Source organism: Sphingomonas sp. Root241, assembly GCF_001428865.1.
In the GTDB taxonomy this organism is placed as follows: domain Bacteria; phylum Pseudomonadota; class Alphaproteobacteria; order Sphingomonadales; family Sphingomonadaceae; genus Sphingomonas.
The window spans coordinates 727,343-952,790 of sequence record NZ_LMIV01000002.1 but is presented as its reverse complement, the minus strand read 5'-3'; the positions used below and the strand labels follow the sequence as shown (position 1 = coordinate 952,790).

General features: G+C 65.5%; 224 protein-coding genes, 3 tRNA genes and 2 pseudogenes (2 of these 229 cut by a window edge). 105 read left to right on the top strand and 124 right to left on the bottom strand.

Features of this window, described 5'->3' with window-relative positions; all coding sequences use genetic code 11:
- On the top strand, positions 1-848 hold the 3' portion of the coding sequence (locus ASE13_RS15130; protein ID WP_056617524.1) for a glycosyl hydrolase 115 family protein. It extends 1,579 nt beyond the left edge of the window; only the last 848 of its 2,427 coding nucleotides appear in the window; the start codon falls outside the window, past its left edge; the stop codon is at positions 846-848.
- A gap of 161 nt (positions 849-1,009) precedes the next feature.
- Here ASE13_RS15130 and ASE13_RS15125 read toward each other — a convergent pair whose 3' ends face one another.
- On the bottom strand, positions 1,010-2,314 hold the full coding sequence (locus tag ASE13_RS15125) for an oligogalacturonate lyase family protein (protein WP_056617962.1): 1,305 nt from the start codon (positions 2,312-2,314) through the stop codon (positions 1,010-1,012).
- Positions 2,315-2,441: 127 nt separating this feature from the next.
- Between ASE13_RS15125 and ASE13_RS15120 the strand changes: the two genes are divergently transcribed.
- The 6 genes from ASE13_RS15120 to hemW all read left to right on the top strand — a co-directional run bounded on the left by ASE13_RS15120 (position 2,442) and on the right by hemW (position 10,111).
- The gene (locus tag ASE13_RS15120; protein WP_056617521.1) at positions 2,442-4,073 is read left to right on the top strand and encodes an MFS transporter; all 1,632 of its coding nucleotides are present in this window, start codon (positions 2,442-2,444) and stop codon (positions 4,071-4,073) included.
- On the top strand, positions 4,073-5,029 hold the full coding sequence (locus ASE13_RS15115) for a hypothetical protein (RefSeq protein WP_056617518.1): 957 nt from the start codon (positions 4,073-4,075) through the stop codon (positions 5,027-5,029). Before ASE13_RS15120 ends, ASE13_RS15115 begins: the two co-directional genes overlap by 1 nt.
- 28 nt (positions 5,030-5,057) lie before the next feature.
- The gene (gene galA / locus ASE13_RS15110; RefSeq protein ID WP_235536996.1) at positions 5,058-7,940 is read left to right on the top strand and encodes a beta-galactosidase GalA; all 2,883 of its coding nucleotides are present in this window, start codon (positions 5,058-5,060) and stop codon (positions 7,938-7,940) included.
- A 31-nt stretch (positions 7,941-7,971) separates the two neighbouring features.
- A tRNA-Gly gene (locus ASE13_RS15105) sits at positions 7,972-8,045 on the top strand.
- 239 nt (positions 8,046-8,284) lie between these two features.
- Entirely contained in the window at positions 8,285-8,641 is a 357-nt protein-coding gene (locus ASE13_RS15100) for an endonuclease domain-containing protein (RefSeq protein WP_056617511.1), read from the top strand.
- Between the two features lie 324 nt (positions 8,642-8,965).
- Positions 8,966-10,111, top strand: coding sequence for a radical SAM family heme chaperone HemW (gene hemW / locus ASE13_RS15095; RefSeq protein ID WP_056617508.1), 1,146 nt, complete (start codon positions 8,966-8,968; stop codon positions 10,109-10,111).
- A 39-nt stretch (positions 10,112-10,150) separates the two neighbouring features.
- On the opposite strand, the gene ASE13_RS15090 is transcribed toward hemW, so the two are convergent.
- Positions 10,151-11,362: a penicillin-binding protein activator gene (locus tag ASE13_RS15090; protein ID WP_056617507.1), complete on the bottom strand. Its 1,212-nt coding sequence runs from the start codon at positions 11,360-11,362 to the stop codon at positions 10,151-10,153.
- Between the two features lie 11 nt (positions 11,363-11,373).
- Here ASE13_RS15090 and rsmI point away from each other — a divergent pair, with 11 nt between their 5' ends.
- On the top strand, positions 11,374-12,210 hold the full coding sequence (rsmI, locus tag ASE13_RS15085; protein ID WP_056617504.1) for a 16S rRNA (cytidine(1402)-2'-O)-methyltransferase: 837 nt from the start codon (positions 11,374-11,376) through the stop codon (positions 12,208-12,210).
- Here rsmI and ASE13_RS15080 read toward each other — a convergent pair.
- Positions 12,207-12,404, bottom strand: a complete 198-nt coding sequence (locus ASE13_RS15080; protein WP_056617502.1) for a hypothetical protein — start codon at positions 12,402-12,404, stop codon at positions 12,207-12,209. The genes rsmI and ASE13_RS15080 overlap by 4 nt on opposite strands.
- Positions 12,405-12,515: 111 nt before the next feature.
- Here ASE13_RS15080 and ASE13_RS15075 point away from each other — a divergent pair, with 111 nt between their 5' ends.
- From ASE13_RS15075 to ASE13_RS15065, 3 genes are read left to right on the top strand one after another with little or no spacing between them, the layout of a single operon-like run.
- A complete protein-coding gene (locus ASE13_RS15075; RefSeq protein ID WP_056617959.1) occupies positions 12,516-12,890 on the top strand; it encodes a YraN family protein in 375 nt (124 codons plus the stop codon).
- A gap of 43 nt (positions 12,891-12,933) precedes the next feature.
- Positions 12,934-13,893 carry a glutathione synthase gene (gene gshB / locus ASE13_RS15070; RefSeq protein WP_056617498.1) on the top strand — a complete coding sequence of 320 codons (960 nt, stop codon included), beginning with the start codon at positions 12,934-12,936 and terminating at the stop codon, positions 13,891-13,893.
- Between the two features lie 4 nt (positions 13,894-13,897).
- The gene (locus ASE13_RS15065) at positions 13,898-14,488 is read left to right on the top strand and encodes a DedA family protein (protein ID WP_056617494.1); all 591 of its coding nucleotides are present in this window, start codon (positions 13,898-13,900) and stop codon (positions 14,486-14,488) included.
- Here the strand turns inward: ASE13_RS15065 and ASE13_RS15060 are convergent.
- The 3 genes from ASE13_RS15060 to ASE13_RS15050 form a co-directional block, all read right to left on the bottom strand.
- Positions 14,485-15,378: a tyrosine recombinase XerC gene (locus ASE13_RS15060; RefSeq protein ID WP_056617491.1), complete on the bottom strand. Its 894-nt coding sequence runs from the start codon at positions 15,376-15,378 to the stop codon at positions 14,485-14,487. The two genes, ASE13_RS15065 and ASE13_RS15060, sit on opposite strands and share 4 nt — an antisense overlap.
- A 178-nt stretch (positions 15,379-15,556) precedes the next feature.
- Complete coding sequence (gene fsa / locus ASE13_RS15055; RefSeq protein WP_056617489.1) at positions 15,557-16,213, bottom strand: fructose-6-phosphate aldolase; 657 nt, start codon at positions 16,211-16,213, stop codon at positions 15,557-15,559.
- A 19-nt stretch (positions 16,214-16,232) separates the two neighbouring features.
- Positions 16,233-16,622, bottom strand: a complete 390-nt coding sequence (locus ASE13_RS15050) for a hypothetical protein (protein WP_056617486.1) — start codon at positions 16,620-16,622, stop codon at positions 16,233-16,235.
- A 157-nt stretch (positions 16,623-16,779) separates the two neighbouring features.
- On the opposite strand from ASE13_RS15050, the gene ASE13_RS15045 reads away from it, so the two are divergent.
- The 4 genes from ASE13_RS15045 (at position 16,780) to ASE13_RS15030 (ending at position 22,932) form a co-directional block, all read left to right on the top strand.
- Positions 16,780-17,466: a DUF2490 domain-containing protein gene (locus ASE13_RS15045; RefSeq protein ID WP_156404909.1), complete on the top strand. Its 687-nt coding sequence runs from the start codon at positions 16,780-16,782 to the stop codon at positions 17,464-17,466.
- 54 nt (positions 17,467-17,520) lie between these two features.
- A complete protein-coding gene (locus ASE13_RS15040; RefSeq protein WP_056617480.1) occupies positions 17,521-19,683 on the top strand; it encodes a primosomal protein N' in 2,163 nt (720 codons plus the stop codon).
- Between the two features lie 84 nt (positions 19,684-19,767).
- Positions 19,768-21,291, top strand: a complete 1,524-nt coding sequence (locus ASE13_RS15035; protein ID WP_056617477.1) for a hypothetical protein — start codon at positions 19,768-19,770, stop codon at positions 21,289-21,291.
- A gap of 99 nt (positions 21,292-21,390) precedes the next feature.
- Positions 21,391-22,932, top strand: coding sequence for a S1C family serine protease (locus tag ASE13_RS15030; protein WP_056617956.1), 1,542 nt, complete (start codon positions 21,391-21,393; stop codon positions 22,930-22,932).
- A 1-nt stretch (position 22,933) separates the two neighbouring features.
- Here ASE13_RS15030 and ASE13_RS15025 read toward each other — a convergent pair whose 3' ends face one another.
- Positions 22,934-23,401, bottom strand: coding sequence for a DUF1203 domain-containing protein (locus ASE13_RS15025; RefSeq protein ID WP_056617474.1), 468 nt, complete (start codon positions 23,399-23,401; stop codon positions 22,934-22,936).
- Entirely contained in the window at positions 23,398-24,438 is a 1,041-nt protein-coding gene (ada, locus tag ASE13_RS15020) for a bifunctional DNA-binding transcriptional regulator/O6-methylguanine-DNA methyltransferase Ada (RefSeq protein WP_056617953.1), read from the bottom strand. Before ada ends, ASE13_RS15025 begins: the two co-directional genes overlap by 4 nt.
- A 140-nt stretch (positions 24,439-24,578) precedes the next feature.
- Here ada and ASE13_RS15015 point away from each other — a divergent pair, with 140 nt between their 5' ends.
- Both ASE13_RS15015 and ASE13_RS15010 read left to right on the top strand, forming a co-directional pair.
- Positions 24,579-26,069 (top strand): MFS transporter, encoded by a 1,491-nt coding sequence (locus tag ASE13_RS15015; protein ID WP_082596827.1) that lies wholly within the window; start codon positions 24,579-24,581, stop codon positions 26,067-26,069.
- Positions 26,066-27,697 carry a glycoside hydrolase family 43 protein gene (locus tag ASE13_RS15010; RefSeq protein WP_056617471.1) on the top strand — a complete coding sequence of 544 codons (1,632 nt, stop codon included), beginning with the start codon at positions 26,066-26,068 and terminating at the stop codon, positions 27,695-27,697. The genes ASE13_RS15015 and ASE13_RS15010 overlap by 4 nt, the downstream gene beginning before the upstream one ends.
- On the opposite strand, the gene ASE13_RS15005 is transcribed toward ASE13_RS15010, so the two are convergent.
- On the bottom strand, positions 27,694-28,170 hold the full coding sequence (locus ASE13_RS15005; protein ID WP_056617470.1) for a PilZ domain-containing protein: 477 nt from the start codon (positions 28,168-28,170) through the stop codon (positions 27,694-27,696). The two genes, ASE13_RS15010 and ASE13_RS15005, sit on opposite strands and share 4 nt — an antisense overlap.
- A gap of 315 nt (positions 28,171-28,485) precedes the next feature.
- Between ASE13_RS15005 and ASE13_RS15000 the strand changes: the two genes are divergently transcribed.
- Positions 28,486-29,949, top strand: a complete 1,464-nt coding sequence (locus tag ASE13_RS15000) for a DEAD/DEAH box helicase (RefSeq protein ID WP_056617468.1) — start codon at positions 28,486-28,488, stop codon at positions 29,947-29,949.
- A 177-nt stretch (positions 29,950-30,126) separates the two neighbouring features.
- On the opposite strand, the gene ASE13_RS14995 is transcribed toward ASE13_RS15000, so the two are convergent.
- Positions 30,127-31,038, bottom strand: a complete 912-nt coding sequence (locus ASE13_RS14995; protein WP_156404907.1) for a hypothetical protein — start codon at positions 31,036-31,038, stop codon at positions 30,127-30,129.
- 183 nt (positions 31,039-31,221) lie between these two features.
- Here ASE13_RS14995 and ASE13_RS14990 point away from each other — a divergent pair, with 183 nt between their 5' ends.
- The 7 genes from ASE13_RS14990 (at position 31,222) to ASE13_RS14960 (ending at position 37,271) form a co-directional block, all read left to right on the top strand.
- Positions 31,222-31,776 carry a F0F1 ATP synthase subunit delta gene (locus ASE13_RS14990; RefSeq protein WP_056617462.1) on the top strand — a complete coding sequence of 185 codons (555 nt, stop codon included), beginning with the start codon at positions 31,222-31,224 and terminating at the stop codon, positions 31,774-31,776.
- A gap of 11 nt (positions 31,777-31,787) precedes the next feature.
- The gene (gene atpA, locus ASE13_RS14985) at positions 31,788-33,317 is read left to right on the top strand and encodes a F0F1 ATP synthase subunit alpha (RefSeq protein WP_056617459.1); all 1,530 of its coding nucleotides are present in this window, start codon (positions 31,788-31,790) and stop codon (positions 33,315-33,317) included.
- Between the two features lie 8 nt (positions 33,318-33,325).
- Positions 33,326-33,940, top strand: coding sequence for a LysE family translocator (locus tag ASE13_RS14980; RefSeq protein WP_056617456.1), 615 nt, complete (start codon positions 33,326-33,328; stop codon positions 33,938-33,940).
- Positions 33,941-34,831: a F0F1 ATP synthase subunit gamma gene (locus tag ASE13_RS14975; protein ID WP_056617453.1), complete on the top strand. Its 891-nt coding sequence runs from the start codon at positions 33,941-33,943 to the stop codon at positions 34,829-34,831.
- Entirely contained in the window at positions 34,831-35,403 is a 573-nt protein-coding gene (locus ASE13_RS14970; protein WP_056617449.1) for a hypothetical protein, read from the top strand. Before ASE13_RS14975 ends, ASE13_RS14970 begins: the two co-directional genes overlap by 1 nt.
- A 19-nt stretch (positions 35,404-35,422) precedes the next feature.
- A complete protein-coding gene (atpD, locus tag ASE13_RS14965; protein WP_056617446.1) occupies positions 35,423-36,895 on the top strand; it encodes a F0F1 ATP synthase subunit beta in 1,473 nt (490 codons plus the stop codon).
- Between the two features lie 124 nt (positions 36,896-37,019).
- Positions 37,020-37,271 (top strand): ATP synthase F1 subunit epsilon, encoded by a 252-nt coding sequence (locus tag ASE13_RS14960; RefSeq protein ID WP_056617443.1) that lies wholly within the window; start codon positions 37,020-37,022, stop codon positions 37,269-37,271.
- Positions 37,272-37,275: 4 nt separating this feature from the next.
- Here the strand turns inward: ASE13_RS14960 and ASE13_RS14955 are convergent, their stop codons facing one another.
- Complete coding sequence (locus ASE13_RS14955; protein ID WP_156404906.1) at positions 37,276-37,707, bottom strand: DUF6265 family protein; 432 nt, start codon at positions 37,705-37,707, stop codon at positions 37,276-37,278.
- A gap of 144 nt (positions 37,708-37,851) precedes the next feature.
- On the opposite strand from ASE13_RS14955, the gene ASE13_RS14950 reads away from it, so the two are divergent.
- Both ASE13_RS14950 and ASE13_RS14945 read left to right on the top strand, forming a co-directional pair.
- Positions 37,852-39,411, top strand: a complete 1,560-nt coding sequence (locus ASE13_RS14950; protein ID WP_200955722.1) for a CpaF family protein — start codon at positions 37,852-37,854, stop codon at positions 39,409-39,411.
- 55 nt (positions 39,412-39,466) lie between these two features.
- On the top strand, positions 39,467-40,609 hold the full coding sequence (locus ASE13_RS14945) for an aspartyl protease family protein (RefSeq protein WP_056617437.1): 1,143 nt from the start codon (positions 39,467-39,469) through the stop codon (positions 40,607-40,609).
- On the opposite strand, the gene ASE13_RS14940 is transcribed toward ASE13_RS14945, so the two are convergent.
- Positions 40,606-40,794, bottom strand: coding sequence for a hypothetical protein (locus tag ASE13_RS14940; protein WP_056617949.1), 189 nt, complete (start codon positions 40,792-40,794; stop codon positions 40,606-40,608). The genes ASE13_RS14945 and ASE13_RS14940 overlap by 4 nt on opposite strands.
- A 48-nt stretch (positions 40,795-40,842) precedes the next feature.
- On the opposite strand from ASE13_RS14940, the gene ASE13_RS14935 reads away from it, so the two are divergent.
- Entirely contained in the window at positions 40,843-41,661 is an 819-nt protein-coding gene (locus ASE13_RS14935) for a class I SAM-dependent methyltransferase (RefSeq protein ID WP_056617434.1), read from the top strand.
- Positions 41,662-41,727: 66 nt separating this feature from the next.
- Positions 41,728-42,789, top strand: a complete 1,062-nt coding sequence (locus ASE13_RS14930) for a methyl-accepting chemotaxis protein (protein ID WP_056617431.1) — start codon at positions 41,728-41,730, stop codon at positions 42,787-42,789.
- 36 nt (positions 42,790-42,825) lie between these two features.
- Here ASE13_RS14930 and phaR read toward each other — a convergent pair whose 3' ends face one another.
- Positions 42,826-43,404, bottom strand: a complete 579-nt coding sequence (phaR, locus tag ASE13_RS14925) for a polyhydroxyalkanoate synthesis repressor PhaR (RefSeq protein WP_056617428.1) — start codon at positions 43,402-43,404, stop codon at positions 42,826-42,828.
- A 188-nt stretch (positions 43,405-43,592) separates the two neighbouring features.
- Between phaR and ASE13_RS14920 the strand changes: the two genes are divergently transcribed.
- From ASE13_RS14920 to ASE13_RS14910, 3 genes are all read left to right on the top strand, one after another.
- A complete protein-coding gene (locus ASE13_RS14920; RefSeq protein ID WP_235536995.1) occupies positions 43,593-44,480 on the top strand; it encodes an alpha/beta fold hydrolase in 888 nt (295 codons plus the stop codon).
- Between the two features lie 40 nt (positions 44,481-44,520).
- Complete coding sequence (locus ASE13_RS14915) at positions 44,521-45,693, top strand: acetyl-CoA C-acetyltransferase (RefSeq protein WP_056617425.1); 1,173 nt, start codon at positions 44,521-44,523, stop codon at positions 45,691-45,693.
- A gap of 240 nt (positions 45,694-45,933) precedes the next feature.
- Positions 45,934-49,812, top strand: a complete 3,879-nt coding sequence (locus tag ASE13_RS14910) for a TonB-dependent receptor domain-containing protein (protein ID WP_056617422.1) — start codon at positions 45,934-45,936, stop codon at positions 49,810-49,812.
- Between the two features lie 89 nt (positions 49,813-49,901).
- Here ASE13_RS14910 and ASE13_RS14905 read toward each other — a convergent pair whose 3' ends face one another.
- The 4 genes from ASE13_RS14905 to ASE13_RS14890 all read right to left on the bottom strand — a co-directional run bounded on the left by ASE13_RS14905 (position 49,902) and on the right by ASE13_RS14890 (position 54,669).
- Positions 49,902-50,924 (bottom strand): alanine racemase, encoded by a 1,023-nt coding sequence (locus ASE13_RS14905; RefSeq protein WP_056617943.1) that lies wholly within the window; start codon positions 50,922-50,924, stop codon positions 49,902-49,904.
- 13 nt (positions 50,925-50,937) lie between these two features.
- The gene (locus ASE13_RS14900) at positions 50,938-52,524 is read right to left on the bottom strand and encodes an MFS transporter (protein ID WP_056617419.1); all 1,587 of its coding nucleotides are present in this window, start codon (positions 52,522-52,524) and stop codon (positions 50,938-50,940) included.
- An 81-nt stretch (positions 52,525-52,605) separates the two neighbouring features.
- Entirely contained in the window at positions 52,606-53,661 is a 1,056-nt protein-coding gene (locus ASE13_RS14895) for an NAD(P)-dependent alcohol dehydrogenase (RefSeq protein WP_056617416.1), read from the bottom strand.
- Between the two features lie 24 nt (positions 53,662-53,685).
- On the bottom strand, positions 53,686-54,669 hold the full coding sequence (locus ASE13_RS14890; protein WP_056617413.1) for an aldo/keto reductase: 984 nt from the start codon (positions 54,667-54,669) through the stop codon (positions 53,686-53,688).
- Between the two features lie 98 nt (positions 54,670-54,767).
- Here ASE13_RS14890 and ASE13_RS14885 point away from each other — a divergent pair, with 98 nt between their 5' ends.
- Positions 54,768-55,661, top strand: a complete 894-nt coding sequence (locus ASE13_RS14885; RefSeq protein ID WP_056617410.1) for a LysR family transcriptional regulator — start codon at positions 54,768-54,770, stop codon at positions 55,659-55,661.
- Positions 55,662-55,810: 149 nt separating this feature from the next.
- Here ASE13_RS14885 and ASE13_RS14880 read toward each other — a convergent pair whose 3' ends face one another.
- Complete coding sequence (locus tag ASE13_RS14880; RefSeq protein WP_056617407.1) at positions 55,811-57,676, bottom strand: ABC-F family ATP-binding cassette domain-containing protein; 1,866 nt, start codon at positions 57,674-57,676, stop codon at positions 55,811-55,813.
- A 195-nt stretch (positions 57,677-57,871) separates the two neighbouring features.
- Here ASE13_RS14880 and ASE13_RS14875 point away from each other — a divergent pair, with 195 nt between their 5' ends.
- Positions 57,872-58,171, top strand: a complete 300-nt coding sequence (locus ASE13_RS14875) for a fucose-binding lectin protein (RefSeq protein WP_156404905.1) — start codon at positions 57,872-57,874, stop codon at positions 58,169-58,171.
- A gap of 208 nt (positions 58,172-58,379) precedes the next feature.
- Here ASE13_RS14875 and metH read toward each other — a convergent pair whose 3' ends face one another.
- The 4 genes from metH to ASE13_RS14855 all read right to left on the bottom strand — a co-directional run bounded on the left by metH (position 58,380) and on the right by ASE13_RS14855 (position 64,063).
- Complete coding sequence (metH, locus tag ASE13_RS14870; protein ID WP_056617404.1) at positions 58,380-60,983, bottom strand: methionine synthase; 2,604 nt, start codon at positions 60,981-60,983, stop codon at positions 58,380-58,382.
- 147 nt (positions 60,984-61,130) lie between these two features.
- Positions 61,131-62,177, bottom strand: a complete 1,047-nt coding sequence (locus ASE13_RS14865) for a homocysteine S-methyltransferase family protein (RefSeq protein ID WP_056617401.1) — start codon at positions 62,175-62,177, stop codon at positions 61,131-61,133.
- Between the two features lie 18 nt (positions 62,178-62,195).
- On the bottom strand, positions 62,196-63,113 hold the full coding sequence (gene metF, locus ASE13_RS14860) for a methylenetetrahydrofolate reductase (RefSeq protein ID WP_056617398.1): 918 nt from the start codon (positions 63,111-63,113) through the stop codon (positions 62,196-62,198).
- On the bottom strand, positions 63,110-64,063 hold the full coding sequence (locus ASE13_RS14855; protein WP_056617394.1) for an ArsR/SmtB family transcription factor: 954 nt from the start codon (positions 64,061-64,063) through the stop codon (positions 63,110-63,112). Before ASE13_RS14855 ends, metF begins: the two co-directional genes overlap by 4 nt.
- A gap of 102 nt (positions 64,064-64,165) precedes the next feature.
- On the opposite strand from ASE13_RS14855, the gene ASE13_RS14850 reads away from it, so the two are divergent.
- From ASE13_RS14850 to ASE13_RS14835, 5 genes are all read left to right on the top strand, one after another.
- The gene (locus ASE13_RS14850) at positions 64,166-64,396 is read left to right on the top strand and encodes a hypothetical protein (protein ID WP_056617391.1); all 231 of its coding nucleotides are present in this window, start codon (positions 64,166-64,168) and stop codon (positions 64,394-64,396) included.
- Positions 64,393-64,554 (top strand): hypothetical protein, encoded by a 162-nt coding sequence (locus ASE13_RS19930; protein WP_156404904.1) that lies wholly within the window; start codon positions 64,393-64,395, stop codon positions 64,552-64,554. Before ASE13_RS14850 ends, ASE13_RS19930 begins: the two co-directional genes overlap by 4 nt.
- On the top strand, positions 64,554-65,504 hold the full coding sequence (locus ASE13_RS14845; RefSeq protein ID WP_056617388.1) for an aldo/keto reductase: 951 nt from the start codon (positions 64,554-64,556) through the stop codon (positions 65,502-65,504). Before ASE13_RS19930 ends, ASE13_RS14845 begins: the two co-directional genes overlap by 1 nt.
- A 263-nt stretch (positions 65,505-65,767) precedes the next feature.
- Positions 65,768-67,351: a chaperonin GroEL gene (gene groL / locus ASE13_RS14840; protein ID WP_056617385.1), complete on the top strand. Its 1,584-nt coding sequence runs from the start codon at positions 65,768-65,770 to the stop codon at positions 67,349-67,351.
- 34 nt (positions 67,352-67,385) lie between these two features.
- Positions 67,386-67,595, top strand: a complete 210-nt coding sequence (locus tag ASE13_RS14835) for a hypothetical protein (protein ID WP_056617381.1) — start codon at positions 67,386-67,388, stop codon at positions 67,593-67,595.
- 46 nt (positions 67,596-67,641) lie between these two features.
- Here the strand turns inward: ASE13_RS14835 and ASE13_RS14830 are convergent, their stop codons facing one another.
- The 4 genes from ASE13_RS14830 to ASE13_RS14820 all read right to left on the bottom strand — a co-directional run bounded on the left by ASE13_RS14830 (position 67,642) and on the right by ASE13_RS14820 (position 68,738).
- On the bottom strand, positions 67,642-67,848 hold the full coding sequence (locus ASE13_RS14830; RefSeq protein ID WP_056617378.1) for a cold-shock protein: 207 nt from the start codon (positions 67,846-67,848) through the stop codon (positions 67,642-67,644).
- 194 nt (positions 67,849-68,042) lie between these two features.
- Positions 68,043-68,288 (bottom strand): hypothetical protein, encoded by a 246-nt coding sequence (locus tag ASE13_RS14825; protein WP_056617375.1) that lies wholly within the window; start codon positions 68,286-68,288, stop codon positions 68,043-68,045.
- 67 nt (positions 68,289-68,355) lie between these two features.
- Positions 68,356-68,517: a hypothetical protein gene (locus ASE13_RS19925; protein ID WP_156404903.1), complete on the bottom strand. Its 162-nt coding sequence runs from the start codon at positions 68,515-68,517 to the stop codon at positions 68,356-68,358.
- On the bottom strand, positions 68,517-68,738 hold the full coding sequence (locus tag ASE13_RS14820; protein WP_056617372.1) for a hypothetical protein: 222 nt from the start codon (positions 68,736-68,738) through the stop codon (positions 68,517-68,519). The genes ASE13_RS19925 and ASE13_RS14820 overlap by 1 nt, the downstream gene beginning before the upstream one ends.
- Before the next feature lie 438 nt (positions 68,739-69,176).
- On the opposite strand from ASE13_RS14820, the gene ASE13_RS14815 reads away from it, so the two are divergent.
- Both ASE13_RS14815 and ASE13_RS14810 read left to right on the top strand, forming a co-directional pair.
- Positions 69,177-69,848 carry a hypothetical protein gene (locus ASE13_RS14815; protein ID WP_156404902.1) on the top strand — a complete coding sequence of 224 codons (672 nt, stop codon included), beginning with the start codon at positions 69,177-69,179 and terminating at the stop codon, positions 69,846-69,848.
- A 288-nt stretch (positions 69,849-70,136) separates the two neighbouring features.
- Complete coding sequence (locus ASE13_RS14810) at positions 70,137-72,500, top strand: TonB-dependent receptor (RefSeq protein ID WP_056617366.1); 2,364 nt, start codon at positions 70,137-70,139, stop codon at positions 72,498-72,500.
- Positions 72,501-73,071: 571 nt separating this feature from the next.
- On the opposite strand, the gene ASE13_RS14805 is transcribed toward ASE13_RS14810, so the two are convergent.
- The 7 genes from ASE13_RS14805 to ASE13_RS14775 are packed head-to-tail and all read right to left on the bottom strand — an operon-like array spanning position 73,072 to position 79,347.
- Complete coding sequence (locus tag ASE13_RS14805) at positions 73,072-74,229, bottom strand: LLM class flavin-dependent oxidoreductase (RefSeq protein WP_056617363.1); 1,158 nt, start codon at positions 74,227-74,229, stop codon at positions 73,072-73,074.
- Positions 74,230-74,238: 9 nt separating this feature from the next.
- The gene (locus tag ASE13_RS14800; protein ID WP_056617360.1) at positions 74,239-75,189 is read right to left on the bottom strand and encodes an LLM class flavin-dependent oxidoreductase; all 951 of its coding nucleotides are present in this window, start codon (positions 75,187-75,189) and stop codon (positions 74,239-74,241) included.
- Positions 75,186-75,794: a nitroreductase family protein gene (locus ASE13_RS14795; RefSeq protein ID WP_056617357.1), complete on the bottom strand. Its 609-nt coding sequence runs from the start codon at positions 75,792-75,794 to the stop codon at positions 75,186-75,188. The genes ASE13_RS14800 and ASE13_RS14795 overlap by 4 nt, the downstream gene beginning before the upstream one ends.
- A complete protein-coding gene (locus tag ASE13_RS14790; RefSeq protein ID WP_056617355.1) occupies positions 75,794-76,639 on the bottom strand; it encodes an ABC transporter ATP-binding protein in 846 nt (281 codons plus the stop codon). Before ASE13_RS14790 ends, ASE13_RS14795 begins: the two co-directional genes overlap by 1 nt.
- 13 nt (positions 76,640-76,652) lie before the next feature.
- The gene (locus ASE13_RS14785; protein ID WP_235536994.1) at positions 76,653-77,432 is read right to left on the bottom strand and encodes an ABC transporter permease; all 780 of its coding nucleotides are present in this window, start codon (positions 77,430-77,432) and stop codon (positions 76,653-76,655) included.
- On the bottom strand, positions 77,429-78,220 hold the full coding sequence (locus ASE13_RS14780; RefSeq protein ID WP_056617352.1) for an ABC transporter permease: 792 nt from the start codon (positions 78,218-78,220) through the stop codon (positions 77,429-77,431). Before ASE13_RS14780 ends, ASE13_RS14785 begins: the two co-directional genes overlap by 4 nt.
- The gene (locus ASE13_RS14775; RefSeq protein ID WP_082596873.1) at positions 78,220-79,347 is read right to left on the bottom strand and encodes an ABC transporter substrate-binding protein; all 1,128 of its coding nucleotides are present in this window, start codon (positions 79,345-79,347) and stop codon (positions 78,220-78,222) included. The genes ASE13_RS14780 and ASE13_RS14775 overlap by 1 nt, the downstream gene beginning before the upstream one ends.
- A 236-nt stretch (positions 79,348-79,583) precedes the next feature.
- On the opposite strand from ASE13_RS14775, the gene ASE13_RS14770 reads away from it, so the two are divergent.
- The 6 genes from ASE13_RS14770 to ASE13_RS14745 all read left to right on the top strand — a co-directional run bounded on the left by ASE13_RS14770 (position 79,584) and on the right by ASE13_RS14745 (position 86,245).
- Entirely contained in the window at positions 79,584-80,645 is a 1,062-nt protein-coding gene (locus ASE13_RS14770) for an ABC transporter substrate-binding protein (protein ID WP_056617349.1), read from the top strand.
- 87 nt (positions 80,646-80,732) lie between these two features.
- A complete protein-coding gene (locus tag ASE13_RS14765; RefSeq protein WP_082596823.1) occupies positions 80,733-81,848 on the top strand; it encodes a sigma-54 interaction domain-containing protein in 1,116 nt (371 codons plus the stop codon).
- Between the two features lie 154 nt (positions 81,849-82,002).
- Entirely contained in the window at positions 82,003-83,073 is a 1,071-nt protein-coding gene (locus ASE13_RS14760; RefSeq protein WP_056617346.1) for an ABC transporter substrate-binding protein, read from the top strand.
- A gap of 14 nt (positions 83,074-83,087) precedes the next feature.
- Positions 83,088-83,828 carry a class II aldolase/adducin family protein gene (locus ASE13_RS14755; protein WP_056617343.1) on the top strand — a complete coding sequence of 247 codons (741 nt, stop codon included), beginning with the start codon at positions 83,088-83,090 and terminating at the stop codon, positions 83,826-83,828.
- Between the two features lie 11 nt (positions 83,829-83,839).
- A complete protein-coding gene (locus ASE13_RS14750) occupies positions 83,840-85,183 on the top strand; it encodes an LLM class flavin-dependent oxidoreductase (protein ID WP_056617340.1) in 1,344 nt (447 codons plus the stop codon).
- A gap of 15 nt (positions 85,184-85,198) precedes the next feature.
- On the top strand, positions 85,199-86,245 hold the full coding sequence (locus ASE13_RS14745) for an ABC transporter substrate-binding protein (protein WP_056617337.1): 1,047 nt from the start codon (positions 85,199-85,201) through the stop codon (positions 86,243-86,245).
- A gap of 172 nt (positions 86,246-86,417) precedes the next feature.
- Here the strand turns inward: ASE13_RS14745 and ASE13_RS14740 are convergent.
- Positions 86,418-86,492 (bottom strand) — tRNA-Val (locus tag ASE13_RS14740).
- A 60-nt stretch (positions 86,493-86,552) separates the two neighbouring features.
- Positions 86,553-86,927 carry a cell cycle two-component system response regulator CpdR gene (gene cpdR, locus ASE13_RS14735; RefSeq protein ID WP_025561237.1) on the bottom strand — a complete coding sequence of 125 codons (375 nt, stop codon included), beginning with the start codon at positions 86,925-86,927 and terminating at the stop codon, positions 86,553-86,555.
- Between the two features lie 115 nt (positions 86,928-87,042).
- On the opposite strand from cpdR, the gene ASE13_RS14730 reads away from it, so the two are divergent.
- A complete protein-coding gene (locus tag ASE13_RS14730; RefSeq protein WP_056617334.1) occupies positions 87,043-87,888 on the top strand; it encodes an N-formylglutamate amidohydrolase in 846 nt (281 codons plus the stop codon).
- A 190-nt stretch (positions 87,889-88,078) separates the two neighbouring features.
- Here the strand turns inward: ASE13_RS14730 and ASE13_RS14725 are convergent, their stop codons facing one another.
- The 3 genes from ASE13_RS14725 to ASE13_RS14715 are packed head-to-tail and all read right to left on the bottom strand — an operon-like array spanning position 88,079 to position 90,900.
- Positions 88,079-88,624, bottom strand: coding sequence for a cytochrome b (locus ASE13_RS14725; protein WP_056617331.1), 546 nt, complete (start codon positions 88,622-88,624; stop codon positions 88,079-88,081).
- On the bottom strand, positions 88,624-89,403 hold the full coding sequence (locus tag ASE13_RS14720) for a SapC family protein (RefSeq protein ID WP_056617327.1): 780 nt from the start codon (positions 89,401-89,403) through the stop codon (positions 88,624-88,626). Before ASE13_RS14720 ends, ASE13_RS14725 begins: the two co-directional genes overlap by 1 nt.
- Positions 89,404-89,451: 48 nt before the next feature.
- Positions 89,452-90,900 (bottom strand): FAD-binding oxidoreductase, encoded by a 1,449-nt coding sequence (locus tag ASE13_RS14715; protein ID WP_056617931.1) that lies wholly within the window; start codon positions 90,898-90,900, stop codon positions 89,452-89,454.
- A gap of 73 nt (positions 90,901-90,973) precedes the next feature.
- On the opposite strand from ASE13_RS14715, the gene ASE13_RS14710 reads away from it, so the two are divergent.
- The 3 genes from ASE13_RS14710 (at position 90,974) to ASE13_RS14700 (ending at position 93,164) form a co-directional block, all read left to right on the top strand.
- Positions 90,974-91,432, top strand: a complete 459-nt coding sequence (locus tag ASE13_RS14710) for a hypothetical protein (RefSeq protein WP_056617324.1) — start codon at positions 90,974-90,976, stop codon at positions 91,430-91,432.
- A 92-nt stretch (positions 91,433-91,524) separates the two neighbouring features.
- On the top strand, positions 91,525-92,955 hold the full coding sequence (locus tag ASE13_RS14705; RefSeq protein WP_056617321.1) for a DEAD/DEAH box helicase: 1,431 nt from the start codon (positions 91,525-91,527) through the stop codon (positions 92,953-92,955).
- The gene (locus ASE13_RS14700; protein ID WP_056617318.1) at positions 92,952-93,164 is read left to right on the top strand and encodes a DUF1289 domain-containing protein; all 213 of its coding nucleotides are present in this window, start codon (positions 92,952-92,954) and stop codon (positions 93,162-93,164) included. Before ASE13_RS14705 ends, ASE13_RS14700 begins: the two co-directional genes overlap by 4 nt.
- Before the next feature lie 473 nt (positions 93,165-93,637).
- On the opposite strand, the gene ASE13_RS14695 is transcribed toward ASE13_RS14700, so the two are convergent.
- From ASE13_RS14695 to ASE13_RS14645, 11 genes are all read right to left on the bottom strand, one after another.
- The gene (locus tag ASE13_RS14695; protein ID WP_056617316.1) at positions 93,638-93,991 is read right to left on the bottom strand and encodes an endonuclease domain-containing protein; all 354 of its coding nucleotides are present in this window, start codon (positions 93,989-93,991) and stop codon (positions 93,638-93,640) included.
- A gap of 165 nt (positions 93,992-94,156) precedes the next feature.
- Entirely contained in the window at positions 94,157-94,627 is a 471-nt protein-coding gene (locus ASE13_RS14690) for a hypothetical protein (protein ID WP_056617313.1), read from the bottom strand.
- A gap of 50 nt (positions 94,628-94,677) precedes the next feature.
- Positions 94,678-95,298, bottom strand: a complete 621-nt coding sequence (locus ASE13_RS14685) for a glutathione S-transferase family protein (RefSeq protein WP_056617310.1) — start codon at positions 95,296-95,298, stop codon at positions 94,678-94,680.
- Between the two features lie 55 nt (positions 95,299-95,353).
- The gene (locus ASE13_RS14680; protein WP_056617307.1) at positions 95,354-96,220 is read right to left on the bottom strand and encodes a dienelactone hydrolase family protein; all 867 of its coding nucleotides are present in this window, start codon (positions 96,218-96,220) and stop codon (positions 95,354-95,356) included.
- Positions 96,221-96,372: 152 nt separating this feature from the next.
- The gene (locus tag ASE13_RS14675) at positions 96,373-97,038 is read right to left on the bottom strand and encodes a DUF1013 domain-containing protein (protein ID WP_200955744.1); all 666 of its coding nucleotides are present in this window, start codon (positions 97,036-97,038) and stop codon (positions 96,373-96,375) included.
- Between the two features lie 127 nt (positions 97,039-97,165).
- On the bottom strand, positions 97,166-97,720 hold the full coding sequence (locus ASE13_RS14670; RefSeq protein WP_056617304.1) for a hypothetical protein: 555 nt from the start codon (positions 97,718-97,720) through the stop codon (positions 97,166-97,168).
- A 25-nt stretch (positions 97,721-97,745) separates the two neighbouring features.
- Complete coding sequence (locus ASE13_RS14665) at positions 97,746-98,768, bottom strand: glycosyltransferase family 4 protein (RefSeq protein ID WP_056617925.1); 1,023 nt, start codon at positions 98,766-98,768, stop codon at positions 97,746-97,748.
- Positions 98,769-98,791: 23 nt separating this feature from the next.
- Positions 98,792-99,667: a UDP-2,3-diacylglucosamine diphosphatase gene (locus tag ASE13_RS14660; RefSeq protein WP_056617923.1), complete on the bottom strand. Its 876-nt coding sequence runs from the start codon at positions 99,665-99,667 to the stop codon at positions 98,792-98,794.
- A 158-nt stretch (positions 99,668-99,825) separates the two neighbouring features.
- Entirely contained in the window at positions 99,826-100,440 is a 615-nt protein-coding gene (locus ASE13_RS14655; protein ID WP_056617302.1) for a glutathione S-transferase family protein, read from the bottom strand.
- A gap of 189 nt (positions 100,441-100,629) precedes the next feature.
- Complete coding sequence (locus ASE13_RS14650) at positions 100,630-102,294, bottom strand: flotillin family protein (RefSeq protein ID WP_235536993.1); 1,665 nt, start codon at positions 102,292-102,294, stop codon at positions 100,630-100,632.
- Between the two features lie 37 nt (positions 102,295-102,331).
- Positions 102,332-102,955, bottom strand: a complete 624-nt coding sequence (locus tag ASE13_RS14645) for a YqiJ family protein (protein ID WP_056617296.1) — start codon at positions 102,953-102,955, stop codon at positions 102,332-102,334.
- A gap of 175 nt (positions 102,956-103,130) precedes the next feature.
- Between ASE13_RS14645 and ASE13_RS14640 the strand changes: the two genes are divergently transcribed.
- A complete protein-coding gene (locus ASE13_RS14640; protein ID WP_156404901.1) occupies positions 103,131-103,571 on the top strand; it encodes a hypothetical protein in 441 nt (146 codons plus the stop codon).
- A 175-nt stretch (positions 103,572-103,746) separates the two neighbouring features.
- Here ASE13_RS14640 and ASE13_RS14635 read toward each other — a convergent pair whose 3' ends face one another.
- The gene (locus ASE13_RS14635; protein ID WP_235536992.1) at positions 103,747-104,745 is read right to left on the bottom strand and encodes an NAD(P)H-quinone oxidoreductase; all 999 of its coding nucleotides are present in this window, start codon (positions 104,743-104,745) and stop codon (positions 103,747-103,749) included.
- A 78-nt stretch (positions 104,746-104,823) separates the two neighbouring features.
- On the opposite strand from ASE13_RS14635, the gene ASE13_RS19540 reads away from it, so the two are divergent.
- Complete coding sequence (locus ASE13_RS19540) at positions 104,824-105,021, top strand: DUF1192 domain-containing protein (protein ID WP_082596822.1); 198 nt, start codon at positions 104,824-104,826, stop codon at positions 105,019-105,021.
- A 138-nt stretch (positions 105,022-105,159) separates the two neighbouring features.
- Entirely contained in the window at positions 105,160-107,481 is a 2,322-nt protein-coding gene (gene clpA, locus ASE13_RS14630) for an ATP-dependent Clp protease ATP-binding subunit ClpA (protein WP_056617291.1), read from the top strand.
- Positions 107,482-107,631: 150 nt separating this feature from the next.
- On the opposite strand, the gene ASE13_RS14625 is transcribed toward clpA, so the two are convergent.
- Positions 107,632-108,066 carry a UrcA family protein gene (locus ASE13_RS14625; protein WP_056617288.1) on the bottom strand — a complete coding sequence of 145 codons (435 nt, stop codon included), beginning with the start codon at positions 108,064-108,066 and terminating at the stop codon, positions 107,632-107,634.
- Positions 108,067-108,277: 211 nt separating this feature from the next.
- On the opposite strand from ASE13_RS14625, the gene ASE13_RS14620 reads away from it, so the two are divergent.
- The 6 genes from ASE13_RS14620 (at position 108,278) to bla (ending at position 114,805) form a co-directional block, all read left to right on the top strand.
- On the top strand, positions 108,278-109,453 hold the full coding sequence (locus ASE13_RS14620) for a hypothetical protein (RefSeq protein ID WP_235536991.1): 1,176 nt from the start codon (positions 108,278-108,280) through the stop codon (positions 109,451-109,453).
- 326 nt (positions 109,454-109,779) lie between these two features.
- The gene (locus ASE13_RS14615) at positions 109,780-110,886 is read left to right on the top strand and encodes a sensor histidine kinase (RefSeq protein ID WP_056617917.1); all 1,107 of its coding nucleotides are present in this window, start codon (positions 109,780-109,782) and stop codon (positions 110,884-110,886) included.
- Positions 110,883-111,686 (top strand): LytR/AlgR family response regulator transcription factor, encoded by an 804-nt coding sequence (locus tag ASE13_RS14610; RefSeq protein ID WP_056617283.1) that lies wholly within the window; start codon positions 110,883-110,885, stop codon positions 111,684-111,686. The genes ASE13_RS14615 and ASE13_RS14610 overlap by 4 nt, the downstream gene beginning before the upstream one ends.
- 92 nt (positions 111,687-111,778) lie before the next feature.
- Positions 111,779-112,909: an alpha/beta fold hydrolase gene (locus tag ASE13_RS14605; RefSeq protein ID WP_082596819.1), complete on the top strand. Its 1,131-nt coding sequence runs from the start codon at positions 111,779-111,781 to the stop codon at positions 112,907-112,909.
- A gap of 149 nt (positions 112,910-113,058) precedes the next feature.
- A complete protein-coding gene (locus tag ASE13_RS14600) occupies positions 113,059-113,808 on the top strand; it encodes an isocitrate lyase/PEP mutase family protein (RefSeq protein WP_056617278.1) in 750 nt (249 codons plus the stop codon).
- Between the two features lie 106 nt (positions 113,809-113,914).
- A complete protein-coding gene (bla, locus tag ASE13_RS14595) occupies positions 113,915-114,805 on the top strand; it encodes a class A beta-lactamase (protein WP_056617275.1) in 891 nt (296 codons plus the stop codon).
- Positions 114,806-114,901: 96 nt separating this feature from the next.
- Here bla and ASE13_RS14590 read toward each other — a convergent pair whose 3' ends face one another.
- The 3 genes from ASE13_RS14590 to ASE13_RS14580 form a co-directional block, all read right to left on the bottom strand.
- Positions 114,902-115,177 carry a DUF3297 family protein gene (locus tag ASE13_RS14590; protein WP_056617271.1) on the bottom strand — a complete coding sequence of 92 codons (276 nt, stop codon included), beginning with the start codon at positions 115,175-115,177 and terminating at the stop codon, positions 114,902-114,904.
- A 17-nt stretch (positions 115,178-115,194) separates the two neighbouring features.
- Entirely contained in the window at positions 115,195-116,826 is a 1,632-nt protein-coding gene (locus ASE13_RS14585; RefSeq protein WP_235536990.1) for an FAD-dependent oxidoreductase, read from the bottom strand.
- A gap of 105 nt (positions 116,827-116,931) precedes the next feature.
- Positions 116,932-117,294, bottom strand: coding sequence for a hypothetical protein (locus tag ASE13_RS14580; protein ID WP_056617264.1), 363 nt, complete (start codon positions 117,292-117,294; stop codon positions 116,932-116,934).
- 134 nt (positions 117,295-117,428) lie between these two features.
- On the opposite strand from ASE13_RS14580, the gene ASE13_RS14575 reads away from it, so the two are divergent.
- A complete protein-coding gene (locus ASE13_RS14575; RefSeq protein ID WP_056617261.1) occupies positions 117,429-117,830 on the top strand; it encodes an EVE domain-containing protein in 402 nt (133 codons plus the stop codon).
- 63 nt (positions 117,831-117,893) lie between these two features.
- Positions 117,894-118,385, top strand: coding sequence for a methylated-DNA--[protein]-cysteine S-methyltransferase (locus ASE13_RS14570; protein WP_056617259.1), 492 nt, complete (start codon positions 117,894-117,896; stop codon positions 118,383-118,385).
- Positions 118,386-118,427: 42 nt separating this feature from the next.
- Here the strand turns inward: ASE13_RS14570 and typA are convergent, their stop codons facing one another.
- Positions 118,428-120,251, bottom strand: coding sequence for a translational GTPase TypA (typA, locus tag ASE13_RS14565; protein WP_056617256.1), 1,824 nt, complete (start codon positions 120,249-120,251; stop codon positions 118,428-118,430).
- Between the two features lie 97 nt (positions 120,252-120,348).
- On the opposite strand from typA, the gene ASE13_RS14560 reads away from it, so the two are divergent.
- The 3 genes from ASE13_RS14560 to ASE13_RS14550 all read left to right on the top strand — a co-directional run bounded on the left by ASE13_RS14560 (position 120,349) and on the right by ASE13_RS14550 (position 122,939).
- Entirely contained in the window at positions 120,349-120,912 is a 564-nt protein-coding gene (locus ASE13_RS14560) for an NADPH-dependent FMN reductase (protein WP_056617250.1), read from the top strand.
- A gap of 97 nt (positions 120,913-121,009) precedes the next feature.
- Positions 121,010-122,215 (top strand): toxic anion resistance protein, encoded by a 1,206-nt coding sequence (locus ASE13_RS14555; RefSeq protein ID WP_056617247.1) that lies wholly within the window; start codon positions 121,010-121,012, stop codon positions 122,213-122,215.
- A 4-nt stretch (positions 122,216-122,219) separates the two neighbouring features.
- The gene (locus tag ASE13_RS14550; protein WP_056617244.1) at positions 122,220-122,939 is read left to right on the top strand and encodes a hypothetical protein; all 720 of its coding nucleotides are present in this window, start codon (positions 122,220-122,222) and stop codon (positions 122,937-122,939) included.
- 68 nt (positions 122,940-123,007) lie between these two features.
- On the opposite strand, the gene ASE13_RS14545 is transcribed toward ASE13_RS14550, so the two are convergent.
- The 3 genes from ASE13_RS14545 to ubiA form a co-directional block, all read right to left on the bottom strand.
- Positions 123,008-123,790 (bottom strand): 3'(2'),5'-bisphosphate nucleotidase CysQ, encoded by a 783-nt coding sequence (locus ASE13_RS14545; RefSeq protein ID WP_056617241.1) that lies wholly within the window; start codon positions 123,788-123,790, stop codon positions 123,008-123,010.
- Positions 123,783-125,129, bottom strand: a complete 1,347-nt coding sequence (locus ASE13_RS14540) for a TldD/PmbA family protein (protein ID WP_056617239.1) — start codon at positions 125,127-125,129, stop codon at positions 123,783-123,785. Before ASE13_RS14540 ends, ASE13_RS14545 begins: the two co-directional genes overlap by 8 nt.
- A gap of 202 nt (positions 125,130-125,331) precedes the next feature.
- On the bottom strand, positions 125,332-126,246 hold the full coding sequence (gene ubiA / locus ASE13_RS14535; protein WP_056617236.1) for a 4-hydroxybenzoate octaprenyltransferase: 915 nt from the start codon (positions 126,244-126,246) through the stop codon (positions 125,332-125,334).
- 118 nt (positions 126,247-126,364) lie between these two features.
- Here ubiA and ASE13_RS14530 point away from each other — a divergent pair, with 118 nt between their 5' ends.
- Complete coding sequence (locus ASE13_RS14530) at positions 126,365-127,132, top strand: EF-hand domain-containing protein (RefSeq protein ID WP_056617233.1); 768 nt, start codon at positions 126,365-126,367, stop codon at positions 127,130-127,132.
- A gap of 115 nt (positions 127,133-127,247) precedes the next feature.
- Here the strand turns inward: ASE13_RS14530 and ASE13_RS14525 are convergent, their stop codons facing one another.
- From ASE13_RS14525 to ASE13_RS14490, 9 genes are all read right to left on the bottom strand, one after another.
- Positions 127,248-128,450: a phospholipase D family protein gene (locus tag ASE13_RS14525; RefSeq protein ID WP_056617230.1), complete on the bottom strand. Its 1,203-nt coding sequence runs from the start codon at positions 128,448-128,450 to the stop codon at positions 127,248-127,250.
- A gap of 10 nt (positions 128,451-128,460) precedes the next feature.
- Positions 128,461-130,086 carry a type I restriction-modification system subunit M gene (locus tag ASE13_RS14520; RefSeq protein ID WP_056617228.1) on the bottom strand — a complete coding sequence of 542 codons (1,626 nt, stop codon included), beginning with the start codon at positions 130,084-130,086 and terminating at the stop codon, positions 128,461-128,463.
- Positions 130,087-130,097: 11 nt separating this feature from the next.
- Positions 130,098-131,180 (bottom strand): AAA family ATPase, encoded by a 1,083-nt coding sequence (locus ASE13_RS14515; RefSeq protein WP_056617225.1) that lies wholly within the window; start codon positions 131,178-131,180, stop codon positions 130,098-130,100.
- Positions 131,177-132,397 (bottom strand): restriction endonuclease subunit S, encoded by a 1,221-nt coding sequence (locus tag ASE13_RS14510; protein ID WP_056617223.1) that lies wholly within the window; start codon positions 132,395-132,397, stop codon positions 131,177-131,179. Before ASE13_RS14510 ends, ASE13_RS14515 begins: the two co-directional genes overlap by 4 nt.
- Entirely contained in the window at positions 132,387-135,383 is a 2,997-nt protein-coding gene (locus tag ASE13_RS14505) for a type I restriction endonuclease subunit R (RefSeq protein ID WP_056617220.1), read from the bottom strand. Before ASE13_RS14505 ends, ASE13_RS14510 begins: the two co-directional genes overlap by 11 nt.
- Positions 135,380-135,601 carry a helix-turn-helix domain-containing protein gene (locus ASE13_RS14500; protein ID WP_056617218.1) on the bottom strand — a complete coding sequence of 74 codons (222 nt, stop codon included), beginning with the start codon at positions 135,599-135,601 and terminating at the stop codon, positions 135,380-135,382. The genes ASE13_RS14505 and ASE13_RS14500 overlap by 4 nt, the downstream gene beginning before the upstream one ends.
- Positions 135,602-135,747: 146 nt before the next feature.
- On the bottom strand, positions 135,748-138,927 hold the full coding sequence (locus ASE13_RS14495) for a hypothetical protein (protein WP_056617215.1): 3,180 nt from the start codon (positions 138,925-138,927) through the stop codon (positions 135,748-135,750).
- Positions 138,902-139,330 (bottom strand): hypothetical protein, encoded by a 429-nt coding sequence (locus ASE13_RS19920; RefSeq protein ID WP_156404900.1) that lies wholly within the window; start codon positions 139,328-139,330, stop codon positions 138,902-138,904. Before ASE13_RS19920 ends, ASE13_RS14495 begins: the two co-directional genes overlap by 26 nt.
- Before the next feature lie 9 nt (positions 139,331-139,339).
- Complete coding sequence (locus tag ASE13_RS14490) at positions 139,340-139,906, bottom strand: hypothetical protein (RefSeq protein ID WP_156404899.1); 567 nt, start codon at positions 139,904-139,906, stop codon at positions 139,340-139,342.
- Between the two features lie 88 nt (positions 139,907-139,994).
- Between ASE13_RS14490 and ASE13_RS19915 the strand changes: the two genes are divergently transcribed.
- The 5 genes from ASE13_RS19915 (at position 139,995) to ASE13_RS14460 (ending at position 144,973) form a co-directional block, all read left to right on the top strand.
- Complete coding sequence (locus tag ASE13_RS19915) at positions 139,995-141,005, top strand: hypothetical protein (RefSeq protein WP_156404898.1); 1,011 nt, start codon at positions 139,995-139,997, stop codon at positions 141,003-141,005.
- 36 nt (positions 141,006-141,041) lie between these two features.
- A complete protein-coding gene (gene cas1 / locus ASE13_RS14475) occupies positions 141,042-142,121 on the top strand; it encodes a CRISPR-associated endonuclease Cas1 (protein ID WP_056617202.1) in 1,080 nt (359 codons plus the stop codon).
- A gap of 15 nt (positions 142,122-142,136) precedes the next feature.
- A complete protein-coding gene (locus ASE13_RS19910) occupies positions 142,137-142,610 on the top strand; it encodes a hypothetical protein (RefSeq protein ID WP_156404897.1) in 474 nt (157 codons plus the stop codon).
- A gap of 187 nt (positions 142,611-142,797) precedes the next feature.
- On the top strand, positions 142,798-143,538 hold the full coding sequence (locus ASE13_RS14465) for a 16S rRNA (uracil(1498)-N(3))-methyltransferase (protein ID WP_056617196.1): 741 nt from the start codon (positions 142,798-142,800) through the stop codon (positions 143,536-143,538).
- 58 nt (positions 143,539-143,596) lie between these two features.
- The gene (locus ASE13_RS14460) at positions 143,597-144,973 is read left to right on the top strand and encodes a glutamate--cysteine ligase (protein WP_056617193.1); all 1,377 of its coding nucleotides are present in this window, start codon (positions 143,597-143,599) and stop codon (positions 144,971-144,973) included.
- 54 nt (positions 144,974-145,027) lie between these two features.
- On the opposite strand, the gene ASE13_RS14455 is transcribed toward ASE13_RS14460, so the two are convergent.
- Positions 145,028-145,978 carry a CsgG/HfaB family protein gene (locus ASE13_RS14455; protein WP_056617192.1) on the bottom strand — a complete coding sequence of 317 codons (951 nt, stop codon included), beginning with the start codon at positions 145,976-145,978 and terminating at the stop codon, positions 145,028-145,030.
- A gap of 102 nt (positions 145,979-146,080) precedes the next feature.
- Positions 146,081-147,373 (bottom strand): methyltransferase family protein, encoded by a 1,293-nt coding sequence (locus ASE13_RS14450; protein WP_200955719.1) that lies wholly within the window; start codon positions 147,371-147,373, stop codon positions 146,081-146,083.
- A gap of 128 nt (positions 147,374-147,501) precedes the next feature.
- Between ASE13_RS14450 and ASE13_RS14445 the strand changes: the two genes are divergently transcribed.
- From ASE13_RS14445 to ASE13_RS14435, 3 genes are read left to right on the top strand one after another with little or no spacing between them, the layout of a single operon-like run.
- Entirely contained in the window at positions 147,502-149,391 is a 1,890-nt protein-coding gene (locus ASE13_RS14445; protein ID WP_056617189.1) for a M61 family metallopeptidase, read from the top strand.
- Positions 149,392-149,425: 34 nt separating this feature from the next.
- Complete coding sequence (ppa, locus tag ASE13_RS14440; RefSeq protein ID WP_056617186.1) at positions 149,426-150,010, top strand: inorganic diphosphatase; 585 nt, start codon at positions 149,426-149,428, stop codon at positions 150,008-150,010.
- A 55-nt stretch (positions 150,011-150,065) separates the two neighbouring features.
- Positions 150,066-150,719, top strand: coding sequence for a DUF1345 domain-containing protein (locus ASE13_RS14435; RefSeq protein ID WP_200955717.1), 654 nt, complete (start codon positions 150,066-150,068; stop codon positions 150,717-150,719).
- 202 nt (positions 150,720-150,921) lie between these two features.
- Here the strand turns inward: ASE13_RS14435 and ASE13_RS14430 are convergent, their stop codons facing one another.
- From ASE13_RS14430 to ispG, 7 genes are read right to left on the bottom strand one after another with little or no spacing between them, the layout of a single operon-like run.
- Positions 150,922-151,296 (bottom strand): TfoX/Sxy family protein, encoded by a 375-nt coding sequence (locus ASE13_RS14430; protein ID WP_056617183.1) that lies wholly within the window; start codon positions 151,294-151,296, stop codon positions 150,922-150,924.
- Entirely contained in the window at positions 151,296-151,613 is a 318-nt protein-coding gene (locus tag ASE13_RS14425) for a DMT family transporter (protein WP_056617908.1), read from the bottom strand. Before ASE13_RS14425 ends, ASE13_RS14430 begins: the two co-directional genes overlap by 1 nt.
- Before the next feature lie 2 nt (positions 151,614-151,615).
- Positions 151,616-152,092: a GNAT family N-acetyltransferase gene (locus ASE13_RS14420; RefSeq protein ID WP_056617180.1), complete on the bottom strand. Its 477-nt coding sequence runs from the start codon at positions 152,090-152,092 to the stop codon at positions 151,616-151,618.
- Positions 152,089-152,988 carry a DMT family transporter gene (locus tag ASE13_RS14415; RefSeq protein ID WP_056617177.1) on the bottom strand — a complete coding sequence of 300 codons (900 nt, stop codon included), beginning with the start codon at positions 152,986-152,988 and terminating at the stop codon, positions 152,089-152,091. Before ASE13_RS14415 ends, ASE13_RS14420 begins: the two co-directional genes overlap by 4 nt.
- 46 nt (positions 152,989-153,034) lie before the next feature.
- Positions 153,035-153,517 (bottom strand): TIGR02281 family clan AA aspartic protease, encoded by a 483-nt coding sequence (locus ASE13_RS14410; protein WP_056617174.1) that lies wholly within the window; start codon positions 153,515-153,517, stop codon positions 153,035-153,037.
- A gap of 57 nt (positions 153,518-153,574) precedes the next feature.
- A complete protein-coding gene (locus ASE13_RS14405) occupies positions 153,575-153,961 on the bottom strand; it encodes a hypothetical protein (protein WP_162254702.1) in 387 nt (128 codons plus the stop codon).
- Between the two features lie 14 nt (positions 153,962-153,975).
- Entirely contained in the window at positions 153,976-155,100 is a 1,125-nt protein-coding gene (ispG, locus tag ASE13_RS14400) for a flavodoxin-dependent (E)-4-hydroxy-3-methylbut-2-enyl-diphosphate synthase (protein WP_056617168.1), read from the bottom strand.
- A gap of 143 nt (positions 155,101-155,243) precedes the next feature.
- Between ispG and ASE13_RS14395 the strand changes: the two are divergent.
- Positions 155,244-156,287 (top strand): annotated as a pseudogene (locus tag ASE13_RS14395) (acyltransferase family protein); the annotation flags it as partial.
- 57 nt (positions 156,288-156,344) lie between these two features.
- Here the strand turns inward: ASE13_RS14395 and ASE13_RS20295 are convergent.
- Positions 156,345-157,178, bottom strand: coding sequence for a LytTR family DNA-binding domain-containing protein (locus ASE13_RS20295; RefSeq protein WP_162254700.1), 834 nt, complete (start codon positions 157,176-157,178; stop codon positions 156,345-156,347).
- A 90-nt stretch (positions 157,179-157,268) separates the two neighbouring features.
- Here ASE13_RS20295 and ASE13_RS14390 point away from each other — a divergent pair, with 90 nt between their 5' ends.
- Genes ASE13_RS14390 through ASE13_RS14380 form a run of 3 tightly spaced genes read left to right on the top strand, consistent with a single transcriptional unit; the run spans position 157,269 to position 160,281 of the window.
- Positions 157,269-158,450 carry an acyltransferase family protein gene (locus ASE13_RS14390; RefSeq protein ID WP_056617162.1) on the top strand — a complete coding sequence of 394 codons (1,182 nt, stop codon included), beginning with the start codon at positions 157,269-157,271 and terminating at the stop codon, positions 158,448-158,450.
- Between the two features lie 35 nt (positions 158,451-158,485).
- Positions 158,486-159,439, top strand: coding sequence for an isoaspartyl peptidase/L-asparaginase family protein (locus ASE13_RS14385; RefSeq protein WP_056617159.1), 954 nt, complete (start codon positions 158,486-158,488; stop codon positions 159,437-159,439).
- Positions 159,436-160,281 (top strand): S1/P1 nuclease, encoded by an 846-nt coding sequence (locus tag ASE13_RS14380; RefSeq protein WP_056617156.1) that lies wholly within the window; start codon positions 159,436-159,438, stop codon positions 160,279-160,281. Before ASE13_RS14385 ends, ASE13_RS14380 begins: the two co-directional genes overlap by 4 nt.
- Here ASE13_RS14380 and ASE13_RS14375 read toward each other — a convergent pair.
- The 19 genes from ASE13_RS14375 to ASE13_RS14285 form a co-directional block, all read right to left on the bottom strand.
- Positions 160,232-160,543, bottom strand: coding sequence for a hypothetical protein (locus ASE13_RS14375; protein ID WP_056617152.1), 312 nt, complete (start codon positions 160,541-160,543; stop codon positions 160,232-160,234). The genes ASE13_RS14380 and ASE13_RS14375 overlap by 50 nt on opposite strands.
- Positions 160,543-160,770, bottom strand: coding sequence for a hypothetical protein (locus ASE13_RS14370; RefSeq protein WP_056617150.1), 228 nt, complete (start codon positions 160,768-160,770; stop codon positions 160,543-160,545). The genes ASE13_RS14375 and ASE13_RS14370 overlap by 1 nt, the downstream gene beginning before the upstream one ends.
- A complete protein-coding gene (locus ASE13_RS14365; protein ID WP_056617147.1) occupies positions 160,767-160,979 on the bottom strand; it encodes a hypothetical protein in 213 nt (70 codons plus the stop codon). The genes ASE13_RS14370 and ASE13_RS14365 overlap by 4 nt, the downstream gene beginning before the upstream one ends.
- Positions 160,980-160,987: 8 nt before the next feature.
- Positions 160,988-161,893 carry an SPFH domain-containing protein gene (locus ASE13_RS14360; RefSeq protein ID WP_056617144.1) on the bottom strand — a complete coding sequence of 302 codons (906 nt, stop codon included), beginning with the start codon at positions 161,891-161,893 and terminating at the stop codon, positions 160,988-160,990.
- 130 nt (positions 161,894-162,023) lie between these two features.
- The gene (gene pal / locus ASE13_RS14355) at positions 162,024-162,533 is read right to left on the bottom strand and encodes a peptidoglycan-associated lipoprotein Pal (RefSeq protein ID WP_056617141.1); all 510 of its coding nucleotides are present in this window, start codon (positions 162,531-162,533) and stop codon (positions 162,024-162,026) included.
- A 66-nt stretch (positions 162,534-162,599) separates the two neighbouring features.
- Positions 162,600-163,973, bottom strand: a complete 1,374-nt coding sequence (gene tolB, locus ASE13_RS14350; protein WP_056617138.1) for a Tol-Pal system beta propeller repeat protein TolB — start codon at positions 163,971-163,973, stop codon at positions 162,600-162,602.
- 13 nt (positions 163,974-163,986) lie between these two features.
- Complete coding sequence (locus ASE13_RS14345; protein ID WP_156404895.1) at positions 163,987-164,805, bottom strand: cell envelope biogenesis protein TolA; 819 nt, start codon at positions 164,803-164,805, stop codon at positions 163,987-163,989.
- A 4-nt stretch (positions 164,806-164,809) separates the two neighbouring features.
- The gene (gene tolR / locus ASE13_RS14340) at positions 164,810-165,247 is read right to left on the bottom strand and encodes a protein TolR (RefSeq protein WP_056617135.1); all 438 of its coding nucleotides are present in this window, start codon (positions 165,245-165,247) and stop codon (positions 164,810-164,812) included.
- Between the two features lie 147 nt (positions 165,248-165,394).
- The gene (gene tolQ, locus ASE13_RS14335) at positions 165,395-166,084 is read right to left on the bottom strand and encodes a protein TolQ (protein WP_056617132.1); all 690 of its coding nucleotides are present in this window, start codon (positions 166,082-166,084) and stop codon (positions 165,395-165,397) included.
- 7 nt (positions 166,085-166,091) lie between these two features.
- Positions 166,092-166,538: a YbgC/FadM family acyl-CoA thioesterase gene (locus tag ASE13_RS14330; protein WP_056617129.1), complete on the bottom strand. Its 447-nt coding sequence runs from the start codon at positions 166,536-166,538 to the stop codon at positions 166,092-166,094.
- Positions 166,539-166,583: 45 nt separating this feature from the next.
- On the bottom strand, positions 166,584-167,606 hold the full coding sequence (gene ruvB / locus ASE13_RS14325; protein ID WP_056617126.1) for a Holliday junction branch migration DNA helicase RuvB: 1,023 nt from the start codon (positions 167,604-167,606) through the stop codon (positions 166,584-166,586).
- On the bottom strand, positions 167,603-168,160 hold the full coding sequence (locus tag ASE13_RS14320; protein ID WP_056617124.1) for a DUF4337 domain-containing protein: 558 nt from the start codon (positions 168,158-168,160) through the stop codon (positions 167,603-167,605). The genes ruvB and ASE13_RS14320 overlap by 4 nt, the downstream gene beginning before the upstream one ends.
- Before the next feature lie 118 nt (positions 168,161-168,278).
- Positions 168,279-168,677, bottom strand: a complete 399-nt coding sequence (locus ASE13_RS14315) for a GFA family protein (protein WP_056617121.1) — start codon at positions 168,675-168,677, stop codon at positions 168,279-168,281.
- Positions 168,674-169,270 (bottom strand): Holliday junction branch migration protein RuvA, encoded by a 597-nt coding sequence (gene ruvA, locus ASE13_RS14310; RefSeq protein ID WP_056617117.1) that lies wholly within the window; start codon positions 169,268-169,270, stop codon positions 168,674-168,676. Before ruvA ends, ASE13_RS14315 begins: the two co-directional genes overlap by 4 nt.
- Positions 169,271-169,373: 103 nt before the next feature.
- A complete protein-coding gene (ruvC, locus tag ASE13_RS14305) occupies positions 169,374-169,868 on the bottom strand; it encodes a crossover junction endodeoxyribonuclease RuvC (RefSeq protein WP_056617114.1) in 495 nt (164 codons plus the stop codon).
- Between the two features lie 4 nt (positions 169,869-169,872).
- Positions 169,873-170,223: a DUF3147 family protein gene (locus ASE13_RS14300; RefSeq protein ID WP_056617111.1), complete on the bottom strand. Its 351-nt coding sequence runs from the start codon at positions 170,221-170,223 to the stop codon at positions 169,873-169,875.
- The gene (locus ASE13_RS14295) at positions 170,223-170,966 is read right to left on the bottom strand and encodes a YebC/PmpR family DNA-binding transcriptional regulator (RefSeq protein WP_056617108.1); all 744 of its coding nucleotides are present in this window, start codon (positions 170,964-170,966) and stop codon (positions 170,223-170,225) included. Before ASE13_RS14295 ends, ASE13_RS14300 begins: the two co-directional genes overlap by 1 nt.
- Positions 170,967-171,083: 117 nt before the next feature.
- A complete protein-coding gene (locus ASE13_RS14290; protein ID WP_056617902.1) occupies positions 171,084-171,323 on the bottom strand; it encodes a DUF2312 domain-containing protein in 240 nt (79 codons plus the stop codon).
- Between the two features lie 123 nt (positions 171,324-171,446).
- The gene (locus ASE13_RS14285) at positions 171,447-171,815 is read right to left on the bottom strand and encodes a DUF1244 domain-containing protein (RefSeq protein ID WP_056617106.1); all 369 of its coding nucleotides are present in this window, start codon (positions 171,813-171,815) and stop codon (positions 171,447-171,449) included.
- Between the two features lie 67 nt (positions 171,816-171,882).
- Between ASE13_RS14285 and pyk the strand changes: the two genes are divergently transcribed.
- On the top strand, positions 171,883-173,352 hold the full coding sequence (pyk, locus tag ASE13_RS14280) for a pyruvate kinase (RefSeq protein WP_056617103.1): 1,470 nt from the start codon (positions 171,883-171,885) through the stop codon (positions 173,350-173,352).
- A gap of 127 nt (positions 173,353-173,479) precedes the next feature.
- On the opposite strand, the gene ASE13_RS14275 is transcribed toward pyk, so the two are convergent.
- Both ASE13_RS14275 and ykgO read right to left on the bottom strand, forming a co-directional pair.
- Positions 173,480-174,097, bottom strand: a complete 618-nt coding sequence (locus tag ASE13_RS14275; protein ID WP_056617100.1) for an HAD family hydrolase — start codon at positions 174,095-174,097, stop codon at positions 173,480-173,482.
- A gap of 8 nt (positions 174,098-174,105) precedes the next feature.
- Positions 174,106-174,231, bottom strand: a complete 126-nt coding sequence (gene ykgO / locus ASE13_RS14270) for a type B 50S ribosomal protein L36 (RefSeq protein ID WP_029724010.1) — start codon at positions 174,229-174,231, stop codon at positions 174,106-174,108.
- A 158-nt stretch (positions 174,232-174,389) separates the two neighbouring features.
- On the opposite strand from ykgO, the gene ASE13_RS14265 reads away from it, so the two are divergent.
- From ASE13_RS14265 to ASE13_RS14255, 3 genes are read left to right on the top strand one after another with little or no spacing between them, the layout of a single operon-like run.
- Positions 174,390-175,007, top strand: coding sequence for a DUF4136 domain-containing protein (locus ASE13_RS14265; protein WP_056617097.1), 618 nt, complete (start codon positions 174,390-174,392; stop codon positions 175,005-175,007).
- A complete protein-coding gene (locus tag ASE13_RS14260; RefSeq protein ID WP_056617094.1) occupies positions 175,004-176,122 on the top strand; it encodes a M14-type cytosolic carboxypeptidase in 1,119 nt (372 codons plus the stop codon). Before ASE13_RS14265 ends, ASE13_RS14260 begins: the two co-directional genes overlap by 4 nt.
- Positions 176,122-176,577 carry a GNAT family N-acetyltransferase gene (locus ASE13_RS14255; protein WP_056617092.1) on the top strand — a complete coding sequence of 152 codons (456 nt, stop codon included), beginning with the start codon at positions 176,122-176,124 and terminating at the stop codon, positions 176,575-176,577. The genes ASE13_RS14260 and ASE13_RS14255 overlap by 1 nt, the downstream gene beginning before the upstream one ends.
- 279 nt (positions 176,578-176,856) lie before the next feature.
- Here the strand turns inward: ASE13_RS14255 and ASE13_RS14250 are convergent, their stop codons facing one another.
- From ASE13_RS14250 to ASE13_RS14225, 6 genes are all read right to left on the bottom strand, one after another.
- Complete coding sequence (locus ASE13_RS14250) at positions 176,857-178,395, bottom strand: cation:proton antiporter (RefSeq protein WP_056617088.1); 1,539 nt, start codon at positions 178,393-178,395, stop codon at positions 176,857-176,859.
- A 28-nt stretch (positions 178,396-178,423) separates the two neighbouring features.
- Positions 178,424-179,359, bottom strand: a complete 936-nt coding sequence (locus ASE13_RS14245) for an aldo/keto reductase (protein ID WP_056617085.1) — start codon at positions 179,357-179,359, stop codon at positions 178,424-178,426.
- Positions 179,360-179,361: 2 nt separating this feature from the next.
- Positions 179,362-180,123: a hypothetical protein gene (locus ASE13_RS14240; protein ID WP_156404894.1), complete on the bottom strand. Its 762-nt coding sequence runs from the start codon at positions 180,121-180,123 to the stop codon at positions 179,362-179,364.
- A gap of 76 nt (positions 180,124-180,199) precedes the next feature.
- Positions 180,200-183,901 (bottom strand): TonB-dependent receptor, encoded by a 3,702-nt coding sequence (locus ASE13_RS14235; protein WP_056617079.1) that lies wholly within the window; start codon positions 183,899-183,901, stop codon positions 180,200-180,202.
- Positions 183,902-184,174: 273 nt separating this feature from the next.
- On the bottom strand, positions 184,175-184,909 hold the full coding sequence (gene hutC, locus ASE13_RS14230) for a histidine utilization repressor (protein ID WP_056617076.1): 735 nt from the start codon (positions 184,907-184,909) through the stop codon (positions 184,175-184,177).
- Complete coding sequence (locus tag ASE13_RS14225; protein ID WP_056617074.1) at positions 184,906-186,273, bottom strand: formimidoylglutamate deiminase; 1,368 nt, start codon at positions 186,271-186,273, stop codon at positions 184,906-184,908. Before ASE13_RS14225 ends, hutC begins: the two co-directional genes overlap by 4 nt.
- A 93-nt stretch (positions 186,274-186,366) precedes the next feature.
- On the opposite strand from ASE13_RS14225, the gene hutI reads away from it, so the two are divergent.
- From hutI to hutU, 4 genes are read left to right on the top strand one after another with little or no spacing between them, the layout of a single operon-like run.
- The gene (gene hutI / locus ASE13_RS14220) at positions 186,367-187,569 is read left to right on the top strand and encodes an imidazolonepropionase (protein WP_056617071.1); all 1,203 of its coding nucleotides are present in this window, start codon (positions 186,367-186,369) and stop codon (positions 187,567-187,569) included.
- Positions 187,566-189,104 carry a histidine ammonia-lyase gene (gene hutH / locus ASE13_RS14215; RefSeq protein ID WP_056617069.1) on the top strand — a complete coding sequence of 513 codons (1,539 nt, stop codon included), beginning with the start codon at positions 187,566-187,568 and terminating at the stop codon, positions 189,102-189,104. Before hutI ends, hutH begins: the two co-directional genes overlap by 4 nt.
- Positions 189,097-189,915 (top strand): N-formylglutamate deformylase, encoded by an 819-nt coding sequence (hutG, locus tag ASE13_RS14210; RefSeq protein WP_056617066.1) that lies wholly within the window; start codon positions 189,097-189,099, stop codon positions 189,913-189,915. Before hutH ends, hutG begins: the two co-directional genes overlap by 8 nt.
- Positions 189,912-191,582 carry a urocanate hydratase gene (gene hutU, locus ASE13_RS14205; protein ID WP_056617062.1) on the top strand — a complete coding sequence of 557 codons (1,671 nt, stop codon included), beginning with the start codon at positions 189,912-189,914 and terminating at the stop codon, positions 191,580-191,582. Before hutG ends, hutU begins: the two co-directional genes overlap by 4 nt.
- 66 nt (positions 191,583-191,648) lie before the next feature.
- Here the strand turns inward: hutU and ASE13_RS14200 are convergent, their stop codons facing one another.
- The 3 genes from ASE13_RS14200 to ASE13_RS14190 form a co-directional block, all read right to left on the bottom strand.
- A complete protein-coding gene (locus ASE13_RS14200) occupies positions 191,649-192,449 on the bottom strand; it encodes a transporter (RefSeq protein ID WP_156404893.1) in 801 nt (266 codons plus the stop codon).
- Positions 192,450-192,514: 65 nt separating this feature from the next.
- Positions 192,515-193,231 carry an anti-sigma factor gene (locus ASE13_RS14195; RefSeq protein WP_156404892.1) on the bottom strand — a complete coding sequence of 239 codons (717 nt, stop codon included), beginning with the start codon at positions 193,229-193,231 and terminating at the stop codon, positions 192,515-192,517.
- Positions 193,228-193,716 (bottom strand): RNA polymerase sigma factor, encoded by a 489-nt coding sequence (locus ASE13_RS14190; protein WP_056617053.1) that lies wholly within the window; start codon positions 193,714-193,716, stop codon positions 193,228-193,230. The genes ASE13_RS14195 and ASE13_RS14190 overlap by 4 nt, the downstream gene beginning before the upstream one ends.
- Positions 193,717-193,814: 98 nt before the next feature.
- Here ASE13_RS14190 and ASE13_RS14185 point away from each other — a divergent pair, with 98 nt between their 5' ends.
- Positions 193,815-195,095 carry a S8 family serine peptidase gene (locus tag ASE13_RS14185; protein ID WP_082596810.1) on the top strand — a complete coding sequence of 427 codons (1,281 nt, stop codon included), beginning with the start codon at positions 193,815-193,817 and terminating at the stop codon, positions 195,093-195,095.
- An 87-nt stretch (positions 195,096-195,182) separates the two neighbouring features.
- Complete coding sequence (locus ASE13_RS14180; protein ID WP_156404890.1) at positions 195,183-196,046, top strand: hypothetical protein; 864 nt, start codon at positions 195,183-195,185, stop codon at positions 196,044-196,046.
- Between the two features lie 39 nt (positions 196,047-196,085).
- Here ASE13_RS14180 and ASE13_RS14175 read toward each other — a convergent pair whose 3' ends face one another.
- The 3 genes from ASE13_RS14175 to ASE13_RS14165 all read right to left on the bottom strand — a co-directional run bounded on the left by ASE13_RS14175 (position 196,086) and on the right by ASE13_RS14165 (position 198,947).
- On the bottom strand, positions 196,086-197,012 hold the full coding sequence (locus ASE13_RS14175) for an alpha/beta fold hydrolase (protein ID WP_156404889.1): 927 nt from the start codon (positions 197,010-197,012) through the stop codon (positions 196,086-196,088).
- Positions 197,012-197,305: a hypothetical protein gene (locus tag ASE13_RS14170; RefSeq protein ID WP_056617044.1), complete on the bottom strand. Its 294-nt coding sequence runs from the start codon at positions 197,303-197,305 to the stop codon at positions 197,012-197,014. Before ASE13_RS14170 ends, ASE13_RS14175 begins: the two co-directional genes overlap by 1 nt.
- Positions 197,306-197,489: 184 nt before the next feature.
- Positions 197,490-198,947, bottom strand: a complete 1,458-nt coding sequence (locus ASE13_RS14165; RefSeq protein ID WP_235536988.1) for an efflux transporter outer membrane subunit — start codon at positions 198,945-198,947, stop codon at positions 197,490-197,492.
- 101 nt (positions 198,948-199,048) lie between these two features.
- On the opposite strand from ASE13_RS14165, the gene ASE13_RS14160 reads away from it, so the two are divergent.
- The 6 genes from ASE13_RS14160 to ASE13_RS14135 all read left to right on the top strand — a co-directional run bounded on the left by ASE13_RS14160 (position 199,049) and on the right by ASE13_RS14135 (position 204,828).
- Positions 199,049-199,666 carry a TetR/AcrR family transcriptional regulator gene (locus ASE13_RS14160; protein ID WP_056617039.1) on the top strand — a complete coding sequence of 206 codons (618 nt, stop codon included), beginning with the start codon at positions 199,049-199,051 and terminating at the stop codon, positions 199,664-199,666.
- A 121-nt stretch (positions 199,667-199,787) separates the two neighbouring features.
- The gene (locus ASE13_RS14155; protein WP_235536987.1) at positions 199,788-200,828 is read left to right on the top strand and encodes an efflux RND transporter periplasmic adaptor subunit; all 1,041 of its coding nucleotides are present in this window, start codon (positions 199,788-199,790) and stop codon (positions 200,826-200,828) included.
- Positions 200,825-203,920 (top strand): efflux RND transporter permease subunit, encoded by a 3,096-nt coding sequence (locus tag ASE13_RS14150; RefSeq protein WP_056617031.1) that lies wholly within the window; start codon positions 200,825-200,827, stop codon positions 203,918-203,920. The genes ASE13_RS14155 and ASE13_RS14150 overlap by 4 nt, the downstream gene beginning before the upstream one ends.
- 77 nt (positions 203,921-203,997) lie before the next feature.
- Positions 203,998-204,339, top strand: coding sequence for a winged helix-turn-helix transcriptional regulator (locus tag ASE13_RS14145; protein ID WP_056617028.1), 342 nt, complete (start codon positions 203,998-204,000; stop codon positions 204,337-204,339).
- 28 nt (positions 204,340-204,367) lie between these two features.
- Positions 204,368-204,577 carry a hypothetical protein gene (locus ASE13_RS14140; RefSeq protein ID WP_056617025.1) on the top strand — a complete coding sequence of 70 codons (210 nt, stop codon included), beginning with the start codon at positions 204,368-204,370 and terminating at the stop codon, positions 204,575-204,577.
- 11 nt (positions 204,578-204,588) lie between these two features.
- Positions 204,589-204,828: a hypothetical protein gene (locus ASE13_RS14135; protein ID WP_056617021.1), complete on the top strand. Its 240-nt coding sequence runs from the start codon at positions 204,589-204,591 to the stop codon at positions 204,826-204,828.
- 314 nt (positions 204,829-205,142) lie between these two features.
- On the opposite strand, the gene ASE13_RS14130 is transcribed toward ASE13_RS14135, so the two are convergent.
- On the bottom strand, positions 205,143-205,817 hold the full coding sequence (locus ASE13_RS14130) for a hypothetical protein (protein WP_056617018.1): 675 nt from the start codon (positions 205,815-205,817) through the stop codon (positions 205,143-205,145).
- Between the two features lie 183 nt (positions 205,818-206,000).
- Positions 206,001-206,076, bottom strand: a tRNA-Ala gene (locus ASE13_RS14125).
- A gap of 231 nt (positions 206,077-206,307) precedes the next feature.
- On the opposite strand from ASE13_RS14125, the gene ASE13_RS14120 reads away from it, so the two are divergent.
- The gene (locus tag ASE13_RS14120; protein ID WP_056617015.1) at positions 206,308-207,243 is read left to right on the top strand and encodes a DUF2171 domain-containing protein; all 936 of its coding nucleotides are present in this window, start codon (positions 206,308-206,310) and stop codon (positions 207,241-207,243) included.
- 63 nt (positions 207,244-207,306) lie between these two features.
- Here ASE13_RS14120 and ASE13_RS14115 read toward each other — a convergent pair whose 3' ends face one another.
- From ASE13_RS14115 to ASE13_RS14105, 3 genes are read right to left on the bottom strand one after another with little or no spacing between them, the layout of a single operon-like run.
- Complete coding sequence (locus ASE13_RS14115) at positions 207,307-208,221, bottom strand: alpha/beta fold hydrolase (protein WP_235536986.1); 915 nt, start codon at positions 208,219-208,221, stop codon at positions 207,307-207,309.
- A complete protein-coding gene (locus tag ASE13_RS14110; RefSeq protein WP_056617011.1) occupies positions 208,218-208,424 on the bottom strand; it encodes a helix-turn-helix transcriptional regulator in 207 nt (68 codons plus the stop codon). The genes ASE13_RS14115 and ASE13_RS14110 overlap by 4 nt, the downstream gene beginning before the upstream one ends.
- Positions 208,421-208,843 carry a hypothetical protein gene (locus ASE13_RS14105; RefSeq protein ID WP_056617008.1) on the bottom strand — a complete coding sequence of 141 codons (423 nt, stop codon included), beginning with the start codon at positions 208,841-208,843 and terminating at the stop codon, positions 208,421-208,423. The genes ASE13_RS14110 and ASE13_RS14105 overlap by 4 nt, the downstream gene beginning before the upstream one ends.
- A gap of 263 nt (positions 208,844-209,106) precedes the next feature.
- Here ASE13_RS14105 and ASE13_RS20365 point away from each other — a divergent pair, with 263 nt between their 5' ends.
- Positions 209,107-209,229: a hypothetical protein gene (locus ASE13_RS20365; RefSeq protein WP_268801301.1), complete on the top strand. Its 123-nt coding sequence runs from the start codon at positions 209,107-209,109 to the stop codon at positions 209,227-209,229.
- Positions 209,230-209,280: 51 nt separating this feature from the next.
- Positions 209,281-209,625 carry a hypothetical protein gene (locus ASE13_RS14100; protein WP_056617005.1) on the top strand — a complete coding sequence of 115 codons (345 nt, stop codon included), beginning with the start codon at positions 209,281-209,283 and terminating at the stop codon, positions 209,623-209,625.
- Here the strand turns inward: ASE13_RS14100 and ASE13_RS14095 are convergent.
- The gene (locus tag ASE13_RS14095) at positions 209,622-211,022 is read right to left on the bottom strand and encodes a Mur ligase family protein (RefSeq protein WP_056617002.1); all 1,401 of its coding nucleotides are present in this window, start codon (positions 211,020-211,022) and stop codon (positions 209,622-209,624) included. The two genes, ASE13_RS14100 and ASE13_RS14095, sit on opposite strands and share 4 nt — an antisense overlap.
- A 158-nt stretch (positions 211,023-211,180) precedes the next feature.
- Here ASE13_RS14095 and ASE13_RS14090 point away from each other — a divergent pair, with 158 nt between their 5' ends.
- Both ASE13_RS14090 and ASE13_RS14085 read left to right on the top strand, forming a co-directional pair.
- Entirely contained in the window at positions 211,181-211,999 is an 819-nt protein-coding gene (locus tag ASE13_RS14090) for an LD-carboxypeptidase (RefSeq protein ID WP_056616999.1), read from the top strand.
- A 28-nt stretch (positions 212,000-212,027) separates the two neighbouring features.
- Positions 212,028-212,513 (top strand): hypothetical protein, encoded by a 486-nt coding sequence (locus tag ASE13_RS14085; RefSeq protein WP_056616996.1) that lies wholly within the window; start codon positions 212,028-212,030, stop codon positions 212,511-212,513.
- On the opposite strand, the pseudogene ASE13_RS14080 reads toward ASE13_RS14085, so the two are convergent.
- Positions 212,513-213,547: pseudogene (locus ASE13_RS14080) on the bottom strand (family 43 glycosylhydrolase); the annotation flags it as partial. The gene ASE13_RS14085 and the pseudogene ASE13_RS14080 overlap by 1 nt on opposite strands.
- Before the next feature lie 160 nt (positions 213,548-213,707).
- Between ASE13_RS14080 and thrS the strand changes: the two are divergent.
- Complete coding sequence (gene thrS, locus ASE13_RS14075; protein ID WP_200955741.1) at positions 213,708-215,699, top strand: threonine--tRNA ligase; 1,992 nt, start codon at positions 213,708-213,710, stop codon at positions 215,697-215,699.
- 165 nt (positions 215,700-215,864) lie between these two features.
- Here thrS and ASE13_RS14070 read toward each other — a convergent pair whose 3' ends face one another.
- Positions 215,865-216,683: a TorF family putative porin gene (locus tag ASE13_RS14070; RefSeq protein ID WP_056616990.1), complete on the bottom strand. Its 819-nt coding sequence runs from the start codon at positions 216,681-216,683 to the stop codon at positions 215,865-215,867.
- Between the two features lie 158 nt (positions 216,684-216,841).
- Between ASE13_RS14070 and ASE13_RS14065 the strand changes: the two genes are divergently transcribed.
- The 3 genes from ASE13_RS14065 (at position 216,842) to ASE13_RS14055 (ending at position 218,758) form a co-directional block, all read left to right on the top strand.
- Positions 216,842-217,309 (top strand): acetyltransferase, encoded by a 468-nt coding sequence (locus tag ASE13_RS14065; RefSeq protein ID WP_235536985.1) that lies wholly within the window; start codon positions 216,842-216,844, stop codon positions 217,307-217,309.
- An 85-nt stretch (positions 217,310-217,394) separates the two neighbouring features.
- On the top strand, positions 217,395-217,898 hold the full coding sequence (gene infC / locus ASE13_RS14060) for a translation initiation factor IF-3 (protein WP_056616984.1): 504 nt from the start codon (positions 217,395-217,397) through the stop codon (positions 217,896-217,898).
- On the top strand, positions 217,895-218,758 hold the full coding sequence (locus ASE13_RS14055) for a family 16 glycosylhydrolase (RefSeq protein WP_056616980.1): 864 nt from the start codon (positions 217,895-217,897) through the stop codon (positions 218,756-218,758). Before infC ends, ASE13_RS14055 begins: the two co-directional genes overlap by 4 nt.
- Positions 218,759-218,777: 19 nt before the next feature.
- On the opposite strand, the gene ASE13_RS14050 is transcribed toward ASE13_RS14055, so the two are convergent.
- On the bottom strand, positions 218,778-219,692 hold the full coding sequence (locus tag ASE13_RS14050) for an AraC family transcriptional regulator (protein WP_162254699.1): 915 nt from the start codon (positions 219,690-219,692) through the stop codon (positions 218,778-218,780).
- 103 nt (positions 219,693-219,795) lie between these two features.
- On the opposite strand from ASE13_RS14050, the gene ASE13_RS20060 reads away from it, so the two are divergent.
- Positions 219,796-220,461, top strand: coding sequence for a hypothetical protein (locus ASE13_RS20060; RefSeq protein ID WP_056616975.1), 666 nt, complete (start codon positions 219,796-219,798; stop codon positions 220,459-220,461).
- Positions 220,462-220,588: 127 nt separating this feature from the next.
- The gene (locus ASE13_RS14040) at positions 220,589-221,914 is read left to right on the top strand and encodes a Gfo/Idh/MocA family protein (RefSeq protein ID WP_056616972.1); all 1,326 of its coding nucleotides are present in this window, start codon (positions 220,589-220,591) and stop codon (positions 221,912-221,914) included.
- 18 nt (positions 221,915-221,932) lie between these two features.
- Here the strand turns inward: ASE13_RS14040 and ASE13_RS14035 are convergent, their stop codons facing one another.
- The 5 genes from ASE13_RS14035 to ASE13_RS14015 form a co-directional block, all read right to left on the bottom strand.
- A complete protein-coding gene (locus tag ASE13_RS14035) occupies positions 221,933-223,444 on the bottom strand; it encodes a S41 family peptidase (RefSeq protein ID WP_082596800.1) in 1,512 nt (503 codons plus the stop codon).
- 76 nt (positions 223,445-223,520) lie between these two features.
- Positions 223,521-224,276, bottom strand: coding sequence for an AraC family transcriptional regulator (locus ASE13_RS19905; protein WP_162254698.1), 756 nt, complete (start codon positions 224,274-224,276; stop codon positions 223,521-223,523).
- Positions 224,277-224,362: 86 nt separating this feature from the next.
- The gene (locus ASE13_RS14025) at positions 224,363-224,677 is read right to left on the bottom strand and encodes a YdeI/OmpD-associated family protein (RefSeq protein WP_056616964.1); all 315 of its coding nucleotides are present in this window, start codon (positions 224,675-224,677) and stop codon (positions 224,363-224,365) included.
- Positions 224,678-224,763: 86 nt separating this feature from the next.
- On the bottom strand, positions 224,764-225,147 hold the full coding sequence (locus ASE13_RS14020; protein ID WP_056616961.1) for a VOC family protein: 384 nt from the start codon (positions 225,145-225,147) through the stop codon (positions 224,764-224,766).
- Positions 225,148-225,162: 15 nt separating this feature from the next.
- Positions 225,163-225,448, bottom strand: the 3' portion of a protein-coding gene (locus tag ASE13_RS14015) for a [protein-PII] uridylyltransferase (protein WP_056616958.1). 2,462 nt of this gene lie beyond the right edge of the window; only the last 286 of its 2,748 coding nucleotides appear in the window; its start codon lies off the right edge, out of view; the stop codon is at positions 225,163-225,165.

The window sequence follows — 225,448 nt, the reverse complement described above, 5'->3', positions numbered from 1 at the left end:
GGCAGAAGGCGCGTCAGAGCCCCCTATCGATCGCCGAGGCCGATGCCCGGCTGGCGCAATTCGACCGCAACGTCGCGCGGGCCCGTGCAATTGCCTCGCGCATGCCGGAGCAGCGTCGCGAAGCATTCTTCGAATTGCTAGGCTATCCGGTCGAGACTGCTGCCAGTGCCAATCGCCGCTTCTTCGCCGCGGAGGCGCATGATCGGCTCCGCGACACCGATCTGCCCCGTGCGCTTGGCCACGGCGCCGAAGCGCGCGCGGCGGACGCGCGGATCGCCGAGCTGACCGAGGCATATGACAAACTCGTCGACGGCAAGTGGCGCGGGTTCATCGCGGTCGAGCCAGCCGACGGGCAGTGGAAGAGCTATCGCCTGACGCCGCCGATCCTGCCCGCGCCTGCCGCGAGTCCGCCGGTGACGCCCGTGCTCGTCGAGCCTGTCACGAAGCGCGAGGTGACGCTCGATCTGCGCAAGATTGTAGGAAGCTGGCGCATAGTCCCCGGGCTCGGCCGCAACGGACTGGTGCTGGGATCGCGAGTCGATCGCGCGGTTACGGGCACGACGGCACCGGCTCTTCCCGCCGGCAATTGGCGCGCAGTGATCGACTTGATCCCGACCTATGCCGACGGCGACGGCGAACCGCTCCGCCTGACGCTGCGGATCGACGGCAAGGCCTATCCGCTGTCGATCGCGCGCAACACCGGCGACGCCGCGTGGGTGCAAGCCGTACTCGACAACCGGATTTCGATCGAAGTGCCCGGCGGGATCGCGGGCGGCAATCACCGCATCGAACTGCTGGCCGAAAGCGGCGGCGTGCTGATCGAAGCGATCAGGTTCGTGCCTACCTGACTCCCCTCCCTGCAAGGGAGGGGCTGGGGGTGGGTGCGACCCCGGCGAAGGCCGGGGGAGCCCTTCGAGCTGCGTGCAATGGAGCAAGGATCGGGCATCGAGCCCGACCCTTGCTCACCCACCCCTGACCCCTCCCTTACAGGGAGGGGAATTAGAAGTGCCTATTTCGCCTTGGCCAACTCCACCGCATAGACGTGGTTCGCGCCCTCGAAATTGGCGCGGAAGATGATCCACTTCCCATCCGGCGTGAAGGTCATGTTCGGCTCGAGCCGGTAGTCCTGCTTGCGCATGTCCACCAGCTTCTCGGCTTCGAAGGTGCCCGGTGAGATCAGGTTCTCCGCACCGGGTGCGTGGATGCCGGCAACATCCGGGATATCCTTCGGGTGGAACAGGTACAGGTACTTCCCGTCCGGGGCATGCGCGACCATTTCGCTGTCGCCGCCGTCGCCCGAGAACAGCTTCAGGTCAGGCGACTGGTTGTAGTGCACCGACCAGTGGTTCCGCTCGACATTGTACCAGCGGCGCTTACCCGTCGCGAGGTCGAAGCCGGCGAGCCAGAACACTTCGCCGCGCGGGGTCTGCAGGTCGTACCAGATCGTCTTGCCGTCGGGCGAGAAGAACTCGTGACCGGCGATCTCCATGTTCATCGTGCGGTTGTGGACGAGGCGTTTGCCCGTCCCATCGGCGCGGATCGTCCAGATCCGGTCGACCTTGTGCCACGGGCCCTCGTGGCAATACATGATCTGCTGCGGATCGGTCGGCGAGAACTGGATGTGGTTGAGCCAGTCGGTCGAGGCAGTGACCACTTTCCGCGCGCCGGTCTTCACGTCGATCGTGAAGATCTCCATCGGGATTTTCGCCTCGAGCCGCTCGTTGAGCCGCACTTCCTTGGCCTCGGCATAGGTCATCGGGCGGCCGTCGGGCCAATTGGCGGCATATTGCGCCTGGCCGAACCTGCTGTTGTCGCTCGGCTTGGCATTCGGCTGGAGCGGCCGGTCATTCTCCGCCCATTGGCCGAGCAGCAGGGTCTCGTCGGCGTTGATCGACCCGATGAAGCCGCGGTCCACATCGGCGATTTTCCGGACCTTGCCGCTATCGATATCGACTGCGAAAATCGTCGCAGGCCCGCCATCCGGCCCACGGCGCTGATAATAAGCGGTACGCGTCTTGCGCCCGGTGAACAGCAGGGTCGCGCCCTGCACCTTGACCAGCGGGCTGACTTCCCACGTCTTGAGGTCGACCACCGAGATCCCGCCCGGCACCGAGATCACCATCTTGTCGCCCTGCGGCGTATAGCTGTTCTGATGGAAATAGAGCGCGGCGCTGCCCGGCTCGCGGCTGATCCGCACCACCTTGTGCCCGGTGAGCGGATCGACCCACTCAGCGGCGGGGTCCGCCGCCGCCGTTCCCGCCAGCACGAGCGAAGCAACCGCAAAGCCCTGGCAAATCGCGCGTCCCAGCCGCATCCTCAACACTCCCGCCGACTTGATGTCGTTCCACATATCATGATAGCGGTTCAGAATATGGAGTAAAGAACCGGTATCGGCACGTTGCCGCAATCCCGGCGGCCAAACCCCAGAGAGGAAATCCCGCATGGCCAGCAGCGCCTCGGCGCCAACCGTATCCGCGCACCGTCAGCCGCGCTGGTACAATTATTGGGGCTGGGGCTCCGGCGACATGCTGGGGGCAGGCGCGCAGGCGGTCGTCACCGGCTGGCTGTTATACTTCTTCACCACCTTCTGTAACCTGTCCGCGGCGGAGGCGGGGCTGATCCTCGGCCTGCCGCGGCTGCTCGAGGCGATCACCTGCCCGTTGATCGGCTATGTGTCGGACAATCTGCGGCACACCTGGATCGGCCGGCGGATCGGGCGTCGCAAGATCTTCCTCATCGCCACCATTCCGCTGCTGCCCAGCTTCGCGCTGATCTTCGTCGCCGGGCATAGCTTCACATATTACCTGCTGACATTCATCTTCTTCGAGTTCGTCTACACGATGTTCCTCATCCCGTGGGAGACGCTCGCCGCGGAGATGACCAACGATTATCGGAAAAAGGCGAAGTTCGCCGGCGCACGGATGATCGTCGCGCAGAGCTCCGCCATTCTCGCATCCTATCTGCCGACGCTGATCATCAGCAGCCTCGGGGGCAAGGATTCGCCCAGCACCTTCCTGATCATGGGCGCCATATTCGGCGCGATCTTCAGCCTGGTCGTGCTGCTGGTGGTGATCTTCACCTGGGAGCGCCCTTACACCGAGGCCGAAAAGCAGGTGCAGTCCGTCCCGCTCGACGTGAAGACCGCGCTGCTGATCCCGGTCGTGATGTTCCGCGATCTATTCTCGACGCTTCGCATCCGCGCCTTCCGTCAGCATCTGTCGATCTATCTCGGCGGCTACATCTCGCAGGACATCTTCAACACGGCCTTCCCGATCTTCGTAGTCACGGTGATGATGGGCGCGACGCTGATCATCTCGCAGCTGCTGACGATCATGTATGTGGCGCAGCTCATCTCGGTGATGATCGCCATCAATATCGTCATCCGCACCGGGCCGGTGATCGCCTACCGCATCGCCATCAGCTTCTTCGGTGCCGGGCTGTTGCTGTTCCTCGCTTTCTATCATCTGAGACCCGCGGGCTTCGTCGCGGACCTGGGCGCCCTTCACGGCAACATGCTTTCGGCGCTGAATCCGGCCTCCGCGACGTTCAGCCCGGTGCTGATCTTCTGGCTGTTCGTGCCGATCCTGCTCGCCGGGCTCGGCCGCGGCACCCTGAATTTCGTGCCCTGGTCGGTCTATAATTACCTGCCCGACGTGGATGAGGCGGTCACGGCCCAACGACGTGAGGGCATCTTCGCCGGCGTGATGACGCTGGTGCGCAAGCTCGCCCAGTCGGCAGCGATCATCTGCACCGGCTGGATCATCGACCTCGGCGGCTATGTCTCGCCAAAGGGAGGGCCCGCCGAAGCCGTGCAGCAAACCCCGCAAGCGATCGCCACCATCACCTGGCTGCTGATCCTCGGGCCGATCCTGGTCATGCTCGCCGGCCTGATCGCGTCGTGGCGCTTTCGCCTCAATGCGCAGACGCACGACGTTCTGATGGCCGAGATCGACCATTTGCGGGCCGGCGGCACCGAGCCGACATCGCCCGAGGCGCGCGCGGTCGTCGAGGATCTGTCGGGCTGGAAGTACGAGCAGCTCTGGGGCAAGAACCCCGTCTCCGGGAACCGCTGATGCTCGCGGTGCTGGCGCTGCTCGCGGCGGACCCGGTCGCCGCGGTCCCGCTGTTCCGCGATCCGGTGCACGACGGTGCGGCAGACCCCTCGACCGTGCACGATCCGAAAACCGGCGAATGGGTGATGTTCTACACCAATCGTCGCGCCGACCTGAAGCTCGCCGATCCCAAGGACGTCAGCTGGGTCCACGGCACCGCGATCGGAGTCGCGCGATCGAAGGACGGCGCACACTGGCGTTATTCGGGCACGGCGGCGATCCCCGCGAGCTGCACCGGCGCGACGCTCTGGGCGCCCGAGGTCCAGCGCTTCGGCGACAAATGGCACATGTGGATCACCGTGGTGCCCGGCGTGTTCAAGGACTGGAATGCCCCGCGCTTCCTGGTCCACCTCACCAGCCGAGACCTGAAGCGCTGGGACTGCGGCGAGCGCGTCGAGCTGGACTCCGACCGGATCATCGACGCGAGCGTGCTGGAGCTTCCGCAGGGCGGCTACCGGCTGTGGTTCAACGACGAGCGGATGGGCAAGGCGATCCGCTGGGCCGACAGCAAGGACCTCAAGAACTGGACGGTGCGCGGCACCGCCGTGACGACGCCCGGCGAGGGGCCCAAGGCATTTCGCTGGCGCGGGCGCTGGTGGCTGATCAGCGACGCGTGGAAGGGCCTGCTGGTCCAGCATTCGAGCGACGGCGAACATTGGACCGCCCAGCCCGGACACCTCGCCGGCGAGCCGGGCACGCGCCCCACCGACCGCGCCAAGGCGCAGCATCCCGACGTGATCGTCGCGGGCGACCGGGCGTATCTCGTCTACTTCGTCCACCAATCGGGCGAGCCCGAAGCGGCGAAGGATCCCGACTGGGGCCGCCGCAGTGTACTGCAGATCGCCGAGATCGCGGAAAAAGATGGAATCCTGTCGATCGACCGCACAAAGCCGGTCACGATGCGGCTCGGCAAATAAGGGAAGAGACATGGATCGGCGGGCGTTTTTGGCAACCACGGCGCTCGCTACCGCGCTTCCCGCTTTTCCCGCCCGCGCGAAGGCGGTGGACACCTACAATGGCGGCGACGTGCCGATGCCCGCCCCGCGCGACGGGCTCGATCCGCGCCCTACCCCTGAGGAACCCGGTCGGCTGCTGCTCGATCAGGGCTGGCGTTTCCATCTCGGCGATGTGCCCATGCCCGAGATCAAGGGCCATCAGGCGACCTATGAAAACGCCAAGGCCGGCGCCGCGCACGGCGCCGCGGCGATGACCTTCGACGACAGTGACTGGCGCGAAGTCACCTTGCCGCATGATTGGGCGATCGAGGGCGCGGTCGATCCCCAGGCCAATGTCTCGCAAGGCTATCGCCGCCGCGGCATCGGCTGGTACCGCCGCACGATCCGGCTCGATCCTGCGCTCCAGGGCAAGTTCCTCGAGATCGATTTCGGCGGGATCGCCACGAACGCCACGATCTGGATCAACGGCACGATCGTCGACCGCAACTGGAGCGGCTTTAACGGCGTGCATGTCGATCTGACGCCCTATGCGCGCTTCGGCGACGAGCTCAACACGATCGCGATCCGCGTCGATGCCGAGCCGATGGAAGGCTGGTGGTACGAGGGCGCCGGCATCTATCGCCACGTCTGGCTGGCAGTGCGCGCGCCGGTATATATCGTCACCGACGGCGTGCATTGCGATCCGCGCCGCGCCGCGGACGGCAGCTGGAGCGTGCCGGTCGAAGTGACGCTCGGCAACATCTCGACTGAGAACCGCACCGTGATGGTGCAGGTAACCCTCGCCAGCACCGATAATGTTGGCATTGTCGTACAGTCGGTACACGCCGAGGTCCGGCCATTGGTCACGGCAACCGCAAGGTTGGACCTGCCCGTCACCGATCCGCAGCTCTGGTCACCCGAAAGCCCGACGCTCTACCCGCTGGAGGTCCGCGTCCTCGACGGCGACAAACTGATCGACACCCGCCACTTCAACATCGGCTTCCGCACGTTCACGTTCGACAGCCGGACCGGCTTCCACCTCAACGGCCAGCCGCTCAAGATCAAGGGCACGTGCAACCACCAGGATCATGCCGGGGTCGGCACCGCCATCCCCGATTCGCTGTGGGACTGGCGCGTACGCCGCCTGAAGGCGCTCGGCTCGAACGCGATCCGCATGTCGCACAATGCGCCGCCCACCGAACTGCTCGACGCCTGCGACCGCCACGGCCTGCTGGTGATGAACGAGAATCGCCAGTTCAATCCGAGCCCCGATTACATGGCGCAGCTCGAATGGTTGGTGCGGCGCGACCGCAACCGGCCCTCCGTCTTCCTGTGGTCGGTGTTCAACGAGGAGCCGATGCAGGGTAGCCCGCAGGGCTATGAGATGGTCCGCCGCATGGCCGCGACAGTGAAGGCGCTGGACGACAGCCGCCCGGTCACCGCGGCGATGAACGACGGCATGTTCACGCCTTCGAACGTCAGCCAGGCGGTCGACGTGGTCGGCTTCAATTACCAGATCCCGCAATATGACAAATACCACGCCGCCTTCCCGGACAAGCCGCTGACTAGCTCGGAGGATACCAGCGCCTTCTCGACCCGCGGCGAATGGGTGACCGACAAGACCCGCAACATCATGACCAGCTATGACGACGAGGGCGCGCCATGGGGCGCCACGCACGCCGCCGCGTGGAAGGCGATCGCCGAACGCCCGTTCGTCGCGGGCGGGTTCGTCTGGACCGGCTTCGATTATCATGGCGAGCCGACGCCGTTCGAATGGCCGTCCACCTCGAGCTTCTTCGGGATCATGGACATTTGCGGCTTCCCCAAGCTCGCTTTCCACCAGCACCGCGCGCAATGGATCGACGACACGCCCGTGCTCGCGCTCCAGCCGCACTGGAACTGGCCGGGCAAGGAGGGAACGCCGATCCGCGTGGTGGTGCTCACCAATGCCGAACGCGTCACGCTGCTGCTCAACGGCAAGAAGGTCGGCGAGGCGGCGGTCGACCGGCTCAAGCAGCCCGAGTTCCAGGTGCCTTATGCGCCCGGCAAGCTCGAAGCGATCGGCTATCGCGGCGGCCGCGAAGTCGCACGCGCCGTGATCGAGACCGTCGGCGCGGCCGTAAAGCTGCGGCTCACTCCCGATCGGCGCGTGATGGCGGGCGACGGCGAGGATGCCCAGCCGATCACTGTCGATGCGGTCGATTCGCGCGGGCGGCACGTACCGCTCGTCAATTTGCCCGCCGGCTTCACGATCGAAGGCGGCGAGATCATCGGGCTCGGCAACGGCAACCCCAATGATCACGATCCCGAAAAGGGCAGCGCGCGGAAGCTGTTCAACGGCCTCGCGCAGGTGATCGTCCGCGCTGCCGCCGGGCGCGGCAAGCTGGTGCTGCGCGCCACTGCGCCGGGCCTCGAGCCGACGACGCTGACGATCGACCGCGTCGTCGCCACGCCGCGCGCGCAGGTCGCCGATACCCGGCCGGAAATGTTGCTAAGCTTCTGGGCACGCGTACCGTTCACCGCAACCCGGCCCGACCCCAATGCGAAGGTCGGCACCGACGATCGCTACGCCACCGCGCGCGGCCGTTCCGGTCGGCTCGAAGGACCTTCCGATGCCGGGCGCTGGAACGGCTATCAGATGAACTTCACCCCACCGGCAAGCGTCCGCCGGCGCGGCGGCGTGCTGACCTTCACCGAACTCGCCGGCAGCGCCGAAATCTGGCTCGACGGCAAGAAGATCGGCGAGAAGCGCGATCCGGCGTCCGCACGGCTCGACGTGACGCTGCCCGCCGGACAGGGCGAACGCTCGCTGGTGGTGCTGGTTCAGGCCGAGCCCGGCAAGGCCTCGGGCTTCGGCAAGATGGTCGTGGTGCGCGAGAAGGTTGACCAATAGCCGCGGACTGTGGCAGTCGCCCCCTCGGCTCGCGGGTATAGCACAATGGTAGTGCAGCAGCCTTCCAAGCTGAATACACGGGTTCGATTCCCGTTACCCGCTCCAGCCGCACCCGGTACCGCCTTCGGGCAGCCCCTTCGCGCGGACCAACTGACGTCGACCGACCGGTTCTCCAAGCTTTCGACGCGGACGTGAGCCCGCACCTCGGGTTGGGCTGCCGCAAATTGCAGGGCATCGAAAGCGGACGGCCTGCATCCGCCCCACTTGCGGACGCTCTTATAGCCCTCTCCCGCTTTCGCGGGAGAGGGTTGGGTGAGGGTCTTCTTTCTTCTATTTCTTGCGGCATGCGCACACCGGTCAGACGCCAGACGAGCCGTCATGCCTCCCGGCTCCGCAAGGAGGCGACGGATGCCGAGCGCTTGCTCTGGGGTATCCTGCGCAGCCGGCGACTGGTCGGCCACAAATTCCGCTTCCAGGCCCCGATCGAACCGTTCGTGGTCGACTTCCTGTGCGTCGAGGCACGACTGATCATCGAAGTCGACGGCAGCCAGCACAATGCCGAAACCGATGCTCGGCGAACGCAATTCCTCCAGAGCCGCGGGTATCGGATTCTGCGGTTCTGGAACAGCGAGGTTCTGGAGAATCTCGACGACGTGCTGGAGGTCATCAGCGCTGCACTCGCTGCCAACAAACGAGGCTAGCGAGGCAGAAGAAGACCCTCACCCAACCCTCTCCCGCGAAAGCGGGAGAGGGCTAGCGATCAACGTTCACTAACCACCCATTTGCAGACATGCTTGCAATGTAGGATTTCGCCTGACAGCCTCATCCTGCTCGTGCGAAAGCAGGAGTATAGCGCCGCTTGGTCCACACCCTCCTGGATCGCCTGCGCAGGAACAGGCCGGAACGATGCAGGCAGTGTGACCCTGGTGTGACCTTTCGCGGCTAGCCACCCAGTTCCTGCGGTTCGCTTGCATCCAGCTTGACACGAGACAGGCTCCCGTTACCCGCTCCGGCCCCTCAAGCGCATGACCAACGACACACCCTCGCTCGCACTATATGTGCATTGGCCGTTCTGCGTGTCGAAATGCCCCTATTGCGACTTCAACAGCCATGTCCGCGAGAGCGTCGACCAGGAGGCCTGGCGCGCGGCGATGCTCGCCGATCTGACGCATGAGGCGGCAGCGCTGCCGGGGCGCAGGCTGGGCTCGATCTTCTTCGGCGGCGGCACGCCTTCGCTGATGCCGCCGGAGACCGTCGCCGCGGTAATCGCAGCGGCGGAGCGGCATTGGGGGTTCGAACCCGGCATCGAGATCACGCTGGAGGCCAATCCCTCCTCGGTCGAAGCCGCACGCTTCGCCGATCTCGCCGCCGCCGGCGTCAACCGCGTCTCGCTCGGTCTGCAGGCGCTCGACGACGACGCGCTGCGGTTCCTCGGCCGCGCGCACGGCGTGGCGGAGGGGCTGGCTGCGCTGGAGACAGCACAATCCGTGTTCGATCGCGTCAGCTTCGACCTGATCTATGCCCGTCCCGATCAGGATCTCGCCGCCTGGGAAACCGAGCTCCATCGCGCGATCGGCTTCGGCACCGAGCATCTCTCGCTCTACCAGCTCACCATCGAGCCCGGCACGCGCTTCGCGACTTTGTTCGAGAAGGGCCAGCTCGCCGCTTACGATCCCGATGCGGCCGCGGACCTGTTCGAGGCGACGCGCGCGATCACCGCCGCCGCCGGCCTGCCCGCTTATGAGATTTCCAATCATGCCCGGCCGGGCGCGGAGAGCCGGCACAACCTGACCTATTGGCGCTATGGCGACTATGCCGGGGTGGGCCCCGGCGCGCACGGCCGGCGGGGCGGGCTTGCGACGATGCGGCACAAGAAGCCCGAGAACTGGATGGCCGCAGTGACGCGCAACGGCCATGGCCTTCAGCTCGAGGACCCGCTCACTCCCCATGAGCGTGCGGTCGAGGCGCTGGTGATGGGCTTGCGGATCGCCGAGGGCGTGGATTTGCCGCGCATCGACGCGCTCGCCGGCGGGACGGCGCCGATCGAACCGCGCGCCCTCGCCCGGCTCCGCGAGCAGGGCCTCGTGGTCCGCGAAGGCGATCGGCTACGCGTCACCGACGCGGGCATGCCGGTGCTCGAAGCGATCCTGCGCGAACTGGTGATCGCGTAGTGCCCGGCGCTCCCGCCTTCGCAGGAGCACCGAGGCAGCTCATTTGCCCTTGAAGTTGGGCGGTGCCGGCGAGACCGTCGCAGTCGTCCCGCCGCGGATTTCCTGCACTTCTAGCGCGCGTTCGGCGACGCCGTCGCGACCGAAGCGGAACGCCCCGTCCAGCCCGGCAAAGCCCTCGGGCTCGACCAGCCGGCGTTCGGGGAATTCGGTGCCGGGCCGCCAATCGCGCGCGATTCGCACGGTCAGCAGCACCGCATCATAGCCCAGCGTCGACAAGCGATAGGGCGCGGTGCCGAAGCGCGCGCGGTATTTGGTGGCGTATTGGCGGTAATAATTGTCGGGCACGCTGGCGAACCAGGCGCCGCTCAAGGCTGCCTTGCCGCCGATCGCCGAATCGGTGTTCCACAATTCGGTGCCGAGCAGCCGCGCGGTCTTGCCGCTCGGCGCCCGACGGATCAGCGGCGCCGCGGTGACCGCACCATCGGCGCTTCCCGCAAGCAGGATCGCCTGGAACGGCGAACGACCGATCTTGGCCATTGCACTCGTCATCGATCCCGGACGCGCGTCATAGGTCTCGAGCGCGAGCACCTTGCCGCCGGCCTGCTCGACCGAGCGGAGCAAGGCGGTCGAGGCACGCTCGCCATAGAGCCCGGTGGGGATCAGCCCCGCGAAATCGGTGATCCCCGACTTCGCGGCATAATTCACCACCCGCTCGATCGACTGGCCCGGCACATAGCCGAGGATGAACGTGCCGTTGCCGGCGACGCTGGCGTCGTTCGAGAAGCTGAGCACGGGAACGCGTGCGCGCCGGGCGATCGGCGCGACTTCGCGCGCTTCCTCGGCCAGCAAAGGCCCGAGGATCAGCCGGTTGCCGTCGGCGATCGCCTGTTGCACCGCGGCGACCGCCCCGCCCGGCGCGCCGGTATCATAGGTGGTGATGCGCAGCACATCGCTCTTCGTATCGAGCACGGCGAGCTGAGTCGCATTCTGGAGCGACCGCCCGACTCCGGCATTCTGGCCGGTGAGCGGCACGAGCAACGCGATGCGGTGACGCTCGACGTCCTGCGGCAGTCCCGGCGCGATCGGGCGCACGACGGGAGGCGCGGGCCGCTCGGGGGCCGTGGGGCGTTCGGCCTCCGGAACGATTCGCGGGCCGCTGGCGCAGGCTGCGAGAAACAGGGTCGCGCCGACTGCGGCTGCGCGCAGCATGTTCCACAGGCCCGGTTGCGCACTTACTCTGGCGTCTGCCATGACTCTCCCCGATGGATGATCTTGTTCTCGCCCCCGGCCTCTACATCGTCGCGACGCCGATCGGCAATCTCGGCGACCTCAGCCCGCGTGCTGCTCAAATACTGATGAAAGCCGATGTGGTTGCAGTTGAGGACTCGCGTGTGACAGCCGGGCTGTTTCGCCACCTCGGCACGAAGGGCAGGATGCTGCCCTATCACGACCATAACGCCGATGCCGTCCGCCCGGGCCTGATCGCCCGGATGGCCAGCGAAGCGGTGGCTCTGGTCTCCGACGCGGGGACGCCTTTGATCTCCGATCCGGGCTTCAAGCTGGTCCGCGATGCGCGCGCCGCCGGCCATGTCGTGACGACGATCCCCGGCCCCTGCGCCGCGATCGCCGCGCTCACGCTCGCCGGGCTGCCGACCGATCGCTTCCTGTTCCTGGGCTTCCTTCCCGCAAAACAGCAGGCCCGCGCCGAAGCGATTGCCGAGATTGCGACGATCCGGGCGACATTGGTGCTGTACGAATCGGGCCCGCGCCTCTCCGCTTGCCTTGCCGCGCTGGCAGAGGGACTCGGCGACCGCGAGGCGGCGGTCGCCCGCGAGATCACCAAAAGGTTCGAGGAGTGCGTGACGGGAACGCTGACCGAACTCGCCGCACGCTATGCCGATGCGCCGCCCAAAGGCGAGATGGTGGTGGTGGTCGCGCCGCCGGGGGAAGCGGCGCCTGCCAGCGAGGAGGATGCAGATGCCGCGCTCGCCGAAGCGCTCACGCGGCTCCCGCCGGCAAAGGCAGCGGGCGAAGTCGCCAAAAGGCTCGGGCTGGACCGCAAGGCCCTGTACGCCCGCGCCCTGGCGCTCAAGGCTTAGGCGAACTCTTGCAGCCGCGCCGGATTGGCATCGAGCAGGAAGCTCTCGTCCGAACCGGTCAGTTCCGAAAGGCGACGGACATAGCTTTCGGCGAGCGATCGCCTCCGTTCCTTCGCATTCGCAGTGATCGCGTGGCGTGCCGCCACGATTTCCTGGATGGCGCGACGCCGGTAATAGCTCTCGTTGGATTCCATAGTCCTCGGCACCCCCCGGTGACGATGTGCGACCCGCCTCTCATGAGTCGGAATGATGGAGACTAACCAAAGTTATCAACAAGCGCCAAGCCCTTGTGCATGGAGTCGCAGATGAAACGACCTCGACGCGCGACGAGTGCCCGGAAAGCGGCGGAAAACCGCGGCCGAGAGGGCGAAAGGCGCGCCGCCTGGTGGCTCTGGCTGCGCGGCTGGCGAATCCTCGATCGCCGGGTGCGTACGCCGGCGGGCGAAGTCGACCTCGTCGTGCGCAAGGGCAACCTTGTCGCGTTCGTCGAAGTGAAGACTCGTGCGACCGGCCCTGAGCTCGATTTCGCGATCGACGAGCGGCGGCTTCGCCGGGTCGCCTCGGCGGCCGAATATCTGATGCCGCGTTATGCCGGGCCGGGCGACGACATCCGCGTCGACGTGATGCTCATTGCTCCCGGCAAGCTGCCTCGCCATATCGAGAACGCCTGGATGGGGTGACTTAGTCCAATACGTCACCTACAGGAGTTCCGAAGGAGGCCGAATGTCGCTCGTTGTTGCCGTGCAGATGGACCCGCTCGATGCGATCAACATCGCCGGCGATTCGACCTTCGCGCTGATGCTCTCGGCGCAGGCGCGCGGACACAAGCTGTTCCATTACGCGCCCGAGGACCTCAATTATTCAGACGGGCGCGTCTGGACCAGGGCGCACCCGGTCAGCGTCCAGCGCGTCGCGGGCAACCATTTCCACTTCGACGATCCGGTGAGCCTCGATCTCGGCGAAGACGCCGATGTCGTGCTGATGCGGCAGGATCCGCCCTTCGACCTCGGCTACATCACCGCCACCCACCTGCTCGAGCGCATCGCCGACCGCACTTTGGTGGTCAACGATCCCGCCAGCGTCCGCAACGCGCCCGAAAAGATCTTCGTGCTCGATTATGCCGAGTTCATGCCGCCGACCCTGGTGACGCGCAGCCTCGACGAGGCGCGCAAGTTCCTCGCGGAGCATAATGAGATCGTCGTCAAGCCGCTCCACGGCAATGGCGGCAAGGCGATCTTCAAGGTCGGCAGCGACGGCGCCAACCTTTCCGCGCTGATCGAAGTGTTCAACACCGCCTACCGCGAGCCGCACATGGTGCAGGCATTCCTCCCCTCGGTGGCCCAGGGCGACAAGCGCATCGTGCTGGTCGATGGCGAGATTGCCGGCGCGATCAACCGCATTCCCGGCGAAGGCGAAATCCGCTCGAACCTCGCGGTCGGCGGATCGGCGGCGAAAACCGAGTTGACCGAACGCGAGAAGCAGATCTGCGCCGCGCTCGGGCCCGAGCTCAAGAAGCGCGGGCTGCTGTTCGTCGGGATCGACGTGATCGGCGGCGAATGGCTCACCGAAATCAACGTCACGTCCCCGACCGGCATCGTCGCGATCGACCGGTTCAACGGCACCGATACCGCCGCATTGATCTGGCAGGCGATCGAACGCCGCGTCGCCGAACGCGCAGCCTGAGACGATGGGCGGCTGGCTGGACTGGGGATATCTCGGCGTCTTCCTGCTGATGGTGCTGGAGAATGTGATCCCCCCGGTCCCATCCGAAGTGATCATGGGGGTGGGCGGCATCGCCGCGGCGCAGGGCAAGATGAACTTCGTCCTGCTCGTGGCTGTAGGCACGCTCGGCTGTGCGATCGGGAATCTGTTCTGGTGGGAGATCGGCCGACGCTACGGCTATGAACGGCTCAAGCCGATGGTCGACCGTTGGGGCCGCTGGCTGACGATGGAGTGGGAGGACGTCGAGAGGCTGCGCCGCTTCTTCGATCGCTGGGGCGGAGCGACGGTGTTCGTGTTCCGCTTCATGCCGCTCGGGCGGACGGTGATCTCGATCCCCGCCGGGCTGATGCACATGCCGTTCTGGCGCTTCGTCGCCTACACCACCGCAGGCAGCCTGGTGTGGAACACGATCCTCGTCGGCGTGGGCTTCTGGCTCGGCACCACCTTCGAGACCATCGATCACTGGATCGCACCGGGAGTCACAGCGATCATCGTGCTCGCGCTCATCGCCTATGTCTGGCGCGTGCTCACATGGAAGCCGCGCCAGCAGCGTTAGGCACGCGGATGGGCATTGCGATAGACATCGAGCAGATGCGCGGCGTCGACCGCGGTGTAGATCTGAGTCGAGCTGAGGCTGGCGTGGCCGAGCAGTTCCTGCAGCGAACGCAGATCGGCGCCGCGCCCGAGCAGATGCGTGGCGAAGCTGTGGCGCAGCGCGTGCGGAGTCGTCCGTTCGGAGAGGCCCAGCGAGGTGCGGGCCGAACGCACCGCCTTGCGGATCATCCCGGGCGGCAGCGGCCCGCCCTTGGCCCCGCGGAACAAGGGCGCATCGCGCGACACGCCATAAGGACAGAGCTTCGCATAGGCCTCAATCGCGTCGCGCACTTGCGGCAGCAGCGGCACGGTCCGCGTCTTGGCACGCTTGCCGGTGACGCGCATCGTCGGCCCGAGCGGCAGCACCGCGCCGGTCAGTCCCACCGCCTCGCCGATGCGCAGACCCGCCCCGTAGAGGAGCAGCAGGACCGCCCAGTCGCGCGCGCCGATCCACGGCTCGCGCGCCTCTTCAGACACGGTTTCGGCCAGCGCTACAGCCTCGTGCGGCGCAATCGGGCGCGGAAGTCCCTTCTTGACGCGTGGGCCTCGCAGCCGGGGCATCTCGGCGGCATCGCCCGCGACGAATTTGAGGAAGCCTCGCACCGCCGACAGTTCGCGCGCGGCGGAGGCGTTGGACAGCCCGTCATTGCGGCGATGCGCCAGGAAGGCACGCAGGTCCGCGGTCTCGACCCTCGCCAGCCGCTCGCGCGTGATTTCCTCTCCCCAGTGCGACTGAAGGAAAGCGATCAGCCGAACCGCGGTCGCCTCATAGGCACGCACCGTATGCACCGAGCGCCGCCGATCGCGGGCGAGGTGCTGGCCGTAGAGGAGAGGTAGCGCGGGTTCGGTCACCTGCCCACAATGGGCCCTAGACTCCCCTCCCTGCAAGGGAGGGGCCGGGGGGTGGGTGCGACCCCGGCGAAGGCCGGGGGAGCCCATCGAGACGTGTGAAATAAAGAAAAGGCCGGGCATCGAGCCCGACCTTCTCTTACCCACCCCTAACCCCTCCCTTGCAGGGAGGGGAACCGGTTCAGCCGATCTTCTGCCCGGTCTTCGCCCAGTCGGCGAGGAAACCTTCGATGCCCTTGTCGGTCAGCGGATGCTTGACCAGCTGCCGGATCACCGCGGGCGGCGCGGTCATCACGTCGGCGCCGATGCGCGCGGCCTCGAGCACGTGGATCGGATGGCGCACGCTGGCGACGAGGATCTCAGTCGTGAAATCGTAATTGTCGTAGATCAGCCGGATGTCGCTGATCAGCTGCATCCCGTCGAAGCCGTTGTCGTCGTGCCGACCGACGAACGGCGAGACGAAGGTCGCGCCCGCCTTGGCGGCGAGCAGTGCCTGGTTCGCCGAGAAGCAAAGGGTCACATTGACCATCGTGCCGTCGTCGGTGAGCGATTTGCAGGTCTTGAGCCCGTCGATCGTCAGCGGCACCTTGACTGCGATATTGTCGGCGATCTTCCGGACGATCTCGGCCTCGCGCATCATACCTTCGTAATCGAGCGCGACGACTTCGGCCGACACCGGCTTGCCCGGCACGATCTCGCAGATCTCGGCGACCACTTCGAGGAAATCGCGCCCCGCCTTGTGGATCAGCGACGGATTGGTGGTGACGCCGTCGAGCAGCCCCGCATCGGCGAGGTCGCGGATGTCGGCGGTGTCGGCGGTATCGGCGAAGAATTTCATGTGAGGCCCCTCAGGCGAATCAGTAGCGCACCAGCATCAGCCGTGCGCGGGTCGCCTTAAGCTTGTTGACCGAGACGCGATAGGTCCCCGGACGCAGCTTGTAGCGGACGATCTTGCGGATCGTCGAGCATTGGGGACCATGGCCGTGCGCTGCCGAGGCGAGCGGCTTGCCGCGGATCGGCGCGACGTCAATCCAGCCCGGCTCGCTGAGCGCGACGCCGAAAGTCCCCGCCTTGCGGATGCGAATTGTTGTCTGGATGGAATCGCCGCTGCGGGAGAGCGTCACCGCATGACCGGTGTCCAGCCCGCGCCCCGATCGCTTCCATCCGCTCAGCGGCGCGGGAAGCGCGGTATCATAGGATTTGCACGCCTGCGTGGAGAGCGAGAATATGAGTGCGGTCAGCAACATGGCGAGTCCCCCCCTTTTGCGCCGACTCTCGCCGGCAGAGCGGAACATAAGCGGACCATGGATGCGTAGCAACCGCGGCAAAGGCGACGTGACACTGTTGCTAAATTGTTGCTAGGAACCGCCGGAGCCGGGTCCGCTGTTTCCGAGGATATCGATCGTGTTGCGCCTTCTCCTTCTATCGGCAGCCCTGCTGTTCTCCCCGGCTATGGCCCATGCCCAGCAGGTCGATCACCAGCTGTGGCTGCAGACCAACGGTACGGTCACGATCGGTAGCCGTGAAAAGGTCACGCTGGAAGGGATCGGCCGCTTCAGCGATCGTGCCGAGGGCTTCTCGCACGCCGAGGCGGGCATATTGTTCACACACAAGACCGCGGGCGGCGTCGAGCTGTCGATCGGCTATCGCCATGTCGAAGACTGGAATCGCGGCGTAACGCTCCCGAACGAAGAGCGATTGCGGCAGATGATATTGGTCCCGTTCGGCAGCGGCTTTTCGGGCAGGCTGCGGCTGGAGGAGCGGTTCAACAGCAGCGGCAGCGAAGTCGGCGTTCGGCTGCGCCCGCGGCTCGGCTTCGATACGCCGCTGAACGACAAGGGCCTGAAGCTCTTCTTCACCCAGGAGCATTTCCTCAACCTCAACACCACCGGCTGGGGGCAACGTGGCGGCTATGAGCGGATGCGCAATGCAACCGGCCTCTCGTTCGGGCTCGGCGGCAAGCTGCGCGGCGAAGTCGGTTATCTCAATCAATACCGCTTCGGCCGCGACGGTCGCCGGGATCAGATGGATCACGCCGCCACCTTCACGCTTTCGTTCAACGTCGCGAGCATCGGCGACACCGGCGACTAGGGCGCGACCAGGGGGGGATTCCGTTTCGCGCGGAAATGCCCATATGAGGGCCGCATGCGCGCCCGCATTCTCGTCCTCCATCCTGCGCTCGGCCCTCTCGATTATCGCGTGCCCCAGGGCATGGCGGTCGAGCCCGGGTCGATCGTCGTCGTGCCGATCGGGCCGCGCCAATATGCCGGCGTGGTCTGGGAGCCCGAGCGGCTGCCGACCGAGGAGATCGGCGACAATCGCCTGCGCAACCTGATCGCGGTCGCTGACGCGCCGCCGATTCCCGAGCCGGTGCGCCGTCTCGTCGAGTGGACCGCCGATTATTATCTGAGCCCGCCCTCGGCGGTGCTCGCCATGGCGGTGCGCACCTCCGCGGCGTTCGAGAGCGCGCCGACAATCACCGAATATCGCGCGACCGGGCTGGTACCCGATCGCCTCACACCGCAGCGTGCGCAGGCGCTCGAACGGATCGGCGAGCGCCAGGGGCTGGTGCGCGAGCTCGCCACGATCGCCGACGTTTCCGAAGGCGTGATCCGCGGCCTGTGCAAGGTCGGCGCGATTGAGGCCGTGACGGTCGACACCGACAGCCCCTATCCGCTGCCCGATCCCGCTTTCGGTCCGCCCGATCTGAGCGCCGAGCAGGCGAAGGTGGCGGGCATCTTGCGGCGGTCGGTCGAGGCAAAGCGGTTCCAGCCCTTCCTCCTCGACGGCGTCACCGGGTCGGGCAAGACCGAAGTCTATTTCGAGGCGATCGCGGCGGCGATCGCCGCGGGCCAGCAGACGATCGTGTTACTTCCCGAGATCGCGTTGACCGAGCCGTTCCTGACGCGCTTCGCCCAGCGCTTCGGCTGCGAGCCCGTAGCCTGGCATTCGGGACTGCGCACCTCGCAGCGCCGCCGGGCGTGGCGGGCCATCGCGAGCGGAGAGGCCCTGGTCACGGTCGGCGCGCGCTCGGCCCTGTTCCTGCCTTATCCCAACCTCGGCCTGATCGTCGTCGACGAGGCGCATGAGACCAGCTTCAAGCAGGAAGAGGGCGTCCATTATCACGCGCGCGACGTCGCGGTGATGCGAGGCAAGTTCGAGGAATGCCCGGTGATCCTCGCCTCGGCGACGCCGGCGATCGAGACGCGCCACCAGGTCGAGCTCGGCCGCTACGAGGAGCTCAAGCTGCCGGGCCGCTACGGCCTCGCCGAGCTTCCCGATATCGAGGCGATCGACCTGATCAAGGAACCGCCCGACCGCGGCCGCTGGCTGAGCCCCAAGCTGATCCTCGCGATCGACGCGGCGCTCGAGCGCGGAGAGCAGTCGCTACTGTTCCTCAATCGCCGCGGCTATGCCCCGCTCACGCTTTGCCGGCATTGCGGCCACCGCTTCCAATGCCCGAACTGCACGGCGTGGATGGTCGAGCACCGTCTGATCCGCCGCTTGGCCTGCCATCATTGCGGGCACATGATCCCCACGCCCGAAATCTGCCCCGAATGCGAGGAGGCCGACAGCCTCGTCGCCTGCGGCCCCGGCGTCGAGCGCATCGCCGACGAAGTGGCGGCGCTCTGGCCCGACGCCCGCACTGCGATCGTCACATCCGACACGCTCTGGTCCCCCGCCAAGGCCGCCGAGTTCGTCCAGCGGATGGAGCATGGCGACATCGACATCGTCGTCGGCACGCAGCTCGTAACCAAGGGCTATCACTTCCCCAATCTGACCGTGGTGGGCGTGGTCGATGCCGATCTCGGGCTCGATGGCGGCGACCTGCGCGCGGCCGAACGCACCTTCCAGCAGATCATGCAGGTCTCGGGGCGTGCCGGGCGCGGCGAGAAACCGGGCCACGTCTATATCCAGACGCATGCCCCCGAAGCGCAAGTGATGCAGGCGCTGATCTCCGGCGACAGCGCCGCCTTCTACGCGGCGGAGACCGAGGCGCGGCGCGAAGCGGGCGCCCCGCCCTACGGCCGCTACGCAGCGATCATCGTGTCCAGCGAAGACAAGGCCGCGGCGGAGGAAACCGCGCGGATGATCGGCCGCACCGCGCCGCGTCGCGACGAGATGCACGTCTACGGCCCCGCCCCCGCGCCGCTCGCGATGCTGCGCGGCCGCCACCGCTTCCGCCTCCTCGTCCACGCCCGCCGCGCCTTCGACGTGCAGGACATGATCCGCGACTGGCTGGGCGCACTCGAATGGAGCGCCAAGGTCCGGGTGGCGGTGGACGTCGATCCTTACAGCTTCCTGTGAGCGGGAACCCGATGTCGATTTTGCTCTATTCGTGCCGCAGGACCTGACTTAGCTTTCCCCCGGGGCAGTTGGGGGAAGATTCACATGTTTCGTAGGCTCCTGGCGCTGGCATTGTCCTTCGTGGCGCCGTCTGCGCATGCGGCATGGCACGAAGCGAGCTCGAAGCACTTCGTCGTCTATTCGGAGCAGAGGCCGGAGAAGCTGCGCGACTTTGCAGATAAGCTCGAGCGGTTCGACAAGGCGATGCGCCTGCTTTGGGCCAGGCCCGATCCGGAGATCGGCCCGGCAAATCGGGTCACTGTCTACATCGTCGACGATATCGCCGATGTCGGCCGGCTTTCGAACATTCGCAACGCTGCGGGCGCCTATCAGGGCCGCGCCACCGGCCCGATCGCCTTCGTTCCGCGCGCCGCCGGCACCGATGAGACCGACCTCAGTGCAACTGCGATCCTGTTCCACGAATATGCGCATCATTTCATGTTCACGACCTGGCCGCACGCCGCTTATCCAAGCTGGTTCATCGAAGGCTTTGCCGAATTCCACGCGACGACGCGCTTCGAGAAGGACGGAAGCGTGGTCATCGGCTATCCGCCGCAATATCGGGCTTGGGGAATATTCCAGGACAGCCTGCCGCTCGAACGGATGCTCGCTCCTGACACGCGCAAGCTGAGCGAAGACCAGATACAATCGCTCTATGGCCGAGGCTGGCTGCTCACCCACTATATCATGATCGAAGGCAGCCGCGGCGACCAGGGAATGGCCTATCTCAAGGCGATCAACGACGGCAAGCCGGCGCGAGAGGCCGCGAAGACCGCTTTCGGCGAGCTGCGTACGCTTGATCGCGAGCTGGATCGCTATGCTCGCGGCCGATTCGGCGCACGCAAGATCGCGGCGAAAGCCGTCGCGCCGGAGCCGATCACGCTGCGCCGCCTGACTCCGGGCGAAGAAGCATTCATGGAGGTTCGGCTCCGTTCCACCGCGGGCGTGAATCGCGAGACTGCGCCGCGCGTCTATGCCGCCGCGAAGAAGGCGGCGGCTCCTTTCCCCGCCGACGCCCGGGTCCAGCGCTGGTTCGCCGAAACCGCCTTCGATGCGGGCGACTTTGCCGAAGCCGAGGCGGCTGCCGGGCGTGCCATCGCCGCCGATCCGAAGCTCGTCGAGGCCTATTGCTACAAGGCCCAGGCACAGATGGCGCAGGCGATCGGCAAGAAGGATTTCTCGGTCGAAACCTGGAAAGCGATTCGCAAGACGATCGTCGCCGCCAACAAGCTCGATCCCGAGGATCCCGAACCGCTGATGCTCTATTTCCGAAGCTTCGTCGATGCGGGCGCGACGCCTCCCGCGAGTGCGCGCGAAGGACTTTACAAGGCTTTCGAGCTCGCGCCACAGGATGAAGGGCTACGACTCAACGCCGCCCTCACCCGGCTGCGCGACGGCAAAACCGAGGATGCGCGCCTGACGATCCGGCCGCTGGCCTTCAATCCGCACGGCGGCGCAATGACGGAACATGCCTCGAAGATCCTGGCTGCGATCGACAGCGGCGACGCGGCCGCGGCCCTCAAGGAGGCCGAGGGTTCCACTGAAGCGGAGAAGCCGGGCGCAGACTAGCGGGCCACCCGCGCTCGAACGGAACTTATCCGATCCGCGCCGCTTGAACCCGCGTCACTTTTGCTCGAAAGCAGCGGCCAAATAGGAGGTCGCGTGGTGATGGTTCGGCGCTTGCTGATGCTGGTCGTACTGGCGCTCGCCTGGGCGGCCCCTGCGCGCGCCGACGACATCTCGGCCTCTGCCCGCGGCGTCGTGCGGATCGTCACCATCGCCGTGGTCGATGACGAAGTCGTCGGCTTCGGCCATGGCAGCGGCTTCGCGGTCGCGCCCAACCGCATCGTCACCAACGCCCATGTCGTCGAGCTCGCCGATCGCTATCCCGGCAACGTCGTGATCGGCATCGTGCCGTCGGAAGGCGATAAGTCCTATCAGGGCAAGCTCATCGCGATCGATCAGCAGCGCGATCTGGCGTTGATCGAGTTCACTGGGGTCCGGCTGCCGCCGCTGACGCTCTATACCGGTGCGCCGGGCGACGGCGAGGCGCTGATCGCGCTCGGTTATCCCGGCAATGTCGATCTGGCCACCGCGCGTTCGGCGGCCGACTTCATCAATCCGCAATCGCCGGTCCGCTCGCAGGGCGGCTTCGCAGGCACGCGCACGCTCCAGGGCACCAGCGTGCTGCTCCACACCGCGAACATCGCGCGCGGCAATTCGGGCGGGCCGCTGCTCGATCGCTGCGGCCGCGTGCTGGGCGTCAATTCGGCGATCACCCGCGCCGACGAAGGCGATTCGACCTTCGCTTTCGCGATTGCAGGGAACGAGCTCGCCGCGTTCCTGCAAGGCGCAAAGCAGCCCTTCGCCACCGTCAGCGTGCCCTGCACCAGCATCGAGGAGCAGTTGGCGCAGGAGCGTAATGCCGACGAAAAGACGCGGCTCGACGCCGAAGCGCGCGCGCGGGCAGACGCCGCCAAGAGCGCCAGCGAGCGCGAGGACGCCCTTTCCCAGGCGCGGGCGCGCAACATCATCGCGCGCGAGAACCATATGGCGGGGGCCGGGCTGCTGCTCGTCCTCGGCGCGCTGGCATTGGGCGGTGCCGGGCTGCTGCTCTCGCGCGATCGCCGGCGCGAGGCGATCTGGGTTGCGGCCGGCGGCGGCGTGCTGATGCTGGCAGCGGTGGTGCTGTTCCTCACCCGCCCCGGTTTCGACGAATCGCATATCCTGCCGATGCCGAAGGCGAACGCCGGGGTCGCCGTGCCTGATCAGATGGCGCTCGGCCGGATGACCTGCACGCTCGTACCCGAACGGAGCCGGATCACGATCTCGAACATCGATAAGGTCGAGCTCGATATCGGCGCGGACGGATGCATCAACGGGCGTACCCAATATGCCGAATCGGGCACGTTGTGGCAGCGCATCCTCGTGCCCGATCAGGATCAGACCGTCTCGGTGCTCGTCTACGATCCCGCGACCAGAACCTATACCAGCACGCGCTATCTGCTCTCATCCGAACAGATGGCGAAGGCTCGCCAGTTGCGTTCGGGCGTCGAGCTCAAGACCTGCTCGGCGGATCAGGCCGCGCGGGCCAATCTCGCCGCACAGCAACAGGCACTGCGCGCGGCGCTGCCGCCGGTCTATAACGAGAAGCTCGTCTATAGCTGCAGCCCGGCGCCATCCGGCCCTCCGACGGCAGCGGCGAAATAGCTCAGCCGCGATCCACCCGCGCGGCGAAGCAGCCGGGCCGCGCATTGTGGACGTGGAGGAACGCCACGGCGGGATCGGTGAACATCGTCTCGATCAACGGTTCGAGTGCATTTCCCTCCACGACGTCGGCGTTGGTCATCATCGCGTAACGATCGAACGCTCTTACCGACAATAGTCGAGTCGCGAGTTGCTCCGGTATCTCGTCAATATAGAGTGCTGGCGTCTCGGCCCCTTCCCGCACGAAGATCGCGTGGCGCGACCGATAAGGGCTGGCGTCGGGCAGATGCTCGTAATTGAGCAGCAGCAACACCTCGCCCGGCTCGGCATCTTCCAGCGTCACGCGGCACGGAAAGCCGGGCTTGCTGTCCGCCGTCATCCGCACGACCTGCTCGGCGGCGAGTGCTTCGTCCGACAGGCCATAGAAGCGCTGGAAGGGTGCCGGATCGAGCCCAGTGATGACATAGCTCATTCCATCACGCCTTCGCGTTTGCGCAGCACGCGCTTGCGATCCACGCCGTACGCATAGCCGCCCATGCTGCCATCGGCCCTCTGGGCACGGTGGCACGGGATCAGCACCGCGACGTGATTGGCGCCGCACGCAGTCCCCGCCGCACGCACGGCCCGCGGATTGCCGGCCTGGGTGGCGAGCTGGGCATAACTGCGAGTCTCGCCGGCCGGGATCGCGCGCAGTGCCTGCCACACCGCTTCCTGGAAGGCGGTGCCCTGCACGTCGAGCGGCAAGTCCATATCGCGGCCCGGCGTCTCGACCTCGCGCACGACGCGCGCAGCGAGGTTGGCGAGCGCCGCGCCGCCCGGCGCGATCTCGGCCGCCGGAAAGCGGCGCGCCAGTGCGAACTGATCCTCGTCGAAGGCGACGCGACACAGTCCCTTGTCGGTCGCCGCGATCAGCAGCGGCCCCAGGCTGGTCTCGGCGACCGTCCAGCGGATCGTCACGCCCGCGCCACCGCGCTTCCACGCGCTGGGGGTCATGCCGAGCCGGGCGTTGGCAGTCTCGTAGAAGCGGCTGGGCGCGGCATAACCCGCCTCATAGATGGCGTCGGTCACGCGCTCCTCCTCGGTCAGTGCGGCGGCGGCGCGGCGCGCGCGCAGCCCGCGGGCATAAGCGGCCGGAGTCACGCCGGTCCCGCGCTTGAACAATCGCTGGAAATGATGTGGAGCATAGCCGACTCTGGCGGCGAGCTCCTCGAGCCCCATCGGCTCCTCCGCCGCCTCGATCAGCGCCACCGCCTCCGCCACTGCGATCCGGTCGCGGCCGACCTCATCGGGCTTGCAGCGCAGGCAGGCGCGATAGCCGGCGTTCCGCGCGGCATCGGCGTCGGGATAGAAGACGACATGCTCGCGCTTCGGCCGCCGCGCCGGGCAGGTCGGCTTGCAATAAATGCCGGTGGTGGTGACTGCGACGATGAAGCGGCCTTCATAGGCGCGGTCGCGCGCGTCGAACGCCGCCCAGGCGGTATCGTCGCTGATGGTCTGCTGATTGCTCATGCAACCGATATAGGCTTGCCGGAGCAGCGCCACATCCCGCGACTTGCGTTCAAAACGAAAGCCCTTGCCCTGCGCAGCGCCAGGCGGCACCGTTAGCGCTAACAGGCCTCCGCAATTACGGACGGCGTGAGGGAGAGACGATGGGTTTCTGGCAACGGACCCGCGCACTGCGCTGGTGGATCATCGCGATCGTGATGCTCGGCACGATCATCAATTATCTCGTCCGCCAGACTTTGGGCGTGGTGGTCGCGACCGAAAGCTTCCAGGCCGACGTGCCGATGACCAAGGAGCAGTACAGCTGGGTCACCGGCGTGTTCCAGGCGTTCATCATGCTCCAGCCGGTGGTCGGCTACATCCTCGATCGCATCGGATTGCGCAACGGCATGGCGATCTTCGCCACTGCCTGGGCGCTGCTCACTTTCGCGCATGGCTGGGTGACGAGCTGGCAGGGACTGGCGGCGCTGCGCGGCGCACTGGGATTCGCCGAAGGCACGTCGCACACCGCGGGGCTCAAGGTCGTCTCCGAATGGTTTCCCGCGAAGGAGCGCGGGCTGGCGGGCGGCATCTACAATCTCGGCGCCTCGGCGGGCATCGCGATGGCGGGTCCGATCGTCGCGATCGCGGTCGTATGGTGGAACTGGCGCGCCGCCTTCTACGTCGCCGGCGCCCTCGCCTTGCTCTGGGTGGTGCTGTGGCTGCTTTATTATCGCCGGCCCGAGGAGCACCCGAACCTTTCGCCTGAAGAGCGCGCGCTGATCGAGACGGGCCAGGAAGCGCATGTCCAGGCGACCGAGGGCGCCAGACCGGCGGTTCTGTCGCTGCTCGGGCGGCGGAATTTCTGGGGCATCGCTTTGCCGCGCTTCCTCGCCGATCCGACCTGGGCGACGCTCACCTTCTGGCTGCCGCTCTATCTGAGCGAAGTCCGTGGTTTCAACCTGGGCGAGCTGGCGATCGCAGTGGTGCTCCCCTTCGTCGCCGCCGATATCGGCTGCCTTGCTGGCCCCGCCCTCGTGCTGTGGCTCGAGCGCCGCGGCATCGCGCTGATCGACGCACGGCGCTGGACCTTCACGATCGGCGCGCTGATGATGACGAGCATGATCTTCGTCGGCGGCGTCACCAGCCCGTACATGGCCGTCGCCCTGCTGAGCATCGGCGCCTTCGCCCACCAGACGCTGTCGGTCACCTGCATCACCATGGCAAGCGATCTGTTCCGCAAAAACGAAGTGGGCACCGTCGCCGGTATGGCGGGGACGATGGCCAATCTGGGTGTGCTGATCTTCACGCTGCTGATCGGCGCGCTGGTCGTCCGCATCGGCTATGATCCGTTCTTCATCGCGCTGGGCGTGCTCGATCTGATCGCGGCGGCATTGCTCTGGACGCTGGTCCGCAAGCCCGACCAGGACCCCGGACGCGAGAGCGGCTGGATTCCGATCGTGCTCGGCGCGATCCTCTCCGGCGGGTTGACGCTGTTCTACGCGAGCGGCGTGGCGCCCGCGCCGTGCACCCTTTTCACCAGCTTCAGCGCGTGCGACGTGCCGATCGCGATGCGCGGCATCTGGGGCTTCGGGCTGGCGCTCGCGTTGCTTGGCATCATCATCGAAATCCGCGCCCGAGGAACCCGCGCCGCATGATCCGCAATCCGATCCTTCCCGGCTTCAACCCCGATCCGTCGATCTGCCGCGTCGGCGACGATTATTATATCGCCACCTCGACCTTCGAATGGTTTCCCGGCGTCCAGATCCACCATTCGCGCGACCTCGCCAATTGGCGGCTGGTCGGCCGTCCGCTGACCCGCGCGAGCCAGCTCGATATGCGCGGCGATCCGGACAGCTGCGGCGTCTGGGCGCCCGACATCAGCCATGACGGAGAACGCTTCTGGCTGATCTATACCGATGTGAAGCGCTATGGCCGCACCACCACGGGCGGCGTATCGGGCGCGAGCCTGCGCGATTTCCATAATTATCTGGTCACGTGCGACACCGTCAACGGCGACTGGTCCGATCCGATCCATCTCAATTCGAGCGGCTTCGATCCCGGGCTGTTCCATGACGATGACGGCCGGAAGTATCTGGTCAACCAGCTCTGGGACCACCGCCCCGGCCGCAATCGCTTCGCCGGCATCGTGCTGCAGGAATATTCGCCCGCCGAGCAGCGGCTGATCGGCGAGCGGGTGAACATCTTCTCCGGCACCGCATTAGGCCTCACCGAGGCGCCGCATCTCTATAAGCGGAACGGCTGGTATTATCTGATCGTCGCCGAGGGCGGCACGGGCTGGAACCACGCCGTGACGATGGCACGCGCGAAGGATATTGGCGGCCCGTACGAGCTCCATCCCGACACTTATATCCTCAGCAGCCGCAGCCGCCCGGACGCGCCGCTCCAGCGCGCCGGCCATGCCGATCTGGTCGAGACGCCCGACGGCCGGACCTTCATGGCCTATCTCTGCGGCCGTCCGCTGCCCAATCGCGGCCGCTGTGTACTGGGCCGCGAGACAGCGATCCAGCCGATGGCCTGGGGCGACGATGGCTGGCTCTACACCGAAGACCGCAACGGTTTGCCAGTGCTCGAGGCGCCTGCGCTTGGCGTTTCTCCCTCACCATCGCGCGAGACCGAGGCGCGATACGATTTCGGCGACGCCGAACTTCCGCTCGACCTGCAATGGCTCCGCACGCCCGAACTCGACCGCATCTTCAGCCTGACCGTCCGCCCCGGCCATCTCCGTCTGTTCGGCCGCGAGACGATCGGCAGCCTGTTCACCCAGGCACTGGTCGCCCGACGTCAGCAGGATTTCTGCTACTCGGCCGCCTGTGCGATGGACTTCGCACCCGCGCATTTCCAGCAGGCGGCCGGGCTGGTCGCTTATTACAACAGCGCCAAGTTCCATTACCTCCATGTCAGCCATGACGACCCTGTCGGCCGTCACATCCGAGTGATGTCGGCGCTCCCCGATTCACCGCAGTCCGACGCCTTCACCACGCCGATCGCGATCCCCGACGGCCGCATCGAGTTGCGCGTGGAAGTCGACTACGAACGCCTCCGCTTCGCCTTCCGCGTCGAAGGGGGTGACTGGATTTGGCTGCCCGAGCAATTCGACGCGAGCATCCTCTCCGACGAGGCTACCCAGCCGGGCCTGCCCAACTTCACCGGGGCATTCGTGGGGATGGCCTGCCAGGATATGTCGGGTGCCGGACTAGCAGCCGATTTCGACTGGTTCGAGTATCGCGAGCGGCCGTATCGGGCGGACCCTACACGCGATTAATTGTCGAGGAACTGCCGGATCGCGTCGACGAGCTTCTGCTTGCGGTGGTGGCGCGTCGGCGGGATCTCAGCGTTGGGAGGTTCGGCAGGCTTGGCCGCCGCGGACTGGTTGCGCCCCAGCCGCTCGCGAAGCGCGGATTCCAGGTTGGCGAGCACTTCCTGATGGCCCTGGAACGCACGCGCCATCTTCGACTGCGGCAGCGGCACGAGGAACTCGCAACCGTGGCGTCCGCCGTCGCGCCAGATCACTTGCGCCTCGCGCGAGCCCGCGCCGGACAGGCCGATCGCGATCAGCGTGCCCGGCGGGAATTCGTCTTCCGAGACGAACAGGAAACCGGTGCGCGAGAAATTGTCGACCAGCACTTCGATCGGCTTGCCGTCGGCACCGCGCAAAATGCTCTCGCTCGCGACATGGAAGCGGATCGCGCCGCGCGGATCGACTTCGCCAAGGACTTCCAGACGCGCGACGAGCACGACGCATTCCCCAAAACTACAGGAGCCTCCGGGCTACGCGCCGGTTGGTTAAGAGAGTCTTGCGATCCGTGGTTTAGCCCCCGGAAACCAGCGCGAATACCGGCGTGGATTGACTTAGGGCAGCTTTGCTACCATATAGCCGCCCAGCGAGGCATCATGCAGCGTGATCGGACGAAGCCTGTATTGGCCCCCGTCCCGGCTCTGCCTCGGTTATTTTCACGGCTTCCCTAGTCACGCGGGTCGTCAATTTTTTGACCCCGCCTTCGTGCGCCCATTTTCCGTGCGCGCCCGCTGGCCGTATTCGTAAGGTCCAATATGCAATTCAACCAACTCGGTCTCTCGAAGACCGTTCTCGCCGCGCTTGCCGCCAAGGGCTATACCGAGGCGACGCCGATCCAGGCACAGTCGATCCCGTCGCTGCTCGAAGGTCGCGACCTGCTCGGCATCGCCCAGACCGGCACCGGCAAGACTGCCGCGTTCATGCTTCCCTCGATCGACCGGCTGATCGCATCGGGCAAGCGCGCCCAGCCGCGCGGCTGCCGCATGCTCGTCCTCGCACCGACGCGCGAGCTCGCCAGCCAGATCGCCGAGAGCGCCCGCGCTTATGCCAAGGGCACGCCGCTTTCGGTCGCCACCATCTTCGGCGGCACTTCCATTCACAAGAACAAGACCGATCTCGCCCGCGGCATCGACATCGTCGTCGCCACTCCGGGCCGCCTCGTCGACCTGATGGATCAGCATTACGCGATCCTGCTCGGCATCGAGATCCTCGTGCTCGACGAAGCCGACCAGATGATGGATCTGGGCTTCATCCATGCGCTCAAGCGGATCGTCCGCGATCTGCCTTCGAAGCGCCAGACCCTGTTCTTCTCGGCGACGATGCCCAAGACGATCCGCGAGCTGGCCGGCCAGTTCATCAAGGACCCGGTCGAGGTCAAGGTCACGCCCGAGGCGACCACCGCCGAGCGCGTCGAGCAGCACGTCACTTTCGTGGCGCAGGCGGAGAAGCAGGCGCTGCTGACGATCGCGCTCAAGGATCCGAGCATCGATCGGGCGCTGATCTTCACCCGCACCAAGCACGGTGCCGACCGCGTTGTGCGCCTGCTCGCCGGCAACGGCATCGCGTCGAACGCGATCCACGGCAACAAGAGCCAGCCGCAGCGCGAGCGCGCGCTGGGCGAGTTCCGCAGCGGCAAGGTCAAGATCCTCATCGCGACCGACATCGCCGCGCGCGGCATCGACGTCTCGGGCGTCAGCCACGTGTTCAACTTCGAGCTGCCCAACGTGCCCGATCAGTACGTCCACCGCATCGGCCGCACCGCGCGCGCCGGGGCGACGGGCCTCGCGATCAGCTATTGCGCCGATGACGAGCGTCCGTACCTCAAGGACATCGAACGGCTGACTCGCCAGAAGCTGGTCATCCAGCCGCTGCCGGCCGACTTCATCAACGAAGCCAACAAGATCAAGTCGACGCGTTCGCCGATGCCGGTGAGCCGCGATGAGCAGAACGGGCGGAACGGCCGCGCGATGCAGCACGGCCGCCCCGGCGGCGGGCAGCGTCACGGCCAGGGTCAGGGCCAGCGCCGCGAGGGTCAGCCCCAGGGCGAGCGTCGCGACGACAATCGCCGTCAGGGTCAACAGGGCGAGCAGCGCCGCAACGACGCTCCGCGCGGCGATCGGCCCGCCGGCGACGCCCCCCGCAACTATGCGCGCCCCAAGGGCAAGTTCCACGCCCGCCCGGCACGCCCCGCCAATGCGGGCGGCGGCCGCGGGCGCTAATTAGAATCCTCCGTCCCGCATTATTCCTCTCCCGCTTGCGGGAGAGGAGCGAGACTTGGCAGCTTGCTGCCTAGTCGCAGCGGTGAGGGTCTTCTTCTCCCGTGCGGCACAAGCGAGGAAGAAGAAGACCCTCACCCAACCCTCTCCCGCGAAAGCGGGAGAGGGCTAATATCTCCATTACCCCCGCCGTCGCTTCGCCCGCTCCTGCGCATCCGCACGACCGGCGACCAGCCGGGTCGCCCGCTCGAAGCCCTCGCGGCCCTCGTTCGCGCCGGCGAGCGCCGCATCCTGATACAGGCCGAGCGCCTTCTCGAATTCGCCACGCTGCTCGGCGCAGAGGCCGAGGTTGAACAGCAGCGACGGATGCCCCGCCGCCTCGGTCTGCATCGCGTCCCAGCCCGAACACGCACCACGGGCGTCGCGCTTGGTCAGCTTGACCAGCTCCTTGAACCGGTTCGCGACCTCCTTCGAAAGCCCCTTGGTATTCTCACGCACGCGAATCTTGTAGGTGTCGACATGCGGCACGAGATCGCCGCGCAGCGATCCGGCGATGTCGCCGATCGCGCCTTCGATCACGTCCTCGGTTGTGCGTGCGGGGCTACCGCCGCGACACCATTCGACTTCCTCGCGGAATGGCTTGGGCTGCGAATAGAGGATGCGGCCGTCGGTGTTGCGGACGATGCGGATGTCGGCCTTGATGTCGATGATCCGGCGCTTGCACGGAACCTCGACCTGCTCGTCCTTGAGGCATTTGCCCTTGTCGTCCTTCGAGACGCACTGCTTCTCTTTCCTGCGAAAGTTGCTTTCGTCCACGCCGGACGAGACACTGCCCGAGATCGATCCCTCGGCGGTATCGCGTCCGGCGCGTCCGCCGAGCAGTTCGAACTGGCTGCCGCCCAGCGCGCGCTCGATCGCGATCTGCAGCGCCGATCCGTCGCTGCCGCCGAAGCGATCGACCGATATCGATTCGAGAAAGCTCGCCTCGCGATTGTTCGCGGGAAATTCGCCCGTGATCTCCAATGTTTCGCCTTGCGCGACACCGGCCCATGCCAGCGCCGCTGCCGCGAGCAACACGCGTTTCCTATGCATATCCCCCCTCCGATCGATACCCCACTGTGCAGAGCAACATCTCCCGGGCCGCTTGTCCAGAGGAGTCGGGTTGCATCCCTGTGACACCGATGCTAACCGCGCCGCGACCCATCGGGGCGCCCTCTGGCGTGCCCCTTTTTTGCATGGGGCCAATTCCGAACCCTCCAAGAGGAACCGACACGCGTGGAGAATTCCGGCGGTATTCAGGCAAGTCTAAGCGGACGCTATGCAACCGCCCTGTTCGAGCTTGCGCGTGATTCGAAGGCTTTGCCCAAGGTCGAGGCGAGCCTCGCCACGGTGCAGCAGGCGCTCGACGAATCGGCTGATTTCAAGGCGCTGACCACCAGCCCGCTGATCGCCCGTGGCCCCGCCGCCAAGGCCGTCGCGGCAACCGCGGGCGTGCTCAAGCTCGACGCGACCACCACCAATTTCCTCGGCGTGCTCGCGCAGAACCGGCGTCTCAGCCAGCTGCCCGCGATCATCCGCGCCTTCCGCCAGCTGGCGGCGCAGCATCGCGGCGAGACGACCGCCGAAGTGGTCTCCGCCCATCCGCTCGATGCCGAACAGGTCGATGCGCTCAAGGCGCAGCTGCGCACCCGGCTCGGCCGTGACGTCACTGTCGACCTCTCGGTCGATCGCTCGCTCCTCGGCGGGCTGGTCGTGAAGATCGGCAGCCAGATGATCGATTCGTCGATCAAGACCCGTTTGAACTCCCTCGCGCACGCGATGAAAGGCTGAAGGCTAACACCATGGATATCCGCGCCGCAGAAATCTCCAAGGTCATCAAGGATCAGATCTCGAGCTTCGGCACCGACGCCGAGGTCTCCGAGACCGGTCAGGTGCTCAGCGTCGGTGACGGCATCGCGCGCATCCACGGGCTGGACAATGTCCAGGCCGGCGAGATGGTCGAATTCGCCAACGGCATTCAGGGCATGGCGCTCAACCTCGAGGCCGACAATGTCGGCGTCGTGATCTTCGGCTCGGACGCCGAGATCAAGGAAGGCGACATCGTCAAGCGCACCGGCACCATCGTCGACGTGCCGATCGGCAAGGGCCTGCTCGGTCGCGTCGTGGACGGCCTCGGCAATCCGATCGACGGCAAGGGCCCGATCGTCACCGATCAGCGCAGCCGCGTCGAAGTGAAGGCCCCGGGCATCATCCCGCGCCAGTCGGTTTCCGAGCCGATGCAGACCGGACTCAAGGCGATCGACGCGCTCGTTCCCGTCGGCCGAGGCCAGCGCGAGCTGATCATCGGCGATCGCCAGACCGGCAAGTCGGCCGTCGCGATCGACGCCTTCATCAACCAGAAGGGCGTCAACGCCGGCGACGACGAGTCGAAGAAGCTCTACTGCGTCTATGTCGCGGTCGGCCAGAAGCGCTCGACCGTCGCGCAGCTCGTCAAGACGCTCGAAGAGAATGGCGCGATGGAATATTCCATCGTCGTCGCCGCGACCGCTTCGGAGCCCGCGCCGCTGCAGTTCCTCGCGCCGTACACCGGCACCGCGATGGGCGAGTATTTCCGTGACAACGGCATGCATGCGCTGATCGTGTTCGACGATCTCTCGAAGCAGGCCGTCGCATACCGCCAGATGTCGCTGCTGCTGCGCCGCCCGCCGGGCCGCGAAGCCTATCCGGGCGACGTCTTCTATCTCCACAGCCGCCTGCTGGAGCGTGCTGCAAAGATGTCGGACGCGAACGGGGGCGGCTCGCTCACCGCGCTGCCGATCATCGAGACGCAGGCAGGCGACGTGTCGGCCTATATCCCGACCAACGTGATCTCGATCACCGACGGCCAAATCTTCCTCGAGACCGACCTGTTCTTCGCGGGCATCCGCCCGGCGATCAACGTGGGTCTTTCGGTGTCGCGCGTCGGCTCGGCCGCACAGACCAAGGCGATGAAGAAGGTCGCCGGCTCGATCAAGCTCGAGCTCGCCCAGTATCGCGAGATGGCGGCCTTCGCGCAGTTCGGCTCGGACCTCGACGCCTCGACCCAGCGCCTGCTGAATCGCGGTGCGCGCCTGACCGAATTGCTCAAGCAGCCGCAATTCTCGCCGCTGCCGTTCGAGGAGCAGACCGTGTCGATCTTTGCGGGCACGCAGGGCTTCCTCGACTCGATCGCGACGCAGGACGTGGTGCGGTACGAGCAGGCGATGCTCGCCGAGATGCGCTCGAAGCACGCCGGCATCCTGACCGCGATCCGCGACTCGAAGGATCTGAAGGACGACGTGCGCGACCAGCTCAAGGCGGCGCTCACCGAGTTCGGCAAAACCTTCGCGTAATCGGAACGATGGCCGACACCTCTCTCCTTGCGTGGACGCTGCTCAGTGTCGGCCTCGTGCTGACGCCCGGGCCGGACATGATGATCGTCGCGGGTCACGCGGCGCGGGGAGGTGCGCGCGCCGGACTTGCGGCAATGGCGGGTATCATGCTCGGCGGCGTCTTCTACATGGCGCTGTGCGGCTTCGGCTTCCTCAGTGTGCTTTCGGCTTTCCCGACCCTGTTCATGGTCGTGAAGATCGCGGGCGCCGCGTATCTCGCATGGCTCGGTTTCAAGCTGCTGCGCGGCGCGGTTCGTCCGGCTCCGACGACGGAGACTCCGGCACTGGGCAAGCCCTTCCGTCAGGGCTTGCTGAGCACGGTGCTCAACCCGAAGGTCGCATTGTTCTTCCTCGCGATCCTGCCGCAGTTCGTAGGGCAAGGTCCGGATGCGCCGCTGCGCGGTGCATTGCTGATCGCCGTGCCCTATGTGCTCGGCGGCTTCTGGTTGACGGGTCTCGCCTTCGTCGTGGCACGCGCTGGCCGGGCCGCAAAACAGAGCAGCGCGATGCGTTGGATCGAAGGCGTTCTCGGCGCCGCTTTCATTGGACTTGCGGGCCGTCTGGCCCTGGCTCGGAACACGTAAATGGCAAGCCTCAAGGCACTCAAGGTCCGGATCAACTCGGTGAAGTCGACGCAGAAGATCACCAAGGCGATGAAGATGGTCGCCGCCGCCAAGCTGCGTCGCGCGCAGGAGGCGGCGGAAGCCGGCCGTCCCTATGCGCAGCGCCTCGAGAGCGTGGTCGCGAGCCTCGCCTCGAAGGTGACGGTGAGTGAATCGTCGCCGAAGCTCCTCGCCGGCACCGGCAAGGATCAGGTCCATTTGTTCGTGGTCGCGACTTCGGACAAGGGCCTCGCCGGCGCGTTCAACACCAACATCGCCCGTCTCGCCCGCCGCCGCGCGCAGGAGATGATCGCCGAAGGCAAGACGGTCAAGTTCTACACCATCGGCCGCAAAGGTCGCGCGGTGCTCAACCGGCTGTTCCCCAAGAGCTTCGTTCACTCGATCGAGCCCGGCGACCTCGGCAAGCTCGGCTTCACCGATGCCCGTGCCTATGCCGACGATCTGATCGCGCGCTACGAAGCGGGCGAATTCGACGTCGCGCACCTCTTTTACTCGCACTTCAAGTCGGTGCTGACCCAGGAGCCGACCGAGCAGCAGATCATCCCGGTCGCGCCGAGCTCGGTTCCCGAGGGCACGCCGATCAGCAATGCGGCGCCTGCGGCCGTGATCTACGAGCCCGACGAGGAAGCGATCCTCGCCGACCTGCTGCCGCGCAACGTCGCGATCCAGCTCTATCGCGCGATGCGCGAGAATGCCGCCTCCGAGCAGGGCAGCAAGATGACCGCGATGGACAACGCCACGCGCAATGCCGGCGATCTGATCAAGCGGCTGTCGATCCAGTACAACCGCGCCCGCCAGGCCGCGATCACCACCGAACTGGTCGAGATCATCTCGGGCGCCGAGGCACTCTGATGCGCGCAGGCGCCGCCCTCCTTCTCGTTTCGCTGGCACTCGCCGGCTGCAGCGGCGCGCCTTCGAAGAACGGCGCCGCGCTCCAGAAGCAGGAGCAGGCGCGCGCCGCCGAACTCGGCCAGGTCCGTGGCTGGGAGCGCGCCTTTCAGCCCGATGTCGCGATCGGCGCCGCCAACCAGTTCGGTTTCCATGCCCCGGCCTACGGCCCGGCGAAGGACGGTTTCCTCAGCATCGGCACGCCGGTGACGGTGACCGATACCACGGCGAAGAAGCCCAACAGCGTCGGCTTCGCCGCCAAGGGCAAGGCCGCCGAGCGCGTCGACATTCTCGCATTCGATCTCGCACAGACCGACGCCGCCAGCGCCGAGCTCGCGCGCAAGCGTTTCGCCGACATCGTCCGCGATTTCCTGTTCCAGTCGAAGGTCGACGCCAAGCCGATCCACGACAAGATCGCCAAAGGCGAGGCCGGCAAGGGCCAGCTCGACGGCATCGACTACGCAATCGAGAAGGCGGACGACCGCCTCACCGTGACTTTCCACCGCACCGGGGCTAGTGCCCCCGCCAACAGCTAAGAGCCGCAAGGAAAAGACGATGGCAACCGCCGCTGAAACGACCCGTCCGGGCACCACCAACAATGTCGGCCGCATCTCGCAGGTCATCGGCGCCGTCGTCGACGTGTCGTTCGATGGCGGCGTGCTGCCCGCCATTCTCTCGGCGCTCGAGACCGACAATAACGGCAACCGTCTCGTCCTCGAGGTCGCTCAGCACCTCGGCGAGAACACCGTCCGCACGATCGCGATGGACGCGACCGAGGGCCTGACCCGCGGCCAGTCGGTCACCGACACCGGTTCGCAGATCCGCGTTCCCGTCGGCCCGAAGACGCTCGGCCGCATCCTCAACGTCATCGGCGAGCCGATCGACGAGCGCGGCCCGGTCAATGCCGAGATGACCTCGCCGATCCACGCCGAGGCTCCCTTGTTCGTCGACCAGTCGACCGAGAGCAGCATCCTCGTCACCGGCATCAAGGTGATCGACCTGCTCGCGCCTTATGCGAAGGGTGGCAAGATCGGCCTGTTCGGCGGCGCCGGCGTGGGCAAGACCGTGCTCATCCAGGAGCTGATCAACAACATCGCCAAGGGCCATGGCGGCACTTCGGTGTTCGCGGGCGTCGGCGAGCGTACCCGTGAGGGCAACGACCTCTATCACGAATTCCTCGACGCCGGCGTCATCGCCAAGGACGCCGACGGCAACGCGATCTCGGAGGGTTCGAAGGTCGCCCTCGTTTACGGCCAGATGAACGAGCCGCCGGGGGCCCGCGCCCGCGTCGCGCTTTCGGGCCTGACGATCGCCGAATATTTCCGCGACGTCGAAGGTCAGGACGTGCTTTTCTTCGTCGACAACATCTTCCGCTTCACTCAGGCGGGCGCCGAAGTGTCGGCGCTGCTCGGCCGCATTCCTTCGGCGGTGGGCTATCAGCCGACGCTGTCGACCGACATGGGCGCGCTGCAGGAGCGCATCACTTCGACCAACAAGGGCTCGATCACGTCGGTGCAGGCCGTGTACGTCCCCGCGGACGATCTCACCGATCCGGCGCCGGCCACGTCGTTCGCCCACCTCGACGCGACGACCGTGCTCAACCGCGCGATCTCCGAGCTGGGCATCTATCCGGCGGTGGATCCGCTCGACTCGACCAGCCGCGTGCTCGAGCCGCGCGTCGTCGGCCAGGAGCATTACGAGACCGCGCGCGCCGTGCAGGCGACGCTGCAGAAGTACAAGTCGCTGCAGGACATCATCGCGATCCTCGGCATGGACGAGCTTTCCGAAGAGGATAAGTTGACCGTGTCGCGTGCGCGCAAGATCCAGCGCTTCCTCAGCCAGCCGTTCCACGTCGCCGAAGTGTTCACCGGCATCCCCGGCGCGTTCGTGCAGATCGAGGACACCATCAAGTCGTTCAAGGCGGTGGTGAACGGCGAGTACGACCATCTGCCCGAAGCCGCCTTCTACATGGTCGGCGGCATCGACCAGGCGGTCGAGAAGGCCAAGAAGCTCGCCGGCGAGGCGTAAGACTGAAACTCCCTCTCCCCTTCAGGGGAGAGGGTCGGGGAGAGGGGCCCGTAGCGAGGCGCACCGCTCTCCCCCTCTCCCCCGCCCTCTCCCCGCAAGCGGAGAGAGGGAGTAAGGTAAGAAAATGCTGCACTTCGAACTCGTCACTCCCGAACGTCTCGTCCGCTCCGAGGACGTGCACATGGTCGTCGTCCCCGGCACCGAGGGCGATTTCGGCGTGCTTGAAGGGCATGCGCCTTTGATGTCGACGATCCGCGACGGCAATCTCGAAATCTACAAGAACGGCGCCACCACGCCCGAGACGATCCGCATCGAAGGCGGTTTCGCCGAGGTCAACGAGCGCGGGTTGACCGTGCTCGCCGAAAAAGCGGAATAAGCCGCTATTCCTGGGCGCGGTGGAAGCGCCACCGCATTGCCTTGCTGCCGTCGAGCAGCGAGATCTCGGCCATCAGTACCTCGCCATCACGCCAATAGCGCACGCGCTGCGGATAATCGTGCGCGGCATCCTCGAAAACGACGGATCGCGCCGCCGGATCGAGTTTGCGCATCGGGAAATCTGCGGGCTTCTGACCGGCGGGCTCGGCGTGAAAGACCGTCTCCGATTCATTGGCGATGATCGTCATCGCCTCGTTGGTCTTTACGAAGGTGCCCGCGCGCGTGGTGCCGACGCCCTGCATCCTGCCCTTGTCCATCGGCTTCCAGGTCTCGCACGTCGCCCTGCCGTTCTTGGGTTCGGTGCACCAATGGCCGACCAGCCAGCCAAGATCGGGCGTCTGCGCATCGAGCAGCAACGGGGCCAGTATCAGTAGCATGGCGCAACCTCGCTTTTGATGGAGCCACAGGCTCCCATAGCCCGGGCGCCGGCGCAATCGTCCGCATGTCCGGAGGCTTTGGTTAGGCAATTCTAAAGTCTTGCCGGCTAAGCCCTCTCTATTGCGGGGACTACAGGTTAACCGATGAGCGCTTTCGGACGACGCAACGGAATGGGTGGCGGGGCAGCGGGCGGACGACCCGCCTTCGGCGTCGCGCGCCCGATGCAAGGCCCTGGGCCCGCACCGCGTCCCTCCGATCCCATGCCCGCCGGCGGTGAGCAATTCCCGCCGATCAACAGCGTTCCCCTCCCCGGCGCGGCCGCCGATCCGATGGCCGAGCGTGATCCCGCGGCCGGCAGCATCGCCAACAGCGATGCCATGCAGCGCCTCGCCGATCGTCAGGCGGCATCGGGCGATGCCGGCAATTCGCGCGTCGAAGGCTTCGAAGCCTCGATCCACCGCATCAAGGAACAGGTGCTCCCGCGCCTGCTCGAGCGCGTCGATCCCGAGGCGGCGGCGACGCTGAGCAAGGACGAACTCGCCGAGGAATTCCGCCCGATCATCGGCGAAGTGCTCGCCGAGCTGAAGCTCACGCTCAACCGCCGCGAGCAGTTCGCGCTCGAAAAGGTTCTCGTCGACGAACTGCTCGGCCTCGGGCCCCTCGAGGAACTGCTCTCCGATCCGGCCATCTCGGACATCATGGTCAACGGCCCCGAGCAGACCTTCATCGAACGCAAGGGTAAGCTCGAGCTCGCCAACATCCAGTTCCGCGACGAGGAGCATCTGTTCCAGATCGCGCAGCGCATCTGCAACTCGGTCGGCCGCCGCGTCGACCAGACCACGCCCCTCGCCGACGCGCGCCTCAAGGACGGCAGCCGCGTCAACGTGATCGTGCCGCCGCTCTCCCTACGAGGCACGGCGATCTCCATTCGTAAATTCTCGGCCAAGCCGATCACGCTCGACATGATGGCGAACGGCGGCTCGATGAGCACGAAGATGGCGACAATGCTCAAGATCGCGGGCGCCAGCCGCTTCAACATCGTCATCTCGGGCGGCACCGGCTCGGGCAAGACGACGATGCTCAATGCCCTGTCGAAGATGATCGACCCGGGCGAGCGCGTGCTGACGATCGAGGACGCCGCCGAGCTCCGTCTGCAGCAGCCGCACTGGCTGCCGCTCGAAACGCGTCCGCCCAACCTCGAAGGCCAGGGCGAGATCACGATCCGCGATCTGGTGAAGAACTCGCTGCGTATGCGCCCGGATCGCATCATCCTCGGCGAAATCCGCGGCTCCGAATGCTTCGACCTGCTCTCGGCGATGAACACCGGCCACGACGGCTCGATGTGCACGCTCCACTCCAATTCCCCACGCGAATGCCTCGGCCGCATGGAGAACATGGTGATGATGGGCGACATCAAGATGCCCAAGGAAGCCATCAGCCGCCAGATCGCCGATTCGGTCGATCTGATCGTCCAGGTGAAGCGCCTGCGGGACGGCTCGCGCAGGGTCACCAACATCACCGAAGTGATCGGCATGGAAGGCCCGGTGATCGTCACCCAGGAGCTGTTCAAGTTCGAGTATCTGGACGAATCGTCCGACGGCAAGATCATCGGCGAATATCGCTCGATGGGCCTGCGCCCCTATACGCTCGACAAGGCCCGACAATACGGCTTCGATCAGGCGATGCTCGAGGCATGCCTCTGATAGCCGTCGCAAGGCGATGATTTCCGTATCGGCGTTTCGGCATTAGGCTGTGCCCGTGCTCGCTCTCTTCGCTCCCATTGTCGCGCTCACCGCCCCGGAAGCCGCGACCGCGCTCGATACCGACACCGAGGCGCGCTGGGTCGATTTCGAGCTGACCCCCTATAACCAGCTCCGATTTCCGATCGCGCTCAACGGCCATACCAGCTGGGCGATCCTCGACACCGGGCTCAGCGACACTATCGTCACCAGCCGCTTCGCGCGGGCCGCCGGTCTCGTCGCCGCGCGCCGCCAGCGCGCGCTGGCGATCGGGGGCGGCGTGGAAGTGGGCTGGGCCGATGCCGCCTCGATCCGTTTCGGCGGGCTGACCCGCAGCCACGGCCGGGTCGGCATCGCCGACCCGGCGGGGCATATCCGTTTCGGCGCGGACATATTGGTCGGCGCCGACATATTGAGCTGCTGCGCGATCGACATCGACTATGACGCCCGCCGCTTCCGCATCCTGTCGAGCGGGCGGATGCCCTTCTCCGGCACCACCGCGCCGCTGCGGCGCCGAATCCCCAACGGCGTCTACCAATCCGAAGTCGCGATCGCCGGCAAAATGTTGCGGCCGATCATCGTCGACACCGGCGACGGCGGATCACTGACGCTCAGCCGCACCGCCTGGGCCTCGACCGGAATTCGCGACGCGCGCATCACCACGACGCTGGGCTGGGGCATGGGCGGTCCCGTCGTCACCGATACGCTCGTGATCCCGTCCTTCTCGCTCGCCGGTATGGCGCCGATGGAGGCCGAGCTGCGGATCGAGGGCGACGGCGGCTTCTCCGCCTCGGTCGGCGCCGCTGGCCGGCTGGGAACCGGCATGTTGCTGCGCTATCGCGTGCTACTCGATCCGCGCGCGGGCCGGATGATCCTCCAGCCGGGCAAGGCGCGCGCCGCCAAGGTCCCCCGCTCGACCAGTGGACTCCTCGTCGAGCTCACCGGCGCTGCGCTGCGGGTGGTCCATGTCATGCGCGGCTCTCCCGCTGAAGCGGGCGGCTGGAAGGCGGGCGACCGCATCTGCTCGGCTGATGGCGTCCCCGTGGCCGAAGACGTCAAGGACGGGCAGATCGAATGGACTGTCGGAACGCCCGGCCGCGTTGTCCGGGTCGGCCTGTGCGACGGCACCGAACGCAGCCTGACGCTGGCGGACTTCTACTAGCGCAGGTTGAGCGCGAGACTCGCGAGGATCACCGCGGCGAGCATCGCCAGCACCTGGAGCAATGTCCAGGGCATGAATCCGATGCGGTCCACATCGCGGCGCCGGCGCCGGCGATGCTCGCCGAAACCACTGGCCAGCGCGACCATGACGGCAACCGCCGCACTACCCCATAATTGTTGTTGCATCGTTTCGAAAAACTCCCACATGGCGATGCATCTAGGCAAGGAAATGTCATGCGCCAGACCCTGACGGTATTCGGCCTTCTCACCACTGCGATCGCGGTGGCCAGCGTCGCGGCGGGCGAGCCGCGGACGCAGCGCCACGAGATTCAGGAAGCGGTCTCCGCCCCCACCCGTACCCCGGCGAACATCGCGCGCGACAAATATCGCCATCCTGTCGAGACCCTGACCTTTTTCGGAGTCAAGCCGGGGCAGACGGTGGTCGAGATCTGGCCGGGCGGCGGCTGGTATACCGAGATCCTCGCACCGCTCACTGCCGCCAAGGGCACGCTCTACGCCGGGGTCTCGCCCTGGCCCGATGGCGGCAAGGGCGTGCAGACGCTCCAGGCGAAGAACCCCGCGGTCTTCGGCCATGTGAAGCTCGCCGCTTTCCCCTGGACCGCGGGCCAGCCCAAGGTTCCCGACGGCAGCGCCGACATGGTCCTCACCTTCCGCAACGTCCACAATTGGCGGATGGGCTATCAGCGGAACGGCCAGGATTATTCGGCCGAGGCGTTCGCGCAGATGTTCGCGATGCTCAAGCCCGGCGGCGTGCTCGGCATCGAGGACCATCGCCTGCCCGAGAGCGCCAGCGCCGAGCGCGAGAAGAGCAGCGGTTACATCAAGGTATCGACTGTCCGGCAGCTCGCCGAGCAAGCGGGCTTCAAGTTCGTCGCCGCGTCCGAAGTCAACGCCAATCCACAGGACAGCGCCGACTGGCCCAAGGGCGTCTGGACCCTCCCCCCCAGCTACACTCTCAAGGACGTTGATCGCGCCAAATATGCGGCGATCGGCGAGAGCGACCGGATGACGCTGAAGTTCAGGAAGCCCTGATTTTCTTTGTTGCGCTGCCGCAATAGTCCACGCTCCCTTAACCAATAAGCCGTAGCTATCGGGTCCGTGCCACGCCGGATCCGCTCCCTGCTGTCCGTCCTTCGCGACGAGGTCGACACTTTCGCCAGCACGAGCGAACAGATCGCCGCGCGCACCAACCTCCTCGCGCTCAACGCCGCGATCGAAGCCGCCCGATCCGGCGAGGCCGGTCGCGGCTTCTCGGTCGTCGCGCAGGAAGTGAAGGCACTCGCGCAGCAGGCGCGCCACGCCAGCCTAGAATTTCGCTCCGAAGTCCGTGAGCGGCTCGCCATGGGCGCGGGCATCGCCGACGAGATGGTCGGCGAGATCGAGGGGACCCGGCTCGTCGAACTCGCCCAGGCACTGATCCAGAACGTCACGCGTCATCTCTACGGCCGCAGCGTCGATCTGCGAGTGATGGCGTCGGACGCCGAGGTCGTTGCCGCGACGCTGGATCCAACGCCCGAGAAGCTCGCCGCCGCGCAGGCGCGTCTCGCGATCTTCACCCGGACCTCGCCTTATTATCTCAACGTCTTCGTCGCCGATCGAGACGGGCGCATCATCATCTGCTCGGATCCCGATGCGCGCGTGCGGCAGACCAATGTCGCCAACGCACCGCAGTTCCTGAAAGCGATGGCCAGCACCAATCGCGACCAGTGGTTCACCGACGAGGTCTGGCAGAACCCCTGGTCCGATCACCGCGCGGTGCTCGTCTTCGTCACCGGCATCCGCCCGCGCGACAGCGACGGCAGGCCCGCCGGAGTCTTCTATGTCGAATTCGACTGGGAAGAGCGCATTCCGGCGATTATCTCCGACCGCTCGCTGTTCGGCGAAAAGGAATGGGCGCGCACGCGCATTTCGATCGTCGACCAGGCGGCCCGCATCGTCGCCGATTCCTCCGGCACCCGTTTCGGCGAGACGATCCCGCTGCCGGCCAAGGCCGTCCGCGGCGCCGAGGCGCGGGCCGACACCACGATCGCCTTCGCCACCGCGGGCGGCGATCACGGCTTTGACGGCTTGGGCCTGCGCTGCGTCATCGAGCAGAAGATGATCAGCCTGGACGAGATCCAGGCGGCGCTGGGCGGCCTGGGGACGCGCAAAACCCTCTGACTCCCCTCCCTGCAAGGGAGGGGGGACAAGGGCGGTCTACTTTCCGAGCTTCTCGATCTTGTCCTGCAGCCGTGCCAGTTCGGCCTTGAGGGCCGCGACATCGTCGCCGCCCTCAGCCGCGGGGGCCGGCTTAGCCGTCGTCGGCATGGCCACGCCCCCGACTCCCGCCGCACCCGGCTTGAACGCCTCGGCCGCCGCTTCGAACATCGCCATGTTGCGCTTGGCGATCTCGGCGAAGGGCGAGTTGGCGAACGCGCCCTCGACCGCCGACTTGAACTGTTCCTGGTTACGCCGGAAGCTGTCCATCGATGCCTCCAGATAGCCGGGCACCATCGCCTGCATCGAATCGCCGTAGAGCGAGATCAGCTGGCGGAGGAAATTGACGGGCAGCATCGAAGTGCCCCGCGCTTCCTCTTCCATGATGATCTGCGTCAGCACATTGTGCGTGATGTCCTCGTCGGTCTTGGCGTCGACGACCTTGAAGTCGCGCCCCTCGCGCGTCATCACCGCGAGATGATCGAGCGTGATGTAGGACGAAGTCTCGGTGTTGTAGAGTCGGCGGTTCGCGTATTTCTTGATGATGACCGGACCCGAACCCGTAGCAGCCTTCTTCATGGATACCCCCACGCGTGAATGGTGATACCCTAACATCCTTTGCCGCATCGCAACAAGGGCCTCGGCCGCTCCCGCTGTTTCTGACGCTGCTGCGCAGCGAAACTGCAGCATCGCCCGAACGACGCGCCGCAGCACTTGCCGGTCTTCGCGCCTATCAGGAAGCCTCCCGCCCGGCCTCGCGCGAACCGATGCCGGCGGTTGCCGGCGCAGGCCGCGCGGTGCTGCGCGATTACGGCGGTAGCGGTCTGCCCGTGGTATTCGTGCCCTCGCTGATCAATCCGCCGCTGGTGCTTGATCTCGGCGAGAATTCGCTGCTCCGCTGGCTCGCGCGGCAAGGCGTCCGCCCGCTCCTCGTCGACTGGGGCGTGCCCACGCCCGACGATCGCGCGCAGGACGTGACCGCGCATGTCGAGGAACTGCTCCTGCCTTTGCTCGCCACGCTCGATCGCCCGCCAGTGCTGGTCGGCTATTGCCTCGGCGGCACCATGGCGACGGCCGCGGCCGCCGCGACGCGGGTCGCCGGCCTCGCCACCATCGCCGCACCGTGGCGCTTCGAGGCTTATGGCGATGCGCTCGAGCCGATCTCCTCGCTGTGGGATCAGGCCCATGCGACCTGCGAGCAGCTCGGTCTCGTCCCAATGGAAGTGCTTCAATCGGGCTTCTGGCAGCTCGATCCCAAGCGCACGGTCGCCAAGTTCGAGCGCTTCGCTCGCCTCGCCCCCGACAGCGAGGAGGCCCGCGCCTTCGTCGCGCTCGAGGATTGGGCCAATGGCGGCGCCCCGCTCAGCTTCGCCGCCGGGCGCCAGCTGTTCGACGACTTCTTCGTGGCGGATCTGCCCGGTAGCGGCCGCTGGCAAGTCGCCGGCCGCGGCGTCGATCCCGGGTCGCTCGACATCCCCACTCTCTCCTTCGTCTCGACCACCGATCGCATCGTCCCCGCCGCCAGCGCCGCGCGTATGGGCGAAGTGCGCGAACTGGCGATGGGGCATGTCGGGATGATCGTCGGCGGCCGCGCGAAGGACGCGCTGTGGCAGCCGCTTGCGGACTGGCTAACCGCGCTTGCCCACCCTAGATAGCCGCCAACGACAAAGACAGCTGCGCAGGAGTTTCCCCAACATGACCGACATCGTCATCACCGCCGCCAAGCGCACTCCGGTTGGCAGCTTCCTCGGCGCCTTCGCCGCGACGCCTGCGCACGAATTGGGCCGAGTCGCGATCGAGGCCGCGCTCGAGCAGGCCGGCGTGAAGGGCGAGGAAGTCAGCGAAGTGATCCTCGGCCAGGTGCTCACCGCCGCACAGGGCCAGAACCCCGCGCGCCAGGCATCGATGGCCGCCGGCGTTCCCAAGGAAGTCCCCGCCTGGGGCGTCCAGCAGGTCTGCGGCTCGGGCCTTCGTGCAGTCGCGCTCGCTTACCAGGCGATCAAGACCGGCGACGCGACCATCGTCGTCGCGGGCGGGCAAGAGAGCATGTCGATGAGCACGCACGCCCAGTCGTTGCGCCCGGGCACCAAGATGGGTGATCTCAGCCTGGTCGACACGATGATCAAGGATGGCCTGACCGACGTGTTCAATGGCTATCACATGGGCATCACCGCCGAGAATCTCGCCGAGCAATATCAGGTCACCCGCGGCGAGCAGGACGCATTCGCCGTCCGCTCGCAGAACCTCGCCGAGAAGGCGCGCGCGGCGGGCAAGTTCAAGGACGAGATCGCCCCGGTCACGATCAAGGGCCGCAAGGGCGACACCGTGGTCTCGGACGACGAATATATCCGCGCCGGTGCCACCGTGGAGAGCGTGTCGGGCCTGCGCCCCGCCTTCAAGAAGGACGGCACCGTCACCGCCGCCAACGCCTCGGGCCTCAACGACGGTGCCGCTGCGCTCGTCATGATGAGCCGCGACGAGGCCGAGAAGCGCGGCACTCCGATCCTCGCCACCATCAAGAGCTGGGCGAGTGTCGGCGTCGATCCCTCGATCATGGGCATCGGCCCCGTCCCCGCCTCAAAGAAGGCGCTGGAAAAGGCCGGCTGGACGATCGCCGATCTCGACCTCATCGAAGCCAACGAGGCCTTCGCGGCGCAGGCTTTGTCGGTCGGCAAGGAGCTCGGCTGGGACGCCGACAAGGTCAACGTCAATGGCGGTGCGATCGCGATCGGGCACCCGATCGGCGCCTCAGGCGCGCGCGTGCTCACCACTTTGATCTACGAGATGCAGAAGCGCGATGCGAAGAAGGGCCTCGCCACTTTATGCATCGGCGGCGGCATGGGTATCGCGATGTGCGTGGAGCGGTGACAAATTCGTCGCGCGATTCTCAGATATTATCGCAATAACAGGTGAGCCGCCGCCCTAATACGGTAGGGTGGTATCTGAATGTTTCCTGAACGGTTATTGCAATGCAATAAAATATCGCACTCTGTGACGCTTGTGCAACAGTTGAGACAAAAAGCTGAAATATTTCAGCTCGTACTTGTGTCTGTCCGAGGCCTACGCCTGATTGCCGTCAACGGGCATCTCGCCCGGAGGGGCAAATCAATGAAACTCACGCATCTGCTGGGCGCGACGGCGCTCGCCGGCACCGCATTCCTGATTCCACAGCTCGCATTCGCGCAAACCGCCCCTGAAAGCGCGCCTCCCGCCGCCACGATCCAGGAAACACAGGAAGCACAGGACGAAACGACCGGCCCACGCACGGAAATCCTCGTCACCGGCTCACGCATTCCGCGTCCCGAAGCGGACGGCAACATTCCGGGCGTCCAGGTCACGTCCGAGCAGATCATGAACCGCGGCTTCACCAATGCGCTCGAAGCGCTGAACGACATTCCAATGGTCGGCCCGGGCGCCAGCCCGCTCACCGGCAATAACGGCGGCCAGACCGCCAGTCTGGGTTCGTCGTTCGTCGACTTGCTCGATCTCGGCACCCAGCGTACGCTGACGCTGCTCAACGGCCGCCGCTTCGTGTCGGGCAATGCCGCGTCGCTGTTCGTCGAAGGCAATGCCACCGGCGCACAGGTCGACATCAACGTCATCCCGAGTTCGCTGATCGCGCGAATCGACGTGCTGACCGTCGGCGGCGCCGCCGCTTACGGTGCCGACGCCATCGCCGGCGTGGTCAACATCATCCTGAAGGACGATTTCGAGGGCCTGACCGTCCGCGGTGTAAGTGGCGTCACCGAACGTGGCGATGCGCCCCAATATCAACTCGGTGCCACCTACGGCATGAATTTCATGGACGGCCGCGGCAATATCGTGATCGCGGCTGAGTACAGCCACAATGATGGGCTGCAGGCCGACGCGCGCGACTTCCGCGTAGCCCGTACCGCTTCCTACACCAATCCATTCAACGGCAGTGTCCGCAACCCGAGCTTCGCCCCAGGAATCATCGACGTCACCAACTCGAACAACGGGGCATTTCTGCGCAATAGCGACGACGGCCAGCCGAGTTCGCTGTTCGGCGCCGGTTTCGTCAATCAGTCGCTGAGCTTCACCGGAACGGTATTCAATATCCAGGCGACCAACCCCTATACGGCGTACACGCCGATCACGTCGGGCACGACCACGACGAACTTCATCACCTTCAACAATGGCCTGGCTCCTGTCGGTCAACGCCTCGCCGGGACGACCGCCGGTGGCGCCAGCACGACGATCCCCACCACCAACATCGGCTTCTTCACTGCCGCCAACCAGATCATCCAGGGGACGCCCGGCGCCGGATATATCTCCGGCAACGGTTTGAACGGCCGCACGACGGCCGCCGCGGGCGTGCCGATCACTACCTTCGCGCCGACTGCGCTGCCGACCGGCGTTACGGCGGCGCAGGTGTTCGCGCAGTTCGGGATCACCCCGCCGGCCGGTGCCACCGCGACGCAGCAGATGACGCTGGCGGTCAACGTGCTGCAAGCGAACCGTTTCACCGCCCGTGAGTTCTTCGCCGCCAATCCAAACGTGAACGTCAACGCCTTCATCGGGACCTTCGTGCCCGGCGTTCCCCGCATCGCCAACACCGACACCACGCTCGTCTCGGTGCGGACCAGCCAAGCCGGCGGCACGACGATGGTGCCGATCAATCAGGTGCTGCCGTTCGTCGCGGTGCCGCTCGAGTTCGAGGCCAACGGCAATCTGCGGACGTACAATATCGCCAGCGGCGTCACGCCGACCAGCCCGCTGACGCTGGGCCAGGCGCAGGGATCCAATGGCGGTTTCTACCGCAGCATCGAGAACATCGTGCTGCGCACCCAGCAGGATCGCTACATCGCGAACCTGATCGGCCATATCGATCTTACCGACGACATTACCTTCTTCACCGAGAACACCTATGCGCGCGTGAAGAATGTCTCGGTGCGGAATTCGCCGAGCCAGAACTTCCAGTCAAACACGGCCGAAAACGCGCCGCTGATGATCAACGTCAACAACCCGTATCTGACCGCGCAAAACCGCTCGGTGCTGAGCTCGGTCGGCATCACCGGCGCCACGCCCGCGACCTCCACTTTTATCATCACGCGCCAGAATCAGGATATCTTTGGCAACAATCCATTCGAGAACTTCAACGAGACGTTCCGCGTGGTCGCGGGGCTGAAGTCGGACTTCAAGATCTTCGACAAGGATTGGTATTCGGAAATTTCGGGTACGTACGGCAAGGGTGTGACCACCACGCGCGCTACCCAGATCAACGACATCGAGTATCAGCTGGCACTGGATGCAGTCGATCAGGGCCTTGCCATGGGCGGGGCCGCGAATGGCAATATCGTCTGCCGCGCAAAACTGTTCCCCGGTCAGTATCTTGGCCGCACCCCAATTGGCACCGCCGCCAACATCGTGCGTCAACCCAACGCCGCGGGCGAACTGGCCGAGAGCCTGTTCACGCCGACCATCACCCAGGCGATGATCGACTCGTGCCAGCCGCTCAATCCCTTCGGCTATAACAATATGTCGGAAGCCTCGAAGGCATATGTCCGGCAGCAGCAGATATTCCGGAACGTGTCGGAACAGACACTGTTCACTGCCTCGGTCGGCGGCGACGTATTCAACCTGCCGGCCGGCGCGCTGGCAGTCTCGTTCAACGGCGAATATCGCAAGGAAAAGCAACGCTTCACGTCGAACCTGCTCAACCAGTTCGGCCGCGGCCGCGCGGCGCCCTCCTCAAATTTCGGCGCCTACACCGAGACCTTCGAGATCGGCGCCGAAGCGCGCATCCCGATCACCGGCCCGGACTTCCTGCCGTTCCTCGGCAGGCTCGAGTTCGAACCAGCGGTGCGCGTGACGAAGCAGAACGGTGCGGCGGACAAATATCGCAACACCGCCGGTGTGTTCATTTCGCCCGAGTCCAAGGGCGACGCGCAGACGATCTATTCGCTGAAGGGCGATTGGGAGCCGTTCCGCGACATTCGGTTCCGCGGCAACTACACCCAGTCGGTCCGCCAGCCCTCGGTGACCGAGTTGTTCCTCGGCGGCCAGCCGGTCTTCAGCACGCCGACCGATTATTGCAGCCCTGCCAACCTGACTGCGGCTGCACCGGCGACGCGCCGCCCGAACTGCCGGACGGCAGTCATCGCGGGGGGACTGGCGAGTGATGCGACAACGGCGGATGCCTTCTTGGCAACCTTCACGCCGGCGGGCGTAGGTCTGTCGGGCACCTATGCCGGCAATCCGGGGCTGAATCCTGAAAAAGCGTCGAGCTGGACCGTCGGCGGGGTGCTGGCGCCCCGCTGGCTTCCCGGTCTGTCTTTATCGGCCGACTATATCAGCCTCGACCTGAAGGGCACGATCGTTCCGACCACGCTCGCCCAGGGTATCATGAGCTGTTACGATAGCCCGACCTATCCAAACACCACTCCCCAGACCGGCAACAACCTGTGCGCTTCGTTCACGCGCGACGCGCAGTTCCAGATCTCCAATGGCTACAGCCTTTCGTTCCTGAACCTGGGCAGCATCCGCCTTCGCGCAGTCAACATCTCGGCAAGCTATCCGTTGAGCCTGGGCAGCTGGGGCAAGCTTTCGCTGAAGGGCAATGCGTATCACCTGATCAAATATGAAACGGCGGCGTCGGGCGACTTCGAGCTCGACGGCATCCGGTCGGACGGCACGTTCGCGCGGCCGAAATGGGAGATTCAGGCGAGCGCCCGGTATGAGAAGGACAATTTCTATGTGGTGGGCACCTGGAACCACAAGGCACCGACCCGCATCTTCTCAAGCGGTGCACCGGCCGGGCCGGAGATCTATCCGTTCAATCGCTATCCGGCGATCAACGTCTTCGATGCCGCAGTCGGCGCCGATATCACCGAGGATTTCCGTTTGCAGGTCTCCGGCACCAATCTGACCGATGTCACCTATGCCGGCGGCCTCGGTTACATATTCCAGGACTATTACGACCAGATCGGCCGCCGCTTCCAGGTCACGGCGATCGCCAAGTTCTGATCCGGCAAGATTCGCGAAGAGAGAGAGCCATCCTTCGGGGCGGCTCTCTTTTGTCCGGCGGCGGCGAATGAACTTGGTGGAAAGCGGACTCAGCCCCAAACCCGGTCGAACCGATCCCCCAGCCCCGTGATCAGCTCATATTGCGACAGGCCGCTCAGTGCAGAAGTCTCGGGCAGCGCATAGTCCAGCGCTACCCAGTCGCCCTCCGCCAGCTCGGGCGCGGCGTCGACTGCGATCGCGGTCAGGTCCATCGATACCCGCCCGATCACCGGCAGCACCGCGTCGCCCGCCCGGGCGATGCCCTTGCCCGAGAAGCAGCGCAGATAGCCGTCGGCATAGCCGAGGTTGAGCACCGCCACTTCCATGTCGGCGGGCGCGGTGAAGGTGGCGTTGTATCCCACGATCCCGCCCGCTGGCACGCACCGCCGCTGGAGGATCTGCGCCTCGGGCGTCACGACTTGGCGGATGCCGTCATGCCCCGCGCGCTGGCGCCCCCCGTACAGGGCGATGCCCGGGCGGGTCAGGTCGAAGGTGTAGGCGGCGCCCAGCGCGATCCCGGCCGAATTCGCCAGACTCATGCGGCTGGCCGACGTCTGCCCGGCGCACGACGCGAACGCCACGCGCTGCTGCTCGTTGAGCGGCACATCCTCGTCGGCGCAGGCGAGATGGCTCATCAGCGTGTCGATCGAAAGTCCGTCGAGCAGGCCGCTAGCGACATCCTCGGGTGCGATGCCGAGCCGGTTCATGCCGGTATCGACCATCACGTCGCACAGACCCCCGTCGGCCTCGCGCCAGCGCCGTACCTGCTCCACCGTGTTGAGCACGGGCCGCGCATTGGCCGGCCGGTCCCCCAGATCGGCGTCGCGCACCCCGTGCAGCACCGAGATCGAAACCCCCAGATCGGCGAGCGCCCGCGCTTCGCTCCACACCGCGACGAAGAAGTCGCGACACCCTGCCCCGGCCAGCCGCCGCACGACTTCGCGCGCGCCCAGTCCATAGCCATCCGCCTTGATCGCAGCGCCGCACGCCGCGCCGCCGCTCATCTCGCGCAGCAGCCGCCAGTTCGCGACCAGCGCATCGCCGTCGAGCCTCAGCCTGAGGGGGGAATGCATCATGCCAGCGCGGTTAGCGCCTGGCGGCTCCCTGCGCCACCGTCTCCTTCAGGCCCCAGGCCGTGACTGCCAGCGCCATCGCCACCACCGCGAAGGTATACCAGAGCCCGGAATAGGGATCGCCGGTCCGCGCGACGATATATTGGCTGATCAGCGGCAGGAATCCGCCGAAATAGCCGGTGCCGATATGATAGGGGATCGACATGGAGCTGTAGCGGATCTTCGACGGGAACATCTCCGACAGCAACGCCGCCACCGGCCCATAGGTCGCCCCCGAAAGCGCCATCAGCGCGAGGATCGCGAGCACGATGATCGCGATGTTGGTGGCCGGCGGTATCGTCGGGCGCAGGTCCCACCCTGCCGCGGCCAGCGCCGTGTCCAATCCCGCCGGGCTCAGGTCGTTGACCGGTTGGCCGCCGATCGACACCGTCGTCACCTGCTCGTCGATCGTCCGATAGGCGACGCCCTTCTTCGAGAAATGATCGAGCAGCTTGCCGCATTCGTCGGCCTGCTTCGCCGCGAACGGGTCGTACCTGCAATGTGGGCCCGAGACGACTACCGGCGCCCGCCGCGCCGCCTGGGCCAGCCCCGGATTGGCCGCGCTGCCGATCACCCAGAATAGCGGGAACATCAGCACCAGCGTCAGCGCATAGCCTGCGACGATCGGTATCTTCCGCCCGATCCGATCCGAGAGATGCCCGAAGAACAGGAAGAAGAAGAGCCCGACGATCGCCGACCCTCCGGTGATCAGTTGCGCCGCGGTGGGATCGAGCCGCATCGGCCCCTGCAGGAACGACAGCACCGAGAACATCGACGTGTACCAGATAACCGTCAGCCCGGCCGAGATGCCGAACAAGGCGACGAACAGCCTCTTGCCGTTGCCGGGATAGGTGAAGCTTTCGAGGAACGGATTGGTCGCGGTCTCGCCCGCTTCCTTCATCGCCTTGAACACCGGGCTCTCGGAGAGCTTCAATCGCATCCACAGCGACACTGCGAGCAACAGGATCGAGAACAGGAATGGCACCCGCCACCCCCAGCTCTCCCACACGCCCGCGAGCGTGAATTTGGAGACCAGCACCACCGCCAGGCTGAGGATGAACCCGCCGACCACGCTCGCCTGGATGAAGCTGGTGTGGAAACCGGCGCGTCCCGGCGGCGAATGCTCGGCGACATAGATCGCCGCACCGCCATATTCGCCGCCCAGCGCCAGCCCCTGGCAGATGCGCAGCAGGATGATCAGCACCGGTGCGGCCATGCCGATCGCGGCATAGCTCGGCACCAGCCCGACGCCCGCGGTCGCCACGCCCATCAGGGTGATCGTGACCAGGAACGTGTATTTGCGCCCCAGCTTGTCGCCGAGATAGCCGAACAGCACCGCCCCCAGCGGCCGGAATCCGAACCCTACTGCGAACCCCGCCCAGGCGAGCAAGGTCTGCAATACTTCATTGCCCGCAGGAAAGAAGGTCCGCCCGATGATCCCAGAAGCGGCGAGCGTCCCGTAGATGAAGAAGTCGTACCATTCGAACACGGTGCCCAGCGACGATGCGCCGATCACCAGCCGCATGTCCTTCGCGCTCGGTTCGGCCGCTGCACTGGCCATCTTGCCCTCCCTGTTTTGTCCAGGGTGTAGCGGGTCGGGCACCGGGAGCAAGATGCGCGGGCGTTGCGCCCGCGCACCGTTTCACCCCGCCAGCGTCGAATTGTCGATGACGAAGCGATACTTCACGTCGCTGCGCAGCATCCGCTCATAGGCAGTGTCGATGTCCTGTGCGGCAATCATCTCGATATCCGAGACGATGCCGTGCTCGGCGCAGAAATCGAGCATCTCCTGCGTCTCGGCGATCCCGCCGATCAGCGAACCCGCGATCGCGCGCCGCTTGAAGATCAGCGCCGACACGTCGGGCGAGGGATGCGCATGCTCGGGCACCCCGACCAGGCAGAGCGTCCCGTCGCGCTTGAGCAGCGCCGTGAACGCATCGAGATTATGGCTCGCCGCGACGGTGTTGAGGATGAAGTCGAAGCTGCCGGCATGCGCGGCCATCTCGTCTTCGTTGCGCGACACCACGACTTCGTCCGCGCCCAGATCCAGCGCATTCTGCCGCTTGCTCTCCGACGTGGTGAACGCGACGACATGGGCGCCCAGCGCATGCGCCAGCTTGACGCCCATATGGCCGAGCCCGCCGATGCCGACGATCCCCACCTTCTTGCCCGGACCGACATTCCAGTGGCGCAGCGGCGACCAGGTCGTGATCCCCGCGCACAGCAGGGGTGCCGCGGCGGCGAGCTGCTCCGCCTTATGGTTGATCCGCAGCACGAACTTGTCGTCGACCACGATGCGCTGCGAATAGCCGCCCAGCGTGTGCCCCGGCGCGTCCGCGGTCGCGCCGTTGTAGGTGCCGACGAACCCCGAGCCGGTGCAATATTGCTCGAGCCCTTCAGCGCATTCGGGGCAATGCTGGCAGCTGTCGACCATACAGCCGACGCCGACGGTGTCGCCCACCGCGAACTTCGTCACGTCGCTGCCCACCGCCGAGACATGCCCGACGATCTCGTGCCCCGGCACGCAAGGGTACAGCGTCCCGCCCCATTCGGAGCGGACGGTGTGCAGGTCCGAATGGCAGACGCCGCAATAAGCGATGTCGATCTGCACATCATGTGGGCCGGGCGCACGGCGCTCGATCGCGATCGGCTCGAGCGGCTTGTCGGCGGCATAAGCGCCATAGGCTTGGACGGTCATTTGGGTTTCCTCCAAAGTAGATGGTCAGCGGTTGACGGCGGCCTGCAGGTTCGCCGGATAGCGATCCCCCGCGACCGGAATCGCATCCAGCGCGGCACCGATCTCGTTCAGATCGTCGGCGGTCAGGTCGATCGCCGCGCCGCCGATATTCTCCTCCAGCCGATGGAGCTTGGTGGTGCCGGGGATCGGCACGATCCACGGGTGTTGCGCCAGCAGCCAGCCGATCGCGATCTGCGCAGGTGTCGCCTGCTTCGCCGCGGCGATCTCGCCGATTCGATCGACCAGCGCCTGGTTCGCCGCGCGCGCCTCGGCGGCGAAACGCGGGATCTTGTTGCGGAAATCGTCGCTGGCGAGCTCGGTGTCGGCGGTGATCGCGCCGGTCAGGAAGCCGCGCCCCAGCGGACTGAACGGCACGAAGCCGATCCCCAGTTCCTCGAGCGCCGGCAATATCTCGCGCTCGGGCTCGCGCCACCACAGAGAATATTCGCTCTGCAGCGTCGCCACCGGCTGCACGGCGTGGGCGCGGCGGATCGTTTCGACGCCCGCCTCGGACATGCCGAAATGCTTGACCTTGCCCTCCCCGATCAGCGCCGCGACCGTGCCCGCGACGTCCTCGATCGGCACGTTCGGATCGACGCGATGCTGGTAGAGCAAGTCGATGTGATCGGTCCGCAGCCGCTTGAGCGCGGCCTCGGTCACTGCCCGGATATTCTCGGGCCGGCTGTCCAGGCCGTCCGCCGGCACGCCGCCGGCGAAGCCGAACTTGGTGGCGATCACCACCTGATTGCGGACCGGCGCCAGCGCCTCGCCGAGCAGATCCTCATTGGCGAACGGGCCATAGGCCTCGGCGGTGTCGAAGAAGGTCACGCCGCGCTCGAACGCGCCGCGCAGCAGCCGGATCGCATCCGCGCGCGCGGGGGCCGGACCATAAGCGTAGCTCAAGCCCATACAGCCGAGGCCGATCGCCGAGACTTCCAAGCCGCTACGGCCGAGTGCACGCTTTTGCATGGGGTTGCTCCGTTGATTGGGGAGCCTGCCAGATAAGCCTTGGGTCGGCCCGCGATTAGGCACTAATAAGTACATGTAGTCATATCGGAGATTCATCAATGCGGCGCGAGGAATTGGCCGATCTTGCCGCCTTCATGGCGGTTGCCGAGGAGCGCAGCTTCACCCGCGCCGCGGCCAGGCTCGGCACGTCGCAATCGGCGTTGAGCCACACGATCCGCCGGCTCGAGACGCGGCTGGGCGTCCGCCTGCTCGCCCGCACCACGCGCAGCGTCGTCGCCACCCAGGCGGGCGAGCGCCTGCTGGCGACGCTACGTCCCGCCTTCGACGATATCGACGCCCAGCTCGCCGCGCTCACCGAATTGCGCGACAAGCCCGCCGGCACGGTCCGCATCACCTGCACGGGGCAAGCCGCTCGCGACGTCCTCTGGCCGGCGCTGGAGAAGCTGCTCCCAACCCATCCGGACGTGCACGTCGAGATCAGCGTTGATTCGTCACTGACCGACATCGTCAGCGAGCGGTTCGATGCGGGGATACGAATCTGGGAGCAGGTCGCGAAGGACATGGTCGCAGTGCGCGTCGGGCCGGACCTCCGCATGGCCGCAGTCGCCTCGCCAAGCTATTTCGCCCGCAATCCGCCCCCGCGCGCGCCGCAGGATCTCGCCGGGCACAACTGCATCAACATGCGGATGCGTACGTCGGGCGGTCTCTACGCCTGGGAGCTAGACAAGGACGACCGCGAGCTCAAGGTTCGCGTCGAGGGGCAGCTCGTGCTCAACGATGTCGACATGATCGTCACCGCCGCGGAGGCCGGCTTCGGCATCGCCTTCCTGCCCGAGGACCATTTCCGCGAGTCGCTCAGGGCCGGCCGGCTGGTGCGCGTGCTCGAGGACTGGTGCTCGCCCTTCCCCGGCTATCACCTTTATTATCCCAGCCGCCGCCAGATGACCCCCGCCTTCGCGCTGCTGGTCGAGGCGCTGCGGTATAGGGGTTAGAGTCGGTCTCGTTCAATTATTCGTCACCCCCGCGAAAGCGGGGGCCCATCTCCGGCGGTATCCGCGAGTACCGCGGCGCAGCGTGTGGCCCGTCCACGAGGTGGGTCCCCGCTTTCGCGGGGATGACGTTTTTTGGGGAATGAGCCCGTCTACGCGTCGATGCCTTCCAGCGCTTCGCTCGCCTCCAGCCATGCCGCCTCGGCCGCATCGATCTTGTCGTTGAGCTCGGCGCGGCGCTTCATCAGCTCGGTCATGGTCAGCCTGGTGAGCGCGGCATCCGCGGCCGACGGATCGAACATCGCAAGCTCCACTGCGGCGCGCTGCCCGGTCAGCTTCGCCAGCTCGGCTTCGGCCGCCTTGGCGGCCTTGCGCAGCTCGGTTCCCTTCTCGCGCGCCTCGGCGGCGACGCGCCGCGCCTCCTTCTTGTCGGCTTTGGAGAGCTTGGGCCCCTGCCCGTCCTTGCTGAGCACGAAGGCGATATAGTCGTCGAGCGACCCGTCGAAGTCCTTCGCCGTCCCCTGATCGACCAGCACCAGCCGGTCGGCGGTCATCTCGAGCATGTGGCGGTCATGGCTGACCAGCACAACCGTGCCGGTATATTCGTTCAGCGCCTGGATCAGCGCCTCGCGCGCGTCGACGTCCAAATGGTTGGTCGGCTCGTCGAGGATCAGCATGTGCGGCGCATCGCGGGTGATCAGCGCCAGCGCAAGCCGCGCGCGTTCGCCGCCCGAAAGCTTGCCGACTTCGGTGGTGGCCTTCTGCCCCGAAAAGCCGAACCGCCCGAGCTGGCCACGCACCGCACCCTGAGTCGCGCCCTTCATGAGGGACGTCATGTGCTGGAGCGGCGTCTCGGTCCGGTCGAGCTCCTCGACCTGATATTGGGTGAAATATCCCACCCGCATCTTGCCGCTGGCGTTCATCGCGCCTTCCATCGGCGTCAGCTGCGCCGCGAGCAGCCGTGCCAGCGTGGTCTTGCCGTTGCCGTTGCGGCCGAGCAATGCGACCCGGTCGTCCGGATCGATCCGCAGGTTGAGCCGCTTGAGGATCGGCGTCTCGCCATAGCCCACCGTCGCGAGATCGAGCGTGATCAGCGGTGGACGCAGCTCGTCGGGATTGGGGAAGTCGAAGGTCAAGGTCGGATCGTCGAGCAGCTCGGCGATGGGCTGCAACTTGGCCAGCGCCTTTTGGCGGCTCTGCGCCTGCTTGGCGGTAGAAGCGCGCGCCGAGTTCTTCGCGATATATTCCTGCAGATGCTCGCGCTGCGCCTGCTGCTTCGCCCGCGCCGAGGCGATCTGCGCCTGCCGCTCGGCCCGCTGCCGCTCGAACGCGTCATATCCGCCCGGATAGAGCGTCAGCTTCCCGCGATCGAGATGGAGGATGTGATCGACGACATTGTTGAGGAAGTCGCGCTCGTGGCTGACCAGCAGGATCGTCGCCGGATAGCTTTTGAGGAAGTCCTCCAGCCACAAGACCGCTTCGAGATCCAGGTGATTCGAAGGCTCGTCGAGCAGCAGCATGTCGGGCTGCGAGAACAACAGGCTCGCCAGCGCCACGCGCATCTTCCACCCGCCCGAAAAGCTGTCGAGCGGCTGGTGCTGCATGTCTTCGTCGAAGCCGAGCCCGACCAGGATCTGCGCCGCGCGGCTCGGCGCGGTATAGGCGTCGATCGCCATCAGCCGCTCATAGACTTCGCCCAGCCGATCCGGATCCTGGCTGGTCTCGCTCTCGTGGAGCAAAGCCGCGCGTTCCAGATCGGCGGCGAGCACCGTTTCGAAGGGGGTCGCATCGCCATGCGGCGCTTCCTGCGCGATATAGCCGAGCTTCGCCCCGCGCGGCATCTCGACGCTGCCGCCATCGGGTTCGAGCTGGCTGGCGATGACCTTGACGAGAGTCGACTTGCCCGCCCCGTTGCGGCCGATCAGCCCGATGCGGCCCTTGGGCGGCAGCTTGGCAGTGGCGGCGTCGATGATCGTGCGCCCGCCGAGGCGCACCGTGATGTCGGTCAGGTTGAGCATGATGGCGGGCGCCTAGCGCATTAAACCTCTATCGTCACCCCATGCCGCCGGCTCGCGTTCGCATCCTCATTGTTCTTCCGCAGAGGAAAAGGCCGATGGTTGCAGTCCCGGGAATGTCTTTGTTTCGACATCGAAACCATGAGACAAAGTCGATGGCGACTCGCAACCGCGTCTCGCAAGATGGGGGAAAGTCCAATGAGCGATAATCCGAACTATCCGATCGGAACAGCCGCAGTGAGCTGGCTCGACAGTTCGAATCAAATCCATATCCGCGTCTATTCGACCGACGGCTACACCCTGACCGAACGCTGCTGGGACGGCGGCGGATGGGTCGCGGGTGGGTTCAACGCGCCCGGCGGTGCCGTCTCGGCGACGAGTTGGCAGGCCTCTGACGGCGTTCACATCCGCGTCTACGCCACCAATGACGATGCCACGATCGAATGGTGTTTCGATCCCGGCAGCGACTGGACGCAAGGCCAATACACCACCAGTTGAGCCACCCAGCGCCGCCGGCGCATGTCGGCGGCGCTTCGCCCTTTCAATGTAGGATTTGGTGTGGGAGGCTAATGCTGGCTCTTTGAACCCGGTGAATAACGCAGCACGAACCCCGCAATTTCGTTACGCGATGACGCAATGAAATTGCCGATTCACCGTGAAAAGTGTGAAATTAGGCGTCGCGAATCCTACAAGCCTGAGTACCGACTCAATCCAGGTTCGGTCGCAAATACCGCGTCGCCAGATCCAGCGGGATCCCGCGCCGCGCGGCATATTCCTCAAGCTGATCCTGCCCGATCCGCGCCACGCCGAAATATTCGGCCTGCGGATGGCCGAAATAGAAGCCCGAAACCGCCGAGGTCGGCAGCATCGCGAAGCTTTCGGTCAGCGAGATGCCGGTGCGCTTGTGCGCGTCGAGCATCTTGAACAGGATCGGCTTGAGGCTGTGCTCGGGGCAGGCCGGATAGCCGGGCGCCGGGCGGATGCCGCGATACTGCTCCTTGATCAGCGCCTCGTTGGTCAACTGCTCGCCCTCGGCATAGCCCCAGAGCGAGGTCCGCACGAACTGGTGGAGTCGCTCCGCAAAGGCTTCGGCCAGACGATCGGCCAGCGCCTTGAGCAGGATGTCCGAATAATCATCGATCGCGTTCTTGAAACGCGCGAGGTGCGGCTCGATCCCATGGATGCCCACCGCGAAGCCGCCGATCCAGTCGCCGTCATGATCGATGAAATCGGCGAGGCACATGTTCGCGCGGCCCTCGCGCTTGGCGATCTGCTGGCGCAGCATCGGCAGCGTGACATGCTCCTCGTCCTGGACATGGACGATGATGTCGTCGCCCTGCCGGCGGCACGGCCACAGCCCGGCGACGCCGCGCGCGGTCAGCCACTTCTCGGCGATGATCTTGTCGAGCATCGCCTGCGCATCGGCGAACAGCGAGCTCGCGCTTTCGCCGACCACCTTGTCTTCTAGGATTGCCGGGTAGTTGCCGGCCAGCTCCCAGGCGCGGAAGAACGGCGTCCAGTCGATATACTTTCTGAGGTCGTTCAGGTCCCAGTCGAGGAACTCGTGCACCCCCGGCATCCGCGGCTTGCCCGGCTTGAGGCTCATGTCCGCCTCGAACGCATTGTCGCGCGCCTTCTCCAGCGGCAGCAATTCGCTCTGACCGCGCCCCGCCCGCGCGACGCGCACCTGCTCGTACTCGGCAGCGATCTTGGCGACATAATCGTCCCGGATCGTCTCGGAAACGAGCGTCGTCGCGACACCCACCGCGCGGCTCGCGTCGAGCACGTGGACGACCGGCCCCTTATACGCCGGCTCGATACGCAATGCGGTATGGACGCGCGAAGTCGTCGCACCGCCGATCAGCAGCGGCATCGTCATGCCCGAGCGCTGCATCTCCTCGGCAACGGTGACCATCTCGTCGAGGCTCGGCGTGATCAGCCCCGAAAGCCCGATCATGTCGGCATCGTTCTCGTTCGCCGCCTCGAGGATCTTCGTCCACGGCACCATCACGCCGAGATCGACGACCTCGAAGCCGTTGCACTGGAGCACCACGCCGACGATGTTCTTGCCGATATCATGGACGTCGCCCTTGACGGTGGCCATCACGACCTTGCCCTTGCCCTTGGCGCCCGGCTCCTTGGCGGCTTCGATGAAGGGCAGCAGGTGCGCCACTGCCTTCTTCATCACCCGCGCCGACTTGACCACCTGCGGCAGGAACATCTTGCCCGATCCGAACAGGTCGCCGACCACGTTCATCCCGTCCATCAGCGGGCCTTCGATGACTTCGATCGGCCGCGCGAACGCCTGACGGCACTCCTCGGTATCCTCGACGACGAACTGGTCGATGCCCTTGACCAGGGCATGTTCGAGCCGCTTGGCGACAGGCCAGCCGCGCCACTCGGCCGCCTGCTTCTCGGCCACCGCATCGGTGCCGCGGAAGCGCTCGGCGAGCGCCACCAGCCGCTCGCCCGCATCGGGATCGCGGTTGAGGATGACGTCCTCGCAGGCTGTGCGCAGCTCGGGCTCGATCTGGTCATAGACGTCGAGCTGGCCGGCATTGACGATCGCCATGTCCATCCCGGCCGGGATCGCATGGTAGAGGAACACCGAGTGCATCGCCTTGCGGACGACTTCGTTGCCGCGGAACGAGAACGACAGGTTCGAGAGCCCGCCCGAGATATGGACATGCGGGCAGCGCGCCTTGATCTCCTTGCATGCCTCGATGAAGTCGACGCCGTAATTATTGTGCTCCTCGATGCCCGTCGCCACCGCGAACACGTTGGGATCGAAGATGATGTCCTCGGGCGGGAAGCCGATCCCGACGAGCAATTTGTAGGCGCGCTCGCAGATCTCGACCTTGCGCTCCTTGGTATCCGCCTGCCCGACCTCGTCGAACGCCATGACGACCACCGCCGCGCCGTACGCCATGCATTTCCGGGCATGGTCGAGGAACTGTTCCTCGCCTTCCTTCATGCTGATCGAATTGACGATCGGCTTGCCCGACACGCATTTCAGCCCCGCCTCGATCACGTCCCACTTGGAGCTGTCGACCATCACCGGGATGCGGGCGATGTCGGGCTCGGCCTGAATCAGCTTGAGGAAGGTGGTCATCGCCTCGTGCGCGTCGAGCAGGCCCTCGTCCATGTTGACGTCGAGCACCTGCGCACCGGCCTCGACCTGCTGCAGCGCGACTTCGACCGCGGCGGCGTAATCCCCCGCCATCACCAGCTTCTTGAAGCGGGCGGAGCCGGTGACGTTGGTGCGTTCGCCGATATTGACGAAGCTGGTGGAGGAGGCGGTGGTGTTCATGTCTTCAATCTTCTTAGATCCTCCCCGGGACGGGGAGGGGGACCATGCGAAGCATGGTGGAGGGGGGTTGCCGCAGGGGGCTCGCTCGCGGAGAACCCCCTCCACCACGCCCTTCGGGCGCGGTCCCCCTCCCCGTTCCGGGGAGGATCAAGCCGCCATCGTGAACGGCTCGAGACCCGCAAGCCGCGTCCGCACTTCCGGCGTCGGGATTGCGCGCGGCGGCAGGTCCTTCACTGCCTCGGCGATCGCCGCGATATGCGCCGGGGTCGATCCGCAGCAGCCGCCGAGCACGTTGACCTGGCCCGCATCAGCCCATTCCTTGACCAGCCCGGCAGTCGTCGCCGGCGCCTCGTCATAGGCGCCGAGTTCGTTGGGAAGGCCGGCGTTCGGATAGACCATGATCAGCGTGTCGCACAGAGCGGCGAGCGTCTTGACGTGCGGGCGAAGCTGCTCCGCGCCGAACGAGCAATTGAGCCCGATCGTCACTGGCCGCGCATGCCGCACCGCGTGCCAGAACGCCTCGACCGTGTGGCCCGACAAATTGCGCCCCGAAAGATCGGTCAGCGTCATCGACAGCATGATCGGCAAGTCGCGGCCGAGATCGTTGCCCGCCTCGATCGCCGCCATGATCCCCGCCTTGGCGTTGAGCGTGTCGAACACCGTCTCGATCAGGATGAAGTCCACCCCGCCCTCGACCAGCGCATCGATCTGCTCGCGATACACGTCCTTCAGATAGTCGAAGTCGATCTCGCGATAGCCCGGATCGTTGACGTCGGGCGACAGCGACAGCGTCTTGTTGGTCGGCCCCAATGCCCCGGCGACGAAGCGCGGACGCCCGTCCTTGGCCTCGAATTCGTCGGCGATCGACCGCGCCAGCTTGGCGCTCTCGACATTGATCTCGCGCACCAGATGCTCGGCGCCGTAATCGGCCTGGCTGATCCGGTTGGCTGAGAAGGTGTTGGTCTCGGCGATGTCCGCCCCCGCCTCGAAATAAGCGCGGTGGATCGACGCCGGCACCTCGGGCTTGGTCAGCGCGAGGATGTCGTTATTGCCCTTCTGATCATGGCTCAGCCCCAGATCGCCGGCATAGGCCTCTTCGCCCAGCTTCCAGTTCTGGATCTCGGTCCCGAATGCACCGTCGGTGATCAGGATGCGCTTGGCGGCTTCGGCCAGCAATTTCTCGCGTGCAGTCATCTTACTTCCTCTAAAGCCTCAAGCCGCCGCCAGCTCCGCCCCGACCTTCGGCCGCAGCCCGAGCAGATGGCAGATCGCGTAGCTCAATTCGGCGCGATTGAGCGTGTAGAAGTGGAACTGCCGCACATCGCCCGCATAGAGCTTCCGGCACAATTCCGCCGCCAGCGTCGCCGCGACGAGCTGCCGCGCCGCAGGATGCTCGTCGAGCCCTTCGAACAACTTGCCCATCCACGCCGGCACCGCCGTCCCGCACATCGCCGACATGCGCTGGACGCTGGCGAAGTTCATCACCGGCATGATTCCCGGCACGATCTCGGCGGTGATCCCGGCCTTGGCCGCATCGTCGCGGAAGCGGAAGAAGGTCTCGGGCTCGAAGAAGAACTGCGTGATCGCGCGGGTCGCGCCCGCATCGATCTTGGCCTTGAGATTGTCGATATCGGCAGTCGCATTGGGCGAATCCGGATGGCACTCCGGATAGGCCGCGACCGAGATCTCGAACGGGTGGAGCTTCTTCAGCCCCGCCACCAACGCCGCAGCGTTCTCGTAGCCGCCCGGGTGCGATTGGAACTTCTCACCGGCGCGCGGCGGATCGCCGCGAAGTGCTACGATGTGCCGCACGCCCGCCGCCCAATATTCCTCGGCGACCTGATCGATCTCCTCGCGCGTCGCCTCGACGCAGGTCAGATGCGCCGCGGCCGGAATCGCGGTCTCGCGCGCGATCCGAGCCACGGTGTTATGCGTCCGCTCGCGCGTCGTCCCGCCCGCGCCATAGGTCACGCTGACGAAGCGCGGGCCGAGCGGCGAGAGCGTCTGGATCGACTCCCACAAGGTCTCTTCCATCTTCTCGGTCTTGGGCGGGAAGAATTCGAAGCTCACTTCGATGTCGCCGGCCACGTCCGCGAAAAGCGGGGCCGCCAGCGGGTCCACGATGCTCATGCCGCCTTCACTTCCTTCGATTCCATGCCGGTCTTGCGACCCAGCCATAATTTGACGGTCAGTTCGCCGCCTTCGAGCGTCTCGATCTGCGCCGGGGCGAGCCCCGCGCCGGCAAACCAGCCGAGAATCTGCTCGTCCGAGAAACCCAGCCGGGTATGCGCGTCGCGCGAACGCAGTTCCTCGCGATCGTGCGGTGCGAAATCGACGATCAGCAGCCGCCCCCCGTCGCTCAGCACCCGCGCCGCCTCCGCGATCGCGGCACCCGGCTGCTGCGCGAAATGGAGCACATGGTGCAATATCGCCGCATCCGCCCCGCCGTCCTGCAGCGGCAGCGCATAGAGATCCGCCTGGCGCAGCTCGGCATGGGCGAGCCCGCGCTCGGAGAGCTTGGCCCGCGCCAGCCGCAGCATTTCGGAGGAGCGGTCGATCCCCAGCGCATTGCGGGCAAGCGGCGCGAACAGTTCGAGCATCCGCCCGGTGCCCGTGCCGATATCGATCAGATATCCGAGCGGCGTATCGCCCAGCGCTTTGGCCATCGCCGCCTCGACTTCGCTCTCCGCGACGTGAAGCGAGCGGATCGCGTCCCATTGGCCGGCATTGACTTCGAACCATTCGGCCGCTGCGCTCGCCCGATCGGCGCGCACCGCCGCCAGCCGCGCCTCGTCGGCGACGGTCCAGTGATCGGCTTCGTTCCAGCTGTCGAGCGCGGCGAGGATCGGCTGGACCTTGCCGTGCGCGCCGAGCGCGACGAAAACCCAGCTCCCCTCCTTGCGCCGCTCGACAAGGCCGGCGTCGCACAGGATCTTCACATGCCGGCTGACGCGCGGCTGGCTCTGCCCGAGCACCTGCGCGAGTTCGCCCACCGACAGCTCCATCGAGCGCAGTAATGCGACGATGCGCAGCCGGGTGGAATCGGCGAGAGCGCGGAAGATGGCGAGAGCCTGGACCATGGGGGATATAGATATAAAGATATCTTTATATCAGGTCAACGCAGTTGCGCAGTCCGCCCCCGCTGTTTAGCCCTTCGCGAGGCTAAACAAGAGGCTGAACCAATGCGCAAGACCCTGCTCCTCCTCCCCGTCGCCCTGCTCGCGCTCTCCGCCTGCGGCGGCGCGAAGAACGAGGCCGCCGAAGCCAACGAGACCGTCACCGGCGACAGCAACACGATGGGCGAAGCGGTCAGCGACGTGAACGCGGCCAATGCCGCCACCGATGCCGCCTTCACCGAGGCCGAGAACAGCTACGAAGGCAACGCCGCCGTCGGCAACGAGATCGAGGAATGATGCGAGGCCTGCCGTTGCTGCTGATCGCGCTGGCGCTCGCCGGTTGCGGCGGGCCCGACAACGATGCACCCTCGGCCGACGAAGCCCGCCAGCTCAACGAAGCGGCCGCGGCGACCGACATCAACGCCAGCGTCGCCGACAACGGATCGGTACGGTAATGAGCAAACTCCGCGAACTCGGCACTTCCGGCCTCCTGACGCCTCCCCTAGTGCTGGGCGGCAATGTCTTCGGCTGGACGGCGGACAAGGCCACCAGCTTCCGCATTCTCGACCGCTTCGTCGAGCGCGGCGGCGTGATGATCGACACCGCCGACGTCTATTCGGCCTGGGTCCCCGGCCACCAGGGCGGCGAATCGGAGGCGATCATCGGCGAATGGCTGCGCAGTTCGGGCAAACGCGACAAGGTGCTCATCGCCACCAAGGTCGGCATGCTCGACGGCGAAGGCGGATCGAAGCTCGCGCCCGCACGCATCGCCGCCGCGGCCGAGGCTTCGCTCCAGCGGCTCGGCGTCGATACGATCGACCTTTATTTCGCGCATCAGGATGACGAGGACGTTCCCCAGCAAGACGCGCTCGCCGCGTTCGACACCTTGATCAAGGCCGGCAAGGTCCGGGCGCTGGGCGCGTCCAACTTCCATGCCGGGCGGCTCAAATCGGCGCTCGAAATCGCCACGGCCGAGGGGCTGCCGCATTATCGCGTGCTCCAGCCTGAATATAATCTCGTCAGCCGCCACAAGTTCGAGGGCGAGCTACAGGACCTGTGCGTCACCCATAATATCGGCGTCGTGCCTTATTACGGCCTCGCCTCCGGCTTCCTGACCGGCAAATATCGCAGCGAGGTGGATTTCGGCAAAAGCGTGCGCGGCGGCCGGATGGCGGCGTTGCTCGAAGGCAAAGGCGGGTCGGTGCTCGCGGCAATGGACGAAGTCTCGGCCGAGGCCGGCGCCACTCTCGCCCAGATCGCACTGGCCTGGCTCGCCGCGCAGGCCGGCGTCACGGCGCCGATCGCCAGCGCGACGAGCGTCGAGCAGCTCGACGAGCTGATCCACGCCTGGGACGTCACGCTCACGCCCGAACAACTGGACAGGCTGACCACCGCCGGCGCGTGAGTTTCGCTGCGTCCGCGGGACGCGGTTCGAACATCTCCGCATCGGCGACATGGGAAAAGCGAAGTACTGACCGACCTCGCGCGATCTCTTACAGGTGACCCTCGGCTGATTGTCGTCCCGCGGGTTGCGAAGCGCGGCAGGGAGGGCCACATGGGGAGGGCTGGCACTCGCGTTTCCGGGTGCCAATTCGCAAATGGCAGCGCTGGCTCCGATTGTGATAGCGACGATGAAGTCGCGGTCCAGCAAGCGAACGGCCCCGATCCATGCCAGCCAAGCACGTCAAATTCTCGCGCGATGCGCGCGAAAGCATTCTTCGCGGCATCGACATCCTTGCCGATGCGGTGAAGGTCACGCTGGGGCCGAAGGGCCGCAACGTCGTGCTCGACAGCGGCTATGGCGCGCCGCGCATCACCAAGGACGGCGTCACCGTCGCCAAGGAAATCACGCTGAAGGACCGGTTCGAGAATCTGGGCGCACAGATGCTGCGCGCAGTGGCGTCGAAGACCGAGGACCACGCCGGCGATGGCACGACCACCGCCACCGTGCTGGCCCAGGCGATCGTTCACGAGGGAATGAAGTCGGTCTCCGCCGGCAGCAATCCGATGGACCTGAAGCGCGGCATCGATCTCGCTGTCGTTGCGGTCGTCGAACAACTCGCGGCGCGTTCGAAGCCCGTCTCCAACAATGACGAGATCGCCCAGGTCGGCATCGTCTCCGCCAATGGCGACGAGGAGATCGGCCGGATGATCGCGAAGGCGATGGACAAGGTCGGCAAGCAGGGCGTGATCTCGGTCGAAGACGCGCGCGGCATGGAATTCGAGCTGGAAATAGTCGAGGGTATGCAGTTCGATCGCGGCTATCTGAGCCCCTATTTCATCACCGATCCCGCGAAGATGATCGTCGAACTCGACCAGCCCTACATATTGATCCACGAACGGAAGCTCTCGAACCTCCAGCCCTTGCTGCCGATCCTCGAAGCGGTGGCGCAATCGGGCCGGCCGCTGCTGATCGTCGCCGAGGATGTGGAAGGCGACGTGCTTTCCACATTGGTGGTGAACCAGCTGCGCGGCGGGCTGAAGGTCGCCGCGGTCAAGGCGCCGGGCTTCGGCGACCGCCGCAAGGCGATGCTCGAGGATATCGCCGTGCTCACCGGCAGCGAAGCGATCAGCGAGGATCTGGGCATCAAGCTCGAAAGCGTGACGCTGGCGATGCTGGGCACCGCGCGGCGCGTGACGATCGACCGGAACGACACGACGATCATCGAAGGTGCCGGCGATTCCGCCGCGATCGCCGGACGGGTCGAGGCGATCAAGCAGCAGATCGCGCTGACCGACAGCGAATATGACCAGGAGAAATTGCAGGAACGCATGGCCCGCCTCGGCGGCGGTGTCGCGATCCTCCGCGTCGGCGCATCGACCGAAGTCGAGATGCGCGAGCGCAAGGACCGGGTCGACGACGCACTGCACGCCACCCGCGCGGCAGTGGAGGAAGGCGTGCTGCCCGGTGGCGGCACTGCCTTGCTCTATGCATCCCTGGCGCTGCAGGGGATGGCTGGCGCCAATGACGACCAGACCCGCGGCATCCAGATCGTCCGCGAGGCGCTCTCCGCCCCGCTGCGTCAGATCGTCGAGAATGCCGGCCAGGACGGCGGCGTCGTCGCAGGCCGGCTGATCGACGGCGGCGATCCGGAGATGGGCTTCAACGCCCAGACCGAAACCTATGAGAATCTGGTGGCGACGGGTGTGCTCGATCCGACCCTGGTGGTGCGAGCGGCGCTGCAGGATGCCGCGTCGGTGGCCGGCCTGCTGCTCACCACCGAAGTCGCGATCGTCGAAGCCGCGGACTGATCCGCGCACCCTATCCACAGTCAGGAGTCAGACTATGTCCCGAGTTCCCGTTCGCCCCTATCTGGTCACCAAGGACGAAGGCGGCGTGTTCCGCGTCACCGTGCGCACCACGCGGTTCAATTCGCAGGGCTATCCGCTGGTATCGACCGAAGTGTTGGACGACGGGTTCCGCACCCAGACCCTGGCGCGGGCGTTCGTCCGCGAAACCTACAAGGCCGAAGCGAGCGACATCGCCACCAAATAGGCAAGCGGATTGCGGCGGGGAGGTCGCCCTCCCCGCCGGACCGTGTTCAGGCGGCCTTGAGATTCACGGCCGAGGCCTTGCCGCGCTGGTCGTTCTCGATGTCGTACGAGACGCGCTGGTCGGCCTCGAGCGTCGACATGCCGGCGCGTTCGACCGCGCTGATGTGGACGAAGCTGTCAGCGCCGCCGTCTTCCGGCTCGATGAAACCGAAACCCTTAGCCGTATTGAAGAATTTTACTTTGCCGATAGGCATGAGATGCTCCTTTCACGAAACATATATGTCCCTGCGCAGCTGCGCAGCGAGCCAGAAGCGTGAAATGGAATGGTCGGCCCGGAAGCGTCGATTTCCGTCGCAGGCGACGATAGCCTCGCCAATATGGGGCGGCGGGCGCGAAAAGCAATGCGTCGCGTGACTCCCACCAAATGAACGGCCGGTTTATCTTCGGCTTATCTCATGGCCGCGAAGTCGCGATCGGGATGATGATCCTGCCGGGCGGGCGGATTCACGTCGATGGCTTGCCCGGCCGCGCGCTTGCGCATCCGCTCCTCGCGCTTCTCGGCGTACGTCGCTTCCTTGGCCCAGGCGGCCGCGGCGAATGTTGCGACCGTCCGGACATTGGCAAGGTCCGAGCCGGCGGCAAGAGCGTTCTGCCGGGCTTCCTGGGCACGGCACAAGATGGATGAAGGCTGCATCGGAGATCCTTTCACGGGGAACAATGGCGCGATCGTCCGGCACGCCCACACCGGGTCCGACCGTCGTTCAGGGTTGCTCCACACCGCCGGCACGCCAGGGCAATCCCGGCAGCCGGACCATATGGCGACCGCAATGCACGCAGACGCTGGCGAAATGGCCATGTGCCCAGTCATTGCGCGCCGGGTCCGGCACATGGGCCCCGAATATGCGGTGGAGCAGCTTGTGCATCAGGTGAGGACCTGCTGGGTCCAGGGCTTGCGACTGACCGGCCCGGTCATCACCTTCGCGCCATAGGCCAGGGCGATGATGGCGGCGTCGTTGCCGTTCACGAACACGACGCGCGTGCCTTTGGGATGCAGCGACTCGATCGCGCTGATCGGCGCGTTATGCCCGGCCGAGAATTCGATGACTTCGGCGATGGTGGCATCGACATTCAGCGCGCGCGACATGGGGCATCTCCCGGCGGCAGCGTAAGTGCGGGTGCGAGAGGTGCCGGTTCGACGGCAAAGAGCGAAAGTCGGGTCCGGGCCGCAGGCGTCGGAACAATGGCCTTGGGTGGAAGCACGCGCTGCTCCTTTGCTGGAGCGGGAGCGCGAACATCTCTCAGTCGCATCCATGCTCGTGAAGAAGCGGCGCGATGGAAGGCATATGGGGATGCGGGGCATCGGTTACCAGCGCGGGCAAATAGCTGCCTGGACGCCATGCCCCTGGGCTCTGTGGCCTTCTGGTCGCATTATCATTTGCCGCGTCAATTTCCGTCCGCTCCGATCATTGTGGACGCGCTGCAATGGGTCCTGGTCGCGCTATCGGAACCCACGGTACCCGTCGGCGAGCGCTGGCTGATGCACGGTTGCCTTCGCTCGAGGCCCGCGATAGCGCAGCCTCTCATGGTCGTCCTTTCCGCGTTCTTCTACTTCATCAGCCAGCATTCGCTGCTGTCGCTGCCGCTCTGGATCCTGGCAGGCTTCGCGCTGGGTGCCGCGGCGAGTGCCTTGCTCCGGAATTATGCGTGGATGGGGCTGAGCGTGGTCGGTTTCGTGATCGGGATCGCCAATATCTTCTTGGGATCGATGGTCAATGCGGTCTTCCTCAACGCCTATGGCACCTATGGCACCGCCGTGATCACGCATGAGGAGGAGACCAGCTCCCAGCTCAACGATGCCAATATCTGGGAATATGATGCCGTGGTGCGCACCGCTGACGGGCAGGACATCAAGACCGGCTTCGACACCATGTCCGCGAGCCTCTACCCGCCACGCAATGCCATCGAGATTCCGCCCAAGGGCGAACGTTTCGTCGTCAAATACATCCCCGGCTTCGAACGCAATATCGCGATCATGCGCGACGAATCACCCTTCGGCAAAAGGCTGCTGCTCAGGGCGGCGCTCGAACCCGTCGAACGTGCTGCCGCGCAGGTCGAGGCAAGCCCCGACAATCCCGACTTCCGCCGCGAATATCGCGACGCGGTCGAGAAGTTCCTCGCGCGCCACAGCAAGGACGCGCCTCCCGAACTGATCGACCGCTATCGCAACGAGCTGGAACGTCTCGGCGGCGCCTGAACCTTCGACCGACCCGCAGAGATCGCCATCTTCCCGGATCCGCAGGCAAATCGAGTAAGGATCAAGCGGTAGCCAGTGGATCAAGAGCCGGGTCGCCCGCCGGCAGTGGCTGCTGCAGACCCAACAGGCCATCCCTTGTTTGTTGGATTCGCACCAGCCCCAGCTGTCTCGTGCGGATTCACGGAAAGCCTAAATTATGCAATATCATGTACTTAATCTTGCTGGCACACCCCTTGCTGAGCTTCCTCCGACCGCGCGTCGTCGCGCTGAACCATCGGGGAATCAACCTTGTCCAGCCTGCCAAACCGCACTGTCCTGTCTTTCCTCGCCCGGTCGAGCGCGCTAGCCCTGTCGCTGGCCTGCACGGCTCCAGCATTCGCCGCGCCGCGGGAAGACGAAGCCGCAAAAGCCAAGGCCGCCGAAGCCGCCGAGCCGGACCCCGAGGACGATCCCGCCCGCGCCGGCACCAACGATATCGTCGTCACTGCCCAGCGGCGTGAGCAGCGGCTTCAGGAAGTCCCCACGGCGGTCACTGCGTTGAGTTCGGAGCTGTTCGCCGAGGGCGGCGTCGGCCGTTCGGCGAACGAAGTGCTCAACCTTGTGCCCAACGCATCGGCAGGCACCCAGCAGCATGGCCGTCCGCGCTGGTGGATCCGCGGCGTCGGCGCGGGCCAGCAGCAGCTCGATCTGGCCAATCCGGTCGGCTTCTATCTCGACGACGTCTATATCAGCAACGCCAGCGCCACCGGCCTGCCGCTGTTCGACATCGAGCGCGTGGAGGTGCTCCGCGGTCCGCAGGGCACCTTGTGGGGCAAGAACACCACCGGCGGCGCGATCAACGTCATCTCGAAACGCCCCTCGCTCACCGACGGCGCCGACCAGAATTACGTGAAGCTCGAATATGGCAGCTTCGACAACAAAGTGGCCGAGGCCGGCGTCGGCGCGGCGATCGTTCCAGGCGTGCTGGCGACGCGCATCTCGGCGCGAATCGACGACCGCGAAGGGCGTCTCGACAACCTGTTCACCGGCGAGAAGTCCAACGCCGTCCGCGACAGCGTCGTGCGCGGGCAATTCCTGCTCGCGCCCGCGCCGGGGTTCGAGGCGCTGCTCAGCCTCCATTATCGCGACTATCAGACCGACGGCAGTTATTGGACGACGGCCAGCTATGCCGCGAGCGGCGTGTTCCGGAACAGCTATGCGCCCTCGACCGACAAGGACGAGATCAGCACCAATGCCGGCGAATTCAGCCGCACCACGCAGTTCGGCGGCTCGCTGCATCTCGACTGGGATGTCGGTGCCCTGTCGCTGACGTCGATCACCGGGTACGAGCGGTTCAAGACGCGCGGTGCGGGCGACGGCGATTACACCCCGCTCGAGATCTCGCGCAGCTATACCCAGGCGCGCAGCCAGCAATGGACGCAGGAGCTTCGCCTCGCCTCCCCGCAGGCCGATCGGCTGAACTGGATCCTCGGTCTCTATTACTTCAATGAAAAGATCACGTCGAACGCCTGGTCGGCCACCCTGCCCGCCGGTTCGGTGCCGGCCCAGCCGGGCAGCACCGCGCCCGCGGCCTACGCCCTCACCCGCTACGACCACCGGGCAGAGAGCGGCGCCGCGTTCGGCAGCGCGACCTTCGACTTCACCGATGCAGTGAAGCTGACGGTCGGCGCGCGCTGGACCCGCGAGACCAAGACGCTCGACTTCGACCGCAGCGCTTCGCCGGGCGCCGCCGCGGCGTCGTGGAGCAACTATGCCCATTGGTGGGACAGCTATACCGGCGGTTTCGGCGGCGCCGGCACCTTCTCGGGCGATCTCAAGAAGACCTGGGACGCCTTCACCTATGACGTGACCCCCTCATGGACGGTCGCGCCGGACAATCTGCTCTACTTCAAATATTCGCACGGCGTGAAATCGGGCGGGTTCAACACCGCGGCGACCCTGCCGGTCGCTCTCGCTACGGTCGAGCCCGAGGAACTCGATGCGTTCGAACTGGGCTACAAGTCGCAATGGTTCGATCGGCGCCTCACCTTCAACGCCACATTGTTCCACTATGACTATCACAATGTGCAGATCAACGTCGTCGGCCCCAATCCCGGCGCGGTGGGCGGCGCGACGGTCTCCTATCTCCAGAATGCCGAGAAAGCGCACGTCAACGGCGCGGAGATCGAGCTCGAGGCGCGGCCGGTTGAGGGACTGACGCTCACCGGCGCGGTAGGTATCCTCGACACCAAATATGACGATCTGCAGGTGGTGAACGGCGGCGCGGACCTGTCGGGAGCCCGCTTCGTGCGCGCGCCCAAGCTGACGCTCAACGGCAGCGCGACCTATACCATTCCGCTGGGCGGGAGCGGCAGCGTCGATCTGACCGCGGACGCGCGCTACACCTCGCGCCAATTCTACTACATCACGCCGCAGGACACGGTGAACCGCCATTTCCTGACCCAGGGCGGCTATACCATCGCCAATGCGCGGATCGGCTACACTCCGGCGAACGGACGCTACACGGTGTCGGCATTCGTCAACAATCTGCTCGACACCGAATATCTCAACCACGCGCTTCCGGCCGCGAACCCGGCGCAGGCGATCACCGGCGACACCATCGCCTGGGCCGATCCGCGCACCTATGGGGTATCGCTCATCGTGCGGTTCTGAAACGGGGCGGAAGCTAGTCGTGAACCCGAAACGCCAATGACCCCTAACGCCCCAGTTGCGGACCTCGTTGATCCTCCCCGGCACGGGGAGGGGGACCAGCCGCAGGCTGGTGGAGGGGCTCTCTACGACGGAAATCCTGTGTGGCACCCCCCCTCCACCACCGCCTTCGGCGGCGGTCCCCCTCCCCGTGCCGGGGAGGAACGGAATGTCCGCTGACCGCCGATTTGCAGACATGCTTGCAATGTAGGATTTCGCCTGACAGCCTCATCTGGCTCTTTGACGTCGTAACGCCCCTCTCATCCTGCTCGTGCGAAAGCAGGAGTATAATGCTGCTTGGTCCACACCGCCCTGGATTGCCTGCGCAGGAACAGGCCAGAACCATGCAGGCAGTGTGACCCTAGTGTGACCTTTCGGCTAACCACCCACCAGGGCCTAAGGCGGACCGAGGTTCAACTTGCTCCTTCCCCGCAATAGGAGGGGAGCAGGTTCAGTTGCGGCGTAACGGCTCCCACTTTTCAGCTACAAAGGGGCACCAGGGGAATACCGCCGGCGCCCTTCTTTGCTTCCCGGCTCACTCCGCGGCTTGCAGCAGTGCGCCTTCCTTGCCGCCGAGCAGCGGCAGGACCTCTTCACCGACGCGATACGCCTCTTCGAGATGCGGCGTACCGGCAAGGATGAAGGCGTCGGTCCCGCGCGCGATCAGTTCGTCGAGCCGCGCCGCGCATTGTTCGTAGCTGCCGACGATGCCGAGCGCCGGGCCGCCCCGCAGCAGGCTGAAGCCGCCCCACAGATTGGGTGCGACGATCAGTTCGTCATAGCGCGTCGCCTCGCTGGGCCGGAGCGCCTGTTGCCGCGCGGCGCCCACCGAATCGGTCGGGCCGCCCCGCGCCTGCCGGCGGCGTTCGGGGCTAAGGCTCTCGAAGCCGGCGCGGACTTCGGCCCAGGCTTCCTCCTCGGTGGCGCGCGCGACGAGATCGACGCGCACCGCGCATTTCTGCTCGCCGCCGAGCGCCGCGGTGCGTTCCTTCACCCGCGCGAACTTGTCGGTGAGCTGGTCGAACGGCTCGAGCCATGAGAGATAGTAATCGGCGTGCTTCGCCGCGGATTGCAGCGCCGCGTCGGACGAGCCCGAGAACCAGATCTCGGGTATCTCCTCCCGCGCCAGCAGCGGCGAGAGACCGCCGTCGCGCACCTGGTAGAAGCGGCCGTCATAGGAGAATCCCTCCCCGTCCCACACGCCCTTGAACACATCGAGGAACTCGGTGGTGCGGCCATAGCGGTCGTCATGGCTGAAGCTGTCGCCCCACCAGAGCTGCGAAGGTCCGCCGCCGCCGGTGATGATGTTGAACACGGTGCGCCCGCCGGTGGCGCGCTGGAGGCTCGCCGACATGCGCGCGGCATGGACCGGGTTGAGGAACCCGGGCTGGAACGCGATCATGAAGCGGAAGGACTTGGTCTCGCGTGCCAGCAGCGGCGAGATTACCCAGGGATCGTCGGTATTAGGAAAGGACGGGATCAGCCCGCCGATGAAGCCGGCGCTCTCGGCCGCCTTCGCGATCGCGCCGAGATGGTCGATGTAGCGATAACCGTCGTCCTCGCCGTTGCGATCGAGCCCGGGGGCGATGTTGCGCGCACCCGTAGGCGACCAGTCGCCGCGATCATAAGCCGTGTCGCGCAGGCTGCCGTGGCAACCATGGCTGGGCAGGCGCCAGTAGAAATCAATGGTCATTTGAACACCTCAGGCGGCCGCCGCCACGCGCTCGGTGAGCGCGCGGAAGCGGGGGAGCACATGCTGGCCGATGCGATACGCCTCCTCGAGCGAGGACGGCGCGGCCAGGACGAAATGGCGCAAGCCGAGCGCGGCGAGGTCCGCCAGCCGCTCCGCGACCTCGGCATAACTGCCCACGATCGCCGTGTCGGGAAGCCCGGCCCGTTCGGCGTCGCGCCGCGCGTCCTCGGCCTCGTCGCGCGCCAGCACCGGCTGGATCACGCCGAATTCGACCGAACGGCCGGCGCGGACCGCCAACGTGTCGAGCGTCTCGATCAAGCCGCGAAGGTCGGCGCTCGCCGCGAACAGATGGACGTCGGCGGCCCGCGCCGAGAGGCTGAGTGCCTCCTCGCTCTTGCCCTGCAGGAACACCCGAGGGAAAGCGACGCGGTTGAGCGGGGCCTGGAAGCCGCCGCCCTGCACTTCGAAATGCGCGCCGGCGAAGTCGAACGGCCGCTCCGCATGGACGCCGCGCGCGACGGTCAGGAACTCCTCCGTCCGCGCGTGTAACTGCTCCTCGGGAACATGGTCGCCGTCGCGCGCGCGCGCAGCCGCGTCGGCTGGGACCGCGATCGCCCAGCCGAGCCGTTCATGCGTCTGGCGCTGGAAGCTCACTGCCTGCTTGGCCGCATAGACCGCCGAGCCCGCCGACGCCGGAAATTCTGGGATCAGAGTGAGCCGCGTCGCCGCGCGCGCGATCGCGGCGGCGACGATCGTGCTGTCGTCGGAGTGCGGACGGTGCGGCAGGAACAGGCCGTCGAACGCGGTCTGCGCCGCCGCTTGAGCGACCTGCGCGTAATAGTCGTAGCGGTTGAGCGTCGACGAGCGGACATCGCGGAACAGCCAGGAGTGCCGGGCTCCGGGTTCCGAACGCACCGCGTCCTCGGCGACGTCGAGCTGCCAGTAGGTCTGGATCGTCATGCCGCATCTCTCTCGCTTGCGAAGGCGGGCTGGCCGAGCCGGCCCGCAAACACGGTTTGTCCGATCGGCCGGCGCGTACTCGGGCTCTCGCCGGCGTGGAAATCGACATGGAGCGTGTCGAGCGCACCCTGCCGTCCAAGCGCCACGATCGTCTCGATCGCGAAGTCCCCCGGCACCGCCAGCTTCTCGCGTGCCGCGTCGCGATCGAAGCCGCCGATGCCGTGAGTGTGCCAGCCGAGCAGCAGCGCCTGGTGCGCGAAATTGGTCCACGCCGCGCCCGCATCGAAGCTGTGCGAGATATTGTCGACGATCGCGCCCCGCCGCTCGAGCTTCAGTTCGGACAGCACCACGATCAGCACCGAGGCACGCGACGCCCATAGCGCATTGCGCGGCGCCAGCAGCGACACGAAGGCGTCCCAATGCGCATCGCCATGCCGCGCGATCAGGAACCGCCACGGCTGCACGTTGGAAGCCGAAGGCGCCCAGCGCGCCGCCTCGAACGCGCTCGCCAGCACGGCATCGGGGACGGGCTCACCGGTGAAGCTGCGCGGCGACCAGCGATCGACGAACAGCGGCGCGACGGGATGGTCGGGCGTGCGGGCCATCAGCGCGCCTCCCGACCGGGAAGGTGGACGAGGTTCGACGGCGCACTGGGCGCCGCGGTGAGTTCGGCGAGGATCTCGTCCTTGAGACGGTGGAGCAACGGTGCGGCGCGGTCGCGCGGATGCGGCAGGTCGACTTCGACGATGCGCCGAATGCGTCCCGGATCGGGCGCCATCACCACCACACGATCGCCGAGATACAGCGCCTCCTCGACGTCATGGGTGACCATCAGCATCGTCGAGCGCTGCGCCATCCAGATGCGCTGCAACTCGGCCTGCACCCGCACCCGGGTGAGTGCGTCGAGCGCCCCAAGCGGCTCGTCGAGCAGCAGCAATTTGGGCTCGGTCACCAGCGCGCGCGCGATCGCCGCGCGCTGCGCCATCCCGCCCGAAAGCTGGTGCGGATAGGCTTTCTCGAAGCCGGTCAAATTCACCAGCGCGATATGCTCGGCAACGATCTGCGCGCGACGCGCCTTGGGCACGTCGGTGTTGAGCAAGGCGAGCTCGATATTCTGCTCCAGCGTCATCCACGGGAACAGGCGATGATCCTGGAAGACGATGCCGCGATCGAGGCTGGTGGTCGAAACGCGCTCACCGTCGAGGCGGATCTCGCCGCGATAATCATCATCCAACCCGACGATCAGCCGCAGCAAGGTCGATTTGCCGCAACCCGAGGCGCCGACGATGCTGACGAACTCGCCCGGACGGATGTCGAGATTGATGCCCTCCAGCACCGTGCGCGGCGCGCCGCCGATGGTGAAGCTCTTGTGCAGGTCGCGGATCGCGAGCGCACCGCTGGCTGCCGGGGCACTGGCCGGCGACGGCCTCGCGAGCACTTCGTGGATCATGGGACTCTCCTTCTCAGCGCAGGGGCGCCTGCCAGCGCAGCAGATGCTGGCGGAGGCGCAGGAACAGGCGGTTGATGGTGAAGCCGAGCGCGGCGGTGACGAGGATCGCGACGAGGATGATGTCGATCCGCTGCTGCATCTGGGCGAGCTGCATCGTCACGCCGAGCCCGCCGCCGACCCCGAGCAGGATCTCGCTGGCGATCGACGCGATCCACGCGAAGGCGAGGCCCTGCGTCAGCCCGGTGAGGATCAGCGGCATCGCGGCGGGCAGCAGGATCAGCCGGAAGCGCTGCCACGGCGTGAAGCCATAGATCTGTCCGACCTCGATGAAGCGCCGCTCGACATTGACGACGCCTTCGAAGCTGTTGAGCAGGGTCGGGAAGAATGCCGAGAGGCTGACGACGATCAGCTCGGTCCCCTGCCCGGTGCCGACCCACAGCCCGAGCAACGGTAGCCAGCCCATCAGCGGGACCTGTCGGATCGCCTGGAGCAAGGGATTGAGCACGCGATCTAGCGACCGCCAGATCGCCATCGCCACACCCAGGGCGATCCCCAACGTCCCGCCGATCGCGAGCCCGGATAAGCTGCGCGACAGCGTCGAGGCCATGTCGGAGAACAGGCTCCCCCGCACCGCCAGCTCGACGAACGCGGCACCGACCGACTGGAGCGGCGCAAAGGCCAGCGCATGCGCTCCGCCCGATTGTGCCTGCATTTGCCACCAGATCAGGAACAGCCCCGGCGCGATCAATCCGATCGCGGCGCGCGCCCAGCCGCGTGCGAGCGGCGCCTTCATGCCGCCCTCCAGCGCGATGCGCGGCGCTCGATCGCCTTGGCCCCGCGATCGAGCAGGAAACCGATCACGCCGCTGACGACGACACCCGCCAGCACCACGTCGATGCGGAACATCTGGCGCCCCATCTCCATCATCTGGCCGATGCCGCTGTCGGCCGCGAGCAGCTCGGCAGCGATCAGCACCACCCAGGCGCGGGTCAGCGCGACGCGCAGCCCGGTGACGACCGCAGGCAGGGTCGCCGGAACGAGGATTCGCCAAATGAGATCGGGGAGCCGGGTGCGATAGACCCGCGCGACTTCGAACCACGCCTTCGGCACGCCGCGAATCCCGTCGAATGCGGCGAGCGCAACGGGGAAGAACGCAGCGAGGATGACGATCGCGACCTTGAACTGCTCGTCGATGCCGAGAAAGATCACCAGCATCGGCACGAAGGCGATCACCGGAACCTGCCACACCGCGAAGAAGAACGGACCGAACGCCGCCTCGGCCAGCCGCGATAGGGCGATCGCCGCGCCGAAAGCGAGCCCCGCCAGCGCGCCGATCGCGAAGCCCAAAGCAAGCCGCGTCATGCTCTCGCCGACATGGCGCTGGAGCTCTCCCGTTTCGGCGAGCTGCCAGAGCGTGCGCCCGACTTCGCTTGGCGGGACCAGCACCTGCGCCGGGAAGAGGCCGCTCAGGCAGAGAAGCTGCCACAAGGCCAGCAGCAAGATCGGCGCGAGGAACGATGCGAGCGGCGACTGCCGCCGCGGCGCCGGCGCGGCGAGCGCGGGAAGCGCAGCACTGGCCATCAGGACGCCTTGGGCGCAGCAGCCTGCGCCTGGGCCGGCGCGGGCGCCGTGGGGCTCCAGAAGCCCTCGAGCTTCGCGTCGCGCAGGGCAGGCGCCACGAAGCGCCGGTCGATCAGTTTGTCGACATCGACCTTGTTGCGCACCAGCCCGCGCTCGAAGGCATAGTCGGCCGCCGAACGATAATGATCGACCAGTTCCCTGGTGAACGCCGGCGAGAAGCGCTCGCGCCACGGAATACCGTCATTGGCGTAATCGCGCGCGATGATCTCGACGGGCATCGCTCCCCGCGCCGCATCCTTGATCACCCGGTCGCGATTGGCGTCCTGCGCCGACCATGCCGCGGCGCGGACATAGGCGTCGACTACCAATTGCGTGAGCTCCGGGTTCGCATCGACGAAATCGCCGCGCCCGAACAATTCGGCGCGCATCCGCCAGTCGGCCGGTGCCTGCTTGGTCGACCAGATCACTCGCCCCGCGCCTTTCTGTTCGAGCAACAGCCCGTCGGAGAGCAGGAAGGCGGCGTCGACATTGCCCGAGGCGAGCGCCGCCGGCGTGGCTGCGGGGTTGATGTTGACGATCTTGAAGTCGCTTTGCTTGAGCCCGCTGGCGTCGATCAGCTTGGAGAAGGGCAATTCCCACGGCCGGCCGCGATGGAGCGCGATGCGCTTGCCCTTGAGATCGGCGATGCTCCTGGCGGCGAGGCCGTTGCGCACGACCAGATAGGAATGCAGTCCCTGCCCCGTCGGCGCGACCAGCCTGAGCGGGACCCCGCCCGAAATCGCGATGATCGCCGGGAAATCGCCATAAGCGGCGAAGTCGATCCGCTTGCCGGAGAAGCCCTCGTTGATCAGCGGCCCGCCCACTGCGGTGGGTACCGGAGTCAGCGCCAGCGCGACGCCGCGCTTCGCCAGCTCGGCCTTGAGCCAGCCGTCGCGGATCACCACGCCGGTGAGGCCGTTATACACCTGCCGGCGCTCGAACGGATAGGCGATCCCCGCGATCGTGACGGTCTTCGCCTTGGCGCCGCCGTCGCCGCGGAACTGAAAGGCCGCGAGAGCCACGACGGCGATCAGCACCACGGCACCGATTGCCCACGCCTTGATCGATCTGGGTTTCTGGATCGCCACGCTGCGCTTCTCCTTTTGTCGGAAAGCGTTGCACTTCACGTGCCAAACGGCGCGCAGGGGGAAGGCGGACACCGGACATGGATCAATTGCGCAATTCGGAGCAGTTCGGGCCGCACGGCTGCACGAAATGCAGCGATTTGCGCAGCCATCCGGCCCACCCGGCTTGCCGGTCCGACTGGCATGCGGTTTGCTGAGCCGCGCACGAGAGAACCGCCGGACACAGGAGACGGAACAGAATGTCGGCAGGCAGTGCCGCCCCCGCCCGGCGCGAACCGGAATGCATCTGGATCACCCGCTGCCCGGTGCCCGCGGCGTCCGGAGTGGCATGGTCGCTCGGCTGGATGACCGAGGCGTTCGGCCGCGATGGCATCGGCGTAAAACGCGTGCGCGAAGCGGGGCTGAACCTCGTCTCGTCCGACCCGGAACGGCAGGCGCGGTACCTGTTCCGTGAGGGCGGCAACATCCAGGCCCTCGCCGCGCGTGCCGATGGCGCGCCCACCCGCGTGATCGGCCTCACCTGGATCGACGAGCGGCAGGCGATCATGGTTCGTCCCGATACGCGGATCATGGGACCCGCCGATCTCAAGGGATTACGCTTCGCCCTCCCCGGCTTCGCGCGCACCCGCGGGGAAAGCATCGCGCGCGGCATGGCGCTGCACGGGATCAAGGGCGCACTCACGCTGGGCGGGCTCGATCTCGAAGACGTGCGGATGATCGATCTGCCCGCGCCGCCGGTCGAGCAGCCTACCACGGCGGGCATGCGGCGGCTGTGGCTGGGACTCGAATGGCTGGCCGAAGGTCGCGTCGATGCGGTCTATGTGAAGGGCGCCGCCGCGGCCGAGACCGCCGCGCGCCTGGGCCTGACCATGGGACTCGATCTCGACGCCTATCCCAGCCGCCTCGCGCGCGTGAACAATGGCACGCCGCGCCCGATCACCGTCCACGAGCATATGATCGAGCAGCATTTCGATCTGGTCGTGCGCTTCCTCGAACAGGCGCTGCGCGCTGCCGACTGGGCGTCGACCAACCTGCCCCGACTGCAGCACATATTGGCGCAGGAAACATTGGCCGGAATCGCGGCAGTGGGTGCTGCCTATCGCAATGACTTCCATCGCTCGCTGCATCCCGATCTGTCCGCCGATCGCATCGGGATGCTGCGCAATCAGGCCAACTTCCTGTGGCATCACGGTTTTCTCGAAGAGGCTGTCGATGTCGATCGCTGGATCGATGCGCGTCCACTGAAGGAGGCACTACGTCGCCGGGCCACGACCGAGGCCGGTTCGCTGGAGCCCGTATAAAGCTCAGCTAGGGCCCGCCACGTATTTCCTACTTATCCAGTAGGATATTTGTTGATACCTTGTGCGGCAACGGATCTGGAGGGATCTATGGTCGCAGTCCCGCACAAGGAAATGGTCGAAATCGGCCCGTCGGAGCGCAAACAGCCGGGCAGCCGTCCTGTTCTGGCGTTCGATTCGGACAAGCACCATTCGGTGGGTCCGCGGGCCCGCGCTTTCGTCTTCTCCGACCCGCAGTCGCGCGCGCTCATCCCGCTCATCGAGAAGACCGCGCCGAGCGAAGCCAACATCCTCGTCATCGGCGAGACCGGCACCGGCAAGGAGCTGGTCGCGCGCTACGTCCATTCGCTCAGCGACCGGGCGAAGGGGCCATTCATCGCGGTCAATTGCGGCGCCTTTTCCGAATCGCTGATCGAAGGCGAGCTCTTCGGCTATGAGAAGGGCGCCTATACCGGCGCGCATCTCGCCCGCCCCGGCTGGTTCGAAGCGGCCAATGGCGGCACCCTGTTCCTCGACGAGATCGGCGAGATGCCGCTGTCGCTGCAAGTGAAGCTGCTGCGCGTGCTGCAGGAGCGCGAAGTGGTGCGACTCGGCTCACGCACCCCGACACCGCTCGACGTGCGCGTAATCGCCGCGACCAATGTCGACCTTCACCGCTCGGTGGCCAACGGCAGCTTCCGCCCCGATCTCTATTACCGCCTGCAGGTGGTGACGCTGCCTTTGCTGCCGCTGCGCGAGCGCCGCGCCGACATCCTGCCGCTCGCCCGCCACTTCCTCCAGGTCTATGGCGACAAGATCCAGCCGCGCCGGCTCGATCTCGGCCCCGCGGCCGAAGAGACGCTCTACCGCCATGACTGGCCGGGCAATATCCGCGAGCTGGAGAATGCGATCTACCGCGCCACCCTCGTCTGCCAGGACGGCGTGATCCAGGTGCAGGATCTCGGGCTGTCGGCCATGGTCTATGGCGAGCCCGCCGCCGCCCTCGCGACGATCGATCCGGCATCGACGGATCTCGAGGACATCGTCCGCCCGCTGGTCGATACCCTGCTCAAGGGCGAGCATGACGCATTGCTCGATAGGCTGGTCAGCACCGTGGTGACCGAGACCTTCGAGCGCTGCGCGTCGAACCAAATCAAGACCGCCGCCGCGCTCGGCGTCACGCGCAATGTCGTGCGCACGCATCTCAAGAATTTCGGGCTGATCTGAAGCGCCGCAGGTGAAAACGCAGCACCGCGCCTGATCAATATCACGCAATGCAGCGCCCCTCCGGCCGGCGGCAGCCGCGCTCCCCCTCCTGACCCCGCTCTGGCACGCTCTTTGCTCCCTTGTTCCGCAGCAACAGCTGCACGGGAGCAAGGCAATGGCGACAGCGCTCGACGAACTATGGTTCACCCGCTGCCCCGTGCCGACCGCGACCGGAATCGCGTGGAAGCTCGGCTGGCTCACCGACGAATTCGCCGCCGACGGCATCACGCTGCGCACGCTGCAGGAGTCCGGCTCCAAGCTCGGCGGGCACCATTATGACCATCGCCTGCCGACCTTGATCCGGGAAGGCGGCAACATGCTGTCGATCGCCGCCCGGGCGCAGGGCGAGCCGACCCGATTGGTCGGGCTCACCTGGATCGAGGAAAGCCAGCTGATCCTCACCCGGCCGGACACCGGCATCGCCAGCGCCGCCGATCTCAAGGGCCGCCGGCTCGCCTTGCCCGGCTGGTCGCATAACGACCTTCCCAGCCATGTCCGCGGCACCAGCATCGCGCGCGGCATGTCGCTCGCTGGCTACAAGGGCGCGCTCGCCTCCGCCGGCTTCACCCTCGACGATGTCGATCTGATCGAAGTCCCCGATCGGCTGCGCAACGTGGGCGGCAGCGGACGCGATCTCGCCCCGCGCCGAACCGGCCTCAATCGGCTCTGGCCGATCGAGGCCCTCGTTTCGGGCCATGTCGACGCGATCTACGTCAAGGGCGCCTCGGCGCTGGACAGCGCCCGCGAAGCCGGGCTGGCGGTCGTAGTCGATCTAGACGCGCTCCCCGACCGCCGCTTCCGCGTGAACAACGGCACGCCGCGGCCGATCACTGTCCACCAGCATCTGCTCGACGCGCATTTCGACATACTGGTCCGCTTCCTCGCCGTCACGCTGCGCGCCGCCGACTGGGTCAAGGCCGAGCCGGACAAGCTGCGCGATATTCTCGAATTCGAGACCGAAGGCAGCGCGCAGGCCGTCGATCAGGCCTATCGCCACCTGCACGAGGGCCTGCACCCGACGCTCGACGCCGAGCGGCTGGCCCTGTTCGAGCAGCAGAAGAAATTCCTGTTCACCCACGGCTTCCTCGATGCCGATTTCGCGCTCGGCGACTGGATCGACCCGCGCCCGCTCGAAGCCGCCCGCGTGCTCGCCGCGCAACATTCCCTGATTTCCGAAGCCGCCTGAGAGGAGACGTCATCATGTCCGAACAATCCGGTCTTTCGTCCGAAACCATCGCCTTCATCGCCGAGCAGGAGCAGGACGCCCGCCGCGCCTTCCGGCTGCTGCGCGAGACACGCACCATCTCGGCGAGCGGGACGCTCTTCATCGCCGTGCGCATCCCCGGCGAGGACAAGATCATCACCTTCAACTATCTCGGCCTCTGGACCGACGATCCCGACGCGCCGCAGACCGCGGTGATCGATTTCGAGGGCAACAGCTATTGGCACAACAAGCCCGGCGGCGCCGCGCGCTACGCCAAATTGTTCCGCACGCACGAGGGCGTGCAGGCGATCAGCCACGTCCACACCCCGCATCTCGGCGCCTATTCGCAGGCGCACGCGAAGCTGCCCTTGCTCTACGTGCCAAATCGCCGCTTCCGCTTCTCCAGCGAGCTGCCGGTCTACATCAACCGCCGCCAGGCCGAGGTCGACTTCATCCTCGATTCGATCGAGGCCGACCGCGAGGTCCCCGGCATCGTCGAGGCCAATGGCGGCGCGACCGTGTGGAGCTGGAAGGACTTGCGCGATCTCGTCAACAGCATCGTCCTGCTCGAGGAAGGCGCGCAGTTCCAGATCCTTGGCCAGGCGCTGGGCGGCTCGCAGCCCTTCGGTCCGGGCGTGCTCGAACAGCAATGGAAGATGGGCAAGCTCGTCCCCCCCGACGCCAGCGTCTCCGACGACGGCACCATCCACTACGCCACCGCCGTCGCGGCCGAGTGAGAGAGAGGATCATGACCAGCAAACGCCAGCTCGCCCTCGGGGTTTTCCTCACCCGCCACGGCCACCATCCCGGCGCATGGCGCCAGCCCGGCGCGGCCAATAGCGGAAGGCCCGATTTCCGCTATTGGGCCGAGCTGGCCAAGACCGCCGAGCGCGGCAAGTTCGACGTGGCCTTCTTCGCCGATTTCGTCGGTCAGGCGGGCGACAGCACCAAGGGGATCGAGCGGCGCCACGCGTTCCTCGACTTCGAGCCGCTGACGCTTTCGGCCGCGCTCGCCGCGGTCACCGAGCGGATCGGAATCGTCGCGACGGTCAACACCAATTTCGACCATCCCTATTCCCTCGCCCGCCGCTTCGCCTCGCTCGATCATATCAGCGGCGGGCGGATCGGCTGGAACATCGTCTCCTCGCTTGCCGATGGTGCGGCGAGCAGCTTCGGGATCGATCAGCCGCCGAGCCATGCCGAGCGCTACCAGCGCGCCGCCGAGTTCGTCGACGTCGCCCGCCAGCTATGGGACAGCTGGGAAGACGACGCCTTCGATCATGCCGACCGTGAGACCGGGCTCTATCTCGACCCGAACGACGTCCATCCGGTTCGCCACGACGGGCGCTATTTCCATCTGAGCAGCGTGCTCGACGTCGCCCGCCCGATCCAGGGCCATCCGGTGTTCGCGCAGGCGGGCAATTCGGAGGTCGGCCGCGAGTTCGCCGCCAAATATGCCGAGATGATCTACGCCGCCGCGCAGTTCATCGAGGATGCGCAGGGTTTCTACGCCGATGTGAAACGCCGGATGGCGCGCTACGGCCGCGATCCCGACACGCTCAAGGTAATGCCGGGCCTGTCCTTCGCGATCGGCACCAGCAAGCAGGAGGCGCAGGACAAGTTCGGAGCACTCGAAGCCGCGGTCGATTTCTCGGGCGAGCTCAATCTGATGGGTCAGGACGTCAGCGGCTATCCGCTCGATGGTCCCCTCCCCGACCTGCCCGAGCCCGAAAACGGCAAGGGCCGTTGGCGCCAGCTCACCGCGCTCGCCCGCCGCGAGAACCTCTCGATCCGCCAGCTCTTCCTGCGTTTCAACGCCGTACGCGGGCACCGCGTGGTGATCGGCACGCCGACGGACATCGCCGACCAGATCCAGGACTGGTTCGAGCGCGACGCCGCCGACGGGTTCAACCTGATCCCGCCTTTGCTGCCGAGTTCGCTCGACGAGTTCGTCGATCTGGTCGTCCCCGAGCTCCAGCGCCGCGGCCTCTTCCGCACCGAATATGCCGGCACGACCTTGCGCGATCACCTCACACTCCCGCGCCCCGCGATTGGCGCCACCGCCCCCGCCGACCTCCTCTCCGCCGCCTGACGAAGGAACACCCCCATGGCAAATTCGCTCGACACGCTCTGGTACACGCGCTGCCCGGTTCCGACCGGGCTCGGCATCGCCATTCAGCAGGGCTGGCTGGAAGACGCGTTCAAGGTGCAGGGCACCAAAGTCGAATCGATCCTCGAATCGAACGACTTCGCGACGCGGGAATCGCACTTCAGTCACAAGGTGCGCAATTCGGTGCGCCATGGCGGCAACATCCCGGCGATCAGCGCCCGCGCGCTGGGACGCGACACGCGGCTGCTCGGCCTGTCCTGGTCCGACGAGACCCAGCTGATCCTCGCCAGCCCGGAATCGGGCATCGAGAGCGTCCGCGACCTCAAGGGCCGCCGCTTCGGCCTGCCCAACTGGAAGCATGTCGAGATCGACTTCACGCGTGCCCAGGCGCTGCGCGGGCTGGAAAATGCGCTGAGCCTCGAGGGGCTCAATGTCGGCGATGTCGAATTGATCGATCAGGATATCGAGAGCCATTACAGCGACGAACCCGCCGCGAATGTCGCGGGCACGCTCGCGGGGCGGCGCGGGCGCAACAACAATCAGGAAGTCGTCGCGTTGCTGCGCGGCGAAGTCGACGCGATTTTCCTGAAGGGCGCACACGGGGCGCAGGTCGCGCACCAGTTCGGGCTCACCACGGTGATCGACACCGGCGCGCATCCCGAGCCGCTGATCCGCGCCAATAACGGCACGCCGCGCACCCTCGCGGTCGACGGGCATCTGCTCGACAATCACTTTGACGCCGCGGTAACAATCGTCGAGCAAGTGCTGCGCGCCGAGGCCTGGGCGCAGGACCATCCCGACGAACTGCGCCGCTATCTGGCGCGCGAGACCAATGCGAGCGAATATTGGGTGTCGGTCGCCTATGGCAGCGATGCGCAGAGCCGCCTGCGCACCGATCTCGCCGAGCAATCGCTCAATGCGCTGCAGGACTTCACCGATTTCCTCCATCGCTGGAAGTTCATCCCGACAAGCTTCGACGTGCGGCAATGGGCCGACGCCCGCCCGCTCGAAGCCGCGCAAACAGCGACCCGCATCGCCGTCTGATCTCAGCACATGCTAGGCACTTGATGACAGCGGCGGATCGCCCGCGCGCTGCACTCGGTTGCCGTCCTGATCAGCGAGACGTCGCCCGTTAGCGCCCAATCTCTAGCGTTGGCCAGTCTGCCTGGCGCAAACAAAAGGCGTCCTAACCACCTGGGTCAGGACGCCTTTTTCGTGGTGGGCGTGGCAAGGATTGAACTTGCGACCCCTGCGATGTCAACACAGTGCTCTACCACTGAGCTACACGCCCCCAAGGAGGGCGGGCTTTAGCGGGGCTTTCGGCCCCGCGCAAGCGCCTCCGAACGCTAAATCAATTGAAGCCGGCATTCTCCGATTCGAACATGCGATCGACCTCGAGAACCAGGTCGCGCAGGTGGAAGGGCTTGGAGAGCACGCGCGCCTGCGGAACCTGCTTGCCGGCCTTGAGCGTGACCGCCGCGAAGCCGGTGATGAACATCACGCGCATCTCCGGCGCCATCTCGCTCGCGCGCTGGGCGAGCTCGATTCCATCCATCTCGGGCATGACGATATCGGTGAGGAGCAAGTCGAATCGCTCAGCCTCGAGCAGCGGAATCGCTTCGGTGCCGCGATCGACGGCGCTGACCGCATAGCCCGACCGCTCCAGCGCCCGGGTGAGGTATTCCCGCATCACGCGGTCATCCTCGGCCAGCAGAATTCGGATCATCACTACCCCAAACCAATTTCAGGGAGCCATCCTATGCGCAAAGCCTTTAAAAAATTCCAGCGGGATTGCATCGGGATGATTGCTGGCGAGGCGCCCCGTGCCTAGTCAGGGACAAGTGACGTCAACGCCTTCCTTCGTGCGCCATGGGCCGCTCGAACCGCTCACCCCGGTCATTCTCTCCGTGCCGCATGCGGGGCGCGACTATCCGCTGCCGCTCAGGTCCTCGATCCGCGTGCCGCTGGCGGCGCTCAAGGGACTCGAGGATCGCTATGCCGATGCATTGGGTCTCGATGCGCGTGGCGCCGAGACGTTGTTCGTGGCGCAGCGTGCCCGCGCCTGGATCGACCTCAACCGCGCCGAGCACGAACGCGATCCGCGGCTGGACGACGGCGCGGTCACGATCGGCCATCCGCAATCGGCCAAATTGCGCAGCGGGCTAGGTCTCGTGCCGCGCCGGGTCGGCAATTCGGGCGATATCTGGCAGCGCCGCCTGTCTGCCGACGAGGTGCAGATGCGGATCCACGCGGATCACCGCCCTTACCATGCGGCGATCGCCGCAGCGCTGGCGTCGGCGCGGGTGCGATTCGGCGTCGCGGTGCTGGTCGACATCCATTCGATGCCGTCGCTCGGATCGCCGGCCAGCGCGCCGCGACTCGTGCTCGGCGATAGGTTCGGCAAATCCGCTGCGGCGCGATTCATCGGCAGGATCGAAGGTGTGGCACGCGCCCATGGCGTGGCGACCGCGGCGAACGCTCCTTATTCCGGAGGACATATCCTCGAGCGCCACGGCGAGCCTCGGCGCGGCGTACACGCGATCCAGCTCGAATTCGATCGCGCGCTCTATCTGGATTCGGCGCTCGACGGCCCCGGCCCCGGCCTGCCTGCCGCCACGCAACTGCTCCGCGCGATCATCGATGCGGTCACCGACGAAGCGCTCCCCACCGCGATCGCCGCGGAATAGCGGGCAAGAAAAAACCACCTCGTGCACTAGGCACGAGGTGGCCAAGGTTCAGGGAGGAGACACGCCCGAAGGCGTGCCGCACGGCCTCGCGAAAGGGGGGACACGACGCCGTACAGGAGAAATATAGTCGAGAGACCAAGGAGTTCAAGGCCTCGCTTCGAACGGGCGCGGAAGCGTGCCGTAGGGACGGTCAGTCGTTGCGAACAGCCCAGGGGAGCATCCGCTCCAGCACGCGATCACGCAGCGCGAAATGGTGGCGCAGCGCGGCGGCGATGTGGAGGATCACCAGCCCGGCCATCAGCAGGCCGAGCAACTCATGGGCCTCATGCGCGGCAGCGGCGATGTCCCGCGTCACCGGCAGGAGGGGCAGATCGAACAGCCCGAACCAGCTGACCGGGCGCGGGCGCTGGGGATTGGACGAGAACATCCAGCCGGTCAGCGGCATCACGATCAACAGCGCATAGAAAAGCCAGTGCAGGCCCTTGGCGAGCGCTTTCTCCCGAGCTTTCATATTCTCCGGGAAATGCGGCGGGCGATGCGTCAGCCGCCAGCCGAGGCGGCCGATACTGAGCACCAGCACCGTGGCACCGATCGCCTTGTGCAAGGGAATGATGCGAAGCCCTTCCAGCAGCGATTCGTGGAAGAGCCCGATGAAGAGATTGACGAGGACCAGCGCGGCGATCGTCCAGTGGAAGGCGATCGCCCCCCAATCGTAACGATCGCCGCGTGGAAGCATCAGGCCGGGTTGACGAGCTGCGGCTGCGGCATCTTGCCCATGCGGACCTGGCGGCCGAAAACGTCGCGCATCAGCGCCAGCGAGAACAGGTGCGCATAGATCAGCGGCAGCATGCCGTTCTGGACAATCTTGCGTAGCTGGTCGCCACGCAGCTCGTTGAGCTTGTTCTCGTCGATCATCATGAAGCCGCGATAGACGAAGGGCTGCTCATGGCCTTCCTGCTGGATGGTCACTTCGCCGTCGATCAGCAGCGCGAGCTCCTTGAGGTCCTTCATGAACATCGCGGTGCGCGCGCCCGCCTGCTCGAACTGCTCGTTGAACTGCAGGATGTTCTTGGTGGTCTCGGTCGGCTCGCCATTCTCGAAGAGCTTTTCGCCCTCCTCGAATGCGCCGACCGTGTCGGACGACGGATCGAAGCAGAGCGAGAGCTCGTCGGTATCGGGACGCAGGCGCGCCAGCAGGTACGGATAGCGGCGGATATAGGCCGGGACGTAGAAGTTCGGGTCGATCAGTCCGCCCTCTTCGTCGAAGAAGGTGTTCACGCCCTCGTTCAGCCCCATCAGCGCGAGCGGAACCGGATCGTCGCCGACCGAGAAGACGATCGGCATGTAGCGCTGGACCAGCGGGAATTCCTCGACCGTCACCGGCACGGCGTGCTGGCTGGCGAGGAACGGCGCCTTGTCGCGGACGCGGATGCGGAAATCGGCGTGCGTCTGGCTCGAAAGCGGTTCGAGTTGGTTGTAGAACAACGGAAGCGACTGTTGTGGCGCGCTGGCCATCCGAAACTCTCCTGAAAAAATGCTGAATCTTGAAATTCGGAGGCAGGTCTATGGAGTCGCGGCGTCAGGTGCAAGCGTCACCAGTTTCCCCGGATTGAGAATATTCTTCGGATCCAGCGCAGACTTGATTGCTCTCAATACGGTCATCCGCGAAGGCGCGCTCAATCGTTCCAGTTCGGCACGCTTCATCTGGCCGATGCCGTGCTCGGCCGAGATCGAGCCCCCCGCCGCGACGACCATGTCGTGGACGTGCCGCGAGATCCGCGGCCCCTCCTGCGCGTACCAGGTGCCGGGATCGGCATCCGCGGGCGCGCGCACATGGAAATGGACATTGCCGTCGCCGAGATGGCCATAGGCCACCGCCTCGGTGCCTGGAAAGCGCGCCTCGGCCTCGGCGCCGCCCTCGATCATGAAGCGCGGCATATCCTCGACCGGCACCGAGATGTCGTGCTGGACGGCGGGCCCGCCGGCACGCTCAGCCTCCGAGATCGAATGGCGGATACGCCAGAAACCTTCCGCCTGCGCCTCGCTCGCGGCGATGACCGCATCGCCGGCGAGCCCCGCTTCCAGCGCAGGAGCGAGCAGGCGCTCGAGCAGAGCCGCAGGCGATTCCGCCGCCGGATCGGTCGCCACCGCTTCGATCAGGACGTGCCAGCGATGTTCGGTCGCGAGCGGTCGGCGAGTCCCGGGGACGTGACGGAGCACCAGCGCCAATGTCTTCTCGGGCAGGATCTCGAAGCTCTCGACGGCGTCGGTGCGGCTCTCGAGCGCGCGCAGCAATTCGAGCGCCTTGGCGGGGCTGGCGAGCCCGACCCAGGCCACGGCGCGTGCCGTCACCCCCGGGACCAGCCGCAGCGTCGCCGCCGTGACGATGCCGAGCGTGCCTTCGGCGCCGATCAGCAATTGGTTGAGATCATAGCCGCGATTGTCCTTCTTGAGCGCGGCGATGCCGTTGTGGATCGAACCGTCGGGCAGCACAGCCTCGACCCCCGCAACGAGGCTGCGCATCGTCCCGAAGCGCAGCACCTGCGTGCCGCCGGCATTGGTCGAGACAAGTCCGCCGATGGTGGCACTTCCACGCGCACCGAGATCGAGCGGAAAGCGCCGCCCCGCTTCCTCCGCCGCGGTGCGCAGATCGGCGAGGATCACCCCGGCTTCGGCGACCGCGAGGTTGCTCGACGGCGAAAGCGCGCGGATCCGGTTCATCCGGCGCAGCGAGAGCAACAGCGCCGATCCGTCCGCGGGCGGCGTCGCCCCGCCGACCATGCCGGTATTCCCGCCCTGCGGGACCAGCGCCACGCCGGCCTCCGCGGCCAGCGCCACGATTGCGGCGACTTCCTCGGTAGAACCAGGCGAAAGCAGCGCCGGCGCTTGCCCATGATAGCGGCCGCGCCAGTCGGTCAGCCATGGGGCGATCGCCTCGGCATCGGTAGTGGCGGCCTTGGGACCGAAGCGTTCACGGACGGTCTCGACAAGCTGGCGCTGTGCTGGTGTCATGGCCGCGCCGATTAGCACGCCACGCAGCAGTTCATCCACCGTTCAAAACTTTGTCCTACAAGCCCTGCCAGACATGCTGAACCCGCTGATCGCCACCTCAGGACTATTGCTGCTGTTCGCTGCCCCGGCATCCTCGCCGGAGCCGCTCGAATGGGACGTGGCCGCGGACCTGCTCCAGCAGCAGCGCATCACCATCCACGTCCCCCGCGTGACCATCCGGTCGACGACGATCATCATGCGCTCGACCCGCCCCGCGGCAGTGGTCGAGAAAAAAGCGGACGATTGCGTCAAGATGGAGAGCCTGGCCGGTTTCTCGGTCAATCGCTTCGACAGCGTCGACCTGGTGCTCAAGGACGGATCGATGCTGCGTGCCAAGCTGGGCAATGACTGCCCCGCGCTCGGCTTCTACCAGGGCTTCTACGTCAAGGCGAACAAGGACAAGAAGATGTGCGCCAAACGCGATTCGATCCGTTCGCGATCGGGTCGACTGTGCGCCGTCCAGTCGTTCACATCGCTGGTTCTAGCGCGCTGAGAGCCTTCTGCGGCTTGACATCGGCGGACAAATCCGCAAGCGCGTGAAGGCTTTGGCGGCGTGGGTGACCGCGCCCATTTCCGGAAAAATACATGAGCTTTGCCGATCTCGGCCTTTCTGACGAACTTCTGCGCGCGGTGACCGACGCGGGCTATACCGAGCCGACTCCGATCCAGCGCCAGGCGATCCCGTCCGTCCTGATGGGCAAGGACCTGATCGGCATCGCGCAGACGGGCACCGGCAAGACCGCCGCTTTCGTGCTGCCGATGATCGACATCCTCGGCGAAGGGCGGACGCGCGCGCTGATGCCGCGCAGCCTGATCCTCGAGCCGACGCGCGAACTCGCCGCGCAGGTTGCCGAGAATTTCGTCAAATACGGCACCAACCACAAGCTTTCGATGGCGCTGCTGATCGGCGGCGTGCAGATGGGCGATCAGGTCAAGGCGCTGCAATCGGGCGTCGACGTGCTGATCGCGACGCCGGGCCGCCTGATGGACCTGTTCCAGCGCGGCAAGATCCTGCTTACCGGCTGCAACCTGCTGGTGATCGACGAGGCGGACCGGATGCTCGACATGGGGTTCATCCCCGACATCGAGGAAATCTGCACCAAGCTGCCCAAGCAGCGCCAGACGCTCCTGTTCTCCGCGACGATGCCGCCGGTGATCAAGAAGCTCGCCGACAAGTTCCTGACCGATCCCAAGCGCGTCGAAGTCGCGCGGCCGGCGACGGCGAACGTCAATATCAAGCAATGGGTGGTCCCCGTCGCCGCTTCGGACAAGCGCGGCATGCTGCGCGACCTGCTGCGCGCCGAGGACGTGACCACCGCGATCATCTTCTGCAATCGCAAGACCACGGTCCGCGACCTCAACAAGAGCCTCCAGAAGAGCGGCTTCCGCTCGACCGAGATCCACGGCGACATGGAGCAATCGCAGCGCATCGCCGAGCTCGAGCGCTTCAAGAAGGGCGACGTCAACATCCTCGTCGCCTCCGACGTCGCTGCCCGCGGACTCGACATCAAGGGCGTGAGCCACGTCTACAATTTCGACGCGCCGTGGCATCCCGACGATTATGTCCACCGCATCGGCCGCACCGGCCGCGCGGGTGCTACGGGCATTGCCTATACGCTGGTCACTCCCGACGACGCCGAGAATATCGCCGAGATCGAGAAGCTCACGGGGATGAAGATCGAGCGCGTCAAGCCGGCGAGCGGCGAGACGGCGCGCGAGGAAGCGCCCGAAAAGCGCGGGGCCGCACCGCGCCGCGGGCGTGGCCGCAAGACCGAAGCCGAGCCGCGTCCCAAGGCTGAGCCCGTCGCGGCCGAAGCTGCCCCCGAGCCCGAAGCCCGCGCCCCTCGCGAGGCCGAACCGCGCCGTGAGGCGCCCCCCCGCCGCGAGCGCGGCGGACGCGGCCGCAGCGACGACCGGCCGGAACCGCGCCGCCAGTCGCGCGGCTCGCAGGACGAGCCGGACGAGGGCTGGAACGGCCCGGTGCCCGACTTCCTGAAGTATACGCTGGGCGCGTGACCGATCCGGCGAGTGCCGCGCCGCGGCCGATCGCCTCGCCCTGCACCAACATCTGCCGGATGGACGACGCTACCGGCTGGTGCATCGGCTGCGGTCGCACGCTCGCCGAGATCGCCCGCTGGGGCGGCACCAGCGACGCGGATCGCGACACCGTAATGGCGGCGTTGCCGGAGCGGATGGCGACGCTGAGTCGCGACAGCGGCTTGTAGGATTTCGCGCGCTTAACTTCGCACTTTGCACGGGGATTCACTCATAAAGTTGCGCGGTCGAGACAGGATGTTGCGCGAGCTCGGTGGGGATCGACAACGTCAAAGAGCGGGGTCGGCACAGCCGGCCGGCAGCGGGGAAGCAGCCGAAATCCTACATTGCAAGCGGGTCCGGTGGATGTCCGCTATTGGGTGGTTAGCCGCGAAAGTCACACTAGGGTCACACTGGTTGCATGGTTCCGGCCGGCCGTGTTCCTGCGCAGGCAATCCAGGATGGTGTGGGCCAGGCAGCATTATACTCCTGCTCGCACGAGCAGGATGAGAGGGGCGTTACGATGTCAAAGAGCTAGAGGAGGCTGTCAGACGAAATCCTACATTGCAAGCATGTCTGCTATTGGGTGGAAAGCAGTCGTGGATCGCTAGCCCTCTCCCGCTTTCGCGGGAGAGGGTTGGGTGAGGGTCTTTCTTCTGCCTCGCTAGCCTCGCTTGTCGGCATCGAGTGCCGCGATGATGACCTCCAGCACGCCGTCGAGATTCTCCAGAACCTCGCTGTTCCAGAACCGCAGGATTCGATACCCGCGGCTCTGGAGGAATTGCGTTCGCCCGGCATCCGCCTCGGCATTGTGCTGGCTGCCGTCGACCTCGATGATCAGCCGCGCCTCTACGCAAAAGTCGACCACGAACGGTTCGATCGTGGCCTGGAAGCGGAATTTGTGGCCGACCAGTCGCCGGTCGCGCAGCATACCCCAAAGCAAGCGTTCGGCATCCGTCGCTTCCCTGCGGAGCCGGGAGGCATGACGATTCGTCTGGCGACGGACAGGCGTGCGCATGCCGTAAGAAATAGAAGAAAGAAGACCCTCACCCAACCCTCTCCCGCGAAAGCGGGAGAGGGCTATAAGAGCGTCCGCTACTGGGCGTTAGCAGACACCCACCCCCGCGGCCGCGGCATCAGCGCATCATCCTTCGCCGCGCGGCCTGAATGCCTCGCGCCCGTCTCAGCCTGGAATGGGGCCGATCGGAAACGTTCCGAGCGCTTTCAGATCCTCGGTTTTGGACGGACATCGGGCGTAAAGCGTAAACACCTTCGCTCCGCCGACATACCAATCGGCGCCTCGTACGTCCGGCTCGACGCCGGTCGAGTAGCAGACCGCGGTCTTCGTACCGTCGCGCGAAATCAGCACGGCCCAATTGACGTCGCCACCGCTCCGATGATCCCAACCAGAGACGAGCAGGCGATTGTCGATCCGCCGAATCGGCGCCGTGGTCAGCTCTCGATCCGCGATGAAGTTGCGAATGTCCGCGTCGGGCACTGCCTTCTGGATAGCGGCGTTCACCGTCGGATTGGTGAGGAAGGTCGTAGGACCCACCTTCTCGTGCGGATGTTTCCCCACATATGCGTCAAGGCTGGCGGCAGCGCCGAATGCGCTCAGCGAGCCGGCCGCCAGAAGGCTCAGGACTATCTTCACTTGATTTTCCTCCCGCGCAGTCTTCGTGCTTCTCTCACCCCCGCTCAAGCCTAAGCCGGCTTCGGCACCAGTGCATCGTCCTTCGCCGCGGCGCGCTTGAACGCCTCGCGCCCGCTCAGCCGCTCGAAATAGGCCAGGAACGCATCGCGCTTCGGCAGCGTGCCGAACATCGTCCCCCAGCCCACTGCCGAGCCGACATAGACATCGGCGGCGGTGAAGCGGTCGCCGGCGATATAGGGGTGCGCGGACACCGCATGTTCGAGCACGTCGACGGTCGTGGCGTAATTGCCATAGCCGAACCTGCGCGACTGTTCGGGCGAGGGATCGAATTCGACGGAATTGTTGGTCAGCGCCTGCTCGACCGGGCCCGCGGCGAAGAACAGCCAGCGATAATAATCGGCACGCTCTTCGGGCCGCGGTGCGAGACCGGCTTCGGGGAACGCCTCCGCCAGATAGGCGCAGATCGCCGCCCCCTCGGTCACGACCTTGCCCTGGTGGACGATCGCGGGGACCTTCCCCATCGGATTGATCGCGAGATATTCCGCGCTCTTCATGCGGCCGGCATAATCGACGACCTCGGTGCGATAGTCCGCGCCGGACTCCTCGAGCATCCAGCGCGCGATGCGCCCGCGGGACTGGGGGTTGGTATAGAAAACCAGATCGTCCGACATCGCCGCTCTCCCGATTCGGGTTGAGAACATTACGTGAACAACACGACGCCCCGCGTCAAGCCAGCGCCTTGCCGAACAGCGCCAGCAGCCGCGCCCAGGCGCGATCGGCCTGGACCTGGTTGTAGACGTCGCTGTCGAGCGTGCACCAGCCGTGCATCGCGCCTTTGTAGACTTCGATCTCGGCGGGGACCTTCGCCGCGTCGAACACCGCGCGCAACTTGTCCTTGTCGCCCGGGGCGCGGGCATCGTCATTCTCGGCGATCGCGATCAGGAAGCTCGCTTTCGTCTTGGGTATGAGCAGATGCGGGCTGTCGGCATCGTCGGTGACGAGGCCGCCGCCATGGAAGCTGCCGCCGGCGCGCACTCTGCCCGGAACCGCCGCCGCGGTGCGGATCACCAGCGGGCCGCCCATGCAATAGCCGGTGGTGCCGACGCCGCGCTTCGAGTCCACTTCGCGCTGCTTGTCGAGGAACGCCACCAGCGCCGTCGCATCGTGGATCGTCGCCTGGGGCGTCAGCAACTTGCGATATTCGCCCACCTTGGCGCGGATCGCGGCGCGGTCCCCGCTCGCCAGGAGCGCCGGTGCCGTCAGCGAGCGATAAAAGGGATTCACCGTGAGCACGGCATAGCCCGATTCGGCCAGCCGGTCGGCCATCTGGCGGAATGCGGGGCGGAGGCCGTAGATGTCGGGCCAGACCAGCACCGCGGGATGCCTGCCCGTGGCGGGCGCGACGAAATAGGCATCGACTGTGCCGTCGGGCGTCTTGATCGTTACATCGCGGCCCTTGACCGCCAGCGCATTGGCGGGACTCGGCAGCAGCAGCCCGAACCCGGCGGCCGCGGCGGCGGTTCCGAATGCCCGGCGGGACATGCCATCGGCCAGGAACCGTTCGTTGTCGGCCGTGGTCAGTTCGTCACACATGCAGTCTCTCCTGTGCGTGTCCTTCGGTATCCCGAATCGTACGCGAAGGAGGGTACACGCAAGCCGCCCGCAGGCCCACTCCACGTCATCCCCGCGAAAGCGGGGATGACGGGTTTAAATAATGAGCGCCAGCCAACGGCGCCCGGCCGCGATCAGCTGCGGAACAGGGTCTCGGCGGTGTGCTCGACCGGGCCGGTCTCCTCGCCCGCTTCGCCGGCTTCGGCGGCGTGGGCGGCGGCGGTGCGTTCGGCGCGGAGCTGCTCGATCAGTGCCTCGCGGTCGCCCTCGAGCCGGGTGTCGGTCGGCGCCTCGATGCCGGCGGCCTTGGCGGCCTTGGCGACGAGCGCGTCGAGCTCGCGCTGCGAAGTGAGGCCGAGCGTGACCGGGTCCTTCGGCGTGATGTTGGCGATGTTCCAGTGGCTGCGGTCACGGATCGCGGCGATCGTCGTGCGCGTGGTGCCGATCAGTTTGCCGATCGCGCCGTCCGAGATCTCCGGATGGTGGCGCAGGATCCAGGCGATGCCGTCGGGCTTGTCCTGGCGCTTCGAGACCGGCGTGTAGCGCGGCCCCTTGGTGCGGCGAACCTGCTCGGGGCCCTTGAGCATCTTCAGCGTGTAATCGGGATCGGCCTGGCCCTTCTCGATCTCCTCCATCGTCAGTTCGTGCGCGCGGACGGGATCGCGGCCGGTGAGCTTGGTGGCGGCAGTATCGTCGGCGATCGCCTGGATCTCGAGGATGTGGAGCCCGCAGAACTCGGCGATCTGCTCGAACGAGAGCGAAGTATTGTCGACCAGCCAGGAAGCGGTCGCGTGCGGCATCAGCGGCTGGGCCACTTTTCGTCTCCAGAAATAGAAAGGGCCGCCCATCACGGGCGGCCACGTCACCTTGACGACTTAGTGCGATGCGCGGCGAAGAGCAAGGCAAGAGGCGCTCCGGCCGCCGACTCTAATACGCGCCGGGCTCTTCGATCGTCACCTTGGGCGTGTTGACGTTGATCCGCAGTGCCGAATCGACCTTCGGGCTCTTGCAGAGGCTCACGACGCCGTCGGAAACGACCTCTTCGTGCGTCTTGCGATGCCTGAGCACCACTCGGGCCCCGAGCGCGCACATCGATGCGTCGCCCGCTTTGTAGGTCCAGCGGGCGAGTTTCGGGGGGAGCTTCTGGTTCCGGAAGAGATTCGGGCCCCAGACCGGCGCGTCGCTGGGATCGGGCGAGCCGATATCGAGATACAGCCCGATCGCGTCGTAATCCGAGGTCTGGTTGATGATGAACAGGCAGCCGGTCTCGAAGCAGCGCTTGCCCTGCAGCTTCTGCCCCTTGATCTGGAGCATCATGCCCATCGCCGTGAGTTCGCTCGATCGCCGGGCGAAAGGCAGATCGTTGGCCCCCGAAGCCGATCCGTTGAGGCCGACCGTGTCCTGCGCGGCCGCCGGCGCGGCGATGCAGGCCAAAATGGGGAGCAATGCCCCGATCCTGAGCTTGTCGGTGAAGTTGCGCATGCCCGTCCCTGTTCCGAGGCCCAGATTATGCCGCGGCCTGGTGGCCGTCCATGGGATAAAGCGCGTTCAGGAACTGGCGCGCGCTCGCTTCCCAGGTGAAGCTGCGGCCGTAAGCGGCGCAGGCCGCGCGGTCGCGCGTCAGTGCCTCGCCGATCGCCTTGGTCAAATCGGCATCCATCGCGCCGGTTTCGGGCGTCAGCACGTCGATCGGGCCGGTGACCGGATAGCCGGCGACGGGCACGCCGCAGGCCAGCGCCTCGATCATCACCAGCCCGAACGTGTCGGTCTTGCTGGGGAAGACGAACACGTCCGCGGCGGCATAGGCTGAGGCGAGCTCTTCGCCGAACATCGGGCCGAGGAACCTGGCTTCAGGGAAGCGCGCCTTGAGCGCCGTCCGCGCAGGGCCGTCGCCGACCACCACCTTGGTGCCGGAATGGGTGGTGCGCAGGAACGCCTCGAGATTCTTCTCCACCGCGACGCGGCCGACATAGAGCTGCACCGGGCCTTCGAGTTCGGCCATCGCGGGGTGCGGGGCAAGGCCGGGGTGGAAAGCGGCTAGGTCCACGCCCCTGCCCCAATGCTTCACCTGGGTGATGCCGTGCGCGATCAGCGATTCGCGGATCGACGGCGTCGAGGCGAGGATCGCCTGGCTCGGCGCATGGAACCAGCGGATGTAGCGCCAGATCCATTCCGCCGGAACGCCCGAGCGCGCCGAGACATAGTCGGGAAACTGGGTGTGATATGCCGTGGTGAACGGCATGTCGTGGCGCAGGCACCAGCGCCGCGCGGCGACGCAGAGCGGACCCTCGGTCGCCAGATGGATCGCGTTGGGGCGGAATTTCTCGAGCATCGCGCCGACACTGCCGGTGCTGGCGAGCGCGAGGCGGATCTCGGGATAAGTGGGGCACGGCAGCGAATAGAAACGGTCGGGCGAGATCACTTCGACCTGATGGCCCTGCGCCTCGAGCACCCGGCGAACCGACTGGAGCGTGCGGACGACGCCGTTGACCTGGGGCTCCCAGGCATCGGTCACGATTGCGATGCGCACTTCGTCGACTCCCGTCGCCGCCGTCACGCCGCCTCTAGTCTGGCCTCGGACTCCGGCGCATCGCGCGCCGCCATCTCATCGGCCCAATGGAGAATTTCCATGGTACCGTCGTAATGCTCGACGAGCGCGGTGCAACCCTCCACCCAATCGCCGTCATTGTAATATTCCACGCCCTGGATCGTGCGCATCTCCGCTTTGTGGATATGCCCGGCGATCACGCCCTGGATTCCGCGATGCGCCGCCTCGTGCGCGACCACTTCCTCGAACTGGGAGATGAAGGAAACCGCGTTCTTGACCTTCTGCTTGGCGTATTTGCTGAGCGACCAATAAGGCAGGTTGAACAGGCGGCGGACACTGTTGAGCCAGCGGTTGAGCGCCATCATCCCCTCGTATGCGGCGTCGCCCAGATGCGCGAGCCAGCGATGCGACATGGTGATCGCGTCGAACTCGTCGCCGTGGAGCACGAGCAGGCGGCGGCCGTCAGCGGTCTCGTGGATCGCCTGGCGGAGGATCTCCACCCCGCCGAAGTTGAGGCCGGCGAACTGGCGGAACATCTCGTCATGGTTGCCGGGGATATAGACGATCCGGGTGCCGCGCTTGGCGCGCTTGAGCACGCGCCAGACGATGTCGTTGTGCGTCGCGGGCCAGTAGAGCCGCTTCTTCATCGCCCAGCCGTCGATCATGTCGCCGACGAGGTACATGGTCTCGCTGTCGACATGGTCGAGGAAGTCGATGAGCATCTCGGCATTGCAGCCGCGCGTGCCGAGATGGACGTCGGAAATCCACACCGTGCGATATTGCCGGCGCCCGGCGATCACCCGCTCGGGGATCGTCGGCTCGGTGGCATGGAAATCGCCAAAATGCGCTGCGTCGAACGGAAGCCTGGTGATCGTCGCCATGATCATTCCCCCGCGGGAGCCTGTCCTGCGAGCGCCTATGCCCGGCGAATGTTACAATCGGAATCGTTCGAGCCGTCGTCCCGACGAAAGTCGGGATCTCGTGCCGCAGGCGCATCGCTCTATTGCCTGAGATCCCGGCTTTCGCCGGGATGACGGGGTTATTCAGTAATAGGAATATGTGCGGGATGGCTCGCCACCCGCGCCAGCCACGCGCGGACATTCGGAAAGGGCCGGAGGCTGAAACCGCCCTCTTCGGCGACATGGGTATAGGCATAGAGCACGATATCGGCGAGCGTGACCCGGTCGAGCACAAGGAAATCGCTCCGCCCGAGATGCTCGTCCATCAGCGCCAGCGCGGCCTCGCCCGCGGCGATCTTGCCGGGCAATAAGGCGCGCTGGAGATCGGTGAGGTTCGCCTCGCCCACCAGGGTCCGCCAGAAGCGCACCGTCGCGACATTGGGTTCGTGGTTATATTGTTCCCAGAACATCCAGCGCAGCAGATCGGCGCGCGCGAAGCGATCGGCGGGGATCAGATCGCTGCCGTCGGCGACATAGAAGGCGGCGGCGTTGCTCTCGGGAAGGAAATCCTCGCCGACCTGGAGCACCGGGATGCGGCCATTGGCGTTGACCTCGCTCAGGAACTGCGCGGTGCGCGTCTCGCCTTTGAGGATGTCGTATTCCCGCCGTTCGAGCGGCAGCCCGACATGCGCCGCGGTGAGGCGGATCTTGTAGCAATTTCCCGACAGCGCGTATTCGTGCAGCACGAACGGCATAATGCCCCCCCTGATTGGTGCAGCGCGTTTCTGCCGTCCGCAGGCCCCGCGTCAAACAAATAGCCGCGCGCCGACGATAAGGCGTGCTTATCACCAGATCGTCATCCCGGCGAAAGCCGGGATCTCAGGTGAAGGCGCGGGACCGGAGCCGCATGAGATCCCGGCTTTCGCCGGGATGACGGAGGTGACTTATTCGGCAGCCTTCACCGGAGGCTCCGGCGCCACCGGCGGCGCGATGTCGGCAGCGGCGCTGGCGACGAGCGAGTCGAGCGAGCTGCCGTCGAAGCCGAGCTCCTTCATCAGCCCGTCGATCACCGGCGCCTGCGCGCGATAGCGCAGCGCCGCGGACACCGCCGAATTGGCGAGGTTACGCTCGCCGTCACCGTCGTTCGCGGCACCGATCCCGCCGCCGCCGCGGCCGGTGAGCCCGTCGACCTGGACGATCCGAATCGAATCGATCGCCTCGAGCGGCTTGGACGCCTCACGGATCACCTCGGGCAGCACCTTGAGCAAAGCCATCTTGGTCTGGAGCGAGACCTGGTCGGACGACAGGATGTTCGCCGCCTCGTTCACGGCGCGCTGGCCCGCGGCCTCCACCTCGAAGCGGACGCGATCGGCGTCCGAACGCAGCTTGGCCGCCTCGGCCTCGCCCTCGGCGGCGAGGCGCGCGGCCTCGGCGCGATCGGCAGCGGCCGCCTTCTCGGCCTCGGCCTGGACCTTGATCCCGATCGCGGCGCGCTCGGCCTCACGCGAAGCGTCGATCAGCTCGATGCGCTTCTGGCGCTCGGCGACTTCGGCCTCGCGCGCAGTGCCGACGCGTTCCTCGGCGACTACTGCCTCGGCGCGCGCCTCATCGGCCTTGGCCTTGGCCTGGCTTTCTTCGCGGCTCTTGTTCTGGACCGCGATCTGCTGCTCCTGCCGGGCGAGCTCGAGCGCCTGGGTTTGGGCGATCTTCGCCTCCTGCACCGCGCGATCGGCTTCGATCTGCTGCGAGTCGACGAGCTTCTTGGCCTCGATCTTGGCCTGATCGGCTTCCTGCTGACGGAGCGACTGCTCGCGCGCGACTTCGGCGCCCTGCGCGGCGCGGCGCATCTCGACTTCGCGCTCCTGCTCCAGCCGGGCGAACTCGGTGTCGCGGCCGATCAGGAAGGAAGCGCGCTGCGCCTCGAGGTTCTTCGTTTCGATCTGGACGCGGGTGTCCTGCTCGATGTCGTTGCGCGCCTTCTTGCGCAATTCGATTTGCTCGGTGAGCTTGGTGAGGCCTTCGGCGTCGAACGCGTTGTTGGCATTGAAGTGCTCGATCGACGTCTGGTCGAGCCCGGTCAGCGACACCGACTCCAGCTCGAGCCCGTTCATCGCCAGATCGACCGACGAGACCTGCTGCACCTTCTGGACGAACTCGGCGCGCTGCTCGTGGAGCTGCGCCATCGTCATCCCCGCCGCGACCGAGCGAAGCGCATCGACGAACTTGCCTTCGACCAGTTCCTTCAGCGCATCGGGGTGCATCGTGCGCATGCCGAGCGTCTGCGCGGCGGTGGCGATCGCCTGCGAATCGGGCTTCACCCGGACATAGAATTCGGCCTTCACGTCGATGCGGAGGCGATCGAGGGTGATCAGGGCGTCGCCGGCCTTGCGCTCGACCGCGAGCCGCACCGTGTTCATGTTGACCGGCATCGTCTCGTGGAAGACCGGCAGCACCAATGCGCCGCCGTTGATCACCACCTTCTCGCCGCCGAAACCGGTGCGGACGAAGCCGATCTCCTTCGACGCGCGCTTGTAGAGCCGCGCGAGCACCAGCCCGAGGATCAGCAGCGCGGCAAGGCCGACACCGGCATAGATGAAATAGGGAAGCATCGAAGTTGCTCCTTGGGGCACGAGATCGTTCATCGGTTCAGCTCTCTAAGCTCGGCAGGCGGAAATCGCCGCGGGAGATGGCACGGAACAGATCGCCTTCGCGGCGGACGAGCAGCACGCGCTCGCCTTCCTCGAAGATCTGTCCGCTCTGGTCGGGCTCGACCATGACGTAATGCGTCTGACCGTGATGGTCCTCGGCGCGGGCACGGGCGGGCGAACCCAAAGTGGCGCGCCCGGTGATCACTTGCGCGGTGGTGCCGATCAGCACTTCGAGCGGCACGGCAGTGGTATGGTCCTGCGGCAGGATGCGGGCGAGGCCGCGCGCCGCCAGCCCGGTGAGCGGGAGCGATGCGGCGGCAACGGCGGGGACGGCGATCCACGCGTCGAGCGGCGCACCCGCCCAATCGGCCACCGCCTGCTGGAGGATCAGTCCGGCGACGCCGAAGATCGCGAGGAAGACGACAAGGAGCATCAGCAGCGGCAGCCGCCCGACGCCCAGCCAGCTCAGCAGATTGAGATCGGCGTCGGCGTTCAGATCTGTATCGACATCGCCGCCGGCGAGATCGCCGAGGCCGACCAATTGTACCAGACCGATCAACAGCATCAGGAGAATCGCCGTGACGAAGGCGATATTCTCCGATGCACCAAGAAACGAAAGCACTTCCCCACCCCCCGATTCGGAAGCAATTCTAGGGCCGTGCGCGCAAGCACTCTAGAGAAATCGGACGCTCTTGCGGCGACAACGGCACGGTGAATCCCGCGGCAACTTAACAAAATCTTGCCACGCGCCCGGCGGGGCCGCCGCGCCGCGCTATAAGACTCGGCAGGAGCCCATGATGACCCTGCAAGACCTCTACGAAGAACATCGCGAACTTTTCCGCATCGGCGAGAAGCTGATCCACGTCGCGTCCTTCGATCCGCCGCACATGCAGGAACTGATCGCCGCGCGGCGCGAGATGGCGCAGGCGGTGTCGCGGCATCTCGGCAACGAGGCGCGGCTGGCATTGATGCCGCTCAGCGCGAGCACCGACCCCTATGATCGTGCGCTGGCCCGGCGCTACACCAGCGACCTGCTGTCGATGCGGCAGTCCGGCATCGCGCATATGGGCCTATGGACCATGGAGGCGATCGCCGCCGATCCGCGCGAATATCGCCTAGCGGTGCGCGCCCAGCTGCGCATGATGGCGGTGCGGCGCACATGGGAAGAAACCGAGTTCCTGCCGGCGGCGGAGCGGCTGGCCACCGGGCAGCGGCCGTTGTTGCGCGCGGCCGGTTAGGTTCGAGGGCAGCGCGAACCGTAGCTGCGCGGAAGCATTTCACCAGACGTCACCCCCGCGAAAGCGGGGGGCCCATCTCCCGGATCATCCACGCACGCCACAGCTGTGGTATGGTCGACTCCTGCACGAGATGGGCTCCCGCTTTCGCGGGGGTGACGGAGGAGGTGCGAAGGCGCTACTCCAATGTCAGCACGATCTTGCCGATATGCTCGCCCGATTCCATCCGGCGGTGCGCCTCCGAAGCCTGTGTCAGCGGGAAGGTCGAATCGATCACCGGCTTGAGCCGTCCCTGCTCGACATGGGGCCATACGGTTCGGGTCAATTCGTCGGCGACGAGGCTCTTGAACGTCGTATCGCGCGGACGCAGCGTCGATCCGGTGAGCACCAGCCGCTTGCGCATCACTTCCCAGATCGGGATCGTCACTTCGGCGCCGCGCTGGACGGCGATCGAGACGTGCCGCCCCTCCTCGGCAAGGCACTTCAGGTTGCGCGGCAGATAATCGCCGCCGATCATGTCGAGCACCACGTCGACGCCGCGGCCGCCGGTGATATCCATGACCCGCTCGACGAAATCCTCGGTCCTGTAGTTGATCGCGTCGGCCGCCCCCAGCTTGCGTGCGGCCTCGCACTTCGCGTCCGAACCGGCGGTGACCAGCACCGTCAAATGGAACAGCCGCGCCAGCGCGATCGTCATGGTGCCGATGCCGCTGGTGCCGCCATGGACGAGGATCCAGTCGCCATCGGCGGCATAAGCGCGCTCGAACACGTTGGTCCACACGGTGAACAGCGTCTCGGGCATCGCCGCCGCCTCGATCATCGAAAGCGCCGCCGGAACGGACAGGCACTGGCCGAGCGGCGCCACGACATATTCAGCATAGGCGCCGCCGGTGACCAATGCGCATACCGGCTGGCCGATCATCTCGCGGGCGACCTCGGCGCCGATCGCCACGATCTCGCCCGCGGCTTCCATGCCCAGAATCCTTGGCGCGCCCTGCGGCGGGGGATAGAGTCCCATGCGCTGCATCACTTCCGGCCGATTGACCCCCGCGGCGGCGACCTTGATCAGCACCTCGCCCGCGCCGGGCACCGGCACCGGCCGGCGAACGGGGACCAGGACTTCGGGACCGCCGGGCGCTTCGGGATCGATGGCCAGCATCGTTTCGGGCATGGTCATCGGTTGATCGCTTTTCGCCCTCGGTAGAAACCCGAGGCCTTATTGACATCGCCCCTGCCAGGGTCAACGTTCGCTTCGATGGAGGCCGACGAAAACCTTCCGCGTCGCAAGGACGATCTCGCCGCCCAATTGGGCAAGCAGGACCTCGATCCGCTTTCGGTGGACGAGCTGGACGAGCGCATCGCATTGCTCGAGGCCGAAATCGCGCGCTGCAAAAGTAAAATTAAACATGCCGTTAACCACCGCGCAAGCGCCGACGCTCTATTTAAGAGATGAGCGTGACGGCACCGGAGCTGGGGCGACACGCCAGATTTCTCCGGTGCGAGGGCAGTGCGCTTGATGCGGGGCTCAGCCATCCCGACATAATGGGAAACGGGCCGTGTATCCTTTCGGGCCCCCTGGAGTTGTATCCGAATGCCTAGTTTCGCCTCCGCCCTCGAATCGACCCTGCACAAGGCACTGGAGGCCGCGTCCTCCCGCCGCCACGAATATGCGACGCTCGAGCATCTCCTGCTGGCACTCGTCGACGACGAACACGCTTCCAAGGTGATGAGCGCGTGCGGCGTCGAACTGGACGACCTCAAGAACACCGTAGCGCATTATCTCGACACCGAGCTCGAGGCGCTGAAGGTCGAGCAGTCGACCGACCCGTCGCCGACCAGCGGCTTCCAGCGCGTCGTCCAGCGCGCGATCCTCCACGTCCAGTCCTCGGGCCGCGACGAAGTGACCGGCGCGAACGTGCTCGTCGCCTTGTTCAGCGAACGCGAGAGCTATGCCGTCTATTTCCTCCAGCAGCAGGACATGAGCCGGCTGGACGCGGTGAGCTTCATCAGCCACGGCGTCGGCAAGGGCTCGACACCCGGCGAAGCCTCGACCCCCAAGGGCGCCGAGGAAGAGAAATCGGCCAAGTCCGAGACCAAATCGGGCAAAAGCGAGAGCGCGCTCAAGCAGTTCACCGTCGACCTCAACGAGAAGGCGAAGGCCGGCAAGGTCGACCCGCTGATCGGCCGCGGCCCCGAAGTCGACCGCACGATCCAGATCCTCTGCCGCCGCAGCAAGAACAACCCGCTTTATGTGGGCGATCCCGGTGTGGGCAAGACCGCGATCGCGGAAGGGCTGGCCCGGAAAATCGTCGAGGGCGAAGTGCCCGACGTGCTCAAGGAAGCCGTGATCTATTCGCTCGACATGGGCGCTTTGCTCGCCGGCACGCGCTATCGCGGCGATTTCGAGGAGCGGCTGAAGCAAGTCGTCAACGAACTCGAGAAGCTGCCCCATGCGGTCCTGTTCATCGACGAGATCCACACCGTGATCGGTGCCGGCGCGACCAGCGGCGGCGCGATGGACGCGTCGAACCTGCTCAAGCCGGCTTTGTCGGGCGGCACGATCCGCTGCATCGGCTCGACCACCTACAAGGAATTCCGCAACCATTTCGAGAAGGACCGGGCCTTGCTCCGGCGCTTCCAGAAGATCGACGTCAACGAACCCACGATCGAGGACACGATCAAGATCATCGCCGGGCTGCGGAGCGCCTTCGAAGGGCACCACCACGTCAAATACACGCCCGATGCGATCAAGTCGGCGGTGGAACTCAGCGCGCGCTACATCAATGACCGCAAGCTGCCCGACAAGGCGATCGACGTGATCGACGAAGTCGGCGCGATGCAGATGCTGGTGGCGCCGAGCAAGCGCAAGAAGGTGATCACGCCCAAGGAGATCGAGCAGGTCATCGCGACGATGGCGCGCATTCCGGCCAAGTCGGTCTCGTCCGACGACACCCGCGTGCTCGCCAATCTCGAGACCGATCTCAAGCGCGTGGTGTTCGGGCAGGACAAGGCGATCGAGGTTCTTTCCTCGGCGATCAAGCTGTCGCGCGCCGGTTTGCGCGATCCGGACAAGCCGATCGGCAATTACCTGTTCTCGGGCCCCACCGGCGTCGGCAAGACCGAAGTCGCGCGCCAGCTCGCCGAGATCCTCGGCATCCCGCTCCAGCGCTTCGACATGTCGGAATATATGGAACGGCACAGCGTCAGCCGCCTGATCGGCGCGCCTCCGGGCTATGTCGGCTATGACCAGGGCGGGCTGCTCACCGACGCCGTCGACCAGCAGCCGCATTCGGTGCTGCTGCTCGACGAGATCGAGAAGGCGCATCCGGACCTGTTCAACATCCTGTTGCAGGTGATGGACAACGGAAAGCTCACCGATCACCACGGCAAGACGGTCGATTTCAGGAACACGATCCTGATCATGACCACCAATGCCGGCGCGTCGGACATGGCCAAGGAGTCGATCGGCTTCGGCGAAAGCACGCGCGAGGACGTCCAGGAAGAGGCCGTGAAGAAGCTCTTCACGCCCGAATTCCGCAACCGCCTCGATGCGATCGTGCCGTTCGATTACCTGCCGACCGAGGTGGTCGCGCGGGTGGTGGACAAGTTCATCCTCCAGCTCGAATTGCAGCTGGCGGATCGCGGCGTCCACATCCAGCTCGACGACGAGTCCAAGACCTGGCTCACCGCGCGCGGCTATGACAAGCTCTATGGCGCGCGGCCGATGGGCCGCCTGATCCAGGAGAAGATCAAGCAGCCGCTCGCCGAGGAACTGCTGTTCGGCAAGCTCGTCCATGGCGGCGAGGTCAATGTGAAGCTCAAGGACGGGGCACTCGTCTTCGAGACGATCCCCGCCGCGCCCAAGCCCAAGAAGGGCGGCGGCAAGAAGACGGAAAAGGTCGCGGCCAAATAGGCGCCGCTTCTGCGAAAGACTACGGGCTCGGGGGCTTCCCCCGGGCCCGTTTCTTTTGTGCCCAATCGTCATCCCGGCGAAAGCCGGGATCTCAGGCGAAGACGCGATGCGGCATGAGATCCCGGCTTTCGCCGGGATGACGGAGATGGCTCAGTACCGGTAGACCACCGCCGGCGCGGCGTTGTGGACGATCACCACCGTGACGCCGCTCGTGGACAATGGCGGCGGCGGGGCCGGATAATATGCCGGCTGCGGCGCATCGCAGTCCCGCCAGCGGCATTCCTCCAGTTGCGCCATCCGCTCCTCGGCCATGCGGCGCATCCACATGTCGCGATCGATCGCCCAGGCGACCTGGTCCTCGGTGCTCGCCCAGGCCTCGTCCCGGCAGTCCCGGTCGCTTCCGCAGATCCGGTTCACGGCGCGGCCGATCCGGCGCGAGAGTTCGTCCATCCCCGCGGGCATCGAAAGATCGAGCGCGGAGGCGTCGACGCGGATCGAGCGCCACTCGCGGTCCCGCCAGTCGCGCGCCTCGGCAGCGGGAGCGAGGAGCGTGCAGACGGCGGAAAGGCAGAGCAGGATTCGCATGGCTTGATCCCCGGACGATGCTGGATCATAACGGTGCCACAACGCTTCAAGAGCCCCCGGGTCGCACCGGACCGAAACGCCCTTTTGTCCCATTCCTGGACATGACCGCGTCGCATGGGCCGGTATGTTGCTTTCACGGCATATGACTCGTTGCGCCGCGCAGTGGCCCGCGCTTTCCGGACGAGGGACCGTCCGCCAGGGGGATTTCGCGATGAACAGGGTAAGGATGCGGCTGCTCGTCGCGGGGACGTTGTCGGGTACGCTGATGGCGGGAAGCGCGGTGATCGCGCAGGGCGGCGATGCCGCACCCGAGGCGCGCTATGTGATGGATGTCGGCACGGTCGCCGGGATGATGGGCCAGGGCGATCGCCGCGAACTGACGCTGCGGCTCGGCTCGCGGCTGGCGCCGACCGGCGCGCCCAAGGCGGATCACTTCATGCCCGCGGGCGCGAGGCTCGGCGCCTCGGTGCCGCTCGAATCGCCGACGCGCAGCACCGGCGAGGAGATGCCCGCCAATTTCCAGCGCCCCAAGGGCCGGCTGCTGCTCTATTGGGGCTGTGGCGCCAAAGCGGGGCCGGGGCAGCCGGTGGTGATCGACTTCGCCAGGGTGGCCAAGGGGCAGATGCCTCCGGGACTGTTCTCGACCAGGGTGCCTGCGGACATGGGGCCGACGGTCGCCAACAGCCGCAGCTTCGGCCAATGGCCCAACAGCCTGAAGAGCAGGAACATCAGCGGCCAATCCTCGCTGATCGGCCAGCACCGGATAGCCGGCACCTACAGTCCCGAGATCGCCTTCGGCCTCGACCAGGACTTCATGGCGGGGCTGCGCGTGCGCACCAGCGGCAATCCCGACGGTTCGACCGGCCTGAACTGGCAGGGCCTCGGCAACGCCACCGGCTATCACGCCTGGGTGATGGGCGGAAAGGACATGGGTCAGAACGGTGCCGACATGGTGTGGTGGAGCTCGTCGGCAAGCCAGGAATTCGGCGGCGGACTGTGGAGCTGGCTCGCGCCCGCGACCGTCGCGCGGCTGATCGGCCAGAAGATCGTGATGCCGCCCACGCAGACCAGCTGCACCGTCCCCGCCGAGGTCAAGAAGGCCGCGGGCGAGATGATGATGGGCTTCGTCTACGCTTATGGCCCCGAGGCGAACTTCGCGTTTCCCGAACGGCCGAGGGATCCGAAGATCGCGTGGAAGCCGAAATGGACCGCCAAGGTCCGCTATCGCTCGATGGCGACCGTCATGCCCGGCATGCCGAGCATGTCGGACATGCTGGGCGGCCGCGGGCAAGAAGAGGATGGCGCGCAGCCGGACGCCGCGAAGAAGCCGTGCAAGCCCAAGGGCTTGGGCGGCATGCTCAAAAAGGCCGCCGGCGTAGGCTGCTGAGGACTGCGTCCCCAAAATCCTCCCTCGCGAAGCGGGGGAGGTGGCGCGCGTAGCGCGACGGAGGGGGCCGGGCAGTTTCGCCATTCAGTTCCCCTCCCTGCAAGGGAGGGGTTAGGGGTGGGTAAGGAAAGCCGGGTTCGATGACCGGCCTTTCCTTCTCTTCCTAGCATCTCGATGGGCTCGCTACGCTCGCACCCACCCCCTGCCCTCCCTTGCAGGGAGGGGAGCTGTGCAGCTGAATGTCGATACGCTCCCTCTTTGCCGTCGCTCATCCTGAGTGTTAGAGCAACCGCGTGGCTACGACAGAGCAATCCGCGAAGCGGCTGATGCCGCGATCGACTGCCCAGCCCGGCATGTTCGCGCGCCCCTTTTTCGAGGACAAGAGCCGGGCTTTCTGGATTCTTCAGGCGGCGGGGTGGAGCGGCTATCTGCTGCTGCGCACGGTCTCGTCGATCTCGAACGGCTTCTCGGTCGAAGGCATCATCAAGTCGATCATCGAGGCGATCGTGGGCTATTGCCTGACGCTGCTGCTCTCGACGCTGTACGGCTATTATCGTCGGCTGCCGCGGATCACCGGCATCCTGCTGACCCTGGCCACGCTCGGCGCCGCAACCCTGATCTATGCGGTGCTCGAAGCCTTCACCTTCTCGTTCACCGCGGCCGATCCGGGCGTCACGCTCAGCCGCGTGTTCGGCTATCTCTTCCTCAACTTCACGGTGCTCGCCGGCTGGTCGGCGCTGTATTTCGGGATCAATTTCTACCTGATCGTCGAGCAGCAGATCGATCAGATGCAATTGCTCGAGAACCAGGCCTCGTCGGCGCAGCTGGCGATGCTGCGCTACCAGCTCAATCCGCACTTCCTGTTCAACACGCTCAATTCGATCTCGACGCTGGTGCTCCTCAAGCAGACCGAACGCGCCAACGTCATGCTCAGCCGCCTGTCGTCGTTCCTGCGCTACACGCTGGCGAACGAGCCGACCGCGCACGTCACGCTCAGCCAGGAGATCGAAACGCTCAAGCTCTATCTCGAGATCGAGAAGATGCGTTTCGACGAGCGGCTGCGTACCCATTTCGACATCGATCCGCGCTGCGCCAATGCGCGCCTTCCGTCGCTGCTGCTCCAGCCTCTGGTCGAAAACGCGATCAAATATGCCGTCACGCCGCAGGAGGAGGGCGCCGATATCACCGTCACGGCTCGGCTCACCGGAGAACGAGTGCAGATCGCCGTATCCGACACCGGTCCAGGATTGATCGAAAGCAAGCCACGGCCGACTCTGTCAACCGGCGTGGGGCTCGCCAACATAAGGGAGCGACTGGCGCAGGCTTTCGGGCCGGACCATCGTTTCGAAACACGAACGAAACTTGGGGAAGGTTTCAGCGTTGAGATCGAGATACCGTTCCAGCTTGAGGAACCGAACCGAGAGGCCGCATGACCATCCGTACCATCCTCGTTGACGACGAACCCTTGGCGATCCAGGGGCTCGAGCTCCGCCTGCAGGAGCATGAGGATGTCGAAATCATCGACAAATGCTCCAACGGCCGAGAGGCCATCCGCGCAATCAAGACCCACAAACCCGATCTCGTATTCCTCGACATCCAGATGCCCGGCTTCGACGGCTTTTCCGTCGTCCAGGGGCTGATGGAAGTCGAACCGCCGCTCTTCGTGTTCGTGACCGCCTATTCGGACCACGCCATCCGCGCCTTCGAGGCGCAGGCGATGGACTATCTGATGAAGCCGGTGGAGCCTTCGCGGCTCGCCGACACGCTCGACCGCGTCCGCCAGCGGCTGACCGAGAAGCGCGGCGTCGAGGAAGTCGATCGCCTCAAGGAAGTGCTCGCCGAAGTCGCCCCCGAGACGGCCGACGAGATGGCGACGTCCGACACCACCGAAATGGCCTCGAACCGCTTCGAGAAGCTCATCAACATCAAGGATCGCGGGCAGATCTTCCGCGTCGACGTCGACACGATCGAGCGGATCGACGCCGCCGGCGATTACATGTGTATCTATACCGGCGACAACACGCTGATCCTGCGCGAGACGATGAAGGACCTCGAGAAGCGGCTCGACCCGCGCCGCTTCCAGCGCGTCCACCGCTCGACGATCGTCAATCTCGACCTGGTCCGACAGGTCAAGCCGCACACCAATGGCGAATGCTTCCTCGTGCTCGATTCGGGCGCGTCAGTGAAGGTCAGCCGCTCCTATCGTGACGTGGTCGCACGCTTCGTGCACTGATGCGGGGCAGCCCCGCGAAGCCTGGCTCCGTCACGGGCTGAACGGTAGGGCACGGCAAGGGGGTCGCGTCCGCCGTCGCAGGAGGATGCGCGATGAGGGCTGTCCGGACGATCGCTGCGGCGCTGTCGTTGATGTTGTCGCATGGGCAGGCGCTCGCCCAATCGGCGGGGTCGCTGAGTGCGGCCGAGCCGGTCGCCGCCGCTCCGGCGGGGATGCAGGCCTGGCGGGTCCGCTACTGGACCACTAGCGATCGCGGCGCCCCCATTGAAGTCACCGGGATGGTGATCGCACCGCGCAATGCACGGCCGGCGACACCGCGGCCGGTGCTGGCCTGGGCCCATGGCACTTCGGGCGTGGTCGAGCGCTGCGCGCCGTCGCTGCACGAGAAGTTCTTCGCCTGGACGCCGGGGCTGAACGAGGCGATCCGCCGCGGCTATGTCGTCGTCGCGCCGGACTATCCCGGGCTCGGCACCTCGATGCCGCACCCCTATCTCGGCGGCGCCGACACCGCGCATTCGGTACTCGACGCGATACGCTCGGCGCGTGCCATCCCCGGCGCCGGAGCGGGCGCCCGCTTCGCGGTCTGGGGCGAATCGCAAGGCGGTCATGCCGCGTTGTGGACCGGCCAGCTCGCCCGCGCCTATGCGCCCGAACTACACCTCCTCGGGGTAGCCGCCGCCGCACCGCCGACCGACCTGGTCGAGAATCTGCGCGGCGGCGGCAACCCGACCGTCCGCGCCTTCCTGACCGCCTTCGTCGCCTATAGCTGGTCGCGCCATTTCGATGCACCGCTCTCGACGCTCGGCAACCGCACGACCCAAGGGGTGATCACCCGCCTCGCGCGCAACAATTGCCTGCAGCCCGGCGCGAAGCTCCGGCTCGGCACCATGCTGGGCGCGGTATCGCTGCGCAGCGCATTGAAGAATGTCGATCTCGGCCATCTCCAGCCCTGGGCGCGGCTCGCGCGCGAGAATAGCCCCGCGGCGCGGCCCTATGGCGTGCCGCTGCTGATCGCACAGAACCCCAAGGACATGATCGTCGCACCCGACGTGACCCGGAGCTTCGCGCGCCGGATGTGCGGCAACGGCGCCCGGCTGCGCTACATCGCGATCACGGGCAAGGGCCACGAGACCAGCGCGACGGATAGCGCTGGGGCCACGCTCGACTGGATCGACGCCCGCTTCGCCAGGGCCGCCGCTCCGAGTGACTGCGGCAGGATCTGACGCGTTCGTCCGATCCGGCGCATCGCCCGAGATCAACCCCATCACCGTCATCCCCGCGAAGGCGGGATGACGAAAAAATTGAAGTCCGCGATCTAGCCTCGGTCGGGCATGCCGCCTAGAACAAGCAGGGAACATCGGGAGAAATTCACATGACGAAGTTCGAATCATTCGCAGCGCTGCACGTCCCCGGAAAGCCACTCATCCTGTTCAACGTCTGGGACGCCGGATCGGCGAAGGTGGCCGAGCGCGCCGGGGCAAAAGCGATCGCCACGGGAAGCGCCTCGGTCGCCACCGCGCACGGCGTGGACGACGCCGAAGGCCTGCCGATCGTGCTGGCGCTCGCCAATGCGGAGCGCATCGTTGCGGCGGTGGAACTGCCGGTGACGATCGATTTCGAGGGCGGCTACGCCACCGACGAAGAAGCCCTTGCCGGCAACATGGCCGCCCTTGTCGCCACCGGCGCCGTGGGCTGCAATTTCGAGGATCAGGTGATCGGCGGCGAGGGCATGCATGCCGTCGCGGTGCAGGCCGGACGGGTCGCCGCCGCGCGCCGCGGCGCCGGGCCGGACTTCTTCCTCAATGCGCGGACCGACATTTTCCTGCAGGCCAAGCCCGACACTCACGATCAGGCCAAGGCCGACGCCGCGATCGAGCGCGCACATGCCTATGCCGAGGCCGGTGCCAGCGGCTTCTTCGTGCCCGGGCTGGCGGACCTCGACCTGCTGGCGAAGGTCTGCGCCGCCTCTCCGCTGCCGGTGAACTTCATGGCCTTTCCCGGTGCGCCCTCGGCCGAGGCGGTCGCCGCGGCCGGCGTGGCGCGTATCAGCCACGGCCCCTTCCCGCACATGCTGGCGCTCAAGGCCTTCGAGGACGCGGCGCGGACGGCTTTCGCGGAGTGATCGGATTCGCCGGAGCCATGAATTCCTCTCATGGCTCCGGCGAGATTTGATCCTTTGCGCATCCCCTGCCCTCGACGGCATCAAGCGGCGGAAGGGAGATGCATGGATGGACAGGCGCACATTTCTTTGGGCCAGTGGCTGCGCGGTTGTGGCGACTGCGGCAGCGGCAGCGGCAGAGCCCGATCGGATCGCGCCCAAGCGCTTCGGTCCGGAATTTCGCAGGGCGGTCGCGGCGGTCGAACAGGCGAGCGGCGGCCGGCTGGGTCTGGCGATAATCGACACCGGCTCGGGCGAGCGCTTCGGCCGGCGTGGAGCCGAACGCTTCCCGATGTGCAGCACCTTCAAGTTCGCGTTGGCCGGGCTGATCCTCAAGCAGGTCGAGCGGAAGCGCGAAACGCTCGCGCGGCCCATTCCCGTCGCCGCGGCCGATATCGTCGCCAACTCGCCCTTTTGCGAGGCGCGCGTCGGCGGCAGCGCGAGCATCGCCGAACTCTGCCATGCGACGATCACCGTCAGCGACAACAGCGCCGCCAATCTGCTGCTCCGCACGATCGGCGGTCCGTCCGGCTTCACTAGGTGGCTGCGGAGCGTCGGCGATCCCGCGACGCGGCTCGACCGCTGGGAGACCGAGATGGGCGAAGCGCGCCCCCGCGACGTTCGCGACACGACCACGCCCGTGGCGATGGCCGGCCTGGCGCGACGCCTGTTGCTCGGCAACGCGCTGGCGCCCGCCGGCCGCGCGCAACTGACCGGCTGGATGAAGGACACCCGCACCAGCCGCAACAGCCTGCGCGCGGGGCTTCCGGCCGGTTGGACCGTCGCCGACAAGACCGGTGCCGGCGGATATGGCACGGACAATCTGGTCGCGATGGTCTGGCCCCCGCGGCGCGCGCCGCTGGTCGTGGCGAGCTACATCACCGGCAGCACACTGGAATTCGAGAAGCGCCGCCCGCTGCATGCCGGTATCGGGCGCGCGATTGTGACGGCGATGGGATGATTACAATATGCCGTCACCCCCGCTTTCGCGGGGGTGACGGCGAGGATATTTGAAAGCCGAAAAGCCCGACCTTGTTCCGGGTCGAAGCCCAATCAATCAGCCCTCGGCGTCTTCCGCGGCCGCCTCGCCCTCGGCAGGGCGCTCGAACCATGCCTCGACCGGGCCGGTCAGCTTGATCGTCAGCGGCTGGCCCTTGCGGTCCATCTTGTTGCCCAGAGCCGCGCGGATCCAGCCTTCGGAAATGCAATATTCCTCGACGTCGCGGCGCTCATGGCCCTTGAAGCGGATGCCGATACCCCGCTCGAGCAGCTCGCGCTGGAAATAGGGGCTCTTCGGATTGACCGACAGGCGGTCGGGAGGAGTGTCGCTCATGGTCGCGCCCTTTGCCGCTATTGCGCGACGCTTTCAAGATAACGGTGGATCGCCGAGACCACGACCGATCCCTCGCCCACCCCGGAGGCGACCCGTTTGACCGATCCCGAGCGCACGTCGCCCACCGCGAAGATGCCGTGCGCCGAGGAGCAGAAGAAGGTCTCCCCCGAACCGGTCTTCACGAATCCCGCGGTGTCGAGTTCGACGCAGCCGTCGAGCCAGTCGGTGTTCGGTTGCGCACCGATCATTACGAACAGCGCGCCGACGTCGTGCCGCTCGCTCGCCCCGCTGCGGCGATTCGTCCAGGTCAGCGCGCGCAGATGCTTGTCGCCCTCGAGCTCGGTCACTTCGGTGAAGGGATGGAGCGTGATCCGGTCCGAGGCCTCGATCCGATCGATCAGGTAACGCGACATCGTCGCGGCGAGGCCGGGGCCGCGGACGAGCATGTGGACATGTCCCGCCGTCCGCGAGAGGTAGATCGCCGCCTGCCCCGCCGAATTGCCGCCGCCGATCACCACGGCGGTCTGGCTGGCGCAGAGGCCAGCCTCCATCGCAGTTGCGGCGTAATAGATGCCGTTGCCCTCGAGCTCCTCGTAGCGCGGCAGATCGAGCTTGCGGTAGCGCGCGCCGGTCGCGACCACCACCGCGTGCGCCTTCAAGGTCGCGCCGTCGTCGAGATGGACGACATAGGGCCGCGCGTCGCAATCGATCCCCGCGGCGCTGCGCGACACGAGTAGCCGCGCGCCGAACTTCTGTGCCTGGACCTGCGCGCGGCCGGCGAGCGCCTGCCCCGAGATGCCGGTCGGGAAGCCGAGATAATTCTCGATCTTCGAGCTCGTCCCCGCCTGACCGCCGGGGGCGACCGACTCGATCACGATCGTGTCGAGCCCTTCGGACGCGGCATAGACCGCCGATGCCAGCCCAGCCGGCCCGGCGCCGACCACGGCGACGTCGTGGACATGCTCGGGGTCCACGGCCGAGGCGATCCCGAGCGCGTCGGCGAGCTGGGCGTTGCTCGGGTTGCGCAGCGCCCGTCCCTCGGCGACGACCACCGGCAGATCGGCGTCGGTGAGCGCGAAGCATTCGAGGAAGCCCGCGGCGTCGGCATCGGTCTCGGTATCGATCCGGCGATGCGGCAAGGCATTGCGCGACAGGAAGGTCTCGATCCGCGCGGTATCCGCGGCGTGCGCGGGGCCGACCAGCGCCACGCCCGCGGTGCCGTGGCGCAGCATGCCCATCCGGCGCAGGATGAAGGCGCGCATGACGATCTCGCCGATATCGGGCTCGGCCGCCATCATCCGCCGGAACTCGGCGCGGCCGACCCGCACCACGCGCGTTTCACCGCGGGCGCGGCCGGTGACGAGGATCGTCCGGTCGTTGAACAGATCGAGCTCGCCGGTGAACTGGCGCGGCACGTGCGTGTGGACGACGCATTCGCGGCCGCTCACATCGGTATCGACGATCTCGATCGCGCCGCCGAGGCACAGGAAGAAGTCGACGCTGCGATCACCTCGGCGAAACAGCGCGGTGCCGTCCGCCAACACTTCCTCGGCGCCGAACGAAGCGACGCGCGCGGCCATCTCGTCCGACAGCGACGGAAAGGTCTGCGCCTCGCGCTGATACGGATCGGAGGGATCGGGTCGTTGCACTGGCGAATCATGTCCCATGACGCCAGTCTAACCGTTTCGCCGCACATGCGAAGAGCGGTGCGGACCGCAGCCCGCACCGCTCGTCCGCTTGCGCCGCGGCGCCCGTCAGTTGCAGTAGCGCACGCGCACCGGCCGATCGAGATAGGGATCCCAGACGCGGCGGGTGTAGCACCGGTCCCAGCCGCGATGGCGGCGATAATAGTCGCGATAATAATAGCCGTCGGTCGGATAATAGCCGCGCTCGCGATAATAATCGCGGTCGTAATCGTAGCGGCGATCGTAGCGATCCCCGCTGGCGAGCGCCGCGCCGATCGCGAGGCCTGCGATGCCCGCGACGATCGCGGTGCCGGTGTCGTCGCGATGATGATAGCGGCGATAGCGCTGGGCTTCGGCGGTGGGGGCGACCGCAGTCAGCACACTGGCGCCGAGGACCGTACCGAGCACCGTCTTCTTGATGAGATTGGCCATGTGTTCCTCCAAAACAGGGCGCCGGGACTCGGAAACAACGCGATTCGCGGCGCTTGGGTCGGAGGTCTAACGCCCCGCGGCTGAACCGGTTCGGAATCGGGTGTTCAGCCGCGGTTTAGGCGGTAATAGGCCGCATGGCTTACTGGCTCCTCCGCTCCGAACCCGATGCCTATTCGTGGGACGACCTCGTCCGCGACCGTGCCACCGAATGGAACGGCGTGCGCAATTATACCGCGCGCAATTTCCTGAAGGACATGCGGCCGGGCGACCGCGCATTCTTCTACCATTCGAACACCGAAAAGGCCGTGGTCGGCGTGATGGAGATCACCCGTGCCTGGCAGCCCGACGGCGACGACGGCAAATGGGCGAGCGTCGCGGTGAAGCCGGTCGAGAAGCTCAAAAAGCCGGTGCCGCTCCCCGACATCAAGGCCGAGCCAAGGCTCAAGGACCTCGAGATGCTGCGCCAGTCGCGCCTATCGGTGACTCCGGTCCGCGACGCCGAGTGGCAGGTGCTGCTGGAGATGGGCGAAGGTTGAGCGCAAGCCGCGGGAAGCATCTGCCGGCCCCGGCGGGTAGACCCTTCGGCGAAAGGACCTGCCATGACCTACAAGTTCAAGACCATGCCCTCGCCCGTCGGCACGCTGACCTTGGTGGCGAGCGATGCCGGGCTCGCCGCCATCCTCTGGGAGAATGATCGCCCCGGCCGCGTCAAGCTCGGCGCGCTGGAGGAGGCGCCCGACCACCCACTGCTAATCGAGGCCGAGCGCCAGATCCGCGACTACTTCGCCGGCGAGCGCACCAGCTTCAGCATACCCCTCGATTTCCGCGGCACCGATTTCCAGAAGAGCGTGTGGGCCGCCCTGCTGACGATCCCCTTCGGCGAGACGCGCAGCTATGGCGAGATTGCCCGGCAGATCGGCCGGCCGAGCGCCTCGCGCGCGGTGGGTGCTGCGAACGGCCGCAACCCGATCTCGATCGTCGCCCCCTGCCACCGGGTGATCGGCACCAACGGCGCACTGACCGGCTTCGCCGGCGGACTGGAAGCGAAGGAACTGCTGCTCCGGCTCGAAAACCGCTCCGTCCTCGTCTGAAAACGAAAAGGGCGTCCGGATCGCTCCGGACGCCCTTCGAACTCAGGCCGCCTGCTTCGCCCGGCTCGCGCGCTTGCGCTCGTGCGGATCGAGGAAGCGTTTGCGCAGGCGGATCGACTTGGGCGTGACTTCGACCATTTCGTCGTCGTCGATGTACGCGATCGCCTGTTCGAGCGTCATCTTCTTCGGCGGCGTCAGGCGGATCGCGTCGTCCTTGCCGCCCGATGCGCGGAAGTTGGTGAGCTGCTTCGCCTTCATCGGATTGACCTCGAGGTCATCCGGCTTGGCGTTCTCGCCGACCACCATGCCCTCGTAGAGCGCCTCGCCATGCCCGACGAACAGGATGCCGCGCTCCTCGAGCGGGCCGAGCGCGTAGCTGTTGGCCTCGCCCGAGCCGTTCGAGATCAGCACGCCGTTCTTGCGGCCTTCGATGTTGCCCTTGTGGGGCCCGTATTTCTCGAACAACCGGTTCATGATGCCGGTGCCGCGGGTGTCCGACAGGAACTCGCCGTGATAGCCGATCATCCCGCGCGAAGGTGCCGAGAAGGTGATGCGGGTCTTGCCGCCGCCCGAGGGACGCATGTCGGTCATCTCGGCCTTGCGGATGTTCATCTTCTCGACGACGGTGCCCGAATATTCCTCGTCCACGTCGATGATCACGGTCTCGTACGGCTCGGTCTTCTTGCCTTCTTCGTCGGTGCCGAACAGCACGCGCGGACGGCTGATGCCGAGTTCGAAGCCTTCGCGGCGCATCGTCTCGATCAGCACGCCGAGCTGGAGCTCGCCGCGGCCGGCGACTTCGTACGAATCGCGATCGTCGGCTTCGGTGACCTTGATCGCGACGTTCGATTCGGCTTCGCGGAACAGGCGGTCGCGGATCATGCGCGACGTGACCTTGGTGCCCTCGCGGCCCGCCATCGGCGAATCGTTCACCGCGAAACGCATGCTCAGCGTCGGCGGATCGATCGGCTGGGCGTGGAGCGGCTCGGAGACCGAGGGATCGCAGATCGTGTTGGAGACGGTGGTGTGCGTCAGCCCCGCGATCGAGATGATGTCGCCCGCCTGCGCTTCGTCGGTCGGCACGCGCTCGAGACCGTGGAAGGTCATGATCTTGGTCGCGCGGCCGGTCTCGACGACTTTGCCATCATTATCGAGGCTGTGGATCGGCTGGTTGGTCTTGACCGAGCCCGAGAACACCAGGCCGGTGAGGATGCGCCCGAGGAAATTGTCGCGGTCGAGCAAGGTCACGAGGAACTTGAACGGACCATCCGGGTCGGCCGAGGGCGGCGGCACATGCTCGATGATCTTGTTGAACAACGGCGCCAGCGTGCCTTCGCGCAGGTCCGGCGACTCGTTGGCATAGCCGTTGCGGCCCGAGGCGTAGAGCACGGGGAAGTCGAGCTGCTCGTCGGTCGCCTCGAGGCTGACGAACAGGTCGAACACTTCGTCCAGCACTTCCTGGATGCGCTCGTCCGGACGGTCGATCTTGTTGACGACGACGATCGGACGCAGGCCGAGCGCCAGCGCCTTGCCGGTGACGAACTTGGTCTGCGGCATCGCGCCTTCGGACGAATCGACCAGCAGGATGACGCCGTCGACCATCGACAGGATGCGCTCCACCTCGCCGCCGAAATCGGCGTGGCCGGGAGTGTCGACGATGTTGATCCGCGTGCCTTCCCAATCGACCGAGGTGCACTTGGCGAGAATCGTGATCCCGCGCTCCTTCTCGAGGTCGTTCGAGTCCATCGCGCGCTCTTCGATGCGCTGATTGTCGCGGAACGTGCCGGACTGGCGGAAGAGCTGGTCGACGAGCGTGGTCTTGCCGTGATCGACGTGGGCGATGATCGCCACGTTGCGGAGGTTCATGCGTATATCCTGATTGGCCGCAAAAGGCGGTTTCGCGGGGCGCCCTTAGCGCAATTTGTGCGTTGCGGGAAGTCTTCGCGCCGCTACGGATAAACACATGGTCGAACCACTCCGCATTCTCGTCATCATGGGCAGCGTCCGCGAAGGGCGCATGGCGCTGCCGGTCGCCAATTGGGTGATCGAACAGGCGGCCTCACGCGAGGGCCTCGCCTGCGAGCTGATCGACCTCAAGGACTGGGACCTGCCCTTCTATCCGTTCGCGCACCCACCCGCGCAGGGGAACTACACCGATCCCCTCCAGGTCCGCTGGGCGGGGAAGATCGCGAGCGCCGACGGCTATATCCTGATCTGCCCCGAATATAATCACGGGCCGCCCGCCGTGCTCAAGAACGCGCTCGACTTCGTCTATGCCGAGTGGAACCGCAAGCCGGTGACGTTCGTGGGCTATGGCGGCAATGGTGGCGCGCGCTCGATCGAGCTGCTGACCTGCGTGACGCGCGAGCTGCAGATGGCGCCGCTGGAGGCCTCGGTCCACATCATGGGCGTGTGGGGCAAGGTGAAGGACGGCGTCTTCGCGGGCGACGACAAGGACCTGCGCTGGACCAGGCATCTGTTCGACGAACTCCTTTGGTGGGGCAACGCGCTCAAGGCAGCGCGCTGACCTTGGCGAATGGCCCGAGGTGTACTATTTAACTGACACACTTGGATAGCTGCCGCGATGCCCGTATGAGGGTCGCAACAGCTTTGGAGGGTTTGGAATGGCGACCGAGACTGCAGTGGCCGAACAGGATCTGGTGCTCACTGCGCCCGATCCGGTGAAGGTAGTCGCGCCCGAAAAGGCCGCAGGGCTGGTTCCGGTCGAGGACACCAAGAAGAACGAACTCGAGAAGCGCGTCGAGGGCTTCATCGACGATCTGGTCGCCCAGGACGTCAACTCGCCCGAATTCGGCAAGCGCGTCGATGCGATCGCCGCGATGGGCCAGAAGGAAATCCGCGACGCGGCGGGCCAGTCCAATCGCTTCCTCGATCGCCCAGTGCGCGCAATGAGCACCGATACCGGCGTCGGCGCCGATCTGCTCCAGCTGCGGAAAACCGTCGAAGAGCTCGATCCCGGCCGCAACGGCAAATTGATCGGCGGCAATGACGGCTTCCTGTCGAAGCTGTTCGGCGGCTCGCCGCTCAAACAATATTTCCGCAAATACCAGTCGTCGCAAAGCCACATCCAGGGCATCCTCAAGAGCCTGTCCAGCGGCAAGGACGAGCTGCTGATGGACAATGCCGCGATCGACACCGAGCGCGCGAACCTGTGGAACGCGATGGGTCGCCTCGAGCAGATGATCTATCTGTCCAAGGCGATGGACACCAAGCTGGAGGACAAGGCGAACGAGCTCGACCACACCGATCCCGCCAAGGCCAAGGCGATCCGCGAGACGGCGCTCTTCTATGTCCGCCAGCGCACCCAGGACCTGCTCACCCAGATGGCGGTGACGGTGCAGGGCTATTTGGCGCTCGACCTCGTCAAGAAGAACAATGTCGAGCTGGTGAAGGGCGTCGATCGCGCCTCCACCACGACGGTTTCCGCGCTGCGCACTGCGGTCACCGTCGCGCAGGCGCTGACCAACCAGAAACTCGTGCTCGACCAGATCACCGCGATCAACACGACGACAGCGGGGCTGATCGATTCGACCGGGCAATTGCTCAAGAGCAACACCGCCGCGATCCACGAGCAGGCCGCCAATTCGACGATCCCCGTCGAGACGCTCCAGCGCGCCTTCCAGAACATCTACGACACGATGGACGCGATCGACACCTTCAAGCTGAAGGCGCTCGACAGCATGAAGACCACGGTCAACACGCTCTCCAGCGAAGTCGAGAAGTCGAAGGGCTATATCGCCCGGGCCGAAGGTGCCGCGCAAAACCAGGGCGGCGCGGTCAGCGACACGTTCAAGCTGGAGGCGATGTAAGCCCGTGACTGATGTCGATCGCCTCCGCGCGCGTGCCGACGAGCTGATCGAGCGCTCCCGGGCCCGCGCGCCAGCGACCGCAGCCGACCAGAGGCTGCGCCGCCGGCGTGAGGCCGAGGTGGTCCGGCGAGTCGGCCGGATCGCGATCGCCGACGGTGCGATCCTTGCCGGCGCGATCGTGTTCGCGCTCGCCGTCGCGCCTCTGGGGATCATGGGCGCGATGCTCGTCGCATTGCTGCTGATCGTCGCGACCATCGTCTTCGCAGCTCTGCCCGCGGGGGGCGGCACTCCCGAAATCGAGCAATTGACGCAGGTGCCGCTCAAGGCTTTGCCGCGCACCACCGAGCATTGGCTCGATGCGCAGCGCCCGGCATTGCCCGCGCCGGTGCAGGGGCTGGTCGATTCGATCGGCGTGAAGCTGGAGTTCCTCGCCCCGCAGCTGGCGCAGCTCGACGAGCAATCCCCGGCCGCCGGCGAAGTGCGCAAGCTGGTCGGCGAGCAGCTCCCTGAACTGATCAAGGGGTATGCGAGGGTGCCCGAGCCGCTGCGTCGGGTCGAGCGCAACGGGCTCACGCCCGATCAGCAGCTCGCCCAGGGCCTGCAGGTGATCGACGACGAGATCGCCGAAATGTCCGCCCAGCTCGCACAAGGCGACCTCGACCTGCTCGCGACGCGCGGCCGCTATCTCCAGATCAAATATCAGGGCGACGAGGGCAGCGCCTAAGACCGGGTCGACATTGCCACCATTGCCCCTCTCCCGTCGGGAGAGGAGAAGAACCGTCGAAGTCGGCCTTAAGCCCCGACGCCCGCCTTCGCGCGGTCGGCAAGCCGCTCCACCGCGGCGGCGTGAATGCCCGGCGAGGTCGCCAACACCCCGAACGCCTGCGCATCAGGGGTGTTGAAATCGAGCGGGCGGCCGAACGCGTCGCTCACCGCCGCCCCGGCCTCCCTGGCGAGCAACACCGCCGCGGCGATGTCCCATTCATTGCCCCAGCGGATCGTCGCGAGCAGGTCGGCCTCGCCTGCCGCGACCATCGCGATGCGCAACGCGATCGAATTGGGCTTGGCGACCATCACCAGGTCCCGGTCGACCTTGGAGAGCTGGTCCGCCGGCACCCGCGCGCCGGCAAGCTGATCACGTTCGGTCACCCGCAGCCGCTCGCCGTTGCGAAAGGAGCCCTTGCCGGCTTCGGCGGTCCACACTTCCTGCCGCGCCGGCGCGTCGAGCACCCCGATCACCGGCTTGCCGCGCTCGACCAGCGCAACCGATACCGCCCAGCCCGGCCGCCCGCGCAGATAGTCGCGCGTCCCGTCGATCGGATCGACCACCCAAATCCGTTCGGCATCGAGCCGCGCGGCGCTGTCGATCGTCTCTTCGGAGAGCCAGCCGGCATCGGGAAGCAATTCGCCGAGCCGGTAGCGCAGCATCCCGTCGACTTCGAGATCGACGGCGCACACCGGATTGCCCGGCGACTTCTCCCAGCGGCGGAAATCGGTGTTCCACAGCCGGATCGCGAACCGCCCCGCATCGGCGGCGATGTTCGCGACTTCGGCGGCGAGATCGGACTCATTCACCAGCGATCGTCATCCCGTCGATGCGCAAGGTCGGCGCGTTGATGCCATAGCGGAATTCCAGGTCGTTGGCGGGCGTGAGCGCGAGGAACATGTCCTTCAGATTGCCCGCGATGGTGATCTCGGACACCGCCCGCGTGATCTCGCCCTTCTCGATCAGGAAGCCCGCCGCGCCGCGGCTGTAATCGCCGGTGACGCCGTTGACGCCCTGCCCGATCAGCTCGGTGACGAGGATGCCGCGATCGATTTCGCCGACCAGGGTCTCGGGCGGGATGCTGCCGGGCTGCATGTAGAGATTACTCGGCGCCACCCCCGGTGCGCCGCCGATGCCGCGCGAGGCATGGCCGGTCGGCTCGAGCCCGAGCTGACGCGCCGAGGCGCTGTCGAGCAGCCAGGTCTCCAGCATGCCCTGATCGACCAGCTTGATCGGCAGCACCGGCAGCCCCTCGCCGTCGAAGGGCCGCGAGCGCAGCCCGCGCGGGCGGTGCGGATCGTCGCAGATCGTCACGCCCTTCGCGAATATCTGCTGGCCGAGGCAATCGAGCAGGAAGCTGGTTTTCCGGGTGATCGACGAACCGCCGATCGCGCCGAGCAGATGGCCGATGAGCCCCGCCGAGACGCGGCGATCGAATACCACCGGCATCGCCCCGCTCGGCACCTTGGCGGGATCGAGCCGGGCCACCGCGCGCTCGCCCGCCAGCCGCCCGATCGCCTCGGGGGCCTCTAGCATCGCCGCGTGGCGCGCGCTGTGATGGGCATGGTCGCGCTCCATCGCGCCACCGCTGCCCGCGAGCACGCTCGCCGATATGCCGTGGCCGGTCTGGGCATAGGCGCCGGTGAAGCCGTGGCTGGTGGCGATCGCCATCACCGAGCGGCTCGCGCTCGCGCTGCCGCCCTCGCTGTTGGTGACCCCCTCCACGGCACGCGCGGCATCCTCGGCGGCGAGCGCGCGTGCCTTCAGCGTTTCGGGCGCGTCGTTGGCACCGTCGTCGAGGTCGAGCAGAGGCGGGCTGCCGTGCATCAGCCGCTCCTGCGGCGCGAGCCCGGCCCATCTGTCTTCCGGCGCTTCCCGCGCCATCGCGATCGCACGCTCGACCAGCGCATCGAGCGACTCGCTGCTGAGGTCCGAAGTCGAGACGCTCGCCGAGCGCCGCCCGACGAACACGCGCAAGCCCAGCTCCTCGCTTTCGGAACGCTCGACATCCTCGAGCGCGCCCATCCGCACCGAAACCGACAGCGAACGATCCGCGGCGAACACCGCGTCCGAGGCATCGGCACCCGCGGCGCGCGCCCTGTCGACGATGTCGTGGACGCGTTCGCAGGCTTGGGACTCGGTCAGCATCGCAGCGACTTAGGGGCCGCGTCGGCCGGGTGCAATGGAACGAAAAGACTCCCCTCCCTGCAAGGGAGGGGCTGGGGGTGGGTGCGAGCGTCAGCGAGCCCAACGAGCTGCGCAGTGGAAAAAAGAAAAGACCGGGCATCGAGCCCGACCTTTCCTTACCCACCCCTAACCCCTCCCTTGCAGGGAGGGGAATCTGACATTCCTAAAGCGTCTGCCCGACCACGAAGCAGGCGGCGAACATCAGCAGTCCGGCATTGCGGTTCGAGCGGAAGCGATGGAGCGCATTGGCGCCATCGGCGGGCACGAGGGTCACCACCTGCCAGCCGAGATGCAAGGCCATCGGCAGCAGCGCCGCGAGCGCGAGCGGATCGGGACGAAGCTGCCAGAAAGCGGCGCCCCACAATGCCAGCGCGCCGGCATAAAAGCCCGTAACACCGCCCCGGACATGGCTGCCAAGCCGCCGCGCCGAGGAGCGCACCCCGACCAGCGCATCGTCCTCGACATCCTGCAACGCATAGATCGTGTCGTAGCCGATCACCCAGAAGATGCAGCCGGCATAGAGCAGCAGTCCGGGCAGCCAGCCCCAATCGGGTGCCTCGGCCCAGCCGACCAGAGCCGCCCAGGAGAATACCAGCCCGAGCCAGGCCTGGGGCCACCAGGTGACTCGCTTCATGAAGGGATAGGCCGCGACCAGGATAAGGCTGCCGAGCGCGACGCCGGCCGCGAGCGGCGTGAGCTGGATCAGCACGACCAGCCCGATCAGGCAAAGCGACACCAGCCAGATCCACGCCGCCTTGAGCGACACCGCCCCGCGGGCGAGCGGGCGGCTGGCGGTGCGCGCGACCTGCCGATCGAGGTCGCGGTCGACGATATCGTTGTACACGCAGCCAGCGCCGCGCATCGCGATGCTGCCGAGCAGGAACCACAGGATCAGGTCCCAGCGGACGAGTGCATTTCCCGATAGCGCAACGGCCCATGCCCCGGGCCAGAACAGCAGCCACCAGCCGATCGGCCGATCGAACCGCGCGAGCAGCGCATAGGGGCGCACGGCGGCGGGAAGCATCCCGACCAGCCCGCGATGCTCGGTGTCGGGGACGATATCGGGTGCGGCGGCCATGCCCCTGTCCTTCGCGCTGACCGGACAAAGATCAAGCGGGCGATTGCAACAATCCGGCATATTCCTGCGACAAAGCGCGCGCAGGAATCCCGGAAAGCTCGATCGCGGGAGGCGGGATATGCGTGAATTGGTGTTGGGAAGTCTGATCGTGCTCGCGGGCACCGGCAACGCATGGGCGCAGGACGCGCCGCCGCCCGGCCAATGGCGTCCGGACGGTCCTCCACCGGGCGGCCCGCATCGCGGCCCATTGTTCATCAGCCCGATGGGCGAACCCTTTCGCGGCACGCCCGGCGGTCCCGCGCCGCAAGACGCGTGGTTCGACGGTGCGGATGCAAACCATGACGGCGCGCTCAGCGAGGATGAAATGATCGCCGACGCCGCACGCTTCTTTGCGCTGCTCGACGTGCGCAAGGACGGCGAGATCGACCCCGACGATGTGGAGCGCTACGAGACGGTGCTCGCGCCCGAGATCCGCACCAGCGGATTTGGCGGTGGCGACGGCGGTCGCAGGCCGGGCGGTCGGGGCCATGGCGGTGGACGGCATGGCCATGGCGGTGCCCCCGGCGGGAGCGGCCCGGGCGGCGGCGACGGCGAGGACGGGCCGCGTCCCGGGCGCGATCCGAGCACCGGCATGAAGCAGGGCGCGGCGCGCTTCGGCTATCTCGCTTATCCTGAGCCGGTGACCGTCGCCGACCGTAACCTCAATCGCGGCGTCGATCCAGCCGAGTTCGCCAAGGCCGCCTCTCAGCGCTTCGCGATGCTCGACACCAACCACGACGGCAAGATCGACAAGGCCGAACTGCCGAAATTGTCCCGAGGCTTCGGCGGCCGCGGCCCGCGCGGCGACGACAAGGGCGCGCGGGCGGATATTCCGGACGCCCCCTGACACATTCGTCACCCCGGCCTTGTGCCGGGTGGTAAACATAACCGAGATTTGGACGACACATTTTACCGATGATAGGTGGCCACGGAGCGGCTGGTCTCGAACATCTGCTCAAAGATCAATGATAGTATATTGCATCAAGGAGCGCTGCACGGCCATCCCAAGCCTCTGCGTCATTACCTTCGGGACGCGGCGCATTGTACCATTGGGCGAGCCTTATCGGCTCAATTATTCGTTCCCAGTAATTGTCCAGCCGTAATGTCGATGGAGAAAAGTGTAGCGCTTCGGCCAAGCTACTCTTGTTCCCGTTATTCACGCAAACGAAGGTATCTGGCCGCTTCATGGCCAACAGTCTTGTAGCGGTTGGCGTGCGTCCTACTCTGGCCGACCCGACAAAAGCAGATTCAAACAACGCGCAAAATCGGTTGAAGTCGTTTTCCGCGACCGGGCCTCGGCGCGGGATGCAGTCAATCGCTTTTGCGATCCTGCCGTCCTTATTTGCTATGAGCTTCGTGAAGGAACCGGAGCCCTGCATCGAACCAAACCAGCCAATTTGATATTTCTCCAGCCCGGAGTCCGCGACGGCGTCCGGATGGACGATGCCTGCGACTGCTTTCCATTCCGACACGGTCAGAGCGTCGAACGACTGTGCTCTGGCAAAGAGGGTTTGCAGATAACGCAAAAACCTCATGCGTGTTTCGAAATGATGATTGGGGTCCTTCCGCGCCTCATGCATAAAGGCCGACCAGTCCATTTTCAGGAGGTCGGAGTCTATCCGCTGGAATTCAGCCTTGTCGCTCGGCAGAATAGGAGATGGCGGGCGAGGGCGACTGGCAGCAATATCAGCCTGCCGCCGATAGGCCTCCGCCAGTTGCTTGGTGACCGGCTGTCGATCTGGCGCGTAGGATTCCAAAGTCGCGAGCAACTCAGAAATTACTGCCTCACCAGCGTCGCAGCTCAGATGCAAGCAAGCTTCGACATTGCTGCCCAGCCCGCCGGAAGTAAAATTGGCACTGCCGACGATCGCTTCGGCATTCTGGCCAGTCACGAATAGATAGATTTTCGGGTGGAAGCACGCCCCGCTCTGCTTGAACACATAGGCATTTGGCACCTTGCGAAGCGAATCCACAAAGTCTGGATCGGTAGCGCAAAAATCCAAGCCGACCGTTACCGACCTGAATTTGTGCTTGTTTTCGATGAGCTTGTCGGCGACCGACCCAGCATGTGCCCAGGCGACCGCCATGTAAATCTGGTCGTGCTTCGCGATGAGCCGGGGCAACGCCTTCCGGAGCGCCTTCGCGTCGAGAACTGAAACCTTCACACACCCCTCCCTACGGCAATGGCGGCAAACCCAGTTCGTTCAGGAAGGCGTTGTGTTGCTCCCTCGCTGCACCAATTTCGCCCTCTAGCGCGGTCAGTTTCTTGTGAACCTCACTCAGGTCGATCTCCTCGTCGGCCATCGCCGTGCTGATGTAACGGGAGATGTTTAGATTGAAGTCATTGCCTTCGATCTCTTCCATCGAGACGCGGCGGGAATAGCGTGGCTCCTCGCTGCGGAATTGATAGGTTGAGACGATCTTTCCGATGTGGTCGGGCTTGCCGTCCTTGCCGTCGCCCAGGTAATTTTGCCGCTTGCCCTTCTCGAAATGCTCCGCCGCGTTGATGAACAACACGTCATCGGGCTTCTTGCACTTCTTCAGCACCAGGATGCACACGGGGATGCCAGTGGAATAGAACAGGTTGGCGGGCAGGCCGATCACGGTATCGATATGCCCATCATTGAGCAGCTTCTTCCGGATTTCCGCTTCCTTGCCGCCACGGAAAAGTACGCCGTGCGGCAGGATGATGGCCATGACCCCATCGTCCTTGAGGTAGTGAAATCCGTGCAACAGAAACGCGAAGTCGGCGGCGGACTTCGGCGCAAGGCCGTAGTTCTTGAACCGCACGTCCTCGCCCAGCGCTTCGGTGGGCTCCCAGCGATAGCTGAACGGCGGGTTGGCAACGACGGCATCGAAACGCGGCATCTTGGCCGGGTTCGTTTCGCGCAGGATGTCCCAGTCGTTGGTCAGTGTGTCGCCGTGGAAAATTTCGAACTCGGTGTCCTTCACCCCGTGTAGCAGCATGTTCATGCGCGCTAGGTTGTAGGTGGTGATGTTCTTCTCCTGGCCGAAAATCTTGCCAATCCCGTGCGCCCCCATGCGATGGCGCACGTTGAGCAACAGCGAGCCGGACCCGCAGGCGAAATCCATCAGGCTGTCCATGTGAGCGCGCTGGCCCGTAGCTGGCTCCTGCCCGTCAAGAGACACAATCTGCGAGAGGATGTCCGACACGAATTGCGGGGTGTAGAACTCTCCCGCCTTCTTGCCGGATCCGGCTGCAAACTGGCCAATCAGATATTCGTAGGCATCGCCCAGCGTATCGCTGTCGGTTGAAAACTCCTTCAGCCCCTTGGCGATCTCCGTGATGATCTTGCACAAGGCAGCATTGCGCTCGGCATAGACCTTGCCCAGCTTGTCCGAGGCCAGATTGATCTCCGAGAACAGGCCCCGGAACGTGCTGGCGAAGGATTCTGTCTCGATATACTCCAGCCCTTTCTGGAGGGTATCGAGCAGTTCCACGTCCTGCTTGCGTGCCTGCTCTGCGATACTGGTCCAGAGATATTCCGGGCGGATGACGTAATGCACCTTGCGGCGCATTTGCTTTTCAAAGGCCTCTGTGTCGTCGGGGGTTTCTTCATACCACAGCGACAAAGGCGCGCGCTTGTCCTCAAGCTTCAGCTTGGGATAGTCCGATCCCAGTTCCTTGGCGGCAGCTGCTTCATAGTTGTCCGACAGGTAACGCAGGAACAGGAATGCCAGCATGTAATCGCGGAAATCGTCCGCGTTCATCGCACCGCGCAATGTGTCGGCGATGGCCCACAGGGTCTTGCCCAGTTGCTTTTGTTCCTGATCGGTCATGGTCTACTCATTCATGTCGCGGGCTGGGCCAGAAGCTCTGGCAAGGCGAATTGGTATCGGGCGAGGAAGGCATCCAGAATCTGGCGGAAGAGCTGCTTGTTATCGTCGCCCATCTCTCGGGGTTCGAAAATGGCATATTCGCCATGGCTGAGCAGATTCAGAGCACGCGCATAAAGCGCTTCATCATCAACGCCATGAATGCACGCCGAAAAATCATTGTGCCCGAAAAAGATCGCTGTCTTTTCCAGGATGCTCCGCAACTTGTTGAAATGATAGGTGTATAACGAGCCGGAGTTCGCAGCATTACGAATATCGTCGAGCATTGCAACGTGGTGAAAGAATGGCGTCTCGTCCGTCGCCTGAAGCACAAAGATTTCGCCCCGATTTGGGCGATACAGGAAATATTTCTTGTGCGACTTCTTTTTCAGTTCGTTGCAGACAACGTTGAAAAACAGAGCATGGTGGGACGAAAATACGACCTTAAGTTCGTTCTCCTCACGCTTCAGCAGCTTGGCGAGATCACAGGCAACCGCAATGGCATTGTTGTCGTCAAGCGATGAGATCGGATCGTCGATATATAGATATTTCACCCAGTCATAGGATGGGTGTTTGTCGATCACCCGTTCGCATATCGCCATGAACAGGCACCATATGAAGATGTTCTCTTCGCCGCGCGACACCTTGATGTGGTTACTACCGCCCTTGCTGAACGAGATTGTCCAGCTGGCATAGTCGATGTCGAAATCAAAATCGGCATAGCGACCGAGGTATTTCTGAATGCTCTCTTCAAGCGCCAAGTCCTTTATGCCCGCAAAGAACCGCGATTTTTCATTGAATTTTATCGTGCGGACGATGTCGTTTTCGAGGTCGTTATCCCATAGAAATAGGTCTTCAGTATAGGCATTGAAATACAGTGTGTCACGTACATCTCCCTGCTTCCCCTTATCCTTGAAGCTCATGGAAATGCGGGTCTTCCCGATGCCGTTATAGGCATATAGCAGAACGAACTGCTGTCCGCCTCCATTGAGGTCATCGCGAAGCCGCTGAACCACCTTTTTGATCGATTTATAGGTATATTGGCGAGGCTTGCTCATGCTGACACCTGCCCCGAGACTGGGAAGAGCTGCTGCATTAGGCCTGTTTTGTGGGATTTAAGCGCGTATATCTTGTCGACTTGTGCAGTAATCATACTATCGACAGAGGTCAGACAGTCGGCAATCAGTTGCTGTTCATGCACGTCTCTAGGGGCTGAACACGGAACTTTTTCTAGCACGTCAACCGACAAACCCGGCTGAGCCTGTCCAGTTGCAAAATCGTTCAAGTTCAGACGGACAAGCGCGTGGAAGAGCCACTCGACCAAAATGCCCTTTTGGGGCGTAGCGACAATGGCGTGTTCGGTAGCGTGGAAGTTTCCCGTCACAAAATTGACGTTGCCGCACAGCGCTCCTTGACGACCGATGAGCGCATACTCGCCCGAATGTGTGAAAGTAACGGTATAGCCGCGCAATCCATTCCCCCCATAGCACGGATGCAAAGCTCCGGCCGGTTGTTCATGGATGTCCGCAGCAGCCACGAACTTGCCTGCTTTCATTCTACAGAATTCACCGAGAGTGGCTTCTCTCCAATCCCCCACGCCCTGAAACTGCGGGAAGCGGCGGCTCGGGATAGTATCGCCAGGTACGGGGAAGAGCTGCTGCATCAGACCCTTTTTGTATCCCTTCAATGCCTCCAACTTGTCCGCCTCGGCGGCAATCCGCGCATCGACGGAAGATAGGCAATCCGCGATTTTCTGCTGCTCATCGGGATCGGGCAACAGCAGTCGCATTCGCGCAAGGTCACGGTAGTAGATACGTATACGCACCCCGCCGTCCCCGGTCTCATTTGTGAATGCTTCCCACTGTCTGGAGCTACGGAAATGGTCGAGATACTCTGGAATCAGTGGCGTCGGATCGGCTCGCGCCGAGCAACGAAACACAACGTAGTCCGGGCTAACGAGAATCTCGTCATCGCCCTGCCATCGCGCAATCGAGCCGATGTTGAGGCGCATCGGGTTATATGCAAACCAATTGCTGCGGACGATCTTGTAGCGGGAGATATCTCCTGCAACCAATCGTTCCTCCATCGGAACGATGCCGTCTTCCTTCCGGACGCCCATGACTGACGCAGCAGCGAACTTATCGCCGTTCCGGGTCGTTGCCTCTTCGGTGACGTCGCCAAGTTGAACGTCATGTAACGGTTGCCCAAGAAACTCCGGGAACCGCAATTTCGGGATGACCCCGCCCGTCACTGCGCTCACATTCTTACTGCTCATACGCGCTCAGCCCGGAAATCTCGCGGCCCTGGGCCAGCTTGTGGAGCAAGGGAGCAAGGTCTTCCATTAGCGCCAGCTCGGCTTGGGTGCGCGCCTTCCAACCGAGTTCCAGCGGTGCCATCAGTTCACTCAGGCCGTCGCCATCGAAAATCCGACGGCGCAACACGACATCGACAAAGGTTTGCAGCGCAGCGGCGTCCACCCGATGCTTGTCGGCAATCGCGGTCAGCGCCTGCACCTTCTTGGCCGCCTTGAACCGTTCGTATCCGGCGCGGATTTCCCTTTCATCCAGCGGCTGGTCGGCAGACAGGCCGCGAATATACTCCGCGATGTCGTCCCGCTCGTCGATGAACTTGGCATCGGACTGGATCAGGCCAATCAGCTGCTCGCGGCTCATTTTCAATTTGCCGGGCAGGTTCTGCGTGTAACGGGCGATCAGGCCCATAATGTAATCATAGTCGATCACGGCTGAGTGGAAGAGCACGAACTCGAAATCGAGCTGGTCCACCACCGGATCGCTTGCACCGCCAGGCATGTCCTGCTTTTCCTTCAGCCGCTTGGCGGTTTCGAGATACATGCTGCGGAAGCCTTGCAGGGCGTCTGGCGGTACGGTTTGGCTTATGGCTTCGGTCTGCTCCTCGCTCAGATCGGTGTACTGATCGAGTTGGGTTTTCAGGCGCTGCACCTCTTTGAACAAGGTAATGAACTGCCCGCGCGCGGCATCGCCCTTGAGGTTGGGCACGTCCTCCGGAGTGTTGGTCAGTCCCTGCGATTCCATGAATGCACCGAGCGTCTGCATGGCGTTCTGCAGGTTCTCGATGACCTTCGGCGCCGGATCGACCAGCCAGATTTGCCGGGGGTTGTCGATCTTCTCGCCGGAGAACAGGGCAATGGCCTCTTCCACAGCTGCCTGTTGCTGTCGGAAATCGAGGATGTTGCCGTAGGGCTTGGTGTCATTCAGCACCCGATTGGTTCGCGAAAAAGCCTGAATAAGTCCGTGATGCTTCAGGTTCTTGTCCACATAGAGCGTGTTCAGGAACTTGGAATCAAAGCCGGTCAGCAGCATGTCCACTACGATAACGATATCGATCTTCTCCGCGCCCTTTCGCGGCAAATCGGCATTGGGAAACTGCTGATCCTTGATGCGCTTTTGCACGTCTTGGTAGTAGAGGTCGAACTCCCCAATCTTGTGATTGGTACCGTAGCGATCATTGTAATCACTGATGATCGCCTTTAGCGCGACCTTCTTGGCTTCGGGATCCTGAGCGTTGTCGGCCTTCTCCTGCGGCAGATCTTCCTGAATCTGCTGCACGTCCTTGTTGCCCTCGGCAGGCGGTGAAAAGACGCAGACAATATTTAGCGGCTGAAACTCAGGGTCTTCAGCCTGACGCCGCGCCTGAATCTTGGCGAATTTTTCGTAGTAGTCGATGGCATCATTGATCGAACTGGTAGCCAGCACGGCATTGAATTTCCGGTTGGCGGTGGCCGCATTGTGCTTCGTCAAGATTGTCTCGATGACCTTCTCCTTTTTCAGTGCCTCGCCCGGTTTAGGCAGCTTTTCGCCTTCGGGCTTGTAGTAGTCGATGTGGAACCGCAACACGTTGCGGTCCTCAATGGCGTGAGTGATCGTGTATTGGTGCAGACTGCGCTGGAACAGATCGTCCGTGGTGCGATAACTACCCTGCTCACCCTCGATTTGGCTGTAGCTGGCGTTCTGCTCGAAGATCGGCGTGCCGGTGAAGCCGAAGAGCTGAGCCTTGGGAAAGAACTCCTTGATGGCCTTATGGTTTTCTCCGAACTGCGACCGGTGGCATTCGTCGAAAATGATGGCGACGCGCTCATCACGCAGCGGCTCCAGTCGCTCCTTGTAGGTCTTTTTCTTGCCCTGCTGACGACGCTTTGAATCGTCAAGCGCTAAGCCCAGCTTCTGAATTGTCGTGACAATGACCTTATCGGCCCGGTCGTCCGATAGCAGGCGGCGCACCAGCGTTTCAGTGTTAGTATTTTCCTCGACGCAGCCATCCTGAAAGCGGTTGAACTCCTCGCGAGTCTGCCGGTCGAGGTCTTTGCGATCCACGACAAAAAGGCACTTGGCGATGTCGTCGTTGTCTTTGAGCAACGTCGATGCCTTGAAGGATGTCAGCGTCTTGCCGCTGCCGGTGGTATGCCAGACATAGCCGTTGCCGCAATTCTGGTGAATGCACTCTACAATCGCCTTCACAGCATAGATTTGGTAGGGGCGCATCATCATCAGCTTCTGTTCGCTGGCAACGAGCACCATATAACGGCTGACCATCTGACCCAGCGTGCATTTCGCCAGGAATTTCTCTGCAAAGCTGTCGAGGTGGGTAATCTTCTTGTTTTCTTCGCTGGCGAACTGATAAATCGGCAGGAAGCGCTCATCGGCATTGAAGCTGAACTGCCGAGCGTTGTTGTTGGCGAAATACCAAGTGTCGGTACGGTTGCTGACCACGAAAATCTGGAGGAAGCAAAGCAGCGTCTTGCCGTACCCGTTCCCCGGATCGGTTTTGTAATCGACGATCTGCTGCATGGCGCGGCGCGGACTGACCGCCATTGTTTTGAGCTCAATCTGAACGACTGGCACGCCGTTGATGAGCAGAATCACATCGTAGCGATGATGGCTGTTGTCTGTGTTGATGCGGAGTTGGCTGACCACCTCAAACGTGTTTTTGCACCAGTCCTTGATGTTGACCAACGTGTAGTTGAGCGGCGTGCCATCATCGCGCTCAAAGCTGCTGTATCCCCGCAACACGTTTGCAGCCGCGAACACGTCGGGCGCGGTGATGCTTTCAAGAAGGCGCTGAAACTCGTTATCGGTCAAGTGGACGCGGTTCAAAGCCTCGAACTTCTGACGAAAATTCAGCTCCAGCGCCGCACGATCACGGATGTCCCGACGATATTCGTACTTCAGCTCTTCAAGCTTAGAAATCAGTTCCCGTTCGATGGTGCTTTCGGCCGTCGTCATTGATCTAATCCGGGCTGATTGGTGGAGATTGAGGCCGTGTCGTCCGCGCCGCCCAGCCTGACCCACTCATCCACCTCGGATATCTGGAACTTCCACAAGCGCCCGATTTTATGCGCGGGCAAATGCCGACACTCGCGCCAGCGATATATGGTGTCCTTCACTACGCCCAAATGCTTGGCCACGTCTTCAGCGGTGACCCATGGTTCCGCTGGTGTCATATAAACTCCGCTGAACAGGCTTATAGTCGTTTAAAGTAGCCTTACCACAGCGGAGGATGGGTGCAATGCCCGAGGGCGCGACAGACGTGCTAGCGCAAGCGCAGCTGACAGATACACTTCGACCGACCAATCAAGGACGGGCAAACTCAAGCGGTGGGCGAGGTATGCGCGGCTCGGAGCTTTATGAGCAATCCGGTGCTGAATTTTCGCGATTTGAGCGCCTTGCTAAGATTCGAACCATCAACGCCGACGCGACCGGCGAAGGCGTACATCCCTTCGATGATGGCTTGCTGCCAAGCCCAATCACATAGCTCTGCCTCTTCGGCTGTGTAAGCTTCCCACCCTTGCCATAGCCGGACGGCGACATCTGCGAGGCGGATCAGAGTCGCATCCGAGACGAGATTTTGGCTGCTCACCGCTGCGGCGATAGTGCGATCTGTGACGCGAGCTGCTTTGGTAAACTTTCGCACGCTGAACCGCTTGCGGGCTATGCGGATCGATTCCACTAGCCCCGCCCGCGCTTCGGGCGTCAGGCCATAGCTGATCGCCGCATCATCCTCGCCGACGTACAGCTGCTCTTCCCAACCCTCAGCTTCCTTGCCGATCATCTGCGCGGCGGTACCGATGATATGGCGGCGCTCCAGCGGGCCACTGTTTCCGCGCTTTTCGCCGCCACGAAATTTAGTCTCGGGCTGGAGGTGATAATCCGCCAGGGCATCGGCATAGGAAATGAGCCAGCGCGGCGGGATTTTGATGTCGCGGTGGCGGCGATCGAAGGCATGTTCCGCCGCTAAGCGCGGGTCTCGGTCATATGGCGCAGTCGGTGCAGGGTCTCGCTTATGCTTCCGCCACCGAGCCAATGCTTCGGTGTCGTCATGTGCGCGTAGCTCGATTTTCTCGGACTGCATCGACAACAGGAATCCGAACGGACGCACCTGCTTCTCGTAGGGCTTCCCGCGATTGTAGGATTTGAACCACTTTAGCAGCGCGGGAGTGGTGGCCGCATATCGACTAGCAACCGGCCTGCCAAACCGTTCGTCGGTATCGAGACCGATAGCATATCCCGCATCGTCCGGCTCCGCGTCTTCCGCCGCAGTGATAATCCGCTTCCAAAGGTCTTCCTGCCAGAGATCGACATTAATATCCGCCAATCGCTTTGCGCGGCGGTCTTTGTCCATATCCTGATAGGGTGGCAGCAGGTGGCCAAGACCGTGCGCAGATGCCTTTCTGATGATCGGGCCATCGCTGCCATCATTGAACAAGGCGTAGCGCTTGGCACTGATCGCGAAGCAATGGAGCGGTGGCGCGCTATCAAGACCGACCTTCCGCTTATCGCCCATGGCGTAGTTCTGATCCTCGATTTGCAGGATCGATTCAGCGCTCACTTCATACGGGTTCAGACCTGCGAACGATACGCAGACCCGACGAGCTGCTGCGATGAACGATGGCGCATCCATGTCGCGCGGTCGCGCGATGGCAAGGCTGTCGGTATCGCAGAATACCCAATCCAGTCCTTCATCGGCGGCACAACGTTCCGCCAGTGCCAACATCAACCGCGCCGCGCCGGTTATCAGTGTGGCCAATAGCGGATGAAAATAGCTACCCGGCTGCTCATATTTGTTGGTGGTGACGGGAAACTCGACGCCTTCGGAGCCATAGCCCTTGAGCGTCTCGGCCTTTTCAAGGTCGTGGACGATCATCTCGATAAAGATGCCGTAGCTTGTCGCATTAGCGAGAATTTTCAGCGCCAGTTGCTCGGATTTGAGTCGGGCGGCATCGTCGGCGGATTGGGCAGGCGTTGATTTGACCTCAAGCCGCAGATCGATAACGCGCTGATAGAAATCAGTTGTCGCTGGTTCGACGTGGAACTTAGCTTTCCCGGCAATGTCGATGGGCTGCAAGCCGGATTGCTTTTCTCGTGGCGAAAACCGGATAGCGCGATCGATCACCGGCACCTTGCCACCGCCCAACACCTTGGCCGCAATCACGTCGGCGAGCGTAAACCAGCGAGGCTCGCCCGATGAAAATTCGTTGACGCCGATCGTGGACGCGCCTTCGTCTCCGTACTTCGCCCTGATTGGCAGAATGTCATTCGCGGGACGCAACTGCACAAGTGCTGTGAGATCGCTCCATTGTTCGGGACGCAGCATATCGGCGGGTTCGATGCGATCGAGCAAAGCCTGTGTCTCGACGGTCGCATCCGTCCAATCCATGCCTGTCGCGATCACGAACTGCCACAAACCCATGAGCGTGCAGACGGTTGGGTACATGGACAGGAAATCACAGTAGAGGACTTGCCGCCTTTCGCGCCGGATTTTCACCTCTGCGCGGCCACCGAAATAGGTCGATAGGATTTGCCCAATCATCTCGGGCGGAAAATCTGGTTGCATCTCGCGCCAGGTACGAACGCCCATCTGCCGCAAATATGCCTTGCCCAAGCTCGCTTCGCTGTAGAGCGTTTTCGGCTCAATCGTAGACAGGTCGTAGCTGGCGAGCCGGGTAGTCAGCGTCTCATAGCACTCCCATGTCGCCTGAACGTCATTCAGGGCATAACCGACATATTTCGGAGTCAGCGCGCCGCCATGTTCATCGGTTTCGATCTTGGGATTGGAGACCTTCAGAGCCGACGACAGGGTTTCCAGACTCCATCCACCTGATAGGAGGCCAGCGGCAAGCGTCTTCACGTCGACAAATGAGCCGGTACGCGGTGCGACGGAGATACCGAGTTTTCGCTGGCTTTCAGGTGTGCGCCGCTTCGACGGATTGCCGAACCGGATGAACGCCATGCGCGAGGATATGTGTTTGACGATGACGCGGGGCGCATAGGGATTTGAGGACAGTTTGAAGCTGAACCCGCCTGCAAATACCTTTCGCGCAGGACCGTGATCGAACGCGATGCGCGATATATCGAATGGCAGATTGAACCCGATCACCGTGCCGCCGGTCTCGTAGATGCGATCGAACAATATCCAGTCGGCAAACTGGCGCACGGTCATCAACCGCAAGCCGCGCATCTCGGCAACCGATTGAAGGACGGCTAGATCGGCAGCGGAGATATCCTCTGCATAGAACAGCCCTTCGCCCTTGCGCGCGAGGACGCCGTTGTTGCGCAGTTGATATGCGCCGAACCGCAATGCCTGCGCTGGATCGATTCCGGTCTCACAATCGAAGGTGAGGGTCCAGCCGCTCGGCGGCAGCGTGGCCACATCCTCCGATTCCGGGCTAACCCAGCCTTTCCCGGACGGCGTTTCCCGAACCACAAAGCCCCGGAGGTATATCGATTTCTCTTCGCCCGGTTTCTCATTGAGGCGGTGCCGTTCGTTCATCCTTACCGCCGTCCCGCTTCTTCCGTGGCGATCTCGCCGCCGCTTCGGCACACAATATCGGACCAAATTCCCTCAATCGGGTTACGGTAATCTCCAGATAATCTGCCAACCCCTCGACCATGCGCCCCATCTTCTCCAGCGGATCAGACGGTTCGGCGTCCTTAGGCGGGTGATCCTTTTGGAGATGGGTTCGCTTTGCGTGGCAGTTGGCGCAAAGCGGCCAAACTACATCGCTGAACTCCTGACCATCTACATGATCTAGATGCAGGCAAACTTTGTCGTCCTCACCGCAGAAAATGCATTGGGCATTCTCGAATCCGAGACGTTCCAAATGCCTACGCCGTCGCTTTTCGCGGGCGTGTTCGCGCGCCTCGCGGCGGCTTTCATCCTCATCGAAAGACATGGAAAGCCCTCAATTCGTATTGCGATAAAGCTGGTGGAATTGAGGTCGCCCCTTGGCGCGTAGCTCGTACAGCGTATCCGGATCGGTTTCGAACGGGTAGAATTTGCCGCGCACGTCGGTCACGCCGTGATTAATATGCGGCTCCAGAATCTCTAATCGGCCGCTGCCAAGGAACTTCCCGACTGCGGCCATGTACGCGCCCAAACGCGCGGCATTTTCATCATCCACGAAAACGCGAATGGATTGCCCGTTTGAATAGAGCGGAAAGTCGTTCTGGACGCGCGGCCTGAAGGTGTACCGCTTGCCGTGCCGAACATAGTCACCGCGTTCGCCGATCGATCGCCGCAATCGCTCCCGAGCAACCCCAAGCTCTCGGGCGACGGTGGACAGGCTTTCGCCGCTTGCCACTCGCGCAAAGCCCTCAGCCAATCGATTGTCAGATTTCAGCGCCGCGCCGGACGCTGTTTTCTCGCCGACTTTCGCATGTCCGCGCGCCGCGCTCTTGCTCAACCCCTTTGCGAGCGCACGTTCGATGCGCTGACGATACCTTTCCTGCCCGCTCAACCTAGCTGCCATCGACTCGACCCCGAAAATGGAACCGACCAATTCAACCAGATCGCAACCGACCTCGAATCAGATTAATGGGAGACATAAAGGCCAACCGATGCTGTTCCGCGATTTCTTCCCGCGCCTGCGCGATCATGCCTTCGAGCGCTATGGACAGGTAGTCACGGAACGGCAGTTCAAAGATTGGCGCGAAGACGGCTTGCTGCCCGGCCCTGCCGCCTCGAAGGGACGAGGACGCGGCAAATCTCCTGAACGGCATTGGCCCATTGCAAGTTATCGGCGTGCGCTCCGCATCTGCCGCTACAAATCTTGGGGGGGCAATCGGCAATCCCAATGGTGGCTTGGCTTTTGGCTGTCGGGCGAAGCCGTCGCGCCAAGCAAAATACGGAGCGAGCTGAAGCGCGAATGCAGCATCGAGCGCAGGCGCAATCATTCTTTCATCACGAGCGATCGATGGCGCGAAACGAGATTTCGAACGGTTGCTGACGCTGAACGTGGCGGGATTGTCGGTGAGGGAAATGTTGCCGGATTGCTGGCGCTGACCAAAATGACGCCGGACCAATATCGTCGCCTTTCAATCCTTCAATTGGATGAAACCTCAGGCGCTGATGCGGAAAAGCTGATCCATGAAATGGCGCCTTCGCATTTCGACCTCGGCCCCGAATTAGACGATACCGCCGCAGCCAAAGCCTTTGCGGAAATCAGAGCTGATATTGCATCTGATGAAATCAAGCGCCTTTGGCGCTCAGGCCATATGGATCGGGAGGGCATCCGGTCTGGAAAATACCTCGACGATATGCCGGATTCCGATTTTGCGACTTGCCTCCAAATACTGCGGCTACGCGAGAGAATTGCAAAATGGAATTATGCCCTTTCGTGGCTAATGGGGAATCGATCGCCCGAGAAAATCCTGCTCAATCTCTTGCCGATCCAATTCAGTCAGGCGTCATCCCTCGAATTTCGTATCTCGCAGTTAATTCGAATTGCATTCGAAATCGATGCTGACCGCCGCGAGGGCCATAATTCCACGTGGCGGCTCGACGGAATTGCCAAAGCGGAATTGCAATTAAGGATGATTTTACAAAGAGATAATTCAAAATTTCGCTGAAATTTGCTAGTGTGAATTGGCAATTCGGAGCGATTTATGAAGCACGAAATTATCTCCAATCCGAGCGAATGGACCGTCCGCAGTGAGTATTGGCTACGGCAATCAATTCAATTGAGCGGCACCCGCGCATTGCGCGAACGGCGATCGACACCGCTGATCCTGACCGGCGATGGCGTTCAAATGCGCGTGGAAAAGGGGACGCTACATATTCGCGACGGATTGACCCATTATCCGCAGGAACGAGAGGACTATCGGTTCTTCAAAGGCGATCTCGATTTGCCGCCGCGCATCGTGACAGTGGATTGCAGCGGTGGCCTGTCGTTTGATGTGCTGGCATGGCTGGCCGAACAGGGCGTGACGCTGATCTGCCTCGACTGGAAGGGCGATGGCGTTTCCGTTCTTGCCTGCAATGGGTACGCCGCCGATCCGGTGAAAGTTCGATGGCAACAGGAAACGCGAGCCGACAGCGCAGCACGGCTGGCATTCGCAGCCGATCTGATCGGCAGGAAAATTGCCATCAGCCTCACGACCTTGGAACAACATATTCCGCCGTCCCGGTTGCAGACCATTGCGATCGAAAAGTCCCGCATCGGCATCGATCGGCTGGCGAACGAGAAATTTGCTGATCTCAATGCTGTGTTCGCGATCGAAGGCGAATGCGCCTCTGCTTACTTCGCAGCGTGGCAGGGGCTGGCGATCTCATGGAAAGGGACGAAGCGACACCCCGTTCCTGACGGCTGGCAAATCTATAAAGGTCGTAGTTCTCTCGCCAACGGCGTCAAACCTGAAAACCGCAACGCCTCGCATCCCGTCAATGCGCTCTTGAACTACGCCTACGCAGTCACGCTGCAACGGCTTCAAATTCAGGCAATAGCCGATGGCTATGATCCGACTTTAGGCGTCATGCACAGTGGGAAGCGCGGGAACCCTGCCTTCATCCTCGATCTAATTGAGCCGGAGCGACCAAGGATCGACGCACTGATTTTGGCCTTCGTCGCCAAGCACACTTTCAGCGGCGCGGACTTCGTTATCCGGGACAATGGCGGTTGCCGCCTATCTCCGCAGTTGGCCAAGCACGTTGCGGCGATAATCGACGGGCGACCTCAGCGCTCTTGAGCCGGGAGATCATTGGTGGTTGCGAAAAAGAGGTCCGGAAGCACGCAAGAGGTTCAAACCGAAATATACCTGTTTCGCATTGAAGAGGTGGTGCCGAACTACAGCTTTGGGATCAGCCTAGGCCAGCTACAGGTTGGCCCATACGCCGAATACCACCATACCGAGGTGGAAACGGTGTGCGTATCGCCGAAGCGATTTGCGAACCGTTCTACGAATTTCACACTCATGGGCGACCGTAGCCATACGGCAGACCTAACCCATCCCAATCAAGATTCCCGAGCACGAATTGGAGTTGGCACGCTGACAATGCGGGGCGACCAGTCGAGCTACCTCGGCTCATTGCCGCTGGATGCTGCATTACCGATTCCAGCCCTCATCCAATCGGGGGGATACAAGTTTATTTATCTCGCTGGCGAGCCGGTGCGTTACGGCTCAGCCAGCATCCGCTATATCAGCTTCTATCACGACTATGACGTGAACGAGCTTTGAGTTGCTAAGCGCACTGATCGGTAGAATGCGTCGTCCAAGGTGAGGATATGTTTACCACCCGGCCTTGTGCCGGGGTCCACCGCGAGGCAGGTGAGCCGTTCACGCCTCTTGCTGCTCGATCGAGGCATAGTGGACCCCGGCACAAGGCCGGGGTGACGGAGAAAGCGGGTCCGGCTAGGGAATGCGAATGCCCGCAACCCCCGCCTGGCCGCCGCAATCCACGCCGCGCCTGTTCGTCGAGACCGAGCTCGCGCCCGGCCCGCTGCGTGTCGACGGGCCGCCGGCGCATTATCTGATCCAGGTGATGCGGCTAAAGGCTGGCGATCCGGTCAAGCTTTTCGACGACAAAACCGGTGAATGGCTCGGCATCGCGCAGGCTGTGGGCAAGCGCGACCTCGTGCTCGACGTGACCGGCAAGCTGCGCGAACGCGAGCCGGTTCCCGACCTGTGGCTGTGCGCCGCGCCGATCAAGAAGGGCCGGATCGACTGGGTCGCGGAAAAGGCGTGCGAGCTCGGCGTCGCGCGGCTGGCGCCGGTGCTTACCCGGCGTGCAGTGGTCGACAAGCTCAATTTGGATCGACTGCGCAGCCATATGATCGAGGCCGCCGAGCAATGCGGCCGCACCGCGCTCCCCGAGCTGGTCGAGCCGGCCAAGCTGGCCGCGATGCTGCGCGATTGGCCCGCCGAGCGAACCCTGTTCTTCGCAGACGAGACCGGCGGCTTGCCCGCGCTGGAGGCGATGCGTAGCCACCCCGGCCCAGCCGCGATCCTCGTCGGCCCCGAAGGCGGCTTCGATCCCGAGGAGCGTGAGGCGATCCGTGCCCATCCGAAAGCGGTGGGAATCGCGCTGGGACCGCGTATTCTGCGCGCCGAAACCGCGGCGGCAGCGGCCGTAAGTCTCTGGATGGGAACGGTCGGGGATTGGTGACCGAACGGTACGAAATTGCCACTGGCGCGTGCCCGCACGCGCAGCTAAAGGCCCGCGGATGAGCACGAAGACCGTTTCGAACAGCAACGCAGCGGTCATCGAGGACCGTGCTCAGCTGGTGGAATATTTTGCCCGCGGCGAGAAGCCGAAGGACCGCTGGCGGATCGGCACCGAACACGAGAAGTTCGTCTATTGGAAGACGCCCGATCATCGCGCCCCCAGCTATGAGGAACCCGGCGGCATCCACGCGCTGCTGATCGGCCTCACCCATTATGGCTGGAAGCCCGTCTACGAGGGCGAGAACATCATCGCGCTCTCGGGCCCCGATGGCGCGATCAGCCTCGAGCCCGCCGGCCAGTTCGAGCTTTCGGGCGCCCCGCTCGAGAATCTGCACGAGACCTGCGCCGAAACCGGGCGCCACCTTCAACAGGTCAAGGAAGTCGGCGACCGGCTCGGCATCGGCTTTCTCGGCCTCGGCATGTGGCACGACAAGACGCGCGCCGAGCTGCCGATCATGCCCAAGGGGCGGTATGAAATCATGCTGCGCCACATGCCGCGCGTCGGCAATCTCGGGCTCGACATGATGCTGCGGACCTGCACGATCCAGGTCAATCTCGATTACGGCTCCGAAGCCGACATGGCGAAGAAGTTCCGCGTCGGGCTCGCGCTCCAGCCGCTTGCGACTGCGCTCTTCGCCAACTCGCCCTTCACCGAGGGCAAGCCCAACGGCTTTCTCAGCTTCCGCAGCCATATCTGGTCGGACACCGATCCGGCACGCACCGGCATGCTGCCCTTCGTGTTCGAGGAGGGTTTCGGATATGAGCGCTACACCGACTATGCCCTCGATGTGCCGATGTACTTCGTCTACCGCGACGGCAAATATATCGACGCCGCCGGGCAGAGCTTCCGCGATTTCCTGAAGGGCGAATTGCCCGCTTATCCCGGACACAAGCCGACGATCGACGATTGGGCGGATCACCTGTCGACCGCCTTCCCCGAAGTGCGGATGAAGCAGTTCCTCGAGATGCGCGGCGCCGATGGCGGGCGCTGGGGGCGAATCTGCGCGCTGCCGGCTTTCTGGGTCGGATTGCTCTATGACGATGCCGCGCTCGATGCGGCGTGGGAGCTGGTCAAGAACTGGTCGATGGAGGAGCGCGAGGCGCTGCGCAGCGCCGTTCCGAAGCTCGCACTCGACGCGCCGATCCCCGGCGGCGGCACCCTCCGCAACATCGCCGGCGAAGTGCTCGATATTGCGGCGGCGGGGCTCAATGCCCGTGCCCGGATCAATGCCTCGGGCGATAACGAGAGCGGCTTCCTCGATCCGCTCCGCGAGATCGTCCGCACCGGCAAGGTGCCCGCGCAGGTGCTGCTCGATCGCTTCAACGGCGATTGGGGCGGCGATATCACGCGCGTCTACGAAGAAGCGAAGTTCTAGAGCGTCCGGCTCGAATTCCTCCCCCGCATGCACGAGGGAGGAATTTCACGTGCGTCAGTTGGACGGCGCCAGCTTGGTGTTGAGCACCCAGCCGACATTGTCGTTCTCGTCGGCGACTTCCCACCACAGCCCGTTCTTGTTGCCGGTGGGATAGACGATCGCGCCCGTCGGCAGCGTCCGCAGGACCCTGGCGGAAGCCGAGGCGGATGCGCGCAATGCGACGGGAGCCTGCGCAGTGAAGGTCTTGGTCGGTGTCGCGCCCGCCGTGCCTTCGTCGCCATCGCGCACCAGCCCGAGACCGGTGACCATCCGGCTATATGCCTGGATGAACGACAAAGTGACGATGCGGCCGATATCAGTGTTGTCATAGCCGCCGCCGACCGCGCCGCCGATCGCGAGGAAGCCGCCGCCGCCGAACGACAGATTGTTCTTGGCGGCATAGCCCTCTTCGACGGCGATCGTCTCGGTGGTGCGGACGTTGGTCAGCGAGAGCTGGGTGTTGGCTTCCATCTTCTTGCTCTTGATGCCGCCGAGCAGGCCGCCGACGCGCCCGCCGACCAGCCCGCCGATCCCGCCGGCAGCGCCGCTGCCGCTGACGTTGCTGTTCGCGCTCTGGATCTCGGCGACCAGCACATAATCGGCCGCCTTGATCTGGCCCTGGCCGACATTCGAGCCGCGCTGCATACCGAGGCCCGCGCCGATGTTGCGCTCGCGGGTCGCGGCATTGAGGCCGGTGCCGCGATCGACGATGTTGAAGCAGCCCGAACGCTGGACGAGCACGCGCAGCAGCTTCTGCGGCGGCGCCAGCTGGTTCTGGGTCCAATAGCTGGGATCGTCGCCGTCCATGATCGCGACGGTGCCCAGCTTGCGCGTGCACCGCGGCACATCGGCCGCGGCGGCTTCCTGCATCTTCTGACCCTTGGACGCACGGGCGCCCTGCGCGGCGGCCGGCGTCGCTGCCAAGGCCACGGTTGCCACTGAAATGGCGAACAACATCGCTTTCATCGGATCCCCCTATACTCGTGATCAAATGCCCAGAACTGCGCATATGGGCGAAATGACGCGAAGGCTAGTCCCGCGCGGCAAGTCGATGGGAGTTCGCAGCGCTCAGAGACGCCGACCGGTGACCCGGGCGAGCAGGCGCGGCACCGGCGCGTTGCGCGCCATCCAGGCCGAATATTCCTGATAGGCGGGATCGCTGCCGAGGTGGCGCTCCTCGGTCCTGGCGCGCCAATAATAGACGCCGCTGACGCACGCCATCACCGCGGCGTTGCGGACTGCGTCGTGCCAGCCGGTGGTGGCGAGGAACGGCATCGTCGAGAGCCACCAGAAGAGGTTCTTCGAAAGATAGGCCGGATGCCGCGTCCAGGCATAAGGGCCATGGGTCAGCACGCCGCGATGGGTGAGGTTCGAGAAGCGCAATCCGAACGCGATCGTCGCCCAGGCATAGATCGCCGTCAGCACGACCAAGATCGCACCGAGCGCACCCAACAGCCACGCATGCCCATCGAGCCAATACGACCAGTCGGCAGTGCCCTGGTGATAATCGAGCGGCCCGCCCTCGCCCATCAGCAGGAACGGCGGATAGCAGATCAACGCCGCGGTCCAGCCGGCGGCATAGGGATTGGCGGTGCGGATATGCGCATCGAGCGGGCGGAAAGTGAGGATATAACCCGCGGTCGCGAACGCCACGTCGATCACGAACATGAAGGTCACGAGATACGTCGCCAGCCCGACCGGATTGCGCAGCACGGTCATCGGATCGATCGAAACGAACTCGGCAAAGCCCGGCGGCACGATCGCGATCATGAAGGCGAGGAAGAACGCCTTCACGGCCCAGCTGCGCAGATGGTTGAAGACCGCCTCGCGGTCCCAGCCCTCCGCGCCCATCGCCCAGGCGCCGAGCGACCAGGCGCCGTCGCGCGGATCGGTCAGCTTCCGGTCGAGCCACAGCACATAGGGTATCGAGAGCACGAACAACGCCGGCGCCACCGCGACGAAGCACGACATCGCGAAGGGATAGTTCGCATAGCGAGTCTCGCCCCAGACGCGGCTCAGCGCATAGATCGCGGCGATCGCGCCCCAGGTCAGCCACAGCCCGGTGAGCTTGGTCACCGACACGTCGAGCGTCTCGCGCCACGGCCGCTTGAGACTCCAGTCGAGCCCGGTCGAGGGATTGCGATGCACCTTGTCGACCGCGAGTGACCAGACCACCATCGGCAGCGCACAGGCGGCGACGTTGACCAGCGCCGAGAACGGCCCGTCCAGCCCGAAGACATGCGCGACGACCACCCACGCGGTCATTCCGATCAGCCCGACCAGCCCGACGGCACCGCTCACCGCCGAGCGCGGACGCGGATCGGCCTTGGCACGCGCGGCGAGTGCGGGATCGTGATACATGGCCGAAACATCTAGGCCGCAATGGTTAGGGAGCGGTGAAGGATGCGGCGGGCCTGCACGCCCCTTTACCGCCTGTGATTTCAGGGCCTAAGTGCCGCCATCCCTTCCTCCCGACGAGGTCGCCAACAATGCATCGCGCGCTGCCGTTCGCCGCTCTTCTTCTCGCCACCACCGCCACCGCCACCGCGCAGAACTCCGCGCCGCAGCCGGCGCCCTATGTCGACACGATCCCCGAGGCGCGCGACGTGGCCTATCCGGGCACGATGCTGCTCGACGTCGACGCGACCGACACCCAGCGCGGCATCTTCCGGGTCAAGCAGACCATCCCCGTCGCCAAGAGCGGCCACATGGTTTTGCTTTATCCCAAGTGGCTCCAGGGCAAGCACGGTCCCCGCGGCGAGATCGAGAAGCTGACCGGGCTGCAGATCAGCGCCAACGGCAAGCGCATCCCGTGGAAGCGCGACCCGGTCGACGTCTTCGCCTTCCATATCGACGTGCCCGCGGGCGCGAAGAAGCTCGATCTCGAATTCCAGTTCGCCTCGGCGACCGCGCCCAATCAGGGCCGCATCGTGATGACGCCGGCGATGATGAGCCTGCAGTTCAACTCGATGAGCCTCTATCCGGCCGGTTATTTCGTGCGCCGCATCCCGGTGCAGGCAAGGGTGAAATATCCCGAGGGCTGGTCGGCCGCATCGGGGCTTCCTTCGAAGGCGACCGGCTCGACCTATGCCTATGAGAAGACCAATTACGAAGTGCTGGTCGATTCGCCCGTGCTCGCCGGCCGCTATTATCGCCCGTTCGCGCTCAGCCCCCGCGTTACGCTCGACGTATTCGCCGACAGCCCCGAGGAGCTCGAGGCCAAGCCCGAGCAGATCGATGCGCACAAGCGTCTCGTCGATCAGGCGGTGAAGACGATGGGGTCGCAGCAATACGACCATTATCATTTCCTGCTCTCGATCAGCGACGAGCTCGGCGGGATCGGGCTCGAGCATCACCGCAGCTCCGAGAACGGCGTCTCGCCCGGCTATTTCATCAAATGGGACGAGACCTGGGCCGAACGCGACCTGCTGCCGCACGAATATACGCATAGCTGGGACGGCAAATATCGCCGCGGCGCCGATCTCTGGGCACCCGATTACCGCACCCCCACCCGCGGCTCGCTGCTCTGGGTCTATGAGGGGCAGACCCAGTTCTGGGGCTATGTGATGCAGGCCCGGTCGGGCCTGATCAGCAAGGAGAATACGCTCGAAGGCTATGCCGCCGTCATGGCGAGCCTCGACAATCGCAAGGCGCGCGAGTGGCGGCCGATGGGCGATACCACCAACGATCCGGTGATCACGTCGCGCGCGCCCAAGGGCTGGGTGAGCTGGCAGCGCTCGGAGGATTATTACAACGAGGGCCTGCTGATCTGGATGGAAGTCGATTCGATCCTGCGCGAGCAATCGAAGGGCACCAAGTCGATCGACGATTTCGCCCGCGCCTTCTTCCAGGGCCGCGACGGCGATTATGGCGAAGTGACCTATACGTTCGACGACGTCGTCCGCACGCTGGGCGCGATCCAGCCGTACGACTGGCGCACCCTGCTCGACCGGCGCGTCAACCAGGTGTCCGAGCGCGCGCCGCTCGCCGGGTTCGAGCGCAACGGCTACAAGCTCGTCTATACCGAGGAGCCCAACAAGGCGACGCCGAAGACCAGCGTCGACCTCGCTTATTCGCTCGGGCTGACGCTTGGGCCCAAGGGCATCAGCACCGTCGCCTGGGACAGCCCGGCGTTCGACGCTGGGATCGATCTCGGCGACGAGATCGTCGCAGTGAACGGCCGCGCTTATACCGGCGATCGCTTGAAGCAGGCAGTCAAGGACGCCAAGGGAGCGAAGGACCCGATCAAGCTGCTCCTGAAGAGCGGCGATCGCTACCGCGAAGTCGCCATCGACTATCATGGCGGGCTTCGCTATCCGCACCTCGTGAAGACGGCCACGGGAGAGGCTGGCCTCGACAAGTTGCTGCAGCCCCGCTGAGACGGGGCGCGGCGCCAACCAAGCAAGGTCCGAAATGCGTATCGACTTGATTCCGGTGGGCGAGAATCCGCCGCACACTCTCAACGTCATCATCGAAGTCCCGACCGGCGGCGAGCCGGTAAAATATGAATTCGACAAGGCCAGCGGCGCGCTGTTCGTCGATCGCATCCTCCACACGCCGATGCGTTATCCGGCGAATTACGGCTTCGTGCCGCACACGCTCTCGCCCGATGGCGATCCGCTCGACGCGCTGGTGATCGCACGTTCGCCCTTCATCCCCGGCTGCGTCGTCCGCGCCCGCCCGATCGCCGTGCTCAACCTCGAGGACGAGGCCGGCGGCGACGAGAAACTGGTCTGCGTCCCCGACGACAAGACCTTTCCTTATTATTCGGACATCGAGGAAAAGGACGATCTGCCCAGCATCGTGATGGAGCAGATCGAGCACTTCTTCACCCACTATAAGGACCTCGAGAAGAAGAAGTGGGTGCGCATCGGCACCTGGGGCGGCGCCGAGGATGCGCGCCGGATTACCATCGAGGCGATCGACCGCTACAACGCGGATAAGGCGGCCGCGAAGGAATCGGTCGACGCGACCGGCGTGGATACGCCGCAAGGCTGATCCGGCCCCCTCTCCCCCGTCGGGGGAGGTGGCGAAGGCCATGGAAGGGGCGGCGATGGCACGAAGGAATTCCACGCACGGCAAGGCGATCGGCAATGTGATCGCGCCGCCGCGTTTCCTGTTGTTCATCGCCGCCACCGCCATTGCCTTGTTCTTCGCGATCCCCGCGCTGGGGCTCCACACAGGCGTGATGGTCGGCTTCGACGCCGGGGCCTCGATCTTCCTCCTGTCCGCGCTGCCGCTGCTTCGCCACCGCTCGAACGACATTCGCCGCTCGGCGAGCCGCAACGACGCCAATCGGCTGTTGCTGCTGTTCCTCACTATCGCGGTGAGCCTCGTCGTCCTCTTCGCTGTCGCCAGCGAATTGATGCAGGGCGACACGCCCGCCATGCGATCGATCCTATTGATCGTCGGCACGCTGATTCTGTGTTGGGTGTTCAGCAACACCATCTACACCCTGCACTACGCCCATCTCTATTACCGCGCCGGCGACGGCGGCGATGCCGGGGGCCTCGAATTCCCCAAGGAGCGCGAGCCCGATTACTGGGACTTCGTCTATTTCGCCTTCTGCCTGGGCATGACCTTCCAGACCAGCGACGTGAGCGTCACCGACCGCGGCATCCGCAAGGTGGTGACCCTGCACTGCCTCGCGGCGTTCGTGTTCAACCTCGGCATCGTGGCGTTCACGATCAACGTGCTGGGGGGATGATCGGCGAGCAGTCCGCTATTCCATTCGGACCTCCCCTCCCTGCAAGGGAGGGGAGCGCATCCCACCTTGCAATGTAGGATTTCACCTGCTTCGCTCGCGCCGCCGGGAAGAAGTCCCGCCGCTCTTTGACAGGTCAGCCACCCCATTCCGCATCGCGAAAGAATATTACGCGATGCACGCCGTTTCCGCCAAAAGAGTCAATTTAAGGCCCTGCGCTGCCTTTGCCTTTCTTCGGCTTCTTCTTCGGCGCCCTCTGCCCGGCGGCAATCCCCAGCGCCGCCCATTCGCGCATCGCGTCGGCATCGTCGTACACGTCCTCCGGCGCGCGGCGATAATTCATCGTGCCGATGCGGCCGTTCGGGAATTCGTAGCTGAAGCGCTCGCAACCCGCGGCATCCCACAGCGCGTCGCTCTCGGCATCGGCCTTGAACCGCAGCACACCGTCCGAAGTGACGATCGCGAACGGCGCGCCGCCGAGATAGAGCGTCGCGCCGCCCATCATCCGGCGTATCGTCACCGTGCCGATCGGCTCGAGCGCCTCGCTGACCCAGGCGACAAGGCTCTCATCGACCGCCATCACTGCGCCGTCAGCTTGAGGCCGACGATGCAGGCCACCACGCCGAGGATCAGCAGCGAGCGCACCACGGTGGCCGGCTCGCCGAACCACAGCATGCCGACCACCACCGCGCCGACCGCGCCGATACCCGTCCACACCGCATAAGCGGTCCCCATCGGAATGCTGCGCGACGCCGTCTCGAGCAGCACCATCGACAGTGTCGCCGAAACGAGGAAGCCGAGCGTCCAGGGAATGTTGCGGAAGCCATCGGCGTAGCGAAGGCAGGTGGTGAAGCCGATCTCGAAGCAACCAGCGAGAAGGAGCCAGATCCAGGCCAACTTCACCTCCCTGCGAGTTTCACCAGCGCATCGCCCGCAACGCGTTGGACACGCCATTCGTCCATGCCGACCGCGCCCATCGCGCGATAGAAGTTGATCGCCGGCTCGTTCCAGTCGAGCACCGCCCATTCGAACCGCCCGCAGCCGCGGTCGAGCGCGATGCCGGCAAGGTGCCGCAGCAATGCGGTGCCGGTTCCCGAACCCCGCGCGGCCGGAGTGACATACAGATCCTCGAGATAGATTCCGGGCCGCCCGGTCCAGGTCGAGAAATTCTGGAAGAACAGGGCGAACCCGACGGGCGCGCCGTCGAGTTCGGCGATCACAGCCTCCGCCGCCGGCCGCTCGCCGAACAGGGCACGTTCGAGCATGTCCTCGGTCGCCACGACCGCCTCCGGCTCGCGCTCGAATTCGGCGAGCTCACGCACGAGGCGCAGGATCAGCGCCACGTCGTGGGGGGTGGCGGGACGGATCTGGGTCATGTGAGCGCGGCCTCTGCTTCGGGTGCGGCACCGTGGCCGCCTTTCTTGCGCGCGGCGAGTACGCAGCCCGCCACGATCAACACGGTGCCCGCGACGGTGACGAGCGTGAGTTTTTCGCCGAACATCCACCAGCCCATCAGCGAGGCCCAGATGAACGCGGTATATTCTACGGGCAAGAGTATCTGCGCCTCGGCGCGGGCATAAGCCCAGGACAGCAGCAGCAGCGAGACGATCGCGAGCGCGGCGGCCGTGACGATCCCCGGCCAGTGCTCCGCTGCCGGCACTGCCAGCCACCACGGCGCCGCCAGCGCGAGCAGCCCGAGCACGAACAAATTCTGGAAAAAGGCGATCTCGAGCGGCTTGGCCAGCTGCGCCTGGTGCCGCGCGACGACGAGGTTCATCGCATAGACCACCGCCGAGAAAAGCACCGCGATCATGCCGATCACGGTCTCGCGGCTGTGCGTGCCGCCCACGCGCCCGGCGACGACGACCGCCACGCCGGCGAGCCCGAGCAGCGATCCCCACACCGATTGCGCCCCGATCCGCTCCTTGAGGAACAATGCGGCGAGCCCCAGCGCGATGAGCGGGGCGATGAACGATAAGGCGATCGCCTCGGCCAGCGGCACGCGGACGATGCCCCAGAAGAAGGAGATCGCCATCACCGCGACGAGGATGCTGCGCGCGAAATGCACCTGCATCGTGCCCCGGCTGGGCAAGGTCGGCCGCGTGAAGGCGTAGATCGCGCCCGTCAGCAGCACCGCGACGCCGAGCCGCCAGACCAAAGTGTTGTAGGCGCCGATCTCGATCGAAACGGCCTTCATCACCGCGTCCATGATCGAATAGAGCGCTATCCCGGCCGTCGCGGCGCCTAAAGCAGCAGTATTGGAAGCCCGCATAGGGCGCGCATAGCCGCCCCATGCGGCCGCGTCACGTGCCGCTTGCTTAGCGGAGCCGCATCTCGTCGCCGGTCAGGTGCACTGAGCGCAGCTTTCGCAGATAGGATTGGCCGAGCAGCGACACGTCGAGATCCTCGATCACCGCCGCATGCACGTCGCGCACCCGTTTCCCGTCGAGGACGATGTCGTCGATCATCACCCGCTGGCCCATCACGTCGCCCGCGGCGCCGCGTGCCACCACTTCGAACTGGTCGGGATCGAATTTCACCCTGGCGCGCCGCGCATCGTCGAGTGTCAGCGCCACCATGTCGGCGCCGGTATCGACGAGGAACTTGGTCATCTCGCCGTCGACTTCGGCAAAGGCGAAGAAATGCCCCCGATTGTCCGGCTGGATCACGGTCTCCACCGGCACGTCGACGGGCTCCGCGGCAGTGGCAGCCGCAGCCACCGGAGCCGGCGCGCGCTTCACCGGCGCCATCACGCCGATGACGATGCCGATCGCTATTACCGAGAGGAAAGCCCAACGCATGACATGCAGGGACTAAAGCGATCCGCTTACCAGCCGGCTAACGCGCTCGCGAAAAGATCACGATACCCGCGCACGCCAGTCGGCAGGAAGCCTGGTCGCCCCGCGAACCCGCGACGCGACCAACCAGTCGAGCACGAACAGCGCCGCTGCGACCCCGGCGACGGCGCACAACATGGTGCGGAGCTGCAACGTCCAGCCTTGGTCAAAGCCGAGAAGGAGGAGATGAAGGACTGGCGCGATCAGAAAGGCGAGCCCTATCCAGCCGGCCCATCTCGCGAGCCTGTAGACAATCCCGAACCGCATCGGCTCGCGGATGCGAAGCCCATCCGGCAATTCCATCCGGTGAACGATCCCTGGTGCGAGTTCGCGCAGTGCGAGCCACATCAGCATCTGCCGGGCGAGAAGGACGACGATGCCGAGCGCAAACGCTTCCGCGAGCAGCACGACCTGGTCCGGACTCACTCCGCCGCCTGCGCGGCTGCGCTCTCCGCCGCCTCGATCTCCGCCGCCTTGGCTTCGACGAGCTGGACGATGTGCGAAATCATGTCGGCGTCCTGGACATGGTGGTCGGTCACGCCCGACAGATAGACCATGTGCTTGCCGTTGCCGCCGCCGGTGATGCCGATATCGGTCTCGCGCGCCTCGCCGGGCCCGTTGACGACGCAGCCGAGCACCGAGAGCGACATCGGTGTGCGGATATGCTGAAGCCGTTCCTCCAATGCCTGGACGGTGCGGATCACGTCGAAGCCCTGCCGCGCACAGCTCGGGCAGCTCACTACGCGGACGCCCCTGTTGCGGATGCCGAGCGCCTTGAGGATCTCGAAGCCGACGCGGACCTCTTCCTCGGGCTCAGCGGAGAGGCTGACGCGGATCGTGTCGCCGATCCCGTACCAGAGCAGGCTGCCGATCCCGATCGATGACTTGACCGTCCCGCCGACGAACCCGCCCGCCTCGGTGATGCCGAGATGCAAGGGGCAATCGACCTGGTCGGCGAGCTGCTGATAGGCGGCGACCGCGAGGAACAGGTCGCTCGCCTTCACCGCGACCTTGAATTGGTGGAAATCGCGATCCTGGAGCAATTTGATGTGGTCGAGCGCGGATTCGACCAAAGCCTCGGGGCATGGCTCGCCATATTTTTCGAGCAGGTCCTTCTCCAGGCTCCCGCCATTGACGCCGATCCGGATCGCGCAGCCGTTCGCCTTGGCGGCGTTGACCACTTCGTTGACGCGTTCGGCACTGCCGATATTGCCCGGGTTGATCCGCAGGCAGGCAGCACCCGCATCGGCGGCTTCGAGTGCGCGCTTATAGTGGAAATGGATGTCGGCGACGATCGGCACGCGCGCGGCGCGGACGATCTGCTTGAGTGCCGCAGTGCTCTCCACATCGGGGCACGAGACGCGGATGATGTCGACGCCCGCATCCTCGCAGCGGCGGATCTGGTCGATCGTCGCCTTGGGATCGCTCGTCGCGGTGTTGGTCATCGTCTGCACCGTCACCGGCGCATCGCCGCCCACGGGGACGTTGCCCACCATGATCTGGCGGCTTTGTCGACGCACGATATCGCGCCACGGGCGGAGGGACATGGACTTCCTTGCTAACGCTTTGCTTACTCGGGCCGCATATAGACCTCAGCGCCCCGCCGCGAAAGGCGCGAGTGGCGAAGGACAAGGCTTTGACGGCGCCGCGCGCGACTATCGGTATTTCGACGAGCCAGCGCCACTACGGCATGGACTGGCTGCGCATCGCCGCGTTCGCGCTGCTGATCGTCTATCACGTCGCGATGGTGTTCGCGCCCTGGGCGTGGGTGATCAAGACGAGTCATTCCTATCCCGCGCTGATCGCGCCCATGGCACTGCTGACGCCGTGGCGATTGCCCTTGCTGTTCGCCGTCTCGGGCTATGCCTCGCGCAAATTGTTCGATCGCTCGGGCGGCGCCCTGCCCTTCGCACGCTCGCGCGCCCTGCGGCTGCTCGTGCCGCTCGCTTTCGGCATGGTCGCGATCGTACCGGTCGAGATGTGGGTGCGCGTGATGGAGACCGGCTATCCCTATGGCTATCTGCGTTTCTGGACCGTGGATTATTGGCGCGCAGGCGATTTCTACGGCCGCGAGTTCCCGAGCTGGGAGCATCTCTGGTTCGTCGCCTATCTCGCCGCCTATTCGCTGCTGCTGGCGGGCCTGATCGGCTGGCGCGGCGACGCGGTGATTGCCTGGCTGGCGCGCGCCGCCGATTGGCTCGCGCAAGGGTCGCGGCTGCTCTGGGTGCCGCTCGCGGCGCTGGTGACATTGCGGCTCGGGCTGCTGTTCGTCGTATCGGAACGCCAGGGACTGGTCAGTGATTGGAGCGGCCACAGCCAATATGTGCCGATGTTCCTGTTCGGCTTCGCACTCGCGGGGGCGCCGCAGGTCTGGCCAGCGATCGCCCGGTTGTGGAAAGCCGCGATTATGATCGCGACGGTCGCCGGCGCAGCGATCGTGGCGATCGAGCTCGCCTGGCCGGGAACCGCGATCCCGCCGCACGGATGGATGGCGCTCGATCGCGCCGCGCGTGTGGCGATGGCGTGGAGCATGGTCATTGCGTTGTTCCATGTCGCGGAGCGCTGGTGGAACCGCGATCATGTATGGCGCAAGCCGCTCGCCGAGGCGGTCTTCCCATTCTACATCGTCCATCACCCGGCGATCGTGGTGATCGCCTGGTACAGCCTGCCGATGGACCTGAACCCCTTCGCCGAATTCGCGCTGCTGCTCACGGGCACGGCGGCGGTCTGTTGCGCCGTCTATAGGGTCGGCCGCCGAATCGGCTGGTTGCGCCCGTTGATCGGCCTCGCTTCAAAGCCCGCCGCGGTAGCGCCGGCTGCCGCGCAGCGTGGCGCCGCTTTCGAGCGTGACGGTGAAATCGCCGCTCTTGTCGGTCTCGACGCTGCGCACCGCGGCGCGACGGACGATCCGCCCGCGATGAATGCGCACGAAGCCCGGGCCTAGCCGCTCGGTGAGTGCCGCCAGGGTCGAGCGGTGGAGCAACGTTCGCCCACTCCAGACGATCTCGACATAATTGCCCGCCGCCGAAGCCGATTCGATCGCCGCGACGGGAACGCGGTGGGTGACGCTGCCGTCCGCGACGAGCAGCACATCGCTCTCCACCGAAGCCGTGGGCGTCGGCCGTGCGAGCAGCCACTGCGCATAAGCGAGGAACAGGGCCGCCAGCAGATAGGTCGCGGCATCCTTGCGATATTCGTAGAGCAACGTCATCGGCCACGATCCCAGGTCGTAGCGCTCGCCGCCCGCAGCATAGACGAACATGCGCAGGACGACCATCGCAAGGACATGCACGAGCGACACCGGAACCGTCGCGAGTGCATGGAGCAGCACCGCCACCGGCAAGGAGAAGCGCGGCGGCCGCAGCCGCGCCACCAGCCAGCCGAGCACCGGCATCAGCGCCAGCCAGACCACAACGCTGGTCAGCTGCCACGTCCAGACATGCGCGCGGCTCTCGATCACGCCGAGCTTGGCCATGTCCTCGAGCGTCGATTCGACATTGGCGATCGACTGGACCGTCAGGAACCCGGCCAGCCCCAGAGCGAGCCACAGCAGCCGGCGCCGGCGAAGTGCATCGCCGCTCGTCACGTCTTCGCCGCCGTTCGTCCCTGCCCCGCTTTCGCCCATCCCAGCCTGTCCGCCGCTTCTCCCATCTCGATACCGGGCCGTGCCGCCCCCCGCTAGCCGATTGCGCATGGACTATCGGGAGGCGCTGGAATGGAACGGCATTACGGAATGGACTGGTTGCGGATCGGGGCGTTCGCGCTGCTGATCCTCTATCACATCGGCATGTTCTTCGTGCCCTGGGGCTGGCATGTGAAGACCGCGGTGCCGCTCGGCTGGGTACAGCTGCCGATGCTGGCGACCAATGCGTGGCGGCTGCCGTTGCTGTTCACCGTCTCGGGATTCGCGACCGCCGCGGTGCTCGGTAAATCCATGGGCATAGGAAGCTTCCTGCGCGACCGCACCGTCCGGCTGATCGTCCCGACGCTGTTTGCCGCGGTGCTGATCATCCCGCCCCAGCCCTGGATCGAACTGGTCACGCAGCATGGCTATGCCGGCAGCCTCTGGCACTTCTGGATGGGGGATTATTTCCGTTTCGGAACGCTCGACGGGATCGTGCTGCCGACATGGCAGCATCTGTGGTTCGTCGTCTATCTCTGGGTCTATACACTCGCGCTCGGCGCGATCCTCGCGCTGACGCCCGGCGCCGCGCGGGCGAGCTTCGCCCGCTTTGCCGACGATCTGCTGAGCGGCTCCGGGTTGCTGCTCGTCCCGCTCGCCTGGCTGGCGGTGCACATGGCGATCGGCGGCCCTCGCGCGGAGCCGACGCATGCGCTGGTCGGCGACTGGACCGCGCATCGCATGTATTTCCCCGCCTTCGCCTTCGGTTTCTTCCTCGCCGACGCGCCGCGGACCTGGGCGGCGATCCGGCGCTGGTGGCGAGTCGCGGGCGTGCTCGCCATCCTCGGTTTTGCCGTCGTCGCGGGCATCCTGCTGCTATGGATGGCGGGCGTGGTGCCCGATACCGAGCTCGGCCTGCCCTTCGCGGCGGGGCGGCTGACCATGGGCTGGTGCGCGATCGTCGCGTTGATCGGCCTCGCCGACAGCTTCTGGAACCGCGACCACCCTTGGCGGCGCACGCTCACCGAGGCGGTGTTCCCCTTCTACATCATCCATCAGACGATCATCGTGGTCCTCGGCTGGTATCTGCTCCGCTTCGCATTGCCGCCGGCGGCCGAGTTCGCCGCGTTGCTCGTGGCAACCGTGGCGGGGTGCTGGCTGTTCTATTTCGGCGGCCGCGAGGCCGGCTGGCTGCGGCCGCTGATCGGATTGCGACCGCTGGCGCGCCGACCGCGATCTGCTACGGAGGCGGCATCGATCCCCGGAGTGCCGTGATGCGCCTCTTGCCTCTCTTGCTCGGAGCCCTTCTCATGCCGCTGGCTGCCCAAGCCCAGGACAAGCCCAAATGGACATTGGTGATCCACGGCGGTGCCGGGATCATCGAGAAGGGCCGGGTTACCCCCGAACAGGAAAAAGGCATTGCCGCCGGCCTCAACGCCGCGCTCGATGCCGGATCGAAGGTGCTCGCCGGCGGCGGCTCCTCGCTCGACGCGGTGCAGGCCGCAGTGCAGGTGCTCGAAGACGATCCGCACTTCAACGCCGGCCGCGGTGCGGTGTTCACCTGGGACGGCCGCAACGAGCTCGACGCCGCGATCATGGACGGACGCAACCGCGCCGCGGGCTCGGTAGCCGGAGTCACTACCACACGCCACCCGGTCGCCGCGGCGCGCGCGGTGATGGAGAAGAGCCCGCACGTCATGCTTTCAGGCGCCGGCGCCGATCAGTTCGCGCGCGAGCAGGGGCTCGAGCAGGTCGAGAACAGCTGGTTCGCGACCCCCGAGCGCCGCAAGCAGCTCGACAAGATGAAGGCCAATGACAAGCTCGGCTGGTTCGACGTCGACCTCAAATACGGCACCGTCGGCGCAGTGGCGATGGACGGCGAAGGCCATGTCGCCGCCGCCACTTCGACCGGCGGGCTCACCGGCAAGCGCTGGGGGCGCATCGGCGACGCTCCGATCATCGGCGCCGGCACCTATGCCGACGACCGCGCCTGCGCCGTCTCGGCGACCGGCGCGGGCGAGTTCTTCATCCGCGAGGGCGTGACTCACGAGATCTGCGCCCGCGTTCGCTTCAAGGGCGAGAGCCTGCAGCAGGCCGCCGAGACGGTGATGGCCGAGGTCAAGGCATTGGGCGGCACCGGCGGCGTGATCCTCACCGGCTCCAACGGGGAGATGGCGTGGACCTTCAACACGCCCGGAATGTATCGCGGCAAGGCCTCCTCCAACGGCGACCGGCTGGTCGCATTCTATGGTGACGACAAGTGAAGCACCTCCTGATCCTGCTCGCCGCGATCCTCGGATTCGGCTCGGCCGCCTCGCCTGCCGCGGCCTATTGGGAATATGGCCATGAGACCGTCGCCGCGATCGCCTGGCGCAACGTGACGCCGGCGGTACGCGCCGAGATCCGCGAATTGCTCCGGCACCAGGCGCTGCTCGAGACGCCGACCTGCCCCGCGCGGACGATCGAGCAAGCCAGCATCTGGGCCGATTGCATCAAGGAACTCGGGCCGCGTTTCAGCTACGCGTACAATTGGCACTATCAGAACGTGAACATCTGCAAGGACTTCACGCTCAAGGGCAATTGCCCCGACGGCAATTGCGTCTCCGCACAGATCGAGCGCGCCGTGAAATTGCTCAAGGACCGAAAGGTGCCGGTGCGCGAGCGGGTGATGGCGCTGGCCTTCCTCGTCCATTTCGTCGGCGACCTGCACCAGCCGCTCCACGCCGGCGACCGCGGCGATCTCGGCGGCAATCGCGCGAAATCGACCTACGGCATCTATTCGACCGAGAAGCTCAACCTCCACAGTATCTGGGACGGTCTGCTCGCCGAGCGCGCGATCTCGACGCCGCCCTCGCTGGTTCGCGTTTATTCGGCCGAGGAACGCTCGGCGGTGAATGGCGGCAGCGTCGAGGACTGGAGCCGCGACAGCTGGCAGATCGCCCGCGACGTCGCTTATGGCAGCGCTTACGGCGATCCGTGTGGCCCCGTACCCGAGCGTGCCAAGCTCGACGAGGCGACTATCGAGAAACTGATCGAGCCGGCGCGCCAGCAATTGGTCAAAGGCGGCCTCCGGCTCGCGCGGCTGCTCGACGAGGCTTTGGGCTAGTCCCGCTCCCCCAGCGCCAGCGCCAGCCGCCGTCGGTCTTGAGCCAACTCAACCAGACGAAGCCCGCAAACAGCGGCAGGAAAAGGAGCTGGTAGAGCGCGCTGCGCTGATGGGCGAGCCGGGCGATGCCGCTCGCAGCCACGAGCATGCCGATCGTCAGCAGCCAGCCCTGCCACGTCGCGGGGACCACGCCCCAGCCATAGCGCTTCTGCGCGAACCAATAGCCGGGGCGGACACGGTACAGATCGCGAAGGCGGCTCATCATTTCCCGCCCCCGTCGCGCGTGAGTGCCACGAGCCGGAGCACCGCAAGCCCGATCAGCGCGACGCAGATCACTGCGGCAACCGCGATCGGCCAATGCTCGCCGTCATGCCGTTCGATAAGAGTGGCGGCACCGAACATCAGCGCCGAGCCCGCCCCCAGAACCGCGGCGAGCAGCGGGTTGCGGCGCCCGGTGCAGCGGCGCTTGCGTCCGATCAGAAACATCATGCTTCGTCTCCTTTGTCCCTAGGCGGTCGGCCTCGCTTGGCGCGCACCGGTTCCGCCAATTTGACTCCGCGCCGCCCCAGCGCCTCGCGCAGCAGGCATTCGACCTGCGCGTTGACGCTCCTGAGATCGCTCGCCGCGCTGCGCTCGATCGCCGCGTAGAGCGCGGGATCGAGACGCAGCGGGAACGCCTTTTTGGGAGGTGCCGACACGCTATTTCCTACTGGTAGAGCGAACCCGCGTTGACGACCGGCTGCGTGTCGCGCTCGCCGCACAGCACCACCATCAGGTTCGAGACCATCGCGGCGCGCCGCTCGTCATCGAGCTCGACGACGTTCTTCTCCGAAAGCAGCGCGAGTGCCATTTCGACCATGCCGACCGCGCCCTCGACCAGGGTGGTACGTGCTGCGACCACCGCCTGGGCCTGCTGGCGCCGCAGCATCGCTCCGGCGATCTCCTGCGCATAAGCCAGGTGCGTGAAGCCGCATTCGTCGACAGTGATGCCGGCAACGGTGAGCCGCGCGATCAACTCGGTGCGCAACTCGGCGCCGACCTGATCGTGATTGCCGCGCAGCGTGACTTCCTGATGCTCGAAATCGTCATAAGGATAGCGCGAGCCGATCGTGCGCACGGCCGCCTCGATCTGGACCATCACGAACGCCTTGTAATCGTCGACGTCGAACAAAGCCTGCGCAGTGTCGGTCACGCGCCACACCACCTGCGCCGCCATTTCAATCGGATTGCCCCGCAAATCGTTCACCTTGATCCGATCCGAGATGATGTTGTTGGCGCGTACCGACACCCGCTTCTTGATCATCCATGGCCAGGTCCAGCGCAGCCCGGTGGTGCGATCGGTGCCGCGGTAATCGCCGAACAGAGTGATCACCGTCGCCTGATTGGGCTGGAGCAGATAAAAACCGCTCACCACGAACAGGAACAGCACGCACGACGCGAACAACCCGGAAACGATGATCCAATCCGCCACGCGATCGATCTGACTGATCGTCACGGCGACACCGGCGATCGCCAGCAGCAACACGAGCAGCATGCCATAGCCGCTCATGGTGTGCGCCGCGCGCTCGCTGCTCTGCCGCAATGCAGATGTCGCGCCCCTGATGTCCGTCATCGTTCCCTCCGTTAATTGTGATATCGTATTTATATCGAAACACGGAGAGTCGCAAGCGCAATCGGCAGACATGCGAACGCCGCCGATCCGCAAGGACCGACGGCGCTCGAAAAGCCCGGGAGAGCTTGGTTCAGTTGATGACGATGGTCACCGCGCGGCGGTTCTGCGCCCAGCTGGCTTCGTCCGAGCCCAGCGCCAACGGCCGCTCCTTGCCGTAGCTGATCGTCGTGATCCGCGTGGCCGAGACGCCGCGCGCCGCGAGATAGTTCTTCGCGGCGTTGGCGCGGCGATCGCCGAGGCCAAGATTATATTCGCGCGTGCCGCGCTCGTCGCAATGCCCCTCGATCGTGATCCGTGCCTCAGGATGCGCGACGAGCCACTGCGACTGACTGTCGAGGATCGCGCGCGCTTCCGGATCGATGTCGTACTGGTCGAGCGCGAAATGCACGGTGTCGCTGGTGACTTCGCGCTTGAACTGCTCGTTCAGCCGGCCCGCCAGCGTATCGCTGCTCTCGCCGCCATCGGTGGCCACCGGCGTCTCGGTCGGAGCCGGCGGCAGTTCGGGCGGGCGCTTCTTGGCGCAACCCGCGGTGGCGACAAGCGCCAGGCCCAGGACCAGGCCGGTCGTCATCTTGCCCATGGTTTTTCCTCCTCTACTCATGATTCTGATTGCAACCCGATACGCACACTACGGATGCGTAACGTTTCAGGGGCGAATGGGTCCCCAGCTCGGATCCGAGCCGTCCAGCGGCGTGGGGATCTTGCGGGCGTTGACTCCGGTCAGGTCGACCGACCACAGGTCCGGCCGTCCCGAACCCTGCGTCGCCCGGAAGAACATCAGCACCCGCCCGTTGGGCGACCAGGTCGGACCCTCGTCGCCCCACGCATTGGTGAGCAATTTCTCGCCGCCGCCGCTCGAATTCATCACGCCGATGCGGAACGCGCCGCCGCCGGTGCGCGTGAACGCGATCAGGTCACCGCGCGGGCTCCACACCGGCGTGGCGTAGCGCCCGCCGCCGAAGCTGATCCTTTTCTGGTTCGATCCGTCGGCATTCATCACATAAAGCTGCTGGGTGCCGCCGCGATCGCTCTCGAACACAATCTTCGAGCCATCGGGCGAATAGCTGCCGCCCGTATCGATGCCAGGAGCGTTGGTGAGCCGCTGCGGCTGACCCCCGCTCGCGGCGATCCGATAGATGTCGGTATTGCCCGCCACCGACATCGAGAACAGGATCGAGCGCCCGTCCGGCGAGAAATGCGGCGCGAAATTCTGGCTGACATTGGTCACCAATCGCCGGTTCGAGCGCGCCGCCATGTCGTAGATCCAGATCGACGGGCGGCGGCCCTCATAGCTCATGTACACGATCGCGTTCTGCTTCGGCGACATGCGCGGGGTGAGCACGATGTTCTGGCCGTTGGTCAGGAAGCGATGATTGGCGCCATCCTGATCCATGATCGCGATCTGCTTGCGGCGCTTCCCCTTGGGACCCTGTTCGGCGACATAGACGATCTGGCTGTCGAAATACGGGCCCTCGCCGGTGAGGCGGGTGTAGATCGCATCAGCGCATTTATGCGCGGCGCGGCGCCAGTCGCCCGGCGAAACGCGGAAACCCTGCCGAACCAGCTCGGTCTGGGCCGCGAGATCGTAGAGATAGCAGCCGATCGTCAGCGTGCCGTTGGCGTCGGCGCGGACATAGCCCTGAACCAATGCCTGGCCGCCACTCCATCCGGGATAATTGGGCTGGTTGACTTCGGAATAGGCGATCGCGCGCGTCGCGTTGGGACCGACGGTCTTGAACAGCCCGGTGTTACGCAGATCGTCATCGACGATCTGGGCGAGCTTGCGGCCGAGTTCGACAGTCGAGCCAGCCGGTGTCTGCGTCACTGCCGCGGTGGGCATCGCCGGAATGAGGATCGGCAACGGCGCCGACATGCCGCCCTCGACATCGACGACGAGCCCGCCCGATTGATCGTCCTGCGCGGGCGTTGCGCCGATCGGCGGCGGCGTCACTTCCTGCGCGTGGGCGACACCGGCAGAGGTGGCTATCAGTGCGGCCAGCGCGATCTTGAAGGTTCGCATCCTATCCATTTCCTCAGCTTGTAAGTCGATATCGAAGCGTGAAGCTCTTCCAGCCATTGGGCACGTCGTAGAGCTCGTCAGGCAGCCCGCGCAGCGGCGAGCAGGCGGCGAAGATCGCGCGCACCGCATCGTCGACGCGAGTCACGTAACGCTGATTCGAATCGTCCACGCCGGTATGGCCGACGATCCGCGGCGGGCCGGCCAGCGATCCGTCGCGATTGATCCGCAGGTTTACCACCACGCGGATCTGGTCGGCGCCCGGGCCCGGGTTGACCTGGCGATTGGCACAGGGCTGAACCTGCCGCTGAATTGCCGAGCCGATATCCGCCGCCGCCTGCGCCGACATCTTCGCGGCGGGCGGATTGGTAGACGTGCTGTTGGTGCGGTTGTTCGAGCGGCCAAGATCGAGTCCGTCGAGATTGCCCGTCGGGCGCACCGCATTGCGGGGCTTCTGGCGCGGATTGGTGGCCGGCGCGGCAGTCGTCGGCTTGGACGGCGGTGCCGGCTTGGCATTGGGTGCAGGCGCCGGCTTGGGCGGCGTCGGCTGCGGCTTGGCGACCGGTTCGGGCTCGGATACCGGCTCGGGCGGCGCGCTGTCGGGCTCGACCGGCGCCTCGACCGGCGATTTCTTCGCCGCCTCGGGCTCACTGCTGATCACCGGCGCCGTGCTTTCCAGTCCGACATCCTCGGCGAACGACACGGCGATCGGCGTGCTGACGAGCTTGTCAGGGTTCGGCGTGGGGAGGAAATAGCCCGCGAGCAGCACGAACAGCGCGGCATGGCCGGCGGCGGCGACCGCGAGTCCTCCCATTTCGGAACGAGTCAGCGCCATCGCGTCACTTGCTCGCGGCGTTGGTCAGCAAGGAAACACGGTTGAGCCCGGCCCGGTTGAGCTCGCCCATCACGCGCATAACCTTGCCGTAACCGAGCCCCTGATCGGCACGCAGATAGATTTGCGGCGGCTTGCCGTCGGCACCTTTGCGTGACGCGACCTGCTCCAGCATCCCCGCCAGCGCCGCGTCGTTCACCGGTTCGTTGTCGACGAACACCTGGCCCTTGTCGTCGATCGCGATCTGGACCGGCTTCTGCTCCTGATCGAGCGCCTTGGCGCGGCTCTCGGGCAGGTTCACCGGAACGCCAGCGGTCAGCAGAGGCGCAGTGACCATGAAGATGATCAGCAGCACCAGCATCACGTCGACCAGAGGCGTCACGTTGATATCGGCCATCGGCGCCCGGCGCCCACGACCCCGATTGGAGGGGAGATGCATCGCCATGCTAGATCCTCCCCGGCACGGGGAGGGGGACCATGCGCAGCATGGTGGAGGGGGTTCTCCTCCTGGCGAATCGCGTGGGGAGAGCCCCCTCCGTCAGCGCTGCGCGCTGCCACTCCCCCGTCCCGGGGAGGAGTTTGCGACCCTCTCTCACGCCTCCATCTCCAGGCGACGGCTGAGCGTCGCGTGAAAGCCGTCGGCGAAGCGGTTGAGCCGCTGCTCGACGCGATTGATGCCGTGGCTGTAGCGATTATAGGCGATCACCGCGGGGATCGCCGCGAACAGCCCGATCGCCGTGGCGAAGAGCGCCTCGGCGATGCCCGGCGCCACCACCGCGAGCGACGAATTCTGCTCGGCGGCGATGCTGGTGAAGCTGCGCATGATGCCCCAGACGGTGCCGAAAAGCCCGACGAACGGGGCCACGGCGCCGACGGTGGCGAGGAAGTTGAGCCGATCGGCGAGGCGATCGATCTCCTGCGCGACCGCGGCACCCATCGCCGTGGCGAGGCGGTCGCGCGTGCCGCCGCGATCGATCGACTTGCCGGTGGTCGAGCGCCGCCATTCCGTGACGCCCGCCGAGAAGACCCGGCCGATCGGCTGATCGCGAGCAGCCACGCGACGGTGGAATTCGTCGATATCGTCGGCCTCGCGATATTCGGTCTCGAAACTGGCGATGCCCCTCTTCACCGAACCGATCCGGAAACCAAAGCTCAGGATGATCGCCCAGGTCCACAGGCTCGCCGCCAGCAGGCCGATCATCACGCCGCGGACCACCCAGTCCGCCTGGAGGAACAGGGCGACGGGCGACATGGTCGCAGCGGCGGTATTCAGGAACAACATGTCGAGCTTAGTTTCCCTTCCACAACAACGGTTCGAACGCGGCAATCCATGCTGCCGGCTGACGCCGCGGCCGACCGGTCGGGGAGACGAACGCCGCCTCGACTTCTCCTTGGGCCACGATTGTTTCGTCCCGCATGACTCTTTGCTGAATGACGACGGCAGCGGCGCGCATCGCCATAAGCCGGCTGACCACGATCAGTTCCTCGCCTAGCCGCGCGGGCGCGCGATAGTCCAGCTGGATGCTGCGCAGCGCGTAAGCGCCCTCGCCGCTTTCGAAAGTGGTGCGCTGGTCGACACCCGCGGCGAGCAGCATGTCCGAGCGGGCGCGCTCCATGTAGCGCAGGTAATTGGCATGATAGACCACGCCGGTGAGGTCGGTGTCCTCGAAATAGACGCGCAGCCCGAAGTGATGCTCAAGGCCATGGAAGCGGCCGATGGCGGAGAGCGCATGCATGAGTTGGGCCTTAACCAAGGGTTTCCGACGGGGGAACCCCTCCCCTCAGTCGAACAGCCCTTCCTGCGCGGTGGGCGGTGGATTGAGCCCGAGATGCTTCCAGCCGGCGGCGTTGAGGCAGCGCCCGCGCGCCGTTCGCGCGATCATGCCGATCTGGATCAGATAGGGTTCGATCACTTCCTCGATCGTGTCGCGCGGTTCGCTGAGCCCCGCGGCGAGCGTCTCCACGCCGACCGGTCCGCCTTTGTAGATGTCGGCGATCATCATCAGATAGCGCCGGTCCATGCTGTCGAGCCCGAGCCCATCGACCTCGAGCCGGGTCAGCGCTGCGTCGGCGACCTTGGCATGAACGGTCTCCTCGCCTGCGACATTGGCGAAATCGCGCACCCGGCGCAGCAGCCGTCCGGCAATCCGCGGCGTGCCGCGCGACCGCTTGGCGATCTCGTGCGCGCCGTCGGGGGCGACGTGCAGGTCGAGCAGGGTCGCGGCGCGCGTGACGACGCGTTCGAGCTCGTCGACGGTGTAGAATTGCAGCCGCACCGGAATCCCGAAGCGGTCGCGCAGCGGCGTGGTCAACAGGCCCTGCCGTGTGGTCGCCCCAACCAGGGTGAAGCGCGGCAAATCGATCCGCACCGAACGTGCCGAAGGGCCCTCGCCGATCATGAGATCCAGCGCGCGGTCCTCCATCGCTGGATAGAGGACTTCCTCGACCGCGGGATTGAGGCGATGGATCTCGTCGATGAACAGGACGTCGCCGTCCTCGAGATTGGTGAGCAAAGCCGCGAGATCGCCCGACTTGGCGATCACCGGCCCCGAGGTCGATCGGAACCCCACTCCCATCTCCCGCGCAATGATCTGCGCGAGCGTGGTCTTGCCGAGCCCGGGCGGCCCGAAGAACAGCACGTGATCCAGCGCCTCGCCGCGCTGCCTGGCGGCCTGGATGAAGATGCGCAGATTCTCCCGCGCCCCCTTCTGCCCGACGAACTCGTCGAGCGACTTGGGACGCAGCGCGGCATCGATGTCCTCCGGCTTGCGGATCGGCGCGAGGATGCGGTCGGCGTCGCTCATCCGAGCAGTCCGCTCAGCAACTGGGGGTGGAAGCCCCAGCCGAGGAAACCGCACGCCCCCAGGAACAGCCCGAACGCCCCGAATGCCCAGGCCGCGCCGAGTAGCCACGCGGTCTCGGCGAGCGCCGAGACGGCGGCGATCGAAATCGCAGTCGAGATCGCGGCATCGCTCGCGTCGAACTGATCGTCGTGCACATTGAACGCGTCATATTGTGCCGCCCGTCTCTTCGCCTCCGTCGCCAGCCGCGGTGCCTCGATCCTGTATTTGGCTATCTCCCTATCGAGCTGGGCGAGCACCGGCGCCGACCTGACGTCATCAGGCGCCAGCACGGCGATCTGCGCGCGACTGTTCTCGGCGAGGTGCTGCTTGAGCCGCGTCGCCTGATACTCGTTCCAACCATCGACCGATGCCGATTGGGCCTGTTGCATCGCCTGGACGATATTGCCGTCCTTGATCCCGCAGAGCCCCATGAACACCGAGAGGATCACCACGGTGACCGCCACACGGCGGTTGAGCGCCTTGTCCTTGGCCTCTGCGCTGATTTCGATTTCCATGCCGTCTGCCTATTTCGCTGCCACGCGCAACGCCAGCCCGACGCGGGCGGCGGGCGTAGCACTCGGCGCGTCATTGGCGGCGCTGCCGCAGCGTGAGGCAATGGGGATCCGGCCGGCGTCAGTCATGCTCGATTCCATCGCCGGTAATCGTCACCCAGGCGTGTTTGCGTCCTTCCCACACCGAGAAATGCGGCGCCGGGAAATCAGGATCGGCGAAATTGCCGATCGGGACTGCGATCGTCTCCGGCATCGAAGCGTTGCGATACCAGCCGGTCCCGCCGCACGTCTGGCAGAAATGAAAGCTGGCTGCCCGGCCACTGTCCCCGATATGCACCCATTCCGTCGACGTTCCGCTGAGCCGCACCTGCTCGACCCGAAAGCGCGCCTGCGCGGCGAAAGCGGAGCCGCTGCGCTGCTGGCAGTTCAGGCAATGGCAGACCGAGATGCGCACCGGCTCGCCATGACATTCGGCCCGAAGCTGCCCGCACCAGCAGGTCGCGATGCGCGGCGCGCTCATTTCGCCGCCTTCCGCAGCGCCAGCCGCACCAGCGCGTCGAGCGTCGCCCCCGCGCCGAGTTCGTCGTTCGCGGCGCTCACCGCAGTCGACGCCTCGGCCGGCTTGAAGCCGAGGTTGAGCAGCGCCGAGACCGCGTCCGCCGCCGCGCTGCCGGCGGGCGCCGGTGCTGCGCCCGCGCCGCCCAGCGCGATGCCACCAGCCTTGTCCTTGAGCTCGTTGACGATGCGCTGGGCGAGCTTTGGCCCCACACCATTGGCACGCGCGATCATCGCCGAATCGGCGCGTGCGACTGCCGTGCGCAGTTCGTCGGGCGCGAGGATCGAAAGGATCGCCAGCGCGACCTTCGAGCCGACGCCCTGGACATGGGTGAGCAGCTTGAACCAGTCGCGCTCGTCGGCAGTGGCGAAACCCATCAGCCGGATGAAATCCTCGGCGACGAGCATCTCGGTGTGGATCGTCACTGCGCTGTCGACCGGCCCGAGCTTCTCGAGTGTCTTGGACGAAGCGCCGACGAGATAGCCGACGCCGTTCACGTCGATCACCGCGTGATCCGCTCCGGTCGCTGCCAGCCTGCCTTTCAGATGCGCGATCACTTGCCCTCGCTCGTCATGCCGGACTTGTTCCGGCAACCACCGGCCCGCAAGCACCCAGAGCGGAACATATGCAGCACAGTCGCCCCCGGAACAAGGGCGACGATCAGCGCGAGCGGGCGAGGGTCCGCGCCGACGCGAGATGGTGGGCATGACAGATCGCCACCGCGAGCGCGTCGCCGGCATCGGGTCCGTCGATCTTCACGCCCGGCAGCAGCCGCGCGACCATCGCATGGACCTGCGCCTTCTCGGCATTGCCGGTTCCGACCACCGCCTTCTTGACGATGCTAGGGGTGTATTCGCCGACGTCCAACCCTGCACGCGCCGCCGCGCAGAGCACCACCCCGCGCGCCTGGCCGAGCTTCAGCGTCGATTGCGCGTTCGAATTGACGAACACTTCCTCGCACGCCGCGGCGTCCGGCGCATGATCGACGATCAAGGCGGCGAGCATCGCATCGAGATGCGCGAGCCGGCGCGGCAGCGGCGCCTGCGGATCGGTCTTGAGCTTGCCGTTGGCGATATGGCTCAGTCGATTGCCCTCGGCGCGGATCAGCCCCCAGCCGGTGGTGCCGAGCCCGGGATCGAGGCCGAGGATGATCATATTCTCAGAGCCGCAGGCCGAAGCGCGGCCCGATCGTCGTCATGCCGATATAGAGTAGGAAGGTGAGCACACAGCCGGCGAGCAAGGAGAGCCAGAAATTGACGCCGCTGCGCAACAGCGCCGGGATCAGCAGGAACATCGGCAACGAGGGCAGCACATACCAGAAAGTCGCCTCCGCATGGTGCGCCATGTTCTCGGCATCCGGGCGGCCATTCCACAACAGGATCATGCCGAGAATCGATACCAGCGGCAGCGAGGCGACGAGCGCAGCAAGCGCCGGCTGGCGCTTGCCGATCTCCGCGATCGCCACGATCAGCGCACCCGAGAGCAACGCCTTGGCGATCAATACGAACATTATCCGAGCTTCTCCATCACCTCGTCCGAGACCTCGTAATTGCCCCAGACGGTCTGGACGTCGTCGTCGTCGTCGAGCGCGTCGATCAGCTTGAACAAAGTCGCCGCGTCGCCCTCGGCCACCTCGACCATGGTCTGCGGACGCCAGGCGAGCTTGGCGCCTTCGGGCTCACCGAGCACGGGAGTCAGCGCCTTGGCGACTTCGTGGAGATCGCCCTGCGCGGTCCAGATCTCGTGGCCGTCCTCGCTCGACGTCACGTCCTCGGCGCCGGCTTCGAGCGCGGCTTCGAACACCTTGTCGGCGTCGCCGGCACTCGCGGGATAGTTGATGAGCCCCATGCGATCGAAGGCGTGGCTCACCGAGCCCGGCGCGCCGAGATTGCCGCCGTTCTTGCTGATCGCAGTGCGCACATTGGTGACGGTGCGGTTGCGATTGTCGGTCAGCGTCTCGACGATCAGGCTCACGCCGCCGGGGCCGAACGCCTCGTAGCGGATCTCTTCGTAATTCTCGGCGTCGCCCTTGCTCGCTTTGTCGATCGAGCGCTGGATATTGTCCTTTGGCATCGACTGCGCCTTGGCGGCGTTGACCGCCGCGCGCAGCCGCGGATTCATGTCCGGGTCGGGCAAGCCCATCTTGGCCGCGACGGTGATTTCGCGGCTGAGCTTGGAGAACATGCCCGAGCGCTTCTTATCCTGCGCGCCCTTGCGGTGCATGATGTTCTTGAATTTGGAATGGCCTGCCATGAATCCAATCTACCGTTCGGGCTGAGCTTGTCGAAGCCCCGTTCTTCTTGCTCAGCCAGCGGTTAGAAGAAAGTGCGGCCCTTCGACAAGCTCAGGGCGAACGGGGCTTTCTCGGGATCAGTGCAGGCCGAGCGCGTTGCGATAGGTTTCGAGCAGCGCATCGGCCTCGTCGCGGTGGTGCTTCTCCATCTTCCGCAGGCGGACGATGTGGCGCATCGTCTTGGTGTCGAAGCCGGTCGATTTGGATTCGGCGTAGACATCCTTGATGTCGTCGGCGATGCCCTTCTTCTCCTCTTCGAGGCGCTCGATCCGCTCGATGAAGAGGCGCAGCTGTTCGGCGGAAATCGAATCGGACAAGGGTATCTCCTGACGCTGGTTGGCCGTCACCCCGGCGGAGGCCGGAGTCGCGCACGGCTTGCGATGAAACTGGAGCGCGCCGCTTAAAGAAGCCCGGCCCGCCGCTCAAGCCCTCCTTGCCGATTAGCGCCCCGGATCGGTCATCGACGGCGGATCGCTCGCCGGAAAGCTGTCGTCGAGCGCATCGTCGAGCAGTGCCTCGACATGATTGCGTTTCACGCTCTCTTCCATCCGTTCGAGCTGATCCGGCGTCGCCTCGACCTGATGGCGCGCCTTCCACTCGGCATAGGGCATGCCGTAGACGATCTCGCGCCCTTCCTCCTTGCTCAGCCCGCCGGCCTCGGCCACCCAGTCGCCGAGACAATTGCGGCAGAAGCCCGCCAGCCCCATCAGATCGACATTCTGCGCATCGCTGCGATGCCGCAAATGCCGGACGAGCCGCCGGAACGCCTTGGCCGCCACGGCGTCGTCCAGGGTATCGAGTGTCGGCACTGTGAACCTCCGTGGTTGATCGGCGCAGATTAAAGGCTAGAGGCAGGCGCGCACAAGGATGACAGCGATGACAAAGGCCATAAGACCTCGTTCCCGGAAAGTCCGCATCCTCGCGACGCTGGGCCCTGCGAGCAACACCGTCGAGATGATCGAGCAGTTGTTCGAGGCGGGTGCCGACGCCTTCCGCGTCAACATGAGCCACGGCGATCAGGCATCGAAAGTGCCGGTAATCGCGGCGATCCGCAGCCTCGAGAAAAGATATGGCCGGCCGACGACGATCCTCGCCGATCTTCAGGGCCCCAAGCTGCGTGTCGGCAAATTCGCCGAGGGCAAGGTGGTGCTCGAGACCGGCCAGCAATTCACGCTCGACCGCGATCCGACCCCCGGCGACGCGACTCGCGTCGAGTTGCCCCATCGCGAGATTTTCGAAGCCGCGCACGAGGATGCCCGGCTGCTGCTCGACGACGGCAAGATGGTGTTGCGCGTCACGTCGGCGAGCCCCGACAAGCTGGTCACGCGCGTCGAGGTCGGCGGAACCCTTTCTAATTCCAAGGGCCTAAACGTCCCAGACATGGTGCTGCCGCTCGCGGCGCTCACCGAAAAGGACCGCAGCGACCTGGCGTTCGCGGTCGAGCAGCGCGTCGACTGGATCGCTTTGTCGTTCGTCCAGCGTCCCGAGGATCTGATGGAGGCGCGCCGGCTGATCGGCGGCAAGGCGGCCCTGCTCGCCAAGATCGAGAAGCCGAGCGCGATCACCCGGCTCGAGGAGATCGTCGAGCAATGCGACGGCGTGATGGTTGCCCGCGGCGATCTCGGCGTCGAGCTGCCGCCGGAGAGCGTACCGCCGCTGCAGAAGCGCATCGTCGAGACCGCGCGGCGGATGGGCCGTCCCGTGATCGTCGCGACGCAGATGCTCGAATCGATGATCGAATCGCCCTCGCCGACCCGCGCCGAAGTCTCCGACGTCGCGACAGCGGTCTATGATGGCGCCGACGCGATCATGCTCTCGGCCGAGAGCGCGGCGGGTAAATGGCCGATCGAATCGGTCGCTATGATGAATTCGATCGCCGACGCGGTGGAACGCGATCCCGCACATGGCGACCGCGTCCATTTCACGGTCACGCGTCCCGATCCGACCACCGCCGACGCGCTGGCCGAGGCCGCGAAGAACATCGCCCGCACCGTATCGGCGGTGGCGATCGTCTGCTTCACCAGCTCGGGCTCGACGGCGCGGCGCATCGCGCGCGAGCGGCCGACCGTGCCGATCATGGTGCTGACGCCGAAGATCGAGACCGCGCGCCGCAGCGGGCTGCTCTGGGGCAGCCACGCGGTCCATACCCGCGACGTCGAATCGTTCGAGGAGATGGTCGCCAAGGCCAAGCGCATGGCGATGCGCCAGGAACTGGCGCGCGCGGGCGACCGTATCATCGTCTGCGCCGGCGTGCCGTTCGGGACGCCGGGCTCGACCAACGTGCTCCACGTCGTCACCATCTTGGGCGACGAGCTCAAGAATTATCAGGGGCCTGAAGGGGGCTGAACCTGGGCACCGCCTCTCCGTCACCCCGGCCTTGTGCCGGGCTCCACCGGGAGGCGAGCGATGACTCAGACAGGTAAGGACAGCGCATGAGGCGCAGTGGACCCCGGCACAAGGCCGGGGTGACGTTCTAATTTGGAAGCAATCCCAGCCGCACCAGTTCGGCGCGGAAATCCTCGGCGTTGGTGAACAGCACGGCGTGGATGCCTGCGTCCCTCGCGCCCGCGACATTGGCGGGACTGTCGTCGACGAACACCGCGTCGGGGCCTTCGAGACCGAAACGCTTCAGCGCCAGCGCGTAGATCGCGGGGTCGGGCTTCACGAGCTTCTCGTCACCCGAGACGACCACGTCGCGGAAGCGATCGAAGATCTCGCTGTGCTGCGGCACCCACTCGCGCCAGAACTCGCCCGAGAAATTGGTGATCGCGAACAAGGGCACGCCCGCGGCATCGAGCTCGCGGACGATCTCCAGCATGCCCGGAATCGCGTGGGGCACCGTATCGTTGAAGCGCGGACCCCATGCCTGGATCAGCTCGGCATGCTCCGGGAATTGCGCACTCAGCTCGGCCGAGGTCTCCGCGAAGGGACGCCCGGCGTCATGCTGGAAATGCCATTCCCTGGTGACGACGTTCGCCAGAAACGCTTCGAGCGCCTGATCGTCCTCGATCAAGCGCTCGTAGAGGTAACGCGGATCCCATTCGAAGAGGACCTTGCCGACATCGAAGATGACGGCGTGCGGCGTCCCCACGTCCGGAATTAGCCCTGGCGGGCCTTGAACCGGCGATTCGTCTTGTTGATCACATAGGTCCGGCCGCGGCGACGGATCACGCGGTTGTCACGGTGCCGCCCCTTGAGCGACTTCAATGAATTCACGATCTTCATGACCGATTCGCTTCTCGACTGAATATGGTGCTGGAAAAGAGGCGCCCGCCTAGAGGGGGAGCGTCGTCAAGTCAAGGTGCTGACGGCCTTGCGGAACCGACTGCCCGGGGGCAGGGTTGAGGTGCGGCGGGGCGTTCTCCCCGCAAGACAGGAGGCCAATGCCCGTGAACAATCTCCTCAGCATCGCAGCCGCGGGCGCGGCCTTGCTCGCGGGCGGATGCACCGCCACGACTCGCAATGCGCCGGTCGAGGTCACGCGCTACCATATCGGCACGCTGTCCGAACGCACCACGGTCGCGATCGAGCCGATGACCGGCGCGGCGCAGATCAGCCCCGAGTTCCAGATGTATGCCGACGCGGTCGGCACCGAGCTCGAGCGGCTCGGCTTCGTCCAGTCGCGCAGCGACATGGCGTCGGGCTATATCGCCGCAGTTTCTTTCACGCGCGTCTCGCGCGGTGCGTATCGCGAGCAGCCTCCCGTTTCGATCGGCCTCGGCGGCGGCGGCATCAGCGGCGGCCGGCGCGGCGGTGGAGTCGGCCTGGGCGGCGGCGTTTCATTCGGGATCGGCGGCAAGACGCGCGAAGTCTATGGCTCCGAGCTTGCGGTCCAGCTCCGCCGCCGCAGCGACAACAGCACCGTGTGGGAGGGCCGCGCAGTCACCGAATCGGTGAGCGGCAAGCCCGGCAGCGATCCGCGCGATCAGGCCGCCCGGCTGGCTAACGCATTGTTCAGGGACTTCCCAGGCGAGTCAGGCATCACTACCACGGTCAAATGAGCATCCAGATCAACGCCGCATTCGACGGCGGCAATATCCGCGTGGTGGCAATGGAGGGCGACCGGATCGACCTCGAGATCGTCACCGATCATCTGTCCGATTTCTACCAGTGGTTCCATTTCCGGCTGGCAGGGGCGAAGGGGCGCACGCTCACCTTCCGCATCCTGAATGCGGGCGGCGCGGCCTATCCGTTCGGCTGGCCCGGCTATCAGGCGCGCTGGAGCACCGATCGCGCGCATTGGCGGACCACCGCCACCGATTATGCCGACGGCGTGCTGAGCTTCACCCGGACGATCGACACCGACATCGTCTGGTTCGCCTATTTCGCGCCGTATTCGATGGAGCGGCACCACGATCTGGTGACTCGCATCGCCGCGCAGCCGGGCGTCTCCCACCGCGAGCTCGGCGTCACGCTCGACGGCCAGCCGATCGACTGCCTGACGCTCGGCGAAGGGCCCAAGCAGGTCTGGCTCTATGCCCGCCAGCATCCCGGCGAGACCATGGCCGAATGGTGGATGGAAGGCGCGCTCGAGAAGCTGACCGAGCTGGACGATCGAACCACGCATGCGCTGCGGAGCAAGGCGACCTTCCACATCGTGCCGAACATGAACCCCGACGGCTCCCGCCGCGGGCACCTGCGCACGAACGCCGCGGGCATCAACCTCAACCGCGAATGGCATTCGCCCACGCCCGAGAAGAGCCCCGAAGTCCTCGCCGTGCGTAACCGCATGGACGAGACCGGCGTCGATTTCGCGATGGACGTTCACGGCGACGAGGCGATTCCCGCCAATTTCCTTGCCGGCTTCGAAGGAATCCCGAGCTGGACCGACGCATTGGGCGAGAAATTCTACGATTTCGCGCGCCGCCTGGCGGAAACCACGCCCGAATTCCAGCTCGACCTCGGCTATGAGAAGGCCGCGCCGGGCAAGGCAAACCTCTCGATGTCGACCAACCAGCTCGCAGAGCGGTACGGCGCGGTTTCGATGACGCTGGAGATGCCCTTCAAGGACCATGACGCCAATGCGGACGCCGAGTTCGGCTGGTCGCCCGCGCGCTGCAAGATCCTCGCGCATGCCTGTCTCGACACGCTCGCCGGCATGATCGACGAAATCTGATGGATATCCGCGAAGGGGGACTGGACGATCCGCAGGTCGTCGCCTTGCTCAACGTGCATTTCGCGGGGATGCTCGCGAATTCGCCGAAGGACAGCTGCCATTTCCTCGATCTGTCCGGACTGCGCGCGCCCGGCGTGACCTTCTGGTCGGCGTGGGACGGCGCGGACCTGCTCGGCTGCGGCGCGCTCAAGCAGCTCGACGGCCAGCATGGCGAGATCAAGTCGATGCGCACGTCCGAGCAGCATCTGCGGCGCGGCACCGGCGCGGCTCTGGTCTCGCAGATCCTCGGTGTCGCCCGTGCGCGGGGCTATAAGCGGTTGAGCCTGGAGACCGGGTCCGGGCCCGCCTTCGAGGCCGCCCACGCGCTCTACCGCCAGTTCGGCTTCACCGAGACCGGACCGTTCGGCGACTATAAGGAAGACCCGTTCAGCCGCTTCCTGTCGCGCGTGGTGTAAACTATCGCCCCCTGCAAGGGGAGTGTGAGGTCGGATCGCGCCCCGCGCGATCCTCGATCATGCGGGGCATGATCGACCTCACACTGGTTGCGCAGACTTAGGTTTTGCGAAGCAAAGCCTTAGTCGGAGCTGGGTGAGGGGGTGCGGCCGCAAAGCGGCCGCGCGGAGCTTCGCTCCGCTCTACCCCTCACCAAGCTGCGCTAGGCAGCAAGCTGCCAAGCTTCGCTATCCTCCCCCTATCAAGGGGAGAGGGAGGTTTAGGTCGAATGCCGATACGACCTAACCTTCCTCGATCGCGCGCTGGCCGGCGGGGCCAATCGCCAGCTCACGCCAGTCGAGCTCCTCCTGCAGTCGCTCGAACGCCTCCTCGCCAATCGCGTCGTCGTCGCGCAATTGGCGCAGCCGCTCGCGCTGGGCGGATATCGCCTTGAGCTTGAGCCGCCGGCGCTCGTTGAAATCGCCGCAAGCCTCCCCGCCGTCGAGCGCCGCGCGATCGATCTCGAACTGGCGCCGTACCTCGTCGGCAACGCGCCCCTCCGCCCCCACAACCGCGGCCAGCGCCGCCCCGGTCAGGGCACGCTCGGCTGCCTGATGCTCCTGCGAATCGTCGCCGCTGCCCAAGCCCAGCAGCCGGATCAGCGGCGTGAGCGTGAGCCCCTGTACCACCAGGGTCGCCAGCACCACGGCGAACGCCGACAATGTGATGAGGTCGCGCTGCGGGAAGTCCGATGGCAGCGCAAAGGCAGTCGCCAGCGTCACCAGCCCGCGCATCCCGCACCAGCCGACCACTACGCCCTGGGCGAGGCCCGTCGGCTCGGCATCGCCGCGCAGCAACGCGAAGCGCGCCGCGAGCCGGTTATAAACGAGCACCCAGACGAGCCGCGTCACCACCACGCCCGCGACGACCATCGCCGCGACGCCGGCGGCCTCGCGCAGCCGGGCCGGGTCCATCCCGCCGATGATCGCGCGCGCCTGCATTCCCATCAGCAGGAAGGCAACGACGTTGAGCACGAACACCGCGACGCCCCACACCGCGAACGACTGGATGCGGTTGCGCGCGTCGATCCCCATGCGCGGGCTGTTGGCGATGAACATCGCCATCGTCACGACGCAGAGCACCGCCGACAGCCCCAGCCGCTCGGCGAGCAGCCAGGCGACGAAGGTATTGACGAATTCGAGCAGGTTCCCGCCGAACGAGCCGCGGGTATAGGGGATGATGAACTGGAATAGCCAGGCCATCGCCAACCCCAGCGCGATCCCGCCGGGCACTGCGAAGCCGAGCTGGAGCGCCACGCCGCCGTCGATCCCGCCATGGCCCTGGATCGCCACCGCGGCGCTGAACAGCAAAAGCGCCGTGGCATCGTTGAGCAGGCTCTCGCCGGTGAGCACCTGTACCGCGCGGCGCGGGAGCGAGGCCGATCGCAGCACCGTGGTCGCGGCTGCGGCATCGGGCGGCGCGACGATAGCACCGAGCGTAATTGCGGCCGCGATCGGTAATCCGGCGAACGCCCAGCCGATCCACGCCACTACCGCTGTGGTCAACAGCACTGCCACCACGGCAAGCGCGACCAGCGGGCGCCAGAGCCGGCGGATCGCGGCGAGCGGAAAGTCGAACGCGGCGTCGAGCAAAACGGGGGCGATGAACAGCGCCAGCGCGGTATGGCCTTCGAGCGCGATCGCCGGGCTCCCCGGCACCAGCGCTACGATCACACCTGCAGTAGCGAGCATGGTCGGATAGGGGATCCATGTCCGCCGCGCGACCTGCAGCAATACCACCGCCAGCAGCAACAGTGCGACGAGGCTCTCGAAGAAGGTCATGCACCAACATACCAGAGTTGCAATCCGCTCAGCATAGCCATGCATGCTCCGCGAGCGAAATGCGGGTATCGGTGTCGAGCGGGCCGGCCAGCACCGCCCGCAGGTTCGCCTCCAGCTGCTCCCGGTTGCGCATCCCCACTGCCACGGTTGAGACCACTGGATGCGACAGGCAGAAGCGCAGCGCCGTGTCGGCGACCGATTGATCGGGCGATGTCACAGTCGTCAGGCGTGTCACGCGGTCAGCGGTCTCGTGCCGGTGCTCATCGAAAAAATAAGCGCGCCGCCAATCGTCGGGTGGGAAGTCAAGCATGCCCCCGAGCGCGCCGTAATATAGCGGCGCGCGGGCGATGACGCCTACATCGTGCTTCTCGCAAAGCGGCAGAAGCGCCCGGGACGGGCCAGGATCGAAGACATTGTACATCGCCTGCACCGAAGCGATCCGTTCGCTGGCGACGATCTCGAATCCTGCCGCCACGTCGTGATCGAAGAGCGACATGCCGAAGCCGGCGATCTTGCCTTCCTCGCGAAGGCATTCGAGCGTCTCCAGCCAATCGCCTTCATGCTGCCATTCGGGACACCAGGCATGAAGCTGCTGGAGCGCCAGCCGCTCGACGCCCAATGTCGCGAGCAATGCTTCGGTTTCGGCGCGCAGGTGCCGCCCCGGATAGGCATCCTGCGCGGGGACATGCGGCGAGGGCAGATCGAAATGCACCAGCGACGTGGCGCGCACGAGGATATGGACGCGATCCCGCGCATTTTCGCGCCTGAGCATTTCGCCGAGCAGCGCCGCCGCCACATTGTCCCCGGCATCGAGCTCGATGGCGTTGATGCCGCGATCGAGCGCCAGTGCGACCATGGCCCTCGCCTCCGCGATGTCGCTCCGCGCCGCGGCCGCCAGCGCCGAAGTGCCGAGGGTCAGCTCGGACAGGTCGAGTCCGGTCCGGCCGAGGCGGCGAAACCGCATCGTCAGTCCGCCGCCGCCGTGATCACGATCTGCAGCCCCGGCGCGTCGCGGTTCGCCCAGGACGAACGGTGCCACGCGCCGGGCTGCGCCGGGGTCTGGACGCGATGTACGCTCGCGGCGCCGGGCGTGACTTCATATTCCCTGTCCGGATCGAGCAGGAACGGAAACCGGCCCGAGACCATCGCCGCGAGCTGCGCCGGGCGATGCGCCCACAATGCCTCGACTGGCGCGCCGGTGCGCATCACGCGCATGTCCATCTGGCCCAGCAGCGGAAATTCGCGGCGCATATAAGCGCAGTAGATATCGGCACGGATATTATCGGCCGGGGTGAACCGCATGCCAGCGGGGCGGCCGAGCGGCCAGACCAATCGGAACGCCCGCCGCTCGTTGACGCGATCGACATGCCAGACGAGGTCACCCGGCGCAAAATAGGTGCGGATCGCGATCGAGGGCCGTGCTGCGACCAGTCCGCCGACAAGGCCGGCCAGCGCGGAGATCTCGCGGGCGAGCAGTTCGTTCTCACGCGCGAATGCGCCGGGTCCGAATAGCTGACCCGACACCATCTCGAGCGCCGCGTCGGGCTCGAGCCGATTGAAGTCGAGCCTGAACCCGGGCGCGCGGAGCAATGCGCGGACCAGATCGCGATACGGCAGATCGTCGAGCGCCGGGCGTTCCAGCTCGACGGCACCGAGCGGCGACCGATCGAGGCTATGAAGCAACGGGTCGGCGCCATTGGCCAATGCGCTGCCGGGAAGTCCGCTCATCGCAGCGTTGTCGGCCAAGGCCCCGGCCAGATCAAGCGAGGGCAGCGGCCGCCCCGGAAGGGACGGCCGCCGGGCATCAGTTGCCGAACTGGAGGCGGACGCCGGTCATGATCCGCCGGCCACCATAAGACAGGCGCATGATCTTGGGAGCACCGTCTTCGAAGGGCACGTAGCTGCCGGTCGAGATCGTCTGCGCCTCGCGCCGCATGTTGCGGCCTTCTGCATAGACCTGGAAATTGCGCGTGACATTATACGAGATCTTGGCGTCGATGAAGGTGCTGCCATCCGTGAAGCGCGGAACGCCCGGATTCCAACCCGGACCAACGAGGCGCACGTTGGTCCATTGTTCGCCCGGATAGTTGATGTCGATATTGTTGCCGCCGCACGGCGTGATGCAGTTAAACCGCGCGCTGCGCCTCTGATAGGCGACCCGGATGTTGAGCTTGCCGTCATCATACCACAGCGAAGCGTTGGTATAATATTTCGATTCGTCAGGCGGAAGCATGACGTCCCCAGTGAGCGGATCCTGCTGCCCAGACGTCACTGCCGATGACAGGATCGAGAAGTTGGCATCGGCGCCGGTGTACTTCAGGAACCAGGGCAGGAAGGTGAATGCGGTCTTGGCGGAGAACTCCCAGATCGAACGCTTGTAGCCCGGTCCGTTTTCGTAAGTGGGATAGGCGAACTCGATATCGGAGAGCGCTTCGCCCGTGCCTGGATCGGTTCCTTCGCTCCCCGCGAAAGGCCGCGCGGTCTTGGTCACCTGAAGCGGATTGCCGATCTTGACGTCGAGCTTGCCATAAGTCGCCGAGAACATCGTATCCGCGTTGGGATACCATTCGAGGCTGGCGTTGTAGCTCCACGCGGTAAATGGCTTCAGCCCGGGATTCCCGATGCGCCCGGTGCAGCCGAAGATATCGTCGCCGTCGGCATCGATCGCGCGCTGGTCGATCGTGCACGTGCCGCCCGCGATGAGATTGCCCATCGACGGACGCGCGACGGTCTTGCCGCCATAGAGTCGCAACACGACCGATTCGTTGAAGCCCCAGAGATTGAGGTTGACGCTGGGCAGCCAATCGCGGGTGCTGGCATTGACCGAGGTGTTGGCAATGAACGTCTGGGTGATGATACCACCCGCATTGTTGGGATCCAGAGGATTGAAGGCGGGGCCCTTGCGAATGCTGTTCAGCGTGAGCAGCGACGTGCCGGTCACATTGGCGAACACGCCGCGCACGCCGACATTGCCGTTGAAAACCAGCCCCAGCGGCAGCTTCTGCTCGAAGTCGAACATCGCATAGACGTTCTTGATCGTCTCCTGCACCCGCGTCGCCGGCTGGTCGTATGTCTTGCCGTCGGTGCCGACGCAAGTCTTGAGGCAATCATAGTTCATGAAGTCCTTCGCGCCGAGCGCAGCGAACAACTCGTCGGTGCGAATTCCCTGCCATGCGTCCGGCAGCGTGCCGCGATTGGGCAGATCGCCGAAATATTGCGAACCGCTGGGCTCGAGCGTCCTGGTGAACAGCGCGATGAGATCGGCCGGGGTCAGCGTATCCACGCCCGAGCGGACATTGGCAGGATTGGTGGACGGAACGTAACCGTAATTGCACGACACCGTCGACGTCGCGGTCGGCTGACAGGCGCGCAACGTACCGCGGACATTGGCCGTCGGCACGATCACCGCGGGCACGTACCCGGCGGTCCCGAAGGTGCCCACAGCCGAGGACACCGTGTACCCGCCGCCGCCCCAGCGCTCGGACTTGTTCTTGCGATACATCCCGCCGACCGAGAATTTGGTGATGAACGGCAGCCAATCCCGGGTGTCGTACCGCAGGTCGAGCTTGGCGATCCGCTCCGACGATTCACCAAGCGCCGGAGAATAGGAGACCCCGAAGCTCGGGGTGGTCAGCGGCAACTGCCCGACAGTATAGGCGGGACTTGCCGGCGCGTTGGGCCCGGCCGTGACGGCACTCTGGCCGACGCAGGTCGGTGCCGTCCCCGTGCCGATGCACGCGGGCGGTCGCAATTGCACGAAGTTCGCAGGATTGGTGTCGTCGTAGCTGGCTGGCAGAGCGACGTCGTAGAGGCCGTTGGGCTGCAGCGTCAGTGTCGCATCGCCATAAGCGTAGGAGCGCGAAGTACGCATGTCGCCGCGGCCCGATGTCGCCTTGGTCATGCCCGCCATCGCATCAATCTCGAGCCGCTCGCCGCGATATTCGGCACCGCCCTGATAATACATCGTCTTGGTGTCGATGTGGTTCTCGATCTGGTCGATGCTCACCGAATTATTGGTCAACTTCATCTGAGTGACGTTGTGATTAGCATCCACCACCACGCTGCCGGGAACCACGTTCAAGACCTGCCCCGCGACGGGGACGCTGATCAGGGAGTTGCCGCTGCCGGTGCTGACGACATTGAGGCCGTAGACAGGGTCGAACACATTATATCCGGCAGGCGCGTTGGCGTTGACGGTACGCGTGCGCGGATTGCCCGTGGTCGTATCGCTGAAGGTACCGGCAATATTCTGGTTGAACAGGCTTACCGGGTTGCGGCTGCGATTCTGGTCATGGACCTGGCGGTCGGCGCGCGTTGCCTTGGCATAGACGGTCAACTGGTCGTTCACGCGGAAATCGAGCCGCGCATCGATCGAGTAGCGCTCGTCGGTCTGCGTGTTCATGAAGTTGCGGACCAGCGACGGAGTCGCGTCGTTCCACTGGTTGAGACAGGTTTGCTGCTCCACCGTCCGCTGCTGGACCCGTGCCGCGGTCGTGGCGTTGCCCGCCGTTTGCAGAGGAAGATACGGGAAGATCGAGAGGCACTGCGCCTTGCTGGTCGCGCCGGCGGCGAGCGTCACCAATTCGCGTGGCGTGAGCGTGGTGCCGTCAGGGGCGGTGCTGTTGGCGAAAGCAACGTCCGCAGCGTCGGTCCCGACCGTCGCCGGATTGAAACTGAACGTCTTTTCGGGTGAATTGTCGAAGTCGAAGAGGCGCGCAAAACCACGGTTGTTGGAAGTCGTCTGCTCATAGCCATGGCCGTCGTTCTGGATCTTGGAATAGGTGCCGCTGACGATCACGCCGAGCCGATCGTTCAAGAACTTGTGCGCAGCGACGGCGTTGAAGTCCGGGGTCCAGTCCCTGCCGAGCGAATTCTGTCCGGCGCCGGCGCGGAGCGAGAAATAAGGCTTTTTGAAATCAAGGCCGGTGCGGGTCTTGATCTGAACGGTTCCGCCCAGCGAGCCCTCGGTCATGTCGGCGGTCGAACCCTTGACCACGTCGACGCTCTTGATCAATTCGGCTGGAAGCTCACGCAGATCCGCGCTGCGGCTCGCCCCGAGCGCGAGCGCCGTGGTGCTCTGCACGCCGATCCCGTCGAGTTCGACCCGCGTGAGATCGGGGCCATTGCCGCGCACGGTGACGCTGTCACCTTCGCCGAACTCGTTGCGGCCGAGCGCGACGCCCGGGATGCGCGAGATCGCTTCGTTGACGTTGCGGTCGGGGAAGGAGCCGACGTCATCGGCAACGATCGAGTCTGTCGCCGTCCTGGCGTTCTTCTTGCGATTGTTGGCCGATTGCTGGCTGGCGCGCGAGCCGACGACGATGATCGCCTCTTCGCTCTCGGGTGGAACGATGTCTTCGGGCGAAGGCGCCACCTGTCCGCCCTGTTCGCCCGCCTGGGGCGCGGTCTGCGCCATTGCCTGCCCGCCACAGATCAGTGCCAGCCCCAGCACCGTCCAGGACGCAGTCGCCCCAATGCGGACGCGCAGATTCGATCGATTCGACATGATTTTCCCCTCTCCCACCGTTGTTCACGCGGTCGTCCGAAGCGAGTCTCAGGTTGTTGTTGTCCCCGCGACCGGACGCATTTTGTGGGGTTCCGGAGGTTGTCCCTCCTGTTCTCCCACAATATGGAACGTGACTTCAGCTTTTAGAATTACCAGTTTTTTCCTCCGGCGCAAGCCAATCGTCAGACCAATCGGATAAAAGAGAGCCCACAGAGGGTTAATGGGGACTCTGTCCCGCTGCGAGACGACGCCGGACAACTTCTCGGGCGGCGATCAATCGCCGAGCGGGATTCTCGCCGCCTGCGACGCGAACCGCGCGGTCAGGTCGAAATTGTCGCCGTGGAAGACCGTGCGCACATAAGTGATCGATTCCTTCTCGCGCCAGGTCCAGCGCTCGAGCACGAGGCACGGCTTGTCCGCAGGCACTTCGAGCAAGGCGGCCGCATCCCCTGCCGCCGCCGCGGTGATGCGGTGCTCCGCCTCGGTCCAGGGAACATGCGCGAGCAGCCAACTTCCCGGCGGGATCACCGAAAAATCGGTGTCGCGCGCTGCGGGCACCGCGGCGAGATTGATCAGCCGCTCCTCGACTGCATAAGGAAGGCCGTCGGCGAGATGCACGCACTGGAGCGACAACAACTTGCCGTGCGGCGGCAGGCGCAGCAACGCGCCGCTGGCACCGTCCGCATCCAGCTCGGCCTGGCCAACCAGCCGCAGCGCATAGGCATGGCCGCGCTGCTCGATCTCCTCGCCGATATCGGGGATCTGCAGCGCCGCCATATGGATCCGCGGTCGGGTGACGAACGAGCCGCGCCGGCGCTGGCGCGAGATCAGCCCTGCGCCGGCGAGCGCCGACAGCGCCTTGTTCACCGTCATGCGCGAGCAGCCATATTCCGCCATCAGCTCGTGCTCGAACGGAATGCGGTCGCCGGGCCGCAGCGCGCCCGACATGATCCGGCCCTCGATAGCGTTGCGGATGGCCTGGTAGAGCGGACGGGCGTCGGCGGTCATTGTCCGGCGATCCCCAGCCCCGCAAGCGCGCGCGCGTAGCGCGCCATCACCGCGTCGCGCGCGACATGTCGTCCGCCCTTCACCCATTGCCGCCCGCCGCGCCACACGCCGTCGATCATTCCCCGGCTGTCGGCGAAGACGAACGCGTCGAGCAGCGCATCGCCGATGCGGTCGGCCAATGTGGGATGGCCGCGATCGAGCGTCACGAAATCGGCGCGCGCGCCGGCCGCGAGGCGTTGGCTGCCTATCCCCAGCGCCTGTGCTCCGCTTTTGCCCGCCGCGTCGAACAACGTCCGCCCGGTCGAGGGGCAGGCCGGGTTCGACAGCAGATTGCGCTCGCGCCGTACCAGCCGCTGCGAATATTCGAGGCTGCGCAGTTCCTGCGCCAAGTCGATCAGCACGTTCGAATCGGAGCCCACTCCGAAGCGTCCACCCGCCGCGACGAAATCCGTGGCGGGAAAGATGCCGTCGCCCAAATTGGCTTCGGTGATCGGACAGAGGCCCACGACGGCGCCGCTCCGCGCGATCCCCTCCAGCTCCGCCATGGTGGCGTGCGTCGCGTGGACGAGGCACCAGCGCGAATCCACCGGCGCATATTCGAGCAGCCATTCGACCGGACGGCGGCCATGATGCCGCAGGCAATCCTCGACCTCGCCGGTCTGCTCGGCGATATGGATATGCACCGGGCCGTCACCCCCGATCTCGACTGCGGCCGCCAGCCCCTCGGGCGTCACGGCGCGTAAACTGTGCGGCGCGACGCCGACACGCGCGTCCGAAAGCCCCGTCACAGCACGCCGCGAAGCCTCGACCAGCCGGGCATAGCCGTGGATGTCGTGCACGAAGCGCCGCTGCTCGGGCCGGGGCGCCGCGCCGCCAAAGCCCGACGCCATGTAGAGCACCGGCAACAAGGTGAGCCCAATGCCCGTCTCCGTCGCCGCCGCCGCCAGCCGCGCGCCCATCTCCGCCGGATCGGCAAAGGGCGCACCGTGGATGTCGTGATGGACATAATGGAACTCGCCCACCCGGACGAAGCCCGCCTCGAGCATCTCGACGAAAGCGAGTGCAGCGATCGCCTCGAGTTCGTCCGGGCCGATCGCATTGGCGAAGCGGTACATCAGGTCGCGCCACGTCCAGAAACTGTCCGCCGCCGGCCCGCGCCGTTCGGCCATGCCGGCCATGCCGCGCTGGAAGGCATGGCTGTGGAGATTGGCGACGCCCGGCAGCGCCACGCCGTGCCGCTCGTCGCCGGGCTCCGGCGCGACACCGAGCGTCAGAGCGACGATGACGCCATTCGCGGCCGTCATCCGTACGTGCTCGGCCCATCCGTCCGCCAGCAGCGCAGTCTCGAACCACCAGCTTTGCATCGCCGCCCTTCCGCATCGTGTCGTGGACAAATGTATAGACATTTCCGGCGAGATCCTAGAGGATCGATCAATCGCTTTCAGGAGGGTCATTGCGTGCGCGTCGAGCAGCTGTGGAGCAACGCCAGGCTGGCCACGCTGCGCGGCGAGGGCCTCGGCGTGGTGGAGGACGGCCTGATCGCCGCAACCGGCGGCCACATCGTCTATGCCGGCCCCCGCGGCGACACCCCGGCGTTCGATGCCGAAACCATCCATGATTGCGAAGGCCGCTGGATCACGCCCGGGCTGATCGATTGCCACACCCACCTCGTTTTTGCCGGCAATCGTGCGCGCGAGTTCGAGCTACGCCTTGAGGGTGCGAGCTACGAAGAGATCGCCCGCGCGGGCGGCGGCATCGTCTCGACCATGGCCGCCACACGTGCCGCCAGCGAGGAGGAACTGGTTTCCGCCGCATTGCCTCGGCTAGATACGATGCTGGCCGACGGCGTGACTACGATCGAGATCAAATCGGGTTACGGCCTGTCCGAAGCCGACGAATGCAAGATGCTGCGCGCCGCGCGTGCGCTGGGCGAACGGCGCGCCGTGAACATCGCGACAACCTTTCTCGGCGCGCACGCCGTGCCGGGCGAGTTCAAGGGCGATGCCGACGGCTATATCGAACGGGTCTGCGAAGCGATGATTCCCGCGGTCGCCGCGGCCGGCCTGGCCGATGCCGTCGATGCGTTCTGCGAAGGGATCGGCTTCAGCCCCGATCAGGTCCGCCGCGTGTTCGAGGCCGCCCGTGCCAACGGCCTGCCGGTGAAGCTCCATGCCGAGCAGCTCTCCAACCTTCACGGCGCGGCGCTCGCGGCCGAGTTCGGCGCGCTCTCCGCCGATCATCTCGAGCATCTCGACGAAGCCGGCGTCGCGGCGATGGCGCGCGCCGGCACCGTCGCGGTGCTGCTGCCCGGAGCATTCTACTTCACCCGCGAGACCCGCCTCCCCCCGGTCGGTGCGCTCCGCCGCGCCAGCGTGCCGATCGCCATTGCCACCGACTGCAATCCCGGCACCTCGCCGCTCACTTCGCCGCTGCTGGCGATGAACATGGCGGCGACCTTGTTCCGGCTGACCGTCGACGAATGCATCGCCGGCATGACGCGCGAAGCGGCACGCGCACTCGGCCGGCTGGATACCGTCGGCACGCTCGAGCCCGGCAAGCGTTGCGATCTCGCGATCTGGGACATCGAGGAGACCGCCGAGCTCGTCTATCGCATGGGGTTCAACCCGCTCCATGCCCGCATCTTTGGAGGACAGGCATGATCACGCTCGAACCCGGCGCAGTGCCGCTCGAGCAATGGCGCGCAATCTATCGCGGCGGCGAGACGCAGCTCGACTCCGCCTGTCGTCCGGCAGTCCAGCGCGCCGCCGGCACCATCGCCCGGATCGCTGCAGGCGATCATGCAGTCTACGGCGTCAACACCGGCTTCGGCCTCCTCGCCAGCATCCGCATCGAACCCGCCGATCTCGACGCGCTCCAGCGCAACCTCGTCCTCTCGCACGCGGCGGGGGTCGGCGATCCCATGCTGCGCCCCGTGCTCCGGCTGATGATGGCGCTCAAGCTCGCGAGCCTCGCCCGCGGCGCATCGGGCGTGCGGCTCGACACGCTCGACCTGCTCGAGGCGATGCTGGCACGCGATCTGCTGCCGGTGGTCCCGGCACAGGGCTCGGTCGGCGCTTCGGGCGACCTCGCCCCGCTCGCACATATGACCGCGGCGATGATTGGGGTCGGCGAGATCGACACGCCCGCCGGCCGCCTTCCCGCCGAACGGGCATTGCGCGAGGCGGGCCTAGAGCCGCTCACGCTCGGCCCCAAGGAAGGCCTCGCACTGCTCAACGGCACGCAATTCTCCACAGCCTATGCGCTCGCCGGGCTGTTCGAAGCCGAGGCATTGTTCGCCGCCGCACTCGTCTCGGGCGCACTTTCGACCGAGGCGGCCAAGGGCTCCGACACACCTTTCGACCCGCGCATCCACGATCTGCGCGGTCATCGCGGCCAGAAGGAAGTCGCGGCGATGCTGCGCGCGATGATGCATGGGTCGCCGCTGCGCGCCTCGCACCGCGACGACGACAAGCGCGTGCAGGATCCGTACTGCCTGCGCTGCCAGCCGCAGGTGATGGGCGCCGCGCTCGATCTGCTCCGCCAGGCCGCGGCGACCTTGAGGATCGAGGCCAACAGCGTGTCGGACAATCCGCTGGTCTTCGCCGATACCGACGAAGTGCTGTCGGGCGGCAATTTCCACGCCGAACCCGTCGCCTTCGCCGCCGACATGATCGCGATGGCCCTGTGCGAGATCGGCTCGCTTTCCGAGCGGCGGCTGGCGATGCTGGTCGATCCGGCGCTCTCAGGATTGCCGGCCTTCCTCACCCCGCGTCCGGGGCTCAATTCGGGTTTCATGATCCCCCAGGTCACCGCCGCCGCTCTGGTCTCCGAAAACAAGCAGCGCGCTTATCCGGCCAGCGTCGATTCGATTCCAACCTCGGCCAATCAGGAAGACCATGTCTCGATGGCCGCGCACGGGAGCCGCCGGCTGATGGCGATGGCCGACAATACCGGCAATATCATTGCGATCGAACTGCTCGCTGCGGCGCAAGGCTATGACTTCCACGCGCCCGTCCGCAGCAGCGAAGCGATCGCGGCAGTTCATCGGGTAGTACGTGACGCCGTGCCGCATCTGGAAGAAGATCGCTATTTTCATCCCGACATCGCCGCCGCCGCACAGATCGTCCGCGCGGGTATTTTGCGCGAGATCGCCGAAAGCCACGCTGTTCCCATTCCGTCGGTGACGCATGGCTAACAGCGACTGGCTGATGGTCCGCCGAGGCAATGCGCCTTTGGTGCTCGGCATGCCGCACACCGGCACGGACATCCCCAACGACCTGCTGCCCCGCTTCCTCTCGCCATGGCGCGCGAGGAAGGACGCCGACTGGTGGATCGACCGGCTCTACGCCTTCGCCGCCGATCTCGACGCGACGATCGTCCGCACCACACTCTCGCGCAGCGTCATCGACGTGAACCGCGATCCCAGCGGCGCCTCGCTCTATCCGGGCCAGACGACCACCGAGCTCTGCCCGACCACCACCTTCGACGGCGAACCGCTCTATTTGCCCGGTCAGGCGCCCGACGAAGCCGAGATCGCCCGGCGCCGCGACCGGTGGTTGACGCCCTATCACGCCGTGCTCACCGCCGAGCTGGAACGGCTCCGCGAGGCACACGGCAACGTCGTCCTCTACGACTGCCATTCGATCCGCAGCCACGTGCCGCGCCTGTTCGACGGCGAACTGCCCCAATTCAACATCGGCACCAACGATGGCGTGACCTGCGACTCCGCACTCGAAGCAGCAGTCGAGCGTGCTTGCGCCGCCACCGGCCGCTCGCTGGTGGTGAACGGCAGGTTTCGCGGCGGCTACACCACCCGCCATCACGGCCGCCCCGAAACGGGCGTGCACGCGATCCAGATGGAGCTCGCCTGCCGCGGCTATCTCGACGAGCCCGACAAACCCGACGAGACCAACTGGCCGACGCCCTTCGACCCGGCCCGCGCCGCACCGCTGATGGTCGATCTCCACGCCATCCTCACCGCCTGCCTCGACTGGAAGCCAGCATGACCACCCGCCGCGACAACAGCCGCATTATCCGGGCAGCGCGCGGCGCCGAGCTCAGCGCGAAGAGCTGGCTCACCGAGGCGCCCTTGCGCATGCTGATGAACAATCTCGACCCCGGCGTTGCCGAGAAGCCCGAGGAGCTGATCGTCTATGGCGGCATCGGCCGGGCCGCGCGCGACTGGGAGAGCTATGACGCGATCGTCGCCAGCCTGCGCCGGCTCGAGGACGACCAGACCCTGCTCATCCAGTCGGGCAAGCCGGTCGGCATCTTCCGCACCCATGCCGATGCGCCGCGCGTGCTGCTCGCCAATTCCAACCTCGTTCCGCATTGGGCGAACTGGGCGCATTTCAACGAGCTCGATCGCAAGGGCCTGATGATGTACGGCCAGATGACCGCCGGCAGCTGGATCTATATCGGCAGCCAGGGCATCGTTCAGGGCACCTACGAAACCTTCGCCGAAATGGGCCGCCAGCATTTCGGCGGCACCCTGAAGGGCCGCTGGATCCTCACCGCGGGCCTTGGCGGAATGGGCGGCGCGCAACCGCTTGCCGCGACGATGGCGGGCGCCTCGTGCATCGCGGTCGAATGCCAGCCGTCGCGGATCGAGATGCGACTCAAGACCGGCTATCTCGACCATCAGGCGAACAGCATCGAAGAGGCGCTGGCGATCGTCGCGGAAGCGCACAAGGCCGGCGATGCCGTCTCGGTCGGCCTGCTCGGCAACGCCGCGGAGATCTATCCCGAGATGGTCCGCCGTGGCATCCGCCCCGACGCGGTGACCGATCAGACCTCGGCCCACGATCCGCGCAACGGCTACCTCCCGCTTGGCTGGTCGCTCGACCAATGGGAGCGCGCCCGCAGCGACGATCCCGAAGGTCTCGACAAAGCCGCCCGCGCCTCGATGGCGGTCCATGTCCGCGCGATGCTCGACTTCCACGCAATGGGCATCCCCACGGTCGATTACGGCAACAACATCCGCCAGATGGCGTTCGAGGAAGGCGTCACCGACGCGTTCGACTTCCCCGGCTTCGTGCCGGCGTACATCCGTCCGCTCTTCTGCCGCGGCGTAGGTCCGTTCCGCTGGGTGGCGCTGTCGGGCGATCCCGAGGACATCTGGAAGACCGACGCCAAGGTGAAGGAGCTGCTTCCCGACAACGCGCACCTCCACAACTGGCTCGACATGGCGCGCGAACGGATCCACTTCCAGGGCCTGCCCGCGCGGATCTGCTGGGTCGGCCTGGGCGAACGCCACCGCCTCGGCCTCGCCTTCAACGAGATGGTCGCCTCGGGCGAGCTCAAGGCACCGATCGTGATCGGCCGCGATCATCTCGACAGCGGCTCGGTCGCCTCGCCCAACCGCGAGACCGAGAAGATGCAGGACGGCTCGGACGCGGTCTCGGACTGGCCGTTGCTCAACGCATTGCTCAACACCGCCAGCGGCGCGACCTGGGTGTCGCTCCATCATGGTGGCGGCGTCGGTATGGGCTTCTCGCAGCATTCGGGGATGGTGATCGTCTGCGACGGCACTGCGGACGCCGCGCGCCGGATCGAACGCGTGCTGTGGAACGATCCCGCCACCGGCGTCATGCGCCATGCCGATGCGGGCTACGAGATCGCGATCGACTGCGCGCGCGAGCAAGGGCTCGATTTGCCCGGCATGCTCGGCTGACTAATTCGGGAGTGTATCGGCGGCGCTGAGGTTGCCATGATAATGCGGCGCATGGTGTTCCGATCTTCAAAACAGGCGCAGGCCAAGCTGCACGCCCGCACTGGCATCGGGAGCACTTTTCGACAGGCCCGCGCCGCCGTGCACCGATAGCGAAAGCCGCGACGAGATGCCCGTGGTGAGCCGCATCGAGAGCAGTTGTTCGTCGGGCAGCGACGCGCCGGGGCTCTGCGCATAGCCATAGGCGACCTGCCCGGAAACGCCCGAACCCAGCGTCGCATTGAGCCCGGCCTGGCCTGCCAGGGTGGTGCGGAGGCGATAGCCGTCCGGATTCTCCGGCATCGTGTAGGTCACGTTCGCGAACGGCGCCACCGCGCCCAGTGGCTTCGATGCTTCGGCACCCACGGCATAATCGGCCTTTCCGGTGCCGAGTCCGGTCCTGGCCGTCGGCAGCTTCACTTGCCCGTAAGCGGCAAGGTCGACGGCCTTGAGAGGCGCTACCCATGCAGCGCCCAGCCTCAGGTCGCCCATGCCCTGCCGACGCATCCGCGTCGCCGGCCGGGTCGGGTCGACGATGATCGGAAGGCCGAACAGTCCGCCACCGCCCGTCACCACATTCCCGGGCGCATCGACCCGGGTGTAGGGGAGCGAGGCCGACAGGACCACGCGGCCCTTGACCACGCGCGCGCCAGCGACCGCTGAACGGCTCTCTATTCGCTCTCCGATGCCATAGTCCCCGGTCTGATATTCGGCGCCGACACTCAGTTCCGCGCGGGCATTACCCGGGCGTGAAACGGGCTCGGCGGCTTGCTGCGCCGCCGCCGGCGAGGCGAGGAACAACAGGCCGAGGGCGACCGAATATGCATGCATGGCATTCTCCATTCTCGATACGTGCGTACGAGAACGAGAGCCGCCGCAGGTTTAATCCCGAAGCTTCACCGCGGCCGGGACCAATGCGCGCCGATAGCGGCATGCTCGCCCGCTGCGTCGAGCGGTTCCCCGGCCATCATGTCCTGCGCTTCCGCCATCAGCGCAGCGCCCGCCGAGCCGGCCTGACGGTATTCGGTAGCAGCGTTCTCCCCCGCGGTGCGGAGCGATTGGACTTGCCAGGCGCCCTCGCGCCGGCAGGCGATCGCGGCCTGCGCGCCGGCTTCGAAGGCGCGGCAATACTCGCCGTCGGACCGGCGAAACGTCACGATGATCCGGACCGGGGCGTCCATCGGCTGTGCGGAGGCGAGTTGGGTGTCGAGCACCTTCGCAGTCTCGCCGCGCGCGACGAGCGCTCCGTCGTGCATCGCGAAGGGCCCGGCTTGCGGGAGCCCGCGTCCGATCAAAAGCCCCAGCGCGAGCGCCGCGGCGACTGCGCCGCTCGCCGGCAACCAGCGCAGCAAGGGCCGATCCCGCTTTGCGCGAACCGCGGCGATATCGGCGACCTTGCCCGACGCGCGGAGCATTTCGACGAGCGGTTCCGGCGGCGGCGTGGTCGCGAGCGGGTCGAACGCCGAACGCAATCGCGCGCGCATCCGGCGCTGCCGCGCGATCTCTTCCGCAAGCGTCGCGTCCGCCTCGGCGGCGCGCTCGACTCGCTTCGCCGCGATCGGATCGAGCTCGCCATCGACATAGGCCATTAGCATTTCGGGATCGATGCTCATGCCGCCTCTCCCAGCCGCGCCATCAGCGCGGTGCGGCCCCGCACGAGGCGCGACGTCAACGTACCCATCGGGATATCGAGCATCTCCGCGGCTTCCCTGTAAGCGAAGCCCTCGACCAGGACGAGCGCGATCACTTCGCGCTGCTCGTTCGGCAGCGTGGCCATCGCGCGCATTACCTGGCCGAGCTCGACGCTGGCCTCGATCGCGCGGTCTCCGCCGTCGCCCACGGTTTCGCCCTGCTCGGCCGCGACGAAGGTCTCGCCGCGCCGGTTCGTCGCGCGGGCGGTGTCGATCCAGAGATTGCGCATGATTCGATACATCCAGCTGTCCAGTCGCGTTCCGGGCTGCCACGAGGCGCGCGCATTGATCGCCCGCTCGACCGCAGCCTGGCACAAATCATCCGCGTCGGCCGGCGATCGGGCGAGCGCATGCGCGAACCGCCGCAGCCGCGGCAGAAGCGCCACCATCTCGTCCTCGAATGCCACGTCCTGCGGATTTCCTCGCTATTGCCGGATGAAACGAACGGGCTCCTCCGTTTCATCCCTGCATGACACAAATCTTTCCCCGGGTTAGAGCCGAAAGGATGAACCGACGTCCATGGTTGCTCGTCGCAGCTTTGCTGATCGCGCCGTCGCGGGCGAATGCGCAACTCCTTCCGGTGCCTTCGCTGCCCGGCCCCGTCGGTGATGTAGTGCGCGACCTCGGCGCCGTGCTCCCGCAGAATCCGCTGGTGCAGCAGATCGACCGCGCCGCGCGAGGGCTGGCGCGCGAGCGGCTCCAGCGACTCGAGGAGATCGCGCGACTGCATCCGGACGCGATCGAGCTGGACCGCGACGGCAATCCGGTCCGCGCGCAGGAGATCGTGGTCGAGGAGCCGGACGAGGCGCTGCTTGCCCGGGCGGATGCGGCGGGCTTCACTTTGCTCGAACGGGAGACGATAGAAGACCTGGAGATCGGCTATGCGCGCTTCCGGGTGCCGACGGGCACGTCGTTGCGCGCCGCACTGAAGCGCATGCGCGCGATCGCCGACGGCCGCAGCGTCTCGGCGGATCCCCTGCATTTCGCCAGTGGCAGCGTGAAGCCGGGCGCGGCCGGGAGCGCGGCGCCTCTTTCGGCGGCGTCCGGCCCGCTGTCGATCGGCATCATCGACGGGGGCGTCGACTCGCGAGCAATCGCGGGACCGCTGGTGCAACAGGCATTCGCGGTGGGCGGGCCGAGCCCGAATGCGCACGCGACCGCCATCGCCTCGCTGATTCAGGGAAGCCCGGCGATCCGTGGCGCGGCGCCGCAAGCGCGGCTGCTGATCGCCGACGTCTATGGCCGCGACCCCGCTGGCGGGAGTGCGACGGCAATCGCCCGGGCGATCGGCTGGATGGTGCGGCAACGCGTGCCAATCGTCGCGGTGAGCCTCGTCGGACCCGCCAATCCACTGCTCGCGCGCGTAGTCGCGGCGGCGCGGGCGCGCGGCACGGTGATCGTGGCGGCGGTCGGCAATGACGGTCCGGCCGCGCCGCCCGCTTATCCCGCTTCCTATCCCGAGGCGCTCGCAGTGACCGGCGTCGACGGACGAAACCGCGCGCTGATCGAAGCGGGGCGGGCGCGCCACCTCGATTATGCGGCACCCGGCGCCGACATGCTTGCCGCGGGACTCGCCGGGCGGCCCGTGGCGGTGCGGGGTACTTCGTTCGCCGTGCCTTTCGCTGCGGCCCGGCTCGCACGCTTCTACGCGGCCCCCGACAACGCGGCGCTTGCCGGCGGACTGCGCACGCTCGACCGCGAGGCACAGGATCTCGGCAAGCGCGGGGCCGATCAGGCCTATGGCCGCGGCCTGGTCTGCGGCGATTGCAGGACGCCGAATAAATGAGCGGCCGGCGGGATTAAGCCGGCGGGGGCATCCGTTTTCGAGGAGAGCGCACGAGATGTGTGCGCCATGACGCGAAAGGAAAGCCCGATGAAAACGCTCCTTCTGGCGACGGCCGCGGCCCTCGCTTTCTCTGCGGCACCGGCATCCGCCCAGCTTCTCGGCGGCGGCGGTGGTCTCGGTGGTACGATCGGCGGCGGAGGTTCGCTCGGCGGCCTTGGCGGCGCCCTCGACCGTGCCCCTACAGGCACGATCGACCGCGTGCGCGAGCCGGTCACGACCACCACGCGCTCGACCACGCGCGCCGACGGCAATGCCCGCGCCAATTCGAACGTCGACCGGCGCAGCGGCCGCGTCGCCGCCACCGGTGGCGCCGATGGGAGCGGGAGCAGCGCGCTCGATGGCGCCGCCGGCGCGCTGGGCACTACCGGCAGCGGCACGGCCTCGGGCTCGGCCGGTGGCACTGCGAACGCAGACCTGATCGGCACCGATGACGTGCGGAACCTGGCCGGAAGCGCCACGAACACCGCGCGTAGTGCGGTCGGCAGCACTCGCGAATTGGCGACCGGCGCAAGTGATCGTGCGCGGAACGCTATCGGCGGCGTCGCCAACGGGACGGGTTCGGTCGCTGGTGGCGGAGCCGCGGGCGGCTCGGCGAGCGGCACGGCGAGCAATGGCCCTCTTGCGCTGAGCGGCTCTTCCGCAGCCGACGCGCTCGGCAGCTTCGCAGTCGCGCCGGGCATGGAAGTCACCGACCTGAGAGGGCGGACGATCGGCACCGTCCGTAATCTCGTCACCGATGCTCGCGGCCGGGTTCAGGCGGTACGGATGGAAGTCGGCAAGCGGCTGGCGACTGTCCCCGCCGCCAATTTCAGCGGTTCCGGCGACGTGCTGGTCTCCGCCGCATCGAAGGGCGAGATCAAGGATATGGCGAAAGACCAGTCGGCCGATTGATCGGAACGCTGCCTGATGGGTCCGGGCGTTGATGCGACATCAGCGCCCGGACCTGCCAGCGTCTGTGGACGAGACGTCGTCGAGCGTGCGCGGGTCCGCGGCGTTGTCGCTGGTGCGCACTCCGAGGGCAAAGTCTCGTATGATCTCGATGAACGCCGCTGGTGCCTCGATCGGCAGCAGCTCACCTGCTCCGGCGGCGACGCGCGTATCGAGATTGGCGACGCCGGCCGCCTTCAGGCCATTTCGATAGGCGTCGATCGATCGCCCGTCGGCATTGCCGCGGACATAGAGCATCGGTGTCGATATCGCCTTGGGACTTGCATTGCGTTCGGCGTCGCGGGCCATCGCGCGATACCAGTCGAAGCCCGCCTCGAGCGCCTCCTGCCGCATATAGGCCAGGGCGAACGTCTCGCGGAGCGCATCGGGGATCTTGGCCGGGTCGCTGGCGAGGGCATCGTGGAAGAAATCGAAATAGGCGCGCTCGCGGCCCCGCACCAGGGTTTCGGGGAGGTCGGCTATGGCGTGAAAGGCGAAATGCCAGACATGCGGATCGGCGAGCAGCGTTTCCCACGGCTCCAGTCCGGGAATGACGGTGTTCATGACGATCGCGCGCGAGATGCGTTCGCCGTGGTCTCGCGCCGCGGCGAAGGCGATCATGCCGCCGACATCGAGGCCAGCGATGGTGATATCGCGGGCGCCGGCGCTTTCCGCCGCTGTCAGCAGCATGTCCGCCAGTGCCGATTTCTCCGCGGAAGGCGGTGCGCCGCGCGAATCTCCCACCTCCGGCAAGTCCATCGCCAGTACGAAGAACGTATCGCTCAGTTCGTCCACGATTCCATCGTAGAGCGCCCGCGACTGCGGCCATCCGTGCAGCAGCACGAGCGCCGGCCGGTCTGTTGCGCCTGCTCGCGTAGCCGCGACGCGCGCTTGGCCCGCCTGCAGCAGGATCGACCCGCCGAACGGCATCAGCCGTTGCCGTGCTTGCGGCGAGTAACCCAGCCCTTGCGTGCGGCCGCCGATCGTTGCTCGGCCGATCCGGACTTGCGCGCGCGGCCACCTCGGGAGGAGGAGACGTGCGTGTCCGGTTTTCCACGGCCCGAACCGGACTTGTTGCCGCCGCCCGATTCCCTGTTCACCGTCGCCCAGGCACGCCGTTCGGCTTCGTTCTTGGGAACGCCGCGATCTTCATAGCCCTTCTCGATATGCTCGGCCTTGCGCTTCTGCTTGTCGGTATATTTGTCCTTGTCGCCACGGGGCATGATCCGCCTCCATTTGCACCCCCGTGCAGTGCAAACGCGTGATCGGAGCTTGGGTTTCGGGGTTTGCGGCTTCTGGCGCCAGCGCTGAGGCCCTTCACGCCAGTCGCGAGATATTCCGGCTTCCCCAACTTCGCCCGAAAGCTGCCGATCCGAAGACGGCCACCAGCGGACTGAAAACCAAAGCTCAATAGCCGAACGCGACGGCTCCGCCGGGCGGCGCCGGAGCCTCCCACCCGCCGCCCAGAGCGCGGAAGGAAGCGATGGCGGCACGCGTGGCAGCCGCTTTTGCCTGAATTCCGGCATCGCGGGTTTCAAGAAGGCGCCGGTCGGCGTCGAGCACGTCGAGCAGGCTGGAGACTCCGCCTTTGTAGGCCGCGAAGGCCGACGTGCGGGCCTTGCCCAGTGAAGACTCGCCCTCGCCGAGGATCTGGGCGCGGGCCTGTTGCTTGACGAGACTCGAAAAGGCGTTTTCCACATCCTCCGAAGCCCGCAGGACCGTCAGGCGGTATGCGGCCAATGCCTCGGTGTTGCGGCCGCGCGCGGCGGCGATCTCGGCATCGATGCGGCCGAAGTCGAACAGCCTCCAGCGCAGCCCCAGCACGCCACTGGCCTGGGTTGCATTACCGCCGAACAATCCGCCGACGCCCATGGTCGCCGTGCCGAGCAGTCCGCCGAGCGAGAATTTGGGATAATATTCGGCGATCGCTACGCCGATCCGGGCATTCGAAGCGGCGAGCATGCGTTCGGCCGCGATGATGTCCGGGCGCCGGCGCAGCAGGGCCGGCGGCCCGCCCGCGCTCGAAACTGCAGGCGGAACCGGAATCGGCGCGGCGGCCGCGAGTTCGGGCCGGGTCGATCCCGGCTGGACACCGAGGAGAATGTCCAGCGCGTTCATGGCGATCTCGAGACCCTGCTCGAGTTCGGGCACCGCGGCCTTCACCTGGGCGAGGGCGCCCTCCGCCTGGCGCAGCTGCAGCTCCGCCGCCACGCCCTTGCGAAATTGCAGCCCGACCAGATCGACCAGCCGCTGCTGGACTTGCTGCTGCCCGCGCGCGACGTCGAGCCGCGCCTGAAGGCTGCGGATCGCGACATAGGTGTCGGCAGTCTGCGCCGCGACGGCAAGCCGCGCAGCGGTGGCGGCTGCGGCCGATGCCTGCCAATCCGCCCGCGCGGCGTCGCGCGCCGCATCCTTGCCGCCGAACAGGTCGAGCTCCCAGCTTGCGCCCAGGTTCAGCTCATAACCCTGTGCCTCCCGCTCGAATCCCGGCAGGGCGGAAGCGATCCTGCCCTGCGGCGTCTCGAGCGACTGCCAGGACTCGCTCGCCTGACCGCTGACCTGGCCGGCGGGAAGCAGGTCGGCATTGGCGTGACGCAGCCCGGCGCGTGTCTGCACGACTCGGGCGCTTGCCTGCTGCAGGTCGAGATTCTGCGCCAGCGCCCGCTCCACGAGACTCGCCAGCAGGGGGTCATCGAACGACCGCCACCAATGGATCAGATCGACCGTCACCGCCCCGTCCGCCTTCGCATCGATAGCGGCCCCGCCCAGGAAAGCCGGCGGCGCCGTCATCTGCGGCGCGACATAGGCCGGGCCGACTGCACAGCCTCCGAGCAGGGCCGCGGTCGAGACCGCAATCAGGGACAAAGGTGAAATTCGCATATCGGGGTCCGCCCAGGGTCAGATGTGACCATTGACATCATTAGTCACAATTTGTCAATCGGGCGCGTTCACGCTAAGGCGTGGTCATGAGTACGCAGAACGCACGCAAGACCGCCGCACGCGGACCGGCGGAACACTCGGTCCGCGACCAGATCGTCAAGGCGGCGCACGACTATTTCGCCCATTACGGCTATGCCAAGACGACGGTGGCCGACCTGGCGCGGGAGATCGGCTTCTCGAAAGCCTATATCTACCGCTTCTTCGAATCGAAGCAGGCGATCGGCGAGGCGATCTGCGCCGATTGCCTCGACCAATTGTTCGGCCAGGTCCGCGAGGCAGTGGAACAGGGGCAGGACGCAACCGACAAGCTGCGCAGATTCGCGAAGACGGTGACCAGCGCCGGGGTCGAATTGTTCTTCGCCGATCGCAAACTCTACGAAATCGCCGCGCACGCCTCCTCGGAAAAATGGGCGGCGGCCCAAGCCTATACCGAGCGCCTGCAGCATCTCATCGAGGAGATTTTGAAGGAAGGCCGGGGAAGCGGCGAGTTCGAGCGCAAGACCCCGCTCGACGAGACCCGCCGATCGATCTTCTACGCGCTATTGCCCTTCATCGATCCCGTCTTTCTCGAACGCAGCCTCGACCTCCTGCCCGATGCGCAGGTGGAAGTGACCGGCCTCATCCTGCGCAGCCTCGCACCTTAGTTCGATCTAGTTCTGTGTGACTAGTTGACATATTAGTCACTCGGTGACATCTGGTTCCGCCTGAACAGGAGGAACCTGCGTGTCGATATCGTCTTGCGCACGAACGGTCGGAGCCCTTGGCTTGGCGGCTGCCGCACTGGCCGGATGCGGGCGATCGGACGCCGATCCCCGTACCCAGCCGCCGCTGGTGCGGATCGCCGCCGCCGGCGTGGCTGAAGGAAGCGCACGCGAGTTCACCGGCATTATCGGGGCGCGCGTGCAGAGCGACCTCGCCTTCCGGGTCGGCGGCAAAGTGGTGGCGCGGCTGGTCGACGCCGGGCAAACGGTTCGCCGGGGCCAGCCGCTGATGCGGATCGACTCGACCGATTATTCGCTCGCGGCGCAGGCGGCGGCCGGCACGGTCGCGGCGGCGCGCGCCCGCGCGGTCCAGACCAGCGCCGACGAACAGCGCTACCGCGATCTGGTCTCGGCGGGCGCGGTCTCCGCCTCCGCTTATGATCAGGCCAAAGCCGCCGCCCTTGCCGCCCGTGCGCAACTCTCCGCAGCCGAGGCGCAGGCGCGTGTCAGCCGAAACGACGCCGGCTATACGACACTGATCGCCGACGCGGACGGCGTGGTCGCCGCTACGCTGGCCGAGCCGGGACAGGTGGTCGGCGCCGGCCAGATCGTCGTCCGGCTGGCACGGTCCGGTCCGCGCGAGGCGATCGTCGCGCTGCCCGAAACGCTTCGCCCTGCGCTCGGCACGGTGGGGGAAGCGCAGACCTATGGTGGGCTGGCCGGCAAGGCGCAGCTGCGCCAGTTGAGCGACGCCGCCGATCCGGCGACCCGGACGTTCGAGGCCAGGTTCGTCCTTGCCGGCGCGCCCGCGAACGCGCCGCTGGGTTCGACCGTCACCGTCCGGCTCGATGTTCCCGGCCAACAGGCCGCGATCGCGATCCCGCTCGGCGCCATTTACGATCGCGGGCACGGACCGGGCGTGTGGGTCGTCACCGACCAAGCGAGCCCCAAGGTCGGCTGGCGCCCGGTTCGCCTCGCCACGATCGGTGACGAGACGGCGGTCGTGGCAGCGGGCTTGCGGCCCGGTGAGCGCTTCGTGGCGCTCGGCGCGCACATGCTCCACCAGGGTCAGGCCGTCCGGATCGACGCGGGAGCCGTCCGTTGAGCGAGGTTCCGGAGCAGAAGAGCCGGTTCAACCTCTCCGCGCTGGCGGTGCGCGAGCGGGCGGTCACATTGTTCTTCATCGTCGCCATCACCCTCGCCGGGATCGTCGCGTTCCTCAACCTCGGACGCGCCGAGGATCCCAGCTTCACCATCAAGGTGATGACCGTGGTGACCGCCTGGCCCGGCGCCACCGCGCAGGAAATGCAGGACCAGGTCGCCGAGCCGCTGGAGAAGCGCCTGCAGGAGCTGCGCTGGTACGATCGCAGCGAGACGTTCACTCGCCCCGGTCTTGCATTCACCACGCTGACCTTGCGCGACAATACGCCCCCGGCCGAGGTCCAGTCGGAATTCTACCAGGCACGCAAGAAGATCGAGGACGAGGCGCCGAAGCTGCCCCGCGGCGTCGCCGGTCCCTTCGTCAATGACGAATATGGCGATGTGACCTTCGCGCTCTATGCGCTGAAGGCGAAGGGCGAGGCGCCGCGGGACCTGGCCCGGCAGGCGGAGACGCTGCGTCAGCGGCTGCTCCACGTGCCCGGCGTCAAGAAGATCAACATCGTCGGCGAACGACCCGAGCGCATCTTCGTCGAGTTCGCGCAGGACCGGCTGGCGACGCTGGGCATCGCGCCGCGCGCGATATTCGCCGCGCTGGCGCAGCAGAATCTGATCACGCCGGCGGGGGCGATCGAGGCGAATGGACCACAGGTTCTGGTCCGGATCGACGGTGCCTTCGATGATCTCGAAAAGATCCGCGCGCTTCCGATCGCCGCCGACGGCAAGACCCTGCGCCTTTCGGACATCGCCCAGGTCCGGCGCGGTTATGAGGATCCCGCCGGCTTCCTGATCCGCAGCCAGGGTGAGCCCGCCCTGCTGCTGGGCGTCGTGATGCGCGAGGGCTGGAACGGGCTCGATCTCGGCAAATCGCTGCAGGTCGAAGTCGCGGCGATCGCGTCGGAGCTGCCGCTGGGCATGTCCTTCGCCCCTGTGACCGACCAGTCGGTGAACATCTCCGAGGCCGTCGACCAGTTCATGCGGACCTTTCTCGAGGCGCTGGCGATCGTGATGATCGTCAGTTTCATCGCGCTCGGCTGGCGGGTCGGCGTGGTCGTGGCGGGCGCGGTGCCGCTGACGCTCGCGATCGTGCTGATCATCATGTGGGCGACCGGACGCGTGCTCGATCGCATCACACTGGGCTCGCTGATCCTCGCCCTCGGCCTGCTCGTCGACGACGCGATCATCGCGATCGAGATGATGGTCGTGAAGATGGAGGAGGGCTTCGACCGCATCAGGGCGTCGTCTTATGCGTGGAGCCATACCGCGGCGCCGATGCTGGCGGGGACGCTGGTGACGGTGATCGGCCTGATGCCGGTCGGCTTCGCCCGTTCGACCGCGGGGGAATATGCCGGCAACATCTTCTGGGTGGTGGGCTTCGCCCTGCTCGCCTCCTGGGTCGTCGCAGTCGTCTTCACGCCGTATATGGGTGTGAAGCTGCTGCCGGCGATCAAGCCGGTCGCGGGCGGCCACGACGCGATCTACCAGACGCCGCGCTACCAAAGGCTGCGTGGGCTGATCCACTGGGCCGCGACGCGCAACCGGCTGGTGACGCTCGCGACGCTGGCCGCATTCCTCGTCGCCGGTGCCGGCATGGTGCTGGTGAAGAAGCAGTTCTTCCCCACCTCCGATCGGCCCGAGGCCCTGGTCGAAGTCCAGATGCCCAAGGGCACGTCGATCGAGCAGACCAGCGCCGCTACCGAACAGGTCGAGGCCTGGCTGCGCAAGCAGCCGGAGGCGGAAGTCATCACTGCCTATGTCGGGCAGGGCGCGCCGCGCTTCTACATGGCGCTTTCGCCCGAATTGCCCGATCCCTCCTTCGCCAAGATCGTCGTGCGCACGCCATCGGAAGAGGCCCGCGACGCACTGAAGGAGCGCCTGCGCGGCGCCGTGGCCGGGGGCCTCGCTCCCGCGGCGCGCGTGCGGGTAACGCAGCTCGTCTTCGGTCCTCCCTCTCCCTATCCCGTGGCGTTCCGCGTCAGCGGCCCCGATGTCGACAAGGTGCGCACCATCGCGGACCGGGTCCAGGCGATCATGGTCGCGGACCCGATGATGCGCACCGTCAACACCGATTGGGGCGAGCGCGTGCCGACGCTTCACTTCGTGCTCGATCAGGACCGGCTTCGCGCCATGGGCCTGACCTCCGGCGACGTCGGCGAACAGCTTCAATTCCTGCTCTCCGGCGTGACGGTCAGCCAGGTTCGCGAAGATATCCGCACCGTCGACGTAGTCGCACGCTCGGCGGGGAAGGCACGGCTCGATCCGGCGCGCATCGGCGACTTCACGCTGACCGCCGCGAACGGCCAGCGCGTTCCGATCAGCCAGATCGGCAAGCTCGAGCTGCGCATGGAGGATCCGATCCTGCTGCGCCGGGACCGCGTGCCGACCGTCACCGTGCGCGGCGACATCGCCAACGACCTGCAGCCCCCCGATGTCTCGACCGCCATGTTCAAGAAGCTCCAGCCGGTCATCGATACGCTGCCCACCGGGTATCGCATCGTCATGGGCGGCTCGATCGAGGAGGCGGGCAAGGCCAATGCCGCGCTCGCGCCGATCTTCCCAATCATGATCCTGCTGATGATGATCGTCATCATGCTCCAGGTGCGCCAATTCTCCGCGATGGCGATCGTGCTGCTGACCGCCCCCCTCGGGCTGGTCGGCGTGGTGCCGACGCTGCTGGTGACCGGCCAGCCCTTCGGCTTCAACGCCATCCTTGGGCTGATCGCGCTCGCCGGCATTCTGATGCGCAACACGCTGATCCTGATTGGCCAGATCGAGGAGAACCGGCAGCACGGCCGGACGCCCTTCGATGCCGTGGTGGAGGCGACCGTGCAGCGGTCCCGCCCCGTGATCCTGACGGCGCTGGCCGCGGTCCTCGCCTTCGTCCCCCTCACCCATTCGGTTTTCTGGGGAGCGATGGCCTTCACGCTGATCGGCGGGACGCTGGTCGGAACGATCCTGACCCTCGGCTTCCTGCCGGCGCTCTACACGCTCTGGTACCGGATCAAGCCCGACGCGCAGAGCCCGGCGGCGGCGGCATGAGTGGGCGTGAATCCGACGGGCCGATTGCGACGTCCTGCCACGAGAGCGGATCATGGGCGACCCAGCGATCGAGCAGTTTGACAATCTCCGACGACTGCGCCGTCACGAGAGAAGATCCGCTCGAAAAGATCGAGGGACGCTGGACGTTGCAGATCCTGCTCCGCCTCAACGCGGGCGAGCATCGGTTCTCGGACCTGAGATCGGCGATTCCGCGAGTCAGCGCGAACATCCTGACCGACCGGCTTCGCACCCTGGAACGCGCGGGGCTCGTCGAACGGCGCCATCTCCCTCCACCGCACGCCAGCCACATCTACATGCTCGCCGATCTGGCCGCTGGCCTGAAACCGGCGCTGGATGCCCTTTCGCGCTGGTGCGCGGAAACGCGCAAGGCGCCCCTCCCGGCACGGAGCACGGGCTGATCATGCATCGGAACATGGAGCAATCGCGATGAAGCTGCAGGAAACCGCGCGTGCGATCTGGCGCAAATTCGAAGCGCTCTCCTCCACGCTGGACTACGATCCCTATGCCGATATCGCCTCGCGCTTCGAGCGGCTGGAACGTGACGGCCAGTCCCGACAAGCGGAATTGACGGCTCTGTCAGCGGAAGTGCTGAACCTGTCCGAACAACTGCGCCGGGAGTCTCGCCCGCCGCATTGACGGCAGGAGAGATGCAGTCGAAACCGTCCATTCCCTCGCTCTTCACCGATGACGTGCTTGATCACCGGGTCTCGGGACAAACCACCACCCAGATGCTGGCGCGCTTCCGCACGGACGTGATCGATCTTCATCCTCCGGTTGTCTATATCATGGGCGGCATGAACGATATCCCCGGCCCGTCCGGAACCGCGCTTACCCGGTCGAACATCGAATCCATGTCGAGTTGGCTCGGGCGCCTGGCATCACGGTGATCCTGGGGGCAGTCACGCCCGCGTCCTTCTTCCAGCGCTCGCCCGAAGGTGCCGGGTCCGCATATCGTCTGGCTCAATCGCTGGCTGCGGGATTATGCCAGCAAGAACGACCTGATCTATGCGATTACCGCACGCCGCTTCTGGACGAAAAACTCGGGATAAGGGACGGGTTGTCCAATGACGGCCTCCATCCCAATCGGCTGGGCTTCGAGATCATGTCTCCTCTCGTGCGGGTCGCTATCGAGCGCGCCTTCGAGAGCCGGGCAGCACGTTCCTCCTCGCCTCTGCGAAACGAGTCACCCGCGCGTGGAATTTCAATCCTCCAGCATGTAATCTGCGACACTGTAGCAGTGGCTCGCCTGATAGGCGTTCCGTCCGCGGTTCATGTGCGTCAGATTGAAGCGCCGGATGGCGCGCAACACGCGGGCGGATGTGAGGAACTGGCGGATCGAAGCGGAGCCCCGCACGCGGATGCCGAAAATATCCGCACCTCGCGGGAAGAAACAGCCGACATCTTCTGGGGCCGCGACGCAGCGATCGAGGAAGGCTCCGTCGACATGCTCCTGCACGAGGGAATGATCCGTGGTGAAATCCGAAAGATGGACGATGAATCTCGAGCGGATGCCATCACCGTCCGCATAGAGCGTAAAAAGCTCCATCCAGCTCGCATTGACTCGGACGAGCGGCTTGTCGGAGGTCGATGGCAGGCAGGAGACCGACCAGTAGTGCCGTTCGGTCTTGCGCGGCATGGGGATACAATTCTGGCTGTAGAGCCGGAGAATCTCCAGAACGTCTTGCGCCTGCGGGCGGAGAAGCAGCTTTTGAAGGCGTCCTGCATATTTGAACCGCTGTTCGAGCGAGTCCGCGCGCTCCGCGGCGTCGTGCAGGTCCGTCTTGCCTTCGGCCCAGTCGTGCTGCTGCCCGATATCCAGAAATCGGCGCAGGCCCGTGATGTCGCGGGAAGGACTCGTGCTCGTCCGAGGTCCCATGCGAGATCGTTTTCTCATCGCTCCACCGACCTTCTGCTCATACCACAGACCAGTGAAGCATTACGACGTGCTACCGGAAAGAAGAACCAGAAGGTCGCGCCGCCGCACGGCTGGCGAGTCACCGTCCTACGATGAGGACGCGTTCGATTTTCGCAAGTGAGTCCTTGAAAAGCAAGGAGCGGCTGGTGGAGCTGAGGGGAATCGAACCCCTGACCTCTGCAGTGCGATTGCAGCGCTCTCCCATCTGAGCTACAGCCCCGCCGCCTGTTTCCGGTCTCCCGGAAGGCGCTCCCATTAGCGTCACCCGATCCGCTATGCAACTGCGTCGAAACACCGACGGCGGGCTGCTCTTCGCGCACGTCGAAGCGGCCGGAAATTCGATGGAATGCCGGAACCTTGCCCCCCTCTCGCACGCTGAATCGGGCGTCGGGTGCGGCGGCGATTGCCCGCTGCCCGCGCCCTGGTTCGACCAACGATCTGGAGAGGCGAGATGGACGACCGCAACAGCCGCTATGGCCCGCGCGACGCGTATGGCCGCGGCAGCCCGCAAGACTATACCGAGGATTACGGCTCCGGCCGCGACTATACCTATTCGAGCGCGCGGGACTATGCCGCTGCCGGCGAACTTGGTTATGGCGGACGCCCGCGCGGACGCGCGTGGCGCGACGATTATGACTGGAGCAATCGCAGTGACTATCGCGGCCGCGACTATCGGGATCGCGAACGTTCGGATTATTATCGCGGCAGCGTAGCCGGCCAGCGCTTCGGCGGTGGTGCACGGGAATATGATCGGGGCCGCGGCTATTCCGGCGGCCGGGCCGGCTATGGCGATGACCGCGGTTTCTTCGAACGCGCAGGTGACGAGGTCCGCTCATGGTTCGGCGACGAGGAGGCCGAACGCCGCCGCGAGATGGACCAGCGTTATGACGAGCGCATGGGCCGCCGCGAGCGGGTCTATGGCGGCACCGGCGACGGCCACTACCAATCGTGGCGCCGCCAGCGCATCGCCGAGCTCGACCGCGACTATGACGAATATCAGCGCGAGAATTCGCAGCGCTTCGAGAATGAGTTCGGCCGCTGGCGGACCGAACGCTCCGGCCAGCGCGATTCACTGCGGCGCGTGACCGAGCATATGGAGGTCCTCGGATCCGACGGCAGCCATATCGGCACCGTCGACAAGGTGCGCGGCGATCGCATCCTGCTCACCAAGAGCGACAGCGACGCCGGTGGCCATCATCATTCGATCCCGTCGCGCTGGATCCAGTCGGTCGACGACAAGGTGACGCTGCGCAAGACCGCCGACGAGGCGAAAGCGCACTGGCGCGACGAAGAACGATCGGGTGCGCTTTTCGGCGAGAGCCGCGACGACCGCGCGGATTGGTCGACCGAGCATAATCTCAATCGCAGCTTCTCCGGCACCTATTGAGCCGGAGGCCCGGAAGAGCCCACGCAAACCGGGCCCGGAGAGCGATCTCCGGGCCCCTCCTCGTCAACCCGCGAGGAATGCGTTCAGCGTGGCGGCGAAGGCCGCGGGCTGATCGAGCATGACGAAATGCGCGGAATCGCCGATCCCGGCGTAGCTGGCCTGCGGGATAGCGGCATATTGGCTGCGGAAGAACGCGTCCGCACGGTCCTTGAGTGGATATTGGTCGTTCCACGCATAGACGAGAGTAACCGGCGCGCGGATCGCCTTGAGTTCGCCGCGCATGTCGGTGGTCAGATCCTCGTAGAGTGCCAGCGCCGTCACCCGCGGATCCGCCGCCATCGCCCATCCGGTCGCCTTGGCCCGGCTCTCGGGTTTTCGCGTCAGCGATGCGACATTGGCTTCCGCGGCGGGCTTGCTGGGGGGCTTGCCGAAACTCGCCGCGACGGCATCGCGCATCTGCGCGGCGCGGGACTCGATCATGGCGACAGTCAGTTCGGCCCCCGGCTGCGCCATCAGCACCCCGAACCACGGCAGCGCATCGACCACCATCAGCCGCCCCACGCTCGCCGGATGACGCGCAGCGAGCATCAGCCCGACCAGCCCGCCCATCGAATGCCCGATCACCGCCGGATCCTTGAGCTTCTGCTGCGCAATCAGCGCGGTGAGATCGGCGACGATGCCATTCAGCACACCCGACTTGAGATTCGCCCGCGGATCGTCTCCGCCGAAGCCGTTGACCTGCACCAGATAGACGGCGTGCGATTTGGCGAGTTCGGGCGCGACGCCGTCCCACGCCGCGCGCGGGCTGGAGAGGCCAGGGATGAGGATCACCGGGCTGCCCTTGCCGATCACTTCGACCGAGATGTGGTCCATCTGGATCAGCCTGGCCGGCGCCGCTGCGGCGTGCGCAGGCTGCGGACCGAGGACGAGGGGGATGCTGGCGGTGGCGGCAAGCGCGAAGAGGATGCGGGCGATCACTGGATGTCCTTTGCGGGATTGTGGAAGATTTCTTCGATAGGGAGGCCGAACAGATCGGCGATCCTGAAGGCGAGCGGCAGCGAGGGATCGTAGCGGCCGGTCTCGATGGCGTTCACGCTCTGGCGCGAAACCTCGAGCCGTTCGGCAAGATCCTGTTGGCTCCATTCGCGCTCGGCGCGGAGGACGCGGAGGCGGTTCTTCATTCGCTGCCCCCCGCCACGCGGTCGCGCAGGCCGATGACGCATTGCGCCAGCCCCCAGGAGGCGCACCAGAGCGGAAAGGCCCAGAGCGGCAGCTCGGAACTGGGCTCGATCGCACCGCCATTGACCAGGAAGCCATAGACCGTCGCCGCTGCGAGCAGCACACCGGTGCCGAACAACATGCAGCTCGCGATGCGCTGGCGGAGAAACTCGTCGGTTTCCTCCACCAGATAAAGGCCCATCACGACGATCGCGGCGATGATCGGCACCGCCGGCAGCACCGAGAGAAGGATCAGCTCGATCCCCCTGGGCTCCCAATTCCTGATCGCCCAGACGCAGCCGCACAGCACGAGCACATAAGCGAACATCGTCGGGAAAAAGCGCCGCAGATACCGGCGGCCGGCGGGCGTGGCCATCTTCATATGTCAAGCTTCCTTTCGAATCAGTAAAGGTAGCTTTACGTACGGCCTGCGGCAATGTCAATGTTGTTTTACATATAGCCAAGGATACCCGACATCTAAGGCAGACCGGCGGCGCTTCGATCCTGAGATGGAGTGCTCCTCCGCGTGAGGAACGAGGCTCGACTTATCCACCGGACGTTGTTTCCGGCCGCCGCCGCCCCATCTTCATGAAACGTCGCCCATAGGTATTCCCCATCCCCGATCGTATCCTGCTGGCTTATGCCTTGCTCACGCTGATGGCGCTGGCGGCAGTCGGGCTGATCGTCTTCGTCAGGCGCAACACCCACGAAGCAAAATATGCCCGCCGGATGAAGCGCGAGCGCCGCGCGCGCGACTCCACCGACTAGCGATCCGGTACGGCGATGGCGGCGCGGGGGAATGCGCGTTAGGGCGCATGCATGAATCCAATCGAGCTATATGGTCGCCTGATCCAATGGGTTGGCGACGGCACCGGCGCGCCCGATACTGTCCTTCACATTCACGCGGGGATGGCGGTCCTGCTGTTCGTGAGAGTAGTGTCCGGCCGTTCGCTGGCGACGCCTTGGCCCTTGCTCGCAGTCTATCTCGCCGAGTTCGCCAACGAGATAATGGACCGCGTGAACCACGGCCAATGGATGCCCGATACGACGAGCGACGTGCTCAACACCGTGTTCTGGCCGACCATATTGTTCATCGGATTGCGGATCAGGCGGGCGCGGCTGGAGCATCCCCGACACCCGGATACCCAGTCAACCGCGAACTAGCCGCGGTGGAGCGCATCCAGCATCGATTGCGCGAGGAGGCTGAGCGTGTCGTCACGCGCCCCCATTACGACTATTCGGTCGCCCGACCGGGCCTGCGCCGCGAGATGCGCCGCGGCGGCATCGCGTTCCGGGATGTGAAGCGCCTGTCTCCCACCCGCGGCAACATCGGCGACGATGTCCGCGCTGGTGACTTCGCGCTTCACCGTGCCGCCCTGATAGACCGGATCGGGCAGAATCAGCAGGTCGTCCACCGCCAGCTTTTCGGCGAACATCGCCACCAGTTCGCTGCGCATCACCTTGAGCGGGCCATAGCCGTGCGGCTGGAACAGCAGCAGCAGGCGGCCGGGAAAGGCATGGAGCGTGTCGAGCGTGGCGGCGATCTTATCCGGGTTGTGCCCGAAATCGTCGATCACCGCGACACCGCCGGCCTCGCCGACCAGTTCGAAGCGCCGCTTGAGCCCGGCGAAACCAGCGATCGCACGAACCGCTTCGTCGAGTGGCACGCCCGCCGCCCGCGCCGCGCCGAGTGCGGCCAATGCGTTCGAGACATTGTGGCGGCCGGGCACCTGCAGCGTCACGCGAACCGGCGTCTCGTCGCGTGCGTGTAGATCGAATGCGACACCGAAACGCTGTTGCTCGATGTTGCGTGCGACCAGATCGGCCTCGCCTTCGATCGCGAAGCTGATCAGCCGGTCGGCAGGCTGCGTCATCGCCAGCGCCGCGCCTTCTCCATTGTCGAGGTTGACTACGGCCTTGCCCGCCTTGGCGATGAAGGCGCCGAACAATTCGATTAGCTTCTCCATCGGCATGTGGTCGAGGCTGACATTGTTGAGCACCGCGACTTTGGGCCAATAGAGCGCGATCGAGCCGTCGCTCTCGTCGACTTCGCTGACATAAGTTTCGCCCGCGCCCACGAGCGCACTCGCAAAGGGCGCTTGGTGGGAGACGAAGTTCTTCATCACCGCGCCGTTCATCACCGTCGGATCGCGCCCGCAGGCGTGGAGGATCCATCCGATCATGCCGGTGACGGTCGATTTGCCGCTGGTCCCCGCCACGCCGATCGACTGCGGCGCGGCGTTGAACAACTGCGCGTTCAGCTCCGCGCGCGTCATCCGAGCATTGCCGAGCTCGGCGGCGCGGACCATATCGGGCACGCTCGCCTCGATCGCCGCGGAGGCGACGACGATCTGGTCGGGCGAGGTGATCCCGCTGCCGTCCTGCGGAAACAATGCGACTCCGCGGCGCGCGAGATCGTCGAACTTGGCGGGCAGCCGCCCCGCATCGAGGCTGCGGTCCGATCCGGCGACGGTGGCGCCCTGCCCCGCCAGGATCATCGCGAGAGGCATCATTCCCGAACCGCCGATGCCGACGAAGAAGTAAGATTTGCCGTGCTGCATGGGCTCGCGCTATCGGCAATCCCCAACGCGAGGGCAAGGCCGCACATCTCCTTCCGTTCGTGCTGAGCTTGTCGAAGCACCGTTTTGTCTTCTACCTGCGAGCCGAGAAGCAGGACGGCCCTTCGACAAGCTCAGGGCGAACGGGAATTGGCAAGCGCATGCGCATCGGAGTGGTAGCACCGGCAAGACCCGTCACGCGCGAAAGCTCGCTGCGGATGGCGGCGTTCATGGCGCTCACTTATCCCGGCCACGACATCGTGTTTCACGAGCAATGCTATTACGAAGCCGGCCATTTCGCGGGCACCGACGAGCAGCGCGCCGCGGCGTTTCTGGAATATGCCAACGATCCCGCCTTCGACGCGATCTGGTTCGCGCGCGGCGGCTATGGCTCGAACCGCATTCTCGACATGGTGATGCCCCAGCTGGGCGCCGCCGCGGGGCGCAAGACCTATATGGGCTTCTCCGACATGGGGTTCCTGCTCGGTGCGCTTTATGCGCGGCGGATCGGGCGCTCGGTGCATGCCTCGATGGCGAGCAGCATCGGCAAGAACGACACCGGCGAGGCCGCGGGCTGGGCATTGGGCTGGCTGATCGACAAGGACCGCCGCGCGCTCGAGCCGAGCCTTGCCGACGGACGCCCGGCCGCGGCGTTCAACCTCGCCATCCTGACGACGATGATCGGCACCAAATGGATGCCCGATCTCACGGATCACGTGCTGATGATCGAGGAAGTCGACGAGCCGCTCTACCGGATCGACCGGATGCTGTTCCAGATGGCGCACGCCACCCAGCTCAAGGGCATCGCCGGCGTGCGGCTCGGCGCGGTCAGCTCGGTGGTCGACAACGGCAACGACTTTGGCGAGACGATCGAGCAGATCATCACCCGCTGGTGCCGCGACATGAAGGTCCCGTATTTGGGCCGCGCCGAAATCGGCCATATCGAACTTAATCGCGTGGTGCCGTTCGGGCTGGCGTAAATATTTTTCGTCATTTTGAGGTGCTGGAATGCTGAAGCTCTACCGTCTTACGCCCGATAGCGCAGAATATTGGGAGACGTGGGAGCAAGAGCATGGCGAGCATATCGTCCATTGGGGCGCCTTGGGAACACGGGGCACCGATAAAACTATACGATCCAGCTTCCTGCGTAAGGCAACGAACATCATCCAGAAGGAGATCGATCGTCTCGTCGCGGATGGCTTTGCGCCGATCTCGCCCGAAGAGCATGCTGTCCTAATGATCGAATATGCAGTGGAAGGAATGGGATCGCCTGCAGATCTGGACAAGCGGCATGAACTTGAGGCGCGCATGAACGAACTTCTCGGTTGGACCGGGTTGGGAATATGCGACGGTGGCAGCATTGGCAGCGGCACGATGGAAGTCTGCAACTTCGTGGTCGATTTTGCGCTGGCGAAACAAGCGATCGAGGCAGACCTCGCTGGAACCGAATTCGGCGACTATTCACGCATCTACGATGAACGACATTTCGCTTAACGACTATTCAATCGCCCGTTCGCCACCGGCACGCCGAAATCGGGCGTCCCATCCGCCCGATAGTGGATCGGTTGCACCCGTGCATGGCGGTTCGGATCGAACAGCGGATCGCCCTTGATCTCGCGATAGTCGCGGCCGTGATAGACCAGCAGGTCGCGGCCATGCTCGTCGACGACGAAGCTGTTGTGGCCGGGGCCATAGACCTTGTTCGCCTCGGATGTCGCGAACACCGGCGCCGGTGACTTGGTCCACGACGCGGGGTTCATGATATCCGCCTCCGCATCGGCCGTGAGCATCCCCATGCAATAGCGCGCATCGGTCGCGCTCGCCGAATAGGTGAGGAACAGCCTGCCGTTCCGCGCGAGGATAGCCGGCCCCTCGGCGACCTTGAAGCCCCGCACTTCCCAGTCGAGCGTCGGCACGGTCAGCCGCGCGGGCGCCGCCGCGAGCGTGGTCGGAGTCTTCAGCGGCGCGAGATAGAGGTTGGAGTTGGTCTCGATTCCCGGCTCGCGCTGCGCCCAGCAGATATAGCGGACGCCCTTGTGCTCGAAGATCGTGCTGTCGAGCGTGAAGGTGTCCCAGGGCGTCTCGAACTGCCCGAGCAGCGACCAGTCGGCAGTCAGCGGATTCTCGCTTTGGCCCTTCAGCACATAAGTGCGGATGTGGAACTTGTCGTCGCCATTGCCTGCGGCGAAATAGACGTGCCAGGCGCCGTCGAAATGGTGGATCTCGGGCGCCCAGATATAGCCCGCCATCCTGCCGCTCGCGGGGCGGCGCCAGAGCACCGTCTCGGGGGCATCCTTCAGACCCGCGATCGTCCTGGCGCGGCGCAGCACGATGCGGTCATATTCGGGGACCGAGCCGGTGAAGTAGAACCAGTCACCGTGGCGCAGGATCTGCGGATCGGCGCGCTGGAGGATCAGGGGATTGGTGATCTTCGCCTCCTTGGCCTGCGCGACGCCGGGCACCGTGGCGGCGATCGAGAGTGCTGCGCCGCCTGCGATCAGGTCGCGCCGGTTCATGATCTGGTTCAGCATCCGATGTCCTGAACCTGATCGGAGCGCCGGGCGCAAGTCCAATCATCAGACTATTGCCGTTTTTTGCTGTTGGCGCGCGCCTTGCCTATATCGCGCCTGCGCGGGCATAAGCCGCGCTTCCGAACGACCTCCAATGAAAGCCAATCCCGTGTCCGAGATGTTCCGTATCACGCTGCCCGACGGTTCCGTCCGCGAGGTAGCCCCGGGGACTACCCCGGCGGACATCGCCGCGGCGATCGGTCCGGGGCTCGCCAAGGCCGCGCTCGCCGCGCGCGTCGACGGCGAATTGCGCGATATCGGCCGCCCGTTCGAAGGCGATTCGCAGCTCGCTCTGGTCACTTCACGTGACGAGAAGGACGCGCTCGAACTGGTGCGCCACGATTATGCGCACATCCTGGCGGAAGCGGTGCAGAACCTCTTCCCGGGCACGCAGATCACTTTCGGCCCCTCGACCGACGACGGCTTCTATTACGACTTCGCGCCGAAGGACCGGCCGTTCACCGAAGAGGATCTGCCGGCAATCGAAGCCGAGATGCGCAGGATCATCGCCGCGGACGCGCCGCTGATCCGCGAAGTCTGGTCGCGCGCCGACCTGATCGCGCGCTGGACCGCGCAGGGCGAGACCTTCAAGGCCGAATGGGCACAGGAGCTTCCCGAAGGCGAGGATCTGACCGTCTATCGCGCCGGCAACAGCGAGGATTCGTGGCTCGACATGTGCCGCGGGCCGCATTTGGCCTCCACCGGCAAGGTCGATCCCAATGCGTTCAAGCTGACGCGCGTCTCGGGCGCCTATTGGCGCGGCGACCAGAAGAACGCGATGCTCTCGCGCATCTACGGCACCGGCTGGCTCAACAAGAAGCAGCTCGACGAGCATCTGATGCGGCTCGAGGAAGCCGCCAAGCGCGACCATCGCAAGCTCGGCCAGGAGATGGACCTGTTCCACTTGCAGGCCGAAGCGCATGGATCGGTGTTCTGGCACCCGCAGGGCTTCACCATCTGGCGCGAGCTCGAGGCCTATATGCGCCGCGCGATCGACGCGGCGGGCTATCGCGAAGTGAAGACCCCGCAGGTGATGGACGCGCGCCAATGGGAGCAGTCCGGCCACTGGGGCAAATATCGCGAGAACATGTTCGTCATCCCCGACGAGGTGCCCAACACCGAGGACGACGGGCCCATCGTCTCGAACGACGCGCAGTGGATGGCATTGAAGCCGATGAACTGCCCGGCGCACGTGCTGATCTTCCGCCAGGGGATCAAATCGTACCGCGACCTGCCGCTGCGCCTGTACGAGAATGGCTGCTGCCACCGTAACGAGCCGCACGGCGCGCTGCACGGGCTGATGCGCGTCCGCCAGTTCACCCAGGACGACGCGCATATCTTCTGCCGCGAGGACCAGATCGTCGACGAGGTGCGCGCATTCTGCGAGCTTGCCGATCGCATCTATCGCGACTTCGGCTTCACCTATGCGATCAAGCTGGCGCTGCGCCCCGACAAGCGCTTCGGCACCGACGAAATGTGGGACAAAGCCGAGACCGAGCTGCGCGACGCCGTGGTCCGGGCCGGGCTGGCAACCGAGGAATATGGCTGGGAAGAGCTGCCCGGCGAAGGCGCCTTTTATGCGCCCAAGCTCGAATGGCATCTGACCGATGCGATCGGACGGACCTGGCAGGTCGGCACGCTCCAGTCGGACCGGGTGCTGCCCGATCGCTTGGACGCATCTTATGTCGGCGAGGATGGCGAGCGCCATCGCCCGGTGATGCTCCACCGCGCGATCTTCGGCTCGTACGAGCGCTTCATCGGCATCCTGATCGAGCATTTCGCCGGCAAGCTGCCGGTGTGGCTGGCACCGACCCAGGCCGTGGTAGCGACGATCGTGTCGGACGCCGACGACTACGCGCTACAGGTCGCCGACAAGCTCCGCGCGGCGGGCATCCGCGTCGAGACCGACCTGCGCAACGAGAAGATCAACTACAAGGTACGCGAGCATTCGGTGGCCAAGGTCCCGAACCTGCTGGTGGTCGGCAAGCGCGAGGCCGAGGAAGGCACCGTCGCGCTGCGCGTGCTGGGGAGCCAGGGGCAGCAGATGCTGACGCTGGACGAAGTGGTGGCGAAACTGGTCGAAGAAGCGACCGCGCCGGATCTGCGGTGAAGCTGAGTTTCCCCTCCCTTTTAGGGAGGGGCCAGGGGTGGGTAGAAAAGGTCGGGCTCGATGCCCGGCCTTTTCTTTATTCACTGCAGCTCGATGGGCTCCCCCGGCTTTCGCCGGGGTCGCACCCACCCCCCGACCCCGCCCTTGCAGGGAGGGGAGTTAAAATCAAAACGCCGCGCTCACCGAGAACACGATTTGGCTACCCGCGATGCTCGACCCGTCCTTGGTCGACGAGAAATTCGGCAGCAGATAGGCCGATTCGCTCTCGCTGATATTGGTATCGGTATAAGCGACACCCAGCGTCAGTGGCGTGCCGGGGATCGCGAGGTCGGCGCCGAGCATCCAGTCCAGATATTCGCCGGTGGGCGAGAGGCTGGTGCCGTTCGGCCCTAGTCCCGGGTTGCCGTTCGAATAGCCGATATGTGCCTTGAGCGTCACTGGGGTGCCCTTCACGCCGCCTGAGAGATCGCCCCAGACATAGAGATTGTCCTCGGACTGGCCGTTGCTCTCAGGCGTCGCCGAGAAATTGCCGAGCGCTTCCTGCTTCGGCGCATAAGCCACGCCCGCCAGCGCAGTGACAGGACCGAGCGAGCCCGACAGCTTCACATAAGGCTCGGCGAAGTCGGTGTTCGAGAACCCGCCCGGATACATGTACCAGGTGAGGCCGACATCGAGCGCGGCGCCGTCGCCGAGCGGGAGTTTGTACCCCGCATAGAGGTCGAGCTCCATGTTGGCGCCGCCGAACGTGCCCCAGCCGGCGAGGTTCGACGCCCAGACGCCGCCATAGAGGCCGCTCTCATGGTTGACGGTGAGGCCGCCCTGGATCGCCATTTCCTTATCGGTCTGCGAGACCCCGCGGAAGCGATAGTCGGAAACCAGCGCGACGCTGCCCGAGACGGTGACGGCCTTGGGCGGCTCCTCTTCCTGCGCGAAGGCAGGCGTGGCCGAACCGAGCAGGATGGCGAGCGCGAGACATTTTTTCATTGGGACTCCCCCTTGGTTTAGGTGGCGGTCCCCTGCGGTCCGGATCGGGTCTGCCTCGCATCGGGCAGGCTCCGCATCCGGCGCCATACGAGGTATCGGAAGAAATCGGCCGCGTGTGTAAGGAAGTGTTGCTGCGCCGCAGCAGGGAGGAGAGGATGATGCAAATCCGCAAGGGGCTGCCGGAAGACGTGCCGCGCGCGCTCGAGATCTGGCGCACGGCGGTGGACGTCACGCACGGCTTCCTCACGCCGGAGGACCGCGCCGAGATTGATGTGATGGTGGCCGACGAGTTCCTGCCGAACGTCGAACTGTGGCTCGCGGTCGACGCCGGGGATCGACCGCTCGGCTTCCTCGTGATGGACGGCGCGATGATCGATGCGCTGTTCGTCGACCCCGCCTATCATGGCCGCGGCATCGGCACCTTGCTGCTCGATCATGCCCTCGCGCTGGCACCGGGCGCGATCGTCGATGCCAGCGAGCAGGCGAGCAATGCTTTGCCCTTTTACGAGGCGCGCGGCTTCGTCCGCACGGGCCGTTCGGAGACCGATCCGCAGGGCCGCCCTTATCCACTGGTGCATTTGCGCCACAGTGGCGCAAGCGCGGCTTCCAAATCTTCGGGTCAATGACTATATCGCCACGCTGAACCAACGATTCCCAGGAGAAATACCTATCCGTCCTCCCCAATCCCGGCGCCCTCTGGCACCGCCGCCGATGAACGGCCCGCGCTTCAATGAATTCATTCAATCGCCCAAGGTGCGGGTGATCGATCATGAGGGCGAGAATCTCGGCGTGATGTTCACGCGCGAGGCGATGGAGCAGGCCCAATCGGTCGGGCTCGACCTTGTCGAAGTGTCGCCCAACGCCGATCCCCCCGTCGCCAAGTTCCTCGACGTCGGCAAGTTCAAGTACGAGGCCCAGAAAAAGGCCAACCAGGCGCGGAAGACCCAGAAGACGCAGGAGATCAAGGAGATCAAGATGCGTCCGAACATCGACGATCATGATTATGATACGAAGATGAAGGCGATCCACAAATTCCTCGGCGAAGGCGACAAGGTGAAGATCACCCTGCGCTTCCGCGGCCGCGAGCTTTCGCATGGTCAGCTCGGCATGATCCTGCTCAAGCGCGTGCAGGACGATACGGCGGAAATCGCCAAGATCGAGAGCTACCCGCGCATGGAGGGCCGTCAGATGCTGATGGTCATCTCGCCCAAATGAGGATCGGGCGAGGGCTGTTCGCGGCCCTCGCCGCCCTGCTGCCTCTCCCCGCCGCGGCGCAGACCGCAGCTTCTTCCACTACTTCCAAGACCGATGCGCCGCTCGGCGTTCCGGCGGGTTATGCCCAGGTCTGGGCCGACGAATTCGACCGTCCGGGCGCGCCCGATCCGAAGAAATGGGCGTACGACACCAGCCGCAACAAGGAAGGCTGGTACAATGAAGAGCTCCAATATTATGCCGCCGACCGCCCGGAGAATGTCCGGGTCGAGAACGGGCATCTGATCCTCGAGGCACGCAAGGAGCGGCTGGCCGACAAGCCCGATTTCGGCGGGCAGGAGTTTGCCTCGGGCAAGCTCGTCACCAAGGGGCTGGGCGACTGGAAATACGGCTATATCGAGGTCCGCGCGAAGCTCGCCTGCGGGCGCGGGATCTGGCCGGCGATCTGGATGCTGGCGTCGGACGGCAAGGCCGGCTGGCCCGCCATGGGCGAGATCGACATCATGGAGCATGTCGGCTGGGACCCCGGCCGCGTCCACGCCACTGTCCATACCAAGGCCTATAACCATGTCGCCAAGACCCAGAAGGGCGCGGACGCGACGGTGCCCGACGCGTGCACTGCGTTCCACAATTACCAGCTCGACTGGAACGAGGACCGCATCCTGATCGGGATCGATGGCCATGCGCACATGCGCTTCGACAACGACCACAAGGGCGATCCCGCGACCTGGCCCTTCGCCAGCCCACAATATCTGATCCTCAACGTCGCCGTCGGCGGCTGGGGCGGGCAGAAGGGAATCGACGACGCAGCCTTCCCGTCGAAGATGGAAGTCGATTACGTGCGGGTCTGGCAGAAGCGATAGTGCGGCGCGCAGCTCCTACTCAGGCATCGAGACCCGGAGCCACCCTTCGTCGGCGATAGAGCGTCGGAGAAGCGCCCACCTCCTTCCTGAAGGCAGTGTTGAACAGGCTGATGGTGCCGAATCCGCACATGAACGCGATCTCGGTCACGCTCAGTTCGGTCGAGCGCAGCAGCCGCTTCGCGCGTTTCAGGCGCTGGACCCGGATATAGCGCGTCGCGCTGACGCCGAAAGCATCCCGGAACGCTTCGGAAAAGCGCGAGTGCGAAAGGCCTGCGAGGCGATAGAGCTCCTCCGCTTCGATGCGATCGCCCAGCCGCTGGTTGATATGGGCCATGACCGAGGCGAAGCGGTGCGTCTTCGCGATCCGGCCCGACACGCCGATCGCGTCACACTGCTCCGCGAAGAGCCGCGCCACGATCGACAATATGTGCGTGATCAGCCCGCGGCTGGCGATCTGCCAATTGGGCAGCTGCGGATCGGCGGTCGCATGCAATTGCCGAATGAGCGATGGCAGCTGCGGATCGGCGGGTAGCTTGTTGCATCCGAACTCGGCGGCATGGAGGAACGGCTGTATCCATAGCGAGCACTCCTCCGGATCGCCGAACAGCGACGCGCCGAAATAGGTCACCAGAGCGCCCTGATTGTGTGCGCGCGGGATGATCGGCTGGTGGATCTCGTTGGCATTGACGATGAAGACGTCGCCCGGCGCAATCGCAATCTCGGCATCCTGGATCATGTACGAGCCGTGATCCTCGGGAATATAGGCGATCTCATATTCCGGGTGGCAATGCAGGTAGCCGAATGCCGCCGACAGCGGCGCGACATGGCTCGTGCGCAGCGGAAAATGCGGGTCGTGAAAGGGAATGCGCGCACGAAACGGGTCCACGCGCGTTCCACCGCCCTGCTGGCGTCGTGGTATGGTCGCCGTCTTCATTGCGGCAAGATTGACCGGAAAATAGTGAAAGCCAATCGGAAAGCGGCGGATAGCGCGCCATCGCGCCGCCGCCGTAGCCATCGGGAGCAAAGGAGATGCTCTCATGCGGAAATTCACGAACGGCGGCCGGATGGTATGCGGCCTGGCCATCCTCCTCGCCACGGCAACAATACCGACACAGGCCCTTCCGGCAGGGCAGCGCGCCGGAGCACCGGTCGCGCTCGCGCTCGACCGCCTCGAAGTGGTGAACCGCACCGCCACCGCCGCCCGTGGCGAGATCCGACTGAACGCCGCGCCCGACACGGGACTGGCCTGGATCGCGGGCATCGCGCGCACCGAGGGTTGCCTTTCGCTGGAAGTGCGCGGGTCGAACGAGTTCGGCCGAAGCTTCGTGGGCATCGCGTTCCGCGGCACGGACAAGGACACGTACGATGTCGTCTATGTGCGCCCGTTCCGGTTCCGCTCGGAAGATCCAGCGCTGGCCGCCCATGGGCTGCAATATATGTCGATGCCGGACCATCCCTGGCCGGTGCTGCGCGAGCGCTCGCCCGGCGTCTATGAAAGCGCGATCGGCTCTGCGCCCGATCCGAACGATTGGGTGCACCTGATGGTTCGCTTTCGTGGGGGGCGGATGCAGGCGTTCGTCAACGGCGCCGCGGCGCCGCAGCTCGACCTGCCCCTGCTGACGCAGGGAACCGGCGGCCGCGCCGCGCTCTGGGTGGGCAACAATTCGAGCGGCGCCTTCCGCAACCTGCGCGACTGCAGCTGACACCGCCAGGTCGCCAACCCAAACTGGAAAGCGATCATCCTATCTGTCCGATAACACCCGCTTTGCGCCCTTGCGGAGGCATATTTTAGCGCTAACATTATCGGAATAATAATCAGGGGAGACTAGGATGACCGCCAGCTTCGATCGCCGCACGCTCCTCGTCGGTGGCCTCGCTGCCTCGGCTACCCTGACACCCTTCAGCGAGGCCTATGCCCAGCGCCGCCGCCGCGTGTCCGCCAACGACAAGGTCCAGGTGGGCCTGATCGGCTGCAAGGGCATGGGCTGGGGAAACCTCAACGCGATGCTCAAGGGGGCCGACGTCACGCCCGTCGCCCTCTGCGACGTGGACGCCAGGGTCCTTACCGAGCGCGCCGGCGAGCTGCAGAAGGCCTCCGGCCGCACGCCGCGGCTTTACGACGACTATCGCCGCATGCTGGACGACAAGTCGGTGGACGCGGTGATCATCGCCACGCCCGACCATTGGCACGCGCTCCAGCTGATCGATGCCATGTCGGCGGGCAAGGATGCCTATTGCGAAAAGCCGCTCGGCAACTCCATCGCCGAATGCCGCGCGATGGTCGCCGCCAAGCAGCGCCACGACCGCGTCGTCCAGGTCGGCCAGTGGCAGCGCAGCAACCAACATTGGGCCGACGCCATCGCCCACGTCCATGCCGGCGGTATCGGCCGGGTGCGAAAGGTCAAGGCCTGGGCCTATATGGGCTGGATGAAGAACATCGCGCCCCAGCCGGACCAGGCGGCGCCTCCCGGCGTCGACTATGACCGCTGGCTCGGTCCGGCGCGGCAGCGCGCCTTCAACCCCAACCGCTTCCACTTCAACTGGCGCTGGTATTGGGACTATGCGGGCGGCCTGATGACCGATTGGGGCGTCCACCTGATGGACATCGCTTTGCTGGGCATGAAGGCCCAGGCGCCGAACTCCGTCAGCTCGCTGGGCGGCGCGTACGGTTATCCGGGCTCGGCCATGGAGACCCCGGACACCCAGACCGCCATCTTCGACTTCGGCAACTATTCGGTGGAGTGGGAACATGCGGTCGGCATCAGTCGCGGTCCCTTCGGTGGCCATGACCATGGCGTGGCCTTTGTGGGCGAAACCGGCACCTTGGTGGTAGACCGCAGCAAATGGTGGGTCTCGCCGGAGGTGAGCGACGGCAAGGCTCTGACCCGGGAAATTCCCGTCACCAAGGCCTCGGACAACGGGCTCGATCGGCACACGGCGGATTTCATCGCCTGTGTGAAGGATCGCGCACGCACGCCCGCTTGCCCCATCGAATCGGCGGCCAACACCGCCACCGTCTGTCAGATGGGCAATGTCGCCTGGCGCACCGGCCGCAAAGTCCACTGGGACGCCCCGGCGGGCAGGTTCAAGGACGATGCCGAAGCCAATGCCCTGATCACGCCCCGCTACCGCGCACCTTACCGCCTGCCGGCATAAGCGGCGTCACCCTCACGCCTACCGCGCCAACGGCATATCCCCGGCGATCACCGCCAGCGCGCGTGCGGCGCGCCCGCGGCCGCTCTCGCCTTTCATCGGCGCGAGCGGGAAGTCCGCGGCGATACCCGCAACCTCGTCGGTCCCGTCGGCACGAAGCCGCAGGCAATTGGGAATGCGGAATCGCAGCTGCGAATGTGCCAGCACCAGCGGATCGCCCTTCGCCATGAATCCGCATCCATCTCCGCCGGTACGAGCGCCCAGCGTCCGGGCGATTCCATTGTCCTTCATCGTCGCCACGAACATCTCGGCCGCGGAGAAGGTGCGGTTGTCGGTCAGGACATAAGCGGGCCCGTTCCAGGCGCCGAAATAGGGTTCGATCGCGGCGGCCCAGGACAGCCTGCGGGCAACTTCCGGATTGCCATAAGCGCCTTTGGGCAAGTTGTTCCTGGCGCCGCCCGCAAATCCCGCCGCGAGAAGGTTGTCGCAGGCGCCGGCGTTCCACGGCCGCTGCTCGGTCCACACCCAGCCGAGGTTGCAACGCTGCTTCCCGATCTTCGCCTTTTGGGCTTCGAAGAAGCGGCGTGCCTCCCCCAGCGCCTGCGCGCCCTCGGCCGCGGTATGCGCCGCCAGTCCCTTGTCCATCGAGCGGATCTGTTCGTCGAAATATTGGGCCGATATCGGGGCGTCGACCATCAGCATCGGTGCGGACGAGACGGTACGATCGGTGAACATGCGCGGCATCCAGTCGCCGCTGTCTCCGCCGCCGCTGTTGCCGCCGATATCGACGAGCACCGCTGTCGCGCCCTGTTTGCGCAGTTGCGCCAGCGTCTCCGCAAGCGCCGCGAACCAGGCGTCACTCGCGGCATCCTCGATCGCGCCGGGAGTGAGCGGGATATTCGCCGCCCGCAGCGCCGCCCATGCGCGGATGCACACGGCCGGGAACGCGGTCGGCTCGAACTCCTGGATGCGGACGATTCCGATCCTGCCGCCATCGGGCGCCGGGACGAGGCCGCTGCGGAACGGCTCGGTCAGCCCGTCGCCCGTCATCACGAAGCCGGGCAGGCTTTCGAAGGGGAGCGTGAAGGCGATGGGGCTCGTCGCGGAATAGCCGAGGGCGGCACAGCCGCTGCCCGGGTTCTGCGGATCCAGCGGCGCATCGGCCGGCTCGGGAACGGCGGGGACAGTGTTGGCGGCCAGCCGGGGCAATGGCGACAAATGACCATCGTGAAAACCGGCGACGAAGTCGAGCAGCGCATGTTCGGCCTCGGCATCCGTGATGGCAGCGGACAGCGCGTCACGCGCCCGGCGTTCCAGCCGCGGGACATCGACACCGCTCTGCGGCGACCCCATCCAGGCCAGATTGACGTACGAGCGCTCGAGCGCCGCCTTCAACTGGCTGAAATCCTCCTGCCAGTCCGCTCGATGGAAAGCCGGTGCCGTTTCCTGGGCAGGTGCCGATTGGGGCAGCAAGCCCGAGAGAGCCGCCGCCGCCAGCGCTGCCAGTCCGCGACCCGTTCCGGATGTCGCCATGCCCGATCCCTCGTCGAATAAGCGACGTGTAGGTCACCCGGACCGGCGCGTCTTGGACGCCGCGGACGATTGTACGCTATGCACGCCGCCTGAAGGCCGCAGGCGTGCAGCCGGTCTCGGCCTTGAAGATACGCGTCAGATGCGCCTGATCATGGAAGCCACAGGCCTGCGCGATCTCGGCGATCGGCATTCGGCTTCGGGACAGGAGATCGGATGCCGTGCCGACGCGGAGCTTGCGCTGGTGGTGCCCGATGGTATGGCCGAATGCGCGCCGGAATCCGCGGGAAAGGCGTATTGGATCGCAGCCGATAGCAGCCGCGATCTCTCCCGGGCTGAGCGGCTCGCAGGCATGTGCCGCCATATACTCGCATGCTTCGCGCAGCCAGCGCGCAGGCACGTCGCGGTCCCGCGCGATCGATCGGCCGAAGATCGCCAGCAGCTCATGCCCGAGCCCCTCCACGGCCAGTGCCGAAAATTCGTCATCCACGGCCAGCTCGGCCACCATCCGTCGGCCGATCGCCGAGACGGCTTCCGAATGGACCGCCGGCGCTTCGTCGAGCCGCGCCTGCGCCGACAGGAAATCCAGCCCCGCCTGCGTTGGTGTCAGCACCAGCTTGGAAGCGCCGGATCGCCCCATGCGCTGCGAATGGGGCTCATGGGCCGGGCAAAAGGAGAGGCTCCCCCGCCTGCGTTCGTCGCGGCGCCCGCGGATCCTTTCCTCATAGGATCCCGCAACCAGGATGCAGAGGCTGGGGGCATCATGGCAGTGCTCCGCCATTGCGGCGTGCGAAGAATGCCGGCCGATGCGCAGTGACGCGAAATGCAGGTTCATACTGGGCCTCGTCACCACGGTGGTTCGAAAGACAGCGAGCAAAGGTGCGCCGCACGTGCGGTGATGACACGCCAGGCCAAGCCAACCTAGGGGCGATCCCGCCCCTTCTGATCGATCAGGACCGCCTGTTGCCATCGGCTCGGCGCCTTGTCGGTGCGGTGGATGCAGCCCACCCAGCAGCAGGGCCGCTTCTTCCCCTCCACCAGTTCCTCGCAGGTCCGCTCGATGCGACGTTGGCGGGTCGCCGGCTGTTTCGCATCGTCGACCCAGCAGATGAATTCATTCCGGCCAAGCGGCGTCAGGCTTTCCCACAAGGCAAGGATCTTGGGATCCGCCCGAACTGCTGCCTGCAGGTCGTCCCCTGCCTGGTGGACTGTGCCATGGGAGAAATTGTTTGCCACGGGACCTCCGGGTTTCGCCAACCCAACAACAGGGTCACTTCGCCTGAGTCAACCGCCAGGGAAATCTCCCGGCGTCGCGTACGCCCTCACGCCGCAGGCGGTTCCCAAAGCTCGATCGGGTTGCCCTCCGGATCGTGGATCCGCGCGAAGCGGCCGGTCCCGGGCGTGTCCCATTCGTCCTTGGTGGTGATCTCGATCCCCAGCGCGTTGAGCTGTTCGAGCAGCCCGTCGAGGTCGCGGACGCGCAGGTTGAGCATGAAGCTCTTGTCCGGCGCGAAATAATCAGTGGTCGCCTTGAACGGCGCGAACACCACCGGGCCGGGCTCGGGATACCAGAACCAGTCGCTCGACTGGCCCTGCTCGTCCTTGCCGCAGCCGCCGCCGACGCCCAGCGTCTCGCGATACCAGGTCGTCAGCGCATCGGGGTCCTGCGCGCGGAAGAAGAAACCGCCCAATCCGATCACCGGCATGTAAAACCCCTTTCGTCAGGCGGCCTGGGCGATGTCCTGCCCCGCCGCGGCCTCGAGCAGACGGCGCTCGATCGTCTTCAATCGTGCCGCGCTCTCGATCTTATCACCGATCAGATCGGTCAGGTAGAAGGTGTCGACCGCGCGCTCGCCATAGGTGGCGACATGCGCCGAATGGATCGTCACCTTCGACTGGAACAAGGCGAAGGCGAGATGGCAGAGCAGGGCCGGCCGATCGCGCGCGTTGACCTCGATCACGGTGAAGCGGTTCGACGCCTTGTTATCGATCAGCACATTGGGCTCG

Bases quoted from the DNA above. Each gene is read 5' to 3' on its own strand.
- ASE13_RS15125 (WP_056617962.1), bottom strand. From the start codon at position 2,314: ATGCGGCTGGGACGCGCGATTTGCCAGGGCTTTGCGGTTGCTTCGCTC.
- ASE13_RS15120 (WP_056617521.1), top strand. From the start codon at position 2,442: ATGGCCAGCAGCGCCTCGGCGCCAACCGTATCCGCGCACCGTCAGCCG.
- ASE13_RS15115 (WP_056617518.1), top strand. From the start codon at position 4,073: ATGCTCGCGGTGCTGGCGCTGCTCGCGGCGGACCCGGTCGCCGCGGTC.
- ASE13_RS15100 (WP_056617511.1), top strand. From the start codon at position 8,285: ATGCGCACACCGGTCAGACGCCAGACGAGCCGTCATGCCTCCCGGCTC.
- hemW (WP_056617508.1), top strand. From the start codon at position 8,966: ATGACCAACGACACACCCTCGCTCGCACTATATGTGCATTGGCCGTTC.
- ASE13_RS15090 (WP_056617507.1), bottom strand. From the start codon at position 11,362: ATGGCAGACGCCAGAGTAAGTGCGCAACCGGGCCTGTGGAACATGCTG.
- rsmI (WP_056617504.1), top strand. From the start codon at position 11,374: ATGGATGATCTTGTTCTCGCCCCCGGCCTCTACATCGTCGCGACGCCG.
- ASE13_RS15080 (WP_056617502.1), bottom strand. From the start codon at position 12,404: ATGGAATCCAACGAGAGCTATTACCGGCGTCGCGCCATCCAGGAAATC.
- ASE13_RS15075 (WP_056617959.1), top strand. From the start codon at position 12,516: ATGAAACGACCTCGACGCGCGACGAGTGCCCGGAAAGCGGCGGAAAAC.
- gshB (WP_056617498.1), top strand. From the start codon at position 12,934: ATGTCGCTCGTTGTTGCCGTGCAGATGGACCCGCTCGATGCGATCAAC.
- ASE13_RS15065 (WP_056617494.1), top strand. From the start codon at position 13,898: ATGGGCGGCTGGCTGGACTGGGGATATCTCGGCGTCTTCCTGCTGATG.
- fsa (WP_056617489.1), bottom strand. From the start codon at position 16,213: ATGAAATTCTTCGCCGATACCGCCGACACCGCCGACATCCGCGACCTC.
- ASE13_RS15050 (WP_056617486.1), bottom strand. From the start codon at position 16,622: ATGTTGCTGACCGCACTCATATTCTCGCTCTCCACGCAGGCGTGCAAA.
- ASE13_RS15040 (WP_056617480.1), top strand. From the start codon at position 17,521: ATGCGCGCCCGCATTCTCGTCCTCCATCCTGCGCTCGGCCCTCTCGAT.
- ASE13_RS15035 (WP_056617477.1), top strand. From the start codon at position 19,768: ATGTTTCGTAGGCTCCTGGCGCTGGCATTGTCCTTCGTGGCGCCGTCT.
- ASE13_RS15030 (WP_056617956.1), top strand. From the start codon at position 21,391: ATGGTTCGGCGCTTGCTGATGCTGGTCGTACTGGCGCTCGCCTGGGCG.
- ASE13_RS15025 (WP_056617474.1), bottom strand. From the start codon at position 23,401: ATGAGCTATGTCATCACTGGGCTCGATCCGGCACCCTTCCAGCGCTTC.
- ada (WP_056617953.1), bottom strand. From the start codon at position 24,438: ATGAGCAATCAGCAGACCATCAGCGACGATACCGCCTGGGCGGCGTTC.
- ASE13_RS15015 (WP_082596827.1), top strand. From the start codon at position 24,579: ATGGGTTTCTGGCAACGGACCCGCGCACTGCGCTGGTGGATCATCGCG.
- ASE13_RS15010 (WP_056617471.1), top strand. From the start codon at position 26,066: ATGATCCGCAATCCGATCCTTCCCGGCTTCAACCCCGATCCGTCGATC.
- ASE13_RS15000 (WP_056617468.1), top strand. From the start codon at position 28,486: ATGCAATTCAACCAACTCGGTCTCTCGAAGACCGTTCTCGCCGCGCTT.
- ASE13_RS14995 (WP_156404907.1), bottom strand. From the start codon at position 31,038: ATGCATAGGAAACGCGTGTTGCTCGCGGCAGCGGCGCTGGCATGGGCC.
- atpA (WP_056617459.1), top strand. From the start codon at position 31,788: ATGGATATCCGCGCCGCAGAAATCTCCAAGGTCATCAAGGATCAGATC.
- ASE13_RS14980 (WP_056617456.1), top strand. From the start codon at position 33,326: ATGGCCGACACCTCTCTCCTTGCGTGGACGCTGCTCAGTGTCGGCCTC.
- ASE13_RS14975 (WP_056617453.1), top strand. From the start codon at position 33,941: ATGGCAAGCCTCAAGGCACTCAAGGTCCGGATCAACTCGGTGAAGTCG.
- ASE13_RS14970 (WP_056617449.1), top strand. From the start codon at position 34,831: ATGCGCGCAGGCGCCGCCCTCCTTCTCGTTTCGCTGGCACTCGCCGGC.
- atpD (WP_056617446.1), top strand. From the start codon at position 35,423: ATGGCAACCGCCGCTGAAACGACCCGTCCGGGCACCACCAACAATGTC.
- ASE13_RS14960 (WP_056617443.1), top strand. From the start codon at position 37,020: ATGCTGCACTTCGAACTCGTCACTCCCGAACGTCTCGTCCGCTCCGAG.
- ASE13_RS14955 (WP_156404906.1), bottom strand. From the start codon at position 37,707: ATGCTACTGATACTGGCCCCGTTGCTGCTCGATGCGCAGACGCCCGAT.
- ASE13_RS14950 (WP_200955722.1), top strand. From the start codon at position 37,852: ATGAGCGCTTTCGGACGACGCAACGGAATGGGTGGCGGGGCAGCGGGC.
- ASE13_RS14940 (WP_056617949.1), bottom strand. From the start codon at position 40,794: ATGCAACAACAATTATGGGGTAGTGCGGCGGTTGCCGTCATGGTCGCG.
- ASE13_RS14935 (WP_056617434.1), top strand. From the start codon at position 40,843: ATGCGCCAGACCCTGACGGTATTCGGCCTTCTCACCACTGCGATCGCG.
- phaR (WP_056617428.1), bottom strand. From the start codon at position 43,404: ATGAAGAAGGCTGCTACGGGTTCGGGTCCGGTCATCATCAAGAAATAC.
- ASE13_RS14920 (WP_235536995.1), top strand. From the start codon at position 43,593: ATGCCGGCGGTTGCCGGCGCAGGCCGCGCGGTGCTGCGCGATTACGGC.
- ASE13_RS14915 (WP_056617425.1), top strand. From the start codon at position 44,521: ATGACCGACATCGTCATCACCGCCGCCAAGCGCACTCCGGTTGGCAGC.
- ASE13_RS14910 (WP_056617422.1), top strand. From the start codon at position 45,934: ATGAAACTCACGCATCTGCTGGGCGCGACGGCGCTCGCCGGCACCGCA.
- ASE13_RS14905 (WP_056617943.1), bottom strand. From the start codon at position 50,924: ATGCATTCCCCCCTCAGGCTGAGGCTCGACGGCGATGCGCTGGTCGCG.
- ASE13_RS14900 (WP_056617419.1), bottom strand. From the start codon at position 52,524: ATGGCCAGTGCAGCGGCCGAACCGAGCGCGAAGGACATGCGGCTGGTG.
- ASE13_RS14895 (WP_056617416.1), bottom strand. From the start codon at position 53,661: ATGACCGTCCAAGCCTATGGCGCTTATGCCGCCGACAAGCCGCTCGAG.
- ASE13_RS14890 (WP_056617413.1), bottom strand. From the start codon at position 54,669: ATGCAAAAGCGTGCACTCGGCCGTAGCGGCTTGGAAGTCTCGGCGATC.
- ASE13_RS14885 (WP_056617410.1), top strand. From the start codon at position 54,768: ATGCGGCGCGAGGAATTGGCCGATCTTGCCGCCTTCATGGCGGTTGCC.
- ASE13_RS14880 (WP_056617407.1), bottom strand. From the start codon at position 57,676: ATGCTCAACCTGACCGACATCACGGTGCGCCTCGGCGGGCGCACGATC.
- ASE13_RS14875 (WP_156404905.1), top strand. From the start codon at position 57,872: ATGAGCGATAATCCGAACTATCCGATCGGAACAGCCGCAGTGAGCTGG.
- metH (WP_056617404.1), bottom strand. From the start codon at position 60,983: ATGAACACCACCGCCTCCTCCACCAGCTTCGTCAATATCGGCGAACGC.
- ASE13_RS14865 (WP_056617401.1), bottom strand. From the start codon at position 62,177: ATGACTGCACGCGAGAAATTGCTGGCCGAAGCCGCCAAGCGCATCCTG.
- metF (WP_056617398.1), bottom strand. From the start codon at position 63,113: ATGAGCATCGTGGACCCGCTGGCGGCCCCGCTTTTCGCGGACGTGGCC.
- ASE13_RS14855 (WP_056617394.1), bottom strand. From the start codon at position 64,063: ATGGTCCAGGCTCTCGCCATCTTCCGCGCTCTCGCCGATTCCACCCGG.
- ASE13_RS14850 (WP_056617391.1), top strand. From the start codon at position 64,166: ATGCGCAAGACCCTGCTCCTCCTCCCCGTCGCCCTGCTCGCGCTCTCC.
- ASE13_RS19930 (WP_156404904.1), top strand. From the start codon at position 64,393: ATGATGCGAGGCCTGCCGTTGCTGCTGATCGCGCTGGCGCTCGCCGGT.
- ASE13_RS14845 (WP_056617388.1), top strand. From the start codon at position 64,554: ATGAGCAAACTCCGCGAACTCGGCACTTCCGGCCTCCTGACGCCTCCC.
- groL (WP_056617385.1), top strand. From the start codon at position 65,768: ATGCCAGCCAAGCACGTCAAATTCTCGCGCGATGCGCGCGAAAGCATT.
- ASE13_RS14835 (WP_056617381.1), top strand. From the start codon at position 67,386: ATGTCCCGAGTTCCCGTTCGCCCCTATCTGGTCACCAAGGACGAAGGC.
- ASE13_RS14830 (WP_056617378.1), bottom strand. From the start codon at position 67,848: ATGCCTATCGGCAAAGTAAAATTCTTCAATACGGCTAAGGGTTTCGGT.
- ASE13_RS14825 (WP_056617375.1), bottom strand. From the start codon at position 68,288: ATGCAGCCTTCATCCATCTTGTGCCGTGCCCAGGAAGCCCGGCAGAAC.
- ASE13_RS19925 (WP_156404903.1), bottom strand. From the start codon at position 68,517: ATGCACAAGCTGCTCCACCGCATATTCGGGGCCCATGTGCCGGACCCG.
- ASE13_RS14820 (WP_056617372.1), bottom strand. From the start codon at position 68,738: ATGTCGCGCGCGCTGAATGTCGATGCCACCATCGCCGAAGTCATCGAA.
- ASE13_RS14815 (WP_156404902.1), top strand. From the start codon at position 69,177: ATGGTCGTCCTTTCCGCGTTCTTCTACTTCATCAGCCAGCATTCGCTG.
- ASE13_RS14805 (WP_056617363.1), bottom strand. From the start codon at position 74,229: ATGACCATTGATTTCTACTGGCGCCTGCCCAGCCATGGTTGCCACGGC.
- ASE13_RS14800 (WP_056617360.1), bottom strand. From the start codon at position 75,189: ATGACGATCCAGACCTACTGGCAGCTCGACGTCGCCGAGGACGCGGTG.
- ASE13_RS14795 (WP_056617357.1), bottom strand. From the start codon at position 75,794: ATGGCCCGCACGCCCGACCATCCCGTCGCGCCGCTGTTCGTCGATCGC.
- ASE13_RS14790 (WP_056617355.1), bottom strand. From the start codon at position 76,639: ATGATCCACGAAGTGCTCGCGAGGCCGTCGCCGGCCAGTGCCCCGGCA.
- ASE13_RS14785 (WP_235536994.1), bottom strand. From the start codon at position 77,432: ATGAAGGCGCCGCTCGCACGCGGCTGGGCGCGCGCCGCGATCGGATTG.
- ASE13_RS14780 (WP_056617352.1), bottom strand. From the start codon at position 78,220: ATGGCCAGTGCTGCGCTTCCCGCGCTCGCCGCGCCGGCGCCGCGGCGG.
- ASE13_RS14770 (WP_056617349.1), top strand. From the start codon at position 79,584: ATGTCGGCAGGCAGTGCCGCCCCCGCCCGGCGCGAACCGGAATGCATC.
- ASE13_RS14765 (WP_082596823.1), top strand. From the start codon at position 80,733: ATGGTCGCAGTCCCGCACAAGGAAATGGTCGAAATCGGCCCGTCGGAG.
- ASE13_RS14760 (WP_056617346.1), top strand. From the start codon at position 82,003: ATGGCGACAGCGCTCGACGAACTATGGTTCACCCGCTGCCCCGTGCCG.
- ASE13_RS14755 (WP_056617343.1), top strand. From the start codon at position 83,088: ATGTCCGAACAATCCGGTCTTTCGTCCGAAACCATCGCCTTCATCGCC.
- ASE13_RS14750 (WP_056617340.1), top strand. From the start codon at position 83,840: ATGACCAGCAAACGCCAGCTCGCCCTCGGGGTTTTCCTCACCCGCCAC.
- ASE13_RS14745 (WP_056617337.1), top strand. From the start codon at position 85,199: ATGGCAAATTCGCTCGACACGCTCTGGTACACGCGCTGCCCGGTTCCG.
- cpdR (WP_025561237.1), bottom strand. From the start codon at position 86,927: ATGATCCGAATTCTGCTGGCCGAGGATGACCGCGTGATGCGGGAATAC.
- ASE13_RS14725 (WP_056617331.1), bottom strand. From the start codon at position 88,624: ATGCTTCCACGCGGCGATCGTTACGATTGGGGGGCGATCGCCTTCCAC.
- ASE13_RS14720 (WP_056617327.1), bottom strand. From the start codon at position 89,403: ATGGCCAGCGCGCCACAACAGTCGCTTCCGTTGTTCTACAACCAACTC.
- ASE13_RS14715 (WP_056617931.1), bottom strand. From the start codon at position 90,900: ATGACACCAGCACAGCGCCAGCTTGTCGAGACCGTCCGTGAACGCTTC.
- ASE13_RS14710 (WP_056617324.1), top strand. From the start codon at position 90,974: ATGCTGAACCCGCTGATCGCCACCTCAGGACTATTGCTGCTGTTCGCT.
- ASE13_RS14705 (WP_056617321.1), top strand. From the start codon at position 91,525: ATGAGCTTTGCCGATCTCGGCCTTTCTGACGAACTTCTGCGCGCGGTG.
- ASE13_RS14695 (WP_056617316.1), bottom strand. From the start codon at position 93,991: ATGCGCACGCCTGTCCGTCGCCAGACGAATCGTCATGCCTCCCGGCTC.
- ASE13_RS14685 (WP_056617310.1), bottom strand. From the start codon at position 95,298: ATGTCGGACGATCTGGTTTTCTATACCAACCCCCAGTCCCGCGGGCGC.
- ASE13_RS14680 (WP_056617307.1), bottom strand. From the start codon at position 96,220: ATGTGTGACGAACTGACCACGGCCGACAACGAACGGTTCCTGGCCGAT.
- ASE13_RS14675 (WP_200955744.1), bottom strand. From the start codon at position 97,038: ATGCCGCACGCGACCGCTTCCTGGCTGGTCGACAATACTTCGCTCTCG.
- ASE13_RS14670 (WP_056617304.1), bottom strand. From the start codon at position 97,720: ATGCGCAACTTCACCGACAAGCTCAGGATCGGGGCATTGCTCCCCATT.
- ASE13_RS14660 (WP_056617923.1), bottom strand. From the start codon at position 99,667: ATGGCGACGATCACCAGGCTTCCGTTCGACGCAGCGCATTTTGGCGAT.
- ASE13_RS14655 (WP_056617302.1), bottom strand. From the start codon at position 100,440: ATGCCGTTCGTGCTGCACGAATACGCGCTGTCGGGAAATTGCTACAAG.
- ASE13_RS14650 (WP_235536993.1), bottom strand. From the start codon at position 102,294: ATGCTTCCCTATTTCATCTATGCCGGTGTCGGCCTTGCCGCGCTGCTG.
- ASE13_RS14640 (WP_156404901.1), top strand. From the start codon at position 103,131: ATGACCCTGCAAGACCTCTACGAAGAACATCGCGAACTTTTCCGCATC.
- ASE13_RS14635 (WP_235536992.1), bottom strand. From the start codon at position 104,745: ATGACCATGCCCGAAACGATGCTGGCCATCGATCCCGAAGCGCCCGGC.
- ASE13_RS19540 (WP_082596822.1), top strand. From the start codon at position 104,824: ATGGAGGCCGACGAAAACCTTCCGCGTCGCAAGGACGATCTCGCCGCC.
- clpA (WP_056617291.1), top strand. From the start codon at position 105,160: ATGCCTAGTTTCGCCTCCGCCCTCGAATCGACCCTGCACAAGGCACTG.
- ASE13_RS14625 (WP_056617288.1), bottom strand. From the start codon at position 108,066: ATGCGAATCCTGCTCTGCCTTTCCGCCGTCTGCACGCTCCTCGCTCCC.
- ASE13_RS14620 (WP_235536991.1), top strand. From the start codon at position 108,278: ATGAACAGGGTAAGGATGCGGCTGCTCGTCGCGGGGACGTTGTCGGGT.
- ASE13_RS14615 (WP_056617917.1), top strand. From the start codon at position 109,780: ATGCCGCGATCGACTGCCCAGCCCGGCATGTTCGCGCGCCCCTTTTTC.
- ASE13_RS14610 (WP_056617283.1), top strand. From the start codon at position 110,883: ATGACCATCCGTACCATCCTCGTTGACGACGAACCCTTGGCGATCCAG.
- ASE13_RS14605 (WP_082596819.1), top strand. From the start codon at position 111,779: ATGAGGGCTGTCCGGACGATCGCTGCGGCGCTGTCGTTGATGTTGTCG.
- ASE13_RS14600 (WP_056617278.1), top strand. From the start codon at position 113,059: ATGACGAAGTTCGAATCATTCGCAGCGCTGCACGTCCCCGGAAAGCCA.
- bla (WP_056617275.1), top strand. From the start codon at position 113,915: ATGGACAGGCGCACATTTCTTTGGGCCAGTGGCTGCGCGGTTGTGGCG.
- ASE13_RS14590 (WP_056617271.1), bottom strand. From the start codon at position 115,177: ATGAGCGACACTCCTCCCGACCGCCTGTCGGTCAATCCGAAGAGCCCC.
- ASE13_RS14580 (WP_056617264.1), bottom strand. From the start codon at position 117,294: ATGGCCAATCTCATCAAGAAGACGGTGCTCGGTACGGTCCTCGGCGCC.
- ASE13_RS14575 (WP_056617261.1), top strand. From the start codon at position 117,429: ATGGCTTACTGGCTCCTCCGCTCCGAACCCGATGCCTATTCGTGGGAC.
- ASE13_RS14570 (WP_056617259.1), top strand. From the start codon at position 117,894: ATGACCTACAAGTTCAAGACCATGCCCTCGCCCGTCGGCACGCTGACC.
- typA (WP_056617256.1), bottom strand. From the start codon at position 120,251: ATGAACCTCCGCAACGTGGCGATCATCGCCCACGTCGATCACGGCAAG.
- ASE13_RS14560 (WP_056617250.1), top strand. From the start codon at position 120,349: ATGGTCGAACCACTCCGCATTCTCGTCATCATGGGCAGCGTCCGCGAA.
- ASE13_RS14555 (WP_056617247.1), top strand. From the start codon at position 121,010: ATGGCGACCGAGACTGCAGTGGCCGAACAGGATCTGGTGCTCACTGCG.
- ASE13_RS14540 (WP_056617239.1), bottom strand. From the start codon at position 125,129: ATGCTGACCGAGTCCCAAGCCTGCGAACGCGTCCACGACATCGTCGAC.
- ubiA (WP_056617236.1), bottom strand. From the start codon at position 126,246: ATGGCCGCCGCACCCGATATCGTCCCCGACACCGAGCATCGCGGGCTG.
- ASE13_RS14530 (WP_056617233.1), top strand. From the start codon at position 126,365: ATGCGTGAATTGGTGTTGGGAAGTCTGATCGTGCTCGCGGGCACCGGC.
- ASE13_RS14520 (WP_056617228.1), bottom strand. From the start codon at position 130,086: ATGACCGATCAGGAACAAAAGCAACTGGGCAAGACCCTGTGGGCCATC.
- ASE13_RS14515 (WP_056617225.1), bottom strand. From the start codon at position 131,180: ATGAGCAAGCCTCGCCAATATACCTATAAATCGATCAAAAAGGTGGTT.
- ASE13_RS14510 (WP_056617223.1), bottom strand. From the start codon at position 132,397: ATGAGCAGTAAGAATGTGAGCGCAGTGACGGGCGGGGTCATCCCGAAA.
- ASE13_RS14505 (WP_056617220.1), bottom strand. From the start codon at position 135,383: ATGACGACGGCCGAAAGCACCATCGAACGGGAACTGATTTCTAAGCTT.
- ASE13_RS14500 (WP_056617218.1), bottom strand. From the start codon at position 135,601: ATGACACCAGCGGAACCATGGGTCACCGCTGAAGACGTGGCCAAGCAT.
- ASE13_RS14495 (WP_056617215.1), bottom strand. From the start codon at position 138,927: ATGAACGAACGGCACCGCCTCAATGAGAAACCGGGCGAAGAGAAATCG.
- ASE13_RS19920 (WP_156404900.1), bottom strand. From the start codon at position 139,330: ATGTCTTTCGATGAGGATGAAAGCCGCCGCGAGGCGCGCGAACACGCC.
- ASE13_RS14490 (WP_156404899.1), bottom strand. From the start codon at position 139,906: ATGGCAGCTAGGTTGAGCGGGCAGGAAAGGTATCGTCAGCGCATCGAA.
- ASE13_RS19915 (WP_156404898.1), top strand. From the start codon at position 139,995: ATGCTGTTCCGCGATTTCTTCCCGCGCCTGCGCGATCATGCCTTCGAG.
- cas1 (WP_056617202.1), top strand. From the start codon at position 141,042: ATGAAGCACGAAATTATCTCCAATCCGAGCGAATGGACCGTCCGCAGT.
- ASE13_RS14465 (WP_056617196.1), top strand. From the start codon at position 142,798: ATGCCCGCAACCCCCGCCTGGCCGCCGCAATCCACGCCGCGCCTGTTC.
- ASE13_RS14460 (WP_056617193.1), top strand. From the start codon at position 143,597: ATGAGCACGAAGACCGTTTCGAACAGCAACGCAGCGGTCATCGAGGAC.
- ASE13_RS14455 (WP_056617192.1), bottom strand. From the start codon at position 145,978: ATGAAAGCGATGTTGTTCGCCATTTCAGTGGCAACCGTGGCCTTGGCA.
- ASE13_RS14450 (WP_200955719.1), bottom strand. From the start codon at position 147,373: ATGTATCACGATCCCGCACTCGCCGCGCGTGCCAAGGCCGATCCGCGT.
- ASE13_RS14445 (WP_056617189.1), top strand. From the start codon at position 147,502: ATGCATCGCGCGCTGCCGTTCGCCGCTCTTCTTCTCGCCACCACCGCC.
- ppa (WP_056617186.1), top strand. From the start codon at position 149,426: ATGCGTATCGACTTGATTCCGGTGGGCGAGAATCCGCCGCACACTCTC.
- ASE13_RS14435 (WP_200955717.1), top strand. From the start codon at position 150,066: ATGGCACGAAGGAATTCCACGCACGGCAAGGCGATCGGCAATGTGATC.
- ASE13_RS14430 (WP_056617183.1), bottom strand. From the start codon at position 151,296: ATGGCGGTCGATGAGAGCCTTGTCGCCTGGGTCAGCGAGGCGCTCGAG.
- ASE13_RS14420 (WP_056617180.1), bottom strand. From the start codon at position 152,092: ATGACCCAGATCCGTCCCGCCACCCCCCACGACGTGGCGCTGATCCTG.
- ASE13_RS14415 (WP_056617177.1), bottom strand. From the start codon at position 152,988: ATGCGGGCTTCCAATACTGCTGCTTTAGGCGCCGCGACGGCCGGGATA.
- ASE13_RS14410 (WP_056617174.1), bottom strand. From the start codon at position 153,517: ATGCGTTGGGCTTTCCTCTCGGTAATAGCGATCGGCATCGTCATCGGC.
- ispG (WP_056617168.1), bottom strand. From the start codon at position 155,100: ATGTCCCTCCGCCCGTGGCGCGATATCGTGCGTCGACAAAGCCGCCAG.
- ASE13_RS20295 (WP_162254700.1), bottom strand. From the start codon at position 157,178: ATGGGCGAAAGCGGGGCAGGGACGAACGGCGGCGAAGACGTGACGAGC.
- ASE13_RS14390 (WP_056617162.1), top strand. From the start codon at position 157,269: ATGGAACGGCATTACGGAATGGACTGGTTGCGGATCGGGGCGTTCGCG.
- ASE13_RS14385 (WP_056617159.1), top strand. From the start codon at position 158,486: ATGCCGCTGGCTGCCCAAGCCCAGGACAAGCCCAAATGGACATTGGTG.
- ASE13_RS14375 (WP_056617152.1), bottom strand. From the start codon at position 160,543: ATGAGCCGCCTTCGCGATCTGTACCGTGTCCGCCCCGGCTATTGGTTC.
- ASE13_RS14370 (WP_056617150.1), bottom strand. From the start codon at position 160,770: ATGATGTTTCTGATCGGACGCAAGCGCCGCTGCACCGGGCGCCGCAAC.
- ASE13_RS14360 (WP_056617144.1), bottom strand. From the start codon at position 161,893: ATGACGGACATCAGGGGCGCGACATCTGCATTGCGGCAGAGCAGCGAG.
- pal (WP_056617141.1), bottom strand. From the start codon at position 162,533: ATGGGCAAGATGACGACCGGCCTGGTCCTGGGCCTGGCGCTTGTCGCC.
- tolB (WP_056617138.1), bottom strand. From the start codon at position 163,973: ATGCGAACCTTCAAGATCGCGCTGGCCGCACTGATAGCCACCTCTGCC.
- ASE13_RS14345 (WP_156404895.1), bottom strand. From the start codon at position 164,805: ATGGCGCTGACTCGTTCCGAAATGGGAGGACTCGCGGTCGCCGCCGCC.
- tolR (WP_056617135.1), bottom strand. From the start codon at position 165,247: ATGGCGATGCATCTCCCCTCCAATCGGGGTCGTGGGCGCCGGGCGCCG.
- tolQ (WP_056617132.1), bottom strand. From the start codon at position 166,084: ATGTTGTTCCTGAATACCGCCGCTGCGACCATGTCGCCCGTCGCCCTG.
- ASE13_RS14330 (WP_056617129.1), bottom strand. From the start codon at position 166,538: ATGCATGCGCTCTCCGCCATCGGCCGCTTCCATGGCCTTGAGCATCAC.
- ruvB (WP_056617126.1), bottom strand. From the start codon at position 167,606: ATGAGCGACGCCGACCGCATCCTCGCGCCGATCCGCAAGCCGGAGGAC.
- ASE13_RS14320 (WP_056617124.1), bottom strand. From the start codon at position 168,160: ATGGAAATCGAAATCAGCGCAGAGGCCAAGGACAAGGCGCTCAACCGC.
- ASE13_RS14315 (WP_056617121.1), bottom strand. From the start codon at position 168,677: ATGAGCGCGCCGCGCATCGCGACCTGCTGGTGCGGGCAGCTTCGGGCC.
- ruvC (WP_056617114.1), bottom strand. From the start codon at position 169,868: ATGATCATCCTCGGCCTCGATCCCGGGCTCGGCACCACCGGCTGGGGG.
- ASE13_RS14300 (WP_056617111.1), bottom strand. From the start codon at position 170,223: ATGTTCGTATTGATCGCCAAGGCGTTGCTCTCGGGTGCGCTGATCGTG.
- ASE13_RS14295 (WP_056617108.1), bottom strand. From the start codon at position 170,966: ATGGCAGGCCATTCCAAATTCAAGAACATCATGCACCGCAAGGGCGCG.
- pyk (WP_056617103.1), top strand. From the start codon at position 171,883: ATGACAAAGGCCATAAGACCTCGTTCCCGGAAAGTCCGCATCCTCGCG.
- ykgO (WP_029724010.1), bottom strand. From the start codon at position 174,231: ATGAAGATCGTGAATTCATTGAAGTCGCTCAAGGGGCGGCACCGTGAC.
- ASE13_RS14265 (WP_056617097.1), top strand. From the start codon at position 174,390: ATGCCCGTGAACAATCTCCTCAGCATCGCAGCCGCGGGCGCGGCCTTG.
- ASE13_RS14260 (WP_056617094.1), top strand. From the start codon at position 175,004: ATGAGCATCCAGATCAACGCCGCATTCGACGGCGGCAATATCCGCGTG.
- ASE13_RS14255 (WP_056617092.1), top strand. From the start codon at position 176,122: ATGGATATCCGCGAAGGGGGACTGGACGATCCGCAGGTCGTCGCCTTG.
- ASE13_RS14250 (WP_056617088.1), bottom strand. From the start codon at position 178,395: ATGACCTTCTTCGAGAGCCTCGTCGCACTGTTGCTGCTGGCGGTGGTA.
- ASE13_RS14245 (WP_056617085.1), bottom strand. From the start codon at position 179,359: ATGCGGTTTCGCCGCCTCGGCCGGACCGGACTCGACCTGTCCGAGCTG.
- ASE13_RS14240 (WP_156404894.1), bottom strand. From the start codon at position 180,123: ATGAGCGGACTTCCCGGCAGCGCATTGGCCAATGGCGCCGACCCGTTG.
- ASE13_RS14235 (WP_056617079.1), bottom strand. From the start codon at position 183,901: ATGTCGAATCGATCGAATCTGCGCGTCCGCATTGGGGCGACTGCGTCC.
- hutC (WP_056617076.1), bottom strand. From the start codon at position 184,909: ATGACCGCCGACGCCCGTCCGCTCTACCAGGCCATCCGCAACGCTATC.
- ASE13_RS14225 (WP_056617074.1), bottom strand. From the start codon at position 186,273: ATGCAAAGCTGGTGGTTCGAGACTGCGCTGCTGGCGGACGGATGGGCC.
- hutH (WP_056617069.1), top strand. From the start codon at position 187,566: ATGATCACGCTCGAACCCGGCGCAGTGCCGCTCGAGCAATGGCGCGCA.
- hutG (WP_056617066.1), top strand. From the start codon at position 189,097: ATGGCTAACAGCGACTGGCTGATGGTCCGCCGAGGCAATGCGCCTTTG.
- hutU (WP_056617062.1), top strand. From the start codon at position 189,912: ATGACCACCCGCCGCGACAACAGCCGCATTATCCGGGCAGCGCGCGGC.
- ASE13_RS14200 (WP_156404893.1), bottom strand. From the start codon at position 192,449: ATGCATGCATATTCGGTCGCCCTCGGCCTGTTGTTCCTCGCCTCGCCG.
- ASE13_RS14195 (WP_156404892.1), bottom strand. From the start codon at position 193,231: ATGAGCATCGATCCCGAAATGCTAATGGCCTATGTCGATGGCGAGCTC.
- ASE13_RS14185 (WP_082596810.1), top strand. From the start codon at position 193,815: ATGAACCGACGTCCATGGTTGCTCGTCGCAGCTTTGCTGATCGCGCCG.
- ASE13_RS14180 (WP_156404890.1), top strand. From the start codon at position 195,183: ATGAAAACGCTCCTTCTGGCGACGGCCGCGGCCCTCGCTTTCTCTGCG.
- ASE13_RS14175 (WP_156404889.1), bottom strand. From the start codon at position 197,012: ATGCCGTTCGGCGGGTCGATCCTGCTGCAGGCGGGCCAAGCGCGCGTC.
- ASE13_RS14170 (WP_056617044.1), bottom strand. From the start codon at position 197,305: ATGCCCCGTGGCGACAAGGACAAATATACCGACAAGCAGAAGCGCAAG.
- ASE13_RS14160 (WP_056617039.1), top strand. From the start codon at position 199,049: ATGAGTACGCAGAACGCACGCAAGACCGCCGCACGCGGACCGGCGGAA.
- ASE13_RS14140 (WP_056617025.1), top strand. From the start codon at position 204,368: ATGAAGCTGCAGGAAACCGCGCGTGCGATCTGGCGCAAATTCGAAGCG.
- ASE13_RS14135 (WP_056617021.1), top strand. From the start codon at position 204,589: ATGCAGTCGAAACCGTCCATTCCCTCGCTCTTCACCGATGACGTGCTT.
- ASE13_RS14130 (WP_056617018.1), bottom strand. From the start codon at position 205,817: ATGGGACCTCGGACGAGCACGAGTCCTTCCCGCGACATCACGGGCCTG.
- ASE13_RS14120 (WP_056617015.1), top strand. From the start codon at position 206,308: ATGGACGACCGCAACAGCCGCTATGGCCCGCGCGACGCGTATGGCCGC.
- ASE13_RS14110 (WP_056617011.1), bottom strand. From the start codon at position 208,424: ATGAAGAACCGCCTCCGCGTCCTCCGCGCCGAGCGCGAATGGAGCCAA.
- ASE13_RS14105 (WP_056617008.1), bottom strand. From the start codon at position 208,843: ATGAAGATGGCCACGCCCGCCGGCCGCCGGTATCTGCGGCGCTTTTTC.
- ASE13_RS14100 (WP_056617005.1), top strand. From the start codon at position 209,281: ATGAATCCAATCGAGCTATATGGTCGCCTGATCCAATGGGTTGGCGAC.
- ASE13_RS14095 (WP_056617002.1), bottom strand. From the start codon at position 211,022: ATGCAGCACGGCAAATCTTACTTCTTCGTCGGCATCGGCGGTTCGGGA.
- ASE13_RS14090 (WP_056616999.1), top strand. From the start codon at position 211,181: ATGCGCATCGGAGTGGTAGCACCGGCAAGACCCGTCACGCGCGAAAGC.
- ASE13_RS14085 (WP_056616996.1), top strand. From the start codon at position 212,028: ATGCTGAAGCTCTACCGTCTTACGCCCGATAGCGCAGAATATTGGGAG.
- thrS (WP_200955741.1), top strand. From the start codon at position 213,708: ATGTTCCGTATCACGCTGCCCGACGGTTCCGTCCGCGAGGTAGCCCCG.
- ASE13_RS14070 (WP_056616990.1), bottom strand. From the start codon at position 216,683: ATGAAAAAATGTCTCGCGCTCGCCATCCTGCTCGGTTCGGCCACGCCT.
- ASE13_RS14065 (WP_235536985.1), top strand. From the start codon at position 216,842: ATGCAAATCCGCAAGGGGCTGCCGGAAGACGTGCCGCGCGCGCTCGAG.
- infC (WP_056616984.1), top strand. From the start codon at position 217,395: ATGAACGGCCCGCGCTTCAATGAATTCATTCAATCGCCCAAGGTGCGG.
- ASE13_RS14055 (WP_056616980.1), top strand. From the start codon at position 217,895: ATGAGGATCGGGCGAGGGCTGTTCGCGGCCCTCGCCGCCCTGCTGCCT.
- ASE13_RS14050 (WP_162254699.1), bottom strand. From the start codon at position 219,692: ATGAAGACGGCGACCATACCACGACGCCAGCAGGGCGGTGGAACGCGC.
- ASE13_RS20060 (WP_056616975.1), top strand. From the start codon at position 219,796: ATGCGGAAATTCACGAACGGCGGCCGGATGGTATGCGGCCTGGCCATC.
- ASE13_RS14040 (WP_056616972.1), top strand. From the start codon at position 220,589: ATGACCGCCAGCTTCGATCGCCGCACGCTCCTCGTCGGTGGCCTCGCT.
- ASE13_RS14035 (WP_082596800.1), bottom strand. From the start codon at position 223,444: ATGGCGACATCCGGAACGGGTCGCGGACTGGCAGCGCTGGCGGCGGCG.
- ASE13_RS19905 (WP_162254698.1), bottom strand. From the start codon at position 224,276: ATGAACCTGCATTTCGCGTCACTGCGCATCGGCCGGCATTCTTCGCAC.
- ASE13_RS14020 (WP_056616961.1), bottom strand. From the start codon at position 225,147: ATGCCGGTGATCGGATTGGGCGGTTTCTTCTTCCGCGCGCAGGACCCC.